Source organism: Streptomyces sp. NBC_00287 (assembly GCF_036173105.1).
GTDB lineage: Bacteria > Actinomycetota > Actinomycetes > Streptomycetales > Streptomycetaceae > Streptomyces.
Window position 1 is genome coordinate 3873974 of sequence record NZ_CP108053.1, and the last position, 230686, is coordinate 4104659.

The window sequence follows — 230686 nt, forward strand, 5'->3', positions numbered from 1 at the left end:
GGCCGGAGGGGTGGCGAGCACCTCGACGAGCTTGCCGGTGACATCGCGGCGGACGACGACCTGGGGGTGGATGACTACGTGGATGCCACGTCCCTGCCGGGTCAGCTCATTGGTGACCGAGTCGACCAGGAAGGGCATGTCGTCGGTGACGACCTCGACGACGGAGTGGCTGCAGGTCCAGCCGTTCTCCTCCACCGTCGGCGTGTGGACCCGCACATTGGCCGTACCCTGCGGGCGGGTCTCGGCCAGCCGGTAGTGCGAGTAGGCGGCTCCGAAGACATCGACCGGGTCGCGGTCGGTGAGGTCCTCCGGGGCGGTGTGCAGGTAGTAACGCTGGAGGAACGAGAGCACGGTGTCCCGGTCCGGGGTGGCCTCGCCCGTGGTCCCAGTCGGTAGGTGCCCCCCGACCGGGCTGTTCTCAGCTACCCGGGCGGCCCGTTCGAGCAGCTCGGCCTTTGCTTCGTCCAGCTTGGTCTGCATTGTCCTCTGGCTCCTGTCGCGCGCCGTTGCGTGACGTAGAAGGAAGTACGGTCTCGTCCCCTCCGACGTAACGTCGCGACGCGGGGTGTCCGGTCTGCTTCGACGCTATGCCGCGAGGTGAGATGAGCGGGGGGATATCAGCCAAAATCGGCGCGACCGACGGGTGTGACACTGCTCTCCGCAGCGCCGTCACCGAGGGGTTGCGCGCCGCCGTGGGAACTCTCTCGTCCCCAACCCGCCCGCGAAGACCAGCGACCACCACCCGGCCACGGATGTCATCCGTGCTCACCGGGCGCAGGGCAGGGGCTGGAACGCCCCCGCGAGCTATCGCGCTGATCACGCCACAAGGCTATCGCTGATTACCGGGGGGCCGTCATGAGCCGTATGTGTACAAAACCGGGGGTGGAAGTTTGACGTTCTGCACAGGAGCGGAGGTGTGGGAGGTGGCGTATCAGCCATACGCGGGCCCCCTTGGCAAGCTCCGCCGATGGAGGCACGTTGCCAGAGAGCCCGACGGAGTCGCAGTCCACGGCCGAAAAAGGGGAGCGCACCAGACATGACAGCGAAAATCCTCATCGTCACCGGCGACGCAGCGGAGTCACTGGAGGTCCTGTACCCCTATCAGCGCCTCCGCGAGGAGGGCTACGACGTCCATATCGCCGCCCCCGCCCGCAAGAAGCTCCAGTTCGTCGTCCACGACTTCGAGCCCGGCTTCGACACGTACACGGAGAAGCCCGGCTACACCTGGCCCGCCGACCTGGCCTTCTCCGAGGTGGACCCCGGCGACTACGCCGCCGTGGTCATCCCCGGCGGCCGAGCCCCCGAGTACCTCCGCAACGACCCGGAACTCCGCAAGATCCTCAAGTCCTTCATCGACGCGGACAAACCGATCGCCCAGATCTGCCACGGCCCCCTGCTTACGGCCGCCATCGACGGCCTACGAGGCCGCCGCGTCACGGCGTACCCCGCCCTGGAACTGGACATGCAGTCAGCCGGCGCGATCTTCCAGGACGCGGAAGCGGTGGTGGACGGCACCCTGGTCTCGTCCCGAGCCTGGCCGGACCACAGCGCCTGGATGCGGGAGTTCCTGACGGTACTGCGAGCGAAGGCGCCCGTGACGTAACGAGCCCACCGCACACCGCCGCTGCGGTCACTCGCGTCGCAGCGGCGGCCGACCGGCTACGCCGCCAACCGCTCCGCCTCCGCGACCGCCTCGTCCAGCGTGTCCACCACCGGAACCCCCGCACCCTCCAGACTGGCCCGGCTGTGCGACCCCCCGGTGTACAACACGGCCCGCGCCCCCACATGCAGCGCCGCCACCGCGTCATCGGCCGCGTCCCCGATCACCACGGTCCGCCCCGGATCCACCCCGCCCAGCGCCCCGAGATGCCGCACCATGTGCTCGGCCTTGCTCCCCCCAGAGGGCCCGGTCCGCCCGTCCACCCGTATGAAGTGCGCCTCGATCCCGAACCCCCGCACCAACGGCACAAGCTCCTCATGCCCGTACATGCTGAGAATCGACTGACTACGCCCGGCCGCGGCCCCCCAGTCGGCCAGCAGCTCGGTCACTCCCGCGGTCAGCCCGCACCGCACCCGATGCTCGGAGTAGTACCGATGAAAGGTCGCATCCATGACCTCCCACTCGGCATCGGTGGGCAACCGCCCCAGCAACCGCTCATAGAACTTCGGCACCGGCACGCAGTACAGCGCCCGGTACTGCTCCATCGTGATCGGCTCAAGCCCCAGCTCGGCGAACGCCGCGTTCGTGGCCCCGATGATCGCGTCGTTGTCATGGAACAGCGTCCCGTTCCAGTCCCAGACGATGTGCGCCCCTACTCGCTTCCCCATGCCCAAAAACGTACCCGCCCCCACTGACAATCAAGAGAACCGCAGGTCACGGACGGGAAGCCCCGCCGAGCCCCACCAGGTTCGGAATCTCCTGCGTCGCGTACCACAGCAGCTCATGGTCCTCGGCCCCGTCCACCACGAACTGGGCGTCGTCGTCCCCACCGTCCGCCGCCTCCAGCGCCTGAACCGCGGCGGCCACATCCGCCTCCGCGTCGCCCGCGTCGACATGCACGGCCGCCGCCTTCCCGAGCGGCACCGGCCCCGCGACCCGCACCTCACCGAGCGCCGCAGGATCCAGCCCCCGGTCGGGATCGGCCGTCGCCGCCCCGTCGGGCACGTCGACGGCGACCACCACCCGCCGTCGCACCGCCCCGGAATCCGCCGCCAGCAATCGCAGCGACGCCACCGCGGCCCGGTTCAGCGCCGCGTACTCCAGCTCCTCGATGTCGTCCGAGAGGTACCACTCGCGCAACGCGGGCGTGACGGCGTAGGCGAGCACAGGCCCGCCCCCCAGTTCGCCCGTCTTGTACGCCTCGGCGAGACCAGGAAGGGTCAGGGGGACGTAGACGCGCATGGCTGGCCGCTTTCGTGGTCGGAGGCTCCGCAACAGTCCCCGGAGAGGGCGTTCCCGCACCTCCCGAAGGGCCTTCAGGATACGTGCGGCCGTCCCCTTTCGAGCCCCCACCCGCGCCCCCGCGGCCGTCCACTCACGTCCGGAAACTCACCCGGCCCACCCCCACGATCCCGGCCCCGAGCACCCCCGAGGTCATCCGGATAGGTGAAGATTCCGGACCCCCGACCCGCCCCCGCACTTCGTTTGATGCCCGGCGCCCGCGCCCCGTACAAGATCCCCAACCACAAAGTTACTGCCCGGTAGACATCCCGGGCCGACCCACCGGGGGCACCCATGAACAAGGTCATGACGAGGGCGAAGAACCACCCCGGCGCCCGCCCGCCGGGCCGCCGCGACCCCCGCCGCCCCGGCGGCACCCCACCTCGCACCCCGATCGCAGGCAGGCCCCGCGACAACCACCCCCCGACGAGCACCACCCCCACCGCCACGAGAAGCACTCAGCAGGCGGCCCCCGCCGTCCCACCCCAGACCTCTCGCCGCCCCGTACCACCCGCCGTCCCTCAGCCCCGCCCCACCGACGTCTTCGCCGACCGCCTCCTCGCTGTCCTGAGCGGACAACGCCCGGTGCACTGCATGCTCCGCCACACCGCCGGCCGCGCCTACGACGACCTGGCCTGGCTCGCCGAACGCGGCCCCCTGCGCACCACCCGCGGCACCCGACCGGTGGTCCGCGACATCGGCTACTACGTCCCCTCCCCCGGCGCCATCGAGGCCTTCGCCCGCATCGGCGCCGGCAACCGCCTGCGCGCGATGGCCTTCCGCCTGGAACAGGGCCGGGACCTGCGCTGGCGCTGTACGGCCGTGGAACTCGGCGGCCCCACCCGGCCCAGCGCCAACGACGACTGAGGGCGCCCGAGACCGCCGTACGACCTCATGCCGAAGGGCCGGGGCACCCGACGGTGACCCGGCCCTTCACAGCCCCTGAGACGCCCTTCCGGGCGCTGCGGGACTACTTCTTACGGCGTCGCCCGCCCCGCGACTGCTTGCGCCGCTCCGCGCGCGTGAGGCCGTCCGCCTCCGAGCGCACCGGCTCCTCGTCGTCGGACCAGTCGCTCTCGACGGTGCCGCCCGCGCCGTCCACGGTCGGCGCGGAGAGGTGCAGGTTGCGCCGCTGCGGAGCGTCAAGACCCTTCGCGCGGATCTCCGGACGCGCGCCCGCCTGCGCGGGAACGCCATCCTGCGCAGCCTTCTCCAGCGTCGGCCTGGCCTCCTCGACCGGGACCTCCTCGACCTGCTGCTCGACCTGGACCTCCAGGTTGAACAGGTAGCCGACGGACTCCTCCTTGATGCCCTCCATCATGGCGGTGAACATGTCGAAGCCCTCGCGCTGGTACTCGACCAGCGGGTCCTTCTGGGCCATCGCGCGCAGGCCGATGCCCTCCTGGAGGTAGTCCATCTCGTAGAGGTGCTCGCGCCACTTGCGGTCCAGCACCGACAGCACGACCCGGCGCTCCAGCTCACGCATGATCTCGGAGCCGAGCTGCGTCTCACGCGCCGCGTACTGCTCGTGGATGTCGTCCTTGATGGACTCCGAGATGAAGTCGGCGGTGAGCCCGGCACGGTCGCCGGCCGCCTCCTCCAGCTCCTCGATGGTGACCTTCACCGGGTAGAGCTGCTTGAAGGCGCCCCACAGCCGGTCCAGGTCCCACTCCTCGGCGAAGCCCTCGGCGGTCTCCGCGGTGATGTAGGCGTCGATGGTGTCGTCCATGAAGTGCTGAACCTGCTCATGCAGGTCCTCGCCCTCCAGGACGCGGCGGCGCTCGCCGTAGATGACCTCACGCTGGCGGTTGAGGACCTCGTCGTACTTCAGAACGTTCTTACGGGTCTCGAAGTTCTGCTGCTCGACCTGCGACTGCGCGGATGCGATCGCGCGCGTGACCATCTTGTTCTCGATCGGCACATCGTCCGGGACGTTCGCCATCGACATCACGCGCTCGACCATCTGCGCCTTGAACAGACGCATCAGGTCGTCGCCCAGGGACAGGTAGAAGCGGGACTCGCCCGGGTCGCCCTGACGGCCGGAACGACCGCGGAGCTGGTTGTCGATACGACGCGACTCGTGCCGCTCGGTGCCGAGGACGTACAGACCGCCGAGGTCCTTGACCTCCTCGAACTCGGACCGCACGGCCTTCTCGGCCCGCTCCAGAGCGGCGGGCAGCGCAGCGGCCCACTCCTCGATGTGCTCCTCGGGGTCGAGGCCGCGCTGGCGCAGCTCCGCCTCGGCGAGGTCCTCGGGGTTGCCGCCGAGCTTGATGTCCGTACCACGGCCGGCCATGTTGGTGGCCACGGTCACGGCGCCCCTGCGGCCGGCCTGGGCGACGATGATCGCCTCACGGTCGTGCTGCTTGGCGTTCAGCACCTCGTGCTGCACGCCGCGCTTGCTGAGCTGCTGCGAGAGGTACTCGGACTTCTCGACCGAGGTCGTGCCGACGAGGATCGGCTGGCCCTTCTCGTGCTTCTCGACGATGTCGTCGACGACCGCCTCGAACTTCGCGACCTCGGTGCGGTAGATCAGGTCCGACTGGTCCTTGCGGACCATCGGCTTGTTGGTCGGGATCGGGACGACGCCGAGCTTGTAGATCTGGTGGAACTCGGCGGCCTCGGTCATCGCCGTACCCGTCATGCCGCACAGACCGGGCTGTTCCTTGCCGTCGTGGTCGTGGCGCTTGTAGAGGCGGAAGAAGTTCTGGAGGGTGATCGTGGCGAGCGTCTGGTTCTCGTCCTTGATGTCCACCCCTTCCTTCGCCTCGATCGCCTGGTGCATGCCCTCGTTGTAGCGGCGGCCGGCGAGGATACGGCCGGTGTGCTCGTCGACGATCATGACTTCGCCGTCCATGACGACGTAGTCCTTGTCCTTCTTGAAGAGCTCCTTGGCCTTGATGGCGTTGTTCAGGTAGCCCACCAGAGGCGTGTTCACCGACTCGTAGAGGTTGTCGATGCCCAGCCAGTCCTCGACCTTGGAGACGCCGGGCTCGTGGATGGCGACCGTGCGCTTCTTCTCGTCGACCTCGTAGTCGCCGGTCTCCTCGATGCCCTTGAGCTGGTTGCCGGGCTCGCCCCGCTTCAGACGGGTGACCAGCTTGGCGAAGTCGCCGTACCACTTGGTGGCCTGGTCGGCCGGGCCGGAGATGATCAGCGGCGTACGGGCCTCGTCGACGAGGATGGAGTCGACCTCGTCGACGATGGCGAAGTTGTGGCCGCGCTGGACGAGCTCGTCCTTGGACCACGCCATGTTGTCGCGCAGGTAGTCGAAGCCGAACTCGTTGTTCGTGCCGTACGTGATATCGCAGTTGTACTGCTCGCGGCGCTGGGCCGGCGTCATATTGGCGAGGATGCAACCGACGTTCAGGCCCAGGAACTTGTGGACGCGGCCCATCATTTCGGAGTCGCGCTCGGCCAGGTAGTCGTTGACCGTGATCAGGTGGACGCCCTTGCCGGACAGCGCGTTCAGATACGCGGGCAGCGTGCCGACGAGGGTCTTGCCCTCACCGGTCTTCATCTCGGCCACATAGCCGAGGTGGAGGGCGGCGCCACCCATGATCTGGACGTCGTAGTGACGCTGGCCGAGTGCGCGCTTGGCGGCCTCGCGGACGGTGGCGAAGGCCTCGGGGAGCAGGTCGTCGAGGGTCTCACCGTCGGCGTAGCGCTGCTTGTACTCCTCGGTGAGCGCCCGCAGCTCGGCGTCGGAGAGGTCGACGAAGTCCTCTTCGATGGAGTTGACCTGGTCCGCGATGCGGTGCAGCTTGCGCAGGATCTTGCCTTCGCCTGCACGCATGATCTTCGAGAGGACGGACACGGGGGTTGGTCTCCTTGCCGGTCGGGCCTGGGACGGTCGGTTTCATTTGACTTGGCTGAGCAACGGCCATCGTATGCGAGGACCCCGCCACGCCGGGAGGCCTGCCGAGACCGCGACCGTCCGCTGCTTCATATCTCTTCGAAAGGGACAACGGACGGGCGCCGCGGATGGTGCCGCACGGTGCCGACGAATTACGCGAATTGTGATCACCCGCTCACGCACGGCAATTACCTGGCGTCTACGACCGCCCCCGAGCAGAATCGGCCGATGGACCCCGTGACGCTGACCACCGACCGCCTCCTGCTGCGCACGGTCGGCCCGTACGACACCGACGCCGTGTACCGCGCCGTACAGGACCCCGACATCCAGCGCTGGACCACGATCCCCTCGCCCTACCTCCCCGAACACGCCAGAAGCTTCACCGAGCAACTGGTCCCCGACGGCTGGGCGGACGGCACCATGTTCACCTTCGGCGTCTTCCTCCCCGAAGGGGAGGACCTGGTCCCCGAAGGGGAGGACCTGGTCGGCATGCTCGGCCTGACGATGCGCGCCCTGGGCGTGGCCGAGATCGGCTTCTGGACGGCAAAGGAACACCGCGGCAAGGGCTACACCTCAGAGGCAGTCCTCACCGCCGCCCGCTGGTCCTTCACCGCGGCCTCCATCGACCGAGTGGAATGGCGAGCCGAGGTAGGCAACACGGCATCCCGCGCGGTAGCCGAACGAACCGGTTTCACCATCGAAGGCACGATGCGCTCCGCGATCAACAACAAGGGCGTACGCAGAGACTGCTGGGTCGGCTCCCTGCTCCCATCAGACTTGGCCCTGCCGTCGACGGCCCCGTATTTGCCGGCACGAAACCAGTCGGCGTAGCTGCGGGCAGTCGTGCCGCGGGGGCGGCGCCCGCTGCCAAACCCCCAGCTCAGCCCCCGCTGTCAGTCCCACCCCCTATCGTGCGAGCCATGACGACCCCGCGCCCCACCACCGATCTCTCGGCAGACGAGGCCCGCCGCATCGCCCTCCGCGCCCAGGGCCTCCTCGGCACCCCCGACCGCAGATCCGGCGTCCGCGGCATACTCCGTCACCTCGGCGCGGTCCAACTCGACACCATCTCGGTCCTCGCCCGCTCCCACGAACTCATCCCCTACGCCCGCCTGGGCGCGGTAGGCCGCAAAACAGTCGAGCAGGCCTACTGGAAGGACACGCACGCCTTCGAGTACTGGTCACACGCCGCCTGCATCCTCCCGGTCGAGGAATGGCCCCACTTCGCCTTCCGCCGCCGCGCGTACCGCAACCGCCCCCACTGGGGCCATGAACTCCCCGACGGCGCCTACGACCAGGTGATCAAGCAGCTCACCACCGAAGGCCCCCTCACCGCCACGGAGTTGGGCGGCGCGAAGAAAACCGCCGACTGGTGGGACTGGTCCGGCTCGAAGGTCGCCGTAGAGCGCGCCCTGATGCACGGCGAGGTCGTCTGCGTGGAACGCCGCGGCTGGAAGCGCGTGTACGACCTCGCGGAACGCGCCATCCCCGACGCCCTGCTGCACGACGAGCTGGACGACACCGAGTGCCTGCGCCGCCTGGTCCGCCTGGCCGGCCAGTCCCTCGGCGTCGGCACCCGCGCGGACATCGCCGACTACCACCGCCTCAAGGGCGAGCAGGTCGACGCGGTGATCGCCGACTCCGGCCTGGTCCCGGTCACCGTGGAGGGCTGGGCCAAACCCGCCTGGGCGGACCCCGCGGCCCTGGCCACCCCACCGCGCGGCCGCCACCGCACCACACTCCTGTCCCCGTTCGACTCCCTGATCTGGGATCGGGCGCGCACGGAGCGGATCTTCGGCTTCACCCACCGCCTGGAGGCCTACGTCCCCCGGCAGAAGCGCATCCACGGCTACTTCGCGATGCCGGTCCTGGCAGGCGGCCGTCTCGTCGGCCGAGTGGACCCGGCCCGCGAGGGACGCACGCTGGTGGCCAAGCAGATCACCCTGGACGGCCCGAAGGCGGTCCCGGCGGTGGCCCAGGCCCTGGTGGAGGCGGCGAGCTGGGTGGACTGCACGGACGTACGCGTGGAGCGGGTCGATACCCCGGAGCTGCGCGAGCCCCTCACCCACGCGCTCACCGGCCTGCTGGCCTGACCTCCAGCGGCCCGGCCTACCGGATTTCGAGGATCTTCTCCCGCATCGCGTACACCACGGCCTCCATCCTGGAGTGCAGCTGCAGCTTCTCCAGGATGTTGCGCACATGGTTCTTCACGGTGTTCTCGGAGATGAACAACTCCTTCGCGATATCGCGGTTGTTCATGCCCGTGGCGACCAGCTTGAGTACCTCGAGCTCACGGTCGGTCAGCCGCGGCGCCGGAACCAGCCGGCGCTCGTCCGTCCGCTGGATCATCGACTTGAACTCGGTGAGCAGCTTCGACGCCATGGACGGGCTGATCTGCGACTGTCCGTCCGCCACCGCGCGAATGGCGGTGGCCACCTCGTCCGTGGAGATCTCCTTGAGGAGATAGCCGGTCGCGCCCGCCTTGATCGCGTCGTAGAGATCGGCCTCCTCGTCGCTGATCGTCAGCATGATGATCTTCGCGCTGGGAGCCACCTCCTTGATGGAGGTGCAGGCCTCGATCCCGCCCCGCTTCGGCATCCGCACATCCATCAGCACGATGTCGGGCAGCAGATCGGCGGCCTTGTCCACCGCCTCGGCGCCGTCCCCCGCCTCGCCGACGACCTGGATGTCCTCCTCGGCCGCGAGCACGATCTCAAGGCCACGGCGGAAGAGGGCATGGTCGTCCACGACGAGAACTCTGATCGGCTCCTTGCGTGACGAGCCCGTGTCCGGGCCCAGGCCGACGACGTCGCCGTCGGCATCCTCGTCCCGCATCGGTCCGAAGGTGTCCGCCATCGTTCCTCCCCCTGAAGGCTGTGGCTGGTCAGGTGCCATCGCCAACCCAAGGCAGCGGCCCACCGGTTGAGCCGGTGCAGCCATGATTTCATGCCCGGACGACACCGCGGTGACAGAGCGGGCGCGAAGTGGTCGCACACCGGTGCCCCTGGGGGCGCACACGCGCTCCAGGGGCACCCGCTCGCTCGTCAGCCGGGTGGCTCAGCCGCCCAGCATGCCACCGGCCGCCTGGGTCTCCACCTCGGCGACCATCGGGTCGGTGTTGAGGTGGATGACGCCGTAGTCGTAGGCGTGCCGTCGGTAGACGACACTCGGTTCCTTGGTCTCGGAGTCGACGAACAGATAGAAGTCGTGCCCGACCAGCTCCATCTCGTAGAGGGCTTGGTCGAGGGTCATCGGGGAGGCGACATGCGTCTTCTCGCGAACGACGAGGGGTCCCTCGCCCTTCACTTCCAGCGAGCCGATCTTCTTGGTGGGAACGCCGTCCGACTCTTCCTCCTGGAAGGAGTGGCCGTTCCCGTTGAGCGTCGCCGCGCCCGGGACGTGGTCGGGGACCTCGGCTGCCGTGGCCCGGCGCGCGCCTCGGCGCGAGTAACGCTTGTCGTGCTGCTTGCGCAGCCGCGCGTCCAGCTTTTCCGCCGCCAGGTCCAGCGCCGCGTACGGATCGCTGGCCGCTGCCTCCGCCCGGATCACCGGACCGCGGGAGCGGAGCGTGATCTCCACTCGGTCACTGCGGTCGGCCTGTCGGGGGTTGGGCTCCTTGGACACCTCGACGTCGAGGCTGATCACCTTGCCATCGAGCTTCTGGATCTTCTCCAGCTTCAGCTTCTCGGCCACGTGCTTGCGGAACCGCTCGGGCACCTCGGTCTTGCGGCCCTTGACGACGATGTCCACGCAGAACTCCGTTCCCGGATCGCTCCGCTCCAGCGGCGGAGCATCTCCCTTTTGCACCAGGCTCCGGCGATCCCCGGAACCTCGGACTCGGTGACTTCCACCTCCTCCTCCCCCATGGGCAAGATCTCCACCCCGCCGGCTCGGGTGAATACGGATAACCCGCAGCACGGCATTCGGATATGAGAGGGGTGGCCTGCGCCTTTCTCTCACAACCGAACATATCTCGCCCGGACGGATGTCGTCACCCTCTACAGCGGCCTACCTCCGTTCAGGTGAATTAGCCCTCTCATTACCTGCAACGATGCAAGTTCGCAGTCAGTTCCGGTTTATTTCGAAAGCGTCCGGCGAAGCCGCCACGACGGCCGCGCACAGCACGTCACCTGCGCGGTTACCGCCCGCCATTCCCGGCACCCCGTGCATCCGTACCGCCTCCGCCATCACTCCCGTACTCCGTTCCCCTCTGTCTTCCCGACTTCCCGCCGTGCACACCGCGTTTGGCCCCTCACCGCGGCCAATCGGCCGTACCGCCCCGCCCGCCCCGGCCGGCCCACCACGCGCCGCCCCTTCCCGCACCGCACGCGCCGCCTCCGCCAGGGAGGCACCGGTCGTCATGAGATCGTCGACCAGCACCACCGAGCCGCCGCCCAGCAGCCGCTCACCACCCGGCGTCACCATCAGCGCGCCCGCCAGATTGTCCAGCCGCTGCCGGGAGTTGAGCCCCGACTGATCGGCCACGGCACGCCGCTGCCGCAGTACGGCGAGCACCCGCGCGGGAGTACCGGTCCGCCGTAGCTCGGCCGCCGCCGCGAGCGCGATCCGCCGCGCCGGATCATGCCCCCGCGCCCGCACGGCCCGCCGCGCCGACGGCACCGGCACCAGCAGCACCGGCGTGGCACTCCGGGCCAGGCCGGACGGCGCCCGCAGCCCCGCCCGCACGGCCCCCGCGAGCGCCGAGCCGAGCGGTGCCGCCAGAGCCAGCGCGCCGCGCTCCTTGTGGGCCAGCAGGGCGGCACGTACCTCGTCCGCGTACCGAGCGGCCGCGTGCACCACGGGCAGCCCGGGCGGCTCCGGCACCGGTCGCACCCGGCACGGTGCGGCGCCGGTCAGGGCCGTACGGCACTCCGGGCAGAGCACCGTACGAGGCCTCCCGCAGCCTCCGCACTCGGCCGGCAGCACCAGATCGGTGAGGTCCTGCCACCACCCCCGCATGCCCACCACTGTGCCAACACCGGCGCCCACCGGCCACCCCTGTGGACAACTGCCTGTGGATAACTCCGGACGGCGAAGTCGCACGGCGGCGCAAGCCCACTCGAAGGCCGTCGGAGCCCCTCTCGAAGGCCCCTCTCGAAGGCCGCCAAGAGCCCTTTCGGAAAGGGAAACGGCCGCCTCGGTCAGAAGCGGCCGTCGCACACCCTCAGCAGCCCGCGCTCACCCCGGATAAACCGGCGCCGTCCCGTCCGTCACGACCTTCTGCCACTGCGCCCCGGACTGCAGCCGCACGATGCCGTCCTCCGAGTACGCCACCAGCGGCAACCGGTCGTCCTCCGTCGCGGCGATCTCCTTCACCCCGGTCAGCGCGGCGGGCGCCGGCCCCTCCGGAGTGGATCCGTCGACCTGGACGTACCGCACGGTCTGCACCCCGTCCTGCTCACGCCCGACCACCACGAGCCGGCTGTCACCCGCCCACGACACGGTGGTGACCTCCTCCAACTCGGGTGTAGCGGACCGCAGTTCCATGATGGACACGGTCGGCCGGTCCTCGCCCGGCTTGGTCTCGCGCTCGATCCGCCCGATGAGCAGCGAGGACGTGTCGCCCTTCGCGACGACGAGCGCGATCCGCACACCGTCCGCGGCAACGCGTACCGACTCGATGCGCCCGTCGAGCCCCGGGGTCTTCACCTGAAGCGGCTCGCCCGCGCCGTTCTCCAGCAGAAGCAGCCGCGGGTCTTCGGGGTTCCGGTCGGCGACCCAGAGGTCGTGCCGGGCGTCCCAGCTGGGCGTCGTCAACCGGTCATCGGTCGTCCTGCCCGTACTGCGCAGCACCGGCTCCCCGAGGGACCCTCCCGACACCAGCGAGCCGACGTACAGCTGCTTGCCGTCCTCGCCGACCCCGGCCGCCATCTCCTCGCCGCGCGAGACGGCGGCGGACCGCAGCTGCGTCTGCCCCTCGCCCAGCGCACCCGGCACCGCCTCCGGTGTCGTGGCGCCCTCCTCGGCCGGCATCCGCACGAGCCGGTGCTTGTCGTCGACGTAGTACAGGTACTCGACGTCTTCCGTGGACCCGCGCGCGGCCGCGCCCTCGGCCCGCTCCTCGGTGAGCGAGCACAACTGCTTGCCACCCGACTCCAGCTCGACCTCGTCCACCGAGGGGGTGAGGCTGCGCAGGGTGAACAGGAGCTGCGCGGCCATCTCGGTGCACTTGCTCAGCCCGACCCGGGCAGCCCTGTCGTTGAGCGGCACGGTCAGCTTGTTCTGCTCGTCGGGCGTCAGCGTGGTGATGCCCTTCTGCAGCGCCGTGCCCGTGGGGAAGCTCGTCCTGACCACGGGGCTGAGCCAGGTGGTGGGCCCCTTCAGCAGGGAACGCACCATCTGCGTCATGGGGTCGACGCGCTCACGGACGTAGACGGGATCGGCGACCGCCGCCGTCTGACCGCTGCCGCCCGCCGAGGTGTTCGAGGCGAAGTAGTACTTGTTGACCGACGTGTAGTTGCGCTCGAAGTCACCCTGGCCCATGACGACGCCCTCAGGCAGCTCGTCGATGCGCCACTGCTTGGTCTTCGGATCCTGCGTGAGATGCAGCAGCGCCTCATAGAGCCCGTCCGCCGGGGCGTACGACTGCTGCTCGTCCACCGTGGCGACCTTGCTGCCGCTCAGCGTGAACGAGGTCTCCCCGGTGTCCTCCCGCCCCCGCGCCCTGGGCAGCTCGAAGGCGTCCGGACCGTCCGCGAGGACCGTCGTGCCCGTTTTGGGCCGCCATGCCTTCGCCGCGTCCTCGGTCAGATACTGGCTGGCGATCTCATAGTTCGGATCGTCGCTGGTCAGCGCCTCCAGAAAACCCTGGACGAGTTGCGTGGGCGTGGCGTCCTCCGAGGGCGGCATCGCGAAGACCCGTACCTGGGTGTCCTGGCGCGGCGTGGAGTCCACCCCGCTCAGATCCCCGCTGTCGGGCATCGAGGCGCACCCGGCCAGCAGTACGGCGCCACAGGCGGCGTACGCCACCGCGCGCCCCGGCCTGCGCCGGGCGCCCCCCTCGCGGTCAGCGCCCACGAAATGCCTCCCCTTGCCTGCTCGGGCCCTCCGCGGACCCTGCATCCTCACCGCGCGCGCTCTCACCGGAGGGCGTGTCGTCCTGTCGCCGTGGTCCCGACGCGGGCCGGGGCACCACGCGCGCCCCATTGCCCGGCAGAGCCGTTGGATCGGCTGTAGGAGCCGCTCCGGTCAGCCGTTGGGCTATCGGGTCCCGGGACGCCATCGCGGACGCCTGGTCGGCCGTCTGCTGCGCCGGCACGGTCGCGCTCTTCTCCCCGCGCGGGAGACCGGCGTCATCCAGGCCACGATTACGGCGCGAGTCCTTCGGCTCCAGCGGTATCGGCGAGCCCCGCAGCGGCTCGTCCGCGGTCCGCGGCAGCGTCAGCCGGAACTGGGAGCCGCCGCCCGGCTCGCCCCAGGCCTGCAGCCAGCCGCCGTGCAGCCGGGCGTCCTCCAGGGCGATGGACAGCCCCAGACCAGTTCCGCCGGTGGTACGCGCGCGTGCCGGGTCGGCCCGCCAGAAACGGCTGAACACGCGCGTGGCCTCGCCGGGCTTGAGCCCGACGCCATAGTCGCGCACGGCGACCGCGACCGCACCGCCCGCAGAGGCGAGCTTGACGACCACGTCCCTGCCCTCGCCGTGCTCCACGGCGTTGACGACGAGATTGCGCAGCACCCGCTCCACGCGCCGGGCATCGGCCTCGGCGACGACGGGCTGCTGGTCGCCCACTACGCGGATGTGCGTGCCCTTGCGCTCGGCGAGCGGCTCGGCCCCGCTGACGACCCGCCGGACGACCTCCCGCAGATCGATCGGCTCGGCCTCCAGCGCCGCCGCTCCCGCGTCGAACCGGCTGATCTCCAGCAGATCCGCGAGCAGCGACTCGAACCGGTCCAGCTGGTCGGCGAGGAGTTCCGCCGACCGCGCGGTCACCGGGTCGAAGTCCTCCCGCGCCTCATGGATGACATCAGCCGCCATCCGTACGGTCGTCAGCGGCGTCCGCAGCTCGTGCGACACGTCGGAGACGAACCGCCGCTGCATCCGCGACAGGTCCTCCAGCTGCTGGATCTTCAGCTGAAGGTTCTGCGCCATCTTGTTGAAGGCCTCACCGAGCCGCGCGATGTCGTCCTCGCCAGTGACCTTCATCCGCTCCTGAAGCCGCCCGGCGGACAGCCGCTCGGCGATCCCGGCTGCCATCCGCACCGGCGTCACCACCTGGCGCACCACAAGCCAGGCGATGGCCCCGAGGAGTACGACGACGAAGAGCCCGGCGGTCGCCAGCGTGCCCTTGACCAGGCTCAGCGACTTCTCCTCCTGCGTGAGCGGGAAGAGGTAGTAGAGCTGGTACGGGTCGCCGTTCGGATCGTTGACCTGCTTGCCGATGACAAGGGCCGGCTGGGACTCCTTGTCGGCGTTGTAGATGATCCGCGTGTAGCTCTGGGCCGCCGCGGTGCCGCTGTCGATCCGCTCCCGCAGGTTCTCGGGCACGCTCGCGGTCGGGTCGACGTAGTTGGAGGCGCGCGGACCACGCCCACCGCCGCTGTCCCCGCCTGCGGGAAGGGTCACCACTTCGAAGGCGCCCTGGCCGCCGCTGGAGAGCTGCTCCACCAGGTCGCTCATCCACTGGATGACGTTCTGGTCGGAGCGGCCGTCCGTCGCGGTGCCGTCGTCGCCCGTCCCGGCAGCGCCCGCCTCGTCGGATTTCTGCTTGGCCGCGGAGAAACCGCCGGTGGCCTGGCTCTGCGAGGCCTTCACCTTGGCGTCCAGCAGGCCGTTGCGCACCTGCCCGATGACGACGAAGCCCAGCAGCAGGACCACGCCGAGCGACATCAGCAGGGTCGTGACGACGACCTTGAGCTGGATGTTGCGCCGCCACAGCCGCATGACGGGCAGCAGCGGCCGACGCACCCAGCGCATGAACAGCCGAAGGACCGGGCTGCCCTGGACCCCGCCCTGGAGCAGCCCGCCCTCCAGAAACCGTCCCCAGCGGGAGCCTGCCGTCCCCCGGCCGACAGGCCGCCCCCCGCGGGACCCGGACCGGCCGGGCGCCGAAGCGGCACTGTCACCGGACATGTCAGCTCGGCCCCGCCTTGTACCCGACACCACGGACGGTCACCACGATCTCCGGCCGCTCCGGGTCCTTCTCGACCTTGGACCGCAGCCGCTGCACATGGACATTGACCAGACGGGTGTCGGCGGCGTGCCGATAACCCCACACCTGTTCCAGCAGGACCTCTCGGGTGAACACCTGCCACGGCTTGCGCGCCAGCGCGACCAGCAGGTCGAACTCAAGCGGCGTCAGCGCGATCGACTGCCCGTCCCGCTTCACGGAGTGACCGGCCACATCGATGACCAGATCGCCGATGGCGAGCTGCTCCGGCGCCGGCTCCTCCGACCTCCGCAGCCGCGCCCGGATCCGGGCGACCAGCTCCTTCGGCTTGAACGGCTTCACGATGTAGTCGTCCGCGCCCGACTCCAGGCCCACGACGACATCGACGGTATCGCTCTTGGCCGTGAGCATCACGATCGGCACACCCGACTCCGCCCGGATCAGACGGCACACCTCGATGCCGTCCCGTCCGGGCAGCATCAGGTCGAGCAGCACCAGATCGGGCTTGGTCTCACGGAAAGCGGCCAGCGCCTTGTCGCCGTCAGCTACGAAAGACGGCTCGAAACCTTCACCACGCAGCACGATGCCGAGCATCTCGGCCAGTGCGGTGTCGTCGTCGACGACAAGGACTCGTCCCTTCATAAACGACATCATCCCATTCTCGTAACAGTGACCGGGGCGCTGGTGAGCGAGGTCACTGGCCTGTGACGATAGTCGTATGGGGTCGCTACTGTCTGCCCTCGCCCATCGATCATGGTGTCAACGGGTGGATGTCGGCCGCCCGCCGCAGGCCGGCCGCCGACACTCGAAACCCGACCGGCCTCAGCCGATCGTCACCTCCGGCGACCTGGCACACACCTCCGCCAGCGCCTCAGCCGTCACCGGCGACACCACACCCTCTTCCGTCACGATCGCCGTCACCAGCTCCGGCGGCGTCACATCGAAGGCCGGGTTGTAGGCCTGCGTCCCCAGCGGCGCCACGGGTATCCCGCCGCCCGGTCCCGTCACCGGCACCTGCGGCGCGGTCACCTCGGTCACCTCGAACCCGGCACGCTGCTCGACCTCGATGGACGCCCCGTCGGGCGTGTCCGGATCCACCGTCGTCACCGGCGCCACCACGATGAACGGCACATGGTGGTACCGCGCGAGCACCGCGAGCGGATAACTCCCCACCTTGTTCGCCACCGACCCGTCAGCGGCGATCCGGTCCGCCCCGATCAGCACGGCGTCCACCTCACCGGCCGCGAACAGCGACCCCGCCGCGTTGTCCGTCAGCAAGGAGTAAGCCATCCCGCTGCGGGCCGCCTCGTACGCCGTCAGCCGGGCGCCCTGCAGCAGCGGACGCGTCTCGTCCACCCACAGTCGCCGCAACTGCCCCACCCGATGCGCCGCCAGCGCCACCGCGAACGCGGTGCCCTCCCCGCCGGACACCAGCGAGCCGGTGTTGCAGTGGGTCAGGATCCGGTGCCCGCCGCCGGGCAGCAGTTCGTCCAGCAGCGCCAGCCCCCGCTCGGCCATCCGCGCACTGGCCTCGGCATCGTCCCGGTGCAGCTTCCTCGCCGCGGCCAACGCCGCCTCGGCCGCCTTCCCCGCGTCGCCGCTCCTCGCCAACTCGGCCCGGTGCGCGGCCTGCGCCCTGCGCACACCGACGGAAAGATTCACCGCGGTGGGACGCGCCCCGGCCAGCGCGTCGGCGGCGTCGTCCACGTCGAAGCCCCGCACGGCGGCGAGCGCGACACCGTACGCCCCCGCGATCCCGAGCAGCGGCGCCCCGCGCACGGCGAGCGAACGGATCGCCTCCACCAGCACCGGCGCATCCGTACAGACCAGTTCGACCTCCTCTGCGGGCAGCCTCGTCTGGTCGAGAAGCACCAGTACGGGGCCTTCGGGTGGCTCTTCCCAGCGGATCACCGGTATCTCGGTGGGCCGCTTGTCCTCGCCGGATTGCGCGTGCTGATCAGCCATGCGGTCAGTCTGCCCGTTATCCGGCGGACAATTGAAGGTGTGCAGCCCATACCTTGGCCGGTCACTGGATGACCACCCCATGGCACGATGGCTGCCAACCTGCCGCCGCGACCCGCGGACGGGCACCGTGAAGGAGCGACGATGAACGACACTCCGGGCTGGGCCTCGCCCGGATCCGCCCCGTCCGACGGGCAGGAGCACGGCGCGTCCGGCCCTGCCCGGCCCGCCGACCGCCCGGAGCCCGACCAGCCCGCGGACCAGCCCGGCCCGCAGCCGCAGGATCCGGGCTCGAAGTGGTCCAAGGAGCAACCGCCACCGGCCCAGTGGTCCGCACCCACCGGCCCCGCGGCCCCGGAACAGACCCCACCGCCCCCACCGCCTGGACCGGGTTGGGGCAGCCGCCCTCCGGCCGGACCCGGTGGCGGCCCCGGAGGCTACGGCGGTCCCGGCGGATACGGGGCCTGGGGCGGCGGTTGGGGCGGCCCCCCGCCCGCGGCCAAGCCCGGCGTCATCCCGCTGCGCCCGCTCGGCGTCGGTGAAATCCTCGACGGCGCCGTCTCCACCATGCGCGCCTACTGGCGCACGGTGCTCGGCATCGCCCTCACCGTCGCGGTCCTCACCGAGATCGTCGTAGTCCTGCTCCAGGGCTTCTTCCTGAACGACCGCATCGACACCGACGCCCTCGAAGACCCCAGCGCCACGTTCAGCGAACTCAGCCGCGCCCTGGGCGACGCCATGCTCAGCTACGGCGTCATCTCCCTGATCTCCCTGATCGGCACGATCGTGGCGACCGCCCTGCTCACCACCGTCACCAGCCGCGCCGTCCTCGGCAAGTCGGTGACCATCGGCGAGGCCTGGAACGACGCCCGCCCGCAGGTCGCCAGGCTGTTCGGCCTGATCTTCCTGCTCCTGCTCATCGCCTTCGGCATCGTCGCCGTGGGCGTCCTGCCAGGCATCCTGGTGGCCGCCGCGGGCGCCGGCGAAGCGGGTGCCGCGCTCACCGCCGTGGGCAGCCTGTGCACCGTCGTCGTCGCGATCTGGCTGATGGTCCGCTTCTCCCTCGCCTCGCCGGCGCTGATGCTGGAGAAGCAGGGCATCGTGAAGTCGATGAGCCGTTCCACCAAGCTGGTCCGCGGCTCCTGGTGGCGGATCTTCGGCATCCAGCTGCTGGCCATGCTCATCGCGAGCATCCTCGCGTCGATCATCGCCATCCCGTTCGTCTTCCTGGCCGACGCCTTCGGCGGCGACAGCGTGGGCGGCCTCCTCGACAGCGGCGGCGACCTCGGCTGGACGTACCTCATCGTCAGCGGCGTCGGCTCGGTGATCGGCTCCATGATCACTTTCCCGATCTCGGCGGGCGTCACCGTGCTCCTCTACATCGACCAGCGCATCCGCCGCGAGGCTCTCGACCTCGAGCTGGCCCGCGCCGCCGGCGTCCAGGGCTACGGATCCGACACCCCGGGGAGCTGAATCGGTGAGCCTGGCGGGGGGAGTTCTCACCACGGCGCCGGCCCTGCCGCGCGCTGCCGTACGGATGTCGCTGAACGTCAAAGACGTGCTGTCGCTCGCGCGCTCCGGCGACGAACCACCGGTGACGATCCCACGCGACCCCGCGCGAGAGGCAGCCCGGCGGGAGCTGTCCAAGCGGATGTACCACGAGAACGACCCCGGCCTGTTCCAACGCGCCCTCGACGCCTTCTGGGGCTGGGTCAACGACCTGTTCAGCAGCGCGTCGGCCGTAACCCCCGGAGGGCCGCTCGGCCTGGTCGTGGTCATCCTGGCCGTACTCGCCGTCCTGGGCGCCCTGTGGTGGCGCCTCGGCACCCCGCGCCGTGAACCCACCTCCTCCGCCGCCCTGTTCGACGACCGCCCCCGCAGCGCCGCCGAACACCGCGCCACCGCCGAGGCCCACGCCGCCCAGGGCCACTGGAACCAGGCTGTCCAGGAACGCATGCGGGCCATCGTCCGCTCCCTGGAGGAACGCGCCCTCCTCGACATCCGCCCCGGCCGCACCGCCGACGAGGCCGCCGCCGAAGCGGGCCGCGCCCTGCCCGCCCACACAGACCGACTGCGCACCGCCGCACGGGACTTCGACGACGTGACATACGGCGGCCGAGCCGCAACCGAGCCGACATACCGGCGCATCGCCGAACTCGACCACGACCTAGAGCGCACGAAGCCCCAGCTCACCACCACCAGCGCCCACAGCGCGGCCCCCAACACCCGCCAGGGAGCCGCCGAATGACCACCGAGGCCACGCTCCCGTCCACCTCGGTCTCGCCCACGGCCCGCCAGGTGTGGACCCGCGCGCGGGGCATCGCCCTTGCCCTCGTCATCCTCCTCGCGGGTGCCGTCGCCATCGCCGTGATTCGCTCCGACGCCCGGCACGGCACCCTCGATCCACGCTCCGCCGATGCCCAGGGGAGCCGCGCGGTCGCCGAACTCCTCGCCGACCGAGGGGTGTCCACGCGCGTGGTCACCACCCTCGACGAGGCACGTGCCGCGGCCGGCCCGGACACCACTCTCCTGGTCGCCGTCCCCGACTTGCTGACGGAACGTCAACAAACGTCGCTGCACTCCACGATCGCCGAATCCGGCGGCCGAACCCTCCTCGTCGCACCCGGCAGCTGGTCCGTCGAACGACTCGCCCCCGGCGTCGTCGCCGATCCCGCCAAGAGCCTGGACTCCGCACTCCAGCCCAACTGCGACCTGCCCGCGGCCCAGCGCGCCGGCGCCGCCGACACGGGCGGCATCCGCTACACCACCACCCACCTCCAGGCCGACTCCTGCTACCCGAGCGAGCGCCTGGCCACCCTCCTGCGCATCCCCAGCACCTCCGGGGACGGCGACACAGTCGTCCTCGGCGCGCCCGACATCCTCTACAACGACCGCCTCGACGAGCAGGGCAACGCCTCGCTCGCCCTCCAACTCCTCGGCTCCCGCCCCCATCTGGTCTGGTACCTCCCCTCGCTCTCCGACTCCACCGCCGCCGACTCCGAGGGCGAGCGCGGCTTCTTCGACCTGCTCCCCTCGGGCTGGCTCTGGGGCACACTCCAGCTCTTCATCGCGGCAGCTCTCGCCGCCCTCTGGCGGGCACGCCGACTGGGCCCCCTCGTGCCCGAAAAACTCCCCGTGGCGATCCGCGCCTCCGAAACCGTCGAAGGCCGCGCCCGCCTCTACCGCAAGGCGGACGCCCGCGACCGCGCGTCCGCCGCTCTTCGCTCCACCACCCGCACCCGCCTCGCCCCCCTAGTAGGCGTCCCCGTCACCCAGGCGCACACGCCCGAAGCCCTGCTCCCCGCCCTGTCCTCCCACCTCCGCGGCGACGGACAGGTCCTGCACGCCCTCCTCTTCGGCCCGCCGCCCGGCGACGACGCAGCCCTCATCTCCCTCGCCGACCAACTCGACGCCCTCGAAAGTGAGGTACGCCGTCCATGATGGACCCGACCACTGACAACGCCGGGCAGAGCGGGGACCGGCCCGATTCCCGGGCATCCCTGGAAGCCCTGCGCGCCGAGATCGCCAAAGCCGTGGTCGGCCAGGACCCCGCCGTGACCGGCCTTGTCGTCGCCCTCCTCTGCCGCGGACACGTTCTACTAGAAGGAGTCCCCGGGGTCGCCAAAACGTTGCTCGTCCGCGCCCTCGCATCCGCACTCGAACTCGACACCAAGCGCATCCAGTTCACTCCCGACCTCATGCCGAGCGACGTGACCGGCTCCCTGGTCTACGACACCCGCACTGCGGAGTTCTCCTTCCAGCCCGGCCCGGTCTTCACCAACCTCCTCCTCGCGGACGAGATCAACCGCACGCCCCCGAAGACCCAGTCGTCCCTCCTCGAAGCCATGGAGGAACGCCAGGTCACCGTCGACGGCACCCCCCGCCCCCTCCCCGAGCCCTTCCTGGTTGCCGCCACCCAGAACCCGGTCGAGTACGAGGGCACCTACCCCCTCCCCGAAGCCCAACTGGACCGCTTCCTCCTCAAGCTCACGATCCCCCTGCCCTCCCGCCAGGACGAGATCGCCGTCCTCACCCGCCACGCCGAGGGCTTCAACCCACGCGACCTGCGCGCCGCCGGCGTACGCCCCGTAGCCGGCCCGGCCGACCTCGAAGCCGCCCGCACGGCCGTCGCCAAGACCACCATCTCGCCCGAGATCACGGCCTACGTCGTCGACATCTGCCGCGCCACCCGCGAATCGCCGTCCCTCACCCTCGGCGTCTCCCCGCGCGGTGCGACGGCCCTCCTCGCCACCGCCCGCGCGTGGGCATGGCTGACCGGCCGGGACTACGTCATCCCCGACGACGTGAAGGCCCTGGCCCTGCCCACCCTCCGCCACCGCGTGCAACTCCGCCCGGAAGCGGAAATGGAAGGCGTGACGGCCGACTCCGTCATCAACGCGATCCTCGCCCACGTCCCCGTCCCCCGCTGATGGCACTCACCGGACGCGCCGCGCTCCTCGCAGCCCTGGGCTCCCTCCCCGTAGGCATCTGGGAACCCAGCTGGGCCGGCATCCTCGCGGTCAACGCCCCCTTGGCAATGGCCTGCGCCTGCGACTTCACCCTGGCCGCCCCCGTACGCCGCCTCGGCCTGAGCCGCTCCGGAGACACCTCCGCGCGCCTCGGCGAGACCGCCGACGTCACGCTCACCGTGACCAACCCGTCCGGCCGCCCCCTGCGCGCGCACCTCCGCGACGCCTGGCCGCCGAGCAGCTGGCAGCCCGGCACGGAGATCGAGGCCTCCCGCCACCGCCTGACGGTCCCACCCGGCGAACGCCGCCGCCTCACCACGCGCCTACGCCCCACCCGCCGCGGCGACCGCCAGGCCGACCGCGTGACCATCCGCTCTTACGGCCCACTCGGCCTCTTCACCCGTCAGGGCACACACAAGGTCCCGTGGACGGTACGTGTGCTGCCACCATTCACCAGCCGCAAGCACCTCCCGTCCAAGCTCGCCCGCCTCCGCGAACTCGACGGCCGCACGAGCGTCCTCACCCGAGGCGAAGGCACGGAATTCGACAGCCTTCGCGAGTACGTCCCCGGCGATGACACCCGCTCCATCGACTGGCGCGCTACGGCCAGACAGTCCGCGGTCGCCGTACGCACCTGGCGCCCCGAGCGCGACCGCCACATCCTCCTGGCCCTCGACACCGGCCGCACCTCGGCGGGCCGCGTGGGCGACGCCCCACGCCTCGACGCCTCCATGGACGCGGCGCTCCTCCTGGCGGCCCTGGCCTCACGCGCCGGCGACCGCGTCGACCTCCTCGCCTACGACCGCCGGGTCCGCGCCCTGGTCCAGGGCCGAACCGCCGGCGACGTCCTGCCGTCCCTGGTCAACGCCATGGCCACACTGGAACCCGAGCTCGTCGAAACAAACGCCCGCGGCCTGACCGCGACAGCACTTCGTACGGCCCCCCGCCATGCCCTCATCGTCCTCTTCACGAGCCTCGACGCGGCCCCGATCGAAGAGGGCCTGCTCCCGGTTCTCCCGCAACTGACCCAGCGCCACACCGTCCTCGTGGCATCGGTGGCGGACCCGTATGTCGCCCGTATGGCCAAAGCCCGCGGCAACACCGACTCCGTCTACGAGGCCGCAGCCGCGGCCCAGGCGCAGAGCGAACGCCATCGCACGGCAGCCCAACTACGTCGGCACGGCGTCACAGTCGTCGACGCGACGCCGGACGAATTGGCACCTGCACTGGCGGACGCATATCTGGCACTGAAGACTGCGGGTCGACTCTGAGGAGCCCGGAAAGGACTCGATGAAAGGCCCTGGAAATGCAAAAAGGCCCACACCGTAAGGTGTGGGCCTTTCTCAAAATTTGTTCGGCGGCGTCCTACTCTCCCACAGGGTCCCCCCTGCAGTACCATCGGCGCTGTAAGGCTTAGCTTCCGGGTTCGGAATGTAACCGGGCGTTTCCCTCACGCTATGACCACCGAAACACTATGAAACTGTGAACTGCCGCACCACACCGTGACCATGGCATGGGGCTGTTCGTGGTTTCAGAACCAACACAGTGGACGCGAGCAACTGAGGACAAGCCCTCGGCCTATTAGTACCGGTCAACTCCACACGTTACCGTGCTTCCATATCCGGCCTATCAACCCAGTCGTCTACTGGGAGCCTTACCCTCTCAAGGAGGTGGGAATACTCATCTCGAAGCAGGCTTCCCGCTTAGATGCTTTCAGCGGTTATCCCTCCCGAACGTAGCCAACCAGCCATGCCCTTGGCAGGACAACTGGCACACCAGAGGTTCGTCCGTCCCGGTCCTCTCGTACTAGGGACAGCCCTTCTCAATATTCCTACGCGCACAGCGGATAGGGACCGAACTGTCTCACGACGTTCTAAACCCAGCTCGCGTACCGCTTTAATGGGCGAACAGCCCAACCCTTGGGACCGACTCCAGCCCCAGGATGCGACGAGCCGACATCGAGGTGCCAAACCATCCCGTCGATATGGACTCTTGGGGAAGATCAGCCTGTTATCCCCGGGGTACCTTTTATCCGTTGAGCGACGGCGCTTCCACAAGCCACCGCCGGATCACTAGTCCCGACTTTCGTCCCTGCTCGACCCGTCGGTCTCACAGTCAAGCTCCCTTGTGCACTTACACTCAACACCTGATTGCCAACCAGGCTGAGGGAACCTTTGGGCGCCTCCGTTACTCTTTAGGAGGCAACCGCCCCAGTTAAACTACCCATCAGACACTGTCCCTGATCCGGATCACGGACCCAGGTTAGACATCCAGCACGACCAGACTGGTATTTCAACGACGACTCCCCCTGAACTGGCGTCCAGAGTTCACAGTCTCCCAGCTATCCTACACAAGCCGAACCGAACACCAATATCAAACTGTAGTAAAGGTCCCGGGGTCTTTCCGTCCTGCTGCGCGAAACGAGCATCTTTACTCGTAGTGCAATTTCACCGGGCCTATGGTTGAGACAGTCGAGAAGTCGTTACGCCATTCGTGCAGGTCGGAACTTACCCGACAAGGAATTTCGCTACCTTAGGATGGTTATAGTTACCACCGCCGTTTACTGGCGCTTAAGTTCTCAGCTTCGCCACCCCGAAGAGTGACTAACCGGTCCCCTTAACGTTCCAGCACCGGGCAGGCGTCAGTCCGTATACATCGCCTTACGGCTTCGCACGGACCTGTGTTTTTAGTAAACAGTCGCTTCTCGCTGGTCTCTGCGGCCACCCCCAGCTCACCGTGTAAAACGGATCACCGAGTGTGGCCCCCCTTCTCCCGAAGTTACGGGGGCATTTTGCCGAGTTCCTTAACCATAGTTCACCCGAACGCCTCGGTATTCTCTACCTGACCACCTGAGTCGGTTTAGGGTACGGGCCGCCATGAAACTCGCTAGAGGCTTTTCTCGACAGCATAGGATCATCCACTTCACCACAATCGGCTCGGCATCAGGTCTCAGCCTTGATGTGCGACGGATTTGCCTATCGCACGGCCTACACCCTTACCCCGGGACAACCACCGCCCGGGCTGGACTACCTTCCTGCGTCACCCCATCACTCACCTACTGCAAGTCTGGTCCGTCGGCTCCACCACTCCCCTTTGCCCGAAGGCTCCGGGGCGGCTTCACGGACTTAGCATCGCCTGGTTCAGTGTTTGACGCTTCACAGCGGGTACCGGAATATCAACCGGTTATCCATCGACTACGCCTGTCGGCCTCGCCTTAGGTCCCGACTTACCCTGGGCAGATCAGCTTGACCCAGGAACCCTTAGTCAATCGGCGCACACGTTTCTCACGTGTGTATCGCTACTCATGCCTGCATTCTCACTCGTGAACCGTCCACCACTGCCTTCCGGCGCGGCTTCACCCGGCACACGACGCTCCCCTACCCATCACAGCGGGCGTTGGCCCTATTGCTGCAATGACACGACTTCGGCGGTACGCTTGAGCCCCGCTACATTGTCGGCGCGGAATCACTAGACCAGTGAGCTATTACGCACTCTTTCAAGGGTGGCTGCTTCTAAGCCAACCTCCTGGTTGTCTGTGCGACTCCACATCCTTTCCCACTTAGCGTACGCTTAGGGGCCTTAGTCGATGCTCTGGGCTGTTTCCCTCTCGACCATGGAGCTTATCCCCCACAGTCTCACTGCCGCGCTCTCACTTACCGGCATTCGGAGTTTGGCTAAGGTCAGTAACCCGGTAGGGCCCATCGCCTATCCAGTGCTCTACCTCCGGCAAGAAACACGCGACGCTGCACCTAAATGCATTTCGGGGAGAACCAGCTATCACGGAGTTTGATTGGCCTTTCACCCCTAACCACAGGTCATCCCCCAGGTTTTCAACCCTGGTGGGTTCGGTCCTCCACGAAGTCTTACCTCCGCTTCAACCTGCCCATGGCTAGATCACTCCGCTTCGGGTCTTGAGCGCGCTACTATACCGCCCTATTCGGACTCGCTTTCGCTACGGCTTCCCCACACGGGTTAACCTCGCAACACACCGCAAACTCGCAGGCTCATTCTTCAAAAGGCACGCAGTCACGACCCATTGGGTAAACCCAATGAGCGACGCTCCCACGGCTTGTAGGCACACGGTTTCAGGTACTATTTCACTCCGCTCCCGCGGTACTTTTCACCATTCCCTCACGGTACTATCCGCTATCGGTCACCAGGGAATATTTAGGCTTAGCGGGTGGTCCCGCCAGATTCACACGGGATTTCTCGGGCCCCGTGCTACTTGGGTGTCTCTCAAGCAAGCCGCTGATGTTTCGACTACGGGGGTCTTACCCTCTACGCCGGGCCTTTCGCATGCCCTTCGCCTACATCAACGGTTTCTGACTCGCCTCACAGCCGGCAGACTGTGAAAGAGAGATCCCACAACCCCCACGACGCAACCCCTGCCGGGTCTCACACGTCGTAGGTTTGGCCTCATCCGGTTTCGCTCGCCACTACTCCCGGAATCACGGTTGTTTTCTCTTCCTGCGGGTACTGAGATGTTTCACTTCCCCGCGTTCCCTCCACATACCCTATGTGTTCAGGTATGGGTGACAGCCCATGACGACTGCCGGGTTTCCCCATTCGGAAACCCCCGGATCAAAGCCTGGTTGACGACTCCCCGGGGACTATCGTGGCCTCCCACGTCCTTCATCGGTTCCTGGTGCCAAGGCATCCACCGTGCGCCCTTAAAAACTTGGCCACAGATGCTCGCGTCCACTGTGCAGTTCTCAAACAACGACCAGCCACCCATCACCCCGAACCCATACAGTCCGAGTGCACTGGGGCCGGCGACTGAGGAAAAACCATTCCCTCAGACACCCAACAACGTGCCCGGCACACTCCCCGCTCCCCTCAACGTTCCACGCTCCGAAGAGCAGTACTAGAAGGAGAAGACGATCAAGTGTGCCGAATAGTCAACGTTCCACCCATGAGCAACCAGCATCGGACATTCGCCGATGTACTGGCCTCTGACCAACCGAAGTTGGTGAGAAGTGCTCCTTAGAAAGGAGGTGATCCAGCCGCACCTTCCGGTACGGCTACCTTGTTACGACTTCGTCCCAATCGCCAGTCCCACCTTCGACAGCTCCCTCCCACAAGGGGTTGGGCCACCGGCTTCGGGTGTTACCGACTTTCGTGACGTGACGGGCGGTGTGTACAAGGCCCGGGAACGTATTCACCGCAGCAATGCTGATCTGCGATTACTAGCAACTCCGACTTCATGGGGTCGAGTTGCAGACCCCAATCCGAACTGAGACCGGCTTTTTGAGATTCGCTCCACCTCACGGTTTCGCAGCTCATTGTACCGGCCATTGTAGCACGTGTGCAGCCCAAGACATAAGGGGCATGATGACTTGACGTCGTCCCCACCTTCCTCCGAGTTGACCCCGGCGGTCTCCTGTGAGTCCCCATCACCCCGAAGGGCATGCTGGCAACACAGGACAAGGGTTGCGCTCGTTGCGGGACTTAACCCAACATCTCACGACACGAGCTGACGACAGCCATGCACCACCTGTACACCGACCACAAGGGGGGCACTATCTCTAATGCTTTCCGGTGTATGTCAAGCCTTGGTAAGGTTCTTCGCGTTGCGTCGAATTAAGCCACATGCTCCGCTGCTTGTGCGGGCCCCCGTCAATTCCTTTGAGTTTTAGCCTTGCGGCCGTACTCCCCAGGCGGGGAACTTAATGCGTTAGCTGCGGCACCGACGACGTGGAATGTCGCCAACACCTAGTTCCCACCGTTTACGGCGTGGACTACCAGGGTATCTAATCCTGTTCGCTCCCCACGCTTTCGCTCCTCAGCGTCAGTAATGGCCCAGAGATCCGCCTTCGCCACCGGTGTTCCTCCTGATATCTGCGCATTTCACCGCTACACCAGGAATTCCGATCTCCCCTACCACACTCTAGCTAGCCCGTATCGACTGCAGACCCGGGGTTAAGCCCCGGGCTTTCACAATCGACGTGACAAGCCGCCTACGAGCTCTTTACGCCCAATAATTCCGGACAACGCTTGCGCCCTACGTATTACCGCGGCTGCTGGCACGTAGTTAGCCGGCGCTTCTTCTGCAGGTACCGTCACTTTCGCTTCTTCCCTGCTGAAAGAGGTTTACAACCCGAAGGCCGTCATCCCTCACGCGGCGTCGCTGCATCAGGCTTTCGCCCATTGTGCAATATTCCCCACTGCTGCCTCCCGTAGGAGTCTGGGCCGTGTCTCAGTCCCAGTGTGGCCGGTCGCCCTCTCAGGCCGGCTACCCGTCGTCGCCTTGGTGAGCCATTACCTCACCAACAAGCTGATAGGCCGCGGGCTCATCCTTCACCGCCGGAGCTTTTAACCCCCGCCCATGCAGGCAGGAGTGTTATCCGGTATTAGACCCCGTTTCCAGGGCTTGTCCCAGAGTGAAGGGCAGATTGCCCACGTGTTACTCACCCGTTCGCCACTAATCCCCACCGAAGTGGTTCATCGTTCGACTTGCATGTGTTAAGCACGCCGCCAGCGTTCGTCCTGAGCCAGGATCAAACTCTCCGTGAATGTTTTCCCGTAATCGGGTTGACACCACGAGAGCGGTGCGAGAGGAGGAATAATCCCCTCGCACACAGCGTCCTCGCTGTGTTATTTCAAAGGAACCTCGACCATCGGAGTATTCCGACGGACGGGGTATCAACATATCTGGCGTTGACTTTTGGCACGCTGTTGAGTTCTCAAGGAACGGTCGCTTCCTTTGTACTCACCCTCGCGGGCTTTCCTCCGGGCTTCCCTTCGTTCTTGCGTTTCCGACTCTATCAGATCTTTCCGATCCGATTTCCTCGGTGCTTTCCAGGTTCTCGCTTTCGCGTTTCCCTTTCCGGCGGTTCCGACTTTATCAGAAGTTTCGGACCGGTTTGACCGGCCACCTTTTCCGATTCATCGGGAGGGGCTTCTCAGTAGTCGACATGATCGATACTTCAAGAAGCGGCTAGACACTCACTGTCACCGACCGGATCTGCTCCAGTCCAGGCAACTGTTCGAATCTACCTCCCCGATCGATCTGTGTCAACGGCTCTTTCGGGGCGAAGAGGAGACTAGCAGCTCATCAGGTGTGTCCGCACATCAGGCGGCCGTCGGAAGCGTGGCGCCGCGCTCGGCTTCCTCGACGTCGCCCGTCTCGCCGGCCCGCGCGGCACGGCCGCCGACGACATAGACGTATGCCAGGAAGGCCAGCTCGGCGATGACTCCGATGGTGATGCGGGCCCAGGTGGGCAGGCCGGACGGGGTGACGAAGCCTTCGATGGCGCCGGAGATGAAGAGGACCAGGGCGAGGCCTATCGCCATGCCCACGGCTGCTCGACCTTCCTCGGCGAGGGCGGTGCGTCGCGTGCGTGGGCCGGGGTCGATGACCGTCCAGCCGAGGCGTAGGCCCGTGCCGGCGGCGACGAAGACCGCCGTCAGTTCGAGCAGGCCATGGGGCAGGATCAGGCCCAGAAACGTGTCGAGGCGGCCCGCGGAGGACATCAGGCCGATTCCGACGCCGATATTGAGCATGTTCTGGAAGAGGATCCACAGGACCGGGAGTCCCAGAAAGACACCCAGGACCAGGCAGAGCGCGGCGGCCTGGGCGTTGTTCGTCCAGACCTGGGCCGCGAACGAGGCCGCGGGGTGGCTGGAGTAGTACGTCTCGTACTGGCCGCCGGGGCGGGTGAGCTCGCGCAGTTCGCTGGGGGCCGCGATGGAGGCCTGTACGTCGGGGGTGGTGCCGATCCACCAGCCCAGGAAGGCGGCGACGAGAGTCGACAGCAGCGCTGTGGGTACCCACCAGTGGCGCGACTTGTAGACCGCCGCCGGGAAACCATGGGTGAGGAATCGGGTCGCGTCGCGCCAGGAGGCGCGTCGGGTGCCTGTCACGGCGCTACGCGCGCGTGCCACCAGTTGGCTGAGCCGCCCGGTCAGTTGTGGGTCCGGGGCGCTGGACTGGATCAGGGAGAGGTGGGTGGCGGTGCGTTGGTAGAGGGCGACGAGTTCGTCCGCTTCCGCGCCGGTCAGGCGGCGCTGGCGCTGGAGCAGGGCGTCGAGGCGGTCCCATTCGGCCCGGTGCGCGGTGACGAAGACGTCGAGGTCCATCGGTGTGCCTGCTCCTCGGCTGTTCGTCGGCGGCTCGTCGTAGATGTCAGCTTGTCGTACTGGGGCGCGATGTGCGCTCAGCTTGGCAGACTGGCCGTTCCAGGGGCAGGTCAGGGGAAGGACGGCGGGCGTGAGTGAGCTGGTGACGGGCGAGGCGGTGGCGCTGGAGCTGCGCCCTGCGAGGCTGCCCAGCAGGGCGCTTGCCGTGCTGCTCGATCTGGTCGTGGCCGTCGCCGTCTACATCGCCGTGTCGATCGGTCTGTTCGCGGCCACCGCTTCCCTGGACGAGGCGGCACAGATCGCGGTGTCGATCGCCTCGTTCCTTCTGGTGCTGGTGGGCGCGCCGATCGCCGTCGAGACGCTCAGCCACGGCCGTTCGCTCGGGAAGCTGGCCTGCGGGCTGCGTGTGGTGCGGGACGACGGCGGGCCGATCCGGTTCCGGCATGCGCTGGTGCGGGGCGCGATCGGTGTCATCGAGATTCTGCTGACCTTCGGGGTCGTCGCCTGTATCGCCTCGCTGGTTTCGGCGCGAGGGCGGCGGCTCGGGGATGTGTTCGCGGGGACTCTCGTCGTACGGGAGCGGGTGCCGCAGGCCCGCAGTGGCTTTGTGCCGCCGCCTCCGCCGTGGCTGGCCGGGCGGTTCTCGGGGCTGGATCTCTCCGCGGTTCCCGATGGTCTGTGGCTTGCCATCCGGCAATATCTGACGCGGATGCAGCAGTTGGATCCGCAGGTCGGCTGGGCGATGGCGGAGCGGCTCGCGGCCGATCTGGCGGCTCGTACGGGTACGCCGGCGCCGCAGGGTGTGCCGCCGGCGGCGTATTTGGCTGCCGTGGTGCAGGAGCGGCAGGCCCGAGAGGCCCGGCGGGCCTTCGCGACCGGGCCGACGGCGGACAGGGCGCCGACCGGTGGTTGGCCCCAATCTGCGCCGGCCCCTGGTGTGTACGGGTCGCCGGCCTTCCAGCCCACCTTCGACACCCCGCCCGCTCCGAGCCCCGCGCCCCCGACTCCGCCGGTGTCGCACGAGGAGCCCTCCGGCGGACGGCCCGGCACCGGGTTCGTGCCGCCTGCGTAGATCCCGGCCTGCTCGCCTGCTCTCTCCGCGGGGCGCTCAGGCGAACGACGACGGCGGTGACTCGAGGTCTTCCAGCTCGATCCCGGGCGCCGCGAGGACCACGTCCCCGGCGATGTGCACGGCGTGCTGCTCGCCCGTATCCAGGGCTGTGACCTGGTATTCGTCCACGGTCAGAGGGCCGTTGTCAGTGGCGTGTGCTTCTCTTTTCAGCAGGGCCCAGGACTGGTCGACGGTGCGCGGGGCGAGCACTGGGTCCGTGAAGGCGACGAGGCGTACGCGGGTGGCGGATCCGGAAGGGGTGAGGTTCAGGAGACGGGTGGTGGCGATGAGGAACGCGGGGGACGTGCCGGTGAAGGCGTGGGCGCGCACATTGCCTTCCGTGGCGTGATCCCCGGCGGGGTCTGTACGGACCCAGGTGACGCCGTCGAGGGCGGCACCGCGCACCTGCCAGCCGCCGGCGTGGAGTTCGAGGCGGATGGGACGGCCGAGTTCGTCGAGGGTGAGGTCGACGGAGCCGCTGTGATCGCCCGAGGGGGTGGTCAGCTGGGAGACATAGCGCCAGCCGGAGGGGCCGGGCGCGCAGTGGAAGTGCTCTTCTGCGAGGGGGGTGTGATCGTGCGGATCGTGGAGCGAATAACGGCCGCGGGGCATGGGGGTCCTGGGTCTTGACGGGCTGGTCCGGCCACTGAGGGGCCAGACGGGCAGGCCCCCGACACGGGGGTGCGGGGGCCTGCCCTGAGGACCTGCTGCTGGGGAGCGCGTCAGTGCACGGGCGCGCTCACCACGGAATCCGGATCAGTACGGAATCCGGATCAGTAGCGGTAGTGGTCCGACTTGTAGGGACCCTCGACCTCGACGCCGATGTACGCGGCCTGCTCGGGGCGGAGCGTCGTCAGCTTCACGCCGAGCGCGTCCAGGTGGAGGCGCGCGACCTTCTCGTCCAGGTGCTTCGGCAGCGTGTAGACGCCGATCGGGTACTCGGACTGCTTGGTGAACAGCTCGATCTGGGCCAGGGTCTGGTCCGCGAAGGAGTTGGACATCACGAAGGACGGGTGGCCGGTGGCGTTGCCAAGGTTCAGCAGGCGGCCCTCGGAGAGGACGATGATCACCTTGCCGTCGGGGAACTTCCAGGTGTGAACCTGCGGCTTGACCTCGTCCTTGACGATGCCGGGGATCTTGGCGAGGCCGGCCATGTCGATCTCGTTGTCGAAGTGACCGATGTTGCCGACGATCGCCTGGTGCTTCATCTTGGCCATGTCCGAGGCCATGATGATGTCCTTGTTGCCGGTCGTGGTGATGAAGATGTCGGCCTTGTCGATGACCTCGTCGAGGGTCGTGACCTGGTAGCCGTCCATCGCCGCCTGGAGCGCGCAGATCGGGTCGATCTCGGTGACGATCACGCGGGCGCCCTGGCCGCGCAGGGACTCCGCGCAGCCCTTGCCCACGTCGCCGTAGCCGCACACGACCGCGGTCTTGCCGCCGATCAGGACGTCGGTGGCGCGGTTGATGCCGTCGATCAGGGAGTGGCGGCAGCCGTACTTGTTGTCGAACTTCGACTTGGTGACGGCGTCGTTGACGTTGATCGCCGGGAACAGGAGGTCGCCGTCGCGCTGCATCTCGTACAGACGGTGGACGCCGGTCGTGGTCTCCTCCGTGACGCCACGGATCTCGGAGGCCAGCTGGGTCCACTTCTGCGAGCCGTCCGTGATGGTGCGGTGCAGGAGCTCAAGGATGACGCGGTGCTCGTCGGACTCGGCGGTGTCGACCGAGGGGACCTTGCCGTCCTTCTCGTACTCGACGCCCTTGTGGACGAGGAGGGTGGCGTCGCCGCCGTCGTCGAGGATCATGTTCGGGCCGCCGGTGGGGCTGTTCGGCCAGGTCAGCGCCTGCTCCGTGCACCACCAGTACTCCTCCAGGGTCTCGCCCTTCCAGGCGAAGACCGGGACGCCCTGCGGGTTCTCGGGCGTGCCGTTCGGGCCGACGGCGATGGCGGCGGCCGCGTGGTCCTGGGTGGAGAAGATGTTGCAGGAGGCCCAGCGGACCTCGGCGCCGAGGGCGACCAGGGTCTCGATGAGGACGGCGGTCTGCACGGTCATGTGCAGGGAGCCGGTGACACGGGCGCCGGAGAGGGGCTGGGCCTCGGCGTACTCCTTGCGGATCGCCATCAGGCCGGGCATCTCGTGCTCGGCGAGGGTGATCTCCTTGCGGCCGAACTCGGCCAGGGAGAGGTCGGCGACCTTGAAGTCCTGTCGGTTCTCGACAGTCGTCATTGCGAGCTGCTCCTCGGGGTGTGGGTCGAGGTGGGTAGGGCTGGTCTGCGCGGCGGCGGACACAGGGGTGCCCGAAGAGGACACAGGCATGCCCGCGTGCGCGCAGCGCAGTCCGTCGGAGGCCCTCTCTCCCTCGGTCGGTCCGTGTCGGGACCGCCCGACCGCCATCAGCAGCGACGTCTGGCTCCGTCCCAAGCTACACCGGTCGACGCGGCCGCCCCAGTCCGCCTCCGTACGGATCGCGCCATCGCGGGGGGCTGCGGGGGTCCGGTGGATGGGGTGGGCGGGGCTCACAGGGGGCATGTGCGCGGCGGCCATCCCGGTTGTGCCGCTGGGCCAGGGCCTGGCCACGCTGATCCGTAGGCGGCTGTACAGCGAGAGCGAGAGACCGGGCTGGCCTCGCTGTTCATGGGCTGCTTCGGGATATCCGAGGGCGCAATCCCGTTCGCGGCGGGCAAAGCCATCCGCGAGCTGCTGGCGCGGACCAGGAAGGTCACGGACGTCGACGAGTTGGTGGCGACCAGGCTCGGTGAGGAGATCGCGATTCCGCAGGCCAAGACGGACGCGGTGACCGCACCGGTCGTCGGGTTCGCGCGGTCCGCCGAGGGCGTCGAGTGCTCGCGGGCCCGCACAGCGTGTTCACAAGTGATCGATACTCTCTGCCGCCGCGGGAGTTCCGCGTGGGGAGGGAGTGGCGATGGATGCGAGCACGGCGCGCAGACTCACGGTGATGGCGTGGGTGGTGGGGCTGTTGGGGCTGACGCTGGTGGTCGGGTCTCTGGTGTGGCTGCGGACGGGATATGTGCTGTCCAGGGTGAACAGCGAGAGCATGACGCCGACGTACGGCATGGGCGACCGGATCGTCGCCGAGCGCGTCGACGGGGGCGAGGTGCAGCCGGGCGATGTGGTGCTGTACTCGGCGCCGGAGCGCTATGGGGCCGGAGTGGACGTCATGCAGCGCGTCATCGGCGTGGACGGCGACCATGTGGTGTGCTGCCAGGGCCAGGACACGCCGCAGGAGGCGATCACCGTCAACGGTCGGCCGCTGCGGGAGTCATATGTGAAGGACGGCATCGCGGACGGGTTGCATCGGCCGTACGACGTGACCGTGCCCGAGGGGCGGCTGTTCCTGCTCGGTGACCATCGGCAGAACTCGCGTGACTCGCGGCTCTTCGCCGAGGACCACGCGGGGACGGTTCCGGTGGATGCCGTGCGCGCGCGGGTGATCGACAGCTTTGCGGGACCATTGCTGCTCGGCGCCGCCACGCTGCTCGGAGTGGTGCTCGCCCTGGTGGGGCTCGGCCTCGCGATCGGGGCGAGGGTCGTGCGGCGGCGGCCTGCTGTGCAGACGGTGTTGTGGCCGGACCATCTGTGACGCCCATGTCGTACGACGACGAAGGGGTCCGCCGAGTGATTCGGTGGACCCCTTCGTCGTGACGGGTCGTCAGTGGCCGGTGCTCTCCGGGGCCGGGCCGCCGGGCGTCGCCTCTCGGTCGGCGCCGCGGGCCGCCTCGGCCTCGCTGTAGATGTCCGGCTCCAGATAGATGACGCGGGCGATCGGGACGGCCGCGCGGATACGGGACTCGGCGGCGTCGATGGCGGCGGCGATCTCGGTGGCCGTGTCCTCGTGCTGGACGGCGATCTTGGCGGCGACGAGCAGTTCCTCGGGGCCGAGGTGCAGCGTGCGCATGTGGATGATGCCGGTGACGGTGTCGCCGTCGACGATCGCGGCCTCGATCTTGTGGACATCCTCGACGCCTGCGGCCTCGCCGAGCAGCAGCGACTTGGTCTCGGCGGCCAGGACGAGCGCGATCAGGATGAGCAGCACACCGATGCAGAGGGTGCCGATGCCGTCCCAGACGCCGTCGCCGGTGGCGAGGGCGAGGCTCACGCCGACGAGCGCCAGGACCAGACCGACGAGCGCGCCGAGGTCCTCCAGCAGGACGACGGGCAGCTCGGGCGCCTTGGCGTGGCGGACGAACTCGGTCCAGGACTTCTTGCCCCGCAGGAGGTTGGACTCCTTGATGGCCGTCCGGAAGGAGAAGGTCTCGGCGATGATCGCGAAGACCAGGACGCCCACCGGCCAGTACCAGTGGTCGATCTCGTGCGGGTGCTTGATCTTCTCGTAGCCCTCGTAGATGGCGAACATGCCGCCGACGGAGAAGAGGACGATCGAGACGAGGAAGGCGTAGATGTAGCGCTCGCGGCCGTAGCCGAAGGGGTGTTGCGGGGTCGCCTCGCGCTGGGCCTTCTTGCCGCCGACGAGCAGCAGGGCCTGGTTGCCGGAGTCGGCCAGCGAGTGCACCGACTCGGCGAGCATCGAGGACGAGCCGCTGAACAGGAACGCCACGAATTTCGCTACCGCGATCGCGAGGTTGGCGGCGAGTGCCGCCACGATCGCTTTGGTGCCGCCTGACGCGCTCATGTGTTCGCGTTGTCCCTTCGTACGCCGTCCCGGGCGCGGCCCCTTGTGGCTTTGCCCGTCCTTTGCCGGTGCGCCATTGTTGCAGCCTCGCCCGGGTGGGGCGCGTCAGGTGTCCACAGTGCCGGTCATACGATCACAGTGGCGCGGAAGAGCGTGCCGGTCCCGGTTGCCTCGACCTTCTCGCCTGCGGGAACGAAGACCGACTGGCCGGGTTCGAGCGTGTGTTCGCCCACGCGCACCGATCCCGCCGTGCACAGCAGGATCTGCGGGGTGGCCCGGGTGAGGTCATGGGCGGCGCCGCCCTCGGGAAGGACGTAACGGGACAGGCGGAACTCGTCGATCGGGGTCTCGTAGACCTCCTCGCCGTCCTCGGAGGCCTCCGGGCGCAGCACGCCGGGGTCGGCGGCCTCGAAGCGGACGATGCGCAGGAGTTCGGGGACGTCGACGTGCTTGGGGGTCAGTCCGCACCGCAGGACGTTGTCGGAGTTGGCCATGATCTCGACGCCGAGGCCGCTGAGGTAGGCGTGCGGGATACCGGCGCCGAGGAACAGGGCCTCGCCGGGCTGCAGCCGCACGTGGTTGAGGAGCATCGCGGCGATGACACCGGGGTCGCCCGGGTAGTGGTGGGCGAGATCGGCGTACGGCGTGTACGCGCCGCCCAGGCGGGCGCAGGCGGCCGCGGCGTCGGTGACCGTGCGGGTCATCTCGTCCGGGTCGGCGGTGAGGATCGCGGTGAGCACCTCGCGCAGGGCCGCGTCCTCGGGGTGGGCGTGCAGCAGATCGACGTACGGCTTGAGGGAGTCGACGCCGAGGCCGTCGAGCAGATCGGCGGCCTCGACGGGGTCGCGGAAGCCGCACAGGCCGTCGAACTCGGTGAGCGCGCAGATCAGTTCGGGCTTGTGGTTGGCGTCCTTGTAGTTGCGGTGACCGGCGTCGATGGGGACACCGCGGCGCTCCTCGTCGGCGTAACCCTCTCTCGCCTGCTCCAGGTCGGGGTGGACCTGGAGGGAGAGCGGGGCGCCGGCCGCGAGGATCTTCAGCAGGAAGGGCAGTCGCGGGCCGAACTTGGCCACGCACGCGTGCCCGAGTTCCCGCTCCGGATCCGCGTCGATGACGTCGACCAGCGTGCCCCGGCCGGTGCGCGAGGGAGCGCCCGGGTGGGCGCCCATCCACATCTCCGCCTGCGGTTCGCCGGTCGGTTCGATCCCGAGCAGCTGGGGGATCGCGGTGGTGGAACCCCAGGCGTAGGGGCGGATGGTGTTGTCGAGGCGGTCCATGCGGTTCTCTCTGCGTACGACGCGGGTTTCGCTCCGCGTACGACGGTCAGGGCGTCCTGGTTCAGATCAGGCGCCCGAAGCGAGCGCCAGGTAAACGGCGGCGAAATCCGTGATGGCGATCAACTCCGCGAGGGTCGCCAGTTCGCCCCCGGCCTCCGGTTCCAGTTCGCTGATCGGCGTGTCGTGACTGAGGGCCAGCTCACGGGCGCCGGGAGCGGCACTGAGGCCGCCGATGGGACGGTCCCGCAACAGCACCACGCGCGCGTGCAGTGCGGGCGTCTCCTCCACGCGGTCGCGGAAGAAGTCCTCCGGGTCGGCGCTGGCGGCCAGCGGTCCCGCGAGCAGGGCGCTGTGCGCGGCGAGCGCCTCGGGGAGCTCGGAGACGAGGGCCGGGCGTCCTGCGAGTTCGGCGAGAGCTGCGGCGAAGCGGCGACCCGCCGGACCGGCCGAGGTGCCCTCGGTCCAGATCACCGGGAGGGCGTCGGCGAGCTCCGCGGCCAATGTCTTGGCGGGGTTGCTGTACGTCGCGATGGCGGGCCCGCAGCGCTCGGCGATGTGGTCGAGCCGGTCGGCGACCTTCTCCAGGGCGTCGGCGGGGGCGGCCAGCAGACCGACGCGGTCCAGCAGCACGAGCAGCGGGGTGAGCAGCGCCCACAGCACGCCGGGGGCGGACGCGGCGAAGGGGGTGTCCTCCTCGTACGGCGCGGTCGCCATCGGCACGAACAGGCCGTGGGAGGCGTCGAGGGCCTCGGCGAGCGGGGTGTGGGGCGGGGCCACGGCGACGACGGTGCAGCCGCGGCGGTAGGCCTGCTCTGCCAGCAGGGACAGGCCCGGTTCGGTGCCGTCCGGGGTGGCGATCAGGAGCAGGTCGACGGAGCCGGCCCAGCCGGGTAGCTCCCAGCGCAGCGCGCCGGCGGCGGGGGCCACGCCCGCGGGGGCCAGTCGGGTGACGGGGCTGCCGGGGCCGGCGAGCGTGCCGAGGAGGTCGGCGACGCAGATGGCGGCGGCGCCGGGGCCCGCGATGAGGACGGCGCGGGGGCGGCCGTCGGGTTTGAGGTCCGTCACGCCGGCCTCTGTGGCGTGCCGGGCGGCCGTGCGGACGCGGGCGCCGGCCTCGGCGGCGCCGCGCAGCAGGCCGCGGTGGTCGGCCTCCGAGAGGGCCTCGGGGGTGTCGAGCAGCGATTCGTCGAGCACGGGCGGGGGCCTCCGATCGCCGGGGGGTTGGCGGGTTACGCGGGGCGGCGGGCCTCGTCTACGAGGAGGACCGGGATGCCGTCGCGGACGGGGTAGGCCAGGCCGCAGTCCTGGCCTGTGCAGACCAGCTCTGCGTCCTGCTCCTTGAGGGGGGCGTGGCAGGCCGGGCAGGCGAGGATCTCCAGGAGACCGGCTTCGAGCGGCATGGGGGTCCCTTCGGGGGCGGGGTTGTGTCGCGGATGTGCCTGGTCAGGTTACCGCCGGGGTGGGTTGCTTGGGGGGTGGAGGGGGGTTGCCGTTGTGTTGGATCGCCCCTGCCGCCCTTACCCGTCCCTCCCCAGAAGGGGGACCCCCACTGGCGGTGGGCACTACGGCAGCATCCAGTCGAGCACGGGCGAGCTCTGACCGACCACAATCAGACACATCACCATCAACAGGGCAAGGCTCCACGGCAGTACCTTGCGCAGCAGATCGCCCTCCCGGCCGGCGAGGCCCACGGCCGCGCACGCGATGGTGAGGTTCTGCGGCGAGATCATCTTGCCGAGGACACCGCCGGAACTGTTCGCGGCCGCCAGCAGCTCCGGCGACAGTCCCGACTCGCGGGCCGCGGTGACCTGGAGGGCGCCGAAGAGCGCGTTGGCCGAGGTGTCCGACCCGGAGACGGCGACGCCGAACCAGCCCAGGACGGGCGACAGAAAGGCGAGCCCCGCCCCGGCCGCCGCCACGAAGTGGCCGATGGTGGCCGCCTGTCCGGAGAGGTTCATGACATAGGCGAGGGCCAGCACACTGGTCACCGTCAGGATCGCGAACCGCAGTTCGTACACGGTCGCCGCCCACTCCTTGACCGCCACGCGCGCGTGCACACCGAGAACGACCGCCGTACACACACCGGCGAGCAGCACGAGCGTGCCGCCCGTGGACACGATCGGCCACGTGAACACATTCCCGCCGACCGCCTCCCCGTCCGCGCCGACGACGTCCAGGAAGGGCCAGTCGTACGTCTGCGTCGCCTCGGCCAGCCAGTCCTTGACCGCGGGAATCTGCGCCACGGAGAAGATCGCGACGATGAGCGCGTACGGCGAGTACGCCCGTACGACCTCCGCGCGCGGGTCGGCCTCGTCGAGCTCCTCGCTGCGCACCCCGGTCAGTACGGCGGCGCGCACGGGCTCTTCGGCGGGCCTGCGCGCCTGCGGTACGGCGACGAGCGCGCCCGCACCGGCCAAGGCGGCGCCGATGTCGGCGAGTTGGGCGGAGACGTAGTTCGAGGCGGCGAACTGGGCCACGGCGAAGGCGATTCCGCACACCAGGGCGGGCACCCAGGTCTCGCGCAGTCCGCGCCGCCCGTCGACCAGCCAGACCAGCACGAGCGGCACCACAAGGGCGAGCAGCGGAGTTTGACGGCCCACCACGGAGGCGACGTCGTCCAGGGGCAGACCGGTGACCTGAGCGAGCGTCACTACGGGCGTCCCCATCGCGCCGAAGGCGACCGGCGCGGTGTTGGCGACCAGCGCGACCACGGCGGCCCGCACCGGCTCGAAGCCCAGCGCCACGAGCATGACCGAGCAGATCGCGACGGGCGCCCCGAACCCGGCGAGCGCCTCCAGCAGGGCGCCGAAGCAGAAGGCGACGACCAGCGCCTGGATGCGGGGGTCGTCGGACAGCCGCCCGAACGAGCGGCGCAGGATGTCGAAGTGCCGGGTGCGGACCGTCATCCGGTACACCCACAGGGCGTTGACGACGATCCACAGGATGGGGAAGAGCCCGAACACTGCCCCCTGGGCGGCGCTGGAGAGCGTCTGGTCCAGCGGCATGCCGTAGGCGAGCCAGGCGACCAGCGTGGCCGCCAGCAGGCCTGTCAGGCCCGCCAGATGGGCCTTCATACGGACGCCGCCGAGCAGCACGAGGACGATCACGAGGGGCAGGGCCGCCACAAGCGCGGACAGACCGAGCGAGCCGGCGACGGGTTCCAGTTCCTGGACGTACACGGGCGCCTCCCCGGGAGCCACGGATTCCGTCATGCGGAAAGCGATTTCTCACTTCGGGCTGAAACGGAATGGTCGTGTCCGCGACAAGGTCACGTCAATGGTCGTGCGTCATTCAATGGAACGTGCAGTCAAAGAACCGCCGGAAAGGGTGACTTGACGTCAGTTGTCCGGGGAACGCAGCACCCTGAGGTGGCCGCGGCGCGCGACCTCCATCGGGTCCGCCCTGCGCGCCCCGCCGCCACCGGCCTCCGCGGCGCGCTCCTGCGGACGGGCCGCCTCACGCACGGCGTTGGCAAGCGCTTCCAGATCGTCGCCACTGGGGCGGGCCGGAGCGGAGCCGTCGAGGAGCCGGACGACCTCCCACCCGCGCGGGGCGGTAAGGCGCTCGGAGTGCTCGGCGCACAGGTCGTAGCAGTGGGGTTCGGCGTAGGTCGCGAGCGGGCCGAGGACCGCGGTCGAGTCGGCGTAGACGTACGTCAGCGTCGCGACGGCGGGACGGCCGCAAGCGGTGCGCGAACAGCGACGTACAGGGCTCACGACGTTGGACGGTACCGCACTCTTGAGCGGGCCGCGACGACTCTCCCCCAGGTCACTCCACCGTGTCGTGCTGTGAAACGCCCCACACGCCCCTTCTGACGCACCGCACTGACCTGCAGGAACGTTGATTTTCGGCCGGTCGGACAGGAGGCGATACGGTCAACAGTCCGTACAAACCACGCCAATTGCCTTGAGATCGTCGGTCCGGGAGAGATACGGAATCGAGCCCAACCTTGGCTGGAATGGTCATCCGGCGACATGGGTGCGGGGCGGGTGGACGGCGGCCACGACGCCGTGTGGGGCGGGGCGGCCGGTCGCGGCGAGGACTACGCTTCACCAGTGATGGACAACCCCGTACCGCCCCGCGCCGCCGGCCCCGGGCCCCGCCGTCGTGATCGCCACGGTCGAGGCATGCGCGGGCCGATCGCGCCGCCGCAGGTGCCCCTGGCGGCCAGCCGTGCCGAGGCGTTCGCCGACCTGGTGCAGGACTCTGTGGAGCGCCTCGAGCGGCGGTGGCCGCAGCTGGCCGACATCGACTTCCTGGTCCTCGAAGTACCGCCGTTGAACGGCACGGGGCAGGCCTGGAACGACGAGGCCGTGCCGCTGGGCGGGTCGATCGCGGCGCGTGAGGGGCGTCCCGCGCGGGTGGTCATCTATCGGCGGCCTGTGGAGATCCGTACCAAGGGACGGGACGAGCGGGCGGCGCTGGTGCACGAGGTCGTGGTCGAGCAGGTGGCGGAGCTGCTGGGACTCACCCCGGAGACCGTGGATCCTCGGTACGGCGAGGACTGATCCTTCTGTTCGCCGCGCTGGGCCACGCCCTCACAGCAGGCCCAGTGCGTCCAACCCCATGTAGGCAAGGTCGACGTCCGTGACGTCTCCGGCCCGCAGCAGGAGCCTTAGCTGCTGCGGCGAGACGTTCAACACCTCGATGAACTCCGTGCTCTCGGGATTCGGCGGCCGCACCGGAGTGCAGTCGCGGGCGACCGCGCAGAACTTCACGGACGAGCTGTACGAATCGGCGAAGCAATGGCCCACGACCTCGAGGTCGCCGCTGTACCCCGTCTCCTCCAGCAGTTCGCGCTCCGCGGCGATCAGCGGAGTCTCCCCCACGTCGACATAGCCACCGGGCAACTCGAACACGAATCGCCCGGGGCCGGGCCGGAACTGTCGCGTGACGAGAAGCTCACCGGCCGTGGTGACAGCCAGAACGGCGACGTTCGGCCGGTCGTCGCGAAGACTGAAGGTGCTCTCCTCACCCGACGGCAGTCGGTACCGCACCTCCACCACGGACCGGCCGAACGCGCTGTACACCGTCCGGCGCGACAGCTCCTCCCAGCGCCCTTGGTCCCCGGGCCGATCCTCGGGGGACCAAGGTCGGGTCACCTCAGGTCCAGCGGAGCCAGCAGCGAGGGTATGGAGCGGTCCAGGTTCTCCCCGAGCAGGGCGTCGATGTAGTCCGCTGTCTGTTCCCATCCGATGACGGCGACGCACGGTACGCCCATCTCCCGGACCGGATAGTCGTTCCCGCCCTCGTCGAGCCGGTCCCCGATGAAGAGGACCTCCTCCACACGCAGATCAAGATGCTCAAGCAGCCGCTGCATGCCGTATGCCTTGTCGATGCCCTTCTTCGTCACATCGATCGACGTGGAGCCTCCGCTGCGGACCTCCAGGTCGGGCAGTCGCTCCGCCGCGTACTCACGGAGCGCCCTGCGGCGCGAGCCGTCGGGGTCCCAGGCCGCCTTCGCCTGGTGGGGGGCCTGCTGCCCCAGGGCCGAGAACGTGACCTGACTGCCCCGGTCCTCGATCACCTCGCCCCAGGTGTCCGCCGCCCAGAGCCCCAGGGACTTCGCCCCTTCCGTGAGGACATCGATGATGAGGGACTTCTCGCCCTCGGAGAGGTTCTCGCAGTAGATGTCCTGCCAGGCGTCCGACTCCCATCGGAGGTAGCGCGTACCGCACGTCGGCATGAGGTGGAGTCGCTCGGCGAGTTCGGTCGTGAGGGGCAGCTCTTCCAGGACCTGGGTCTGGAACTGCTCGTACCGGCCGCCCGAGATGATGCAGACCTGCTTCTGGGCCAGGAGGCGCATCAGACACTGGGCCATCCTGGGAGTGATCTTCGCCTTGGAGAGGGCGAGAGTGTCGTCCAGGTCGAACACCACGATGCGAGTCGACGGTTCCAATGCGCATTCCTCTTCTTCATGATCGTCGTCGGCCGGGCGGAGTCATCTCCGGTAGCCGAGCCTGATTCTGCCGACCTTCGCCGCCGGCTTGACCAGGAACCCCTCCACGTGGATCACGCCCTCCTCCTTGAGGTCGGGACCACGGATACCGAGAGTCGGGTTGTCCGTGACAGCGAACAGTGCCGCCGCCCTGCTGCTTCCCGGCCGCACCAGATCGCTGCTCGTGTACTGGCGGTCCTTGTCCCAGCCGCCTGACCCAAGCGCAACCTCCTCATCCTCGGAAAATTTGAACAATGCGTCAAGGTTCGTCAAATGGGGCTCCGCGCGCGGTCCCGCGACCGATGCGACGCGGAACACAAAGCCGAGTTCAGGCGCGATCAGATCCACCAGTCCAGCGGCGAAGGCCAGCTCCGACAGGCCGATGGCACCGATCATGGTGTCGATCCGGGGCTCGCTCAGACCGATGAGCGACAGGAGATACGGCGGCTCGACGGTCACGCTCTCGGGGACGAGCACCTCACTGCCCTGCCCTCGCATGAGGGCGATGAGGTCGCTGTGCATCGGTTTGGAGGCGATTGAGTGGGTGGACACGGTCAGGGCGCCCGGGTTCTTCCGCATGGCCTTCGCGATGCGGTCCAGTACCGGAATGACCGAGTCCTCGGGCCTGGGCCTGATGTCGAGACCGTGCAGCAGGTCGACGGGAGCCAGGACGGCATACGCCTGAAGGTCGGGCACCGGCCGGACACCGGTGCCGAATCCGCCCAGGGTCAGGGCGCCGGGCTGGTCCGTCGCGGCCAGCTCGGTGCCGTCCACGTAGTCGAAGACCCCGTCGACCACAGGCAGCGCATCGTCCCGCGGACCGAGCCACTGACCAGTGCGGGCCCCGGGGCTGTCGTCGCGTTCCCCCTCGCCCGCGGCCACCCGAATTCTGAAGGGGGCCTTGTCGAGGATCTTCTCCGCGGCCCGGGTGGCCGCTCCGTCCACCGCGACCTTGCGGGCGTTCAACGACATGCCTTCGGCGAAGCGGCTTCGGGCCTCCGCGGCTCCCAGGGCAGCCGCGGCCATCGCGGCGACCAGATGGGCGTCCTCCTCGTCCTCGGAGGCATCCGGCGTCCGGGCGCCGGGGTGCCCGGCTCCATGGACATGCGCCGCAGGCGGGTCCGACCAGCTGACGGTCGCCTCGACCACACGGTCGTCGAGCGACGGGATCGTACTGCGCAGCGCCTCGCTCATTTCTTCCTTTCCGGTAACCCTGGGGATCGGCAGGTGCCGACATCACCGAGATCTACGCCGTCGCTCCCACAGGAGCACCGCGAGTGGTACGACGATCAGCAGCGCCGATACCCCCAGCAGGGGCCATCGGCGGCCGTCCAGCCAGTTGGCCGTCTGTTCGACGAAGTCGGGAATCTGTACGACGGCCAGCACAATCCCCATGACAGCGATCAAGGAGTCGCGCCGGTTCTTCTCCTGCTCCTCACGCACACGGAGCAGGCTCAGCGAGACGGTCTCGCACTTCTCCATGTTCCTGTTGAGGCCGACGAGTACCTGTTCCGTCGGCCGCTCCCGTACCGTCCACTCGTCCAGGCTCCGGTTCCTGCCTTCGATCAGCTTCTCCCGGAAACCGACGCATCGGTCGATGAGTGCGGCGTGCTGGACCCTCCGGCGTGTCAGCAGGGACTGTTCTGCGGGAGCTATGACGTTGCGCATCGCCAGATCCGCGAGGACCTGCCGGTAGCGGGCGCTCAGGTCGTCGCAGACGATCCTGCGCAGGATTCCGACGGTCCACACGAAGATGGACGACGAGTCGTATCCGTATTCCGAGAGGCGGAACTGCGACCTTCCCCGCAGCCAGGCCGGCAGATGTGCCATCTCCAGGCAGCAGTCGGCGTTCACGAACACCATGTGGTCGTCGAAGAAGGCCATGCCCGTCCGGACGTGCCCGAAGACGCTCTGCGGGCTCCGCCGCAGCCACAGACCGTCCTCCAGCAGATGGTCCGTCGCGTAGGAGAGCAGCGCCGATATTTCCCAGGCGTACTTGGCGGACTCGTCCACGCCGCCGTACAGGCTCGCGCTGGCGCGGTTCAGCGTCCCGTCGAGGTTCCACACCTGGATGGCGGCGGAGCCCTCCACGAGCCAGGTGCTCTCAATGTCGCTCCTGGGGAGTCCGACGGCTCCCGCCAGCGCCTCGGCGGACTGATCGGCGAGCATTCGGGAGATCGCCGGATCACTGAGCAAGGAGACGAAGCGGAGCAGCGTGTCGGTGGCCAGCGGGGAGGTCAGTTCGATCGCCGCCGCCTCCCGCGTGATCGGCCCGGGCAGGGACAGCAGCAGCGGCAGTGCCGTCACCACGTACTCCCCGCCCAGAGAGACCGCGGCCTGCCGCAAACCGGCGGCATGGCTGCTGCCCACTACCCGGGCGAGGGCGGCCGGCAGCGGCCCGGCATCGAACAGTGCGGAGTACAGCAGCCCGGAACCGGGGCGCACCTTGGTCTGGTAGGAGCGGTCGTCGTCGATCTCACGCAGTGCCCCGGCTTCGAAGGCGTGGGAGAAGTCGAGTCCCTCGGTCAGACGGTGAGCGAAATGGACAACTACCGAGCAGCCGCTGATGCGGAGTCTGTCGGGTGCCGGGGGCTCGGGGACGTCGCCGAGATCGGTGAGCACCGCGATCTGATGGTCCAATCCTGGCCTCCGGCGACTGGGGCGGTGGGGGCGGCGGTCCGGTCCGAAGGTACAGGTTCCCCGATCCGACCGGAGCCCGAACTGACAGGTGGTCAACCCTGTTCCGTCAACGCCCTGTTGACTGCCCTCCGGGTCGGCGCTCTATGATTCCAGCCCACTCGCCGGACAGCGGTTGGAGAGACATGATCTTGCCAAGCGCCTTCCGATGAGAGTCGTCGTCAGCGGAGCCTCCGGCTTCATCGGCTCCCAGCTCTGCGCTTTCCTCCGTTCCCGGAACGAGGAAGTGATGGAGATCGACCTTCCGCACTGCGACATCAGTGACACGGCGCAGCTGACGCGGAGTCTGGAAGAGGTCAAGCCCGACTACCTCTACCACCTGGCGGCTCAGGCCAGTGTGGGGCAGTCGTGGCAGAACCCCGCCCGCACCTGGCATTCGAACGCGTGGGGCACCCTCTCGCTCCTCAAGGCGGTGCGGGCCGCCTGCCCCACCGCGAAGACCGTCGTCATGAGCAGTGCCGCCGTGTTCGACGGAGCCCGCCTGGACTCGCCGATCGACGAGGCGCGGACACCCGCCCCGTTGTCGCCGTACGGGGCCAGCAAGGTGGCGGTCGAGTCGATGGCGCGGCACTACGTCGCCGTCCATGGACTGCAGGTGGTCATCGTGCGGCCGTTCAACGTCATCGGGCCGACGCAGGCTCCGGACTACCTGGTCCCCGCCCTCGCCCGCCGCATCGTGTCCGCCGTCCGGTCCGGCCGTACCCACATCACGGTCGGGAACCTGACGGCCCGGAGGGACTTCCTGGACGTGCGGGACGCGGTTCAGGGGCTGGAGATGATCATGCGGTACGGGTGGGCCGGCGAGGCCTACAACCTCTGTACCGGGGTCGGCGTCCCGGTCCGTCGGCTGGTCGAGACGATGATCCTCCTCGCGGATTCCCGCCTCGAGTACCGTCAGGATCCGGTCCTGACGCGCGGGAGCGACCCGCTGAGCCTGGTCGGAGATCCCGGAAAGACGCGATCGCTGACGGGCTGGCAGAGCTCGATACCCCTCGCCACCACTCTCCGCGATGTCCTGGACGCGACAGGCAAGGCCCTGTCCGTCGGGCGAGGGCTCACGACCTCTGCCCACGGCGAGGCGCCACTGTCGTGAGCACCGACACCCACGTGATCATCGACACCGGACAGCCGGATGCGAGGTGCGGATGAGGTTCCCGTTGTCCCAGCCGAGTCTGGGCGGGAAGGAGTCCGCCAACGTCCGGGACGCGATGGCATCGGGCTGGATCTCCGGAACCGGTCCCTACGTCGACGCTTTCGAACGGTCGTTGGAACAGCGGACCGGCAGAGCTTCGGCAACGGCCGTGTCCAGCGGCACCACGGCGCTGGAAATAGTGCTGTCGGCACTCGGCATCGGCCCGGGGGACGAGGTTGTCGTCCCCGCGCTCACCTTCGCGGCGCCCGCCGCCGCGGTGCTCACCGTGGGAGCCGTTCCCGTGCTGTGCGATGTCGACCCCGGGAACTGGACCATCGACCCCGGCGCGGCCCGGGCGCTGCTGACGCCCCGCACAAAAGCCGTCCTCGCCGTCGACCTCATGGGGCATCCCTGCGACTACGAGCGCCTCGCCGAACTGGACGTGCTCGTCATCGAGGATGCGGCGCAGGCTCATGGAGCGCGGACGGCACAGGGCGTGGCGGGCGGTTTCGGCGTCGCGTCGGTCTTCAGCTTCCACGCGAACAAGGTCATCACCTCCGGCGAGGGCGGAGCCGTCCTCACCGACGATCCGGAGCTGGCCGACCGGGTTCGTCTCATCGCCCATCACGGCATGACGGCGAGCGACGGCTACCGCCATCGTGTGGTCGGACGCAACGGCAGGATGACCAATCTGACCGCTGCCGTCGGTACGGCCCAGACGGAACGCTGGGACGAGCTGGTACGCGGTCGTCTGACCGTCGCACGTCACTACGACGCCCGTCTCACCGGCCATGGCTTCGTCCCGCGACCGCACGAACCGTGGGCATCGCCGTCCTGCTGGCTGTACTGCGTCACCTCCCCCGAGCGCGACGCAGCCGTGGAGCGGGCGCGGCGGAACGGGGCCGATGCCCGCGCCGTCTGGCCGGCCCTGTCCGATCTCCCGCTGTACCGCCGGTACGCGCCTCGGCCCTGTATCCACGCCTCCGCGATATCCCGGACGGCGATGTGGCTGCCCACCTGGTCGCACATGGGCCCCGAGGACGTGGCCGCCGTGACGGAGTCCCTGCTCCGAGCCCCCGGCCTCAGTTGAGGACCGACAGGTCCTGCTCCGCCTCCGGGACCTCCACCATCCCCCGGTCGTCCGGCAGTGTCTGCACCGTGAAGGCCGGGACGTCCCCCTGGGGCGAGGACAGCGTCCGCGAGCCGTAGACCGGGCCGCCCGAGATCGTTTCGACCGTCACCGCGTACGTGCCCTTCAGGCCGCTCGGGGTGGGCAGCTCGATGTTCTGGGTCGTGCCCTTCTTGATCGTGTACGTCTGTGCGGCTTCCGTGCCGCCCTCGCTGCCCGCCGATGCCGTGACCTTCACCTTCGCGGTGCCGGTCGGGGCGGTCAGGGAGAGGGTCGTGCCCTTCGCGGTGTTCTCCGCGGACGTCGCGCGCGTGCCCACCGGCCTGGTGGCCGGGATGAACGCCGTCTCCTGGTCGGCGCCCTTGCCGCGGACCACCCGGAGTGCCGCCACCACCGGGACCGAGCGATCCGTGGGGGTCAGCACCACCGAGCCCGTCTCTCCGCGGGTGATGTCACCGAGGTCGACCGCGGACGTCATCCGCGACTTCACGTGCAGCGTCTCGTTGCCGGCCGGAGTGATCAGGCCGGTCGGGGAGGCGAGCTGGACCTTCAGGTCGGCGTCGGAGCCGCCGGGGGTGAAGGCGATCAGGCGTACGGCCGTGGCGTCCTTGGGGATGCCGGGCAGGACCAGGCTGCCCGTGGGGTCCGTGGCGGCGGCCAGCCAGTCGCCGCCGAGCTTGTCGTCCAGGGCCTGCACCGCGGCGCCCACGCGCCCGCTGCGCACGCTGAGGTGCACGGTGAGGTTGGTCTGCTGCTCGTCGATGAGCGTGGACAGCAGGACCGGGTCGGTGGAGTGCGGCGGGACCGTGATGCCGTCCGGGATGGTGGTCTCCAGGGCGCCGTCCTTGCCGTACAGCTCGATGTCGACCACGGCCGCGGAGTCGTCCGGGTTGGTCAGGTGCACATAGTCCGTGCGGTCCGTCGCCGTGCTCGCGCCCGGGAACCAGAACTCCGTGTCCGGCGCGGTGCAGTTGACGCCCTGCAGACCGCGTCCGGTGCCGGCGGTGACCTCGGTGGTCTGCTGGACGGTCCAGCCGGGCGCGAACTTCCCTTCGGCGGTGCCGAGGAGCGCGGGCGAGTCGGCCCCCGAGGCGTCCCCGGTGACCGGCTTGCCCGGCTCCTTGAGCTCCAGGACGGGCTTCTTGCCGTCGGTTTCCTTCTTGTCCTTCGACTGCCCGGCGGCGCTGAGTTGGGCCTCGCCGTCGCTTCCGGTGCCCTTGGTGACGGGTGTGAACGATGTGTACGCCGTCTCGGCGAGGTCGGAGGTGCTGGGCGACGGGCAGAGCAGGCTCGTGCGCTCCACGGGCAGCACGGCGGCCGCCTCGGCGCTGTCCTTGCCGGACGCCTCCGGCGCGCTCAGGGTGGCGAACCCGGTGACAGCGGCGAGCGCGGTCACACCGGCGAGCAGGGAGAGGGTGGTGCGGTTCACTGCTGACTCCCGTCGGGACGCTCGACTCCGTGCTGCGGCGGCTGCTGCTGCGCCGGGTCGTAGCCGGTGTCGTAACCCTGCTGGTACGTCTGGTCGTACGCGGTCTGGTCGTACGTGCCCTGCTGGGGCTGTCCGCCGTACGCGTACGGGTCGTACTGGCCGGCCTGGTAGGGATCCGCCTGATAGGCCTGGTCGTAGCCGCCCGCCGGGTACGCCTGGCCGTTCTGGTACTGCTCGCCGTAGCCGCCGTACTCGGTGGCGCCCGCGTAGCTCTGGGCGTCGTACTGGCCGTAGGGCTGCTGCTGCGGGACCGGGACGGGGGGCTCCTCCTGCGGAGGAGCCGGGAACTCGTCGGGGCGGCCCTGTTCCTCGGCCTCCGCCTGGGCGCGCAGACGGCGGGCGCGGCGGCCCTCGCCGGACGTGGGCTGCGCCGGGATCGGCTGCTCCTCGGGGAGGTCGTCGTCGACGTCGCGGCGGCGGCCGGGCAGGGCGAGGACGACGAGGACGACGGCGAGGGAGCCCTGGGCCCACAGCCAGGCGGTGTGGCCGATCGGGTCCTCGAAGGTGACATCCAGCTTGCCGCCGGAGGCGGGGAGTTCGAAGCCCTGGGCCCAGCCGTCGACGGTGGTGCGGGTCAGCGGCTTGCCGTCCAGGGTCGCCGTCCAGCCCTCGTCGGCGGTGTCGGCCAGGCGCAGGGTGCGGCCGTCGGGGCCCTCCGGGATCGTGGTGTGGATCTCGACGGGGCCCGCGGCGACGGGCTTCGGTTCGCCGGACTCGGTGACGATGGTGGCGCGAGCGACGTCCTGGTCGACCCGCCAGAGCCCACTGCCGTTCTGCTCGCTGAGCCGGCTCAGACCGGGCGTGGCGTCCAGCACGCGCGTGACCTCGCGGGGCGCGCCCTTGTGGACGAGGACGTACGCCACGGCGAACTTGCCCAGCTGGTCGGCCTGGTCGGCGCCGGAGCCGGCGACGAGGTTGGCGACGACCTTGTCGAGCCCGCTGTTCTCGCCGTCGGCCGCGGCGAGTTCGCCGTCGCCGAGGCGGGCGCCGGAGCCGCGGACCAGCATGTAGCCCACGTGGGCCGCGGAGTCGCTGTCGAGGACGAGGGTGCGGGTCTGGTCGCGGTTGCCGCTCTCCTCGGCGACGAACGCGGGCACCTGCACCGGGTCGCGCCGCTCCACCGGTCCGTCGGCGCCGTCGATCATCCAGCCGGCGGCGACGAGCAGCGGGCCCACGGCGGCCGCGAGGGCGATCAGCGCGGCGACGGGCTGGCGCCAGCCGAAGCTCTGCTCGGCCACGCGTGCGCGTGCCCCGTCGGCGCCGATGACTGCGGCGGCCAGCAGGGCGATGCCGTAGACGAGGGTGGCGGGGCCTGCCCAGGTGGAGCCGTTGGACAGGACCGCGAAGACGAGGCCCACCAGGGCGACCGCCCAGGCCGTCCAGATTCCGAACTGACGCTGCGAGCGCAGCAGGGCGGCCAGCGCGGCCAGGACGACGCCGATCAGCATCAGCCCGCCGACCGTGCCGGGGCCGCCGGGGCTGGCGCCGAGCAGGTCGAGGGCGGCGGCGGCCGAGGAGCCGTACTCCAGGCCCGCCTCGTCGAAGAAACCGAACGGGAGGAGGGTCAGCGACCAGGGCGCGAGGACCAGCAGCGGGGTGCCGAGCTGGGCCAGGAAGCGCACGCCGTAGGCGGCGATGTCGGTGCGGCGCACGGCCAGCAGGGCCACGCCGAGCAGCAGCGCGATCGGCCACACGATCGGCGTGAAGGCCGTGGTGATCGTCAGCAGCAGGGCGTACGCCCAGGTGGCGCGCCAACTGCCGCGCGCGCCGGAGGTGTTCGCGAGGCCGCTGGCGGCGACGCCCGCACGGGCGATGAGCGGCAGCAGGACGGCCAGGACGGCGGTGCCGATCCGGCCTCCGGCGAGGGCGCCGGTGGCGGCGGGCAGGAAGGCGTAGGCGACCGCCGCCCATGCGCGCAGCAGGCGGGACTCGACGAGCGGGCGGGAGGCGAAGTAGGCGGCGAGTCCGGCCAGCGGCACCGAGCAGACGAGCAGGACGGTCACCGCGAGTCCGGTCGAGCCGAACAGCACGGAGGCCAGCATCGCCACGAGCGCCAGATACGGGGGCGCGGACGCGGTGCCGCCGGCCCCGACCGGGTGCCAGGAGTCCAGGTAGTGCGACCACAGCTCCGCGGAGTCGGCCGGGGCGGGCAGCAGGGCGCCGCCCGCGAGGGCGCCGCCGCCGAGCAGTTCGCGGCAGGCGGCGAGCGAGACGAGCAGCAGCACCAGGAAGAGCACCGGGCCCGGCTTGCGGGCGATGCGCTTGAGGCGGGCGAACTGCTCGATCTCCAGGAACTCCGCGTCGTCGCCGCCGGGTCCGGACTCGATGCCGCCGCCGTGCCGTCCGGCACCCGAGGTCGCCTCGGGGTCGGAGCTGCCGAAGAGACTGCCCGCGGCCTGCTCCACGGTGGCCCGCACGGTCGCGCCGGGCGGCGGGAACAGCGGCCGCAGCTCGCCCTTGTCGACGGCCGGGCGGCCCCGGCTGCGCCGTCCGGCGATGATCCGCTCGGGCCGCAGCAGCACGCCCAGCAGACCGCGGATCTCGTCGAGGGCCTGTCCGGGCACCTTGCCGACGAGATAGGCGACGGTCCTGAGCAGGGTGCCGAGGACCAGACGCAGCAGCACCCAGGGCAGCACGGCCGAGCGGGTGTTGACGAGCAGGGTGTATGCGGCGCCGGCCTTGTCGACCTTGTGCGGGGAGGCCGTGGTGCGGCCCGCGCAGTCGACGGCGCGGCGCTCGCGGGAGGCCGCCTCGGCATGTCGTACGACCGCCTCGGGGGCGATCAGGACGCGGTGGCCGGCCGCCTGGGCGCGCCAGCACAGGTCGACGTCGTCACGCATCAGAGGCAGTCGCCGGTCGAAGCCGCCGAGCTGTTCGAAGACATCGCGGCGGATCAGCATGCCCGCGGTGGACACGGAGAGCACGGACCGGACGTGGTCGTGCTGGCCCTGGTCCTGTTCGCGGCGGTCCAGGCCGGTCCAGCGGCGGCCGGAGTGGGCGATGGAGACGCCGACCTCCAGCAGCTGCCGCTTGTCGTACCAGCCGCGCAGCTTGGGGCCGACGACGGCGACGTCGTCGCGGCCGAGCTCCAGCTCGTTGTCCACGACCCTCAGCAGCTGGGCCAGGGCGTCGGGTTCGGGGGCGCAGTCGTCGTGCAGCAGCCACAGCCACTGGACGGGCTCTCCGTGCGGGAGCTCCGGCATGTCGTACGCGTCGTCGCGCCACGTGCGCGTGACCGGGTCCCAGCCGCTCGGCCGCTTCAAGTACGGCAGGTCGTCCGGGGTGAGGACGTGCGCGGTGCGGGCGGCCTCCTCGACGGCCTGGCCGAAGCCGGTGCGCCGGGCGAGGTGCAGCACGCGGTCGGGGCCGAGGGCGTCGGTGACCAGCTGGGCGGAGTCGTCGGCGCTGCCGGTGTCGGCGGCCATGACGGACTGCACGGGGCGCTCCTGGCCGAGCAGCCCGGCGAGCGCGTCGGGCAGCCAGCGGGCACCGTCGTGGGCGACGAGGACCGCGGTCACCACGTGACGCGGAAACTCTGGTGCGGCGGCGTCTTGCTGCGCTGCCGAGTGGCTGTGCACGGACATCGAGGTACGGGCCCCGGTTCGGTGGACTGCGGTGGACACCTGTGCCCGGTGGGGGCAGCGGGGTGTCTCGGACGAGCGACCACACTATCGGCTGGGCATGAGGAGGGCCCGCCGCCTGTGGATAACCCACCTGCGACGGGCCGTTCGGTACGTGTGTGCGTATGTACGTGGGGGTCTGCGCCGTTCTTCTCAACAGACGGGGCGTCTCAGACGGCGGCCTTCTTCAGCCGGCGGCGTTCCCGTTCGGACAGGCCGCCCCAGATGCCGAAGCGTTCGTCGTTGGCGAGGGCGTACTCGAGGCACTCGGAGCGGACCTCACAGGCGAGGCAGACCTTCTTGGCCTCGCGGGTGGAGCCGCCCTTCTCGGGGAAGAAGGACTCGGGGTCGGTCTGGGCGCACAGCGCGCGCTCCTGCCAGCCGAGTTCCTCGTCCGCGTCGTCGACCAGCAGTTGCTGCACCAGCTCGGTCATGTGCGCCCCTCGTCTGTCTTTCGCGTCCCCGTGATGTAGCCGTTACCGATTTCGGCTGAACGACACGAGTGAAATTACAAGTGTGCTGCTCCGGGCGAGTCAAGCCGAGATCTGCTATTGGGCCCCTTATTCACTCTGCGGAACCAAGGCCTAGCGGAAAGTGTTCAAATCGGCATAAACCTTGACACGCAGACGAGACCCGGGAGGGCCTCCGGCCCGTACAGGCCTAGTACGGAAAAGGACGCCCAGGAGTTCGATCTCGTTCCGACGCGCGCGTCGAAGCGAACCGGATCACAGCCGGATCACGGGACGGCAACGAGGCTTGTGCGCCCGGTTGAGCGCCATGTGTCCCGAGTGCCCGCTGAACAAACCTTTCGCCAGCCAGATGAACCGGATGAGGTGAACCATGTCCCACATACCGGGCGTCGAGTTGACAGTGGAGGTGTGAACCGCTGTCCTTGTGGGCATGCTCGCGAACTTGGCACTCACCTCGACCCGCACCGCCGGGTCCCTCGGTGCTGCCCACGCTCGCTGTAGCTGTTGTTGCTGTCCCAGCTGTTGAGCCACCCCCGCTCCAGCTGCAGACCGGGTCCTCACCCCCGTGACTCGGTTTCTTGTTCCCCTCTGACCTTCTTTCACTGAGGAACCACCGCACCCCATGAACAGCGACAGCGACCTCCAGATCGCCGGCGACATCCTCGAAGTCCCGCATCTCCTCCAGGCTCCGCGCGAGCACCCGGCCACCGTCGCCGAGTTCGCCGGCCTGGCCCGCGCCATCGCCGCCGACCGCTCCCAGTGGGAGCACCTCGTCCAGTACGACGCCACCTCCCGCTGGTACCACCGGCTGCGCACCGGTCCCGGCTACGAGGTCTGGCTGCTGTCCTGGGTGCCCGGACAGGGCAGCGGACCGCACGACCACGGCCCCTCCTCCGGCGTACTGACCGTCCTGGAGGGCGCGCTGACCGAGCGCACGGAGCGCGGCACGCGCGCGTTGGCGCCCGGGGCGCAGCGGGTGTTCGCGCCGGGGTATGTGCACGAGGTCGTCAACGACGCGCTGGAGCCCGCGGTCAGCCTGCACGTGTACTACCCGGGCCTGACGGAGATGCCCATGCACTCCGCTCCGGCCTGCGAGGTTGTGACCGCCTGACGCATTGTCGGACCCGCCTGCCATGCTTGCTTCCATGCGCATTGTGGTTCTGGCAGGCGGCATCGGCGGTGCCCGGTTCCTGCGTGGTCTGAAGCAGGCCGCGCCGGACGCGGACATCACCGTGATCGGCAACACCGGCGACGACATCCATCTCTTCGGACTGAAGGTCTGCCCGGACCTCGACACGGTGATGTACACCCTCGGCGGCGGTATCAACGAGGAGCAGGGCTGGGGGCGGGCGGACGAGACCTTCCATCTCAAGGAGGAGCTCGCGGCGTACGGCGTGGGGCCCGAGTGGTTCGGGCTCGGCGACCGGGACTTCGCCACGCACATCGTGCGGACCCAGATGATCAGCGCCGGATATCCGCTGAGCGCGGTCACCGAGGCGCTGTGCGACCGGTGGAAGCCCGGCGTCCGGCTCATCCCGATGACGGACGACCGCGTGGAGACCCATGTCGCCGTCGAGATCGACGGCGAGCGCAGGGCGATCCACTTCCAGGAGTACTGGGTACGGCTGCGGGCCTCCGTCCCCGCCGAGGCCGTCGTACCCGTGGGCGCCGAGCAGGCCAAGCCCGCGCCGGGCGTCCTGGAGGCCATCGCCGAGGCGGACGTCGTGCTGTTCCCGCCGTCGAACCCCGTGGTCTCCATCGGCACGATCCTCGCCGTACCCGGCATCCGTGAGGCGATCGCCGACGCCGGGGTGCCGGTAGTGGGCCTGTCCCCCATCGTCGGGGACGCGCCCGTGCGCGGGATGGCCGACAAGGTGCTCGCGGCGGTCGGCGTGGAGTCGACGGCCGCGGCGGTCGCCGAGCACTACGGCTCGGGGCTGCTCGACGGCTGGCTCGTCGACACCGTGGACGCCTCCTCCGTGGAGCGGATCGAGACGGCCGGCATCCGCTGCCGGGCCGTACCGCTGATGATGACCGACCTCGACGCGACCGAGCGGATGGCCCGTGAGGCGCTGGCGCTGGCCGAGGAGGTGCGGGGGGCTTGAGCGATGTCTCCTACCGGGTGTGGGCCGTGCCCGGGATCCCCGAGGTCGCCGCGGGTGACGACCTCGCCAAGCTGATCGCGGCCGCGGAGCCCGCGCTGGCCGACGGTGACGTCCTGCTCGTCACCTCCAAGATCGTGTCCAAGGCGGAGGGCCGGGTCGTCCGGGCGGCCGACCGGGAGGCCGCGATCGACGCCGAGACCGTACGGGTCGTCGCGCGCCGCGGCACGCTGCGGATCGTCGAGAACCGGCAGGGTCTGGTCATGGCCGCGGCCGGTGTCGATGCCTCCAACACCCCTTCCGGGACCGTGCTGTTGCTGCCCGAGGACCCGGACGCGTCGGCGCGCGCGATACGGGACGGGCTGCGCGACGCCCTCGGTGTCGACGTCGGGGTCATCGTCACCGACACCTTCGGGCGGCCCTGGCGCTCGGGGCTCACGGACGTGGCGATCGGCGCCGCCGGAGTGCGCGTGCTCGACGACTTGCGCGGGGGCACGGACTCGTACGGCAATCCGCTCAGCGCGACCGTGGTGGCGAGCGCGGACGAGCTGGCCGCCGCCGGTGACCTGGTGAAGGGCAAGGCCGCCGGGCTGCCCGTCGCCGTGGTGCGCGGGCTGGCGCATGTGGTGGCCGAGGACGACGGCGAGGGGGCGCGGGCCATGGTGCGGGGCGGGCGCGACGACATGTTCCGGCTGGGGACCTCGGAGGCGGTCCGTCTCGCGGTCACCCAGCGCCGTACGGTCCGGGCCTTCACCGACGATCCCGTCGACCCCGGGGCGGTACGGCGGGCGGTCGCCGCGGCCGTGACGGCGCCGGCGCCGCATCACACGACGCCGTGGCGGTTCGTGCTGCTGGAGTCCGAGGAGTCTCGGGGCCGGCTGCTCGATGCGATGCGGGACGCGTGGATCGCGGATCTGCGGCGGGACGGCAAGAGCGAGGAGTCCATCGCGAAGCGGGTGCGGCGGGGGGATGTGCTGCGGAACGCGCCGTATCTCGTCGTGCCGTGTCTCGTGATGGACGGATCGCACACCTACGGCGATGCGCGGCGGGACGCTGCCGAGCGGGAGATGTTCGTCGTGGCCGCCGGGGCCGGGGTGCAGAACTTCCTGGTGGCGCTGGCCGGGGAGCGGCTCGGGTCGGCGTGGGTGTCGTCGACGATGTTCTGCCGGGATGTCGTGCGGGACGTGCTGGGGCTGCCCCAGGGGTGGGATCCCATGGGGGCCGTGGCTGTGGGGCATCCCGCGGAGGAGCCTCGGCCCCGTGCCGAGCGGGACGCGGGGACTTTCATCGAGGTGCGCTGATGTACGGCGGCTTCGGCCTACCCTCGTAGGGCTTCCCTCCTCTCCCTAGGACCTCATTCGTGGCTGGACGTTTCGCTCCTCGGCCCACGCGTACGACCGTGCGCGGGGGGCATGTCGGGGTGCCTGCCGGGGTGCCGCGGCAGGCCGCGGTGGCGGGGCGGGTGCGGACGTATGTGCCTGATGGGCCGCTCGATCTGGGGCTGGTGCTCGGGCCGTTGCGGCGCGGGCCCGGGGATCCTACGTTTCGGGCGATGCCTGACGGGTCTGTGTGGCGGGCCAGTCGTACTCCCCTTGGGCCCGGGACCTTGCGGGTTGCTGTGCAGGGGGCGGCGGTTCGGGCGGAGGCGTGGGGGGCGGGGGCCGAGTGGCTGCTGGAGCGGGTGCCGGAGTTGTTGGGTTCCGCGGATGAGCCTGAGGCGTTTGTGCCTCGGCATCGGGTGGTGGCGGTTGCTCGGCATCGGCGGCCGGGGTTGCGGCTCACTCGGACCGGGCTGGTGATGGAGTCGTTGATTCCGTCGATTCTTGAGCAGAAGGTCACGACCGATGAGGCTTATCGGGCGTGGCGGTTGTTGGTACGGCAGTACGGGGAGCCGGCGCCTGGGCCCGCGCCCGGGCGGATGTGTGTGATGCCGGATGCGCGGACGTGGGCGTTGATTCCGTCCTGGGAGTGGCATCGGGCGGGGGTCGACAACAAGCGGGCGTCGACGATTTTGCGTGCTGTGCGGGTTGCTGCGCGGCTGGAGCAGGCGGTGGGTATGGCGCCGGAGGAGGCGCAGGCGCGGCTGGAGGTGGTGCCGGGGGTGGGGCCCTGGACCTCTGCGGAAGTTGTGCAGCGTAGTCATGGGGCGGCGGATGCGGTGACTGTGGGGGATCTGCATCTGCCGGGGATTGTGGGGTTTGCGCTGGCGGGGGATCGGGATGCGGATGATGCGGCGATGTTGTCGCTGCTGGCGCCGTATGCGGGGCAGCGGCATCGGGCGGCTCGGTTGATTCTGCTGAGCGGGAGGGTGTCGGCTCGGCGGGCTCCTCGGATGCCTCGGGGGGATATCGGGCGGTTGTGACGCGTGGTGCGGGGCCGGACTGTTTTTCGCCCCCGCCGCCCCTACCCGTCCCATCCCTGGGGGCTGCGCCCCCAGACCCTCGCTGTCGGCCCTGAACGGGCCTCGTCCTCAAACGCCGGACGGGCTGAAAGTGCGGGACCGGCGTCAGGAAGCACCGCGGCTTCAGCGCCACCAGCGGGTGGGCGGGGGGTTCGGGACGGACATCGGCTCGTCCTCGAACGCCCGACGGGCGCGGAGTAGCCGGGACCGGCGTCAGGAAGCACCGCGGCTTTCAGCGCCACCAGCGGGTGGGCGGGGGGTTCGGGACGGATATCGGCTCGTCCTCGAACGCCGGACGGGCGCGGAGTAGCCGGGACCGGCGTCAGGAAGCACCGCGGCTTTCAGCGCCACCAGCGGGTGGGTGGGGGGTCGGGACGGATATCGGCTCGTCCTCGAACGCCCGACGGGCGCGGAGTAGCCGGGACCGGCGTCACGAAGGACCGCGGCTTTCAGCGCCGCCAGCCGTGGGTGGGGTCGGGATGGCCATCCGGCCGTCCTCGAACGCCGGACGGGGGCGGAGTTGCTGGATCCGCGTTGTGGGTGGGTGCGCCGTCTCGTTTTCCTGCCGGACGGCGCACCGCTCGTTTATTGGTCCGGGGAGAAGCGGAGTGCCCTTGCTGGGATTTGGGCGTCGCACCAGACTCGGGCGCCGTCTGTCAGTTCGTTTTCGGGGCCGATTATGGCGCCGTCGCCGATTACCGTGCCGATGAGGATGGAACGTTCGCCTACTCGGGCTCGGGTGCCGATCAGGGAGTCGGTGATGACCGCGCCGGGTTCGATCACCGCGCCGGGGAGGATCGTGCTGCCGAAGACTCGGGCGCCCTCCGCGACGAAGGCTCCTTCGCCGACCACCGTGCCGCCCGCCAGTTTCGCGTCCGGGGCGACCCTGGCCGTGGGGAGGATGAGACGGTCGCCGCAGCGGCCGGGGACCGCGGGGGACGGGGCTCGGCCCAGGACCAGGTCCGCTGAGCCTCGTACGAAGGCCGCCGGGGTGCCCAGGTCCAGCCAGTACGTCGAGTCGACCATGCCCTGGAGGTGGGCTCCTGCGGAGAGGAGGTCGGGGAAGGTTTCGCGTTCCACGGAGACCGGACGGCCGGTGGGGATCGTGTCGATTACCGAGCGGCGGAAGACGTAGGCGCCCGCGTTGATCTGGTCCGTGACTATCTCTTCGGGGGTTTGTGGCTTCTCCAGGAACGCCGTCACCCGGCCCGTCTCGTCCGTCGGGACCAGGCCGTACGCCCTCGGGTCCGTCACCTTCGTCAGGTGCAGCGAGACATCCGCCTCCGTGCGCTGGTGGGTGTCCACCAACGCCCTGATGTCCAGGCCCGTCAGGATGTCGCCGTTGAAGATCAGGACCGGGTCGTCGGGGGCGGAGTGGAGACGGGAGGCGACGTTGCGGATGGCGCCGCCCGTGCCGAGGGGCTCCTCCTCGGTCACGTACTCGATGTGCAGGCCCAGCGAGGCGCCGTCGCCGAAGTAGGGCTCGAAGACCTCGGCCAGATACGACGTGGCCAAGATGATGTGGTCGACGCCCGCCGCTCTCGCTCTCGCGAGTTGGTGGGTGAGGAAGGGGACCCCGGCCGCCCGGACCATGGGCTTGGGCGTGTGCACGGTGAGCGGACGCAGCCGTGTGCCCTTGCCGCCGACCAGGAGGATCGCTTCTGTCACCTGTTGTCTCCGCTTCCTGCCGGGACCGGCCGAACTGTCTTTCGGCCGGTCAGTGTATGCAGACCGTTGTGTGCAGACCGTGTGCGGTGCCCTCGACGGCAGTGCGGCGTTCGTCATTGATCCGCCTTCCCCCCGATGGCGGTGAATGTGTTCTCCGGGTCAGCGGCCCTGGAGTTTGGCCGCCGTGGTGCGGGCCGTGCCGAGCTTGCGGTACATCTGCCAGCCCGGGCACTCCGTGGCGAAGGCGTCACGGTGGCCGGAGATCACATTCAGTCGTACGTTCCTACCTTTTGCGTAGAGATTGCCACCTCCGGACTTCAGGTATGTCTTTCCGCGCGGATTGGCGCCGAAGAGACCGAGCTTCCAGGCCGTGAGCCGTGCCACGGCCTTCACGGCGGCGCCGGGCGGCTTGGTCGAGCCGTGGCTGCCGAGGAGGGCGATCCCCATGCTGTGCGTGTTGAAACCGAGGGTGTGAGCGCCGAGGACCGGCTTGGCCACGCCACCGGCGCGGCCCTCGTAGATGTTTCCGCACTTGTCGACGACGAAGTTGTAGCCGATGTCCCGCCAGCCCATGCTCATCACGTGGTAGCGGTAGATACCGCGGATGACTGAGGGCGCCTGCGAGCACTTGTATCCGTTGCCGGACGCCGTGTGGTGCACGAAGGCCGCCTTCACCTTCTTCGTATAGACGAATTTCTTCTCCCGCCAGCTCTCGTTCGCTCCCCAGCCGCGGCGGGTGACGATGCGGGGGCGGGGGCCGATGTACGGATTCACCTTCTGTTCCGGCGTCAGTTCGGTGCCGCGGAGGGTGAGGAGTTCGGTGCGGGTCTGGTCGGGGGTGAGGGCCGGGATCTCCAGCGCGCCCACCGGGGCGAGTTCGGCGTTTGCGGCGGAGGCTGCTGCCGTTTCGGCGGTCATGGTGTTGGCGGGGGCGTCCTGAGGGGCGTCCTGGGGGGCGTCCTGGGGAGCCGCCGCTCGGGTGGGCGGCTGGAGGGGGTCCGCCTCCTGGCCCGGGTCGACCAGTTCCAGGCGTAGGCCTCTCGGGAGGGGGTTCGCGTACGGGTCCCGGTCCTGGTCCGCTCTGACTCGTACCTCCACTCCGTCCGAGTCGCCCACCCACAGGGGGGCGGTGGAGCCGCGTACCCGGCCCGAGGTGCGTTCCGCGGTGTCCGGGTCGGCCGCGTGTTCGGCGTTGTGGGTCTCGAGGTCCTGCCAGTCGGACCAGGTGCCGGTGGCCGTGGCGCGGGTGCGGACCTGGACTTGGCCGTGCAGTTCTGTGTCCGGGTCGTCCCAGATGACGCCTACGAGGGAGAAGCGGCGTACGTCTTTGGGGGGCAGACCCTGTTCGGCGGCGGTCGGGGCCGTGGGGGTCGCTCTCGTCGTGGGGAGCGTCGCCAGGGGGAGGGACTCGGTGTGGCCCGGGGTCGGTCTCTCGCCGGGTCTCGTGGCCGCTTCCGCCGTCGGCGCGGGTCTCGTGGTCGCCGCGGCGGCGGTTGGGGCCGGCGGAAGGAGGAGAGCGGCCGCGCAAGTGACACCGATCGAGGAAGCAAGGAATCCACGCATGCCCCTGATGTTGGACATAGTCATACATATCTGTCCATCGGGGACTTGACGGGGCGTTGGGTGGCGTTCGGCCGAATCGGTGGTGGGGGTGGGGGGTGCGCGGGGGGTGTGCGGGGTGGGGCGCGCGTACGCTGACTCGGGTGAATGCCACCGATCGCACCCCTGCCGACCTGCTGACTTCCGCGCTTGCTGCGGATCCTGGGCGTCCCCTGGTGACCTTCTACGACGATGCCACCGGGGAGCGTGTCGAATTGTCCGTGGCCACCTTCGCCAATTGGGTGGCCAAGACCGCGAACCTTCTCCAAGGGGATCTTGGTGCCGGGCCGGGGGATCGGGTGGCCTTGTTGCTGCCTGCGCACTGGCAGACGGCGGTGTGGTTGCTGGCCTGTTCGTCCGTGGGGGCCCTCGCGGATGCGGGTGGCGCGGATGTGGCTGCGGCCGATGTCGTGGTGAGTGGGCCGGACACACTGGATGTGGCGCGGGGGTGTGGTGGGGAGCGGGTTGCCTTGGCGCTACGGCCGTTGGGGGGGCGGTTTGCGCAGGTGCCTGCCGGGTTTGTGGATTACGCGGTGGAGGTGCCGGGGCAGGGGGATCGGTTTGTGCCGTTCTCGGCGGTGGATCCTGAGGAGGCGGCGTTGATTGTCGCTGGGCGGGAGTTCACGGGGGCGGAGGTTGTGGAGCGGGCGCGGGATGAGGCGACGGGGTTGGGGTTGACCGGGCCTGGGTCTCGGATTCTGTCGGGGTTGTCGTACGACACGTGGGAGGGGTTGAACGCCGGGTTGTTCGGGGCGTTGGCCACGGGGGGGTCGGTGGTGTTGTGCCGGAATCTTTCGGTGTTGGGGGAGGAAGCGTTGGCGAAGCGGATCGAGAGTGAGCGGGTCACGGCTGTGGCTCGGTGACTGTCGCGGCTGCGGCACGCCTTTCCTCGCCCCCGCCGCCCCTACCCGTCCCATCCCTGGGGGCTGCGCCCCCAGACCCCCCGTCGGCCTGAACGGCCTCGTCCTCAAACGCCGGACGGGCTGGAGGTGGCTGAGCTGCGGCAGCCCCAGCGGGTGGGTGGGGGTTAGGGACGGCGATGGACTCGCCCTCGAACACCGGACGGGCTGGAGATGGCTGGGCTGCGGCGGCCCCAGCGGGTGAGTGGGGTTAGGGACGGCGATGGACTCGCCCTCGAACACCGGACGGGCTGAGAGTGGCTGGGCTGCGGCGCCACCGGCGAGTGGATGGGCTCGGGGTGGATACGGGCTCGCCCTCACCCGCCAGATACGCCGACAGTCACTGGGCCGCGGCGCCCCCAGCGGGCGGGTCGGGGTTTGGGATGGCCGCGGCCTCGTCCTCGAACGCCGGACGGGCTGAGAGTGGCCAGGATGTGGCGGCCCGCCCCCATCCACCCCCTCCCCCATTCGGCCCATCACCACCCACCCCCCTCCCCCCATCCACGTCATCGTCGTAAGGGAGACCAAGGAGACATCGGCCCGCACGCCATGAGGGGTGGACGTAGACGTGACCGAGAGTGGAGGTGGGGCCTCGGGGTGGGGGGCCCGGGCCAGTGGGACGGGGCTTATACGTCGGCGTCGGCGGCGTTGGGTTCGGGGGGTTGGGCTTGGGGTGGGTCTGGTGGTTGTGGGTGTCCTTGGGGTCGGGTGGGCTGTTTATGTGAAGCTCGATGGGAACATCACGCCTGACAGTGCCGCCGCTGCCGAGCTCGCTCGGTATGAGAGTGAGCGGCCTACCTCGCTCGTCAAGAACGCTCAGAATATTTTGGTGATCGGGTCCGACTCCCGGTCCGGTGACGAGAACCGGCGCTATGGGCGGGACCCGGGAAGCGAGCGGTCCGACACCACGATCCTGTTGCATCTGTCTGCCGGGCGGCGCAGCGCCACCGCCGTTTCGGTGCCCCGGGATCTCATGGTCGACGTGCCGGCCTGTCTACGGCCCGACGGGACACGTACCGACCCCACGTTCGCCATGTTCAACTACGCCTTCCAGACGGGCGGTTCCGCGTGCAGCATCCGTACCGTCGAGAAGCTCACCGGCGTGCGGATCGACCATCACATGGTCGTCGACTTTCGGGGGTTCAAGGACATGGTCGATGCCGTCGGAGGCGTTGAGGTTTGTCTGAAGGCGCCTATCAATGACAAGGCCGCCAAACTTCGGCTTCCCGCCGGGCGCGTCACTCTCGACGGGGAGCAGGCCCTTGGGTACGTGCGTGCCCGTAAGTCCCTGGGCAACGGCAGTGACACCGACCGCATGGACCGCCAGCAACGCTTTCTCGGCGCCCTCGTCAACAAGGTGCAGAGCAATGACGTACTGCTGAATCCGGTGCGGTTGTATCCCGTTCTCGATGCCGCGACTTCCTCGCTCACGACCGACCCGGATCTTGCCAGCTTGCGCGGTTTGTACCAACTCGTCCGCGGTGTGCGCGACATCCCCACCGAACGTGTGCAATTTCTGACCGTTCCCCGGGAGTCGTATGTCTACAACTCCAATCGCGACCAGCTCGTGGAACCCGAAGCTGAAAGGCTGTTCGAGCGTTTGCGCACCGACACGCCCGTCGAAGTCAGTCAAAAGGGTCGCTCGGGAGCGAGTGAAGCGGGCGCCGACGACAAGCGCACTCCCTCTCGCGCCTCCTCCTCCCCCGCCCCCACCTTCCGCGGAAACACCGCCGCCCAGGAGGGCTGCGGGTAAAGCGCGTACCAAGGCGCCGAACCCCCGTTCAGGGAAATGCTCCGTATTGACCGTTTGTAGGGGCGTGGAATTTGTCACGGCCGTCGCTCCACGCTGAACTGGGCGGATAGTGTGAGCGACCCGGTGCACCCGGCCAGCCGGTCGCGCACTGTTTGACCGAGACCCGAGCGCCTGGAGGGGGAAGGCGCCGCGTGGCCCCGACGGAGGATTCGGACAACCGTGGACGCGCAAAGCCGTGGGCGGGCGGAGAACATCGATCCCGCAGACCAGTGGGTGCTCAATCCGAACACTGGCGAATACGAACTGCGACTGAGCCCATCCGCAGCGCAGTCGGCGATTCCGACCCCCCGTAGAGCCGCCTCCCGGACCGCGACGCCGGTGCGCGCACCGCGTCCGGGACGTGAGGTTCCGCCGCCCCGCCGGCGGCGCGGTGTGCCCGAGGAGCCCCTTCCCGGGCGGCGCTCGCGGCGGCCCCAGAAGAAGACCTCCAAGGTCAAGAAGTTCCTGTTGTGGACCGGCGGCAGCATGGCGTTTCTGCTCGTCGCCACCGCGGGGGCCGGGTATCTCTACCTGGAGCACCTCAACGACAACATCGACTCCGTCCCGGACGACGGCGCCAGCACCGGTGGCTTCAACAAGGACCAGGCCATCAACATCCTGCTGATCGGCACCGACAAGCGCACCGGCTCCGGCAACGAGGGCTACGGCGACTCCGGCAGCGTCGGGCACGCCGACACCACGATCCTGCTGCATGTCTCCAAGGACCGGTCGAACGCCACCGCGCTCAGCATTCCGCGCGACCTCATCGTCGACATCCCGGACTGTCCGACCACTCAGGAGGACGGGTCCAAGAAGGTCATCAACGGGTCGAGCGGTGTGCGCTTCAACACCAGCCTCGGGCAGGGCGGCCGTACGCCGAGCTGCACCATGCGGACCGTGACCGAGCTGACCGGGATCACCCCGGACAACTTCATGGTCGCCGACTTCAACGCGGTCAAGACGCTGACCAGCGCGGTCGGCGGGGTCGAGGTGTGTCTGGCCAAGGACATCGACGACCCGGACTCGCATCTGAAGCTGTCCAAGGGCACGCACACCATCGAGGGCGAGGAGGCGCTGGCGTTTCTGCGCACCCGGCACTCCGTGGGCTTCGGCGGCGACCTGAGCCGGATCGGGCTGCAACAGCAGTTCCTGAGCTCGCTGATGCGCAAGCTGAAGTCCAACGACACGCTCTCCAGCCCGACGAAGATGGTGAAGCTGGCGGAGGCGGGCACCAAGGCGCTCACCGTCGACTCCCAGCTCGACAGCATCGGCAAGCTGAAGGACCTGGGTCTGGAGCTGGGCAAGCTCAACACCAAGAACCTGACGTTCACCACGGTGCCCGTGATCGACAACCCGGCCGAGACGGTGAAGTCGACCGTTGTCGTCAACGAGTCGACGGCCCCCGAGGTCTTCGACATGATCAAGAACGATGTGTCGTTCACCGAGGTCAAGGCGCAGAAGAAGAAGGAAGCAGCCGCCGTCGCCGCCCGCCTGAAGGGCACCAAGGCCGACGCCTCCGAGGTGCGCGTCCGCATCCTCAACGGCGGCGCGGAGTCCGGCAGCGCCCAGCAGCAACTCGCCTGGCTCCAGACCGAGGCGGGCGTCACCAAGTCCGAGAACGCGGGCAACGCGGACGCGGAACAGGCCAAGACAACCCTTGAATACGCGCCCGAACAGGCCGCTGAGGCACGGCGGTTGGCGGACATCATGGGTCTTTCCGGGTCGGCCATGAAACCCGGCGAGAGTGTCACCAACTCCCAGGGCCTGCCCACGATGACGCTGATCCTGGGCAAGGACTTCAAGGGAGCGGGTGTGAAGCTCACCGGGTCGTCGTCGGGGAAGACCCCCGAGGGCGTCGACAAGTCCACCGCGGATCAGGTCGAGTGCGCCAAGTGACCGGATGCGTCTAGCAATTGCGGGGAATTGACCGGTTGTAGGGACACCTCATTCGGTTGTACGCACGTGGAATTTCTCACCGACGTCGCTCGACGCCGAAGTGTGCGGATAGTGTGAGCGATCCGGTGCATCGGGCCGCGTGGCGAAGTCCCGCGCGGCGCCTTCCCGACGGAGGATTCGGACAACCGTGGACGCAGGCCGTGGGCGGTCGGAGAACATCGACCCCGCAGACCAATGGGTACTCAATCCGAACACCGGCGAATACGAACTGCGACTGAGCCCTTCCGCACCGCAGTCGCCGAGGTCACCGCAGTCGCCCGTCCCCGGTCCGCGCAGACGTCCCGCGCCCGGTCCGGACGCAGGCACCGCCAGACCCACGGCCGTACCCGGCCGCCAGGTGCCGCCGCAGCGCAGACGTCGGGCCGAGCCCGAGGAGCCGCCGGGGCGGCGCGGGCGCAGGCCCGGCAAGTCGAAGGCGAAGAAGGCGCTGCTGTGGACCGGCGGCACGATGGCGTTCGTGCTCCTCGCCGCCGCCACCGGCGGCTACCTCTACCTCAAGCACCTCGAGGGCAACGTCGACACGATCGACGTCGGTGACGCGGGCGCGAGCAGCTTCAAGAAGGACGAGGCCTTCAACATCCTGATCATCGGCACCGACAAGCGCACCGGTGCGGGCAATGAGGGCTACGGCGACAAGGGCAGCACCGGCCACGCCGACACCACGATCCTGCTGCATGTCGCCAAGGACCGGTCGAACGCGACCGCGCTCAGCATTCCGCGCGATCTCATCGTCGACATCCCAGAGTGCGATGCGACGTTGGAGGACGGCACCAAGGAGCCCGTCTCCGGGAATCAGGGCGTCCGCTTCAATCGCAGTCTCGGGGAGAGCGGCCGGGACCCCGGCTGCACCATGCGCACGGTCAAGGAGTTCAGCGGCATCCAGGTCGACCACTTCATGATGGCCGACTTCAACGCCGTGAAGACGCTGACGACGGCCGTGGACGGGGTCGACATCTGTCTGGAGCACGCCGTCAACGACGACGACTCCAAACTGAATCTGCCCGAGGGCGAGTCGACGGTGGAGGGCGAGGAAGCGCTCGCCTTCCTTCGTACCCGCAAGAGCTTCGGCAACAGCGGTGACCTGGACCGGATCAAGGCGCAGCAGCAGTTCCTGGGCTCGCTGATGCGCAAGATGTCCTCCAGCGACACCCTCACCAGCCCGACGAAGCTGCTGAAGCTGGCCGAGGCGGCCACCGAGGCGCTGACCGTGGACAAGGCCATAGGGAAGGTGGGCACGCTCAAGGACCTGGCCCTGGAGCTGAAGAAGGTGCCGACGAAGAACATCACCTTCACCACGGTCCCGGTGAAGGACAATCCGGCCGAGGTCGTGAAGGCGACGGTCGTCGTCAACGAGACGGCGCCCCAGGTCTTCGACATGATCAAGAACGATGTGTCGTTCACCGAGGTCAAGGCGCAGGAGAAGAAGGAGAAGGCCGCCGTCGCCGCCCGCCTGAAGGGCACCAAGGCCGACGCCTCCGAGGTGCGCGTCCGCATCCTCAACGGCGGCGCGGAATCCGGCAGCGCCCAGGACCAGCTCACATATCTCCAGACGCAGGCGGGCGTGAGCAAGTCCGAGAACGCGGGCAACGCGGACGCGGAACAGGCGAAGACGACCCTTGAGTACGCTCCTGACCAGGCAGATCAGGCGCGCCGGCTGGCGGACATCATGGGTCTGTCCGGCTCCGCGCTCAAGCCCGGCGAGAGCGAGCTCAACGCTCAGGGTCTGCCGACGATGACATTGATCCTGGGCAAGGACTTCAAGGGGGCGGGCGTGAAGCTCAACGCCTCCTCGGTGAAGACGCCGGACGTGGAGAAATCGACGGCTGACAAGGTTGAGTGCTCCGGTTGAGCCACTGAGGCGACCTGACGGGCCTGTCGAACGTCTGACATGACGTACGACAGGCCCGTTCCATGGCGCGCGGGTGGGGCGGTTCGACCGGCAAGGGTGGGGAGGACGGGGAAGTGACGCAGAGCAGTGTGCGGGAGGCCGAGCCAGCCGCCGAAGCAGGGGGCGGGGAGGGGCGGGGCGGGCACCGCAGAGGGGGCCCGAGGCGTGGGCGGCGGATCATGAAATGGTCCGCGACCGTCCTCACCGTCCTGATAGTCGGCACGGCCGGCGCCGGGTATCTCTACTACCGGCATCTGAACGGCAACATCAAGCACGACGACCTGAACCTGGGGGACAGCAAGGTCGCCAAGCCGACGCCGAACGCCGCCGGGCAGACCCCGCTGAACATCCTGCTCATCGGCTCGGACGCGCGGGACACCAAGGAGAACCAGAAGCTCGGCGGCGCCAAGGAGACCTTCGGTACGCCGCCGCGGGCGGATGTGCAGATGCTGCTGCACCTGTCGGCCGACCGCTCCAACATGTCGGTCATCAGCATGCCCCGCGACACCCTCGTACAGATCCCCAAGTGCACCGATCCGGACGACGACGAGGTGTACCCGGCGAGCAACGGGCGGGTGGCGACCAACCAGAGCCTGAGGCACGGCGGTCCGGGCTGCACGGTGGCCACCTGGCAGGAGCTCACCGGCATCCACATCGACCACTTCATCATGGTCGACTTCGCGGGCGTGGTGTCGATGGCGGACGCCATAGGCGGCGTCCCGGTGTGCGTGGACGCCAACATCGAGTCCCGCGACAGCCAGGGCCACGGCTCCGGTCTGAAGCTGGAGGAGGGCACGCACCCGGTCAAGGGCGAGCAGGCCCTCCAGTGGCTGCGCACCCGCTACGGCTTCGAGGACGGCAGCGACCTCGCCCGCGCCAAGGCTCAGCACATGTACATGAGTTCGATGGTCCGGCAGCTGCGCGAGAACGCCACCCTCAGCAACCCGCTGAAGCTGCGCCGGCTCGCCGAGGAGGCCACCGACGCGCTCACGGTCGACCCCGGTCTGGACGACGTCAAGAAGCTCTTCGACCTCAGCAACGAGCTGCGGAAGGTGAAGCCGGAGCGCATCACCATGGCCACGATGCCGAACCGGTACGTGGGCGCGCAGGTGGAGCCCACCGAGGACGCCGAGCAGTTGTTCCGGCTGGTGCGTGAGGACATCGCGCTGGACGGCAAGGGCAAGAAGAAGGCGAAGACCGAGGAGAAGGTCTCCGACGATCCGGCGGCGGCCGATGGCGAGATCGCTGTCCAGGTCCAGAACGGCACCAGCAGCGACACCCTGGGCGCGGTCAGTGGGCGGGCGAACACGGTGACCGGGCTGCTCCAGGAGGAGGGCTTCACACAGGCGGTCGCCGACCAGTCGACACTCCTCAGCGAGGACCGTACCCTCGTCCGCTACCCGAGCGCGGACCTGGAGGGCGACGCCCAGCGGGTCGCCAAGTCCCTGGGGATCCCGCTGAGTTCGGTGAAGCGCTCCACGGAGGTCACCGGCGTGACGCTCGTCGTCGGCGCGGACTGGCGCGAGGGTACGGCGTACCGGGCACCGAAGCAGGACGACAAGATGCCCGACGCCGACAAGGCCCTCAACGGCGCCGACGAGGAGGCCTGTATGCACGTGAACCCGGCCTTCACGTTCTAGGCCGGGTTCGGGGCGGCCGTGCTCAGTGACCGACGTTGTCGCCACTGAGCACGGCGGGGCGCCGGGAGGCGATCACCTTGCGGGCCAGCGCGCGCGGGCTGGTCAAAAAGCCCCAGCCCCAGGACATGTGCATGGTGGCGAGGGCGACCGGGATCTGGAGGCGCGCCTTCAGCGGCAGCCGCTTGCCCGCCGGGACCGACCCGAGGACGATCGCCGCGAGATAGCCGCCGGGGATCAGGAGGCCGAGCGGCGTCAGGGCCGCGCCCACCACCAGGCCCGCGGCGATGGCGAGGACCGCCGTCGGCGGGGCGAGGTAGCGCAGGTTGATGGAGCCCTCGTGGTAGCGGGCGACGACATGCCGCCAGCGGCCGTAGTCCTTGTACTGCTTGGCCAGGGCCTTCACGCTCGGCCTCGGGCGGTACGACACCTTCAGCTCGGGCGAGAACCAGATCAGCCCGCCGGCCTCGCGGATCCGGAAGTTCAGCTCCCAGTCCTGGGCGCGGATGAACTCCTCGTTGTAGCCGCCCTGCTGCTCCAGGGCCTCGCGGCGGAAGACACCGAGGTAGACGGTCTCGGCGGGGCCCGCCTGTCCTCCCGTATGGAAGACGGCGTTGCCCACCCCGATCTTCGAGGTCATCGCGGCGGCGACGGCGTGCTCCCAGTCGTTCTCGCCCTCGGCGTGCATGATGCCGCCGACGTTCTGCGCGCCGGTCTCCTCCAGGAGGCGGACGGCGGTGGCGATGTAGTTCGGCGAGAGCATGCCGTGGCCGTCGACGCGGACGACGATCGGATGGCGGGAGGCCTTGATCGCGGCGTTGAGGGCAGCGGGAGTGCGGCCGGTCGGGTTCGGGACGGTGTGGATGCGCGCGTCTTCGGCGACGAGCCGGGCCGCGATCTCGTCCGTACGGTCCGTGGACGGACCGAGGGCGATCACGACCTCCATCTCGCCGGCGTACTCCTGCGCGAGGATCGCTTGGACTGCTCCGCGCAGATGCCGCTCCTCATTGAGGACGGGCATGATGACGGACACGGCGGGGAGCTGCACGTCGGACTTGGCGTTCATAGGGGCCTCACGTTACCGCGAACGGGGGACACCGGTGCGCCCCGCCCGGGGCGGTGCACCGGGTCACAGATCGTATGGGCCTACGGTGCTCAAGATCCCACGTACGGCCCTCGCGGAGGTGTCCCCCATGCCCACGCCGCCCCGCTCTCCTTCCAGACCGCCGCAGCGGCGCCCACGTCCCCCCGTACGGCGGAAAAAGCCGCGCTGGGCCATGCGGGCGGTGACGACGCTGTCCGTGGTGGTGCTGGCGTCCGCCGGGATCGGGCACGCGGTGATCACCAGCCTGGACGCGGACATCGCGCGCGTCGACCCCTTCAAGGACATGAAGAACCGGCCGCAGGCCGGGCACGGGATGAATGTGCTGCTGGTCGGCACGGACGGCCGGGACCGGATCTCCGAGGCCGAGCGGCGCAAGTACCGGCTCGGCGGGGCGCCCTGTCACTGCACCGACACGATCATGATCGTGCATATCTCGGAGGACCGGGAGCGGGCGAGTGTGGTGAGCCTGCCGCGGGACTCGTACGCGATGACGCCGGCGCATGTCGACGGGACGAGTGGTGAGCGGCATCACGGTCATCCGGTCAAGCTGAACGCCGCGTACGCGGAGGGCGGGCCGCAGCTGACGGTGCGGACGGTGGAGGCCATGACCCGGGTGAAGATCGACCACTATCTGGAGGTCGACTTCACCAGCTTCATGAAGACGGTGGATGTGCTGGGCGGGGTGAAGGTCTGTGCGGCCGAGCCGCTGAAGGACTCGTACACCGGGCTGGATCTCCCGGCGGGCACGCACGCGCTGAACGGCGGGCAGGCGCTCCAGTACGTCCGCGCACGCCATGTCGACGGCGCGTCCGACCTGGGCCGGATGCAGCGGCAGCAGCGCTTTCTGGCGGCGCTGGTGGAGCGGGCGACCTCGTCCGGGATCCTGCTGAACCCGATGAAGTTCCGGGATGTGACCCGGGCGGTACTGGGATCGGTGCGGGCGGACAAGGGCTTCGGCACGGATGAGCTGCTGGCCCTCGGCCGGGCGATGCGGAACTTCTCCCCCTCCTCGTCGGAGTTCACAACGGTGCCGATCGGGCGGATGGGATACGTCGTGAAGGGCGTCGGGTCGACGCTGAAGTGGGACCCCGCGAAGTCGTCCCGGCTCTTCGCCGCCCTGCGCGAGGACAAGCCGCTGGCCGCGCACCGGCCGCGGAGCGAGGCGCTGAAGGTGGAGGTGGCACCGCAGCAGATCCGGGTGCAGGTGGAGAACGGGACGGGGACGGAGGGTCTGGGCAAGCGGGTGGACGCGGCGTTGGCGGCGACCGGGTTCCGGACCAGTCGGATGCCGGTGAACGCGGCGGAGCGGACCGTGCGGCGGACGGTGGTGGCGTACGACCCCCGCTGGGACCGCTCGGCGAAATCGCTGGCCGCCGCCCTGCCCGGGAGTGAGCTGCGGGCGGTGAAGGGGCTGGGGGCGACGCTGAAGGTGATCGCGGGGGCGGACTTCGAGCGGGTACGAAAGGTGCGGGCGACCGATCCTTCGCAGGGGGAGTCCGGGGTGGTGCGGGGCGACGAGGTGGTCTGCAAGTAGGCGGTGCCCACGGACCGCCCAATTCCTGGACCTTGGTCAAGTTCCCGCCAAACCGGCCGAGTTGTGCCTAGGTTTGGTGCGCATCCCGACCGCTTGTGTCCGAAGGAGACCGCCCTCATGTCCGACCTCACCACGCCATCGCCCGACGACGAGGGCGTGGCCCGCACCGCACGGCTGCGCACCGACGTCTCCCACTCGGCGCGGATCTGGAACTACTGGCTGGGCGGCAAGGACCACTACCCGGTGGACGAGGAGGTCGGCGACCAGATCCTGTCGTTCGTGCCGGCCCTGCCCCGCTCGGCCGTCGCCGACCGCCGCTTCCTGGCCCGCGCGGTGCGCCACCTCGCCGGGGAGGCGGGCATACGCCAGTTCCTGGACATAGGCACCGGCCTGCCCACCGCCGACAACACCCACGAGGTGGCCCAGCGGGTGGACCCGACCTGCCGGATCGTCTACGTCGACAACGACCCGCTCGTCCTCACCCACGCGCACGCCCTGCTCACCAGCGCACCCGAGGGCGCCACCGACTACATCGAGGCCGACGTCCACGACCCGGACGCGATCCTCGCGGGCGCCGCCCGCACCCTGGACCTCACCCAGCCCGTCGCCATCACCATGCTGGGCATCCTGAACTTCGTCCTGGACACCGACGAGGCCGCCGCCGTGGTCCGCCGTCTCCTCGAGGGCGTCCCCGCCGGCAGCTACCTGGTCGTCTCCCACCCCACCACCGAGGTGGACGGCGAGGCGATGAAGACGGCGGTGGAGTACTGGAACGGCCAGGGCTCGGCCCCCATGACCCTGCGCAGCCACGACGATCTGGTCCGCATCTTCGAGGGCGTCGAGGTCCTCGAGCCCGGCATCGTCTCCTGCTCCCGCTGGCGCCCCGACAGCGCGGAGCCGGAGGCCGTCGAGGTCACCCACTTCGGGGGCGTGGGCCGCAAGCGCTGACGCTACGCCGCGGCCGCTCTGTTCCATCGGGCGCAAGGCGTATCTCGTGCGCCTTCCCGGACGCGGCCCTAGGCGGCCCGTGCGGGCAGGAGGAGGGTGGTCCCGCACGGTCGCCGTCGGCGGACCGCCCCGGCGACACCTCACGAGCGCCAACGGGGGCACCACATGAGCTCAACTCCGCCGGAACCCGAATTCAGTTACGTCGACAAGGCCAGCGGCAGCCACAGGACCTTCCGCCCGTCCGGGACCGAGGCCATGGTCCGGCTGCCGTCCGACGCCACCGGCGCGACGGTGAACAGCCTGGTCGCGTCCCGGCCACTGCTCTCGGTCAGCCAGGGCTACAACCTCGACCGCGGATTCGCCGCGGTCTACCTCGACCCGGCCGCCGAGACGGACGCGGCCGCCCTCACCGCCGAGCCGGAGGTCGTCGGCGCACTGCCGGTGATGATCGACGAGCACGGAGCGTCCCGGTACTTCGTGCCCGGCGAGTTCACCGTACGGTTCCGCCCGGACGTCGACCGGGCGAGCGCCGAGCGGATCATCGCCGAGCACGGCAGCAGCGTCGCGGTCGCCCAGCGGACGCCCGAGTACTACACCCTGAGGGTCCCCGAGGGCCGGGAACTCTTCGCGGCCATCAGGGAGTTCGCCGAGCTCGACGAGGTCCGCTTCGCCGAGCCGTCCGAGGCCGGCTTCAACGACGCACAGGCCTATCTGCCCGACGACCCCGACTTCCAGCGCCTGTGGGGCCTGCGCAACACCGGGCAGACCGTCGACGGAGTGACCGGCACCGCGGGCGTCGACATCGGCGTCACCGAGGCCTGGGACCTCACCCGGGGCCACCGGGACGTCATCGTCGCCGTCATCGACACCGGCGCCGACCTCGACCACCCCGACCTCGTGGCGAACATCCTGCCGAGGGGCGAGGAGGACTGGGACTTCTCCGACGCCGCCGACGCGGTGCCGGAGGACGCGGACGGCCACGGCACCCATGTCGCCGGGACCGTCGCGGCCGTCGACAACGACCTGGGCGTGATCGGCGTGGCCCCCGGCTGCCGGGTCATGCCGCTGCGGGTGAACCTCACCGCCGGCATGAACCAGAACCGCGCCGACGCCATCGACTACGTCCGCCGCCAGTCCCTCGCCCACCGCGAGCGCCGCTACGTCATCAACTGCAGCTGGCGCGCCAACGGCGACCACGCCGGCATCCGCACCGCCGTCCAGGACGCGGTCGCCGACGGCGTACTGATCTGCTTCGCCGCGGGCAACGCCAACAGCAACACCGACATCACCCCGCAGTTCCCCGGCGTGTATCCCGAGGTAATCGCGGTCGCCGCGCTGGACTCCGCCAATGCCAGGGCGGGCTTCTCCAACTTCGGCACCAACGTCGACGTGGCCGCGCCGGGCGTCACCATCTGGTCGACGTTCCTGGGCGGCAACTTCCGCTTCCTGGACGGCACCTCCATGGCGAGCCCGCATGTCGCGGGTGTCGCGGCCCTGGTCTGGTCCCGCAATCTGGAGCTCACGAACGCCCAGGTCCGCCGCATCATCGAGAGCACCTGCGACGATGTCGACGCGGCCAACCCGGGCTTCGCCGGCATGCTCGGCCGGGGCCGGATCAACGCCCACCGAGCCGTCACCAGCCCCCTGATCCTCCCCACGCCCGCCCCGACGGGCACCGACCTCACCGGTGACGGCCGCGCGGACATAGTCGGCTTCGGCGACGCCGGGGTCTGGGTCTCCCTCAACAAGGGCGACGGCTCGTTCACGGCCCCGAAGCTGACGGTGGCGAACTTCGCCTACAACGCGGGCGGTTGGCGTACGCAGAAGCACCCGCGCCTGCTGGCCGACGTGACCGGGGACGGCCGCGCGGACATCGTGGGCTTCGGTGACGCGGGCGTGTGGGTGTCCCTGAACAACGGCCGCGGCACCTTCCAGGACCCGCAGATGGTCGTCAGCAACTTCGCCTACGACGCGGGCGGTTGGCGAGTCGAGAAGCATCCGCGCTTCCTGGCCGACCTGACCGGAGACCGCCGCGCGGACATCATCGGTTTCGGAGACGCGGGCGTGTGGAGGTCGCTGAACCGGGGCCGCGGTTCGTTCGCCGCACCGGAGCTGGTGGTGCCGAACTTCGCCTACGACGTGGGTGGTTGGCGAGTCGAGAAGCATCCGCGCTTCCTGGCCGACCTGACGGGCGACCGCCGCGCGGACATCGTCGGCTTCGGCGACAGGGGAGTGTGGGTGTCCCTCAACAACGGGGACGGCACCTTCCAGGACCCGCAGATGGTCGTCGGCAACTTCGCCTACGACGCGGGCGGTTGGCGGGTGGAGAAGCATCCGCGCTTCCTGGCGGACCTGACCGGTGACCACCGTGCGGACATCGTGGGCTTCGGGGATGCCGGGGTCTGGGTGTCCCTGAACAACGGCGACGGCACCTTCCAGGACCCGCAACTCGTCGTGAGCAACTTCGCCTACGACGCGGGCGGCTGGCGGGTGGAGAAGCATCCGCGCTTCCTGGCCGACGTGACCGGTGACGGCCGCGCGGACATCGTCGGCTTCGGCAACGCCGGGGTCTGGGTCTCCCTGAACAACGGCGACGGCACCTTCCAGGACCCGCAGCTGGCCGTGGACAACTTCGCCTACGACGCCGGCGGCTGGCGAATCGAGAAGCACCCGCGCTTCCTCGCCGACCTCACCGGCGACCGCAGCGCCGACATCGTCGGCTTCGGGGATGCCGGGGTCTGGGAGGCCCTCAACGGCGGCAAGGGCGCGTTCGGGAATCCGCAGCTCGTGGTGGAGAACTTCGCCTACGACGCCGGCGGCTGGCGGGTGGAGAGGCACCCCAGGTTCGTGGCGGGACGGGCGTAAGCACGCAAAGGGGCGGTCAGTCGAGCTGACCGCCCCAGACGTCTCAGTTCCCGGAGACGGTGACCTTCTCGTCGTTGTTCAACTGCTCCACCAGCGTCTTCACCTTCGCCTTGTCCCAGACGAGGTTGCCGCCCGAGGAGCCGGAGATCGGCATGTTCATCGACTTGCCCTCGCCGCCCGTGACGCCCTTCATCGCCCAGAACATCGACGCCAGGTCGAACAGGCCCATCTCCTTGTCGACGATGAGGGTGTCCAGACCGGCGCTCATCGTCGGGTACAGCTTGAAGGGGTTCAGCACCGTGCTCGGCGTCGCGGCCTGGTTGGCCAGGGCCGCGAGGAACTTCTGCTGGTTCTTCGTACGGTCCAGGTCGGAGCCGGCCAGCGCGTACCGGGTACGGACGAAGGCGAGCGCCTCCTCGCCGTTCAGGGTCTGCTTGCCCTCCTTGAGGTCGGCGCCGGACTTGGAGTCCTTGATGCCGCCCTTCGGGATCTCCATCTCCACGCCGCCGACCGCGTCGACGATGTTCGCGAAGCCCGCGAAGCCGATCTCGACGTAGTGGTCGATGTGCAGGCCGGTGTTGAACTCGACCGTCCGCACCAGCAGTTCGGGACCGTCCTCCGCGTAGGCGGCGTTGAGCTTCACATGCCGGCCCGTGCCCGGGTAGGTCTTGCCGGACTCCGAGCCCACGAAGGTCGGGATCTCCACGTCCGAGTCGCGCGGCAGTGAGATCAGCGTCGGGCCGTTGTCGCCGGTGTGCAGGATCATCATCGAGTCCGTGCGCTTGCCGTCGGCGGACCCGGTGTGCAGCTTCTTCTTCTCCTCGGCGGACATGCCCTCACGGCTGTCGGAACCGACGATCAGATAGTTCGTGCCCTCGCCCGCCTCCGGCCGCTCGATGACCTTGCCCAGGTCGACCTCGCGGTTGAGCTTGGAGTCGGCCCAGAAGTAGGTGCCGATGGTGGTGACGACGAGCACGGTGACGACGGTGATCGCGGTCCACTTGATACGGCGCCGCCAGTTCGGCGCGGGACGCGGCTCGCGCATCCCCCCGCCCCCGCCACCGCCGCCGGGGGGCGAGCCGTAGACCTGCCCGGTGTTGTAGCCGCTGTCGTAGCCGTCCTGGCCCTGGCCGTCGACGTACGACGGCTGGGGCGGCACTCCGTACGGCGGTGCCGCCTGGCCCCCGCCGGACGGTGCCGCCGGGCCGCGGCGGACCTGCCGCATGACGCGCGCGCCATCCGGCCGTGCGCTTGCACTGCCGTGTCCGTAGCCGCTGCCGCGGTTGTTGTCGGACCATCCCTCGGGCCAGTTGTTCATGCGCCCCAGTGTGCAGGGAACGGCTGTGTGTCTTACAAGGGTCGAGGAAAAATAGGGGCACGGCTGTTGCGAACCCAACACAAAGTCCCCGTCTTGTCCCCCGGCATAAGGTGGAGGCCATGACAGACCAGGCCTCCACTGCGGAATCGGGCACTCCGGATATCCCGGGCAAGCCGACGTCCGCGTCCCGCACCACGCTGAGCCACATCATGACCCACAGTGACACCAACCTGCTGGGTACGGTGCACGGCGGGGTGATCATGAAGCTGGTCGACGACGCGGCGGGCGCGGTCGCGGGCCGCCACAGCGGTGGCCCCGCGGTGACGGCGTCCATGGACGAGATGGCGTTCCTGGAGCCGGTGCGGGTCGGCGACCTGGTCCATGTGAAGGCTCAGGTCAACTGGACCGGCCGTACCTCGATGGAGGTGGGCGTCCGGGTCCTGGCGGAACGCTGGAACGAATCCACCCCGGCCACCCAGGTCGGCTCGGCCTACCTGGTCTTCGCGGCGGTGGACGCGGACGGCAAGCCCCGAAGGGTCCCTCCGGTGGTCCCGGAGTCGGAACGGGACAAGCGCCGTTACCAGGAGGCCCAGATCCGCCGCACCCACCGCCTGGCCCGCCGCCGGGCCATCATGGACCTCCGCGAGAAGAGGGCGGCGGAGGGCATCGAGGACTGAGGGTCCGCAATTCCGCAAAAAAGAAGCCCCGGCCCTCACGGGCCGGGGCTTCTTCAACCGCTCGTTACGGCAGGTTGCGCGCCATCACGATGCGCTGGACCTGGTTGGTGCCCTCGTAGATCTGGGTGATCTTGGCGTCGCGCATCATGCGCTCCAGCGGGTAGTCACGGGTGTAGCCGTACCCGCCGAGGAGCTGGACGGCGTCGACGGTGACGTCCATCGCCACGTCCGAGGCGAAGCACTTGGCGGCCGCGCCCAGGTAGGTGAGGTCGGCGTCGCCGCGCTCGGAGGCGGCGGCGGCCTGGTAGGTCAGGGCGCGGGCGGCCGAGATCTTCATGGCCATGTCGGCGAGCATGAACTGGATGCCCTGGAAGTCGGCGATCGGCTTGCCGAACTGCTTGCGCTCCTGGACATAGCCCTTGGCGTAGTCCAGCGCCCCCTGCGCGATGCCCAGCGCCTGGGCCGCGATGGTGATGCGGGTGTGGTCCAGGGTCTGCATCGCGGTCGCGAAGCCCGTGCCCTCCTCGCCGATCATGCGGTCGGCGGGGATGCGGACGTTGTCGAGGTAGACCTCGCGGGTCGGGGAGCCCTTGATGCCGAGCTTCTTCTCCGGGGCGCCGAAGGAGACACCCTCGTCCGACTTCTCGACGACGAAGGCGCTGATGCCCTTCGAGCGCTTCGACGGGTCGGTCACCGCCATCACCGTGTAGAACTCGGAGACGCCCGCGTTGGTGATCCAGCGCTTCACGCCGTTGAGGACGTAGTGGTCGCCGTCGCGGACCGCCTTCGTCTTCATGCCGGCCGCGTCCGAACCGGCGTCCGGCTCGGAGAGGCAGTACGAGAACATGCCCTCGCCCTTGGCGAGCGGGGTCATGTACTTCTTCTTCAGCTCCTCGGAGCCGGAGAGGATGACCGGGAGCGAGCCCAGCTTGTTCACGGCCGGGATCAGGGAGGAGGAGGCGCAGACCCGGGACACCTCTTCGATCACGATGACCGTGGCGAGCGCGTCGGCACCGGCGCCGCCGAACTCCTCCGGTACGTGCACGGCGTGCAGGTCGTTCGCGACGAGGGCGTCGTGGGCCTCCTGCGGGAAGCGGGCTTCCTCGTCCACCGCGGTGGCGTACGGCGAGATCTTCGCCTCGGCCAGGGAGCGGATGGCGTCGCGGAGCATGTCGTGCTCCTCGGACGGGCGGTACAGGTCGAAGTCAGCCGATCCGGCCAAGGTCTCTCACGCTCCAAAGACGCTGTGATGCTGGCGCTAATTACCGTTAAGTAACTCAAATTTTAGAGGGCCGCCCACGCCGGTGATACGTGAGCTTGGCGACAGCGGGAAAAGTGCCCGGTGGGGCGTACTCCCACGCCCCGACTATGCTCGGGCGCGCACCGCCGCCGTACCAGTCAATGGAGTCCCCATGGCCCTCAAGATCACCGTGATCGGCACCGGCTACCTCGGCGCCACGCACGCCGCGGCCATGGCCGAGCTCGGTTTCGAGGTCCTGGCGCTCGATGTCGTGCCCGAGAAGATCGAGATGCTCAAGCGCGGCCAGGTCCCGATGTTCGAGCCGGGCCTCGAAGACCTGCTGCGCAAGCACGTGGCCGGGATCGAGGGCTCCAGCGGACGGCTGCGGTTCACCATGGACTGGGCCGAGATCGGCGCGTTCGGCGATGTGCACTTCGTGTGTGTGAACACTCCGCAGCGGCACGGCGAGTACGCCTGTGACATGAGTTACGTCGACTCCGCCTTCGCCTCGCTCGCCCCGCATCTCACCGAACCGGCTCTCGTAGTCGGCAAGTCCACGGTGCCCGTCGGCTCGGCCGACCGGCTCGCCACCTACCTCGCCGAGCACGCGCCCGTCGGTGCGGACGCCGAGCTGGCCTGGAACCCGGAGTTCCTGCGCGAGGGCTTCGCCGTGAACGACACCCTGCACCCGGACCGGATCGTGGTCGGCGTGCGCAGCGAGCGGGCCGAGAAGCTGCTGCGCGAGGTGTACGCGACGCCGGTCACCGAGGGCTCCCCCTTCGTCGTCACCGACTTCCCGACCGCCGAGCTGGTGAAGACCTCGGCGAACTCCTTCCTCGCCACGAAGATCTCCTTCATCAACGCGATGGCGGAGATGTGCGAGGCCTCGGGCGGCGATGTCGCGAAGCTGGCGGAGGCCATCGGGCACGACGACCGGATCGGAAGCAAGTTCCTGCGGGCCGGGATCGGCTTCGGCGGCGGCTGTCTGCCGAAGGACATCCGGGCGTTCATGGCGCGCGCCGGTGAGCTGGGCGCCGACCAGGCGCTGACCTTCCTGCGCGAGATCGACTCCATCAACATGCGCCAGCGCGGCCAGATGGTGGAGCTGACCCGCGAGGCGCTGGGCGGCGGGTCCTTCCTCGGCAAGCGGGTCGCGGTGCTCGGCGCGAGCTTCAAGCCGGACTCGGACGACGTACGGGACTCGCCCGCGCTCAATGTCGCCGGGCAGATCCACCTCCAAGGCGGCCAGGTCACGGTCTACGACCCGAAGGGCATGGCCAACGCCCGCCGCATCTTCCCCACCCTCGGCTATGCCGACTCCGCGGTGGAGGCGGTCCGGGGCGCCGATGTCGTCCTCCACCTCACCGAGTGGCGCGAGTTCCGCGAGCTGGACCCGGCGGCGCTGGGCGAGGTCGCGGCGGCACGGCTCGTGCTGGACGGCCGTAACGCCCTCGACCCGGCGCTGTGGCGGGCGGCGGGGTGGACGTACCGGGCGATGGGGCGGCCGACCGCTTAGGCGCGTTCCTGGGCCGCCATCACCTCGTCGCCGTGCTCGAAGGCCCACGCGCCGAACGCCTCGATCGCGGGGAGCAGGGTGCGGCCGAGGTCGGTGAGGCGGTAGTCGACGTGGGGTGGGGAGCCTGGGTGGGCTCGGCGGTCGACCAGGCCGTTGAACTCCAGTCGGCGCAGGGTCTCGGTGAGCACCTTGGGGCTGATGCCGCCGATCCGCTCGCGCAGCCTGCCGGGCCGTTCCGGGCCCTCGCGGAGCGCCCAGATCACCACGGCGTTCCAGGTGTTGGCGAGCAGGTCGAAGGCGAGGCGGGCCCGGCAGTCGGCGAGAAAGCTCTGGTCGGTGGTCACTTACCGAATGGTGCCAAAGCGGCTGCCTAATGTCCTTGCCCTAGCCACGACTTGGGAGGACACATGAGGATCGGAATCATCGGCGCGGGTGCCATGGCCGAGGGACTTGGCGGGCAGTGGGCGCGAGTCGGTCACGACGTGTTCGTGGGCGGACGGGACGAGGGCCGTGCGACGGCGCTCGCGGCGCGGATCGGCGCCCGCGCGGGGAGCCTCGGGGAGGCCGCGCGGCACGGCACGGACGCGGTGCTGCTGGCGGTGCCGTACGCGGCGGCCGTCGAGGTGGTGTCGTCCCTGGACCTCGGAGGGCGGGCCCTGGTCGACTGCACCAACCCGGTGGGCCCCGGCTTCCGGTTGGAGACCGCGGGCGGCCCCTCGGCGGCCGAGCGGATCGCCGCCGCCGCGCCCGGCGCGCGTGTGGTCAAGGCGTTCAACCTCTGCCACGAGAGCGTCTGGCGCCTGACCCCGCCCGTCTTCGACGGCCGCCCCCTCGCCGTCCCGCTGTGCGGCGACGACACGGGAGCCCTGGAGGCCGTACGACGGCTGGTGCGCGACCTCGGCTGCGCGCCCGTGAACGGCGGCGGACTGGACCGGGCCGCCCTGCTGGAGGCGACGGCCGCGTTCCTGATCGGGCTGTGGGTGGGCGAGGGAGCGGACGCCCAGGCGATCGCGCCGCCGCGGGAGTACGCCGGAATCTGAGGCGACGCCGCTTCGGCCGAGGCTCAGTCGGCCGAAACGGCGTCTGCCCGCATTCTGCCGCACACCGGGGCGCAATGCCCCGGGAGTCCTCAACCGGCCCTCCCGTAGCGCTACTTGGCGCGGTACCGCCGCATCTTCGCCCGCGCCCCGCACACCTGCATCGAGCACCAACGGCCGCGGCCCGCGGGACTGCGGTCGTAGTACGCCCAGTGGCAGTCCGCGGCCTCGCATGCCTTCAGGCGCTGCCAGGTGCCCGCCACCAGGGACTCCGCTACGGCCGTGGCGATACGGGAGGCCAGGGGGCGGGCGTCCGCGGGCGTGAGGGTCGCCGAGCCGTCGTCGGGGTCGATCGTGAGGTGGAGCGGGGCGCGGGACAGCAGCTCCGTCAGCGGGGTCACCTCGCGGTGCGGAGGGTGGCCCGCGTGGGCGAGGAGGGCCGCCCGCAGGGACTCGCGCAGCTCCCGGGCGGCCGGGACCTCGTCCTCCCGCAGCCCCAGGCCCGCCCGGCCCTCCGGCGTGTCCAGCGCGTCGGCGCCCGACTCCAGGTCCAGCGTGTTGACCAGGGACTCGACCAGTTCCAGGCCTCCGGGGGCGGGCGATCGCGCATTCATGGTTGCGACGTTACCCCCAATGCGGGAGCATGCAGTAACGGCGTTACCGGATAGCCCCCGTTGCGGGTAACTACTTGGAGGAAGTCATGGCTCTCGCCACACTGGACGTCGTCGTCCTGGACTGTCCCGACCCCCGCGCCCTCGCCGAGTTCTACGCCGGTGCCCTCGGCGGCACCATCGAGGACCAGGGCGAGTGGGTGGATCTCAAGCTGCCCGGCGGAGCCCAGCTCGCCTTCCAGGAGGCTCCCGGCTTCGTGGCACCGGAGTGGCCGCGCGCCGACCGGAACAACCAGCAGTTCCACCTCGACCTCAAGGTCGAGGACCTGGACACCGCCGAGAAGGGCGTCCTGGCACTCGGCGCCAAGCCGCTGGACGCGGAGGACCGCACCCGCACCTTCCGGGTTTACGCGGACCCGGCGGGACACCCGTTCTGCCTCTGCGTCTGCTGATCAAAGGGGGACCGTCGTGACCGTCGCCCGCTTCCGTTCCGTCGTGATCGACTGCCCCGAGCCGCTCGCGCTCGCCGAGTTCTACGCGGCGATCGTGGGCGGCACACCCCAGGTGCAGGAGGAGGACTGGGTGATCCTGGAGGCGCCGGGACTACCGCGGCTCGCCTTCAACCGGGAGCCCGGATTCCAGCCCCCGGCGTGGCCTCGCGAAGGCGGCAACGCGCAGCAGTTCCACCTCGACCTCGACGCCGGGTCCACCTGGGAGGAAGTGAACGAGGCGGAGCGGCGGGTGCTGGAGCTTGGGGCGCGGCTGCTGAGGCGGGAGCGGGATCCCGTGGAGGAGGACTTCCGGGTGTTCGCCGATCCGGCGGGGCATCCCTTCTGCCTGTGCCGGATCGACCACCCGTAGAGCTCAGGCGTCCAGCTCCGCGATCTGCGCTGTCGACGGTTCCCTGCGCTGCTGGGCCGCGCGTGCGGTGAAGTCGGCGGTGCGCAGGACGCGTTGGACGTTGCCCCAGGTCAGCAGGGACAGGTCGGTCTCCGTCCAGCCTCTGCGGAACAGCTCGGCGACGAGGTGCGGGTAGCAGGAGGCGTCGGGGAGGTCCTGTGGGTGTGCGGTGCCGACGTCGTAGGTGCCGGACAGGCCCACGCACTCCGTGCCCGCGACCGCGCGGACATGGTCGAGGTGGTCGGCGACGTCCCGGACCGAAGGCCCGGTCTGCTCGGCGGTCAGCGGCACCATGCACAGGCCCTTCGCGGCGCCCAGCTCGGCGAGCAGGTCGTCGGGGAGGTTGGCCGGGTGCGGACGCAGCGCGCGGGCCGCGGAGCGGGTGCACAGCACCGGTGCCTTGGAGGAGGCCAGCGCCCGGCGGATGGTCTGCTCGGAGGCGCCGGAGAGGTCGGCGAGGATGCCGAGCCGGTTCATCTCCCGGACCACTTCCTCACCGAAGCGCGTCAGCCCGGCCTCGCTGGCCCACGAGGTGCCGACGAGGGTGAGGACGCGCAGCCCCAGGCTGTGCAGCACCCGCAGGATGCCGAGCGAGTCGTCCAGCGCCGCGGCGGTCGCCGGGCCCAGCAGCACGGCCGCGCGGCCGCAGTTGCGGGCGTCGATGACCTGGCCGGCGGTGCGGGCGAGCCGTAGCCCCTCGGGGTGGGCGGCGATCACCGTGCGCACCAGGTCCAGCTGTTCCAGGGTGGCGGCGACGGCCCGGTCGGCGGCAAGGCCCTCGGGCAGATGCAGCGAGCAGAACAGCGCGCCGACATGGCCCTGCCGCAGCCGCGGTACATCGGTGTCGACGGCGCTCTCGCCGAGCTCCAGGTCGTACCAGGGCAGATGGCGCAACGCCCAGGGCAGTCCGCTGTAGCCGTCGGCGACGGGGTGCGCTGCGAGCAGGGCGTGGGCGCGCTCCAGGGGCTCGGCGTCCGGGTCGTCGGCGGGCGCAGCAGGCGGCTCGGCCGGGAAGGGGTCGGCCAGGGGCAGGTCGTCGAGCGCGTCGACCTCGGCGGCGGTGTGCAGGTCGTCCTGGAGTTCTGCCATGGCGGGCTCCATACGTGCGAGGTGATCGCTGTACGGTCACCGTCGCACGCGGCTCCGGGGCCTTCCTGGTGGACGGGGCGTTCGGGGGTCCGCCGGTTCAGCGACCCCGCGCGGCCTCGATGACCTCGTCCAGCGTCTCCCGGGAGCGCTTGAGGTCGGCGATCATCCGGTCGATCCGGTCCCGCTCCTCGGTCAGGTCGTGCACCAGCCTGGGCGTGGCGACGGCCGAGGGCCCGCCGTCGGTGTCCCGCATACAGGGCAGCAGCTGGGCGATCCGGCCGCTGTGGAGTCCGGCCGCGAACAGCTCCTGGATCCGGATGACCCGGTCGACGGCCGCCTCCGGGTAGTCGCGGTGCCCGCCGGGGGTGCGCTCGGCCCGCAACAGCCCCTGGGCCTCGTAGTAGCGCAACGACCGCTCGCTCACTCCGGTGCGCCGGGCCAGTTCACCGATCCGCATGCTCAGTCCCCGTCGAGCGACTCGATCGTGGCGTTGGACGGCGCGCGCGTGGCCCGGAGGTCGCGTGCCACGTCCTCCGCCGCGCCCAGCACCCGTACGGAGTTCTGCCAGGTCAGCTTGGCCAGGTCGGAGGTCGACCAGCCGCGGTCCATGAGCTCCGCGATCAGGTTCGGGTAACCGGAGACGTCGCTGAGGCCGTCGGGGGTGAAGGCCGTGCCGTCGTAGTCGCCGCCGATACCGAGGTGGTCGATGCCCGCGACCTCGCGCATGTGGTCGAGATGGTCCGCCACCGTGGCGACCGTGGCGACCGGGCGCGGGTTGCGCTCCTCGAAGGCGCGGTGCACCTTCATCGCCTCGGCGGTGGTGTCGAGGTGGTGGAAGCCGTGGGCGCGCATGTTCTCGTCCGCCGCGGCCGTCCAGTCGACCGCCGCCTGGAGCACGAACTTCGGCACGAACGTCACCATCGCCACCCCGCCGTTGCCGGAGAGCCGCTCCAGGACGTCGTCCGGGATGTTGCGGGGGTGGTCGCACACGGCCCGCGACGAGGAGTGCGAGAAGATCACCGGTGCGAGCGTCGCGTCCATCGCGTCCCGCATGGTCGTGGCCGCCACATGCGAGAGGTCGACGAGCATGCCCTCGCGGTTCATCTCCCGCACCACCGCACGGCCGAAGGCCGACAGCCCGCCGACCCCGGGCTCGTCCGTCGCCGAGTCCGCCCAGTCGACGTTGTCGTTGTGGGTGAGCGTCATGTACCGCACGCCGAGCGCGTACAACCCGCGCAGGGTGGCAAGGGAGTTGGCGATGGAATGCCCGCCCTCGGCGCCCATGAGCGAGGCGATACGGCCCTCCCGGCGCGCCGCCTCCATGTCCGCGGCGGTCAGCGCGGCCCGCAGGTCGGCCGGGTGCCGGTCGATCAACTGCCGTACGCAGTCGATCTGTTCCAGCGTCGCCGGGACCGGGTCCGGCAGGTCCGCGCGGACGTACACCGACCAGTACTGCGCGCCGACCCCGCCCGCGCGCAGGCGGCCGAGGTCGGTGTGGAGATGCGCGCTCTGGTCGGCGGCGATGTCACGGGCGTCGAGGTCGTAGCGGACCTGCTCGCGCAGTGCCCAGGGCAGGTCGTTGTGCCCGTCCACCACGGGGAACTCCCGCAGCAGCTCCCGGGCCGCCTCCACGGAGCCCATGGCCGTCACTTCCCGAAGCCGAAGCCGTTGGACCCCTCGACCTTGGCGCGCAGCCGCCTGCCCTTCTCGGTGGCCTGGTCGTTCAGGTCCTGCTGGAACTCCCGCATCCGGCCGAGGAGTTCCTCGTCGCTGGTGGCGAGGATGCGGGTGGCGAGCAGACCGGCGTTGCGGGCACCGGCGACCGAGACGGTGGCGACCGGGACTCCGGCCGGCATCTGCACGATGGAGAGCAGGCTGTCCATGCCGTCGAGGTACTTCAGCGGCACCGGCACCCCGATGACGGGGAGGGGGGTGACGGAGGCGAGCATGCCGGGCAGGTGCGCGGCTCCCCCGGCCCCCGCGATGATCACCTTCAGTCCGCGCTCGGCCGCCTGCTCGCCGTACGCGACCATCTCGCGCGGCATGCGGTGGGCGGAGACGACGTCGACCTCGTACTCGATCTCGAAGTCGTCGAGCGCCTGCGCGGCGGCCTCCATGACCGGCCAGTCGCTGTCCGACCCCATGACGATGCCTACAACCGGGCTCATTCGGTGATCGTGCCTCTCAGATAGCCGGCAGCGTGACGGGCGCGCTCCAGCACGTCGTCCAGGTCGTCGCCGTAAGTGTTGACGTGGCCGACCTTGCGGCCGGGCTTCACGTCCTTGCCGTACATATGGATCTTGAGCTGGGGGTCGCGGGCCATGCAGTGCAGGTACGCGGAGTACATGTCCGGGTAGTCGCCGCCGAGGACGTTGGCCATCACCGTCCACCTGGCGCGGGGGCGCGGGTCGCCGAGGGGGAGGTCGAGGACCGCCCGCACATGGTTGGCGAACTGGCTGGTGATCGCGCCGTCCTGGGTCCAGTGGCCCGAGTTGTGCGGGCGCATCGCGAGCTCGTTGACGAGGATGCGGCCGTCGCGGGTCTGGAACAGCTCGACGGCGAGGTGGCCGACCACGCCGAGTTCCTTGGCGATGGTGAGGGCCATCTCCTCGGCCTTCATGGCGAGGGTCCCGTCGAGGTCGGGGGCCGGGGCGATCACGGTGTCGCAGACGCCGTCGACCTGGCGGGACTCGACCACCGGGTAGGCGACTGCCTGGCCGTGCGGCGACCGTACGACGTTGGCGGCGAGCTCCCGGACGAAGTCGACCTTCTCCTCGGCGAGCACGGGGACGCCCGCCCTGAAGGGGGCCTCGGCCTCCTCCGCGGAGTCCACGACCCACACACCCTTGCCGTCGTAGCCGCCGCGGACGGTCTTGAGGACGACCGGGAAGCCGTCGCCCTCCGCCGCGAAGACGGCCACGTCCTCGGGGTCGGCGACGATGCGGTGCCGTGGGCACGGCACGCCGATCGCGTCCAGCTTCGCCCGCATCACCCCCTTGTCCTGGGCGTGCACCAGCGCGTCGGGCCCCGGGCGCACGGGGATGCCGTCCGCCTCCAGGGCCCTGAGGTGCTCGGTGGGTACGTGTTCATGATCGAAGGTGATCACATCGCACCCGCGCGCGAAGTCACGCAGCGTGTCCAGGTCGCGATAGTCGCCGAGGACGACTTCGCTCACCACCTGGGCCGCGGAATCCTGAGGGGTGTCACTGAGGAGCTTGAACCTGATGCCCAGCGGGATGCCTGCCTCGTGTGTCATACGAGCGAGCTGGCCCCCGCCGACCATGCCGACTACCGGGAACGTCACGCCCCTAGGGTATCGGCCACGCCGGCCCGGCCGGTTTCCGCGTCTGCATGCCGGTCCACGGGCAATCGCGCACAGGGGTGGTTAGCATGGCTTGGTTGACGAAACCGACAGACGGGGGCTTTCACTCCATGGGACGTGGTTCCTCCGGGCTACTGCGACGCTACGCGCACGAGGCCATGAAGTTCGGCGCCGTGGGCGGGGCGGGGCTGCTCGTCAACCTCGGCGTCTTCAACCTGGTGCGGCATGTCACCGACCTCCAGGTCGTGCGGGCCAGCGTCATCGCGACGGTCGTCGCCATCGCCTTCAATTACGTCGGTTTCCGCTACTTCACCTACCGGGACCGCGACAAGAGCGGCCGTACCAAGGAAATGACGCTGTTCCTGCTGTTCAGCGCCGTCGGCCTGGTGATCGAGAACGGCATCCTGTACGCGGCGACCTACGGCTTCCACTGGGACAGCCCGCTGCAGAGCAACATCTTCAAGTTCCTCGGCATCGGCGTCGCGACCCTGTTCCGCTTCTGGTCGTACCGGACGTGGGTGTTCCGCGCCCTGCCCGCGCGGGAGACGGTGGCCAGCGCGGAATCGTTCCTCGAGGAGGCGGCTCCTCGGCCGCGCCGGGGCCGTACACCTCAGGCGGCGGGCAGGCGGCCGTAGGGCCCTAGCGAACCGTCGGCTCCGCGTCCCCCGCCGGCTTTACCGGCGTACGGGACAGGAACAGGCCGAATACCGGCGGTGCTGCCTGAAGCATCTCCAGGCGTCCGCCGTCCGCCTCCGCGAGGTCCCGGGCCACCGCCAGGCCGATGCCCGTGGAGTTCCGCCCGCTGATCGCCCGCTCGAAGATCCGCGCGCCGAGGTCGGCGGGGACGCCCGGCCCCTCGTCCGTGACCTCGATCACCGCCTGGTTCCCGGTGACCCGGGTGCGCAGCGCCACCGTCCCCCCGCCGTGCATCAGCGAGTTCTCGATCAGCGCCGCCAGCACCTGGGCGACCGCCCCCGGCGTGCCGACCGCCTGGAGGTGCCGCTTCCCCGAGCTGACGATCGCCCGCCCCACGCTGCGGTAAGCCGGGCGCCACTCCGCGAGCTGCTGCTGGATGACCTCGTCCAGGTCGAAGGTGACGGCTGAGCCGGTGCGCGGGTCGCGGGAGTTGGTCAGCAGGCGCTCGACCACGTCCGTCAGGCGTTCCACCTGGGTCAGCGCGATCGTCGCCTCCTCCTTCACCGTGTCCGGATCGTCGGTGAGGGTGATCTCCTCCAGACGCATCGACAGGGCGGTGAGCGGGGTGCGCAACTGGTGCGAGGCGTCCGCCGCGAGTCGGCGTTCCGCCGTGAGCATGCGGGCGATCCGCTCCGCGCTCGCGTCCAGTACGTCCGCCACCCGGTCCAGCTCCTGGACGCCGTACCGCTTGTGACGGGGCCGCGGGTCGCCGGAGCCCAGGCGTTCCGCCGTCTCGGCCAGGTCGGTCAGGGGCGAGGCGAGCCGATTCGCCTGCCGTACGGCGAGCAGGATCGCCGCGATCACCGCGAGCAGGGCCACCGCGCCGATGATCAGCAGCGTCCGGCCGACCTCACGGGTCACCGTCGAGCGGGGCTCCTCAACGGTGACCGTCTCGCCCTCCTCGCCCTTGCGGGTGGCGCTGATGGTGTCGCCGGTGGGCTTCTCACCGATCGCGATGGGGCGCTCGCCGGGCACCCGGATGACGGCGTAACGATCCTCGGGGACCTGGTCGCGGAGCATGTCCGCGGTGACCGCCCCGGTCGCGATCAGCCGGCTGTCCACGATGGACGCGAGCCGCACCGCCTCGGAGTCCACGCGTTCCTGGGCGCTGCTGCTGATCGTGCGGGTCTCGACGATGACGAGGGAGACCCCGAACACGGCGATCACGACGAGCACCACGGCGAGGGTGGACTGGATCAGTCGGCGGCGCATGAACCCGTTCTACTCATCAAGGCTGGTTACTCAGCTCTTCTCGAAACGGAAGCCCACGCCACGCACGGTCGCGATGTACCGGGGGTTCGCCGCGTCGTCACCGAGCTTCTTGCGCAGCCAGGAGATGTGCATGTCGAGGGTCTTGGTGGACGACCACCAAGTGGTGTCCCAGACCTCGCGCATCAGCTGGTCGCGGGTGACCACCCGGCCCGCGTCCCGCACCAGCACCCGCAGCAGGTCGAACTCCTTCGCCGTGAGCTGCAGTTCCTCGTCGCCCATCCAGGCGCGGTGCGACTCGACGTCGATCCGCACACCGTGGGTGGCCGGCGGCTGCTGCGGCTCCGCGGCGCCGCGCCGCAGCAGGGCCCGGACGCGGGCGAGCAGTTCGGCGAGGCGGAAGGGCTTGGTGACGTAGTCGTCGGCGCCCGCGTCGAGCCCGACGACCGTGTCCACCTCGTCGGCTCGCGCGGTCAGGATGAGGATCGGGACGCTGTGGCCCTCGGCCCGCAGCCGCCGCGCCACCTCCAGGCCGTCCATACCGGGCAGACCGAGGTCCAGCACGACGAGGTCGACGCCGCCCTGGATCCCCGCCTCGAGCGCCGTCGGTCCGTCCTCACGCACCTCGACCTCGTACCCTTCCCGGCGCAGTGCACGGGCCAGCGGCTCCGAGATGGACGCATCGTCCTCGGCGAGCAGTACACGGGTCATGAGCTGATGGTAGTCCGCCCATGACAAGAGCCGGGGTGTGATGGTCAGGAGTGATTCTCACCGCAGACCTACCCGACTCTTACCTTGGTACGGACCTATGGCTACCAGGTGCGATCCTGGTTGTGACCTTCGAAAGGGTGTGCGCGGTTCCCTCGACACCTGTGATCCATATCTCAAGTCCTTTCATTTCAGGCGTTGTCCTGCCGTATGGTGATTGAACGCCTGTAGCACCGCGGGGACCTTCGGCGACGTAATCCGACGCTGAAGGTCTCTTTTGTGTGCGGGCTGGTTCCACCAGCCTCCAAAAGGGCGCGTCCCGACCAGCAAGGAACGACCATGGCGTCCAGCCTGACGAAGGACTCGGTCACCCCGGGCACCCCCGGTTCCGAGAAGACCTTCTTCGGCCACCCCCGCGGACTGGCCACTCTCTTCATGACCGAGATGTGGGAGCGGTTCTCCTACTACGGCATGAGGGCTCTGCTCCCGCTGTACCTCGTGGCGCCGGGCGGCCTGGCCCTCGACGCGGCCACGGCGACCGCGATCTACTCCGTGTACGTGTCGCTGGTGTACCTGCTCGCCATGCCCGGCGGCTGGTTCGGCGACCGTGTCTGGGGCCCGCGCAAGACGGTGGCCGTGGCCGGTGGCGTGATCATGCTGGGCCACCTCACGCTGGCCCTGCCCTCCTCGGGCACCTTCTACGCCGGTCTCGGCCTGGTCGCCATCGGCTCCGGTCTGCTGAAGGCCAACATCTCCACGATGGTCGGCCACCTCTACGACGGCCCGGACGACCCGCGCCGCGACGGTGGCTTCACCGTGTTCTACATGGGCATCAACCTCGGTGCCTTCGCCGCGCCGCTGATCATCGGCACCATCGGTGAGAACGTGAACTGGCACCTGGGCTTCGCGCTCGCCGCGCTCGGCATGGCGCTCGGCCTCGCCCAGTTCCTGATCGGCAGCCGCAACCTGGCGCCGCGCTCCAGCGTCGTCCCGACGCCGCTGTCGGCCGAGGAGAAGACCTCCACCCTCCGCAAGGCCGCGATCTGGGCGGGCATCGCCCTCGTCTTCTACGCGATCGTCGGCTTCTCCGGCAGCTACACGCTGAACTGGATCCTGGTCCCGCTGACCCTGCTCGGCGTGATCATCCCGACGATGGTCCTGGTCCGCATCAAGCGCGACAAGGACCTGGACCGCACCGAGCAGAAGTCGATGTCCGCGTACATCTGGTTCTTCGTCGCCGCGGCCGTCTTCTGGATGATCTACGACCAGGGCGGCTCGACCCTGTCGATCTTCGCCGACTCCTCGGCCGAGAACAGCGTCCTCGGCTGGGACTTCCCGGTCTCCTGGTACCAGTCGGTCAACCCGGTCCTGATCATGGCCATGGCCCCGGTCTTCGCCTGGTTCTGGCTCGCGCTGAACCGGCGCGGCAAGGAGCCGAGCACGGTTGTGAAGTTCGCCTCGGGCCTGGTCCTGGTCGGCGCGTCCTTCTTCCTGTTCCTCGCCCCGCTGTCGATCGCCGAGGGCGGTCACAAGGCGGCCGCGATGTGGCTGGTGGCGATCTACTTCGTGCAGACCGTCGGTGAGCTGCTGGTGTCCCCGGTGGGTCTGTCGGTGACGACGAAGATGGCGCCGGCGAAGTACGCCTCGCAGATGATGGGCGTCTGGTTCCTGGCGGTCACCGCGGGTGACGCCACGACGGGTCTGCTCTCCATCGGTGGGGTCGATCTGAACAAGACGGGCGTTGTCGCCTTGGAGGCCACGCTCGCGGTGGTTGCCGGTGTGGCGGTGTGGATGTACCGCAAGAAGGTCAAGGAGCTCATGGGCAGCGTCAACTGACGGTGCCTGCGGCGCTTGGGGCCGCTGTGACCCGGCTGGGTTGCAGCGGCCCTGTTGCTTTTAGCTCTGTGCGCGGTTCCCCGCGCCCCTGAGGTAGGTCAGCGTGCCCTTCGGCTTGGCAGGAATGTGAAGATCGCGGCCCCCAGGAGCACTGCCGTTCCCGCGACCAGGCCCAGCGCCTTCAGAGACCCGTCGTTCTCCGCGCCCGTGTCCGCCAGGCCGCCGTCCGGGGTCGTACTGGTGGAGCCGCCTGTGGTGGAGCCGCCTGTGGTGGAGCCGCCTCCCGACGCGCCGCCCTGCTGTTCCGTGGTGTCCAGGGTCAGTGAGACCTCGGTCTTCTCCGGGGTGCAGGTCGTCGTCGTGCCCAGGGCCTCGATGGTCAGGACGCCCGGGGAGAGCGTCGACTCGCCGCTCGCGCCCGGCTTGTAGGTGCCCTTGAGGTCGGGGATCTCGATCGGGTCGCCCGACTTGATGGGCTCGGCGTTGGTGGGGCCCTCCACATGGACCGTGCCCTTGTCGGCGCCGCCCAGGGCCACCTCCATCGACGGTTTGACCGAGTCCGCGGGGATGTCGGCGGGGCTGTCCATCACCGACTTCTTGAACTGGACCGTGAGGTCGAAACTCCCGCCGTTCTTCTTGGCGTTGATCTGGACCGGCGAGGTCGCGTTCTTGTCACCGATGGGGGTCTTGCAGGCGTAGGGGACCTGGACCTCCTTGCCCGTGAAGTCGGTCTGGCCGCCACTCTCGCTCTCGGAGGGCGAGACCGTCGGTGAGGGGCTCGGCTGCTGCGACGGCGGCGGTGAACTCCCGTCCCCCTCCGCCACCTTGATCGTCGCCGCCGACTTCACCGCCTCCTTCGGCGTGCACTTCGTGTCCGTCGACATCGCGTTGATGGCATACGCGTCCGGCGTCAGCGTCACCTCACCGGGCGTCGTCAGCTTCAGCTTGCCCTTCATGTCGGACAGCACCATGTCGCCGCCCTTGGGGATCGCCGGGTTCTCCCGCGGCCCCTGCATCGCGATGTCCGCGGTCTGCGCGCTCGCCGCCTTGAGCGTGCCGCTGGGCTGCACCGAGTCGGCGGGCAGGTCGATGAGGTCAGGGTTCTTGGAGGCGGCCTGGACGAACTTCCAGACCACCTCGACCTCTTCGCCCACCTTCGCCGTCTCCGGCGCGGTGATCTCCACCTTCGTGGTGCCCTGCACCGGCGGCAGCCCGGAGATGTCGGGCGGGACGCACTCCGTCGCGTACGCCACCTCCGCCGCCTGGGCCGGGCCGACGGCCACGCCCAGCATCAGTACGGCCGCGACGACCGGGATGACTCTCCTTCGCTTGCTCACGTAGGTCCCTTCCTGGTGGGAGTCGTAGGACTCGTCGGGCTGTCGTCGTGCGGTGCGGAGAGTCGACCGGCCGTTCCCGGATCGGAGTCCGGGGTGAACCACGGCAGGGTCGAGGACATCGAGTGCCTGGCCTCCTCGCGGGGCTTCAACCCCGGTAGGCGCAAGGCGAGTTCGGGCAGGCGCAGCCCGCCGTGGCGGACCCGCGGGCGGGGCCGTACCCGGTCCACCACGGCCATCCCGGCGCGGAACAGCGCGGCCGGTACGACCAGGCAGACCAGGATCCAGAACAGGGTCACACCCCAGGGGCGGCCCACGCCCCAGGGCTGTTCGGCCATCACCTTGCCGCCGTACTTCAGCGAGACGGTGTAGCCGCTGTGCGCCCCGGCGGCCAGTTCGACGGGCAGCTCGATGCGCGCCTTCCCGCCGGGCCGGATCGTGCCGCGCCACTGCTGTTCCTGCCACTCCGGGGCGAACACGCCGTGCGAGGTGCCGACTTGGAAGACGGGGTTCTTCACGGCCGAGGTGCCGACATTGCCGACGGTGAAGACCAGGGTGCGGGCGGGTGGGGCGCCGAACCAGGTCAGTAGGCCGCTGGAGCCGTCGAGGCGGGTGTCGGTGAGGATCGACAGCCGTCCGCCGGAGCCGTCGGCGGGCAGCGGCTCGACCGCGTGCCCGGCCACCTGGAACACGGCGTCGGCCTCGGCCTTCGCCCCCTGAACCGTGGCGACATGCACCACGCACGGACACGGCACCGGCGGTTCGGCCACTGGCAGCTTCCGGCTGAACCGGCCCTCGGCGTCTGTCGTCACCGCCCGCCCGTCGGCGTTGGCACAGGAGTTGGTGCCACCGGTCACACCCGTCGACGGCACCGACTGCCCGCAGATCAGGATCATCAGCAGCGCCCGGGGCCGCCAGCCCTCCCCGGTGACGGTGACCGAACCCCCAGTCCCCGCCTGCGACTTGGAGACCTTCACGGTGGGGGGATCGGCGGCCGACGCAGGCGCCACCGACAGTGCGAGAAGCAGCAGAACGAGCAGCGCCGAGATCCGCACCTTGCCGTTCACTTCGCCGCTCCCATCAACTCGACGTCTGCATAAAGCGGTTCGGCTACTTCCTCGATACGGCGCCTACGACGTCGTACGAGGAAGAAGGCGGCGGTCGCCACCGCCCCCGCGCTGCCCGCCACCGATCCCCACGGCACGAACCGCGCCGACGCCTCGGCCGTGTCGTAGGCCCCTCCCCCGGCGGTCACCGTCAGCCGGACGTCGGCCGTGTCCAGGGACGGGCGGTCGGGCCAGGGTTCGGTGAGCTTGGCCCGGCGGCCCGGGGGGAGTTCGACGGGGAGGGTGCGCGCGGGGCGGTTGAGGAGGGGGCCGAGGAGGCCGTCGGCGCGTACGGCGAGGCGGGGTTCGAGGGTGGTCGTGCCGCGGTTGACGATCTCGTACGAGATGCCGGAGTCGGTGACCTTCACCTGCTCGACCGTCAGCGCGGACAACTGGGGGACCTTGACGCGTAGATGGAGGGCGACCGAGTCGGAGCGGCCGTCGGGGCCGCGGGCGACGATGCCCGCGGAGCGGTCGGCGTCCGGGACGGTCACCGTGAAGGGGACGTCGGCGCGGGTGCGGGCCGGGACGCGGACCTCGGAGCGGGCGAAGGCGACCCGGGCGCCCGTGGCGGACAGCCGGACGGTGACCGGCTCACCGCCACGGTTGGTCACCGACACCGTGTCCTCGAGGACCGCCCCGGGCTCGCCCTCGGCGTAGAAGGAGGGGCGCCCGCCGCCGGACGGCGCGACGGACCAGCCCCCGGCGGCCGCCGCGGGCGGGGCGGCCACCAGCAGGAGCAGCAGGGCGGGGGGCAGCACAGGCAGGACGGACAGGACACGGCCGGTCAGCGACATGGGCGGCTCCAACGGTGGTACGAGGGGTCAGCGGCGTACCGTCTGGTTCCGCCGCGTCAGCCACAGCGCGCCCGCCGCGCCCGCGAGCAGCACCGTGCCGCCGAGGGTGCCGAGGGCGACGGCCGAGTCCTCGGGGCCGGTCTGCGGGAGTTCGGAACCGGAGCCGGAGCCGGAGCCGCTGCCGCTCTGCGTGCCGCCGGTTCCGCCCGCGGCCTTGACGTCGAGGGTCAGCGCCGGGCCCGGGCTGTTCGACGGGGTGCAGGTGGTCGTCGTACCGAGCGCCTTGATGGTGAGGATGGCCGGGGTGAAGGTGACCTTGCCGGACTTCTTCGGGGTGTAGGTCCCCGTCAGGTCATTGATCTTGATGGGGGTGTCGGCCGGGATGGCCTCCTGGTTCGCCGGGCCCGTCACCGTCATGGTGCCGCTGTCGGCGCCGCCCAGTTTGATGGTGGCGCTGGGGTTCATCGCCCCCTTGCCCAGCTCGACCGGGCTGGAGGAGACGCCCTTCTGCCAGGACATGGTGATCTTGTAGCCGCCGCCGCTCTCGACACCCTTGATGTCGATGGGCGAGACGGCGCTCTTGTCGCCGATCGGGGTCTTGCACTGGTAGTTGACGTCGACGACCTCGGCCCGGGCTGCGGGGGCGGCCATCAGCACCGCCGAGCCGGCCAAGGCCGCGACGGACGCGAGCGCGGCGGTTCGTTTCCGGTACGACACGGTTCCGCTCCCTCTCGTTCCTGACGGCACATCAGATCGGCCGTCAAGGTACGCCCGGGGCCGAGAGGAGGGAAGACACAGTGCGTGTCGGAAGTGTGGGGATGCTCAGGCGGGCGCGCCGAGCTCCGCCCAGACCGTCTTGCCGGTCACCCCTGGGGTCCGTACGACCCCCCAGTCCAGACAGAGCCGCTGCACGATGAACATTCCGTGGCCGCCGGGGCGGCCGGCACGGTGCGGTGTCCGGGGCGCCGGCTGACCCGCGCCCCGGTCGGAGACCTCCAGCCGGATGACCTTGTTGTCGCAGGTGATCCGGAGCCGGTCAGGGCCCTCGGCGTGCAGACAGGCGTTGGTGACCAGCTCGGACACGACCAGCAGCACATCCTCCGCCGCCGCCCGCTGATCGGCGGTCGCCGCCGGCAGCCAGCCCCACGCATACAGCGCCTGGCGGGTGAAGTCGCGGGCGAGCGGCACGACGCCGCTCCGCCCGTCGAGGCCCAGACTGCGGACCTGTGGGCCCGGCGGGGTCTCGGAGGACGGCTCGGACACCCCGGAAGCGCCGCTGGGCTCAGGGCCGCGGTCGCCCGGCGAGTAGGGCCGGGTGGTGCTCATCAGCGCTTCACCTCACCGATTCACCAGTTCACGATTGAAGAAGTCAGTCACTACGGAGGTTCGGTCGGCTCCGCACGCCGCCATGACAGCGACATGTTCAGGATGTCTCCTGCCCGAGCGGACCGGCGGAACACCCCCGTATTCGGCACGAATCACGTGACGTCCGGAGAGTGGCGTTCCGCATGGGACGGCCGGTGCGGCACAAGGGGCCGCCATCAGGGTCAGTCGACCTCGTCGGCGAGCGCGGAATCGAGGCTGTCATGGACGGTGAAGACCGCCTCCGCCCCGGTGATCTCGAACACCCGGGCGACCACGGGCTGCATCGCCGCGAGGTGGACGCCACCGCCGGCGGCCTCCGCCTTCAGGCGGGCACCGAGCAGCACATTGAGTCCGGTCGAGTCACAGAAGTCCAGCCGTCCGCAGTCGACGACCAGTCGGCTGAACCCTTTCTCGAGGCAGTCCTCGAGTGGCTCACGCAACAAATCGGCGGTGTGGTGATCCAACTCACCTACGGGAGTCACGACGGCACTGGAGCCCGCTTCCCGCACCTCCACCAGAAGTCGGCCGGACTGTGCGCTGCCGACTGTCCCGCGGTCCATGCCGTGTCTCACTCCCGACGTCGTGGCTGCTGACTGACGCCCTCGAACACTACGCCTTCCCTACGACCTTCGACACCCGAACAACCACCCTAAAACGGACATTTCACAACAGAACGCACTTGCGGTGGCCTGTGGAAAGCGGGTAGGGCTAGTAGGGACACGTAATCAAACACGGCCGGCTTTGGAGGCGCCGCACACCGCAGTGCACGCACAGGCTTCGGCAGCCGTATTTGCCGAGAACGATGGAGGACATCATGTCACCCCGGCTCGACGCATCGCATACCCATGAGGCGACGTCGACTTCCCTCCCGGAACATCTGGATCCCATCGAGCAGGACGACGCACTCGCCGGACTACCGGAGATACCCCCCTTCGACGAGGTGGGGCCGGTGGACGCACGGGCCCTGTCCAAAACCCTCTTCGAGCGGCTGGAGTCGCTGGAGGAAGGGACCCACGAGTACGCGTACGTCCGCAACACGCTCGTCGAACTCAACCTCGCGCTGGTCAAGTTCGCCGCCTCCCGCTTCCGCTCGCGCAGCGAGCCCATGGAGGACATCATCCAGGTCGGCACGATCGGCCTGATCAAGGCGATCGACCGCTTCGAACTCAGCCGCGGAGTCGAGTTCCCCACCTTCGCGATGCCCACCATCGTGGGCGAGATCAAGCGTTTCTTCCGGGACACCTCCTGGTCCGTGCGGGTACCGCGCCGACTCCAGGAACTCCGGCTCGACCTGGCCAAGGCGGGCGACGAACTCGCCCAGCAGCTCGACCGCGCCCCGACGGTGGCCGAGCTCGCCGAGCGCCTCGGTCTGACCAACGACGAGGTCGTCGAGGGCATGGCGGCGTCGAACGCGTACACCGCCTCCTCGCTGGACGCCCAGCCGGAGGAGGACGACGCCGAGGGAGCGCTCGCCGACCGCATCGGCTACGAGGACCACGGACTCGAAGGCATCGAGTACGTCGAGTCGTTGAAGCCGCTGATCGCCGAACTCCCGCCCCGGGACCGCCAGATCCTCTCCTTGCGGTTCGTCGCGGGCATGACCCAGTCGGAGATCGGCGAGGAGCTCGGCATCTCCCAGATGCATGTCTCCCGGCTGCTGTCACGGACGCTGGTGCGACTGCGCAAGGGGCTGACGGTCGAGGAGTAAAGACGGTCGAGGAGTAAAAGCCTCCGTCGACTCATGGGTTACCCACAGAAACCCTTTCGTCCTGGGTTCCCTTCCTCCACTATGAGCCGTCGTACCCGCCGGTAGGCCAGAACTCCGGCGGGTTTGGCGGCTGCGAGGAGGCAGGTCGATGGCGCGGGCCGAGGACAGTGACGCACGGCTCACAGAACTGCTGCGGGCCGACTCCGCCACCGCGTACGAGGCGCTGCAGGAACTCCGGGCCCGCCATCGGCCGTCCGTACTGAAGTACGCCCGGCTGTGCGCCACGAGCGACTCCGTGGCCCGCCAGCTGGCGGCGCAGGTCTTCACGTTCGCGGCCCGCGAGACGGCTCGCGGTATCGACCCCGGCGGGCCCTGGCGGCACCGGCTCCTGCTGCTCACCGGGCGGCTGGCCGCGTCCTGGGCGAGCGACGAACGCGCGGCGGGCCTCGACGCGGGCCTGCTGCTCGTCCTCAACGCGGCGGGCCCGAACGGCCCCGTGCCGACCGTGCTCGGCGCCTTCCAATCGCTGCCCCCGCGCGCGCAGGGCGTGATCTGGTACGCGATCGTGGAGCGGGAAGCCGACGAGCGGACCGCCGCCTTCCTCGGCCTCACCGGCGAGGACGTGGCCTACGGCGCGGGCGCGGCGCTCCAGCAGCTCGGCCGCGCGTGTCTGCGCGCCCGCCTGGCCGCCTCCGCCGACCCCGACTGCCGCGACTTCCACCGCCTCATCGAGGAGTCGGTACGGCCGGACAGCCCGCGCGGGAGTGCCGATCTGCACGCCCACATGGCGCGCTGCGCGACCTGTACGGCCGCCTACGAGGAGCTGTCGGCCCTGCGGGACGACCCGCGCCGGACGCTGGGCGAGGGCCTGCTGCCATGGGCGGGGACGGCGTACGTCATGGACGACCCGGCTCCTGTCGCCCACAACCCCGTTGCCACGACCGCCCATTGGCCGCTGTCCCGGCGCTTCGCGCTGGTGTCGGCGGCGCTGGGCGTGGCACTGGCGCCCCTGCTGGTCTTCCTGCTGACGCAGGGCGGCACCGCCGAGGACGGCCAGGATCCGGTGAGCGCGGTGAGCAGCCCGACGAGTGCGCCGCCGGTGACGGTGACGGCGACGGTGTCCGCTCCTACGCCCTCACCGTCGGCGACCTCCAAGCCGCCTTCTCCTACGCCCACGAGGAGTTCGGCGCCGCCGCCGTCCCGGACGCCCAGTCCGACGCCCACCCCGTCGCACCGGCCGCCCGGCGCCTCGTACGCGCGCGTGGTGAACGTTTCCAGCGGGCTGTGCCTGGACGTCCGCGACGCTGTCTTCGAGAAGGGCACCGACGTCATCACGGCACCCTGCACGTCCTCCCCCACCCAGGTGTGGCGGGTCGACACCGCGCGGGGCGTCGTGCAGTCGTCCGCCGACCCGGAGTTCTGCCTGGACAGCCGGGGTTCCGTGGATCGGGGTGTCGGCATCTGGGAGTGCGACTCGGTCCACGGGAGCAACGGCCAGAACCTGCGGTTCGCGGTCGACTCACGCGGGGTCGTCCGCCCGGGCATCGCCCCGGACCATGCGGTGACGCCGGTCGGGGGCGGGGCGGTGGCGTTGGTCGTGGAGAGCGGGGGTGCGGGGCAGCGGTGGCGGGCCGGGTGATCAGAGTTCGCGTACACCCTTGCGCCATACGCCGGTGACCAGGGGTACGCCCGGCCGGTAGGCCAGGTGCACATGGCTCGGGGCGTCGAGGAGTGTGAGGTCGGCGCGGGCGCCCGGGGCGAGGCGGCCGATGTCGTCGCGGCGCAGGGCTGCCGCGCCGCCCGCTGTGGCCGACCAGAGCGCCTCGTCCGGGGTCATCCCCATGTCCCGTACCGCGAGCGCGATGCAGAAGGGTACGGACGAGGTGAAGGACGAGCCCGGGTTGCAGTCGGTGGACAGGGCGACGGTGACGCCCGCGTCGAGGAGGCGGCGGGCGTTCGGCCACTCGGCCCGGGTGGAGAACTCGGCGCCGGGGAGGAGGGTGGCGACGGTGTCGCTGTGCGCGAGGGCGTCCACGTCCGCGTCCGTCAGGTGGGTGCAGTGGTCGGCGCTGGCGGCGTCGAGTTCCACGGCGAGTTGGACGCCTGGGCCGTAGGAGAGCTGGTTGGCGTGGATGCGGGGGTGCAGGCCCTTGGCCTTGCCCGCGGTGAGGATGGCCCGGGCCTGGTCGCCGTCGAAGGCGCCCTTCTCGCAGAAGACGTCGATCCAACGGGCGTACGGCGCACAGGCGTCGAGCATCTCGCCGGTGACGAGGGCGACATAACCGGCCGGGTCGTCGGCGTAGTCCGGGGAGACGATGTGGGCGCCGAGGTAGGTGACCTCGTCGGTGTGCGCGGCGGCGATGCGCAGGGCGCGGGACTCGTCCTCGGTGGTCAGGCCGTAGCCGGACTTCGTCTCGAAGGTCGTCGTGCCCTGGCGGAGGGCCTCGGTGAGGTAGCGGGTGAGGTTGGCTTCGAGTGCGGTGTCCGTGGCGGCGCGGGTCGCGGCGACGGTGGTGCGGATGCCACCGGCCGTGTAACCGCGCCCTGACATGCGCGCGTTGAACTCCTGCGTCCGGTCGCCCGCGAAGACGAGGTGGGAGTGGGAGTCCACGAAGCCCGGGAGGACGGCCCTGCCCCCGGCGTCGACCCGATTGTCAGTGGCGGGTGCTTTGCTTGATTCACCGGTCCACGCGATGCGGTCGCCGTCGATGACGACGGCCGCGTCCTGGATCAGACCGAGGGGAGAACCGTCGCCGAGGGAGGGGTCGTTCGTGACGAGTGTGGCGATGTTGGTGATGACAGTGCTGCTCATGGCGTCCTCGTGGGTGGTCGTCAGGCGCGGAGGGCTTCGACAGCCTTCGCCAGGGCTTGCGGCACATCGGGGACGAGCGTGTGCGCCCCGTCGCGTACGACGTGCCGGCCCGCCACGATCGTGTGCCGTACGTCCGCTGCTGTCGCGGCGAATACGGCCGTCTCGGCGCCGAGGCGTGGCAGCGGCCCTGCCGTTCTGACCGAGTCGAGCGCGATCGTCGTGAAGTCGGCGCGTGCGCCCGTCTCCAGGCTGCCCACGCCGTCCCAGCCGAGGGCCGCGTGGCCGTCGGCCGAGGCCGCCCGCAGAAGAGCCGCCACCGTCCAGTGGCCTCGCGTACGGGTGCGCAGGCGCTCGTTGAGCTCCATCGCGCGTGCCTCTTCGAGCAGGTCGATGACGGCGTGGCTGTCGGAGCCGAGGGAGAGGGGGGACCCTTCGTTCTGAAGGGCGACGGCCGGCCCGATGCCGTCCGCGAGGTCCCGTTCGGTCGTCGGGCACATACAGGTGCCGGTGCCGCTGCCGCCGATCAGAGAGATGTCCTCGGCGGTGAGATGGGTGTTGTGGACGCCGGTGGTGCGCGGCCCGAGGACGCCGTGGAGGGCGAGGAGCTGGGTCGGGGTGCATCCGTGGACTTCCAGGCACGCCTCGTTCTCGGCGGTCTGCTCCGACAGGTGCACATGCAGCGGGGCCCGCCGCTCCTCGGCCCACCGGGCCACGGTCGCCAACTGGTCGGCGGGCACGGCCCGTACGGAGTGGATGGCGGCACCGATCCGCGCGTGATCCCGTTCCTTGAGAACTGAACAGCGTTCGGCCCATTCCTGAGCCGTCCGGTCGGAGAAGCGGAGCTGGTGGGAGTTGGGCGGCTGTCCGAAGCCGGAGGAGAGGTAGGCGGTGTCGAGGAGGGTGATCCGGATACCGGCGTCGGCGGCGGCCGCGATGAGGGCCTCGCCCATGGCGTTGGGGTCGGCGTACGGGGTGCCGCCCGGGGCGTGGTGGACGTAGTGGAACTCGCCGACGGCCGTGATCCCGGCGAGCGCCATCTCGGCGTACACGGCCCGGGCGAGGGCGTGATAGCTGTCCGGGGTGAGCCGGTCGGCGGTGGCGTACATGACCTCGCGCCAGGTCCAGAAGGTGCCGCTGCCGACCTGGACGGTGCCGCGCAGGGCGCGGTGGAAGGCGTGCGAGTGGGCGTTCGCCAGCCCAGGGAGGGTGAGACCGCGGAGGATCTCGGCGCCGGGGGGCGGGGTGTCGATGCCCTGGCGGACGGCGGTGATCCGCCCGTCGCTGATGTCGATCGCGACGCCCGGCTCGACATGGGTGCCGAGCCAGGCGTGCTCCAGCCAGTACGTCCGTGTCACGTGCAGGCCAGCCCTTCCAGTACGTCGGCGAGTGCGAGCACCCCGGCCACGCAGTCGTCCTCGGCCGCGAACTCGGCCGGGGAGTGCGAGACGCCGGTGGGGTTGCGCACGAACAGCATGGCGGTCGGGATCGTCCCGGACAGGATTCCGGCGTCGTGTCCGGCGCCGGTGCCGAGGACGGGCACCTTGAGGTCGGTGTCCTTGTCCTCGTCCTTGCCGAGGATGCGGGCGAGTTCGTCGCGCAGGGCGTGGTCGAACTCGACGACGGGGGTGAAGGACTCGCGGACGATGTCGAGGTCGATGCCGTGGGCTGCCGCGTACTCCCGGGCGGCCTTCTCGATGCCGCCGACCACGCGGTCGAGGCCGGCCTGGTCCTCGGCGCGGGAGTCGAGCCAGCCGCGCACCAGGGAGGGGATGGCGTTGACGCCGTTCGGCTCGACGGAGATCTTGCCGAAGGTGGCGACGGCACCGGCGAGTTCGGCCTCGCGGCGGGCGGCGAGCACGGTCTCGGCGTACGACAGCATGGGGTCGTGCCGGTCCACGAGCCGGGTGGTCCCGGCGTGGTTGGCCTCACCCCGGAAGTCGAACCGCCACCGCCCGTGCGGCCAGATGGCACTGGCGATGCCGACCCGGTCGCCGGACAGGTCGAGGGCGCGCCCCTGCTCGACATGCAGCTCGACGAAGGCACCGATGCGCGCGAGCCGCTCGGGGTCGGGACCGATGGCGTCGGGGTCGTACCCGGCGGCCTCCATGGCCCGGGGGAGGGTGATTCCGTCCCCGTCGGTGAGCAGCTGCGCCTGCGCGAGGCTGAGCTGCCCGGAGGCGAGCCTCGACCCGACACAGGCGAGCCCGAACCGGGCGCCCTCCTCGTCCCCGAAATTCACGATGGCGAGGGGCTTGCTGAAGTGCGCGTCTCGGCCCCGGAGTTCATCGAGAGCGGCGAAGGAGGACACGACACCGAGGGGGCCGTCGAAGGCCCCACCGTCGGGCACGGAGTCAAGATGCGACCCGGTGACGACGGCGTCCCCGGCGGAGGGATCGCCGAGCCAGGCCCACTGATTCCCGTTCCGGTCGACCTCGTAGGCCAGTCCCCGGGACTCGGCCTGCGCCTTGAACCAGGCCCGGCATTCGGCGTCGGCACCGGTCCAGGCGTAGCGACGGTAGCCGTGGGAGTCGGAGTGCCGACCGATGGGGAGCAGCTCACGCCACATGGAGTGAAAGGAGCTGCCGCCCGGTACTGGCTGTTCGGTCACGCCGAGTCACCTTCGCGCATCGGGACCCGTACGCCCCGCTCATCGGCAACCGACTCCGCGATGTCGTAGCCCGCGTCCACGTGCCGGATGACGCCCATGCCCGGGTCGTTCGTGAGGACCCGGCGGATCTTCTCGCCTGCCAGCTTCGTGCCGTCGGCCACCGTCACCTGGCCGGCGTGGATGGAGCGGCCCATGCCGACGCCGCCGCCATGGTGGATGGAGACCCAGGAGGCACCGGAAGCGACGTTCACCATCGCGTTCAGCAGCGGCCAGTCGGCGATCGCGTCGGAGCCGTCGAGCATGGCCTCCGTCTCCCGGTAGGGAGAGGCGACGGACCCGCAGTCCAGGTGGTCGCGGCCGATGGCCAGCGGCGCCGCCAGCTCACCGCTCGCCACCATGTCGTTGAACCGCTCGCCCGCCTTGTCCCGCTCGCCGTACCCCAGCCAGCAGATACGCGCGGGCAGCCCCTGGAAGTGGACCCGCTCGCGGGCCATCTTGATCCAGCGGGCGAGGGACTCGTTCTCCGGGAAGAGGTCGAGCATCGCCTTGTCGGTCTTGGCGATGTCGGCCGGGTCACCGGAGAGCGCGGCCCAGCGGAAGGGACCCTTGCCCTCGCAGAACAGGGGGCGGATGTACGCGGGGACGAAGCCCGGGAAGGCGAACGCCCGGTCGTATCCGGCGAGTTGGGCCTCGCCACGGATGGAGTTGCCGTAGTCGAAGACCTCCGCACCGGCGTCCATGAAGCCGACCATCGCCTCGACGTGCCGGGCCATGGACTCCCGCGCGCGGGTCGTGAAGCCGGCCGGGTCCTTCGCGGCGTAGGAGGCCATGTCGTCGAAGTCGACGCCGACGGGCAGGTACGCCAGCGGGTCGTGCGCCGAGGTCTGGTCGGTGACGATGTCGATGGGGGCGCCCTCGGCGAGCATGCGCGGCAGCAGCTCCGCCGCGTTGCCGAGCAGGCCGATGGAGAGCGGGCGGCGGGCGTCCCGGGCCTCGACGGCGAGCTGGAGGGCGTGCTCCAGACTGTCGGCCTTCACATCGAGGTACCGGTGCTCGATGCGCCGCTCGATCGCGCGCGGGTCGCAGTCGATGCAGATCGCGACTCCGTCGTTCATCGTCACGGCGAGCGGCTGGGCGCCGCCCATGCCACCGAGCCCGGCGGTGAGGGTGATCGTCCCGGCGAGGGTGCCGTTGAACTTCTTCGCGGCGACGGCGGCGAAGGTCTCGTAGGTGCCCTGGAGGATGCCCTGGGTGCCGATGTAGATCCAGGAGCCGGCGGTCATCTGGCCGTACATGGTCAGACCGAGCTGTTCCAGGCGGCGGAACTCCTCCCAGTTGGCCCAGTCGCCGACCAGGTTGGAGTTGGCGATGAGGACGCGGGGGGCCCACTCGTGGGTCTGCATCACGCCGACCGGGCGGCCGGACTGGACGAGCATGGTCTCGTCCTGCTTCAGGCCCCGCAGGGTGCGGACCATCGCGTCGAAGGAGCGCCAGTCGCGGGCGGCCTTGCCGGTGCCGCCGTAGACGACGAGCTTGTCGGGGTGCTCGGCGACCTCGGGGTCGAGGTTGTTCTGCAGCATCCGCAGGGCGGCCTCCTGCTGCCATCCCAGGGCGCTCAGTTCCGTACCGCGCGGCGCTCGTACGGGGCGGGGTCCTGACATGGTCTGCCTCCTAGCGGATGGTGCTGCCGGATATTACTGCCGTTATTCACATCCTGGCGCTCTGAATAGAGCTAGTCAATACGTTCGTGCGCCAGCGCGGGCGCCCTGCGGATGTTTGTCTGGATACGTGGTCATGGGGAACGACTCGACGGGGGATGCGGTGGACAGGGATGCGGTGGACAGCGTCAAGGGCGGGCGGACAAGCGACGGCGAGCGGGCGGCGCGCCGGGACGAGGCGGTACGGGCCGCCGTGGAGCGGGGGCTGCTGGGGCCGGACTCCCCCATCGTGGGGCTGCTCGACGTCACCGGCATCCGGGAGTCGGCGGCGGAGCTGAGGTCGGCGTTCGACGCGGTCACCGCGCCCGGCACCCCGGTGCTGCACGCCTTCGCGGTCAAGGCGACCCCGCTGGTGCCGGTACTGCGACTGCTGCACGAGGCGGGGATCGGCGCCGAGGTGGCGAGCCCCGGCGAGCTTGCGCTGGCGCGGGCGGCGGGGCTGCCGCCGGAGCTGACGGTGCTGGACTCCCCCGCGAAGACGCCGGCCGAGCTGAGGGAGGCGCTGGCGCTCGGGATCGCGATCAACGCCGACAATCCGCAGGAGCTGGACCGTATCGACGCCCTGATGAAGTCGGCGCCGAGCCGTTCCCCGCTCGGAATCCGGGTCAATCCGCAGGTCGGCGCCGGTGCCATCGAGGCGCTGTCGACGGCGACGGCGACCTCGAAGTTCGGGGTGGCGCTGCGCGACGAGGGGGCGCGGGAGTGGGTCGTACGGGCGTATCTGGACCGGCCGTGGCTGACCCGGCTGCATGCGCACACCGGGTCCCAGGGCGTGCCGCTGTCGCTGATGGCGCGGGGCGTGGCGGAGACGTACGAGCTGGCCGAGGAGATCAACGGGCGGATCGGGCGACGGCAGATCGACACGGTCGACATCGGCGGCGGGCTGCCGGTGAACTTCTCCTCGGACGCCACGACACCGACGTACGCGCAGTACGCGCGGCTGCTGAGCGAGGCGGTGCCGGGGCTGTTCGACGGGCGGTACGGGCTGGTGACCGAGTTCGGGCGGTCGCTGCTGGCCAAGCACGGGACGGTGCTGGCGCGGGTGGAGTACACCAAGAGCGCGGGCGGGCGGCCGGTCGCGGTGACGCACGCGGGCGTGCAGGTGGCGACGCGGACGGTGTACGCGCCGGGGTCCTGGCCGCTCAGGATCGCCGCGTACGACGCGAAGGGGCGGCCGAAGACGGGGGCCGAGGTGGTCCAGGACGTGGCCGGGCCCGCCTGTTTCGCGGGTGATCTGCTGGCCGAGGCGCGGGCGCTGCCGCCGCTGGAGCAAGGGGACTTGGTGGCGGCACTGGACACGGGCGCGTACTACTTCGCGCACCACTACGCGTACAACTCCCTGGCCCGGCCCGGTGTTTACGGCTTTGCGCCGGGCGGCTCAGAGGGTGTCGCCTTCGCGACGGTGCGGGAGCCGCAGAGCCTCGACTCGATCGTGGCCGAATCCGGAGGGGCGCACGCGTCCGCCCTCACCACCCTCCGCACACCCGGCCGCGCTTGACGCACTCCGGCGGATCTGCGGTTCAACAGGCTGGTAAACAGGGTCAGTTGACCTACCTTAGCCATCCGCCGCATGTTCCACTGGAAAATGCCAGAACCCTCACCCGCCGCTCACACGTTGCGTAGTTTCGGCGTTACTCAGCCGAACCCGAGGCGGGAGGGGAGCCACGGTGCCCGGAATCGACGAGTGCCTGCTCGAGGCCATGCGGCTGCCCGGAGCACGGGGCGTGGCGCTGGTCGACTGGACCAGCGGGCTTGCCCTGGGCACGGTCGGCGAATCCCCGGGCGGCGATCCGGAGGCAAGCGCGGCGGAGGCGGCGGAGCTGGCCCGGCTGGCGGCGGAGCACCGGGCGTTCGCGCCGGGCGACGACGCCGACGAGGCGGAGCTCCCGCTCGAGGACCTGATCCTCAGCAACCGGGACAGCTACCACGTGCTGCGGTTCGTCTGGACGTCCTTCGACAGCAGCGTCTTCCTGCACCTGTGGCTGAACCGCGAGGAGGGCAACCTCGCTCTGGCCCGGATCCGACTCGGGGAGCTGGCCGGACGGCTGGTGCTGGGATGAGGGCGCTACGAGCCATGGCGACCGGACGGTGGTCCTGGCATGACGGCGCGACGAGCCACGCCGGCCGGGCGGTGGTGCCGGCATGACCGCACTGCGAGCCACTCCGGCCGGACCGCCCCGGCTGCCGGTGCGGGACCGAAGTACGGCCGGGGAGCGGGCGCCGCGCGGACTTTCGCCGATGCTGAGCCGGCTCGCCGCCGAGCAGGCCACCGGCGTCCTGCTGCGCGAGCGCGGCACGCTGTATCTCGCCGAGGGCCGGGTGGTGCATGCCGAGAGCCCGGCCGCCCCGGGTCTGGACGTCCTGCTGACCGCGCACGGCACCCTCTCCACCGCCGCCTGGCGGGACGCCGTCGCCCGGGCCGACGACCGGCACGGCGCCGCCCGGCTCCTGGTCGACGGCGGCCGGATCACCCCGGGCACGCTGGAACTGTGCCACCTGGGCGCGCTCTACGACGCCGCGTACTTCGCCCTCGCCCCCAGCAGCACCCCGGGCCGCTTCCGCTACGGCACCGGGCACTGGCTCGGCCCCGTGCACCCGGTGCCGGTGGCCGCCGTCGAGCGCGAGACGCTGCGCCGCCGCGACCTGCTGCACCGCATCTGGCCCGACCCGGGCACGGACCAGGCCCCCCTCGCCCGCGCCGACCCGCTCCGCACCCCGATGCTCACCGCACGCCAGCGAGCGGTCGTGGCCCTGCTGGACGGCGTACGCACGGCGACGGACATCGCCCGCGCCCTGGGCCGCCCGGCGTTCCACACCCTGGTGGACATACGACGCCTGGCAGCGGCGGGAGTCCTGACCCCACGGCCCGTGGAGCCGGAGCGCACGGCCGCGGTAGCCACCCCGCTCAGCCCCCCGAGCACCCCGCGGTCCGAGCCTCCGAACCCGACCCCCGCACCCCCACCCCTCCCCACCCGACCGAACCCCCCGTCCCCCGCGGAGCGCCTCGCGGTTGACGACCCCGATGTCGCCCTGCTGAAGAGAGTCCGGGATGCGCTGGAGGCGCTTTGATCGACAAAGGAGAGAGTTGATGGGCGCCGAGGCGTCGATAGTCGATGAGTTGCAGCGGCTCCGAGCCCATATCCCCCAGCTGACCGGCTCCCTCGTGGCCGGCGTCGACGGGCTGGTCGTTGTCGAGGACACCCCCGGTGTGGAGCCGGAGGGCGTGGCCGCGCTCACCGCCGCCGCGCTGGGCGTGGCCGTGCGGCTCACGGACGTCACCGGCCGGGGCGAGCTGCGCGAACTGCTCGTCCGCGGCCGGGACGGCTATGTGGCGACATACGCGGCGGGCCGGAGCGCCGTACTGACCCTGCTCGCCCGGGACGACGTCAGCGTGGGCCGTCTCCATCTGGAGGGCCGCCGCGCCGCAATCCGGATCGGGGAGCTGGTCGACAGCGCCGTAGTAGCCACCAAGCCCCGCGCGAAAGCCCAGCGCACCGCACCTACCCCCCAACCACGCACCACCACGGAGAGTTGAGAGGAAGCACCGTCATGGCCAACACCGAGACCTCGCTCAAAGAGGCACTGACCTCGATCGAGGGCGCGACCGGAGTCGCGCTCGTCGACTACACCAGCGGCATGGCCCTGGGCACCCTGGGCGGCAGCAAGAGCTTCGACCTGGGCGTGGCCGCCGCCGGCAACACGGATGTCGTACGCGCCAAGATGCGCACCATGGAACACCTCGGTCTCAAGGGCGAGATCGAGGACATCCTGATCACCCTGTCCGACCAGTACCACCTGATCCGTCTGCTCAGCGGCCGCAGCGGCAACGGCCTCTTCCTGTACCTGGTGCTGGACGCCAAGCGCGCCAACCTGGCGATGGCCCGGCACCAGTTGAGGAAGATCGAGCAGGACCTGGAGATCTGACGCCCTAGACCAGCGCGTCGGCGCGGCGGCGCGCCCCGCCCGGGGCCGCGTCGCCCGCCGCGATACCGGTGGAGCGGTAGGCCTTGACGGCCTTTCCGGCGGGACGCCCGCCGCCGCCCGCGAGCCAGTCCACACGGACCCACAGCAGCTCTTCCTCGGCCCGCTCGCGCCGCCCGATCCAGCCGGACTTCAGCCACAGCCCGGCGCCCGCCCCGGCCAGCAGCATGCCGCCCGCCGCGGGCACCGCGAACGCGCTGCCGAGGGCGGCCGCGAAGGCCCCCACCAGCCACCAGCGATGGCCCCGGCGCCAGTTCCGTACGGTCACCGCCCGGTCCTGGAGCACATCGTGCTTGCCCGCGCGGGCGGTCCCGCGCATGAGGGCGCCGTACCGCCTGCGCCGCCGGTACGCCACGACCGCCGTCGTGACGATGAACAGCGCCGCACCCGCCAGCACCCCGATCCGGCGCCCGGTCAGGCCCGGCACCAGTACGCCGATCCCGGCCGCGAACACCCCGAGCCACCACAGCGGTGCCGCTCCGGCCCGTACGACGACGGCCACCCGAGCGAGACCCTGACCTCCGCGTGCCACGTTCCGCCTCCCAATCGCCTCGCAGTCGAACTCGCAGTGGCGGGAGGGTAGCGGGCCTACGTGAGACCTGTCTGAGAAGCCACGAGAAGTGTCACTCCACGAACAGGCCCCGCGCCGCCGCCCGCACGTCGAACTGCTCCAGGCGGGCCTGCGCGTCCGGCAGGTCGTCGCACATGGCCTCCAGCAGGACCCGGCCGAGCAGCATCGGGGCGCACGCGGTGTCGAAGGCGAGCCCGGTGCCGACCGCCGCGGGCAGCAGCAGGTCGGAGGCCTTGGCGACGGGCGCGAAAGCGGAGTCGGCGACCGTGACCACGGTCAGCCCGGCCTCCTTGGCGTAGCCGAGGGTGTCCAGGACCTCGCGCGGATGCCGGGGCAGCGCGAAGCAGAGCAGGGCCGTGGCCCCGGCCCGGACGCAGGCGTCGATCCGGTCGTGGATCATCGTGCCGCCCTCGTTCAGCAGCCGGACGTCCGGATGGACCTTGGCGGCGAAGTAGGCGAAGCCGTACGCCTGGGAGGCCGCCGCGCGCAGTCCGAGCACCGGCAGTGGCCGGGAGGCGGCGAGCAGTCGGCCCGCCCGCTGCACCGGGCGCGGGTCGGCCAGCAGCTCCGCCAGATGCCGCAGGTTTTCGATCTCGGCCTCGACGGCCTGCTGGTACTCGTTGTACGCGCCCGGGGCGGCCGCCGGTTCGGCGGGCGCGACCTCGCGCAGATGCTTGCGCAGGGCCGGGTAGCCGTCGAAGCCGAGGGCGACGGCGAAGCGGGTCACGGACGGCTGGCTGACACCGGCCAGTTCGGCCAGTTCGACGCTGGAGAGGAAGGGCACGTCGGCGGCCCGGCGCACCATGCTGTGCGCGATGCGCCGCTGGGTCGGGGTCAGCCGGTGCCCCTCGAAGAGCGCCTGCAGCCGTGCCGCCGGGGTGTCCCCCGTGTTCCTGTCCGCGCTCATGCCGCGCTCCCCCTCCAGATCTCCGTGAACCGGTCGAGCAGCCGGGCCGCCGCCGTCACGTCGTCCGTGAGCGGCCGGTCGGCCTGGTCCTCGTCGAGCACCGCCTCGGCGAGCTCCAGCGCACGCCCTGCCGGAACTCCCGGCTCGGGCCTGAGGCCGCGCTGGCGCAGCGCCCTTACGGCGGCGACGAGTTCGCAGCCGACGACGAGACGGTACGCGCCGCACGCGCGCAGCGTCTGCCGGGCGGCGAGCGAGGCGAAACTGGCCTGTTCCTCGACGCCCCGGGAGAGTACAGCGTGACCGAGGGAGGCGGGCGCCGAGAAGGCGCGCAGGTCACCGAGGGCGGCCGCGGCGGAGTACTCCAGGATCATCACGCCGGACGAGGCGGGCTCGTTGTCGGCGAGGAAGGGCCTGAGGCGGGTGTAGGCGGGCTCGTTGAGGGTGGACAGGCGGGAGGTGGAGAGCCGGGCCACCTGGGTGACCGCGAGCCGGAAGTGGTCCAGGGCGAGGGCGAGTTGGGCCTGGTAGAAGCCGCCGTGGTGGTAGGCGGCCAGGTCCTCGACGGCGATCAGCGGGTTCTCGGCGGCGGCGTTGATCTCCACCGCGAGCACCGTCTCCAGGGCGTCCGCCGCGTCCTGCGCGGGGCCGTGGATCTGCGGCACACAGCGGAAGCCGTACGGGTCCTGGATCCGGCCGAGCGGGGGCGTGGGCCGGTCCGCGGCACCGATCAACTCCCGCATGCTCCGGGCGACTTCGGTGGAACCGCGGTGCGGTCGGGCCTCGTGGACGGGGGCGGCGTAGGGCTCGTGCGAGCCGTCGACGGCGAGGAGGGACAGCGCGGCGACGACCTGCGTGGCGGCGATGAGCCCGCGCAGCTCGTGCAGGGCGAGCGCGGCCTGGCCGAGGGTGAGGGCGTTGCTGCTGATCAGGGCGAGGGCGTCGTTGTTGTCGAGGGGCTGCGGCTCAGGGGCACCGGCGCCGCGCCAGGGGTGTTCTCCGGCGAGCGCGAGACCCACCTGCGCAAGCGCCGCCAGATCCCCTGTACCCACCGAGCCGAACTCGTTGACGACCGGATACGCCCCGCTCTCCAGCGCCTCGCACAGCGAAGTGACCACGGTCGGCCGCAGCCCCGCGCCCCCCGCCAGCAGCTGATTCGCCCGTACGGCGAGCATGGCCCGCACCTGTCGTGCCGGAAGCTCCTCCCCGATGCCCCCCGCATGGCTGCGCAGCAATCGGAGCCCGTGCCCGGCGGCGGCCTCGGTCGGCACATCCTCGTTCCGGTTGGCGCCCACGCCGGTCGAGCGGCCGTAGACGCGCCCCGTCGCGGCGATCTGCCGGGCGGCGTCCCAGGAGCGGGTGGCCCGCTTCATCGCCTCGTCCTCCGGCGCCGGCCGCGCGGCTCCGTCGGCGAGGCGGACGACGTCCGCGACGGAGAGTCCGCGGCCGTCGAGGAGTACCGACCCGGTGTCCCCGGCCACCGACCTGTCCACGATCCGAGACGACATCAAGCCCAAACTCCCCTCAATCCGGACACCTGATCTTGCGCATCGGTCATCCGTTACTTCGGATTTACACCAACCCGTTGACAACCTATTCAGCTACAGAGAACTCTGCATGACGTTATACAGCCGGGCAAGGGACAACTCATGATCCAGTTCGACGCGGTCCACAAGCGCTTCCCCAACGGCACGACAGCAGTTCACGATCTCACCCTCGACCTGCCGGAAGGCGGCGTCACCGTCCTCGTCGGATCCTCCGGTTGCGGCAAGACGACCACCCTGCGGATGGTCAACCGGATGATCGAGCCGACCTCCGGCACCATCCGGGTCGGCGGCAAGGACGTCACCGAGCAGGACGCCGCCGAGCTGCGCCGTTCCATCGGCTACGTCATCCAGCAGGCCGGCCTCTTCCCGCACCGCACGGTGCTGGACAACATCGCCACCGTGCCGCTGCTGCTCGGCTGGGGCCGCCGCAAGGCGCGTACGAAAGCGGCCGAGCTGCTGGAGACCGTCGGCCTGTCCGCCGAGGCCGGCAAGCGCTACCCGCACCAGCTCTCCGGAGGCCAGCAGCAGCGCGTCGGCGTTGCGCGCGCCCTCGCCGCCGACCCGCCGGTGCTGCTCATGGACGAGCCGTTCGGCGCGGTCGACCCCGTGGTGCGCACCCAGCTCCAGGACGAACTGCTCCGGCTCCAGAAGGAGTTGAGCAAGACCATCGTCTTCGTCACGCACGACATCGACGAGGCCGTACGGCTCGGCGACCGGATCGCCATCTTCCGCACCGGCGGCCAACTGGTGCAGTGCGCGACCCCGGCCGAACTCCTCGCCCGCCCCGCCGACGACTTCGTGGCCGACTTCCTCGGCGCCGAGCGCGGCCTGAAGCTGCTCTCGCTGAAGACCCTGGCCGAGGTCCCCCAGGGCCCCGCGCCCCAAGGCGACTGGACCCTCGTACTCGACGAGGCCCGCAAGCCCCTCCACTGGGCGAGACAGGACGCCGAGCTCCCCGTACGACCGCTCAAGGACAGCGACTCCCTGCTCTCCGCGCTCAACGAGTCGCTCTCCTCCCCCACCGGCCTGATCGCCCGCGTCGACGCCGACGGTGTCCTCACCGGCGTCTCCTCGCGCGATGACATCCATGAGCACGCGGGCCGGGCGCACACCGAAGCGCGGGTGGCCGCATGACCATCGACTGGTCGTGGATATCCGGCCATACCGACGACCTCACCACGCTCACGGTCTCCCACCTCCAGGCGGCGCTCAGCGCGGTAGCACTCGGCCTGCTGATCTCGCTGCCGCTGGCGGTCGTCGCCCACCGCGTCCGCCCCCTGCGCGGCTTTCTGCTCGGCCTGTCGAACGTGCTCTTCACGATCCCCTCGATCGCGATCTTCGTGCTCCTGCTCCCGATCAGCGGTCTGACCCGGACCACCACCGTCATCGGCCTGACGGTCTACACCCTGGTCGTCCTGCTCCGGAACACGGTCGAGGGCCTGGACTCGGTGCCCGCGAAGACGAAGGAGGCGGCGAAGGCGATGGGCACGCGCCCGCTGCGCACGCTGCTCACGGTCGAGTTCCCGCTCGCCCTCCCCGTGATCATGGCGGGCGTCCGGATCGCGACGGTCATGTCGATCTCGCTCGTCTCGGTCGCGACCTACATCGGCGACGGCGGCCTCGGCCAGCTCTTCACCGACGGCTTCCAGCGCAACTTCCCGACCCCGGTGATCGCCGGAGTGGTCCTCACCCTGCTGCTGGCCGTGGTCGCGGACGCGGCTCTGGTCGCCCTCCAGTACGTGCTGACCCCCTGGCGCAGGAGGCGAGCCTGATATGTACGAACTCATCAAGAACCTCGGCGACTGGCTGACCAGCGGCGAGCAGTGGACCGGCCCCGACGGCATCGCCCACCGCCTCACCGAGCACCTCCAGTACTCGCTCCTCGCCACCCTCATCGCGGCCGCGATCGGCCTCCCGCTCGGCCTGCTGATCGGGCACACCGGCAAGGGCGCGTTCCTCGCGATCAACCTGGCGTCCTTCGGCCGCGCCCTGCCCACCGTCGGTCTGGTCGTGCTGGTCTTCCTGGCCAGCGGTCTGTCCATGACGCCGGTGTACGTCGCCCTGGTCGCCCTCGCGGTCCCGGCGATCGTCACCAACACCTACGCGGGCATGACGGCCGTGGATCCGGATGTGAAGGACGCGGCGAAGGGCCAGGGCATGCGCGGCCACCAGGTCCTCTTCCAGGTGGAACTCCCGCTGGCCCTCCCCCTGATCATGACCGGCCTGCGCCTGGCGCTGATCCAGGTCGTCGCGACGGCGACCATCGCCGCGTACGTCTCCTTCGGCGGCCTGGGCCGCTACGTCTTCGACGGTCTGGCCCAGCGCGACCTGGTGCAGGTGCTGGGCGGCGCGGTGCTGGTGGCCGTGATCGCCGTAGCCCTGGATCTGTCGCTCTCCGCCCTTCAGCGCTTCCTCTTCCGCCACCGCACTGCCTAGGGACCTCTCGATGAACCGACGCACTCTCCTCGGCGGCCTCTTCGCAGCCGCCTCCGTCCCCGCCCTGTCCGCCTGCGCGAGCGGCATCACCTCCCTCGACAACGAGGGCACCTCCTCCGGTGGCGGCGGCTCCAGCAAGGGCGGCATCACCATCGGCACCGCCAACTTCACCGAGAACCAGGTGCTCGGGTACCTGTACGCGGCCGTGCTGCAGGCGGCCGGGGTCGAGGTGAACGTCCGCCCCAACCTCGGCACCCGGGAGATCCTCATCCCCGCCATCAGGGGCGGCGACATCGATCTGCTCCCCGAGTACCAGGGCGCCCTTCTGCACTACGTCGCCCCGAAGGCGACGGCGACGGAGGAGGGCGAGATGCAGAACGCCCTCGCGATGGCCCTCCCGGCCGGCCTCCAGGTGCTGCCGTACGGCATGGCCGAGGACTCGGACGCCTTCGTGGTCACACAGGAGACCGCGCGGAAGTACGGCCTGACTTCCCTCGCCGACCTGAAGAAGCAGAACGGCAAGCTGGTCATCGGCGCCGCGCCCGAGGTCAAGAAGCGCGAGGTCGGCGCGGTGGGCCTGAAGGAGGTCTACGGCGTGGAGTTCAAGGAGTTCAAGTCGCTCGACTCCTCGGGCCCGCTGGTCAAGGGCGCCCTGAAGAAGGGCGACGTGGACGTGGCGAACCTCTTCACCACGGACACGGACATCGTGGCCAACGACTGGGTGGTCCTGTCGGACCCGAAGAACCTGATCCCCGGCCAGCACATCGTCCCCCTCATCGCCGACCGCAAGGCGGACTCCACGGTCCGCAAGGCCCTCGCCGAGCTCGGCAACGTCCTCACCACGGCCCAGCTCACCGAGCTGAACCGCCAGGTGGACAAGGACAAGAAGGACCCGGAGGACGTGGCGAACGCCTACGCCGAGCAGCACGGGCTGACCGCCTGAGGACCCGAGGTCGAACAGGGGGGATATCCCCAGTGCCCCGACCGGCCGGGCTCCCTAACGTTGTCCGTATGACGGGAATGGACGCGCGGGACACCGAGCTGAAGAAAGAACTCAACGCCACCCTGCAGGCCCGCAGGGAGCTGGGTGAGGAGTACGAGTCCGCGCTGGTCGACTCGTTCCTGGAGAAGGTCGACCAGCGCATCGACGGGGCGGTCGAGCGCCGGGTGCGCCGGCAGCTCGCCGAGCAGCAGATGGTGGTGGCCCGGGGTTCCCGGTCACCGCAGACGACGGACTCGTGGGGCGAGCGCTTCGGCTTCGGCATCGTCTCGCTGGTGCTCGCGATCCCGCTGTCCGGCATCGGCGGCGGGGTGGCCCACCTGCCCGGCCTGCTGGTCGCCTGGGCGGGCATCGTCGGGGTGAACGTGGTCCAGGCCGCCCGCACCCACCCGGACCTGTTCCGGCGCCGCCGCAAGTCCCAGAAGGACAGCGACTGGGAGGGCTGAGTTGACCACCAGGTCGGCAGTTGCCGGGGAGTTGGGCCAGTACGGCCCGCTGACCAAAAGATAATGCGCGGGGACCGCCGCACCCCCGTTGCCGGGGGGCGGGACGACGGCGGTCCCCGCGAAGGACGTCGACCGGGTCAGGACCGGGTCTCACGTCCGGCGTCCATGGAGGTCCGGGAGCCGCTCCGGAGGTCCTTGGACGTTCGGCGCCGGCTGGGGCGGGGAGCCGCTCCCGCCCTGCCGACACCCACTAATGTGCCGGACCCGTGTTAAGCGGGTGCTGCGCGGACGTGACACCCTCGTACCACTTCCGCGAAGCCCCGAAGGCTGCTGATCACCGCAAGTTCGCCACCGACACGGGCCGTTCACCGTACGTTCGCCGCTACTTCCCGCCCTTGGCGAGGAAGGCGAGCAGGTCCTGACGGCTGATCACGCCGGTGGGCTTGCCCTCGACGAGGACGATCGCCGCGTCCGCCGTACCGAGCACGGACATCAGGTCGCCGACCGGCTCGCCGGAGCCGACCTGCGGCAGCGGGGCCGACATGTGCTTCTCCAGCGGGTCCTCCAGGGAGGCCGTCTTGGTGAACAGGGCGTCCAGCAGCTCCCGTTCCACAACGGAACCGACGACCTCGGCGGCCATCACATCCGGGTGACCCGCGCCCGGCTTGACGATCGGCATCTGCGAGACGCCGTACTCGCGCAGCACCTCGATGGCCTGGCCGACGGTCTCGTCGGGGTGCATATGGACGAGGGACGGCATGGCGCCGTGCTCCTTGTCATTCAGCACATCGGCGACGCGGGCGCTCGGGCCCTCGTCCTCCAGGAAGCCGTAGTCGGCCATCCACTCGTCGTTGAAGATCTTGCTGAGGTAGCCACGACCGCTGTCCGGCAGGAGTACGACGACCACGTCGCCCTCCTCGAGACGCTCGGCGACGCGCAGCGCGGCCACCACGGCCATCCCGCAGGAGCCGCCGACCAGCAGGCCCTCCTCCTTCGCCAGGCGGCGGGTCATCTGGAAGGAGTCCTTGTCGGAGACCGCCACGATCTCGTCGGCGACCGTGCGGTCGTAGGCGCTCGGCCAGAAGTCCTCACCGACGCCCTCGACGAGGTACGGCCGCCCGGAGCCGCCCGAGTAGACCGAGCCCTCGGGGTCGGCGCCGACGACCTGGACCTTGCCGTCGCTGACGTCCTTCAGATAGCGGCCGGTACCGGAGATGGTGCCGCCGGTGCCGACGCCCGCGACGAAGTGGGTGATCTTCCCCTCCGTCTGCTCCCACAGCTCGGGCCCTGTCGAGGCGTAGTGCGAGGCCGGGTTGTTGGGGTTGGAGTACTGGTCGGGCTTCCACGCGCCCGGCGTCTCACGGACCAGCCGGTCGGAGACGTTGTAGTAGGAGTCCGGGTGCTCGGGGTCGACGGCGGTCGGGCAGACGACGACCTCCGCCCCGTAGGCCCGCAGCACATTGATCTTGTCGGTGCTCACCTTGTCGGGGCACACGAAGATGCACTTGTAGCCCTTCTGCTGGGCCACGATGGCGAGCCCGACCCCGGTGTTGCCGCTGGTCGGCTCGACGATGGTGCCGCCGGGCTTGAGCGCGCCGCTCTCCTCCGCGGCCTCGATCATGCGCAGAGCGATCCGGTCCTTCACCGAACCGCCCGGGTTGAAGTACTCCACCTTGGCCAGGACGGTCGCCTTGATGCCCTTGGTCACGCTGTTGAGCCTCACCAGCGGGGTGTTGCCGACGAGACTGATCATCGAGTCGTGGAATTGCACCGTTGTCTCCGGATGCTGCAAAAGATGTCGTTAGTGGTTCCGCCAGCCTATTGGCTCCAGGGCCCCCATGACGGTCGTTCACTCCCCGTTGGGATTGGGCCACGGTCCGTGCGGGGCAATGAGTGGATGTACGGGTTCGAGGAGGTGGCGGCGAGGCATGACGAGCATGTCGAGGGCGAGGGTGGCCCGTCGGATCGCGGCCGGTGCCGCGTACGGCGGCGGTGGGATCGGGCTGGCCGGCGCGGCCGCCGTGGGTCTGGTGCTGGCGGAGGTCCAGCTGGCCAAGCGCGCCGTGAGCAATGGCACGGCGCCGCACGCGCCGAGCGCGGAGGGCCTGTACGGCAATGGCTACACCACCGCCGGTGAGCCTCCGCTCAGGCTGTTGATGCTGGGCGACTCCACGGCCGCGGGCCAGGGCGTACGGCGGGCCGGGCAGACGCCGGGCGCGCTGCTGGCGTCGGGACTGGCGGCGGTGGCGGAGCGCCCGGTGCGGCTGCGCAATGTCGCCTCCCCCGGCGCCACCTCCGACGACCTGGAACGCCAGGTGGCGCTGGCCCTGGCGGACTCCGACCGGCTGCCCGACGTCTGCGTGATCATGATCGGCGCCAATGACGTCACCCACCGCATGCCGGCGACCCGTTCGGTGCGGTATCTGGCGACGGCGGTACGACGGCTGCGCACGGCCGGCGCCGAGGTGGTCGTCGGCACCTGCCCCGACCTCGGCACCATCGAGCCGGTCCAGCAGCCCCTGCGCTGGTTGGCCCGACGCGCCTCCCGTCAGCTCGCGGCGGCCCAGACGATCGGCGTCGTCGAGCAGGGCGGCCGTACGGTGTCGCTGGGCGATCTGCTGGGCCCGGAGTTCGCGGCGAACCCCCGCGAGCTGTTCGGCCCCGACAGCTACCACCCCTCGGCGGAGGGCTACGCCACGGCGGCGATGGCCGTACTCCCGACGGTCTGCGCCGCCCTGGGCCTGTGGCCGGCCGAGGAAGAGCGCCCCGACGTCTCCCGCCGCGAGGGCTTCCTGCCGGTCGCCCGGGCCGCAGCGGAGGCGGCGTCCGAGGCGGGTACGGAGGTCACGGCGGCGATGCCGACCGGCCCCCGGGGCCCGTGGGCGCTGCTCAAGCGCAGGCGCCGGCGCCGGGTCGGGGAGGCGGAACCGTCCCCCACCAGCGCGTCCGGCGTGTGAAGCGGAACCGGACCCTCCTAGCGAGCCGCCTTCCGTACACGCACAGTTCACCGTCCGAGCGATACCGCGTAACCGGATCACCCCCGGCTTTCGCGAGGGTGTGCTTCCGCTGTCAGCTGCTGTCAGGAGCACGCCCCCGCGATGGAAAAGCCCCTTCCGAGACCCACCGGCCAGAGCCGTACCCGTGACCCCTGGTGGGACAACGCCCGGTTCGTCTCCGCCGCACTGATCGTGGTCCTGCACTCCATCGGCAGCCTCATGAGCCGCCACGACACCCTGGCGGTCTACCACGTCGGAACCTGGGCCTTCCGGGTGCCGCTCTTCGTCATCCTGGCCGGGGTCTTCAGCAGCGGAGGGCCACTCGGCCCGCGCCAGCTGCGCACCCTGCTGCGCAACATCGCCCTGCCCGCCCTGATCTTCAGCCTGCTGTTCTCGCTGGAGTCGTACGCACTCGGCCGCCCCTTCAAGCTGCACATCACCGAGCTGCCGTGGACGCTGTGGTTCCTGATGGCGCTCTTCTTCTGGCGGCTGCTGCTGCCCCTGGTGGTCCAGCTGCGCCATCCGCTGCTGGTCACCACGGTCGTGGCGCTCGCGGTCGGGTACATCGACGAGTTCGGCATGCGGTTCGCGGCCAGCCGGACCCTGGTGTACCTGCCGCTGTTCTACTTCGGCTGGAGGCTGGGCCAGGGCATGTTCCGGGAGTGGTTCGCGAGCCGGTGGAGCCTGCCGGTCGCGGTGGCGGGGATCCTCGCCTCCTTCGCCGTGGCCTGGCACGGGGGCGTCAGGGGCACCTGGCTCTCGATGAGCCATGCGTATGCGGCCGACACCCCGCTGGGCATGGAGGGCGCCTGGCTGGTCCGGCTGCTGGTGCTGGCCTCGGCGGCGGCGCTGGTGCTGTGCCTGCTGCGGCTGGTGCCGAAGCGGCGGCTGCCGTTGATCTCCGTGCTCGGGACGGGCGGTTTCACCATCTACCTGCTGCACCCGCTGGTCATTCTGCCGTTCCGTGAGCGCGGTCTGATAGCCCGGGCCGACACCCATCTGGAGCTGATCGCCCTGATGGTGGGCGGGGTCCTGCTCGCGGCGGTGCTCGGGTCGCCGTTCGTACGCCGACTGGTCCAGCCGCTGACCCAGCCGCCTGTGGACTGGCTGTTCGCCCCCATGCCGGCGCAGGCAACGCCGACACCCATCACACCACCTAAGCAAGCGCTTGGAAAAGAGTTCCGCATCACACCCTGATGGCGGTGACCGAGGCCTTACGTACGGGTAACTTCCCCCATACACCCTCTTCCGTCGTCGTCTGGAGCCGTGATGCCCGAAGCCGTGATCGTCTCGACCGCCCGCTCCCCCATCGGCCGCGCTTTCAAGGGCTCTCTGAAGGACCTGCGCCCGGACGACCTCACCGCCACGATCATCCAGGCCGCCCTCGCCAAGGTCCCGGAGCTGGACCCCCGGGACATCGACGACCTGATGCTCGGCTGCGGTCTGCCCGGCGGCGAGCAGGGCAACAACCTCGGCCGGATCGTGGCCGTACAGATGGGGATGGACCACCTCCCCGGCTGCACCGTCACCCGGTACTGCTCCTCCTCGCTGCAGACCTCCCGCATGGCCCTGCACGCCATCAAGGCCGGCGAGGGCGATGTCTTCATCTCGGCCGGTGTCGAGATGGTCTCCCGCTTCACCAAGGGCAACTCCGACTCGCTGCCCGACACGCACAACCCCTTCTTCGCCGAGGCCGAGGCCCGCACCGAGGCCGTCGCCCAGCAGGAGGGCACGACCTGGCACGACCCGCGCGAGGACGGGCTGGTCCCGGACGCCTACATCGCGATGGGCCAGACCGCCGAGAACCTCGCCCGCTGGAAGGGCGTGACCCGCGCGGACATGGACGAGTTCGGCGTCCGCTCGCAGAACCTCGCCGAGGAAGCCATCAAGAACGGCTTCTGGGAGCGCGAGATCACCCCGGTGACCCTCCCCGACGGCACGGTCGTCTCGAAGGACGACGGTCCGCGCGCCGGCGTCACCCTGGAGGGCGTCCAGGGCCTGAAGCCCGTCTTCCGCCCCGACGGCATGGTCACCGCCGCCAACTGCTGCCCGCTGAACGACGGCGCCGCCGCGGTCGTCATCATGAGTGACACCAAGGCCCGCGAGCTGGGCCTGACCCCGCTCGCCCGCATCGTGTCGACCGGTGTCTCGGGCCTGTCCCCCGAGATCATGGGCCTCGGCCCGGTCGACGCCAGCCACCAGGCCCTGCGCCGCGCCGGCCTGACCATCGACGACATCGACCTGGTCGAGATCAACGAGGCGTTCGCCGCGCAGGTGATCCCCTCCTACCGCGACCTGGGCATCCCGCTGGAGAAGCTGAACGTCAACGGCGGTGCCATCGCGGTCGGCCACCCCTTCGGCATGACCGGCGCCCGCATCACCGGCACGCTCATCAACTCCCTCCAGTTCCACGACAAGCAGTTCGGTCTGGAGACGATGTGCGTCGGCGGCGGCCAGGGCATGGCGATGGTCATCGAGCGACTGAGCTGACCGTAGCCGTCGCGAGACCCTGAGTGACCCATAGGCCCAGAACCCGGTAACCGCCCAGGTTCTGGGCCTTTTTGTGATCCAATCTCCCCCAGGATGTGACCTATCTCCCTCGGTTGAGGGATTTGCGCAGGTCAGAGGCGTTACGCCGGTACCCGCCAGGCCCAAAGTCCTGTCCGGTTCGTGACGTTACGCACTGACAGCTGGTTAGTCCACCCTTCAAGCTGATGTAGGAAGTCGGGGGTCGACTTTGAACCGGGAGTACGTCAGTGAGCGCCATGCCGATCGCCCTGCTGCTCACCACGGCAGCCACCGGCGCCGTGGGCGTCGCCGTCCTGCGCACCCTCATGGTGTTGCGCCGACAGGTCGCGGCCCTGCACACCGAGCTCGCCGCGAACAACGCGGCCGCGGCCCGGGGTCTGGTGCCCGCCGCCCGTCCGGCCGCGGACACCGAGGAGATACGCGCCGCCGTGGCCGAGGCCCTGGCGGAGGAGCGCGAGCGGGAGCTCGCCGAGGCGCGCGCCTTCTGGGCAGCGCAGGAGGCCCGTGACGCCTCCGACGCCCCGACGCTGCTGGGCCTGACCGACAGCGAGCTGTTCCTGCCCCGGCAGAGCGATTTCGTGGGCCTTGAGCCGCTGGAGCCGGTCACCGAGCCGACCACGGACGCCGACGAGTTCGCCGGCGAGTCCCCGGAACTGGCCGCGGCCCGCCGCCGCCACCCCTCGCACCCGGATTTCGTACCGGTGCAGTCACCGGTCGTGAACGACCACGAGCGCACGGTAGCCACCCTCGAGGAACTGGCCGCCTCCGCCACCGAACTGACCGACGTCCGCCCGGGCCCCCTCGGCACCCTCGACGTCTACGTCTTCGCCGACGGCACGACACTGTGCATGACCCCGGGCCACCGAGAAACAGCAGAACGCCTGGCCGAAGCCCTCCGCGCGGGCGAGACCCCGGTACTGCTGGGCGGCTCCGGAATCTCAGGGGCGTACACCCTGACATTCGCTTGCGGCGAGGAGAACGTGTACATCTTGGCCGACCGAGTCATAGCGTCCCTTTAGGGGCGCGGGGAACTGCGCGACCAGCCCCCACCGGGCCGCACCCGCCGACGAGACCTCAGACCCCCGCCCTCTTCTGCGCTTCTGCCACCAGTTCCAGCGCTTCGTCCACTTGGGCTTCGTCCGTCAATACGAGGCCCAAGTCATGCACCGCGACGGTGATTTGATCAGCCGCGGCAAACATCCCCGCATCAGGCATGACCCGAGGCTCAACCCCCGGCGCCTCCAAAACCTGCGCCCGGGACGCCAACTCCCTGGCCAGCGCCAGCGCCTCCGCGGCAGCCCCCCGTTGCAAACGGGATTGCGGCGCCGCCCTCAACCGGTCGGCGAAGTGATCCACAGCCTGGGTCAGACGCGTCGTATCCACCACGCCGCAACCGTACGCGCCGAACCGGGACTGTTGCCAACACGCGAACGCTCAGGCACGGTGACCTGAAGGACCGGCTTACATCCCCTGCGTCCGGAGGCGCCGATGTCCCACGTCCTCTCCGAGGAGACCCACCGCAACATGCTCGCCCGCATCCCCCATTGCACCGGTCGTGAAGTCTCCGACTGGCTGCGCACCGTAGAAGAAGGCCCGGCCCTCGTCCGCTTCGAGGAGAAGGTCAGCTGGCTTCGCCACGAATACGACCTCGCGTACGGCCACGCGAAGGCGATCGTCCACGAGTACGACCTGAGGAGGGCGGCGCGCAAGTTCTTCTAGGCGCGCATTGTGTACCGCAGACGCCGAAGGGCCCCGGGTCGATGACCCGGGGCCCTTCCGAAGCGGCAATCAGTCGCTGCTGTTGAGGATCGCGATGATCCTCAGGAACTCCATGTAGATCCACACCAGCGTCAGCGTGAGACCGAAGGCGGCGAGCCAGGCCTCCTCGCGCGGGGCACCGTAGGCGATGCCGTCCTCGACCTGCTTGAAGTCCAGGGCGAGGAAGCAGGCACCGAGCAGGATGCCGACGACACCCATGATGATGCCGAGCGGACCGCTGCGGAAGCCGAGGCCGTCACCGCCGCCGAAGACGGCGAACAGCAGGTTGACCGCCATCAGCAGGATGAAGCCGAGCGCGGCCGCCATCACAAAGCCGACGAAACGGCGGTTGACGCGGATCCAGCCCGCCTTGTACGCCACCAGCACGCTGAGGAAGACCGCCATCGTGCCGAGCACGGCCTGCATGGCCGCACCGTCGGCGAGACGGTTGTCGACAACGCTGGAGACGACGCCGAGGAACACACCCTCGAACGCGGCGTACGACAGGATCAGCGCCGGCGAGGCCTTGCGCTTGAAGGACTGCACGAGCGCCAGGACCATGCCGAGCAGGCCCGCGCCGATGGCGATGCCGTAGGACCGGCTGATGTTGGCGTCGTCGACCGGCAGCAGCGCCCAGGCGAGCGCGGCGGTGACGATCAGGACGCCGAGGGTCGTGCCGGTGCGCATGATGACGTCGTCCAGCGTCATCCGGCCAGTGGTGACCGGGGCCTGCGGCGGCGCGCCGTGCTGCAGGTCCTGCTGGGCGTAAGGGTTCTGCGCGTACGGGTTCTGGGCGTAGGGGTTGGCCCCCTGCGGCTGGGCATACGGGTTGCCCTGCGTACCCACAGCGGCGCCCCCGGCCTGCGGCTGGGCGTTGAAGCCCGCGTAGCCGTTGTCGCGGCTGAACCCCCGTCGCGAGAAGACCGGGTTGCTGCTCCTCATTTCACTCCTCCATGGCCGCCTTGCGGGCCTTGGGCTCAAGAGTAATGGAAAGGCAAAAGAAAGACTCTAGTGCTTGGGGAGGATCTTTCCCTTGCTGTGCTGCGCAACACGCTACGCGGGTCCGTGATTCCCGGCACCGGAGGCCCTCATTCATGACCAACCCGCTACATGGCCGGAACCCATCGGTGATCAGCCGACCGGGAACCCCGTATACGCCTCGGCCAGCTCGGTCTCGGCGGCCCGCGAGGACGCGATCCGCGCCAGCCGGGCGAGCTGGAGCCGGTCCTCGAACGGGGTGGCGTCCGGGGCCCGGTGGAGCAGCGTCGTCATGTCGTAGGAGAACCGCTCGGCCTGCCACACCCGCCGCAGACACTGCGCCGAGTAGGCGTCGAGCAGCTCGGCGGAGCCGATCTCCTTCTCGTACGTCAGCGCCCGCGCGAAGGTGACGACGTCCCCCACGGCCAGGTTCAGCCCCTTGGCCCCGGTCGGCGGCACGATGTGCGCCGCGTCACCGGCGAGGAAGAGCCGGCCGTACCGCATGGGCTCGTGGACGTAGGAGCGCATGGGGGTGACCGACTTCTGGGTGATCGGGCCGCGTTCGAGCCGCCAGTCGTCGTCCGTCTCGAAGCGGCGCTCCAGCTCGGCCCAGATCGCGTCGTCGGACCACTCCTTGGGGTCAGTGCCTTCCGGCACCTGGAGGTAGAGGCGGGAGACGGACGGGGAGCGCATGGACAGGAGGGCGAAGCCGCGGTCGTGGCGGGCGTACACCAGCTCGTCGTGGGAGGGCGGGACGTCGGCCAGGATGCCGAGCCAGGCGAAGGGGTACGTCCGCTCGAAGGTCCGGGTGACGGAGGCGGGGATCGCCTGCCTCGCCACCCCCCAGAAGCCGTCGCAGCCCACGACGTAGTCGCACTCCAGGACGTCCTCGCGGCCCTCGTGCCGGAAGCGGATGCGCGGGCGGTCGCTGTCGGCGTCCTCCACGGCCAGTCCCTCCGCCTCGAAGAGGAGCGGGCCGCCGTCCTTCAATTGGAGGGCGATGAGGTCCTTGCAGACCTCGGTCTGGGCGTAGACCATCACCGACCGGCCGCCGGTGAGGGCGGGGAAGTCGACGCGGTGGCGGGTGCGGTCGTAGCGGAGCTCTATGCCGTCGTGACGCAGGCCCTCGTGGTCCATGCGCGCGCCGGCCCCGGCCGCGCGCAGGACGTCGACGGTGCCCTGTTCCAGGATTCCGGCCCGCTGGCGCTGCTCGACATAGACGCGGTCGCGGCTCTCCAGGACGACCGAGTCGATTCCCGCGTCGGTCAGGAGCCGGGCGAGGAGGAGGCCTGCGGGGCCGGCTCCGATGATGCCGACGGTGGTGCGCATCGGTCGTTCCCTTCGACGGTGGCGGTCGAGGTTTCCCTCGGCGTTCGTCTGGTGAAGTTTGTTTCACTGACTTCTTGCCGTGAGTCTCCGACCGCAACCGGCCGCTGTCAACGGTCCCTGCGGTGAAGTTCTCGATGAAGGGTGCACGGAAAGGGCCGCGAATCGGCGGCCGTGCGTGGGTCGGAGGTGCCCGGAACCGGACTTGAACCGGTACGCCCGCGAGGGGCAGCGAGGTTTAAGCTCGCCGTGTCTGCATTCCACCATCCGGGCAGGCCATGGGCTCCGCGTCGAGGTTCCGAGCCTATCGGGATACATCCCCCGAACAGCGGAAGGACGGCCCGATGTTGTCTTATTTTATTGACGTCTGAGGGTGCATCAGCCCACGGTACGGGCCATCCGCACTTGCCAATAGCCTTGCAACCGCCGCCCGGCCACGCATGGGGAATGACGGAATTTCACCGCCCGAACAAGGACGCTCCACCTGTTCTCGACAGGCGGGCTCTCAGGGGTCGCCGTCATCCCCAGGTATGACACCGCCGCGTTCGGTGCGACCCGAGTCTGCCTTCGGAACCGGAACAGCGGCTGACTACACGGACACCGGCGGCCATGACGATGGAGACGTTCCCGAAACACTTCCAACCTCTGTCGAGGAGCGCCTTCTCGTGACCACCGCATCCATCGCCGGCCGGGCCACCGCCGTGGCCGCGCGCGCCACGGATCTGTCGAAGATCTACGGACAGGGCGAGACCCAGGTGGTCGCCCTGGACCGGGTCTCCGTCGACTTCCGGCAGGCCGAGTTCACCGCGATCATGGGCCCGTCCGGCTCCGGCAAGTCCACGCTGATGCACTGCGTGGCGGGCCTGGACACCTTCTCCTCCGGCTCCGTGCGCATCGGCGACACCGAGCTGGGCTCGCTGAAGGACAAGCAGCTCACCAAGTTGCGCCGGGACAAGATCGGCTTCATCTTCCAGGCGTTCAACCTGCTGCCGACGCTGACCGCGCTGGAGAACATCACCCTCCCGATGGACATCGCGGGGCGCAAGGCGGACAAGCAGTGGCTGGATTCCGTGATCCAGATGGTGGGTCTCAAGGACCGCCTCTCGCACCGGCCCTCCCAGCTCTCCGGCGGCCAGCAGCAGCGCGTCGCCGTGGCCCGTGCGCTCGCCTCCCGGCCGGACATCATCTTCGGCGACGAGCCGACCGGAAACCTCGACTCGCGCTCCGGCGCCGAGGTGCTGGGCTTTCTGCGCAACTCCGTACGGGAGTTGGGGCAGACCGTGGTGATGGTGACTCATGACCCGGTGGCCGCGGCCTACGCGGACCGGGTGGTCTTCCTCGCCGACGGCCGGATCGTGGACGAGATGTACCAGCCCACGGCCGACAACGTCCTCGACTTCATGAAGCAGTTCGACGCGAAGGGCCGCACCAGCTGATGTTCCGCACCGCCCTGCGCAACGTCCTCGCGCACAAGGCCCGCCTGTTGATGACCGTGCTCGCCGTCATGCTCGGCGTCGCGTTCGTCTCCGGCACCCTGGTCTTCACCAACTCCCTCTCCAACGCCCTGCAGAACAGCTCCGCCAAGGGCTTCGACCATGTCGACGTCGCCGTGACGCCCGAGTCCCAGGAGGACAAGGGCAATACGATCGGCAAGACACCCGAGCTGACGAAGGCTCAGCTCGACACGGCCGCCGAGGTGCCCGGCGCCGCCTCCGCGATCGGCGTCGTCAGCGGCTTCACCGCCATCGCCGACAAGGACGGCAAGCTCATCGGCGGCGGCTTCCAGTCGCAGGGCGGGAACTACTGGGGCGACAAGGACGCCCGGTACCCGCTCGTCGACGGGCACAAGCCCAGCGGCGAGGGCGAGGTCCTCATCGACTCCGAGACCGCCGAGCGCGCCGGGTACAAGGTCGGCGACACCGTCCGGCTGTCCGTCGACGGACCGGTGCTGGGGCCCACGATCGTCGGCATCTTCACCACCGACGACGGCAATGTCGCCGCCGGCGGCAGCCTCGCCCTGTTCGACACGGCGACCGCGCAGCAGCTGTTCGGCAAGACGGGCACGTACGACGAGATCGATGTGAAGGCGGCGGCCGGCACCAGCCAGACCGCGCTGAAGGCCGCGCTCGACGAGGCGCTGCCGAAGAACCTGGTGGAGACCACCACCGGTACCCAGCTCGCCGACGACCAGGCCGAGACGATCTCCTCGTCGATGAGCGGGCTGAAGCAGGGGATGCTGGTCTTCGCCGGTATCTCGCTCTTCGTCGGCACATTCATCATCGCCAACACCTTCACCATGCTGGTCGCCCAGCGCACCAAGGAGCTGGCGCTGCTGCGTGCGGTCGGTGCCTCGCGCAAGCAGGTCACGCGGTCGGTGCTGATCGAGGCGTTCGTGGTCGGCGCGGTGGCCGCGGTGGCCGGTCTGGTCGCGGGCATCGGCATCGGGGCCGGACTGCGCTCCCTGATGGGCGTGCTCGGCGCGACCATCCCCGACGGACCGCTGGTGATCTCGCCCGGCACCATCGTGACCGCGCTCGTCGTCGGCGTGGTGATCACCATGGTGGCGGCATGGCTGCCCGGCCGCCGCGCGGCGAAGATCCCGCCGGTGGCGGCGATGAGCAGCCTGCACGCGCAGGCGACCACCAAGTCGCTGGTGCTGCGCAACACGCTCGGCGCGCTGTTCTCCGGCGCGGGTGTCGCGGTCGTGCTCGCGGCGACCTCGATGGACGGCTCGGACGGCCAGGCCCCGATGGGTCTCGGCGCGGTCCTGCTGATCATCGGTGTCTTCATCCTGACGCCGCTACTGTCCCGCCCGCTGATCGCGGCGGCCTCGCCGGTGCTGCGGATCTTCGGGGTCTCGGGCAAGCTCGCCCGGCAGAACTCGGTCCGCAATCCGCGCCGTACGGCCGCCACCGCCTCCGCGCTGATGATCGGGCTCACCCTGATCACCGGTATGACGGTGATGGCGGGCAGCCTCCAGCAGGGCATCGACAAGATGGCGAGCTCGGCGCTGCGCGCGGACTACGTGGTCTCCATGGCGAACGGCAACGAGCTCTCGCCGGACGTCGACAAGAAGCTGCGCGAGCTGGACGACGTCACCGCCACCAGCCCGCTGCGCAACGCGCCCTCCCGGATCGACGGCGACACCGAGTATCTGACCGGCGTCAACGGCTCCTCGATCACCGATCTGACCGAGCTGCCCATGGCAAGCGGCGCCTTCGAGGTCGGCGGCACCCAGGTGGTCGTCGACGACGACACCGCCAAGTCCCATGGCTGGAAGTCCGGTTCGAGCTTCACCGCGCACTACGAGGACGGCAAGGCGCAGCGGCTGACCGTCGCCGGGGTCTACGAGGGCAACGAGATGATCAGCGGGATCATGCTCGACAACCGCACCCTCACCCCGCACCTCACCGACCCGGCCGACATGCAGGTCATGGTGAAGACGGCCGACGGGGCGTCGGACGCCACGAAGGACGCACTGGAGAAGGCCCTCGGCGCCAACCCGGCGATCAAGGTCCAGGACAAGAAGGACCTCTCCAACGAGATCGCGCAGATGTTCACGCTGATCCTCAACATGGTCTACGGCCTGCTCGCCATGGCGGTGATCGTGGCGGTGCTCGGCGTCATCAACACCCTCGCGATGTCGGTGTTCGAGCGCTCCCAGGAGATCGGCATGCTCCGCGCGATCGGCCTGGACCGCAAGGGCATCAAGCGGATGGTCCGGCTGGAGTCCCTGGTGATCTCGCTGTTCGGCGGGGTGCTGGGCATCGGCCTCGGCGTGTTCTTCGGCTGGGCGGCCGGGGAGCTGCTGGCGTCGAGGATGGCGACGTACGAACTGGTCCTGCCGTGGGCCCGGATGGGCGTCTTCCTGCTGCTGGCGGCGACCGTGGGCGTGCTGGCGGCGCTGTGGCCGGCCCGCCGGGCGGCGCGGCTGAACATGCTGACGGCGATCAAGTCGGAGTAGGAACAAGGCGATCGGGCCCCGCTTCCGTGACGGAAGCGGGGCCCTTTGTCAGTTCCAGGTCCGGGATCTCAGCGGCATCCCGGAGGCGCCCGAGTCGGGGGTGCGGACCGCCAGGACCTGGTTGACGCCGATGCGGTTGCGCTCGAAGGCGAGCGCCGAGGCCGCCATGTACAGGCGCCACACCCGGGCCCGGCCCGGGCTGGTGAGCCGTACCGCCCGGTCCCAGTCGGCCTCCAGACGGGTGACCCACTGGCGCAGGGTGAGGCCGTAGTGCTCCCGGATCGACTCGACGTCCCGCACCTCGAACCCGGCGCGTTCCAGCTGGCCGACGGTGCTGCCGAGGGGCTGGAGCTCGCCGTCGGGGAAGACGTAGGCGTCGATGAACTCGTCGACGCGGTACGTGGATTCATCGCGCTGCGGGCGCCGGCCGATCTGGTGGTTGAGCAGCCGTCCACCGGGCTTCAGCAGCCGGTGCAGCACATCGGCGTACTCCAAGTACCGCTCGGCGCCGACGTGTTCGGCCATGCCGATGGAGGAGATCGCGTCGTACGGCCCGTCCGCCACATCGCGGTAGTCCTGCACCCGGATCTCGATCCGGTCGGTGAGCCCCTCGTCGGCGGCGCGCTTACGGGCGTACGCCGCCTGCTCCTGCGACAGCGTGATGCCGACGACACGTTCGCCGTACTCCCGGGCGGCGTGGATCGCCATGGAGCCCCAGCCGCAGCCGACGTCCAGGAGCCGCTGCCCCGGGGTCAGGGCGAGCTTGCGGCAGATGAGGTCCAGCTTGTCGCGCTGGGCGTCCTCCAGCGTCCCGGCGTCCTCCCAGTAGGCGCAGGAGTACACCATCGAGGGGCCGAGGACGATCTCGTAGAAGTCGTTGCCGACGTCGTAGTGATGGCTGATGGCGCGTCGGTCGGAGCGCTTGGTGTGGAGGTGGCGGCGCCGGCGGACCTCCTCCTCCGGGGGCGCGGGCGGGGGCAGCGGCCGGGCCAGTCCGATGAGCCCTCTCACCGCCGCGCGCACCTCGGGGTCGCGCAGCGCCTCGGTGAGCGAGCGGGCGTCCTCGCCGCGCTCCCACACCAGGCCGGAGAGCAGTTCGAGGGCGGTGTACAGGTCCCCCTCGATGTCCAGATCGCCCGCCACCCAGGCGCGGGCGAGACCGAGTTCGCCCGGCCGCCACAGCAGACGGCGGACGGCACGGCGGTTACGGACGATCAGCAGCGGTGCGCCCGGCGGGCCCGTCTGTGATCCGTCCCAGGCGCGGATACGCATGGGGAGCGGTGCTCCCAGCAACTGTTCGACGAGGCCCTTCAGCCGCAGCGCGGCGTCTGCCATGGCGCACACCTCCATGACGGTGATCCCGGAATGTCCACCACCCACGTAAACACCAACGGGGCGACTGCGCAGTCCCCCATCTGCGTTAAGACTTCCCCATCCGCAAACACCGAAGGACCTCCCGCACCACGGATGGCGGGAGGTCCTTCGGGTGGATCAGCGGGCGGCGACCGTCAGGAGGCCTTCGCCTTCTCCTCGGTCTTGCTCGCGTCGGTCTTGCTCGCGTCGGTCTTGCTCGCGGCAGCTACCGGCGCGGGGGCCGGCTTGGCAGCCTCGTAGAACTCCTCGCGCGGGGACTCGAGAGCACCCAGGGCGACGACCTCGCGCTTGAGGAACATGCCGAGCGTCCAGTCGGCGAAGACGCGGATCTTGCGGTTCCACGTCGGCATCGCCATGCCGTGGTAGCCGCGGTGCATGTACCACGCCAGCCGGCCCTTGAGCTTGATCTTCATCTTGCCCATGACGATCATCGCGACGCCCTTGTGGAGGCCGAGGCCCGCCACAGCACCCTTGTTGGCGTGGCTGTAGTCCTTCTGCGGGAAGCCCCGCATACCGGAGATCACGTTGTCGCCGAGGACGCGGGCCTGCCGCAGCGCGTGCTGCGCGTTCGGCGGGCACCAGGCGTTCTCGTTGCCCGCCTTGCGGCCGATGAGGTCCGGGACCTGGGCGTTGTCGCCGGCGGCCCAGATGTAGTCGGTGCCCTTGACCTGGAGCGTCGGCTCGCAGTCGACGTGACCACGGGGGCCGAGCGGCAGACCGAAGCGGGTCAGGGCCGGGTTCGGCTTGACGCCCGCGGTCCACACGATGGTGTTGGAGTCGACCTCGAGGCCGTTCTTCAGCACGACATGGCCGTCGACGCAGGAGTCCATCGAGGTGGAGAGGTAGACCTCGACCCCGCGGGCCTCCAGGTGCTCCTTGCCGTACTGGCCGAGCTTGGGGCCGACCTCGGGGAGGATCTTGTCGGCCGCGTCGACGAGGACGAACCGCATGTCCTCACGGGACACGCTGGTGTAGTACTTGGCCGCGTCGCGGGCCATGTCCTCGACCTCGCCGATGGTCTCCGCACCCGCGAAGCCACCGCCGATGAAGACGAAGGTGAGCGCCTTGCGGCGGATCTCCTCGTCGGTGGTGGAGTCGGCCTTGTCCAGCTGCTCCAGCACGTGGTTGCGCAGGCCGATGGCCTCCTCGATGCCCTTCATACCGATGCCCTGCTCGGCGAGGCCGGGGATCGGGAAGGTGCGGGAGACCGCGCCCATCGCGATGACCAGGTAGTCGAACGGCAGCTCGTACGCCTCGCCCACGAGGGGGGCGATCGTGGCGACCTTGCGGTCCTGGTCGATGGTGGTGACCCGGCCGGTGAGGACCTCCGCCTTGGGCAGCACGCGTCGCAGCGGGACGACGACGTGGCGCGGGGAGATGCTGCCGGCGGCGGTTTCGGGGAGGAAGGGCTGGTAGGTCATGTACGACCGGGGGTCGACGACCGTGACGGTCGCCTCGCCGTAGCGCATCTTCTTGAGAATGCGCCGAGCTGCGTACAGGCCTACGTACCCACCGCCTACTACGAGGATCCTGGGACGCTCCGTGGTGCTCATGCCATCGAGTATCCACCTGCCTCAGGGGGGTCGCTCGTGCGCCCCTTCACAAGCTTCTGCAGGGGGTGTGCTATCCTCCGCGGCTCGCGTGATCCAGGTCATGGCGGCGAGGGGGTTCCACCGTGTAGGGCGGACCGTTGTCAATGCCGCGTGAGCTGCCTCTCTGGCCGCCGGAGGCCACCGTGAGCCCTCCGAAACACTCCCCCGCGACCCCCTCCTCCGGAACCCTCGCACACCCCTCCTGAACATGTTCAAGCGGGTGTTGGGCCCCCGGAAGGGCCAACCGGCCCCCTTCCGTGCCCCGACCGGGCCGAATTCCTTGTGAAGAACTTCACGAACTTTTCCCGACGGAGTGTCGCAGAGGGGCCCTCAAGGGCCCCTCGAACGCGCTCAGACGCTACATGACCTGCTCAGCCGAGGGCTACCGATCGGTAACAAAGGAGAGCTACGCCACCGACCAGGCGATGCCGTCGAGGATGTCGTGCTCACTGACGACGACCTCCTCGGCCCCGATCCGCTCCATGATCGCCAGCAGTACGAGGGCCCCCGCGGCGATGACGTCGACCCGCCCCGGATGCATGGAGGGAACGGCCGCGCGCTCGGCATGCGTGGAGTGCAGCAGCCACTCGGTGATCTCGCGGACGCGGTCGTGGGAGACCCGGGAGTGGTGGATGCGGGCGGAGTCGTACTCCGGCAGCTCCTGCGCGATGGCCGACACGGTGGTGACGGACCCGGCGAGCCCCACGAGCGTGTGCGCCTCCCGCAACGGCACGGTCTGCTCGGCGAGATCGAGAGCGGCCTCGATATCGGCACGCATGGCGGCGATCCGCTCCGCGCCGGGCGGATCGGCCACGACCCCGTCCCGCACGAGATGCCGCTCGGTCATCCGCACACACCCGACGTCGACGGACCGGGCGGCACGGACGTGCTCCTCACCGACGACGAACTCGGTGGATCCACCGCCGATGTCCACGACGAGATACGGCTTGGGGAGGTGGTCGTGCTCGGCCAGCTCCTTGGTCGCACCGGTGAAGGAGAACTCGGCCTCCTGATCCCCGCTGATCACCTCGGGCTCGACCCCGAGGATGTCGATGACCCCCCGCACGAAGTCATCGCGGTTCTCGGCGTCCCGAGAGGCGGAGGTGGCGACGAACCGCACCCGCTCCGCGCCATGCTCCTTGATGACCGCCGCATACTCCCGGCAAGCGGCAAAGGTCCGCTCCAACGCCTCGGGAGCAAGCCGCCCGGTACGGTCGACCCCCTGCCCGAGCCGCACGATGGTCATACGACGGTCCAGATCGACGAGTTCACCGGTCGCCGGGTCACAGTCGGCGACGAGCAGACGAATGGAGTTGGTACCGCAGTCGATGGCGGCAACGCGGGTCACTGGACGTCCTCCTGAACCCGCGTCACACAAGCGCCCTTGCGCCACCACTCCGGCAGCATCGCCAGCGCCTCGTCCCCCAGAGGGTTCACCCCCGGCCCCGCCGCCAGCGAGTGCGCCACCAGCACATGCAGACACTTCACCCGGTCCGGCATCCCCCCGGCGCTCGGGAAGCCCTTCAGCTCCTCGATCTCATCGCGGCGCCGGATGTAGTCCTCGTGCGCCGAGCGATACGCCGCGGCCAGCTCAGGATCCGTCTGCAACCGCTCGGTCATCTCCTTCATGACCCCCTCCGCCTCCAGCGTCCCGATGGCGGAGTTCGCCTTGGGGCACGTCAGGTAGTAGAGCGTCGGGAAGGGCGTACCGTCCGGCAGCCGGGGTGCCGTCTCGACCACATCCGGCTGGCCGCAGGGACAGCGGTGGGCGATCGCACGCAACCCACGCGGCGGCCGGCCGAGCTGCTGCTTGAAGGCCTCGACATCCGCGTCGGTCGGCTCGGTACGCGGAGTGGTGGGCGGGGGCGTTTCCATAACAGTCTTTCGTCTCTGTCTATCCAGCGCGATCTGTCTATCGCGGTCTGTCTATCGATCGGCGGCGTCGGACTTGTCGACCCCGTCCCAGACGTTCGCGTACCAGGGCCGGTCGGCCGCGCCCAGGTCGGTGCGCGCCTGCTTCGCCGCGTCGGGATCGACCACGATGAACCCGGTCTCCCCCGGCATCACATAGTGCAGCCGCTCCCGGATCCGCTGCTCCGCGTACGCGTCGTCCTGCCAGCGTGCCTTGAGATCGCGCAGTTCCTCCACCCGCTCCTGGGCCTGCTGCTTCTGCTGCTCCAGATCGGCGATCTCGGCGCGCTGGGCGACGTACTGCCTTATCGGATAGGCGAGGGCGACGACCAGGGAGCAGACGACGAGGGCGAGCAGGGCCGCGCGGCCGGTGAGCCGGGAGCGGCGGGCCTGTCGTTTGGTCTGGGAGCGGTAGACACGGGCCGCCGTCTGCTCACCGAGCAACCGGATCCTGGTCGCGGTGGAGAAACGGTCCCGGTCCTTGACGGCCATCGCTCACTCCCGTTCACACGCGCGTACGTCCCCGCACACGGTACGGGACCGGGTACGGGGACGTACGTACGACTGGCTAGGCCTTAGCCCTTACTGTGCCCGTGGTCCGCAGAGCGGACGTGCGGGAAGGCTCAGCCCTTGAAGCGCGGGAAGGCGCTGCGACCGGCGTACACCGCGGCGTCGTCGAGGATCTCCTCGATGCGCAGCAGCTGGTTGTACTTGGCGACGCGCTCGGAGCGGGCCGGGGCGCCGGTCTTGATCTGGCCGCAGTTGGTGGCGACGGCGAGGTCGGCGATGGTGACGTCCTCGGTCTCGCCGGAGCGGTGGGACATCATGCACTTGAAGCCGCTGCGCTGGGCGAGCTCCACGGCGTCCAGGGTCTCGGTGAGCGAACCGATCTGGTTCACCTTCACGAGCAGCGCGTTGGCGGCGCCGTCCTCGATGCCGCGGGCCAGGCGCTCCGGGTTGGTGACGAACAGGTCGTCGCCGACGAGCTGGACCTTGTCACCGAGCTTGTCGGTGATGGTCTTCCAGCCGGCCCAGTCGTCCTCGAACAGCGGGTCCTCGATGGACACGAGCGGGTACGCCTCGACGAGCTCGGCGTAGTACTCCGTCATCTCGGCGGCGGAGCGGTCCTTGCCCTCGAAGGAGTAGACGCCGTCCTTGTAGAACTCGGAGGCGGCGACGTCGAGCGCGAGGGCGATCTGCTCGCCGGGGGTGTAACCGGCTTCCTTGATGGCCTCGAGGATGAGGTCGAGGGCGGCGCGGTTGGAGTCCAGGTTCGGGGCGAAGCCGCCCTCGTCGCCCAGGCCGGTGGACAGGCCCTTCGTCTTCAGGACCTTCTTGAGGGTGTGGTAGACCTCGGTGCCCCAGCGCAGCGCCTCGGAGAAGGACTCCGCGCCGATCGGGGCGATCATGAACTCCTGGATGTCCACGTTGGAGTCGGCGTGCGAGCCGCCGTTCAGGATGTTCATCATCGGCACCGGCAGCAGGTGCGCGTTCGGGCCGCCCAGGTAGCGGAAGAGCGGGAGGTCGCTGGCCTCGGAGGCGGCGTGGGCGACGGCGAGCGAGACGCCGAGGATGGCGTTGGCGCCGAGGGAGCCCTTGTTGTCGGTGGCGTCCAGGTCGAACATCGCCTGGTCGATCAGGCGCTGCTCGGTGGCGTCGTAGCCGACCAGCTCCGGGCCGATCTGCTCGATGACGGCGAGGACGGCCTTCTCGACACCCTTGCCCTGGTAGCGGTTCGGGTCACCGTCGCGGAGCTCGATGGCCTCGAAGGCGCCGGTGGACGCGCCGGACGGAACGGCGGCACGACCCGTGCTGCCGTCGTCGAGGCCGACCTCGACCTCGACCGTGGGGTTGCCTCGGGAGTCCAGGATTTCCCGGGCTACGACGACGTCGATGGACGGCACGAGCATCTCCTTCATGGGATGTGACGCTGGAAGTGCGGGGCAGTGAGCCTTGCGACTAGAGCCTAACCGCCTGAGGGACATAGGCCAGCCGACCGACCGTCCCGTGGACAAGGACAGACGGTACCCATTGTTTCTCCACGGAACAAAGGGGCGGTGAACTACCGGAAAAGAAAACCCCGCTCCGGTGCGTACGGGGGAACACGCACCGGAGCGGGGAGCCCGTGGGGACGGGGGGTGACCCTCACGAGGCCTCCAGTATGGAGGACACCGATATGAGGGGCCTGTGGTTCGGCTACGGGATTACTTGAGGTGCAGCTGCTGACCGGGGTAGATCAGGTCGGCGTCCGCGACGATGTCCTTGTTCAGCTGGAAGAGCTTCTCCCAGCCGCCCTTGACGTCGTGCTCCTCGGCGATGGTGCTGAGGGTGTCACCCTTGACGACCTTGTACTCGCCGTCGCCCTTCTTGACCTTCTTGCCGGTCGGGGTGGTGACGGTCTTCTGCGTCTTCTGCGCCGGACGCTCGGTCGAACGCGAGGCGGACTGCTCCTCGGTCGAACGGGTCTCGGTGCTGCTCTCGGTGGAGCCGGTGGAGCTGGAGCCGCCGGTGTACGCGGCGCTCGACAGGCCGGTGCCGCAGTGCGGCCAGGCGCCCTTGCCCTGGCCGGCGAGGACCTTCTCGGCTATCTCGATCTGCTGGGCCTTGCTGGCCTGGTCGGCGGTGGAGGCGTACTGCGTGCCGCCGTACGCGGCCCAGGTGGAGGCGGAGAACTGCAGACCGCCGTAGTAGCCGTTGCCGGTGTTGATGGACCAGTTGCCGCCGGACTCGCACTGGGCGACGGTGTCCCACTCGGAGGCGGTGGCGGCGGAGGCGTTGCCGGCCGCCATCAGCGGGGCGGCGACAGCGGCGCCGGTGACGCCGGCGATGGCGATGGCGCGAGTGGCCTTGGACGGACGACGGTGCTTGCCCTTGCCGGAAAACAGCATGGATCGATCCCCTCACCGACGCCTGCGAGGTGAGCTGTCGGGTTCGGGCCGGTTGAGTTGCCCGGCCGCGGACCGTCGCCTTTCGGCTCCTGGTCGCGCGGCTTCACCCCAAGCCGGTGCCGTCTGTTGAGCTGCCTCAACTGCCGGTCCCGGCGCTTACCTTGGGTCCCCCGCTCCTGCCTACGGCGCATGACGCGACGACTGTTCCCGTACGGCCGCTGGCAGGATTCGGCGTTGCGGCAGCCGGGGCTCGTGTTGGCGAGCGGTCCTGACCGTAGACAGGCGATCCGCGGAATTTCAAAGACGATCAGGGCTTCTGAGACTCATCCCACACTTTCGCCAAACCGGACATTCAGCGCGAAGCGTGACGTGAACTACCGCTGCTTTTCGACCGGTTCGACCCCTACTTCAAGGGTCTGACCGGGAAGGATGAGGTCCGGGTCGGTACCGACGGTCGACTTGTTGGCGGCGTAGAGGCCGCGCCATCCGCCGTTCAGGTCAAGGGAGTCCGCGATGCCCACGAGACTGTCGCCGACGCGGACGACGTACGAGCCGTCGGCTTCTTCGGCACCCTCTTCGGCGGGTTCGCCGCGATGGCGGCCGGTGCCGGTGCCGTTTTCGGTGGTGGAGCCGGTGTCGGTGAGGGCGGAATCACCTTCGGTCTGACCGGAGTTGTCCGAGTTGTCCCGCCCTGGGGTGGCTGTGGGTTCGCTGTCGACTTCCTGAGAGGGGTCGCTCTCGGGGGATGTCGAGGGTTCCGCGGACTCCCCAGCCTCCGGGGAGTTGGAGGACTTGTCCGACTTAGCCGAGTTGGCCGTAGCCTCGGGCGAGGGGGAGGAATCGGACTTCGAGTCGGAGGAGTCGCCGTCGATGGAGTCCAGCAAACCGGATGAATCGGGTGAAGCGGAGGAGTCGGGTGAAGCGGAGGAGTCGGGTGAAGCGGGCTCATCGCTCGCCACGCCCGTGTCGATGTCGACCGAACCCGACTCGGCGTCAAGGCCGGAGAGCGGGCCGCAGGTCGGCCAGACGGCGAGACCCTGGTCGGCGAGGATGCGCTCGGCGACGGCTATCTGCTGGGAGCGGCTGGCCTGGTCCGCGCTGGCGGCGTACGTCGTGCCGCCGTACCGCTCCCAGTTCTCCTGGGTGACCTGGAGACCGCCGTAATAGCCGTTGCCGCTGTTCTCGCTCCAGGAGGCACCGCTCTCGCACTCCGCGACCCGGTCCCAGGTCGTGCCCTCGGCAGCGCTCGCGCCCGAGGCGCCGAGGAGCGGGATGGCGATGGCAGAGCCGGTCACTCCGGCCGCGACGATGAGAGCCGGGGCCTGGCGGGGGCGACGGTGACGACCGTTCCCGGAGAGCATGCGGGGGCCTTTCGAAGACGTCAGGGACCGGCGCGGTGCCGGTGACGCAAGGCGCCGCGCTGACGAGTGAACGTATCGCCAGACGATCACTTGTCACAAGTTAATGCCGCGCAGATCACGTGAAGATCACAGGCTTGAGGGCGTGTCACGTTTGACCTGACGATCCGTCGAACGCGGGCTCTGCGCGGGACGTTCAGGCACTCGGGGTGAACTCGACCGGAAGCGTGCGCAGTCCGCGCATGATGAGCCCGCCACGCCAGCGCAAATCATCCGGTTCCACCGCGAGTCGGAGATCCGGGAGGCGGGTGAGGAGGGTGGCCAGCGCGGTCTGACCCTCCAGACGGGCGAGCGGGGCGCCCAGGCAGTAGTGGATGCCATGGCCGTAGCCGAGGTGCTGGTTGTCGCGGCGGGAGAGGTCGAGCGTGTCGGGGTCGGCGAACCGCTCCGGGTCCCGGTCGGCGGCGGCGAGGACGACGAGGACCGGGTCGCCGGGGGCGATGTCCTGGCCGCCGATGGTGAGGGGCTGCGTGGCGAAGCGCCAGGTGGCCAGCTCCACGGGGCCGTCGTAGCGGAGGAGTTCCTCTACGCCGGTTTCGAGGAGGTCCGTCTCCTGTGCGGCGAGGGATTGCTGGAGGCGGGCCCTCTGATCGGGGTGGGTCAGCAGGGCAAATGTTCCATTACCGATCAAATTCACCGTGGTTTCAAAGCCGGCGAACAGAAGGATGAAGGCCATCGCCGCGGCCTCGTTCTCGGTGAGGTGCTCGCCGTGGTCGGAGGCGCGGATGAGCCCGGAGATGAGGTCCTCGCCGGGGGCGGGCTCGGCGGGCAGCGCCTCGCGCTTGCGGTGGATGAGCTCGGCGAGATAGCCGCGCATCTTCTTCACGGACCGGGCGACTCCGCCCCTGGGGCCGCCCTGGTGGCGGATCATCATGCCCGCCCAGTCCCGGAAGTCGTCCTGGTCCTCGCGGGGGACGCCGAGCAGATCGCAGATCGCGTAGATGGGGAGCGGGAAGGCGAACTCATGGATGAGGTCGGCGCTGCCGGTGTGCGCGAACTTGTCGATGAGCTGGTCGGTGAGCTCCTGCACGCGCGGCGCGAACTCGGCGACCCGGCGCGGCGTGAACGCCTTGCTGACGAGCCGTCGCAGCCGGGTGTGGTCCGGCGGGTCGATATTGAGCAGATGCGTCATCAGCTCGGCCTTGCGCTCACCGGGGATACCGGTCTTGCCCTTGGCGTGGGCGGGCTCGTCGTGATGTGCGGGGTTCTTGCTGAGCCGCTGGTCGGCCAGGGCCTGCTTGGCGTCGGCGTAACGGGTGACCAGCCAGGCCTCCACTCCGCTGGGGAGCGTGGTCCGGTGCACGGGGGCGTGCTCACGGAGCCAGGCGTAGGCGGGGTAGGGGTCGGCGGCGAACTCCCAGGTGAAGAGGTCGGGGGCCGGGGCGGGGGTGTTGGGGGCGGGGGTGGAGTGGTCGGTCACTCCTTGACGGTATCCGGCGGTGTCTCAAGGGTCTCTTCGAGTGCCGGGTCGTGGTGTCGGCCGAGGACCAGGTCGACGCCGATGCGGACGGCGCGTTCCGACGACAGTGCGGGGCCGGGGGCGGGGGGCCGCTTCGGGGCGGCCTCGGCGCGATGCCGCATCAGGGCGGCCACGATCTGTTCCTCCCCGAGGGCCGCCCGAAGCGCGGGGAGAACCTCGCCGGCGGAGGGCTTGCCGTTCTCGGCCGCCACGCCCAGCCAGTGCAGGGCCCGCGCGAGCAGAAGGAAACCCAGTAGCTCCGCGGGTTCGGGATTTCCGGCCTCCGCCGCCACCTGGATATAGGGGATGGCCTCGGTCAGCTCTCCCTGTTCAAGGAGGAGATACCGCCCGAGGGAGTCGGCCATGCTCGGCTCTCTCTCCGCGATCCTGCCCCACCAGCGCCGCGCCTCCGGGGCGTCGCCGGCCCAGGTCGACAGAACGGCCAGGATCGCATCGGCGCCGAGTTCGCCCGCCTCGGCCGCGATCCGCACGACGTCGCGAGCCGCCCGGGACACCTCGTCGCGCTCGGGCAGGTCATACTCCGCCGCCACGTGGGCCATGGTCCCCCAGAGGTGAGAGGTGAAGGGCGGCAGGCCGGGGCAACGGCTCGCGTCCGCGACGAGCGTCCCGCACGCCCGCCACGTGCCCTCTTCCGCACCGGGTACGAGCAGCCCGCTGACTCCGAGCCGGGGCCTGGTCGCCCACTCCAGGTCGTCCTGCGAGACGGGACCGTCCAGGCGTCTGTCCCCGTGCACCCGGCTATATCCGTACATGCCGCGTACGTTGATCATGTACTCCCATGTCTCGGGCGCCAGACCACTGGTGAGACCACAGCGGGCCGCGTCGATGGCCGCGCTCACCAGCAGATACCCGTTCGCCCGCCCGCCCGGACGGCTCGCCCGGCACCACTCCTCCCACAACTCCGGGCCGACCGACAGGAACTGGGTGACCCCCAGCTCGCCCCGCCATCGCAACGCGTCCCCGAGCCGTGGGTCGTCCGACCGAGCGAGCCGCGCGAGTTCGTCCTCGCTCCAGTCGCAGGTCAGATCCACGGTGCGGGCACCACGCAGGGCACGGGCCGTCGGATGGTCCCCGAAGCGGTGTGCCTCGTACGCCGTGTCCCGCATCGTCGCGAGCACCAGCACGCCCTCGTGGATGACCTGCGCCAACGGCCCCGCCACCACGCCCCGTTCGTCGAGATGGCCCTCCAGATCGTCCAGCCACACCACATACGTACCGGCGGGATCGCGCCCGCGCAGGGCGGCGGGGAGCTCGCGCAGATCCGTCCCGGAGTGGGCGTTGAAGATACGGGTGTTGTCGTCGGCGTTGCGGTGCAGCGCGGCCCAGGCCGTCGCCGTCTTGCCGGCCAGCGGCTCGCCGGTGACCACGACCAGACCACCCTCACGCAAGGCCTGCGCGACCAGCCGGTCGAGGTCCGCGTCCCGGTCGCGCGGGATGTACGGCGGCAGGGCGGGCTCGTCCCCGAAGGCACTGACGGGCCGTACGCCCAGGGCGCGGCGCCGTAACTCGGCGAGGCGGGGCCAGCGGTCGGCGGATGCGGAGCCTATGTGGCCGTAGTTGTTCTGTACGCCGATGACGGGGGCGTTGAAGCGGGACCGGCTGAAGTCGACGTGCTCTTGGGGGCCGGGGACGTGGGGCGTGTCCTGGGAGACGGAGATGACGGAGACGGGGGGCGGTACCGGAACCGGGGCGCCGAGGACGTCACCGCACTCCACGCAGTAGATGTCGCCGCTTTCCGTCTGGGCCTCACAGGACGGACAGGCGGCCGAGGGGACCGGCTTGAACTCCTCGATGAACTGCTGGACTTCATGGGCGATGACCGCCCTGTTGAAGGCCATACGGATCTTGGACTTCCAGATCAGCGCCGCGTTCCGCGCGGAGATCGCCCCGCTGCTCACATCGCGCCGGAAGCTGTCCAGGGTCGGGCCGGCGTCCTCCTTCATGGCGATGCCGTAGATATGGACGAACGTCGGCTTGGCCCGCAGTTCCCACTCCGCCGATCCCATCGACGACACCAGAACCCCAGCCGCCGCAGCCGCCAGATCGTCCAACATGCCTGACATACAAGCCCCCGTGCCCCAGAGCCGGCCCTTGGGTAACCGTACTAACCTTCCAGGCCCTCGGCAGCCCGCACCGCATCCCGGTATGCCCGTCCCGCCGCCCGCAGCGCGGCCTCCGGGTCCACGCCCTCCGCCTCGGCGCGCACCGCGAGGGCGAGGAGGTCGTAGCCGATGCCCTCGGTCTGCGGCAGGGGGACGTCAAGACCGGCCGTTCTGACGCGGGACGCCAGCTTCGCCGCGAGGGCGAGGCCCGGCTGGCCGAGGGGGATGCCGTCGGTGACGGACTCCCTGCGCTTCTCTGTCGCCTTGGTCCGCAGCCAGTGCTCCTTGACCTCCTCCGGGGTGGTGGCCGTCTCGTCTCCGAAGACATGCGGGTGGCGGTGGATCAGCTTGGCGACGATGGTGCCGGCGACATCGTCGATGGAGAAGGGCGCGTCGGGATCCTCCTCGGCGATGCGGGCGTGGAAGACGACCTGGAGGAGGACGTCCCCCAGTTCCTCGCGCAGTTCGTCCCGGTCCCCTTCCTCGATGGCCTCGACGAGTTCATAGGCCTCCTCGATGCCGTACTTGGCCAGCCCCTTGTGGGTCTGCTGGGACGACCAGGGGCACTCGGCGCGGATGCGGTCCATGACCTGGACGAGGTCGAGCAGGCGGGCGCCCGGCAGGTCGTAGGAGGCGGGGAGCAGTTCCAGCTCCGGCATGCTGACGCGGCCGGAGCCGGCGAGGCGGGCGAGGCCGTCGGTCAGCGCCGGTTCGCCCTCGCCGGTCGCCACGACCACGACGGTGCGGCCGCCGGCGCAGATGTCGACCAGCTCCTCGGCGGTCGGCGCCGCCTCGGCCACCCGTATCCCCGCCTCGCGCAGATACGGCAGCTGCGGGTGGGCGCCGTCCGCGCACAGCACGCTGTCGGCGGAGTGCAGCGCCTGCCAGGCGGGCCAGGACAGCAGGCCGGGGGCGACGCGGTGGCTGGTGGTGAGCAGGACGATGCGGCCGGGGGCGGCGGCGGGCGTGGCTTCGGGGCTGGTGGTGTTCACGGTTCGAAGCTAACGCACGGCGGTGACGGACCCGATCAAGTTATCCACAGGCGGAGCGTGGGGTGTGATCGTATGACCGCAGCACCTCGGTGCTTCTATGCCGGCTGCTCGGCCCCTGCCGCCGTCACCTCACGCACCCACGGCGTCTTGGCGTCCACCCGGCTGCTCTTCTGGACGTCCCAGCTGCCGTAGCGCGGGTTGAGGTCGACGTCGAGCTTCTCGGAGGCCTCGGACAGGGCCTTCCAGAACTCCGGCTGGGTGGTGTCGGTGCCGAGCTTGGCGGCCAGCTTCTGGGCCTCCAGCTGCAGGCGGAGGTTCTCCTCCAGGCGCTGCGGGGCCACGCCGTACTCCTGGAGCCAGGCCGTCTCCAGCTCCTTGACACCGCCGGCCTGCTGTTCCAGGCCGCTGCGCATCTCCTGGATCTCCTTGCGGCTGACGGTGATGCCCGCGTCCTGGGCGGCCTGGTGCAGCACCCGGTCCAGGACCATGCCGTGCAGGGTGTCGCGGGTGAGGCTGCCGGTCCGGGCGACGGCCTGGGCGTACTGCGTCTCGTCCCGCACGACCGCGCGCTGTGCCGCGCGCACCTCCTTCACCCTGTTCTCCAGCTGGGAGACGGTGATCCGCTGATCGCCGACGACGGCCGCCGCGCCGGGATGCGCATCGTTTCCGCAGGCGGTGAGGAGGGGCGCAGCGGCGATGGCGGCGGAGAGGAGGAGCGCGGTGCGACGGCGGCGGTAGCGGCGGTGCAAGGAAGCCTCCCGAGGAGATTGTGCGGCGGTGCACAAAGTCTTGCGTTGATCGATGGTAGGCAGTGGCCAAGCTCTGGCCAACCCATTCGACCAACGATTCACCGGGACTTCGGGCACCGGCACGCTGTCCGTGGCCGGCGCCCTGCTAGGGCCTGTCCGGCGGATCATGCCGGCGTCGCGGGCCCTGGCACGCACATCTGCGGCGTTGTCGTCACTCGCCGACGCTCCGCGTCGACTCCCTCCTCCGCCTTGCAGCTGCACGCACCAGACCCCGCTCGGCTCAGTTGCAATGCGCCGTTCCCTGCAGCCGACCTGATCCGCCGGACAGGCCCTAGCCGCGCACCTGACCCAGCCACTGCAGCGTCCGCCGGATGTCCGTCGCCAGGGGGTGGCCGGGCCCGTGCAGGCGTTCCACGTCGTGCAGGAGGCGGACGAGGGTGTCGTGGGCGGCGGGGCGGTCGCCGAGGGCGAGCAGGAGGTGGCCGATGCGGCGGCGGACGTCGTGGGCGAGCTCCGGGTCGCCGGCCACGTACTGGTTCTCGTAGTACGGGAGGAGGGCCCGGTATTCCGTCAGCGCCGCCGCCGGGTCGCCGAGCTGCTCCAGGCACTGGGCCGCGTCGTAGCGGAAGCGCAGGGACTGGGGGTCGGCGTGGCCGGCCTCGGCGGCGCGTTCGGCGGCGAGGGCGCGCAGGACGGGCAGCGCGCGCCGGTACTGGCCGTCGTCCAGGAGCGTGGCCGCGTACTGCTTGCGCAGGGTGCGTACGACCGGGGACTTCTCGCCGTGCTGCTCGGCGGCGACCGGGAGTATCGCGCCGAGGATGTCGACGGCCTGGGTGATACGGCCCTCGCCGAGGAGGCGCTTGACCTCGTCGACGGCCCGCGCGACGTCCGGCTTCTCGGCGGCCGGGGTGACCGGTGTGGCGAGGGCGGGCTGGGGCGCGGGCGTGCGCGCGCGGTCCGGCCAGGGGGCGTGCGGGCGCAGGAAGGGACGCGTGGGGTCGAGGGGCGCCCCGGTGGGCGTCCCGCGCGCGGGCAGGAGCAGCGCCAGGTCCTCGTACACCTCCTGCGCGGACGCCGGGCGGTGCTGCGGGTCCTTGGCGAGCAGGCGCAGGACCAGCGCTTCCAGCGCCTCGGGCACCTCGGGGCGCATCCGGCGCACGGGCAGCGGCGGCTCGTACAGATGCCGGTGCAGCACACCGAGCGCCGTGGAGCCGGAGAACGGCACGTCGCCGCTGAGGAGTTCATGCAGGAGCACACCGAGCGCGTACAGGTCGGTGTACGGGCCGACCGCGCCGCCCATCGCCTGCTCGGGCGCCATGTATGCGGGCGAGCCGATGGGGGTGCCGGTGTGGGTGAGGCGGGTGGTGTCGGCGTCCATGACGGAGGCGACGCCGAGGTCGAGGACGGTGACCGTGCCGTCCTGTTTCACCATCACATTGCGCGGCTTGAGGTCGCGGTGGACGATCGGCACGGCGTGCACGGCGCTCAGCACGGCGCACAGTTGCGCGGCGACCGCGACCGCCCACTGCCAGGGGTACGGGTCGTGCTCGGCAAGGTGGTCGGAGAGGTCCGCGCCGTCGACGTACTGCATGACGAGGAACAGCTCCTCGCCCTCGCTGCCCGCGTCGTGCACGGTGACCAGACCGGGATGGTCGACCTGCGCGGTCACCCGGCACTCCCGCACGAACCGGCGGCGCAGCTCGTCCGCCTCCTGACCCGCCACCTTGTCCGGGCGCAGCAGCTTCACCGCCACGCGCCGGTCGAGCCGCTGGTCGTACGCCGTCCAGACCTGGCCCATGCCGCCCTGCCCGATGAGCGTGGACAGTTCGTAACGGCCGGCGACGACACGCCCTGTCGTCACGGTCACCTTCCGCCCTCGTGGTCGCCGTTGTTCCGGCCGTCGTGGTGGCGCAGATAGTCACTGAGCTCGTCGAGCTCGGCGCGCACCTGGTCGATACGCGCGGGCGCGGGCCGCTGCGGGGGCGCCGGTACGGGGCTGGGGGGCACGGCGTCGTGGGGCATCGGCGGACGGGGGGTCGACGGGTGCGGTATCGGCGCGGGCGGCTGCTGCGCCAGGGGCTGCTGGACCGGCGTGGTCGTGTACGGCGACGGCGGCTGCGGGTAGCCGTAACCGGCGGGCCCGTTCGGCGCGTGCATCGTCGTGGCCTGCGCCTGCGCGTAACCGCCGTACTGCCGGCGGAGCCTGCTGTGGAAGCGGATGTCCATCACCAGGAAGTACACGGAACTGAACGCGCCGAGCAGCAGGACCGCGGCCAGCGCGATGTCCGACTTCACGTCCTCCTCCGGCACCGAGCCGACCACCGCGAAACACGCGATGCCCACCGGCAGGCTCACCCAGGCCAGCAGCCAGTCCGGCCACCGCCCGCGCAGGATGGCCACGCGGAACAGCGGCACGCACGCGAGGATCCCGCAGGAGAGGAGACCGGCGGCGGCGAACAGCACCCGCAGGGAGATGACAGTTGCCTCACTGCGGGTGGGCGGCGCCGCGCCGTGGCCGTACATGACTGCTCCTGGACCGGTTGGCCGATGGGGACGAACGAACGAGAGAGTTCGAGCGTATAGGCCGACACGGACAACCGGTCCCGGGTTGTACCGAACCGTTGTTGTACTGATCACTTCCCTCGGCAGGACCCAGGGCCGGACCCTCGCCCGGTCGCATGGCCGGGGTCTCATGGCCGGTGGCTCAGTCGGGGGCGACCGTCCCGTCGGTCAGACCGTCGTACATCCCGCGCACGAGCTGGTCCCCGAGCCGGTTCGCGTGCCTGAGCGCCCGCTCGAACTCGTCGAGGGCGCGGAAGCGCGCGCCGTAGCGCCGTTGTTCGTCGAGGGGGAGCCGGGGCAGTTGGAGGCGGCGCACGTCGAGGCGGGTCGCGGTGGACGCGTAACTGCTGGCCTGGCGGTTGTTGGCGGTGCCGCGCAGGAAGCCGGCGAGGAACCACGCGTCGAGCGCCGTGCGATCGGGGCGCAGAAGCACGAGGTTGCGCCCCAGGGCGGCGCCCCCCGTCGCATCGTCGATCACACGCGCCATCGAGCCGCCACCGAGCACCGGGACGACGACATCGCCGGGCTCCGTCAGCACCGGCTCCTCGTCGCTCTCGGGCAGCGTCCCCGAGGGTGCCGTCCCGGCGAGGACGTCATGGTCGGTGAGCACCGGTACGCGCGCGTGGCCGCCGTTTCCGCCGGTACGCATCACCAGGGCGCCCCCGCGCGCGAGTTCACCGACCGTGGTGAGCGGCCAGCGCACGGGCCGGGCGCCCGCGGCGGGAGGGGGCGTGAGTTCGGCCGCGAGCCCCAGGGTCTCCCCCAGGCGCTCGCGCACGGCCGTGAGCGCCTCGGCGCCGTCGGTCGCCGTCGGGGGCGGCAGATGGCGGGCCGGGGCGAGATCGACGTCGTCGTCGAGGAGGTCGATCACGGGCAACGCGCGGGCCAGGCCCGGCCGCTCATCGAGGGTGCCGGCCCGGTCGAAGGCGCGCCAGGCGTCGAGCACGGCATCCCGCACGGCCCGCCAGTCGGGCCCCCCGCGCCCCTCCGTCGCGAACTGCCCGGCGTCCGCGAGCAGCACCTCGGGCTGAGCGGGCGCCTTGTCGGGCCTGCGCAGCACCCACAGGTGGAGCGGAATGTTGTACGGCGGTGCCGCACCGACCGGCAGGGCGACGACGGCGCGCAACGCACCGCGCCGCAGCAGGTCGGCGCGGATCCGGCGGCCGGAGCGGCGGGAGGCGGCGGCGGGCGGCATGAGCAGCACGGCGGTACCGCCGTCCTTCAGCCGCGCGAGCGCGTGCTGCACCCAGGCCAGCTCGGACTCGGTACGCGCCGGGAAGCCGTACTCCCAGCGGGGGTCGTAGGCGAGTTCGTCGTGGCCCCAGTTGCGCTCGTTGAACGGCGGGTGGCACAGGACGGTGTCGGCGCGCAGCTCGGGATGGGCGTCGGCGCGCAGGGTGTCACCGACGGCGGCGCGCACGGTGGCCCGGGTGCGCAGGGCGAGCCGGAGCGCGGTCACGGCGGCGAGGTCGGGGGCGCTGTCCTGGGCGTACAGCTCCTGCTCGGGGCGGGGGGCAACGGCGCGCAGGAGGGCGCCGGTGCCGCAGGCGGGGTCGAAGGCGGTACGGGCCGGGCCGGCCAGGTCGGCCATGAGACCGGCGAGTTCGGCGGGGGTGAGCGTGTACTGCCGCGGGTTGGCGTCGAGGTGCCGCCCGAGCAGGAACTCGAAGGCCTGGCGGGCGCCACCCATCTCGGCGGCGAGCTCGGCGGCACCGCGCAGGAGGGGGGCGGAGGGGAGGACTTCGGGGCCGGTGGGGGTGTGCACGGCGGGGGCGTGAACCGTGGGCGTGTGAACGGTGGGCGTGGTGTTCACAGGGGATGGGGTGTTCACGGCATCGGGGCGGATTCCGGCAGCGGGCGCGGTCGGGGCGGCGGGGGTGTTCACAGCGGCCGACGTGTTCACGGCGCCTGGCTCGTTCACAGCGGCGCCCGACTTCACATCGCCGCGCGAGTTCGCGCTGCTACGGGTGTTCACAGCACCCGGCGAGTTCACAGCCGAACGCGAGTTCACAGCCCCCGCGCCCCTTCGCGCCGACGTCACCCCGAACCGCGGCGCGAGCACCTGCTCCAGCGCCCCTGGCAGCATCGCGGCGAGCCGTTCGTCGGAGCCGGCGCTCACCTCCAGCCAGAGCGTGGGCCGGTCATGGATGAGCAGCAGGACGCAGCCGGCGTGTGTGAGGGCGGCGACCGGGCCTTCGGGGTGGCCGACAAGCTGCTGCCAGACCCGTTCACGCAGTGGGACTTCGGCGAGTTTGCCCTGGTAGCGAAGCCACGCCTCGACTTCGGCGAGCGCGAAGGACGGGCTGGTCTCAGTGCCGCCCACGGGCTTGGGGAAGTCGGCGTGCCGGCGCCGCCAGTTACTGACGGCGGCACGGCCGACGCCTGCGAGCCGGGCGATTCCGGCCGCGGTCACCTCTGTCGCATTGTCCTGCACCGCCCGGCTCCCCTCGCCCGCCCGATTCACCTGCACCTGGTCTGTGACGACGAGCATACCGACGTACGCAAGATCTGAGCATTCACGGCCGTGTACACAAGACATTCTGTGAACCGTGTTGACTCGGTTCACACGCTCTGCTCTTATTGACCCATCGAACGAGCGACCGCCGGTGGAGGCGGTCGCCGCTCAGGGGAGGGGAACAGCCATGGGCATGAAGGGCAAGGTCGCGCTGGGCGCCGTCGTGGGGATCGTCGTGATCGGCGCCGTGTCGGCGAACGCCGGGAACGACAGCGGCGACTCCAGCGACAAGGGCTCTTCGGCGTCCGCGGACCGCAGCACCGGTGGCGAGAAGCAGAAGTCGGACGCGGCGGAAGTCGCCGAGAAGAAGGTCGCGTTCGAGGGGGACGGCGACTTCCAGGTCGGTTCGGACATCAAGCCCGGCACCTACCGCACCACCGGCAACACCGACGGCATGTGCTACTGGGAGCGGGCCAAGGACTCGTCCGGCGAGATGGACTCGCTGCTGGCCAACGACAATGTGACCGGCACGAGTTACGTCACCATCAAGGCCACGGACAAGCTCTTCTCGTCCAGCGGCTGTGGCGACTGGGAGGCCGTCGACGAGAAGGCGAAGGGCTCCCCGGCCTCCAAGATGGCCGGCGACGCGGGCATGCTCAGAGTCGGCGTGGACATCGCACCCGGCACCTACAAGTCCACCGGCAACACCGACGACTCCTGCTACTGGGAGCGCGCCAAGAACGCCGACCACTCGATCGACTCGATCATCGCGAACAATAATGTGACCGGCACGGCCGTCGTCACCATCAGTTCCTCGGACGCCTACTTCAAGACGTACGGCTGCCAGGACTGGAAGAAGTCCGCCTGACCCCGGCCCCTGGGCCGACGTGTCGCCACACGGGGCGCGGCACCACCGCAACACGCACCGCCGCGCCCCGCCCTTGCCGCCCACCCCCATAGGCGGCCTCACCTCAACTGCCAACCAGCGCCCCGCGCGCTACGTCTTCACCGAGGAACCCTCATGCGTCGCACCGCACTTGCCGCTCTCTGTCTCACCGCCGTCGCCACCGTGGCCGTCACCGGCTGCCAGGGCGACGACAAGTCGGAGGGCAAGGCGAAGGACAAGCCGAGCGCCGGCCAGTCCGACAAGGCCAGTCCGTCCAGTGAGCCGAAGGAAGCATTCGCCGGGCTGACCGGCGGGGAGATCGTCGACCGGGCGGTGCAGGCCACCAGCGACGCGGACTCGTTCCGGATCAAGGGCGACATCCCCGACGAGGAGAGCGGCGGCCGGATAGGCATGGACATGGCCGTCAATCAGCAGGGCGAGTGCGCCGGCCATATGAACATGGACGGCGAGGGCAGGGCCGACCTGATCAAGACCGGCGACACCGTCTATATGAAGTACGACGAGGCCTTCCTGCGCAGCCAGAGCGAGGGTGAGCCCAAGGCGGACACCGACGCGGTGGTTGCCATGCTGGCCGGGAAGTGGACCAAGATGTCCGCCACGGGCGGGGGCGCCGAGGAATTGGCCGACTTCTGCGACGTGAACACGATCCTCGGTGACGCCACCGACGGTGAGTCGGACGCCACCCGCGGCAAGACCACGACGGTCGACGGCACGCCCGCGATCACCCTGCACGAGAAGGACGGCAAGGAGAGCTTCACGCTCTACGTCGCCACCGAGGGTGAGCCGTATGTGCTGAAGCTCGTCAGCACCACCCCCGGCGACAGCGGTTCGCTCTCCTTCAGCGACTACGACAAGCCGGTCCCCGCGGACAAGCCCACCGGCGAGATCCTCGACCTGGACGCGCTCGGCGCCTGAGCCGTGGGCACCTCGATGTGGCCCGGGGTGTCGAAGGGCAGCCCGGTCCACTCGCGCAACTGCTCAAGCGAGCCGGACACGGTCATCGAGGCCGGGGCCACCGAGTCGATGACGGCGCCCGCCCGGGCGTGGGCGCTCAGCGGGCACGCTCTAGGCGTGGGCGACGACCTCGCCCTGCTCGTCCTCGGCGAACTGCACATACTCGGGGAGTTCGGTGGCGATCCGGCCGTAGTGGGCGTTGCCCACCGGGTCGTTCAGCACCGGCTCCGGCCAGCTGGCCGCCACCCCCACGACCTGCTCGAACTTCTCGGGGCGCTCGGCCAGGCTAGATACCGTCAACTGCATGCGGTCAGCCTCCGCACTGCCGCAGCATCATCTCCTTGTCGGGCGCCGTCACGGGCAGCTCGTACTTCAGCGAGACCTGAGCGAAGCGCACCGCGTAGGAGCAGCGGATCTGCTTGTTCGGGGGGAGCCAGGAGGCGGGGCCCGAGTCGCCCTTGGAACTGTTGGTCCGGCCATCGACCGGCATCAGGTTCAGCGGGTCGTTGGCGATGGCCTGGCGTTTTCCTTCGGTCCAGCGTGCGGCGCCCATCTGCCAGTCGTAGGAGAGCGGCATGACGTGGTCGATCTGGACCTCCGTGGCACGGGACTTGGTCCAGTCGATCGCCTTGCCCGTGTACGGGTCGTTCAGCCGCATCGACATCACGACGCAGTCCGAGCCGGACCGGAAGCGCAGGTCCTCGCCGTCCCGCTGGAGGAGGTCGTTGCGGGTGTCGCAGCCGTTGCGGGCGAACGGTATGCCGCCCGGCGCCGAGTCCATCCAGGCGTAGCCGAACTCGTCACGGTCGTACCCGGTCTTGGGGCCGCGGCCCTTGGTCGCCACCTTCTCGATCAGCGCCCGTGCCTCGGCCCGGTCGGCGTCGGAGGTGATGACCGCCAATCCCGGCTCGGTGCCGTCGGGGTTGTCCAGAGGACTGACCGCGCGGCCTGGGCCGGCGTCCTGGGCTGAGCCGGAAGCGGCATCGTCCAGGGGCAGATCCTCCAGGTCGTCGCAGCCCGCGAGTACGAGCACCATGCCGAGCACCGCGGCGGATGCCGCCGCCCCGCCCCTCAGACGCATCACGATGCGCCCCTCCCCTGCGTGCCGGATTTCTCCGTCCCACGGTAGCGGCCGAGAGGTCCAGACCATACCGACTGATAATGCGCATTAGTCATATCAGCGGCGTATCGTCGGTTCTGAGTCACCTCCGGAAGGAGCTCTGGATGGGCATCTTCGACAGGTTCAAGAGCAACCGCGGGATGCAGGACAAAGCCAAGGACATGTCCGACACCGCAGAGAAGAAGGCCAACGAGAAGACGGGCAACAAGTACGAGAGCCAGGTCGACGACGCGCAGCGAAGGGGCGAAGGCGCGCTCGGCATGGACCGCGACAGGCCCGAACAGCCGTAGACCGGAGACCCACGGAGGCCCTGAAACCCGCCGGACGCCACACCCCAACGGGGACGCGCCCCGCCGGTTCCCTGAACCACCCCGAAAATAGAGGCCGTCCGCGGAGCCCCACCACCCGCGGGCGGCTTCGTCTCTTCCCACAACGACGGCGCCCACGACGAAGGTTCAAAAAGGCACAGCCAGCCCGGCCGCTCGCAGCCGGAGCAGCGCCCTGCCCATGCACTGCGCGGCCGAGTCCCCGTCGACCCGCATCGGTTCGGGAAGCGGCCCGCCACCGGCGGCGAACGTCCACGCCGGTCGGCCTTCCGGCATGCGCACTAGACTCCGGCGCCCCTCAGACCTTGCCTATCCCCAGCGTCGTCTCCGAGGGCAGCAGGCCTGAGGAGAGGACCGCGACCCAGAACTCGCCCAGCAGGTTGGTGAGTCGGTCGATGTCCTGAGGGGTGAGCGGGCGCCAGGGGGCGGCGGCGAGGTGGTCGGTTTGGTTCTCTATGCCGCGGCGCAGGGCGTGGCCCGCGTCCGTTGCCGTGCCGTCGGGGTTCAACAGGCCGCGGGTTACAAGGCGTTCGCGGGCCGTTGCCCACTCCTGCGCGCTCCAGCCCCGGCTCTCGAAGCGTTCGACGGGCGCGGCGCCTATCGCGGCGAAGGACACGAGTGACTCGATCGGGTCGAGGTCGGCGATGAGCAGGGCGGCGAGGTGGCCGTCGCCGCGGTGTTCGCGCAGGATCGTCGCGGCGTGCCACAGCTGGAGGTGGGGTGGCTCGGGCCAGTCCAGTTCGGCGTTGGCCGCGGCGAGCGGGCGGCCCGCCGTGTTCGCCGCCTCGGCAGCGCGCCGGGCGAGGGCGGCGGCCTCCGCCAGCTCCGGGCTGTCGATGCGGTCACCGAATATCGCGCGGTACGCCCGGTCCATGCCGCGCAGTCTCGCCTCCAGTACGTCATCCGGGCTCGCGATCTTCCACGCCGGGTCGATGTGCTCGGCGACCATGCAGGGGCTGAAGCTGTAGAAGGCGGAGGTCACGCGCTCACTGCCCACCGCACCCAACGGCGCCGCCCGGAACGGGAAGTAGCTCGGCCAGCGCTCCTTCGTGTCGTACCCGAGCGCGGCGGCCTCCTCAAAGACCTCCGGCGCGTAGTACAGCACCGCATGCAGCGGCTCCAGCAGGTGCCAGAGCTGGCGGACACGGGCCGGTTCGATCCCACCGACTCCGCCGACCTCTTCGTCGTACGTCGACATGATGCTTCCCCCTCGCACTCCAGGCAGCCTCGGAGTCAGCGACCCGCTCCGCAACTTGACACTGACAAGATTGCCCGAGCCCGTCGAACTTGTCAATGCCTAGATTGCGCGTACGCTGCTGAGCATGACCCCCGCACCCGCCAAGAAGCCCGCCGAACGCCCGTACCACCACGGTGACCTGCGCCGCGCCATCCTCACCGCCGCGCTCGACGTCATCGCCGCCGACGGCCCGTCCGCGCTGAGCCTGCGTGATCTCGCCCGCCGCGCCGAGGTCTCGCACGCGGCGCCGGCCTACCACTTCAAGGACCGCACCGGGCTGCTCACCGCCATCGCGGCCGAAGGATTCGGGCTGCTCGCGGCCACGCTCACCGAGGCCACGGACCTGAAGGACTCGGGCGTGCGCTACGTACGCTTCGCTCGCGAGCACCCGGCGCACTTCCAGGTCATGTTCTCCCCCGAACTGCTGCGCGCCGACGACCTCGAACTCACCACCGCCCGCACCCTCGCCGGCGACGCCCTGCGCCGGGCCGTCGCCACCGTGCAGTCCGAGGAACTCGGCATCGACAGCCGCCTCGCGGGCGTCGCCGCATGGTCACTGGCCCACGGGTTCGCCACGCTGCTCCTGGGGCACAACCTGGACGGTCCGGTCGGCGACCGGGATCCGGAAGAGGTCTTCCGCGAGTTGGCGGGCATGCTGTTCCGACGCGAGTCATAAGGCGCGCTCAGGGCAGGTCACGACCCCAGAATCGACGCAAGGAACTCCCCGACCCAGCCCAGCAGTTCCCGCCCGACCAGTGGCTTCCCGCCCACCTTCGCCGTCTTCGGCCGCGGCACCAGCACCTGATGCGCCGCCGGCTTGATCACGCTGCCCGGGTACAGGCGCTTCAGCCGCAGCTCCTGCGACTCGCGCAACTCCACCGGGGCGAAGCGGATGTTGTTGCCCTGCAGGACGACCTCGCCGACCCCGCACGCGCGGGCGAGCATGCGCAGTCCTGCCACCAGCAGCAGGTTCTCCACCGGCTCGGGCAACTTGCCGTAGCGGTCGACGAGTTCCTCGCGTACGGCCTTGACGTCCTCCTCCGTGTTGGCGGAGGCGATGGAACGGTAGGCCTGCAGGCGCAGCCGCTCGCCCGGTGCGTAATCGTGCGGGACGTGCGCGTCGACCGGGAGCTCGATCTTGACCTCCAGCGGCGGTTCCTCCTCCACGCCGCCTTCCAGGGACGCGCGGTAGTCCGCCACCGCCTCGCCGACCATACGGACGTACAGATCGAAGCCGACGCCCGCGATATGGCCGGACTGCTCGCCGCCGAGGAGGTTGCCCGCGCCGCGGATCTCCAGGTCCTTCATCGCCACGTACATGCCCGCGCCCATCTCCGTGTGCTGGGCGATCGTCGCCAGGCGCTCGTGGGCCGTCTCCGTCAGCGGCTTCTCCGGCGGGTACAGGAAGTACGCGTAGCCGCGCTCCCGGCCACGGCCGACCCGGCCGCGCAGCTGGTGCAGCTGGGAGAGGCCGAAGTTGTCGCCGCGCTCCACGATCAGCGTGTTGGCGTTGGAGATGTCGATGCCCGACTCGACGATCGTCGTCGAGACGAGCACGTCGAACTTCTTCTCCCAGAAGTCCACCACCACCTGCTCCAGCGCCGTCTCCGACATCTGGCCGTGCGCGGTCGCGATCCGCGCCTCGGGGACGATCTCACGGAGCCTGGCGGCCGCGCGGTCGATGGACTCCACCCGGTTGTGGATGTAGAAGACCTGGCCCTCGCGCAGGAGTTCACGGCGGATCGCCGCGCCGATCTGCTTCTCCTCGTACGGGCCGACGAAGGTCAGGACCGGGTGCCGCTCCTCCGGGGGCGTGGTGATCGTGGACATCTCGCGGATGCCGGTGACCGCCATCTCCAGGGTCCTGGGGATGGGCGTCGCGGACATAGTCAGGACGTCCACATTGGCGCGCAGCTTCTTCAGCTGCTCCTTGTGCTCGACGCCGAAGCGCTGCTCCTCGTCGACGATGACCAGACCGAGGTCCTTGAACTTCGTCTCCGCCGAGAACAGACGGTGCGTGCCGATGACGATGTCCACCGCCCCGTCCTTCAGGCCCCCCAGGACCGCCTTCGCCTCGGTGTCCGTCTGGAAGCGGGACAACGCCCGTACATTGACCGGGAATTGGGAGTACCGGTCGGAGAACGTCCCGAAGTGCTGCTGCACCAGCAGCGTCGTCGGCACCAGCACCGCCACCTGCTTGCCGTCCTGTACGGCCTTGAAGGCGGCCCGGACCGCGATCTCCGTCTTGCCGTAGCCGACGTCGCCGCAGATCAGGCGGTCCATCGGGACCGTCTTCTCCATGTCCTCCTTGACCTCGGCGATGGTGGTGAGCTGATCCGGCGTCTCCGCGTAGGGGAAGGCGTCCTCCAACTCACGCTGCCACAGGGTGTCCGAGCCGAAGGCGTGCCCCGGGGCCGCCATCCGCGCGCTGTACAGCTTGATCAGGTCGGCCGCGATCTCCTTGACGGCCTTCTTCGCACGTGCCTTGGTCTTCGTCCAGTCCGCGCCGCCCAGGCGGTGCAGCGTGGGCGCCTCGCCGCCGACGTACTTGGTGATCTGCTCCAGCTGGTCGGTGGGGATGTAGAGCCGGTCGCCGGGCTGGCCGCGCTTGGCGGGGGCGTACTCCACGACGAGGTACTCGCGCGTGGCGCCCTGCACGGTCCGCTGGACCATCTCGATGTAGCGGCCCACGCCGTGCTGCTCGTGGACGATGTAGTCGCCCGCCTCCAGGGTGAGCGGGTCGATGGTCTTGCGGCGGCGCGCGGGCATGCGCGCGCCGTCCTTGCCAGCCGCCTTCTGGCCGGACAGGTCGGTCTCGGTGAGGACGGCGAGCCGGAGCGCCGGATCGACGAAGCCGTAGTCGATCGAGCCGCACGCCACGTGCACGACGGACGGGCTCAGCGTCGCCAGGTCCGCGTCCAGGCGGGCGGCGATACCCTCGCCGCCGAGCACCTCGACCGTACGGGCGGCGGGGCCGTGGGCCTCGGTGACGTAGACCGTGCGCCAGCCGTCGGCGAGCCAGCCCTTGGTGTCGGCGAGCGCCTTCGCGGTGTCGCCGCGGTACGTCTCGGGCGCGTGCATGCCGAGCTTGAGCGTGTCGGCCTCTTCCAGCGCCTCGTCCGCCGCGAAAGGCGACACCGACCACCACATCATGTCCAGCTCGCCCGCGCGGTCGCGGACGTCCGCGATGGACCACAGGGAGGCCGCATCGACATCGATGGGCGCCTCGCCACCGCCCGCGGTGGCCGCCCAGGACGCCTGCAGGAACTCCTGCGAGGTCGCTACGAGATCGGCCGCACGCGTGCGTACCCGCTCCGGATCGCACACCAGGGCCATCGCACCCTTGGGCAGGACGTCGAGCAGCAGCTCCATGTCGTCGACCAGGACCGGAGCCAGCGACTCCATTCCTTCTACGGCGATCCCCTCGGCGATCTTGCCGAGCAGCTCGCCGAGCTCCGGGTGCTGCTCGGCGAGTGCACGCGCGCGTGCGCGTACGTCCTCGGTGAGCAGCAGCTCGCGGCAGGGCGGCGCCCACAGTCCGTGCTCGGCGACCTCGAGGGATCGCTGGTCGGCGACCTTGAAGTAGCGGATCTCCTCGACGTCGTCGCCCCAGAACTCGATGCGCAGAGGGTGTTCCTCGGTGGGCGGGAACACATCGAGGATGCCGCCTCGTACGGCGAACTCGCCGCGCTTCTCGACCAGCTCGACGCGGGAGTACGCGGCGGCGGCGAGGTCCTCGACGATCTCGTTCAGATCGGCGGTCTGGCCGGTGCGCAGGGCCACCGGTTCCAGGTCGCCGAGGCCCTTGACCTGCGGCTGGAGGACCGAGCGGACGGGGGCGACGACGACGGAGACCGGGCCGGTCTCGGGGTCGTCGGGGCGGGGGTGGGCCAAGCGCCTGAGGACGGCGAGGCGGCGGCCGACGGTGTCGCTGCGGGGGCTGAGGCGTTCGTGCGGAAGGGTCTCCCAGGAGGGGTACTCCACGACGCCCTCCGGGGGGAGGAGGGAGCGCAGGGCGGCCGCGAGATCCTCGGCCTCCCGGCCCGTCGCCGTCACCGCGAGCACGGGCCGGCCGGCCTCGCGGGCCAGGGCGGCGACCGCGAAGGGGCGGGCCGCCGGGGGGCCGACGAGGTCGACGTGCATGCGGTTGCCGTCGGTGGCCGCGGTGATCGCTTCCGCGAGGGCGGTGTCCTTGACGACGGCGTCGAGCAGACCGTGCAGGCTCATGTGGAGGGAGCTTCCGTCCGAGGGTGGGCAACGCGAAGGGCCCGACTCGTCGTACGGGCCGGGGGGTCTCCAGCGTACGTCGCTGCGCGGGCGGGCGCCGGGGCTGTGGATAACGTGGGTTTTCCACAGGTTCGGTGCGGGGGTGGGCCTTGCGGTTTCTCGCCCCCGCCGCCCCTACCCGTCCCATCCCGGGGCGCTGCCCCGGACCCCCGCTGGGGGCTGCGCCCCCAGATCCCCCTTCGGCCCTGAAAGGGCCTTGTCCTCAAACGCCGGACGGGCTGGAAGACAGACGGCCTCGTCCTCGAACGCCGGACGGGCTGAAAGACAAACACCCGGTGCCGGGAAGCCCCCCAAGGCTTCCCGGCACCGGTTCCCCCGCAACCCCCGTGTGCGGTGGCTACTCCGTCGCGATCGCGTTCAGGACGTTCATGCGGCCCGCCCGGAACGCGGGGATCAGTGCGGCGAACAGGCCCACGAAGGCCGAGCCGATGAAGACGCCGCCGATGGTGACCCAGGGGATCTCCAGGACCTTCAGGCCCTCCAGGGCGAGGAGTTTCTGGGCTGTCGCGCCCCAGCCCATGCCGAGGCCGAGGCCGAGCAGGGCGCCGAAGAGGGCGATGACCACCGACTCCATGCGGATCATGCGGCGCAGCTGGCGGCGGGAGAGGCCGATCGCCCTCATGAGGCCGATCTCCCTGGTGCGCTCCACCACCGACAGGGCCAGGGTGTTCACCACACCCAGGATCGCGACGATGATCGCGAGGGCCAGCAGGCCGTAGATCATGTTCAGCAGCTGGCCGATCTGGTCCTTCAGAGCCTCCTTGTAGTCGGTCTGGTCGCGCACGGTGTACTGCGGGTAGTCGTGCAGCGCCGACTTCAGGGACTTGTACGCGGCGTCCTGCTGGCCCTCCTTGGCGCTGGCGAAGATCAGCTGGTCCAGCGGCATCTTGTCGGCCGGCACGTACTTCGCGAGCGTGGCGATCGACATGTACTTGGAGCCCGCATCGATGACGACATCACTGCTGGTGATCGCCCGCACCGTCAACTCGGCCGTCGCGCCGTCCTTGAAGTCGACCTTGATCTTCGAGCCGAGCTGGATGTCGTGCTCCTCGGCGAACTTCTCGTGGACGGACATCGAGTCGGGCTTGTAGGCGTCCGCGAGGTTTCCGGCGACCGTCTTGGTGCGCAGGTCCTGCGCGTACGTCGGGTCGGCCGCGGTGATGTCGGTGTCCTTGAGCGTCTTGCCGTCGGGGGTGGTGTAGTCCGCCTCGGTGATCTTGTACTGGGTGACATGGTCGAGCCCCGGCGTCGACTTCGCCGCCTTCACGGCCTCCGGAGTGACCAGCTGGCCCCTGTCGGACTGGATGATGAAGTCCGTGCCGACGGTCTTGTCGAGCTGGTCGGTCGCCGAGGCGACCATCGAGGAGCCGACGACCGAGAGACAGGCGACCAGCGCGAGCCCGATCATCAGGGCGGCTCCCGTGGCGCCCGTACGGCGCGGATTGCGCAGCGCGTTGCGCTCGGCCATGCGGCCGACCGGGCCGAACATCCGCAGGATCAGGGCGCCCAGGACCCGCACCACGCCGCCCGCGAGCAGCGGGCCGATGACGACGAAGCCGATGAGGGACAGGACGACGCCGAGGCCGAGCCACAGCGAGCCGTCCTTGGCCTTGTCGGCGGACGCGGCCAGGTAGAGGGCGTAGCCGCCGCCCGCGGTGAGCAGCGTGCCCAGCACGGCCCGTACGACGCCCGCCTTGGCGTCCGCCGGGGCGCCCGCGTCCCGCAGGGCGGCCATCGGGGAGACCTTGCCCGCGCGGCGGGCCGGCAGATAGGCGGCGAGGACGGTGACGACCACACCGAGGACCAGGCCGATCGCCGGAGTCGTCCAGCCGATCGTCAGGTCGGAGGTGGACAGCTCCATGCCCATGGTGCCCATGAGCTTCATCAGCCCGACCGCGAGACCGACGCCCGCGCCGACGCCCAAGAGCGAGCCGACCACGCCCAGCAGCAGCGCCTCCACCAGCACCGACCGGTTGACCTGCTTGCGGCTGGAGCCGATGGCCCGCATCAGGCCGATCTCGCGGGTGCGCTGGGCGACCAGCATCGAGAAGGTGTTGATGATCAGGAAGATGCCGACGAGGAAGGCGATTCCGGCGAAGCCGAGCATCGCGTACTTCATGACGTTCATGAATTCCGCGACGTCGTCCTGGTTGGCGTCGGCGGTCTCCTTGGCCGTCATCACCTTGTAGTCGCCGCCGGTCTCGGCGAGCACGTTCTTCTTCAGCTGCGCGTCGGTGACGCCGCTCGCCGCCGTGACGTTGACGTTCGTGTACACGTCCGGCTCACCGACCAGCGCCTGCTGGGCGGTCTTGGTGTCCAGGTAGAAGATCGCCGCGCCGGGGTTGGTGACCTCGAAGTCGGCGATGCCCGAGATCTTCGCGGTGTGCGTGCCGACCGCGCTGATCAGGGAGATCTCGTCACCGAGCTGCAGATCGTGCTTGTCGACGGTGTCCGCGTCCACCATGACCTGGTCGGAGCCCTTGGGCGCCGTACCGGAGGAGATCGCCATGGTGCGGGCGTCGTTGCTGTTCCAGCTGCCGACGATGGTCGGGGCGCCGCTGGAGGGCGAGAGGTTGTCCTTGTCGGCGTCGACGACGGTCACCGAGGTGGAGAAAACGGTCCCCTCCGCCGACTTCACGCCCTGCGCGCCGCGCACCTTGTCCACCACTGAGGCCGGCATGACCGGCGGCTTGCCGTTGTCGGCGGTGGTCTCGCCGGTGTCCGAGGCTTCCTTCGAACTCACCGTCACATCGGAGGAGGTGGCGGCGAACAACTTGTCGAAGGTCGTGTTCATGGTGTCGGTGAACACCAGGGTCCCGCAGACGAAGGCCACCGACAGCAGGACAGCCACGGCCGACAGGGCCATGCGTCCCTTGTGCGCGAAGAAGTTGCGCATCGACGTCTTGAGCACGGTCATGACGTACGCCCCCGGGCGTCGAAGTCCTTCATGCGGTCCAGGACGGCCTCGGCGGTCGGCTTGAACATCTCGTCGACGATGCGTCCGTCGGCGAGGTACAGCACGCGGTCCGCGTACGAGGCGGCGACCGGGTCGTGGGTGACCATCACGATGGTCTGCCCGAGCTCGTCGACCGAACGGCGCAGGAAGCCCAGTACCTCGGCACCCGCGCGTGAGTCGAGATTTCCGGTCGGCTCGTCACCGAAGATGATCTCCGGGCGAGCGGCCAGCGCCCGGGCCACCGCGACGCGCTGCTGCTGACCGCCGGAGAGCTGGGTGGGCCGGTGCTTGAGTCGGTCGGAAAGTCCAACTGTGTCCACCACGCGCGTGAGCCACTCCTTGTCGGGCTTCCGCCCGGCGATGTCCATGGGCAGCGTGATGTTCTCGATCGCGTTCAGCGTCGGCAGCAGGTTGAAGGCCTGGAAGATGAAGCCGATCCGGTCCCGGCGCAGCTGTGTGAGCTTCTTGTCCTTCAGGCCGGTGATCTCGGTCTCGTCCAGGTGGATCTGACCGCTGGTCACGGTGTCGAGACCGGCGAGGCAGTGCATGAGGGTGGACTTGCCGGAACCCGAGGGGCCCATGATCGCGGTGAACTGTCCCCGCGCGATGTCCACGTCCACATGGTCCAGGGCGACGACCCGGGTCTCCCCGGACCCGTACGCCTTCACGACCTGCCGCGCCCGGGCGGCAACGGCCGTACGCCCTCCAGTGCCCCCGTGCCTGGGAATGGTTACGGCCGATGTCATGGCAAATCTCCTATGTCGGTCAGCAGATGAGTCGTGCGAAGCGGTACGTCGATGAGTCTGGTCTTGGGAGGGGTCCGAGCGCGCTGGTGCCCAGCGCAGTCTTTTGCGGGGGAAAACCCCACCCCCGCAAGGCCGGTCAGCCGCCCCCCAGCGGCGTAAAGCCAGGTTAAGGACGCACCCGGGGCCCTCTCGTCCTCCGCCGGTACGAACCCTCCCCGAGCCGTAGTACGGAGGTACCCCTAGGGGCAGTCCGCCCTTCGGTGGAGTACTTCTCGGGGTCGCCTCCACCCTCGGGACCGCCTCAGGCTCCACCCTCCCGCCACGTGAGGGTCAAGTGGGAAGCTGGTCGGCGGCAGATAGGTGCAGGGGGAAGGAATCCGGTGGGCGGCGATACGAGACCTGCGATACGCGACTCCGCACAGCACACCGGACCCGACCGCCGCGGCGCCGTCGTGGCCGCCCTGATGCTGTCGATGGCTCTCGCGGCCCTCGACGCCACCATCGTCTCCACCGCCGTCCCCCAGATCGTCGGCGACCTCGGCGGCTTCTCCTACTTCTCGTGGCTCTTCTCCGGCTATCTGCTGGCCGTGACCGTCTCGCTCCCCGTCTACGGCAAGCTCTCCGACACCTACGGCCGCAAGCCGGTGCTGGTGGCGGGCGCGGCCGTGTTCCTGCTCGGCTCGCTGCTGTGCGCCCTCGCCTGGAACATGGGGGCGCTGATCGCCTTCCGGATCGTGCAGGGCCTCGGCGGCGGCGCGCTCCAGGGCACGGTCCAGACGCTCGCCGCCGATCTGTACCCGCTCAAGGAGCGCCCCAAGATCCAGTCCAAGCTGTCCACGGTATGGGCGGTCTCCGCGGTCGCGGGCCCCGGCGTGGGCGGCCTGTTGGCGGCGTACGCCGACTGGCGGTGGATCTTCCTCGTCAACCTCCCGGTCGGAGCGGTGGCGTTGTGGCTGATCGTGCGTCATCTGCACGAGCCGGAACGCTCCGAAACGACGGCCACGCGCGCGCGTGTCGACTGGGCGGGTGCGCTCGCGGTGTTCGCCTGCGGTGGTGTCCTGCTGACCGCGCTGGTGCAGGGCGGGGTGGCCTGGCCCTGGCTGTCCGCGCCCTCGCTGGCCCTGCTGGCCACGGGACTCGCCCTCGCGGCCGTCGTCGTGCTGGTGGAGCGCCGGGCGGCGGATCCGATCATCCCGGGCTGGGTGTGGCGCCGCCGTACGATCGCCGCGGTCAATCTCGCCCTCGGCGCACTGGGCCTGCTGATGGTCGCCCCGACGGTCTTCCTGCCCACGTACGCCCAGTCGGTGCTCGGTCTCGGTCCCGTGGCCGCCGGATTCGTGCTGTCCGTATGGACGTTGAGCTGGCCGGTGTCGGCCGCGTTCAGTCAGCACGTGTACCGCAGGATCGGTTTCCGCGACACCGCGATGCTCGGCATGGCCGCGGCGGCACTGATCCTCTTCGCCTTCCCGTTCCTCCCGTATCCGGGCCGGGCCTGGCAGCCGACGCTGCTGATGCTGCTGCTCGGCGGCGCGCTCGGGCTCTTCCAGCTCCCGCTGATCGTGGGCGTCCAGTCGACCGTGGGCTGGTCGGAGCGCGGCACCACCACGGCGTCAGTGCTGTTCTGCCGGCAGACGGGCCAGACGCTGGGCGCGGCGGCCTTCGGCGCCATCGCCAACGGTGTCCTCGCCGCGCGCCTCGGCGGCGCGAGCGACCTGGACTCGGTCACCCGCACACTCGGCTCCGGTACGCCGACGGAGGCGACCCGGCAGGCCGTCGCGGACGCGGTGCACGCCGTGTATCTCGGCGCGTCCTGCGCGGCGGCGCTGGCATTCCTGGTGCTGTTGTTCTTGGCTCCGCGGCAATTTCCGGTGATCGGAGACTGAGCCATCCCTATCCTGGGTCGCATGGTGAGGTTGGAGCGGCTGCGGGCCGACCACGCGGACGCGCTGCTGGCCTTCGAGCGGGAGAACCGCGCGTACTTCGCGCGCACGATCCCCGACCGCGGTGACGCATACTTCGAACCCGACGGCTTCGCGGACCGCCACCAGGCGCTCCTGACCGAACAGGGCCTCGGCACCTGCCACTTCCACGTCCTCATCGACGACGAGGGCCGGCTGATCGGCCGTGTCAACCTGGTGGACGTCGAGGACGGCAGTGCCGAACTCGGCTACCGCATCGGGGAGAACGCGGCGGGCAAGGGCGTGGCGACGGCGGCCGTCGGGGCGGTGTGCGGGCTGGCTGCCACGGCGTACGCGCTCACGGAGCTCACCGCGGTCACGACGCTGGACAATCTGGCGTCACGGGCGGTCCTGGAGCGCAACTCCTTCTCGCCCACCGGCGAGCTCATGATCGACGGGCGGCCCGGCATCGCCTATCGCCGCGCCCTGTAGCGGACGGCGCTCTCAAAAAGTCGGAGTTAACGGGGGTAACACCCGAGGTCAGGCCCCTCAAAGCGAAAGCAAGCGCATACATACCACTCAGTTTGCCGAAAGCCTCGCGGATCTTGCTACCAGCGAGTAGCGTGCGTCACCGCTCGACCGCCCCCCACCTCCCTGCGGTCCGCACCCGGACCCGAGCCGCCACGCAAGGAGCACGGGATGAACTCCGACCCGTATCCGCCATACCCGCAGCAACCGCACCAGCAGTACGCCACCTATCCGTGGCTGCCGCCCGTCCCCGCCGACCCCCCACAGCACCGCACCCCGCGCCACCCCGCGCTCGGGCACCACAGCGATCTGCGCATCCTGCGCAGCGCCTACCGCTGGCAGCGGCGCACCGCCACTCTCACCGCACTCGGCTACTTCGTCCTGTTCCTGATCCTGTCGGCGACCGCGCCGTCCTTCATGACGAGCACCGTCACCGACGGCCTGCCCACCGGACTACTGCTCGCCCTGGTCCAACTCCCCGTCACCTGGCTGGCGATCGCGCTGTACGAGCACACCGCGCGCCGTTACGTCGACCCGCTCGCGGACCGCATCCGCAAGCAGGCCGCGGTCGACGCCCGGCGCGAAGGGGCGGCGAACCGATGACGACGCAGTTCACCGACGACGCACAGGCGATGTCCCTGGTCGCTTTCTGCGCCGTCGTCACGATCACACTGCTGCTGTGCGTGATGACCGGCCCCGACCGGGACGACCTCGACGAGTTCTACACCGGCTATGGGTCTCTGTCAGCCATGCGCAACGGCCTGGCCATAGGTGGCGACTACATATCCGCCGCGACCGTGCTCGGCACCACCGGGGTCATCGCCCTGTACGGCTACGACGGCATCGTCCTCGCCCTCAGTACGGCGCTGTCGCTGATGCTGCTGATGTTCCTGCTGGCCGAACCGCTGCGCAACGCGGGCCGGTTCACCATGGGCGACGCGCTGGCCCGCCGGATGCCCGGGCGGAGCGTACGGATCACGGCGTGCGCGGTGACGATCGCCGCGCTGCTGCCACTGATGCTGGTCCAACTGGCCGGCACCGGGCAGCTGATGGCGTTCCTCCTCGGCTTCTCCGGCGACGAACTGAAGACCGGCTGCATCATCGGCGTCGGCGCCCTGATGATCAGCTACGCGGCCATCGGCGGCATGAAGGGCACCGCGCTCATCCAGATCCTGAAGATGGTGATGCTGCTCGGCTCGGGCGCCGTGGTCGCCGTACTGGTGCTGAGCAAGTTCGACTGGAACCCGGGGGCGCTGTTCGACACGGCCGCCGAACAGAGCGGGGTGGGCTCCGCCTTCCTCAACTCCGGGCTGCAGTTCGCGGGCGGGCCGCATCCGGGCCTGGACATGATCAGCTCACAGCTGGCCGTCGTCCTCGGGGGTGCCTGTCTGCCGCATGTCACCATGCGCATGTACACCGCCAACAGCGCTCGTCAGGTGCGCCGTTCGATGTCCTGGGCGGTCTCCACGGTGGTGCTCTTCGTCCTGGTCATCACGGTCGTCGGATTCGGTGCGACCGCGCTGATCGGACGGGCGGTGATCGCCGGGGCCGATCCGCAGGGCAACACCGCCTATCTGCTCGGCTCGCAGGCCGCGTTCGGGGCCGAGGTCTCCACGGCGGAGACCCTCCTGTTCACGACCGTCACCACGGCGATCTTCCTCACCCTGCTCGCCTCGGTCGCGGGGATGATCCTCGCCTGCGCCAACTCCCTCGCCCACGACGTGTTCGCCACCCGGGTACGGGAGTTGTCGGGGCGCCGCGAGATGATGGTGGCGCGGTTGTCCGCGCTGGCGGTGGGGGCACCCGCGATTCTGCTCGCCACGATGGTCCAGCACCGCAGCCTTCAGCCGCTGGTGACGCTGTCGTTCTGCATCGGCGCCTCGGCCATCGCGCCCGCTCTGGTGTACAGCCTCTTCTGGCGCCGCTACACCCGAACCGGCCTGCTCAGCACGCTGATCGGCGGATCGCTGGTGGTGCTGCTGATGATGCCGGGCACGAATCTGGTCTCCGGGTCGCCGTTCTCCGCCTTTCCCGACTCCGACTTCAACTGGTTCCCGTTCACCACGACCGGGCTCGTCTCGATTCCGGCCGGGTTCCTGTTCGGGTGGCTGGGGACGGTGGTGTCGGGGCGCCGTAAGGCCGAGGAGCAGCGGCGGCAGTACGAGGCCGTGGAGGGGTGGATTCTGGCGGGGGCGGTGCGTCGGCAGGGTTGATGGCCGCGGGGGGATGTTGATGTCCGCGGCAACCTTTCACGCCGTCGGTGGCGACAGGGGGACGGAAGCGCACTTGATCTTCCGTCACCCCCGAACCTCCGAACGAGAGCGACGACGTGAGCGAGACAGCAGCAACCCGCGGTCACCGGCCGCGGCGCAGGAAATCGACCCGCCGCAGGGTTTTTCTGATCGGCGGCCTGGTCACCGCCCTGGGTGCGGGCGCGGTCACCGGCGGCATGCTGATGACGGCCTCGGCGTCCGGCCCCGGCGCGGGCACCTACCGCCTGGTGAACGCGGCGGACAGCGCGTGCCTGACCGTGCCGCCCACCGGAACCCGGTTGGCCACGGCGGCGTGCGACGACGGTGCCGGCGCGCAGGTCTGGCAACTGGCCGAGGCGAACGGCGGGTTCACCGTCAAGGCGGCCGACAGCGGGCTGTGCGCCACGGTGAAGGGGGCGTCGAAGTCGGCCGGCAAGGCGGTGGAGCAGCAGGCCTGTGACGGCGGCGCGGCTCAGGTGTGGGCACTGAGCGCGGTGGGCGAGGCGTATCACCTGGTCAACGCGAACAGCGCGAAGTGCCTGAACGTCAAGTCGGCGCTGGCGCAGCAGAACTCGTGCGACAAGGCGAGCAGCAAGAGCTGGACGCTGGTGGCGGAGGGGGAGGTGACGCCTTCGACGTCGGCCTCGGCATCTACGTCCACGTCCCCGTCCGCATCCGCATCCGCATCCGCATCCGCCACCAAGTCGGCTACGGCTTCCCCGTCCGCGTCTGCCACCAAGTCGGCCACGGCATCCCCGTCGGCCTCCGCCACCAGCGGTACGGCCCTTGCCGCTTGGCCGACCCCCACCGGCAACCAGGCCGTGAGCTCCTCCATCGAGGTCTCCGGCACCTACGACGGCTCCCTCAAGCGTTTCTACGGCTCCGGTGACCTCGGCAGCGACGGCCAGTCCGAGAGCCAGGGCCCCCTGTTCGAGCTGGCTGACGGTGCCGTCCTGAAGAACGTCGTCCTCGGCTCCCCGGCCGCCGACGGCGTCCACTGCCTGGGCAGCTGCACGCTCCAGAACGTGTGGTGGGAGGACGTCGGCGAGGACGCCGCCAGCTTCAAGGGCAAGTCGACGTCCGCGAAGTACCTGGTGGACGGCGGCGGCGCCCGCAAGGCGGACGACAAGGTCCTCCAGTTCAACGGCGCCGGCACCCTCACCGTCCGCAACTTCCAGGTCGAGGACTTCGGCAAGCTGGTCCGCTCGTGCGGCAACTGCTCGACGCAGTACCAGCGGCACATCGTCATCAGCAATGTGAAGGCGACCGCGCCCGGCAAGGCGCTGGTGGGCATCAACGCCAACTACGGCGACACCGCGACGCTCTCGGGCGTGACGGTCGTGGGCGACAAGGACCTCACCATCTGCGAGCGCTTCAAGGGCAACAGCAGCGGCGCCGAGCCGACCTCGCTCGGCGAGGGCGCGGACGGCACGCATTGCCGCTACAGCGCCTCGGACGTCACCTACCAGTGACCTGACCGCCGTGCACCGGTGAACCACGCCGGCTTGTGAGCCTCTCGGGAGGGCTCGCGCCGGCTCTCGAGGGGGCGCCCGGGAAACGGGGCTCGGGCGCCCCTGCACCACTACTCCGCCGTGGCCCGTCCCGTCAGCGTGATGAGGCTGTTGCGTACGTGGTCCATATGGGCGCGTACGTCGTCCCAGCGCTCCCCGTGCTCGCGCAGTACGCGCTCGGTCTCGTGCGCGATCCGGTCCTCGTGCACGCGCGCCTCCGCGATCACCTCGGCCGCCCGCGCCCGCGCCTCCTCCTGGCGCCGCCGCCCCGTAGCCTCGGCTTCGGCGAGCGCCTGCTTGGCGTCGGACAGCGCGGCCTCTGCTCGGGCGACCTGTTCGGCGTGCCGGGCCTCGGCCGCCTTCGCCCGCTCCTCGGCCTCGCGCTCGACCGCGGCCCACCGTTCGTTGTGCTCCTTGGCCTGCTCGGCGAGCAGGCCGGTGGTGCGCTGCCGCATCTCGCGCAGGGCGGCGAGCGCCTCGCCGCGGCTCTCCTTGACCTCGCGCCGGGCCGCGATCCGGGACTCGTCCGCCTCGGCGCGCGCCGCGAGCAGGCGCTGACGTGCGCGCTCCTCCGCCTCGGCGCGTACGGACTCGGCGTGCGCCTGTGCCGCGCCGTGCACGCTGTCCGCATGCGCCTGCGCCGCTTCCGTAAGGCGCTGCGCCTCCTGACGCGCGCCTTCACGCACGGCGGCGGCCTCCTCGACCCCGAGCTGGAAGATGCGCCGCGCGCGCTCCCCGAGCGTGTCGTACGTCTGCGGAGCGAGCTGTGCCACGGTCTCGCGCAGCCGTACCGCCTCGGCCTCCATCTCCTTGGCGAGCACGGTCAGCCGGGCTGCGCGCTCCCAGGCGGCGTCCCGGTCCTGGGAGAGCGCGGCGGCGTACGCGTCGACCTGCTCGGGACGGTAGCCACGCCCCCGTACGGCCACGAAGCCGTGAGCCGAGACCGGTGTGCCGCTCATGCTGGAACCTCTCTCCATCAGACGGACGCAAAAATCATGATTTCGCGGACATCTTGATGTATCGGTAAGAAAGGTGCATAACGCGACACTCCGGACACGGGTCACGCAATGTCCGGGGTACGAACAAGCCGGGTCCGGTCGTCATGACCGAACCCGGCGTCCACGCGTGCGTGCCGCTCAGCGGCGGTGTGTCACAGCAGGCCGTCCCACATCTGCTCCAGCAGGACCGACCACCAGCTCTCCGGCGAACCGAGCGCCGCCGGGTCGAGGGCGGCCAGCTGGGCCTGGAAGTCGAGGGTCCAACGGCCCGCCTGCTCCTGGTTGAGACCGAACCGCAGCCGCCACATCCGGCCGAGCAGCGCCAGACAGCGCTGGAACTCGGGCAGTCCGGTGTTCACGAACTGCGGCGGCACCGGCGCCCCGCCCGGACCCGCCTCCACCGGCACGGCGACGATGTTGGCCGTGCCGTACTGCACACAGATCGCCCGGCCGAAGTCGCTGCCCATCACCAGGTACGAGCCCGCGTCCGCGGCCGGCTGCACCCCGCGCTCGGCCGCCAGCTCCGCCAGCGTCGGCACCGGCCGCCCCGGCTGGGCCTGCGCCCAGAAGAAGGGGCCCATGTCCATCGGCAGCCCCGCCGCGACCAAGGTGTGCGCCACGACCGGCGGCACGCCCTGCCGGGACACGGCGGCCTGCTCGAACCGGAACACCCCCGGCCCGAAAGCGGCCGCCAGTTCCTGCCCGATCCCCTCCGGCGGCAGCGGCGGCGCGGGCTGCACCTGCGGCAACGGCGCCCGCACCGGCGCGAGTCGCGCGGGACCGTCCGCCACCTGGTGCAACTCACCCTGGTGGGCAAGCAGCTGCTGCATACCCTGCTGCCGACTCGCGTGATCCGTGCCGTACGGCGCGATGCTCGCGATCCGCGCCTGCGGCCACTGCTCCCGGATCATCCGCGCGCAGTACGCACCCGGCAGCTCGCACGACTCCAGCTCGGTGTGCAGCTCCAGCACCTGGTCCGGCGGCACGTTCATGGCGCGCAGCTCGTGGAAGATCTGCCACTCCGGGTGCGGCGTACCCGGCGCCGAACGCCGGATCAGCTGCTGCTCGGAACCGTCCTGCGCGCGGTAGCGCAGCACGGCCTGGTACCCCGGGCCCACGGTCGGCTGACCGGTGGGCGGCTGCGGGTAGCCGTACGCCGGGGGCTGCTGACCGGGCATGGGCGCGGGCATCGGCTGACCCGGCGGCGGCATGGCGCCGGGCGGCATCGGCGGCTGGGGAGCTCCCGGTGCCATACCGGGGGCGCCCATCGGAGGCGCGGACAGCATGGTCTCCGCGTGGTGCACGGCACCGCGCCCACCACCGGGAGCACCACCCGCGCCGGGGGCACCCGGCACGCCCGGGGCGCCCGGGGGCTGGGGTGCGCCGGGGGCGCCAGGAGGCTGCGGGGCGCCGGGCGCGCCAGGCATGCCCGGGGCGCCCGGGACTCCAGGTGCGCCGGGCGGGTTCGGCATGCCCGGGGCGCTCGGCACACCGGGCGGGCCCGGAGGCTGCGGCACGCCCCCGCCCCCGCCCATCTGACTCGGATCGGCCAGCATCGTGGCCGCATGGTGCACACCGCCCGGAGGCGTCCCGCCAGGCGTACCCGGCGCACCGGGCGGCTTGGGGGCGCCCGGCGGAGTCGGTGCGCCCGGACCGGCCGGACCGTCGGGGCCCTCGGGGCCGAGCGCGGACACGAGTTGCGTGGGCACATACCCGCCCGCCGGCGTCCCCGGCGCGCCCGGACCGGACGGCGCGGGCGGCGGCGTGGCGCCCGGACGCGCACCCGGCGCTCCAGGGGCGCTGGGCGGAGGCGGCGGAGTCGCCCCGCCCCGCGCACGACGCGGCGGAGGCGCCGCCTTGCTCGTCGCGGCGTCGGCGATGTCCCCGGCGTTCGGCGCGAGCGGCCGACCCGGCGCACCCGCACCGGCCCCGTCGGGAGCGGCACCCGGGCCGCCCTGCGGGTAGCCGTAGGAGGACGCGCCCACGGGCGGCGGAGGCGTGGCGCCCGGAGGGGGCGTGCCCGGACCACCCGGGCCCTGCGGATAGCCGTACGACGGCGCACCCGGCGCGGGCGTACCGCCAGGCACACCAGGCGCGCCCGGCGCATACGGAGCTCCAGGCACCGGCGCACCCGGCGCACTCGGATCGTCGAGCGCCGGTGCCACCGCCGTCCGCGGAAGCTGGCTGCCCCCCGACATCAACGCCGTCTTCGCATCCGGAGCCGCGGGCGGCGGCGTGCTGTCGTCCAGCTCGCTCAGCGGCGGCGCGAACACGGTCGCGGGCAGCGGTACGGAACGGTCCTCACCGGCGTCCGCGTTGGTGTCCGTACCGGCCCAGGGAGTCGCCCCGGCCGGCGCACCCGGCGAACCGTGCGCCCCCGCAGGCACTCCCGCGCCCGCCTGAGCCCCGGCACCACCACCGTCACCACTCGCGCCGGCGTCCGGCCAAGCCGCACCACCAGCACCGGAACCGGCACCCGCACCCGGCACCCCGGCCTGCGTCTCAGGAAGCCCCCCGGCGCCCACACCAGCCCCCGAGCCAGATCCCCCGGACGCAGCTGCACCCCCCGACGTGTCCCCACCCCGGCGCCCAGGAATCCCCAGCTGATCCGCCGCCTCCTGCAACCACTCCGGAGGAGTCAGCAGGAACGACGTCTGGTTCAGATCCACCCGCGCCGGAGCCGCCGGCGCCGGTTCGGGCGCCGCGTCCGGGCGGCCGTACTCCTCCTCGTACCGGCGGATCACCTCGCCCACCGGCAGCGCGGGCCACAGGGTCGCCTCGCCGCTGTCCCGGGCGAGGACCAGCCGCTGGGCGCCGCCGTCCGAGCGCGGTCCGTCCGCGCGGTCCTCGGCCCAGACCACGAAGCCGAGCTCGAACTCCCGTACCCGCACCTCGCGGTGCTGGTACGAGGGCACATCGCCGTTGACCCATTCCTCCGCGCGCTCCTGCGCCTGAGCGAACGTCACCATCGCGAAACTCACTCCCCCGACCCGGAAGTAGACACGGACACGGCACGGGCGAAACCGCCGTCGACCATCAGGTTCGCCACCGTCTCCAACTCGGGCGGAGAGCCCGCCAGCCGGGACAGAAACGCATCGAAGTCCTCACCGCACGGCAGCAGCAGCCGCTCCACCCGATCCGCCGGCGCCCAGGAGGGATCGACATCCCGCGCGTCGTCGTACGCGCAGAACCACACCGAACCGATCCGCTCGCCCTTCACCTTCACGGCCAGCAGGCCGCCCTGGACGAAGCCGACGCACAGATAGTCCTTGGTCAGATGGTCCCGCAGGCACTTGTTGACGTAGACCAGGTCATTGACCGCCGCCTCCTCGCGCACCGTGAAGAACGGCTGGTCGATCAGCAGCCCCAACTCCGCGTCCAGCGCCGTCCCGACCGGCGCGCAGCCGCCCGCCGCCTTCAGGAACGAGCGGTACGCGCCCGGCAGCCGGTATCCGAGGTCCTCCTCGACACCCAGCACCTGCGACTCGCTCACCGCCACACCGGACTTGGGCAGACCGACATGCGCCGGACGCGTCTCCTGGAGCGGACGCGTGCCCCGCTTGTTCTGGTCCACCGGCGCCGTCGCGATCCCGCCGTGATGCCGCAGCAGCGCCTTGACCTCGACCGGAACCAGCTCGAGACGCCGTGAACCCAGCGCGTGATGCCAGGTCCAGCCGTGCGGCGTCGCCACCGACGGCACCGTGTCCCACAGCTCATGACCGGAGGCCGCCAGCGCCGCGTTCGCCGACACATAGTCCGTCAGGCGCAGTTCGTCGACGCCGAAACCCTCCGGCGGATCCGCGATCTCCGCGGCCGCCCGCGCGTAGGGCGAGAAGTCGGGATAGCCGTGCTCGTCGATCCGCACCCCTCTCGGGTGACGGGCGGCCCGTACCGGGTCCGGGAAGTGCACGACCTGCCCGGCGTAGGCCGCGTTCGGCGGCGCGGCTCGCTGCCCGAGCCGACCTGTCGTCATGGCGGTTGCCCCCTGCGGCGTTCTGGTACGGCACGCAATGACCCTCCTCGGCCACTACGCCCCGTATCTACTGGCTCCACGCGTCAACCGCATGGATCGCGGTGCCGACAGCCTATGCGGTACGACGACACGGGTCACCGGGCACCGGTCAGGGCCCTTCCGCTTCCGTGACCAGCCGTCACCCTGCCGTGACAGCCCGCCCAAACGCGGGCGTGTCGCACCGCCCCAGCTTCCGCACCAGCCACGCCATTTGGCACTCTGTGTCGTCCGGGGGGATGCACGGAGGGGATGACGATCATGAACGCGACGCAGACAGGACCACATGGGGGCCCGAAAACCAGGCCGTCCGGCGACCCCCGTATCGGCTGGAGCGCCACCGAGATCCCGCACGCTCCCACCCTGCGCCACCGTCGTGACGGCATACTCCCCACGGTCGCGGCCGCCCTCTCGGTCCGCGGCGCCACCCTCACCGGCACCGCCGCCCGCGGCGACCAGCCGCCCGCGCTGCACCCGCTTGTCCAGGACTTCCTGGACACGCTGACCAGTGCCCAACGCGACCGTTTCACCGGCCGCTGCGCCGAGACGATCCTGATCTCCCGGCACATCGCCGCCACCGACGCCGCCCGCAGCAAACGTGCCGCCCGCAAACCGATGACCAACGGCGAGGCACGCAAGGCCCTCAAGCAGGCCAAGCTCACCGCCCGCCGCATCCGCGAGGACGGCGACCCGCTGCACGGCAGCTTCGCCGCCCCCTGCCGCGCCTGCACCGCCCTCAGCGCGCACTTCGGCGTCCGTGTCGTCGATCCCACGACGACCGACGACTGACACCAGACCTAAATAGCCGGACATGCCGGACTCCCGCACGATCGAGGGCAGATGCAATCGGACCGCACCTCCACCACCCGCTTCCCCGTCCCCGTCGACGCCGCCCTGCGCGCCGCCGGCTGGCAGCCCGGACGCTGGGACATCAAACAGGCCGAGATCTGGGCCGACGCCCTGCGCGACCACGCCTCGCCGGCGGGGCACCGGCACACCGTCTTCCCCGCCGCGGTGGAGGCATGGGCGGAGTTCGGCGGACTGCACATCGCCCCGCCGGGACCCGGCCGCCAGGTCGCCCCGGCCGGCATGCACCTCGACCCGCTGCACGGCCTGCACATGGCCCGCACCCTCGGCGACCTCGGCCGCGCCCTCGACACCGAGGTCTGCCCCCTCGGCGCCGAGACCGACACCCAGGGCCTGCTCGCCATCGACGCCGAGGGCCGCGTCTACACCCTCGACCACACCGGCGACTGGTATCTCGGCCCCGACATCGACATGGCCCTGACCACGCTGGTCGCGGGCGCGGCACCGGTACGGCTCACCGCGGGCTGAGCCGCCACAACAAGCCGTAAAGAGCCACAAAAAGCCATCAGGCCGCCGGAATCACTGCCGACACCCGAAACCCCCCGGCATCCGTCGGACCCGACACAAACACCCCGCCCAGCGCCGAGACCCGCTCCTTCATCCCCACCAGACCGTTCCCGCCCGACGGCAGCCGCGCCGAGGACGCGGACGCCACTTCCGGCGGCGGCTCGTTCTCCACCTGCATCGCGATCTCGGAGACCCGGTGGGCAAGCCGTACGTGCGTCTTGGCGCCCGCCGCATGCTTGTGGACGTTGGTGAGCGCCTCCTGCACCACGCGGTACGCCGTCTGCTCCACCTCGGGCGCATAGCTGCGTACGTCGCCCTCGACCGAAAGGTCCACGACCATCCCCGCCGCCGCGGACTGCCCGATCAGCTCATCCAGTTCCGACAGACACGGGCCATCGGCCGACGCCCCCTCGTCCTCCGCGGCCCGCGAAGCCGCCGCCGCGGCCGCCGCACCGACCGCCGCGAGCGGCACCGCCCGCCGCCGCTCGACGACACCGTCACCGGCACGCAGCACCCCGAGCATCTCCCGCAGCTCGGTCAGCGCCTGACGGCCCATGTCCCCGACCAGGGCAGCGTTCTTGACGGCCTTCTCCGGATCCTTACGAGCCACCGCCTGCAACGCCGCCGCATGCACCACCATCAGGCTCACCCGGTGCGCGACCACGTCGTGCATCTCCCGCGCGATCCGCGTGCGCTCCTCGCCGCGCGCCCACTCGGCCCGCTCCTCGGCACGCTCCGCAAGCAGTTGCAGCTCCCGCTCCAGACTGTCCGCCCGCTCCCGCAGCGACTCCATCAGCCGCCGCCGCGCGCCCACGTACAGCCCGAGCAGCAGCGGAGGCGCGGTCATCCCCAGCGAGGTCGTGATCGCGCCGAACGGCACGAACCAGTCCCCGAACTGCAGATCACCCTGGTCCACACCCTGACGCAGCCACACGAACGTCACGATCAACATGCCGACCTGGGACATCCCGGCCAGCGCCGCGATGATCCGCCGGGGCAGCTCCGAGGCGGCCAGGGTGTACAGGCCGACGATGATCATCAGGAAGCCCATCTGGGCCGGCATCACCGCGATCGAGACGAGCACGACCGCGATCGGCCACTTCCGCCGCACCACCAGCACCGAACCGGCCAGCACCCCGAACAGCACACCCACGAACGACGGAATCCCCGCATCCGCCGCAAAGCCGAACCCTTTCGCCCCGCACTCCAGCGCGGACACGGCCGCCAGACCGATATCCAGCACCGCACTACGCCACCTCGCCCACCACCACGGCCCGGCATGGGCCCCGGCGCGGTCTTCCCCCGTCGCGGTCATGCCTCCAGCCTACGGGCGGGGGGCGTGGCTTTTCCGGTGAGTTTCCGGGACTGGCCTACACCACACCGCGTGACCGACCGGACGCGAAACACCCCGAAATCCTTCGAACTGCCGAATCGCTCACCGTTCGAACCCGGAACAGATCATTCCACCCGGACGGTATGCCTATGGCACATCCACAGAGCAAATACGCCGACAACGAGGCAGGCGACCGAAGCGGCTACGTGAAGCAGAGTGCCGACTTGTACCGTCGCATGGAAGGCGCCTGGTACGGCATAGTAGGAGGCGCCGCTCGGCGACCTGACTAAGTGTCCGGTTTAGTCGAGTTTCTTCCCCCGTGGTGTAATTGGCAGCACTGTGGCTTTTGGTGCCATCTGTCCGGGTTCGAGTCCTGGCGGGGGAGCAATTGCTCGGTTCGGTCCTGGCTGTCAAAACCTCAGTCAAGGCCCGCTCCCATAACCCCCACGAAACGCCCCGGTATCCTGCGGATGTCCACCCCACCGCATCCCAAAAGCCGAAGGGCAACCCCGTGAGCGCCAATCGCCCGGCAGCCGTCGTCGTTCTCGCAGCGGGTGAGGGCACCCGTATGAAGTCGGCCACACCCAAGGTCCTGCACGAGATCTGCGGACGCAGCCTCGTGGGTCATGTGCTCGCCGCCGCGCGTGAGTTGCAGCCCGAGAATCTTGTCGTGGTCGTCGGCCACGCGCGCGAGAAGGTCAGCGCGCATCTCGCCGAGGTCGACGCCGAGGTGCGTACGGCCGTGCAGGCGCAGCAGAACGGCACCGGGCACGCCGTACGGATGGCTCTCGAGGAGCTCGGCGGTGCCGTCGACGGCACCGTTGTCGTCGTCTGTGGCGACACCCCGCTGCTCACCGGCGCCACCCTCCGGGCGCTCGCCGCCACCCACTCCGCCGACGGCAACGCCGTGACGGTGCTGACCGCCGAGGTGCCGGACGCGACCGGGTACGGCCGGATCGTGCGGGACGGGGCCTCCGGCGCTGTCACCGGGATCGTCGAGCACAAGGACGCCGGCGAGTCGCAGCGCGCGATCCGGGAGATCAACTCCGGGGTGTTCGCCTTCGACGGGCAGTTGCTCGCGGACGCGCTGGGGAAGGTGCGTACCGACAACAGCCAGGGCGAGGAGTACCTCACCGACGTCCTCGGGATTCTGCGTGAGGCCGGTCATCGCGTCGGCGCCTCGGTCGCCGGTGATCATCGTGAGATCGCCGGGATCAACAACCGTGTGCAGCTCTCGGAGGCGCGGCGGATTCTGAACGACCGGCTGCTCACCGAGGCCATGCTGGCCGGCGTGACGGTCGTGGATCCGGCGACCACCTGGGTCGATGTCACGGTGACCTTCGAGCAGGACGCCGTCGTGCTCCCGGGCACCCAACTGCTGGGCGCCACGCACCTCGGCGAGGGCGCGGAGGTGGGGCCGAACGCGCGGCTGACGGACACCTGGGTCGGTGCCGGGGCGCGCGTGGACAACACGGTGGCGGACCGGGCCGTGGTGGGTGCGGAGGCGACGGTGGGGCCGTACGCCTATCTGCGGCCGGGGACCCGGCTGGGCGCGAAGGGGAAGATCGGCACGTATGTCGAGACGAAGAACGCGTCCATCGGTGAGGGAACGAAGATCCCGCATCTGTCCTACGTCGGTGACGCGACGATCGGTGAGTACACGAACATCGGTGCCGCCAGCGTCTTCGTGAACTACGACGGGCAGGACAAGCACCACACCACGGTGGGGTCGCACTGCCGGACGGGTTCGGACAACATGTTTGTGGCTCCTGTCACGATCGGGGACGGTGCGTACACCGCCGCCGGGTCCGTGATCACGAAGGATGTGCCGCCCGGTTCGCTGGCCGTGGCCCGTGGTCAGCAGCGGAATATCGAGGGCTGGGTGGCCCGTAAGCGTCCGGGGAGCGCGGCGGCGAAGGCGGCCGAGGCGGCGTCCGGGGAGCCGGAAGGCGAAAGCTGACTGGAAACAGGTGCGTCTGGGACGGCGTACCGTGATAAGTGCACATCCGCACCTAACCAGCTGAGACGGCCGCTCGTTGCCAGTCGGGACGGGCTGGTGCGGCCTCTCGATATCCAGCTGAGACACCTCTGAGGAGACAGTGCTGTGACCGGGATCAAGACGACCGGCAAGAAGAAGATGATGTTCTTCTCCGGGCGCGCCCACCCCGAGCTTGCCGAGGAGGTCGCCCACCAGCTGGGTGTCGGGGTCGTCCCGACGAAGGCCTTCGACTTCGCCAATGGCGAGATCTATGTGCGCTATCAGGAGTCGGCGCGTGGTGCGGACTGCTTTGTGATCCAGAGCCACACGGCTCCGATCAATCAGTGGATCATGGAGCAGCTGATCATGATCGACGCGCTGAAGCGCGCGTCGGCCCGCTCCATCACGGTCATCGTGCCGTTCTACGGTTACGCGCGGCAGGACAAGAAGCACCGTGGCCGTGAACCGATCTCGGCGCGTCTGATCGCGGACCTGATGAAGACGGCGGGTGCGGACCGGATCCTGACGGTGGATCTGCACACCGACCAGATCCAGGGCTTCTTCGACGGGCCCGTGGACCATCTGTTCGCGCTGCCGCTGCTGGCGGACTACGTGGGCAGGAAGGTCGACCGGGAGAAGCTGACCGTGGTCTCCCCGGACGCCGGCCGGGTGCGGGTCGCCGACCGCTGGTGCGACCGGCTGGGCGCGCCGCTGGCGATCGTGCACAAGCGGCGTGACAAGGACGTGGCGAACCAGGTGACCGTCCACGAGGTCGTGGGTGAGGTCAAGGGCCGGGTGTGTGTGCTGGTCGACGACATGATCGACACCGGTGGCACGATCTGCGCCGCGGCCGACGCGCTGTTCGCGCACGGCGCGGAGGACGTCATCGTCACCGCCACCCACGGTGTGCTCTCGGGCCCGGCGGCGGACCGTCTGAAGAACTCGCGCGTCAGCGAGTTCGTGTTCACCAACACCCTGCCGACGCCGGGTGAGCTGGCCGGCGACCTCGACAAGATCACGGTGCTGTCGATCGCGCCGACGATCGCGAGCGCGGTGCGCGAGGTGTTCGAGGACGGTTCGGTCACGAGCCTGTTCGACGAGCAGTAAGCCGCTTGATCAATTTTCGTACGGCCTCCCCTGCCGAGTAGACTGCTGAAGTTGCTCGGCGAGGGAGGCCGTACTCATCGCGGTACGGCTGTCCGTTATCGACGCGCTCTTCGTAGCAGGCCGTTCGTGGCCGGGTGACCTTGTCCGTTTCTCACCCATACGAGGAGTGATCACTATGTCCGAGGTGAAGATCGCCGCCGAGACGCGCACCGAGTTCGGCAAGGGTGCGGCCCGCCGTATCCGCCGTGACAGCAAGGTTCCCGGTGTGCTGTACGGCCACGGTTCGGACCCGCTGCACCTGACCCTGCCGGGCCACGAGCTGCTGCTGGCGCTGCGTACGCCGAACGTCCTGATCGCCCTGGACATCGACGGCAAGACCAACGAGCTGGCGATCCCGAAGTCCGTGCAGCGCGACGCGATCAAGGGCTTCCTCGAGCACGTCGACCTGCTCCTGGTGAAGCGCGGCGAGAAGGTCAACGTCGAGATCCCGGTGCACACCGAGGGCGAGCTGGCCGCCGGTGGCAACCTGCTGGAGCACGTGCTGAACGCGCTTCCGGTCGAGGCCGAGGCCACGCACATCCCCGAGTCCGTCACCGTGTCCGTGGAGGGCCTGGTGGCCGGCGCCTCGGTGCTCGCCAAGGACATCACGCTGCCCAGCGGTGTGAAGCTGGCCGTCGACGAGGACGCGGTTGTTCTCCAGGTCCTGGCCGCGCAGGCCGAGGAGGCCCCGGAGGGCGAGGCCGCCGAGGGCGAAGAGGCCGCCGAGGCCTGATCCTCGCCCTCTGTTTTCGGTTCGTCAGCCGCTGCTTCCTCCGGGGAGCGGCGGCTGGCGCGTATCAAGGAGACATGTACGTGACGACCGACGCGAACGCCCCCTGGCTGATCGCGGGGCTCGGCAATCCGGGTCCGGAGTACGCCGCGAACCGGCACAACGTCGGGTTCATGGTGGTGGATCTGCTGGCCGAGCGGATCGGGGGGAGGTTCAAGCGGGCCGGGAAGGCGCAGGCGCAGGTCGTGGAGGGGCGGATCGGACCGCCGGGGCCGATGAACCGGCGGGTGATCCTAGTGAAGCCGATGTCGTTCATGAACCTCTCCGGGGGTCCGGTGAACGCGCTGAAGGACTTCTACAAGGTGCCCCTCGCCAATATCGTCGCGATCCACGACGAGCTCGACATCGACTACGGCACGCTGCGGCTGAAGTTCGGCGGCGGGGACAACGGGCACAACGGTCTGAAGTCGATGACGAAGGCGATGGGTCCGGACTATCACCGGGTGCGGTTCGGGATCGGCCGGCCGCCCGGGCGGATGCCGGTCGCCGACTTTGTGCTGAGGGACTTCTCGTCGACCGAGCGCAAGGAGCTGGACTACTTCGTGGACCGGGCGGCGGACGCGGTGGAGTGCCTGGTCATCGAGGGGTTGGAGCGGGCTCAGGGGACGTACAACTCGTAGCCGAACCAGACGTACAACTCGTAGCCGAACAAACAGGGTTCCCGCCCGGGCCGACATTGACTTTCCGCAAGGCGATGGCCAAGGATCGCGGCCATGCCTACCGCCGTCATGTCCAGCCAGGGCGCCGTCATCGCACTGCGGTTCGGACGCGTCGCGGCCATGGGTACGGTCGCGGCGCTGATCCTGATCGCGGGTGTGTGGGCGTCCTGGGGAACCGCCCAGCACGTAATGCTCACCAAGGGGCGCGAGAGCGGCACCGTCGAGGTGACCCGCTGCGCCGAGGACACCTGCACCGGCCCGTACTCGCCTCTCTCCCAGGGCTCGCAGCCCCGGGACCGTGTCGTCCTCGACCACACGGCCGCGGTCAGCAAGGGCCAGACCTACACGGTCGTCATCAAACCCGGCTCCGACGACGTCGTCCGCTCCGGCCCGTCCGGCATCCTCTACGCCTGGGTCCCGCTGGGCGGAGCGCTGCTGCTGGCCTCGGTCGTGGTGGCGGGCGGCCTACGGCGCACCCGGGCCGCGTGGGCACTGGCCGGCACGGGAATCACCCTGCTCACGGCGGCATTTCTGACGGTCTGAGCAGAGTTTCGGCGGTGCCGCGGCCGTAACCCTGTGAAGAAACCAAGTGTTGTCTGTTCGTGATTGACCCGGGGTCAGGTGCGGCTGGAAGCTGAGCCGCCCCCTCCACATCTTCTTCCCGTTCATTTCACGAAGATGGACTGCCCATGCGCACCCTCACCCGCGCCGGCGCCCTGTGCGCCGTCGCCACGGCGGCGATGCTCGTCGCCCCCGCCGCCCACGCCACCCCGCACGGGGACAACGGCACCGTGAAGATCCACGACGCCACCACCGACGAGGAGCTCCGCCACAACGAGCCGCATGTCTGCGAGTTCTACCTCGACGCGTTCGGCTTCGACGGCGGCCAGCAGGTCGACTGGCACATCGAGGCCTGGGCCCCGAGCGCCGACGTCAAGGGCGAGACCGTGAAGTCCGGCGAGCTCGCCCTGGACGCCGAGGGCCACGGCCGCAGCGAGGACATGACGCTGCCCGACGGCCACTACAAGCTGTTCTGGAACTTCGACGGCGAGAACGGTTCGGCCAAGCACAAGGTGTTCTGGACGGACTGCGAGGAGTCCGAGGAGCCCGAGGGCGGTACGACGCCTTCGGCCACGCCGTCCGACTCCACCGCGTCCCCGAGCGCCGAGCCCAGCGCGGAGCCCAGCGCCCCCGCCACCGAGGCCTCGGCGGCCCCCTCCCCGCAGGGCGGCGACAGCGGCGAGGGCGACCTCGCCGAGACGGGCAACGGCGCCCCGGTGGGCCTGCTGAGCGGGATCGCTGCCGCGCTGGTCGCCGGGGGCGGGTTCCTGATGTACCGCCGCCGCAAGGCCTGACGTACGGCATAAGAGGTACGACATAGGCCGTACGGCATAAAAGGCGCCCCCCGAGACTCTCGGGGGGCGCCTTTCCGTGTCGGGCCGGGTCAGCCGGTGTTGCGCAGCCCCGCCGCCACACCGTTCACCGTCAGCAGCAGTGCCCGGGACAGCAGCGGGTCCGCCTGCTCACCCGCGGCCGCCGCGTCGCGCTGGCGCTTGAGCAGGGCGACCTGGAGGTAGGAGATCGGGTCCAGGTAGGCGTCCCGGATGGAGAAGGTCTGCTTCAGCACCGGGGTCGCGTCCAGCAGTTCCGTCTCGCCCGTCACCTTCAGCACCTCGCGCACGGTCAGCTCGTGCTCGGCCCTGATGGTCTCGAACACGTGCTTGAGCTCGTCGGGGACGAGGGTGTCGACGTAGTGCTGGGCGATGCGCAGGTCGGTCTTGGCGAGCGTCATCTCGACGTTGGAGATGAAGTTGCGGAAGAAGTGCCACTGCCCGTGCATCTCGTCGAGCACGGTGTCGAGACCGGCTTCCCGCAGCGCCTTCAGGCCCGAGCCGACGCCGAACCAGCCCGGCACGATCTGCCGCGACTGGGTCCAGCCGAACACCCACGGGATGGCGCGCAGTCCGTCGAGGGAGACACCCGAGCCGGGGCGGCGGGAGGGCCGCGAGCCGAGGTGCAGGTCGGCGAGCTGGTCCACCGGCGTCGACGCGAGGAAGTACGTCGGCAGGTCCGGGTCCTCCACCAGGCGGCGGTAGGCGGCGTGAGCGGCGTCGGAGACCACGTCCATCGCCGCGTCCCAGCGGGCCAGCGCCTCGTCGGACTGTCGCGGGGCGGTGTGCAGGGCGGACGCCTGGAGCGTGGCCGCGACGGTCAGCTCCAGGTTCTCCCGGGCCAGCGACGGCACCAGGTACTTGTCGGAGATGACCTCGCCCTGCTCGGTCACCTTGATCTCGCCCTCCAGGGTGCCCCAGGGCTGGGCGAGGATCGCGTCGTGCGAGGGACCGCCACCGCGGCCGACGGTGCCGCCACGGCCGTGGAAGAGCCGCAGCCGTACGCCGTACCGGTGGGCGACGTCACGCAGCCGCCGCTGCGCCCGGTGGATCTCCCACTGGGACGTCGTGATGCCACCGAACTTGGAGGAGTCGGAGTAGCCGAGCATGACCTCCTGGACATCGCCGCGCAGGGCGACGAGCCGCCGGTAGGACGGGTCGGAGAGCATGTCCTCCAGGATCGTGTCGGCGGCCTTGAGCTCGTCCGTCGTCTCCAGCAGCGGCACGATGCCGATCTTCGCCCAGCCGGCGTGCAGATCGATCAGACCGGCCTCACGGGCCAGCACGGCGGCCGCGAACACATCGTCGGCGCCCTGGCACATCGAGATGATGTACGACTCGATGACCTCGGGCCCGAAGACCTCCAGGGCCTTCTTGACGGTCTGGAAGACGCCCAGGGTCTTCTCGCCGGCCGCGTCCACGGGCGCCGGCGTCCCGGCCAGCGGCCTCCTGGACCTCAGCTCCTTGGCGAGCAGCTTGCCCCGGTAGTCGCGCGGCATGTCGGCGTACCGCCAGGACTCCTCGCCGAGCCGGTCGAAGAGCTGGCCGAGGGCGTGGTGGTGGGCGTCGGCGTGCTCGCGGACGTCCATGGTGGCGAGCTGGAGGCCGAACGCGGACAGCGTGCGGATCGTCCGGTTCATCCGGCCGTCGGCGAACAGTCCGCCGCGGTGCTCTCGCAGCGAGGTCTGGATCAGCGTCAGGTCGCCGATCAGCTCGCTGGTGCCCAGGTAGTCGCGGCCCGTCTCGTGCGGGATGCCCTTGGCCAGGCGCGTCTTGGTGTTCTCCAGCTTCTGCCGGATGCAGGTGGCCTTGAGCCGGTAGGGCTCCTCGGCGTTCAGCCGCTTGTAGCGGGGGCTGATCTCGGGCAGCGCCTCCAGGTCGGCCTGGAGGGAGGCGAGCAGTTCCTCGGTGGCGCCGGAGTAGCGGATGGAGTTCGACAGGAAGCCGCGCAGCTCGTCGATCATCTCCAGGGCGTCGTTGATGCCGTGCTCGTGTTGGAGGATCAGCACGTCCCAGGTGACCTGGGGGGTGACGTTCGGGTTGCCGTCGCGGTCGCCGCCGATCCAGGTGCCGAAGGTGAGCGGCCGGGTGTCGTCGGGCAGCTTGACGCCGACCCGCTCCAGCTCGGCGGTGAGGTCTTCGAGTACGTCGCCGACGGCGCCCGCGTGCAGCTCGTCGAGGTAGTAGATCGCGTTACGGGCCTCGTCCGCCGGTTCCGGACGTACGACGCGCAGCTCGTCGGTCTGCCAGACGAGGTCGATGTTCTCCGCCAGACGGGTGTCGTAGCGCCGGCGGTCGGCCTCGATGACCGGGGTCTCCAGCAGCGCGGCGATACGCCGGAGCTTGTTCAGTACCGACCGGCGCGCCGCCTCGGTGGGGTGGGCGGTGAAGACCGGGCGGACGTTGAGGTGCTGCACCGTCGCGCGCAGGTGCTCGGGGTCGGCGTCCTTCAGCCGGTCGGCCGTACGGGCCAGCAGTCCGCCCTCGGCGGCGCGCTTGGCGCGCAGCTCGCGGCCGCGGTGCACCTGCTCGGTGACGTTGGCGAGGTGGAAGTAGGTGGAGAAGGCGCGGACCAGCTTGGCCGCGGTGTCGAGTTCGGTGCCGCGCAGCAGCTCCGCTGCGGCCTCGCCGTCCTCGCGGGTGAGTCGGCGGACCCTCTCGACCAGCTCGAGAAGCTCTGGACCCTCCTGCCTGACGAGAGTCTCGCCGAGGAGATCACCCAGGCGCCTGATGTCGGCGCGCAGCTCGCTGCTGGTCGACGTGGTGCTCGTAGTCAGGTCGTCGGCACTGCTCACAGGTGCGGCTCCTTGCAGTGTTGAAGCTCGTCCGGGAGGGAACCCGGAGCCACGTCTCGCGCGGCGGCTGCCGCATACGAGCCGGGGCATCCGGGAAGAATTCAGAGCGGACCGCGCTGTCCGACCGACTCCAAGGATAGGTGTCCGTCCGGACGCGCAGGCTCACGGGCTCTTGCCGCCGGGCGACGCGCTGCCATACTTACGACGCCGTAGGTTACGGAACCGTAGGGACCGATGTAACGGAACCAGGGCACGGTTCCCTCAACCACCCGGCATCTGACTCACCACCCTCGACCCCACAGGGGACGCCCATGACCACGAGCTCCGATGTGATCGAAGACGCCCCGCAGGCGAACGACGACACCACAGTCACCTCAGCAACGCTCGGCGGCGAGAAGAAGGGGTCGCTCGAACAGTTCGCGCTCCTGCTCTTCATCGTCGTCCCGTTCCTGGCGCTCGCCGCCGCGGTGCCGCTGGCCTGGGGCTGGGGTGTGAGCTGGCTCGACCTCGGTCTGCTGGTCTTCTTCTACTACTTCGCCTGCCACGGCGTGACGATCGGCTATCACCGGTACTTCACCCATGGCTCCTTCAAGGCCAAGCGCCCGCTGCGCATCGCGCTCGCCGTCGCGGGCTCGATGGCGGTCGAGGGCCCCCTCGTCCGCTGGGTCGCCGACCACCGCAAGCACCACAAGTTCTCCGACGCCGAGGGCGACCCGCACTCCCCGTGGCGTTACGGGGAGACCCTCCCGGCGCTGCTGAAGGGCCTGTGGTGGGCGCACATCGGCTGGATGTTCGACGAGGAGCGGACCCCGCAGGACAAGTACGCACCGGACCTGATCAAGGACCGGGCGATCCGCACGATCTCCCGTCAGTTCCTCTGGTGGACGGTTCTCTCGCTGGCCCTGCCCGCCCTGATCGGCGGTCTGGTGACGATGTCCTGGTGGGGCGCCTTCACGGGCTTCTTCTGGGGCTCGCTCGTCCGGGTGGCCCTGCTGCACCACGTCACCTGGTCGATCAACTCCATCTGCCACGCCGTCGGCAAGCGTCCCTTCAAGTCGCGGGACAAGTCGGGCAACGTGTGGTGGCTGGCGGTCCTGTCCTGTGGTGAGTCCTGGCACAACCTGCACCACGCCGACCCGACATCGGCGCGGCACGGGGTGATGCGCGGGCAGGTGGACTCCTCCGCGCGGCTCATCCGCTGGTTCGAGGTGGCGGGCTGGGCGTACGACGTGCGCTGGCCGTCACGCTCGCGTATCGATTCACGCCGGAAGACCGCGGAAGACGGCTCCCGAAGCGGGGCGGAGGCCGCGAAGGCGGCATGATTGACGCCGTGGCGACCGACTCCAGCAGTACCTCGAACGAGAAGCCGCGGCGTGCGCGTCGCACCCGGATGACCGGTGCGGAGCGCCGTCAGCAACTGCTGGAGATCGGTCGCACCCTCTTCGCCGCGAAGGGCTTCGAGGGCACGTCGGTGGAGGAGATCGCGGCGAAGGCCGGGGTCTCCAAACCGGTGGTGTACGAGCACTTCGGCGGCAAGGAGGGCCTGTACGCGGTGGTCGTGGACCGCGAGATGCGCCGACTGCTGGACATGGTCACGAGCTCCCTGACCGCCGGCCACCCCCGCGAACTGTGCGAGCAGGCGGCCTTCGCGCTCCTGGACTACATCGAGGAGTACACGGACGGCTTCCGCATCCTGGTCCGTGACTCCCCCATCCCCCAGTCGACGGGCTCCTTCGCCTCCCTGATCTCGGACATCGCCACCCAGGTGGAGGACATCCTGGGCCGCGAGTTCAAGAGCCGCGGCTTCGACCCCAAGCTGGCCCCCCTCTACGCCCAGGCCCTGGTCGGCATGGTCGCCCTGACCGGCCAGTGGTGGCTGGACGTCCGCCGCCCGAAGAAGGCGGAGGTGGCGGCCCATCTGGTGAACCTGGCCTGGCACGGCCTGGACGGCCTGGAGGCCAAGCCGCACTTGATAGGGCGCCGCAAGGCCTAAGGCAGCGGCTCCAGGAATTCGAGCCGGTTGCCGACGGGGTCGTGCGAGTAGAACCGCCGGTGCCCCGGCAGCTTGTCGTCCCAGGTGACCGTCGCTCCCCGGGCCCGGAGCCGGGTCTCGATACCGGTGACCCGCAGCCCGGGATGCGCCTTCCGGGCCGGCCGGAAGTCGCTCTCGATCCCCAGATGCAGCTGCACGGCCCCCGCCCGGAACCAGCACCCTCCGCGCGCCGCGAGCACGGGCGGTTTGGGGACCTCGGTCATGCCGAGGACGTCGACGTAGTAGGCGCGCAGCCGGTCCTCGGAGCCGGGTGGCGCCGCAAGCTGGACGTGGTCGACGGCGGTGAGCATCAGGCCTCCTTGCGGGCGACGGCGAAGATACGGCGGAAGGGGAACGCCGTGCCGTGCGGACCGGCCGGATAGGCCTCCCGCAGGGCGGCCCGGTACTCCTCGAGGAAGGCGTCCCGCGCCTGAGGTTCACCGGCGAGCGCGGTGAGGATGGGCCGCAGACCAGTCCCCTTGACCCAGTCCAGCACCGGATCCTCGCCCTGGAGCAGATGGACGTACGTCGTCTCCCAGGCGTCGACGGCGCAGCCGAGGTCGGTGAGCCTCTCCAGGTAGGCCTCCGGGGTGAGGACGGCGTCGTCGTGGCGCAGGGTGTCGGTGAGGCCGTACCGGCCTGCCAGCTCACGCATCAGCCGGTGGCTCGGGGAGTCGAAGTTCCCCGGCACCTGGAAGGCGAGGGTGCCGCCGGGGGCGAGCCCGGCGATCCAGTCGGCGAAACGGTCCGCGTGCCCCGGGACCCACTGCAGCGTGGCATTGCTGACGATCAGGTCGTACGGCTCCTCCGGTGCCCAGGTCCGCACGTCCGCGTGGGCGAAGTCGAGGCGCTCCCCGCCATGGTCCACGCGCGCCTTGTCGAGCATCTCTGCGGAGTTGTCGTAGCCGGTGATGTGCGCGGTGGGCCAGCGTTCGGCGAGGAGCGCGGTGACATTGCCCGGGCCGCAGCCCAGGTCGGCGATGCGGGGCCGAGCGCCGGGGAGCTCGGGGATCCGGGCCAGGAGGTCAAGGAAGGGACGGGCCCGGTGGCCGGCGTGACGCAGGTACTGGGCGGGGTCCCAGGTGGGAGTCGTCATGGCTCTCATCCTCCCCCATATTTACCTTCACATCAAGATGCTTGATATCAAGAGACTTCATGTCGACACAACCACTACACTGATCGTCATGGAGGACGAGGTCGATCGGCTGGTCGCGGCGTGGCGTCGGGAGCGCCCGGACCTCGACGTGGAACCGCTGGAAGTGCTCAGCCGCGTCAGCAGGCTGGCCCGGCATCTGGACCGCGCGCGCCGGCTGGCCTTCGCCGAGCACAGCCTGGAGCCCTGGGAGTTCGACGTACTCACCGCGCTGAGGCGCGCGGGAACGCCGTATCAACTCTCCCCGGGACAGCTGTTGACGCAGACCCTGGTCACCTCCGGGACCATGACCAACCGTATCGACCGGCTGGCGAAGAAGGGCCTGGTGGAGCGGCTCCCCGACCCCAGTGACCGCCGGGGCGTGCTGGTCCGGCTCACCGACGAGGGCCAGGACCGCGCGGACCAGGCCCTGGCCGGACTACTGGACCAGGAGCGCGCGATTCTCGCGGAGCTCTCCCGAGCGCAGCGGGGTGAACTGGCGGGGCTGTTGCGGCAGTTGACCGCGCCGTTCGACAACATCCCTGGCTAGTAGTGCCACGAGGGGTCCGTCTGCTGTCTGCGGCGCCGTTGTGGCTGGTCGCGCAGTTCCCCGCGCCCCTTGGGGAGCTGCCGAACCGTCCCTGGCCTGCTACGCCAGTTGACCGCCCCGCTCCACAACATCCCCCGCCAGATCCACCGGGCCGACTCCCGCCCTGCGCGCCAGCGCGACCGCGGCCAGCGTGCTGTGCACGCCCAGCTTCCCCAGCACGTTCTGCATGTGCGTACGGACGGTGTGCGGGGACAAGTACAGGCGCTCGGCGACCGCCTTGCGCCCCAGGCCCGCCACCATGCAGCGGAGCACCTCTCGCTCGCGCGGGGTCAGCGACTCCACCAGGCGTTCGCTCTCGGTGCGGTGCTTGCGCGCGGCGGTCAACTCGCGCAGGACGCCGGTTAGCAGGGCGGGCGGCAGATGTGTCTCCTCGCGCAGCACCCCGCGGATGACGGTCAGCAGCCGGGACAGCGAGCAGTCCTTGGCCACCCAGCCGGACGCCCCGGCCTGCAGCGCCAGCGCCGCCCGCCGCGGGTCGTCCTTCTCCGCGAGCACCACGATCCGCACCCCGGGCTGCGAGGAACGCACCCCGGCGACGAGGGAGATACCGTCGACCAGACCGTCCTCCCCCACCTCCTGGACCGGCACGGCGGGCCGTACGCCCGGTATCCCGCCCCCCAGATCGGCGTCGACGAGCAGGACGTCATAGCGGCGCCCCTCGGCGGCGGCGCGCTCCAGGCTGCGCAGCGCGGCCGGGCCGCTGCCCGCGGCGGAGACGTCGACGTCGGGCTCGGCGGCCAGTGCGGCGGCGAGCGACTCGGCGAAGATTCGGTGGTCGTCGACGACCAGGACTCGAATGCGAACCACTGATACCCCCACTGGTCCGGTGAACGAAGACCGGCGCGGGTACGACGCCCAGGGGTAGTCGCAGAGCCGCACGGCCGCCGCCGTGCAGAAACTGGTACCCCCACCACGGGCGTCGTACCCGACTGTCTCGCCCCCTGATCAGCACCGGCCCCCACCGGCACTGTTCATCAGAGTACGGGCGGGGGCCCACAGCGGAAGCCAATTTGCAGAACTGGCCCGTCGACGCGTTTATGGTGAGCCGCATGTTCCGAATGGAGACAGAAGTCGACAAGGTACGGCGCGATCTTCTTCGCGCCCGGCTGCGGGACACCAACACCGCGGCCTCCCCGGTCATCGGCGCGATGCGCGGAACCCCGGGAGAGCGTGAACTTCCGCTCCACGTCTGGATGATGGACGAGGCGGGCGGCCTGGCCGGAGGGCTCGTCGGGCACACCTGGGCGACCTGGCTCCATGTGACCTACCTCTGGGTCGACGAACGGCACCGCGGCGCGGGGCTCGGTTCGCGACTGCTCGCGCAGGCGGAGCGGGTGGCGCGCGAGGAGCGGGGCTGTGCTTCCGTACGCCTGGAGACCTGGGACTTCCAGGCGCCGGAGTTCTACAAACGGCAGGGGTACGACGTGGTGTGCGTGATCCCCGACTATCCGCCGGGGATCACGGAGTTCACGCTGACCAAACGGATCAGGTGAGGCGGCGGGCGCCCGCGGCGGGGACCGCCTCGAAGACGCGCGGGGCCGTGAAGCCGGCCGCGGCGAACGCCTCCTGGACCGCCTTGGTGATGGTGTCCACATCGGCCGCCTCGGCCAGCACGATCGCCGAGCCGCCGAAACCGCCGCCGGTCATACGGGCGCCGAGAGCGCCGGCGGACAGGGCCGTGTCCACCACCAGGTCCAGTTCCGGGCAGGAGATGCGGAAGTCGTCCCTGAGGGAGGCGTGTCCCGCGACCAGCACCGGGCCGATCGCCCGTGTCTCGCCCGCGCGGAGAAGGGCGACGACGCGCTCCACGCGCTCGTCCTCCGTCACCACGTGGCGGACCAGCCGGACGACCTCCTCCTCGTCGCCCAAGCGCGCCAGCGCCGCGTCCAGTTCGCCGTAGGGGATGTCCCGGAGCGCGTCGACGCCCAGCAGCGCGGCGCCCTTCTCGCAGCCCGCGCGGCGCTTGCCGTACTCGCCCTCGCTGTGGGAGTGCTTGACCTGGGTGTCGACGACCAGCAGGCGCATGCCCTCGGCGGCCAGGTCGAAGGGGATCTGCTGCTGGGACAGGTCCCGGGTGTCGAGGAAGAGCGCGTGGCCCTCCTCGCAGCACGCGGACGCGGTCTGGTCCATGATGCCGACCGGGGCGCCGACGTAGACGTTCTCCGCGCGCTGGCACAGCCGGGCCAGCTGCCAGCGCTTGAGGCCCAGTTCGTACAGGTCGTTGAGGGCGAGCGCGACCACGACCTCCAGGGCGGCCGAGGACGACAGGCCCGCGCCCGCCGGGACCGTCGAGGCCAGATGGATGTCGGCGCCGGTCACCGGGTGCCCTGCCTCACGCAGCGCCCACAGCACGCCAGACGGGTAGGCCGTCCAGTTCTTGTCGGACTCGGGGGTCAGGTCCTCCAGGCGCAGTTCGACCACCCCGCCCTCGACATCCGACGAGTGCAGCCTGAGCACGCCGTCCGTGCGCCGTGAGACCGCGGCGACCGCGGTGTGCGGCAGCGCGAAGGGCATGACGAAGCCGTCGTTGTAGTCGGTGTGCTCACCGATGAGGTTGACCCGGCCCGGTGCCGCCCACACCCCTTCCGGATCGGCCCCGTACAGCTCCTTGAACCGCTCGGCGACAGCCTCGCTCATCCCCTGACCCCTGACCTTTCGTTCTGTACTAGTTGGCGCGCCGCTGCGCGAACTCCCAGGCGTCCGCGACGATCCCCGCGAGGTCGGCGCGTGACGGGTTCCAGCCCAGCTTCTCGCGGGCGGTGGCGGCGGATGCCACCAGGACCGCCGGATCGCCGCCCCGGCGCGGGGCCACGACCTCGGGGACCGGGTGCCCCGTCACCTTGCGGACCGTCTCGACGACCTCGCGCACGGAGAAGCCGTTGCCGTTGCCGAGGTTGCAGATCAGGTGCTCACCCGGGGTGGCCGCCCGGACCGCCAGCAGGTGGGCCTCGGCCAGGTCCGCGACGTGGATGTAGTCGCGCACACAGGTGCCGTCCGGCGTCGGGTAGTCGTCGCCGAAGACCGAGATGGCGTCCCGGCGGCCCTGCGCGACCTGGAGGACCAGCGGGATGAGGTGCGACTCGGGGTCGTGGCGCTCACCGAACTCGCCGTAGGCGCCCGCGACGTTGAAGTACCGCAGGGACACGGCGCCGAGACCGTGGGCCACCGCCTCACCCGTGATCATGTGGTCGACGGCCAGCTTCGAGGCGCCGTAGGGGTTGGTGGGCCTGGTCGGCGCGGTCTCGACGATCGGGACCTGCTCGGGCTCGCCGTACGTGGCCGCCGTGGAGGAGAAGACGAGCTTGCGGACGCCCGCCTCGCGCATGGCGCCGAGCAGGGCCATGGTGCCGCCGACGTTGTTGTCCCAGTACTTCTCGGGCTTCACGACCGACTCGCCGACCTGCGAGGAGGCGGCGAAGTGCAGCACCGCGTCGTAGGAGGAGTCCAGCCACTTGGCGGCGTCGCGGATGTCGCCCTCGACGAAGACGGCGCCCGCGGGGACGCCCTCGCGGAAGCCGGTGCTGAGGTTGTCGAGCACCGTGACCTCGTGCCCCGCCTCCAGCAGATGCTGGGCGACCACGCTGCCGACGTACCCCGCCCCGCCTGTCACCAGGTACTTCATGAACTCGCTACCTCTCGCAGTCGCTCGGCCGCGCGCTCCGGCGGCACGTCGTTGATGAACACGCTCATGCCGGACTCGGAACCCGCGAGAAACTTCAGCTTGCCGGAGGTGCGGCGGATGGTGAAAAGCTCGAGGTGAAGCGCGAAGTCGTCGCGGACCACGCCGTCGAACTCCTCCAGCGCGCCGAACGGCGCCTGATGCCAGGCGGCGATGTACGGCGTCGGAGAGTCTCCCTCACCGAAGATCCGGTCGAAGCGCTTCAAGAGTTCCAGATAAACCTGGGGAAATTCTGAGCGCGCGTCCTCGTCCAGGCCCAGCAGATCCGGCACCCGGCGGCGCGGGTACAGGTGGACCTCGTACGGCCAGTGCGCGGCGTAGGGCACGAACGCGACCCAGTGTTCACTCGCGAGGACGACCCGCTCGTCGGCGAGTTCACGCTCCAGGACGGCGTCGAAGAGGTTGCCGCCGCCGGTGGCCTCCTTGTGCTGGGCGGCCTGGCGCAGCATCAGCGCGGTGCGCGGGGTGGTGAAGGGGTACGCGTAGATCTGCCCGTGCGGATGCCCGAGGGTCACGCCGATCTCGGCGCCGCGGTTCTCGAAGCAGAACACCTGCTCCACGGAGGGCAGATGGGACAGCTCGGAGGTCCGGTCGGTCCAGGCGTCCAGCACCAGCCGTGCCTGCTCCTCGGTGAGGTCCGCGAAGGAGGCGTTGTGATCGGAGGTGAAGCAGACCACCTCACAGCGGCCGGAGTCACCGGCGAGCGAGGGGAAACGGTTCTCGAAGACCACGACGTCGTACGACGAGTCCGGGATCTCGCTCAGCCGCTCGCCCTGCGAGGGGCACAGCGGGCACTCGTCGGCCGGCGGGTGATAGGTCCGCCCCTGCCGGTGCGAGGCGATGGCGACCGAGTCGCCGAGCAGCGGATCCCGCCTGACCTCGGACGTCGTGACGGTGCGCTCCAACGGCCGCCGGTCCACGGCGTCCCGCACGCGGTCGTCGCGCAGGTCGTAGTAGATCAGCTCGCGACCGTCGGCCAGTCGGGTCGAGGTCTTCTTCACCACCGGGCTCCTTCACTCAAACATAAGTAAACACAAGTAACCACAACTCGACAGCGGGGTCAACGCCGGAATCAAACAAAGTGCACCAACAGAAGGGTTGAATGACTGCTCATGCAAACCCCAGCAAAAGCCGCATATCTAGCCCAAGAACTACGGCTCCCCACCAACTGGCTCGACTACACGATCCTCGGCATCTACTTCGTCGTCGTCCTGGGCATCGGCTTCGCGGCCCGCCGCTCGGTGAAGACGAGCCTCGACTTCTTCCTCTCGGGGCGCTCCCTGCCCGCCTGGATCACCGGTCTCGCGTTCATCTCCGCCAACCTCGCCGCCACCGAGATCCTCGGCATGGCCGCCAACAGCGCGCAGTACGGCGTCTACACCGTGCACTGGTACTGGATCGGCGCCATCCCGGCGATGGTGTTCCTGGGCCTGGTGATGATGCCCTTCTACTACGGCAGCAAGGTCCGCTCGGTCCCCGAGATGCTGCTGCTGCGCTTCGACAAGTGGGCGCATCTGCTGAGTTCTGCGCTGTTCGCCTTCGCCGCCATCCTGATCTCCGGGGTGAACCTGTACGCCCTGGCGATCGTGGTCGAGGCGCTGCTGGGCTGGCCGCAGTGGGTGGCGATCGTGGTCGCGGGCGCCTTCGTGCTGGCGTACATCACGCTGGGCGGTCTCTCCTCGGCGATCTACAACGAGGTGCTCCAGTTCTTCGTGATCCTCGCGGCCCTCATCCCGATCGTCGTGCTCGGTCTGAAGAAGGTCGGCGGCTGGGACGGTCTGACGGACTCGCTCACAAAGACACACGGCGCCGACTTCACGACGGCGTGGGGCGGCACGGGCATCGGCAGCGACAACCCGCTGGGCGCCAACTGGCTGACGATCGTGCTGGGTCTGGGCTTCGTGCTGAGCTTCGGCTACTGGACGACGAACTTCGCGGAGGTCCAAAGGGCCCTGTCGGCGAAGAACCTCTCAGCGGCCCAGCGCACCCCTCTGATCGCCGCGTTCCCGAAGATCTTCATCGTCTTCCTGGTGATGATCCCGGGACTGACGGCCGCGGCCCTGATCCCCGGCTTCGGCACCGAGGAGTCGGGCTACCAGTACAACGACGCGATCCCGTACCTGATGGAACAGCTGCTGCCCAACGGCGTGTTGGGCATCGCGGTGACCGGCCTGCTGGCGGCCTTCATGGCGGGCATGGCGGCGAACGTCTCGTCCTTCAACACGGTGTTCACCAACGACATCTGGGCGCGGTACGTGGTGAAGGGCCGGGAGGACGGCTACTACGTCGGATTCGGCCGCCTGATCACGGTGATCGGAGTCTGCGCGTCGGTGGGCACGGCCTTCCTGGCCTCCTCCTTCTCGAACATCATGAGCTACCTGCAGACGCTGTTCTCCTTCTTCAACGTGCCGATGTTCGTCGTCTTCATCGTCGGCATGTTCTGGAAGCGGGCGTCGGTGGTGTCCGGCTTCTGGGGCCTGCTGGCGGGCACGGTCGCCGCGATGCTCAATTACTTCTGGATCTACAAGCAGGGCATCGTCGACATCCCCTCCGACCAGGGCGCGAACTTCGTCTCGGCGATCGTGGGCTTTGTGGCGGGCGCGGTGGTCATGGTGGCGGTATCGATCTTCACCAAGCCGAAGCCGATGGCGGAACTCCAGGGCCTGGTCTACGGCACCCGCTCCCCCGGCATGTCCGAGCCGCCCGCGGAGGGCGACGACGCCTGGTACCGCAGCCCCGCCCTGCTGGGCTGGGGAGCGATCATCCTGGCCGCCGCCTGCTACATCCCGTTCTCGTTCTGACTCTCCGATTTCGCGGGAGAATGTGAGAGACCATGTCTGACCACTCCGAACACCACGGATACTCCGAAGAGGACGTCCAGCGGGAAGTCACCGAGCTGGAGGCCAAGTCGGCCACGGCCGCCCGCATCTTCGACCTGCGCCGCATCATCGGCGGCCTCTTCGTCCTCTACGGCGCGATCGTCACGATCGCCGGCATCAACCCCTCGGACGCCACGCTGGACAAGGCGGAGGGCGTCAACATCAACCTCTGGACGGGCCTGGGCATGCTGCTGCTGGGCATCTTCTTCCTGGTGTGGCTGAAGCTGCGGCCTGTGGTTCCGCCGCCGCCGGAGGTCCTCGTACCGGACCAGGCGCCGAAGGACGAGTAGAGGGCACGGGAGTGCCTACGACGGGAACACGGGAGTGCCTACGGCGGCAAAGGCGGCCGTAGGCACCCCGGTTCACGCCTCCGGTGGTGGCGACACCGGTCCCGCCCGGTCCAGCAGCCCCGTACGCGCCGCCAGGGCCGCCGCCTCCAGCCGTGAGCCCACCCCCAGCTTCATCAGGACCCGCTGGACGTGGGTCCGGGCCGTCGACGGGGCGATGCCCATGCCCGCCGCGATCAGGCGGGTGTCCTCGCCGTCGGCGACGCGGACCAGGACCTCCACCTCTCTCGGGGTGAGCATCTGGAGCAGGCGCTGGCCCTCGTCGTCCGGCTGGGCCGCCGGGTTCAGCAACTCGCTGAAGGCTCCCTGGAGCAGCTGCGGGGCCACCGCCGCCTCACCCGCCCTCGCCTTCATGATCGCCCGCTCCACTCCCTCGATGCGCTCGTCGTGCCGGACATAGCCCGAGGCCCCCGCCGCGAACGCCGCCGCGATCCCTCGTGGGCTGGGCACCGGACCCAGCACCAGCACGGCCACCTGCGGCCGCTCCCGCTTGATCTTCACCACCGGGTCGAACATCCCCGGTTCGGCCGGGGTCGCCGTCCCCAGCAGGCACACCTCCGGTGCCCTCGTGATCACCAGCTCCGCCGCCCCCGCGGCCGGTGCCGCCGCGGCGAGCACCCGGTGCCCCCGCAGCTTCAAGGCCGAGGCCAACGCCTCGGCGAGCAATCGGTGGTCGTCGACCACCATGAGCCGAACTCCCATCGAGCAACCCCCCAGTCCCCCCAATGGATCCCCACACACATCCCCAGGCGCACCCCCCTGGATGCCCCCGGAAGCTACACGCTTGTTCGACGTTGCGCTTCCCCTACTGGAGAGAAGTGCCCCGGATCGCCGAAAATCCTCTCATTCGAGGGTGATGAGCGGTAAGTGCACGGCCCCGCCCCTGAACAGGGACGGGGCCGTGGCCACAAGCGTTCGATCAGCTACCCGGCACTCACTTCGCGCCGAACGCGATCACCAGATACTCCTCCTCGCCGCTGCTGGCGAGCTCGCTGGCGAAGACGTCCGACATGAACAGGCGGCCCTGGCTGTACAGGATCTCCGCGTAGTCGGGCAGCATGCTCCGCTCCACGTCCATCACCGACTCCGTGGCCGGGTTCTCCATCAGCTTGGTCTCCTTGAAGGAGCCGCCGTCGATGGACACGATCTGGCCGCCCTTGTCGTACGGCCCGCGCTTGTACGCGATCAGGTTCGGGCCGTCCATGCGCAGCGGGACGAGCTCGTAGTCGTCACCGGCGTCGGCGCGCTGGCCGGTCTGCTTGCCGGTGGCCAGGTCGAAGGCGACGATCTCGTTGGTGTCGCTGTACTCGCCGGTGCCCTCGTGCTTCTCGGTCGGCAGATAGAGCTTGTCGTTGCCCACCGCGAGCAGCCGGCACTCCTCGACCTTGGAGATGCCGTCGCAGGTGGCGTTGTACTGCTCGCCCGGCGCGGAAATCCGGGTGCGCAGCTTGCCGGTCTTGTTGTCGATGGCGAAGAAGTCCGAGATACCGCTTCCGTCACCGGCGGAGTCACCGACATCGGCGGCCACGACCAGCGGCTCGGTGGACACCACGCTCGCGTACTCGATGCCCTCGCCCATCTTGTACTCGGAGATCACCTTCCCGGACTTCGGGTCGATGGTCTGGATGTGCAGCTGACGCTCGCCGTACTGACCGCACTTGCGCACCGCCACCAGCTTGGGGCCGCCCGCGTATCCGGCGTCGTAGCAGGTGTCGGTCGCCTTCGGGGCCCACAGCTGGTCGCCGGTGGCGATGTCGAACGCGGCGCCGCCGCTGGTGCCGCCGACGGCGACGGTGCTCGCGCTGACGGTGACGTTGTCGAAGGGGATCGGCTCACCGCCGACGTCGACGGTCTTGGTCCACAGCTTCTCGCCCGCCGCGAGGTCGATCCCCGCGACCTGGCTGCAGCCGTAGGAGGGCGTCGCCTTGGTGGGCATCTTCGGCTGGAAGGTGATCGCCGTCTTGTTGTCCTCGGTGGCGTGGTTGCTGCTCTGGCAGACCGGGCCGGGGAGCTTGATGGTCCACAGCTCGGTGCCCTTGTCGAGGTCGTAGCCGACGATCTCGGCGACGCCGGCCTTGGCGTACACCTTGTCGGTGATCCAGGAGCCGACCGTGGGGATCGTCCTGTCGTCCTTGACCTCGGGGGCCGGGACCTGGAAGAGGACCTCGGAGTTGGGGTCGGCGGGCACCTTCTCCGTCGCCTTGGTGGACGAGGTGCCGCCCGTGCCGCCGGTGTCGCCGCCCTTGTCGCCGCCACCGCCGGTGCCGCCGCTGGAGCTCGCGGTGTCGTCCTTGCCGCCCTCTTCACCGGAGGACGAGGCATACCAGACGCCGCCGCCGACGATCAGGGCGATGGCCACGACCGCGGCCACGATGATGGCCAGTTGCGCGTTGATCTTCCGTCCGCCGGACGGGCTGCCCGCCTGGGGCTGCATCGGCATGGTCGGGCCGCCGGGGTAGCCGTAGCCGGGCTGCTGGCCGTACGGCGGGGTGGGGGGCTGGCCCGGATAGCCGTAGCCCTGCGGCTGCTGGGGCGCCTGCGGGGCCTGGGGGTAGCCGTAGGCGGCCGGCTGCTGCGGATAGCCGTAACCCTGCGGGGGCGCCGGGGGCTGGGACGGGGCCTGTGGGGGCTGCGGGGGCTGCTGCGGTGCTTGGGGTGCTTGGGGTGCGCCGAAGCCGGGCTGCTGGGCGGGCTGTTGGGGCGCGCCGAAGCCGGGCTGCTGCGGGGGCTGGTCCTGGGGCGGGCCGAAACCTCCCCCGGGCGGGGGCTGGTTGGGCGGCGGGGGCTGGGTCATGGTGTGGCTACCTCGGAAGGGGGGACGGCTCGGAACGGGACGTGGGAGCGGCTCACTTGCCGAAAGCGAGCATCAGCTTCTCCTTCGTCTCGTCGCTGCCGGACAGGCGCGTGGTCGACAGATAGAAGCGGCCGTCGATCCAGTCGTACGTCCCGGAGTAGAAGCTGTCCTCGATATCGGCGGTGCCCGCGGGGTTCTGGAGCAGCTTCGTCGGCTTGTGGCTGCTGCCCGCGGTCGGGATCGACACGACCTGCCCGCCCGACTCCCAGGACGGCTTGACGTAGGCGATGAGGTTTCCGCCCTCGATCTTCAGCGGCATCATCGACTCCTCCGCCGGGGACTTCACGCGCCACTTCTCCTTGCCGTTGGCAAGGCTGATCGCGACGATCTCATTGGCGCCGGTGGTGGCCTCGGTGGGCAGGTAGAGCGTCTTGCCGTCGGAGGCCACGCCGTTGCAGCCCCTCAGGTCACGCTGGAGGACGGCCCAGCCGCACTCGGGGGAGAAGCTCTCGTCGACGTCGACCTGCGAGGCGACGGAGCCGCCGGAGCCCAGCGTGGAGATGTTCCACGCGTTCTTCTCCTCGTTGGTGCTGTAGACGACCACCGGGTTCAGGGAGTAGACCCGCGCGACCGTCCAGCCCTTGTCGGGCTTCCAGGTCCACTTGACCTTGCCGGTCTTCGGGTCGAGCTCCTGCACCTCGTCGTGCTCGTTGTTGCCGCCCGCGCCGCAGGACGAGACGGCGATCAGCTTCTCGCCGCCCGCGAAGGCGGCCGGGAAGCAGGCGTCGCCGTACTTCTTCTTGTCCCACATCTTCTTGCCGGTGGTGACGTCGTACGCGGTGCCGGACTGCGAGCGGCCCACCATCAGCGTGTTGCCGGTGATGGACATCTCGATCTGGAGCGTGCTGTCGAAGAGTTCACCGTCGGCGACCTCGCCCGTCCAGCCCTTCTCGCCCGTGTTCAGGTCGAGTTCCTGGAGCTGGTTGCACTCGGCGCGGTCGCTGCTGCCGCTCATGTACGCGATGACGACCTTGTCGTCGGCCGACTTCTCCGGGGTGACCGCGCAGATCTTCTCCGGGAAGGTGATCGCGTCCCAGGCGGGGGCGCCGTCACCGGTGTTGTAGGCGAAGACCTGCTTGTACGCCGCCTTCACCGCCGTCTTGTCGGTGATCCACATACCGGGGGCGTCGGCGCCGGAACCGGGCGCGTCGGGCGCCGACTTGTACCAGAGCACCTTCGCCTCACCGGCCTTGCGGCCCTCGTTGAGGTTCTCCGGGTCGTCGCCGCCGTCGCCGCTGCCGTCGCCCGGGTTGACGGGGTCGTCGGAGGCCTTGGGGTCGTCGCTCTTCTGCGCGACCGGCTTCTTCTTCTTGCCGCCGCCGTCGTCACCACTGGTCACCGCGAACACGGTGCCGCCGATGACGAGCAGCGCGGCCACCGCGGCGCCGATGACCAGCGCGGGCTTGCCCTTGAAGGGGTTGCGGGAGCCGGGCGGGGTGGGCGCGCCGGGGTACTGGGGCTGCTGCGGGTAGCCGTAGCCGGGCTGCTGGCCGTAGGGGCCGGGCTGCTGGGGCTGGCCGTAGGGGCCCGAACCGTACGGGCCGGGGGCGCCGTAGGGGCCGGGCTGTTGCGGCTGGCCGTAGGGGCCCGGGGCCGCGGCGGGCGGCTGCTGCGGGTAGCCGTAGCCGGGCTGGGGGGCGCCGGACGGCGGGCCCTGCGGAGGCGGCGGCGTCTGAGGCGGGCCCTGGGGTGGCGGCGGCGTCTGCGGTGCGCCGAAGCCGCCCTGCGGCGGCGGGTCCTGCGGCGCGCCGAAACCGCCGTTCGGCGGCTGGTTGGGCGGCTGGCTCATCAGCGGTTCCCCCTTGTGACCGATGTGGCGCCGCGCTCTGTGGCGCTGCGTTTCCGCCACACCCGTTGTGTTCTCAGACGGTTCTCAGACGGCTCTTTCTATCACTCGGCACTGACAACCCACCGGGCCGGTCAACCCCTGTTCCCAAGGGACGACCGGCCCGTGATACCGCCGTTACGTGCCTTCACGCGCCCTTCACGCCGTATACGCGTCCTGCGCGAACGAACCGCTATGCGTCCTCGGCGAGTTCCAGCCAGCGCAGCTCCAGTTCCTCGCGCTGTCCGGCCAAGTCCCGCAGCTCGGCGTCGAGTTCCGCCACCTTCGCGAAGTCCGTTGCGTTCTCGGCGATTTGGGCGTGCAGCTTGGTCTCCTTGTCGGAGACCTTGTCGAGCTGTCGCTCGATCTTCTGCAGCTCCTTCTTGGCGGCGCGCTGGTCGGCGGCGCTCTTGTCGGGCGCGGCCTTCTCGACGACCGGGGCCGCGGCGGCGGCCGCCTCCTCCATACGGTGGCGCCGCTCGATGTACTCGTCGATACCGCGCGGGAGCATCCGCAGCGTGGCGTCGCCGAGGAGGGCGAAGACGCGGTCCGTGGTGCGCTCGACGAAGAACCGGTCGTGGGAGATGACGATCATCGAGCCGGGCCAGCCGTCGAGGACGTCCTCCAGCTGGGTCAGCGTCTCGATGTCGAGGTCGTTGGTGGGCTCGTCGAGGAAGAGGACGTTCGGCTCGTCCATGAGCAGCCGCAGCAGCTGGAGCCGGCGCCGCTCACCGCCGGACAGGTCGCCGACCGGCGTCCACTGCTTCTCCTTGTTGAAGCCGAACGTCTCGCACAGCTGCCCGGCGGTCATCTCGCGCCCCTTGCCGAGATCGACGCGCTCCCGCACCTGCTGGACGGCCTCCACCACCCGCAGGTTCGGATTGAGTTCGGTGACCTCCTGGGAGAGGTAGGCGAGCTTGACCGTCTTTCCGACGGTGACCCGGCCGCCCGCGGGCTGTGTCTCGCCCTCGCTGCGGGCCGCCTCGGCCATCGCGCGCAGCAGGGAAGTCTTGCCCGCGCCGTTGACGCCCACCAGGCCGATCCGGTCGCCGGGGCCGAGATGCCAGGTGATGTGCTTGAGCAGCACCTTGGGGCCGGCCTGGACGGTCACGTCCTCCAGGTCGAAGACGGTCCTGCCGAGCCGCGAGGAGGCGAACTTCATCAGCTCGCTGCTGTCCCGGGGCGGCGGCACATCCTTGATGAGCTCGTTGGCGGCCTCCACCCGGAAGCGCGGCTTGGACGTACGCGCGGGTGCGCCGCGCCGCAGCCAGGCCAGCTCCTTGCGGACGAGGTTCTGCCGCTTGGTCTCCTCGGTGGCGGCGATCCGCTCCCGCTCGGCACGCGCGAAGACGTAGTCGGAGTAGCCGCCCTCGTACTCGTAGACGTCGCCCTTCTGCACGTCCCACATGCGCGTGCAGACCTGGTCCAGGAACCAGCGGTCGTGGGTCACGCACACGAGCGCGGAGCGGCGCTCGCGCAGATGCTGGGCGAGCCAGGAGATGCCCTCGACGTCGAGGTGGTTCGTCGGCTCGTCCAGGACGATCAGGTCCTGCTCCTCGATGAGCAGCTTGGCGAGCGCGATACGGCGGCGCTCGCCACCGGAGAGCGGTCCGATGACGGTGTCCAGACCCTGCGGGAACCCGGGCAGGTCCAGGCCGCCGAAGAGTCCGGTCAGCACGTCCCTGATCTTGGCGTTGCCCGCCCACTCGTGGTCCGCGAGGTCCCGGATGACCTCGTGCCGCACGGTGGCGGCCGGGTCGAGGGAGTCGTGCTGGGTGAGCACGCCGAGGCGCAGCCCGCCGGAGTGCGTGACCCGTCCGGTGTCGGCCTCCTCCAGCTTGGCCAGCATCCGGATCAGGGTGGTCTTGCCGTCGCCGTTGCGCCCGACGACGCCGATCCGATCCCCCTCGGAGACGCCGAGCGAGACACCGTCGAGCAGGGCACGGGTGCCGTACACCTTGCTGACGTTCTCGACATTGACCAGATTGACGGCCATTTCTCTCCTGCCCAGGGGGATCGATCGACCCTCCAGGGTAGTCCGCGGGCGAGTCCGGCGGACGCGGTGTCCGGAGACGCCCCTATGCGGAGACCACGGTGGCGCCCGGCGCCGGTCCCGTCGCCACCCGCACCGACCGGCAGGTGCCGGACGAGCGCAGGGATTCGGCCACCTTCAGCGCCGACTCCGGGTCCCGCGCCAGGAACGCGGTCGTCGGGCCCGAACCGGAGACCAGTCCGGCGAGCGCCCCGGCGGAGCGGCCCGCGGCGAGGGTGGCGGCGAGTTCGGGGAACAGGGAGAGCGCGGCGGGCTGGAGGTCGTTGTAGACGGCCGCGGCGAGCGCGTCGGGGTCGCCCTCGGCGAGCGCGCCGAGGAGCGCCTCGGAGGCGACGGGCTCGGGGATGTCCAGGCCCTGTGCCAGCCGGTCGAACTCACGGAACACGGCCGGTGTCGACAGCCCGCGCGCGGCCATCGCGAACACCCAGTGGAAGGTCCCGCCGGTCTCCAGCGCGCGCAGTTTCTCGCCCCGCCCGGTGCCGAGCGCGGCGCCGCCCACCAGGCTGAACGGCACATCGCTGCCCAACTCGGCGCAGATGTCGAGGAGTTCGTCCCGGGAGGCGTTCGTACCCCACAGCGCGTCGCAGGCGAGCAGGGCGCCCGCGCCGTCCGCGCTGCCGCCCGCCATACCGCCGGCGACGGGGATGTCCTTGGTGATGTGCAGATGCACGTCGGGGCGGATGCCGTGGCGCGCTGCGAGCGCTTCGGCGGCGCGGACGGCGAGGTTCGTACGGTCCAGGGGGACCTGGCCGGCGTCGGGCCCGTCGCAGGTGACGCGCGGGCCGCCCGGCGACGGAGCGACGGTGACCTCGTCGTACAGGCCGACCGCGAGGAAGACGTTGGCCAGGTCGTGGAAGCCGTCGGGGCGGGCGGCGCCCACCGCGAGCTGGACGTTGACCTTGGCGGGGACGCGGACGGTGACGCTCACTGGTGACCGGGCTCCTTGTTCTCGGCGATCCGCGCGAACTCCTCGACCGTGAGCGCCTCCCCGCGCGCCTGCGGCGAGACGCCCGCCGCGACGAGCGCCGCCTCGGCGGCCGGCGCGGACCCCGCCCACCCGGCGAGCGCGGCCCGAAGCGTCTTGCGCCGCTGCGCGAAGGCGGCGTCGACGACGGCGAACACCTCCTTCTTGGAGGCGGTGGTCTTGATCGGCTCGGCCCGGCGGACCAGCGAGACAAGACCGCTGTCGACGTTCGGCGCCGGCCAGAAGACATTGCGGCCGATGGCTCCGGCCCGCTTGACCTCGGCGTACCAGTTCGCCTTCACGGACGGCACGCCGTACACCTTCGAACCGGGCGGCGCGGCGAGCCGGTCGGCGACCTCCGCCTGCACCATGACGAGCGTGCGCTCGATGCTCGGGAAGGTGGCGAGCATGTGCAGCAGCACGGGTACGGCGACGTTGTACGGCAGGTTCGCCACCAGCGCGGTCGGGGCGGGGCCCGGCAGCTCGGTGACGTGCATCGCGTCGGAATGGACCAGCGCGAACCGGTCGGCGCGGTCGGGCATCCGGGCGGCGACGGTGGCGGGCAGCGCGCCCGCGAGAACGTCGTCGATCTCCACGGCGATGACCCGGTCGGCCGCCTCCAGCAGCCCGAGCGTGAGCGAACCGAGCCCCGGTCCGACCTCCACGACCACATCGTCGGGCCGGACATCCGCGGTACGGACGATACGGCGCACGGTGTTCGCGTCGATCACGAAGTTCTGACCACGCTGCTTGGTGGGCCGCACACCGAGCACATTCGCGAGTTCACGGATGTCGGCGGGGCCCAGAAGGGCGTCGGGGGTGGGGCTGCTGCTCACGGGACAAGGGTACGGGCCCGGGCGGCGGCATCCTTCCGGCGCAGCCCGCGGCCCGCGCTCACCCCCGCAACCGCGCCCCGCAGTGCGGCCACGGCCCGGCCCCCCGCTGCACATACAGCTTCTTCGCGCGGAGCGTCTGCTCCGAGGCCGGTGCGTCCTGGGGGCGCCCGCTCCCCCCGAGGCTCCGCCAGGTCTGCGTGTCGAACTGGTACAGCCCTCCGTACGTCCCCGAAGGGTCCACCGCATTGGGCCGCCCGCCCGACTCGCACGCCGCGAGCCCCTGCCAGTTCAGATGGTCCGCGCCCTGCACGGACGTCGGCATGGGTTTCGTCCCCACCTTCACCACCTGAGTCCTGGGTTCGCGCACCACCTCGCTCTTGATGCGCCGCGGCTTCTGCTTGACGCCGTTGACCGTGCGCAGGGAGTACGTGACCCGCCGCAGCCCCGGCTGGCCCGCCCGCTCGACGACCTCGGTCCCCCGGAACAGCGACGCGTCCTCGGTCCGCTGTACGTCGAAGGGGATCTCCTCCTCGCGGACCTCCTTCGTCCCGGTGATCCGCAACACGGTCACTGTCTGCCCGTCGCGCGGGAAGCTGTCGAGCGGGACGGAGGTGGTGTCCTGTCCGCGCAGGGTGATCCCGGCCTCCTCGACGACTTTCCGCACGGTCGCCGCGTTCGTGCGCACGGGGCGGGCCCGGCCGTCCGCCATGATCGTCACGGAGCGCTCGGTGCGTACATCGAGCGCGAGCCCGGCGCGTCCGATGCGGGTGGAGCGCGCGGCGGACAGATACGCCCCCTCCGCGCGCACCCCCCACTGCGCGAGCGCCTCCTCGACCGTGCGCGCCGTCGTCCACACCTCGCGCCGCTGACCGTCGATCGTGAGCCGCACGGGGCGCCCGTAGCGCACCGCGACCTCGTCACCGCTGCTGAGCTCCGTACCGGGAGCGGGCGCGACCACGTCGTGCGCCCCCACCTGCACGCCCTCCTGGGCAAGCAGCTCGGTCACATCGTCGGCGAAGGTGTGCAGCGTGCGCGGCCGACCGTCGACGCTGAGCTCGATCGCCTTGTCCTTGGCGACGAAGGCGGTGGTACCGCCCGCGAGAAACGCGACCACCAGCGCCTGCGGCAGCAGACGGCGCACGGAACCGTCCGCACTCCCCGCGTACCGGCCTTTGCGCCGACGCGCACCGCGCCGCGCCGCCCCGGCGCGCACCACGGGCGCTAGCCCCTCCTCCTCCGGCGCCGGCCACGGCTCGTACGTGCCGGCCACCCCGTACCCCAACGTCTCCGCGCCGTGCAGATCACCGGGAGGCGCATCGAATCCGCCGTATGTCTGCGGCGTGTACGTCTCGTACTGCGACTTGCTGCTCACGTCGCCACGCTCCAGAGGGCCAGAGGGTCCCGATCGGGCCCCCAGAACCTAGCGGAGCGAGTGTCACTCTCCAAAGCGACGCGGCTACGCACCGTCGCGACAGGATCGGGCCTCAGTAGCCGAAGGCGCGCGCCGTGTTCGCGCCGAGGGCCGTCGCCAGTGCGTCCTCGTCGATCCCGCGCACCGCGGCCATCGCGCGCACCGTGATCGGAATGAGATACGGGGCGTTGGGCCGTCCGCGGTAGGGCGCCGGTGTCAGGAACGGCGCGTCGGTCTCCACCAGCAGCAGTTCCAGCGGGGCCACGGCCACCGCGTCCCGCAGATTCCGGGCGTTCTTGAAGGTGACGTTGCCGGCGAAGGACATGAAGTATCCGGCCGCGGCGCAGATCTCCGCCATCTCGGCGTCGCCGGAGTAGCAGTGGAAGACGGTCCGTTCCGGCGCGCCCTCCTCCTTCAGCACCCGCAGCACGTCCGCGTGCGCGTCGCGGTCGTGGATGACCAGCGCCTTGCCGTGCCGCTTGGCCATCTCGACATGGGCCCGGAAGGAGCGCTCCTGCGCCTCCTTGCCCTCGTCGCCGGTGCGGAAGTAGTCGAGGCCCGTCTCGCCGACCGCCTTCACCTGCGGCAGCGCGGCAAGGCGGTCGATCTCGGCGAGCGCCGCGTCGAGCCCGGCGTCCCCGCCCGGCCGGCGCGCCTCCTGCCGGGACCAGCCGTCGGGGTCGCCGTGGACGATGCGCGGGGCCTCGTTGGGGTGCAGGGCGACGGCGGCGTGCACGTTCGAGAACGTCGCCGCAGTGTCCGCCGCCCACTGCGAGCCGCGTACGTCACAGCCGACCTGCACGACCGTCGTCACGCCGACCGACGCGGCCTTCGCGAGCCCTTCCTCCACCGTGCCGGGCTGCATGTCGAGGTGGGTGTGGGAATCGGCGACCGGCACCCGGAGCGGTTCCGGGAGCGGCGGCACGGCGTTCTCGTCGGTCTTCTCGCTGGAGGAAGGCATGCCCCGATCCTACGAAAGGGTCACACCGAGCCCTTCAGCTCGCCCGGCGATGGAAGGGGTGCAGGAGATCGGACAGATGCCAGTGGTGCCGTTCCCCGACCGGCGCGGACGCTTCCGCAGGGGGCGTGTGATGCTGCCCGTGCGCCGCATCGCGCACCGACGAGACCTGCCCCGCGCGCATGATCCGTACGACATGGCCGTCACAGTTCTGGCACGTGGGCCGGCTCAGCGGGGACGGGACGACCTGGCCGTCCGCCACGTACAGGACGAACTCCTGCCCCTCGGCGTCCGTGTGGTGCTCTATCTCGTACGACTGTTCCCAGCCGTGCCCGCAGCGCATGCAGGCGAAGGAATACGACTCGTGGACGACGGGGGTCGCCGCTGTGCGGAGACGGGTCTGCCCTGCGATCTCACTCATGCCGGCTCCAGTTGGTCCGCTGGTGGGGCTGGTTGCGCCCTCGTGCCCAGTGGACTCCGCGACCGGGCCGCATGCACGTGAACTGTGCACTGTTGGCCCCGCCTTGGACGTTCCTTGCCGAAACGCCCGTGCCGCTTTACCCCGGCATGGCGGGCCGTCACCGGCTCTTTGCCGCCACCACCGCGTCGAAGACCACCCGCTTCGGCAGCCCTGCCTCCGTCGCCACCGCCGCGATGGCCTCCTTGCGCCGTTCGCCCGCCTCCTCGCGGACCTGCACCCGGCGCACCAGTTCCTCGGGCCCGATCTCCTCGGGCCCCTTCTCCGGCGCGCCCTCCACGACGACGGTGATCTCCCCGCGCACCCCCTCGGCCGCCCACACGGCCAGCTCGCCCAGCGGGCCGCGCTTGATCTCCTCGTACGTCTTGGTCAGCTCCCGGCACACGGCGGCCCGCCGCTCCTCGCCGAAGACGGAGGCCATCGCGGCGAGGGTGTCGTCGAGCCGGTGCGGGGCCTCGAAGTAGACGAGGGTGCGCCGCTCCTCGGCGACCTCCTTGAGGCGCGAGAGCCGCTCGCCCGCCTTGCGCGGCAGAAACCCCTCGAAGCAGAACCGGTCGACGGGCAGCCCGGACAGCGCGAGCGCGGTCAGCACGGCCGACGGCCCGGGCACGGCGGTGACCTTGACGTCCCGCTCGACGGCCGCGGCGACCAACCGGTACCCCGGGTCGGACACCGACGGCATCCCCGCGTCCGTGACGAGAAGCACACGCGCGCCGCCCAGCAACTCGTCGACGAGCTCGGGCGTACGGGCGGACTCGTTGCCCTCGAAGTAGGAGAGGACCCGCCCCTTGGGCGTGACGCCCAGCGCCTGGGTCAGCCGACGCAGCCGCCGGGTGTCCTCGGCCGCGACGACGTCGGCGCCGGCGAGCTCCTCGGCGAGCCGGGGCGGAGCGTCCGCGATGTCGCCGATCGGGGTGCCTGCCAAAACAAGGGTTCCTGTCACGTTTCCATCCTCGCAGGCGCCATGCGCGGGACTCCCACAGAAGGGTTCCCTACGATGGCGCGGTGACCAGTACAGCGTCGTCCATGGACTCCACGGACACCCGGCAGGCCCAGGCGCCGCAGGACCAGCGGCCCTCGTGGCAGCAGCGGCTGCGCCGTTTCGGATACACGGCGGGGCCCAGAACCGATGTCCGCGACCGCCTGGTGCCGCCGTATGCGCAGCCCAGCCCGCGTCTGTGGGCCGTGCTCGGAGTGCCGCCGACCCTCGTCGACCGGCTGGTGCGCTGGTCCGGCTGGGGCGGTCCGCTGCTGATCACCCTGCTCGCGGGCGTGCTGCGGTTCTGGAACCTGGGCAGCCCGAAGGCGGTGATATTCGACGAGACGTACTACGCGAAGGACGCCTGGGCGCTCGTCCACCGCGGGTTCGAGGTGAACTGGGACAAGAACGCCAACGACCTGGTCCTGTCCATGGGCGACAAGGTCCAGATCCCGTCGGACGCGGCGTATGTCGTGCACCCGCCGGTCGGCAAGTACGTCATCGGGCTCGGCGAGCTGATGTTCGGGTTCGACCCGTTCGGCTGGCGGTTCATGACCGCGCTGCTCGGCACGCTCTCCGTGCTGATGCTGTGCCGCATCGGCCGCCGGATCTTCCGCTCCACCTTCCTGGGGTGCCTGGCGGGCGCGCTGATGGCGGTGGACGGGCTGCACTTCGTGATGAGCCGTACCGCGCTGCTCGACGGCGTGCTGATGTTCTTCGTGCTGGCCGCGTTCGGCGCTCTGGTCATCGACCGCGACAAGGCGCGCGAGAAGCTCGCGGCGGCGCTGCCCGCGGACGCCGACGGCCGGGTCCGTCCGGACGTGCACACCGCCGAGACCCTGAGCCTGGGCTGGCGTCCCTGGCGCTGGACGGCGGGCCTGATGCTGGGCCTGGCCATCGGCACCAAGTGGAACGGCCTGTACTTCCTGGTCGCGTTCGGCCTGCTCACGGTCGTATGGGACGTCGGCTCCCGCAAGGTGGCGGGCGCCCGCCACCCGTACACCGCGGTCCTCAAGCACGACCTGGGCTTCGCCTTCCTCGCCACGGTGCCGGTCGCGATCGTGACCTACATCGTGTCCTGGACCGGCTGGATCCTCTCCCCCACGGACGGCTCCGGCGGCTACTACCGCAACTGGGCCGCCACCGACGGCAAGAACAGCGACTGGTCGTGGCTCTTCCCCGACTGGTGGCGCAGCCTCTGGCACTACGAGTCCCAGGTCTACGAGTTCCATGTCGGCCTGTCCTCGCCGCACACGTACCAGTCCAACCCCTGGAGCTGGATCGTCACCGGCCGCCCGGTGTCCTACTTCTACGAGTCCCCCGCGGCCGGCAAGGACGGCTGCCCGGTCGACGCGAGCGAGAAGTGCGCCCGCGAGGTGCTGGCGATCGGCACGCCCCTGCTGTGGTGGGTGGCCGCCTTCGCGGTGCTGTACGTCCTGTGGCGCTGGTTCTTCCGCCGCGACTGGCGCGCGGGCGCCATCGCCTGCGGGATCGCGGCCGGCTATCTGCCCTGGTTCATGTACCAGGAGCGCACGATCTTCTTCTTCTACGCCGTCGTCTTCCTGCCCTTCCTGTGCCTGGCCGTCGCGATGCTGCTCGGCGCGATCGTCGGACCACCGAAGTCGAGCGAGACCCGCCGGGTGGCGGGCGCGACCGGCGCGGGCGTGCTGGTGCTGCTGATCGCGTGGAACTTCATCTACTTCTGGCCCCTGTTCACCGGCACGGCGATTCCGATCGACAGCTGGCGTTCACGTATGTGGCTTGATACCTGGGTCTAGCAACAATCGGGGAACTCCCGCCCCCGCTGTCACACCCTCCCCTTACAGTGCGAAGACCACTGGGAAACGGGGAGGGACAGCCCAATGGGCAAGGGGGTGAAGACTGCCGTCATCGGCGGAGTATTCGCGGTGATGGTGGGTGGTGCCGGGTACGGCGCCTACAACGTGGTGTCGGCGCTGAACGGTGACGGGGGCGGGTCCCCGGCCGTGCAGACCGGGCCACCGAGCGGGGACGAGGTCGAGGAGACCTCGGAGAAGTTCTTCACGGCCTGGGAGAAGGGGCAGGCGGCCGAGGCGGCGTCGTACACCGACTTCGCCCAGGCGGCCGAGCCGCTGCTGACCGCGTACGGGGAGCAGGCGCACATCACCGATGTGCGGATCACGCCGGAGGCGGTGAACGGCGGGGTCGTGCCCTTCTCCGTGAAGGCGACCGTGTCGTACGACGGCCAGTCGAAGCCGCTCGCCTACAAGAGCGAGCTCAAGGTCGTGCGTGGGAAGACCTCCGGGAAGGCGCTGGTCGACTGGGATCCGGCCGTGGTCCATCCGGAGCTGAAGAAGGACGACACCCTCGTCACCGGTGAGGCGAAGAGCCCGCCCATCGAGGCCGTGGACCGCGACGGACAGGTGCTGACGAAGGCGAAGTACCCCTCCCTCGGCCCGATCCTGGACACCCTGCGCGAGCGCTACGGCGACAAGGCCGGCGGTACGCCCGGTGTCGAGCTGGTGATCAGGCACGCGGCCGAGGGCGTCGCCGACACCCCGCTGCTCACCCTCGCCGAGGGCAAGCCGGGCAAGCTGCGCACCACGCTGAGCGCCGGGGTGCAGGCGGCGGCCGAGACGGCGGTGAAGAGTTACGCCGAGTCGTCGGTGGTGGCCGTCAAGCCGAGCACGGGCGAGGTGCTGGCGGTGGCGAACCACCGGAGCGACGCGTTCAACGCGGCCTTCGAGGGTCGCGTCGCACCCGGCTCCACGATGAAGATCGTCACTGCCGCGATGCTGATCGACAACGGTGTGACCTCGATGAACGGCCCGGCGCCCTGCGAGGACACCGCCACCTGGCAGAGCCAGACCTTCAAGAACCTCCCGGGCCTGAAGGCCAACTTGAGCGCCACGCTCGCCGATACGTTCATGCGCTCCTGCAACACCGGCTTCATCAAGCTCATCGACGAGGAGCCGCTCACCGACGCCTCGCTGACGGCCGAGGCGCAGGAACGGTTCGGGCTCGGCCGGGACGACTGGAAGACCGGCATCACCTCCTTCGACGGCAGCGTCCCCGCCTCCGCGGGCCCGGACCGCGCGGCCAACGCCATCGGCCAGGGCCAGGTCCAGATGAGCCCGCTGAACATGGCGTCCGTCACAGCCACCGCGATCACCGGAACCTTCCGGCAGCCGTACCTCGTCTCCCCCGACCTGGACGACCGTCAACTGGCCACCGCCAAGGGCCTGTCGGCGAACACCTCCGCCCAGCTCAAGCAGATGATGCGGCTCACCGCGACGCAGGGCTCGGCCGCGCCGGTGATGTCCGGGCTCGGCGGTGACATCGGCGCGAAGACCGGCTCCGCCGAGGTCGACGGGAACGCCAAGTCGAACAGCTGGTTCACCGGCTTCCGGGGCGATGTCGCCGCGGCGGCCATGACCGAGGAGGGCGGCCGCGGCGGCGAGGCGGCGGGCCCGATCGTGAAGGCCGTACTGGTGGCGGGTGGCTGAAGTCACCCGGTGGGGACGGGACTCTAGGGTGGTGCCGTCGTTGGGCTGACGGGGACCCTGGGGAATCGCGAAGGATCGGGAGACAGTGGGCAAGAGAAGGCGCGTCGCCGAGCGACGGAAGACGAACCCCGCCGTGCTGGTCGGCGGGGCCATCGCCGTGGTCGTCGTCGGCGCCGGGGCCGGCGCCTACGCGCTGTACGGCTCGTCGGCGGCCGAGGACCGTACGCAGACGGCGGCCGCCGACGCGAAGGCGAAGGTCAAGACGGGCCCGCTGTCCGCGAAGGAGGTCGCCACCGCCTCCCGCGCCTTCCTCACTGCCTGGCAGCAGGGCAAGGTCACCGACGCCGCCGCGGCCACGGACGACGCCACGGCGGCCCGAAAGCTGCTCACCGGCTACACCAAGGACGCCCGCGTGAAGGGCGTCACGCTCACCGCCGGCACCCCGACCGGCGCCGAGGTCCCCTTCTCCGTCAAGGGCACGGTGACGTACGACAAGCTCAGCAAGCCGCTGGCGTACGACAGCGCGCTGACCGTCGTACGGCGCGAGGCGGACGGCGAACCGGTCGTCGCGTGGCAGCCGTCAGTCGTGCATCCCGACCTCAAGGACGGCGACACCCTGGTCACCGGTGAGTCGGGGACCCCGCCGATCAAGGCGCTCGACCGGGACGGGGGCGAGCTGACGACCGCCAAGTACCCCTCGGTGGGCGCGATCCTGGACTCGCTGCGCGAGAAGTACGGCAAGACCGCCGGCGGCAAGGCGGGCATCGAGCTGCGGGTGGTCCGCGGCAAGGGGTCCAAGTCGGCGGACAAGACCGTGCTGGAGCTCAGCAAGGGCACGCCGGGCACGGTGAAGACGACGCTGAACCCGACCCTCCAGGCCGCCGCCGAGAAGCAGGTCGCGGAGAAAGCGCGTTCGTCGGTGGTCGTGCTGCGCCCCTCCACCGGCGAGATCCTGGCCGCCGCGAATGCCTCCAAGGGCTTCAACACCGCCTTCCAGGGCTCCCTCGCGCCCGGCTCCACCATGAAGGTCATCACCTCCTCGCTGCTCATCGAGAAGGATCTTGCCTCGGCGAACAAGGCGCATCCGTGTCCGAAGTACTTCACGTACGGCGGCTGGAAGTTCCAGAACGACGACAAGTTCGAGATCAAGGGCGGCACCTTCAAGGCGAGCTTCGCGCGCTCCTGCAACACCGCCTTCATCAGCCAGGCGCCCGAGCTGGACGACGACAGCCTGACCAAGCAGGCGCAGCAGGTGTTCGGCCTCGGCCTGAACAACTGGTCCGTGGGTGTCTCGACCTTCGACGGCGCCGTCCCGGTGCAGTCGCAGGCGCAGATGGCGGCCGAGCTGATCGGCCAGGGCGGGGTGCGGATGAACCCGCTGAACATGGCGTCGGTGTCCGCCACGGTGAAGTCGGGCGTCTTCCACCAGCCCTACCTGGTCTCCCCCGACGTGGACGGCCGCAAGCTCGCGACAGCCTCGCGCACGATGTCCTCCGGCACGCTGTCCCAGCTGCGGGAGCTGATGGCCTATACGGCGGCCTACGGTACGGCGGCCGAGGCGATGTCCGGGGTCAGTGGTGACGTCGGCGCGAAGACCGGTTCGGCGGAGGTCGACGGGCAGAAGAAGCCGAACGGCTGGTTCACCGCGTACCGGGGCGACCTCGCGGCCGCGGGCGTGGTCCAGGCGGGCGGCCACGGTGGTGAGACGGCGGGGCCGATCGTGGCGGCGCTGCTGAAGCTGGGGGGCTGAGGCAGGGTCGCCGGGCGGGGCTCAGCCGCGTACGGGCTCGGCGGCCGCCATGTAGGTGCGGCGCAGGAACCGCAGCAGCGACTTCGTCTCGAACTGCACGACCGAGACGCCGTGGTCGGAGTGGAACTCCACCACCGCCTGCACCCGGCCGCACGGCCACACCCGTATCTCACCGCTGCCGGCGGGGGCGCGCAGGCCCTGCTCCAGCAGGGCTCGGTCGCACGTCCATTCGTGCGCCCCGGGCAGTCCGAACCGCACCGCGCGGGGGTCGCGATCGGGGTCGTAGCGCAGGATCACGGGTATCGCGCCGCGGTCTTCCTGCACCTGGACGTCCTCGTCCGTGACGATGTGGGCTCGTGCGTATTGCTCGACTACGGACATCGGACGGCCCCTTACGCTGAGCGACCTGTGCGAAGGCTGTGAATCCGCTTTCTCTCCAATGTCGCACATTTTCGGCGGGGCGCCCGTGGGCCTGTGGACAAGTGCGCCGGTTCTTCTCCGTCACACGCTCTTGCAAGTTGTTCGCAACAAGCCTCTATCATCGACCCGTGCATGTGCCTGACGGATTCATAGACGCCCCCACCTCGGTCGCGACCGGAGCGGTCGCCGCGGCCGCGGTCGCCGTGAGCCTGCGCGGTGCGCGCCGCGAGCTCGACGAACGCACCGCGCCCCTGGCCGGACTGGTGGCCGCGTTCATCTTCGCGGTGCAGATGCTGAACTTCCCCGTCGCGGCGGGAACCAGCGGCCATCTGCTCGGCGGCGCGCTCGCCGCGATCCTCGTCGGCCCTTATACGGGTGTGCTGTGCGTGTCCGTGGTGCTGCTCATGCAGGGCATCCTCTTCGCGGACGGCGGGCTGACCGCGCTGGGTGTGAACATCACCAACATGGCGGTCGTCACGACGGTCATCGCGTACGGCCTCTTCCGCGGCCTGGTGAAGCTGCTGCCGCGCACCCGGCGCTCGGTGACCGTCGCCTCCTTCGTCGCCGCGCTGATCTCGGTTCCGGCGGCGGCGCTGTCCTTCACCCTGATGTACGCGATCGGCGGCACGACCGATGTGTCGATCGGCAAGGTCGCGGGCGCGATGGTCGGCGTGCACATCCTCATCGGCATCGGCGAGGCGGCGATCACGGCGCTGACGGTGGGCGCGGTCGTGGCCGTGCGCCCGGATCTGGTGTACGGCGCGCGCGACCTGCGTCAGCGCCTGCAGCTGCGCGTGAACGGCGCGTTGGTCGACGTACCGGCGTCCGACGGGGCACTTGATGGGGCGCGCACGGCGCCTGTCGCGGCGCGCACCTCCCGCCGGGCGCTGTGGATCAGCGGTCTGGTCACCTCGCTCGTCCTCGCCGGCTTCGTCAGCTTCTACGCCTCCGCCGACCCGGACGGTCTGGAGAAGGTCGCCGCCGACAACGGCATCGACAAGAAGGCCGAGGAACACGACTCCGCCGATTCGCCGCTGGCGGACTACGGCGTGAAGGACGTGGATGACGCCCGCCTGTCCGGGGGGCTGGCGGGCGTCATCGGCGTCGGTGTCACGGTGGTCGCGGGCAGCGCGGTGTTCTGGGCGGTGCGCAGGCGGCGTGCGAACGAGGACGTCTCCCTCGTGAGCACGAGCGTCTGACATGGGCGCCGGGCACGCGCACAAGCTCTACCGGCACGGGCACTCCCCCGTGCACGGTCTGCCGCCGCACACCAAGCTCGCCGCGACGTTCGCATTCGTCGTGGTCGTGGTGTCGACCCCGCGGGAGGCGATGTGGGCGTTCGGCCTCTACGCCGCTCTGCTCGCCGTCGTCGCCCACCTCGCGCGCGTGCCTTTCGGTTTCCTGCTCAAACGGCTGCTGATCGAGGTGCCGTTCGTCGCGTTCGCAGTGCTGATGCCGTTCGTGGCGGAGGGCGAACGGGTCGAGGTGCTCGGCATGTCGCTGAGCGTCAGCGGCCTGTGGGGCGCCTGGAACGTCCTGGCGAAGGGCACGCTCGGCGTCGCCGCGTCCGTACTCCTGGCGTCCACGACCGAGCTGCGCGAGCTACTGCTCGGCCTCCAGCGCCTGAAACTCCCGCCGCTGCTGGTCCAGATCGCGTCCTTCATGATCCGGTACGGCGATGTCATCACCGACGAGATGCGGCGCATGCGGATCGCGCGCGAGTCGCGCGGGTTCGAGGCGCGGGGCGTACGGCACTGGGGGGTGCTCGCGAAGTCGGCGGGCGCCCTGTTCATCCGCTCCTACGAACGCGGCGAGCGGGTGCACCTGGCCATGGTCAGCCGCGGATACGCCGGTTCCATGCCGGTCATCGACGAGGTGACCGCGTCCCGGGCGCAGTGGACGTACGCGCTCACCCTCCCCCTCGCCGCCCTCGTCGTATGTCTGCTGGGATGGATGCTGTGACAGCTTCTCTGGAGGTCTCCGGCCTCGCCTTCGCCTACCCCGACGGCCACCAGGCCCTGTTCGGCGTCGACTTCTCCGTCGGCCGCGGCGAGCGGGTCGCGCTGCTCGGTCCGAACGGCGCCGGCAAGACCACGCTCGTGCTGCACCTCAACGGCATCCTGACCGGCGGCACCGGCACGGTGCGGGTCGCGGGGCTGCCGGTGGGGCGCGCACACATGGCCGAGATCCGGCGCAAGGTCGGCATCGTCTTCCAGGACCCCGACGACCAGCTCTTCATGCCGACGGTGCGGGAGGACGTGGCCTTCGGTCCCGCGGCCTCCGGGCTGAAGGGGGCCGAGCTGGAGGAGCGCGTGGACCGGGCGCTCGGGCTGGTCGGCATGGCGGAGTTCAAGGAACGGCCGCCGCATCACCTGTCCTTCGGGCAGCGCCGCCGGGTGGCCGTGGCGACGGTGCTGGCGATGGAGCCGGAGATCCTGGTGCTGGACGAGCCGTCCTCCAACCTCGACCCCGCGTCCCGGCGCGAACTGGCTGACATCCTGCGCTCGTTGGACGTGACCGTGCTCATGGTGACCCACGACCTGCCCTACGCCTTGGAGCTGTGCCCCCGCTCGCTCATCCTCAGCGAGGGCGTGATCGCCGCCGACGGCAAGACGGGCGAGCTGCTCGCGGACGAGGACCTGATGCGCGCGCACCGGCTGGAGCTGCCCTTCGGCTTCGACCCGCGTTCCGTCCCGGCCACTCCCGGCCGTCCGTGACAATGGGCGCGTGAGAGACGACGAGGCCCCCGGGTCCCTGCTCCTCGACGAGCAGCTGTGCTTCGCGCTGTACGCGGCCCAGCGCGCCGTGACGGCCGCCTACCGGCCGCTGCTCGACGACCTCGGCCTCACGTATCCGCAGTATCTCGTCCTGCTGGTGCTGTGGGAGCGGGGCGAGACGACGGTGAAGGAGCTGGCGGGGGCGCTGCGGCTGGACTACGGCACGGTGTCGCCGCTGCTCAAGCGGCTGGAGAGCGCGGGGCTCGTACGCCGGGAGCGCGCGACGGGCGACGAGCGCTCGGTGCTCGTTGCGTGCACGGGGCGGGCGGAGGAACTGAGGGAGCGCGCGGCGCGCGTACCGGGCGCTCTGCTCGCGGCGACGGAGCTCGGCGGGCCGGAGATCGCGCGGTTGCGCGAGGAGTTGTGGAGGCTCGCGGAGAAGGCGCAGGCGGCGGCGGACCGCGCGCGCTGAGTGTTGCGCACCATCTGATCCGGCGTTACCCCCGGTTGCCACCCCCTGCCCTCACCTGCCTCCCTACCGGCCAGTACCTTGTGCACGATGTATTTGTGCGCACGCTTTCCCGGGGGAGGACGACCATGACCGAGGACACCGCCGTAGACACCCGTCCCACGAAGATCATGTACGTCGCGGAGGCCACCGCACACGGCGGCCGGGACGGCTATGTGACCAGTCAGGACGGTCAGTTGGAGCTGCGGGTCGCGATGCCGCCGCAGCTCGGCGGTGACGGCAACGGCACCAATCCCGAGCAGTTGTTCGCGGCCGGTTACAGCTCCTGCTTCCACAACGCGCTGGTGCTGGTCGGCCGCCGGTCCGGTTTCGATCTGTCCGGTTCCACGGTCGCCGCGAAGGTCGGCATCGGCCCCAACAAGCAGCACGGCTACGGGCTCGCGGTCGCCCTCAGCGTCTCCCTGCCGGTGCTGGACGCGGATGTGGCGGCGAAGCTGGTGGACGCCGCCCATGAGGTCTGCCCGTACTCGAACGCGACCCGCGGGAACATCGACGTGACGATTTTGCTCGGCTGAGGTCGCCCCGTCAGCCTCCCGTCACCCTCCACGACCTCGCCACACCCCTCGTACGACCGTCTACAGGGGATTCACAGCAGGCGCATGGCATGACCACGACACAGTGATTGCATACAACCTCAAGATCATTCCGATCGTGTTCGAAACGAGGTTCCTGTGCGTCTTCACCGTGCCGTACCCGTGGCCGCCGCAGCGGCGGCGCTCTCCCTTCTCCCCGTGACGGCCCAGGCCGCGCCCGCCGTCGAGCAGGACGTGCCGGCCGGCGTCTCGGTGGCCGTCGAGAAGAAGAGCGACCGGGAGATCCGCTCCTACTGGACCAAGGACCGTCTGCGGAAGGCCGCGGCCAACCCGGCGCCGATGCCGCGCCTGAAGAAGGCACCCACCACCACGTCGCAGCAGGACAGAGTGCCGCTCGCCAACCCCGCCGATGTCTCCGCCGGTTCCGTGCAGCCGGTCGACAGCGCCCTCGTCCAGCCCGCCGCCGCGGCCGCCACGGAGATCTCCGTCTCCCAGGAGGTCCCGTACACCACGCTCCCGCAGTACTCCATGGTGGGCCGCCTCTTCTACAAGGAGCCCGACGGCTCCGACCACTCCTGTTCGGCCGCGGTCATCGTCTCGAACAACCGGAACACGCTGTGGACCGCCGGCCACTGTGTCCACCTGGGCGACGGCTCCGGCGACGCCGGCTGGAACGACATGCTGGAGTTCATCCCCGGCTACCGCGACGGCAGTGGCCCCTACGGGTCGTGGACCATCAAGTCGAAGGTCGCCAACAACGAGTGGATGAGCTCCTCCGACTTCGAGGACTCCGACTATGCCGCCGTGGTCCTCAACGACCACCCCACCTGGGGCAAGCTCCAGGACAACGTGGGCGCCTTCGGCTACACCTTCACCGAGAACCTCACCGACCACGCCGAGATCTTCGCCGCGGGCTACCCCGGTGAGGGCTACAACCGCACCGACCTGCACGCCCAGCGGATGATGTACTGCTACGGCAACACCGTGGACGCCTTCTCCTGGAACCCGTTGGACGACCGTATGTCGATGGACTGCGACATGGGCCGGGGTGCCTCCGGCGGCCCGATGGTCGAGGGCAAGAACTCCAGTGACCCGCGCATCGTCGGGGCCATCAGCCACCACATGACCGACGACGCGGGCAACCGCACCGACGACGACCTGTTCTCCTCCGAGCACGACTCGAAGGCCGCGAACACGATGAGCGCCGCGAACGCCATCAGCTAGCCGGTACGGCCGCAGGGGTCCGCGGGGCGACGCGGACCCCTCCGGCGCGCGGTCATCCGGGCTGGGCGTGCTTGCCCAGCTCCTCGCCCCACGCGTCGAGGATCTCCTGCGTGGTCATCGCGTCCACATCCGCGGGCAGTTCCTTGCCCGACTTGGCCAGGTCCGCCTGCCACAGCTCGATGTAGTCCGCACGGCTTCTCGGCGGCTCGTTCTGTACGGACACGGAGGTGTCCTCGACGAAGGCGGCGTACGCGGCGGCGCCCGCTCCCGCGCACACAACTGCCAACGCCACAGCGGCTATCAGGGGTTTCTTGGTCACACGGGCAGGTTATCGACCCGACCGGATGCGGAGGTGTCCCTTCCGGATCACGGTTGTCCGGGAGTCGTGGAGGAATCGCGGACGACCACCCGTTGTTGCAGCCACTGTCGCAGGCAAACGGAAGGACGGACGGGCGTGGACGTGAACGGCACAGTGGCCGAGGGCTTCGAGCCGGTCGGGGAGGCGTTCGCGCGGAACTTCGAGACGCTCGGGGACCGGGGCGCGGCGGTCGCCGTGTACCGGGACGGCCGCAAGGTGGTCGACCTGTGGGCCGGCACCAAGGATGTCGACGGCACGGACCTGTGGCAGCGCGGCACCGCGCAGGTCGTGCGCTCGGCGACCAAGGGCGTCGCCGCCGCCGTACCCCTGCTGCTGCGGCAACGTGGGCTGCTGGACCTGGACGCGCCGGTGGGTGAGTACTGGCCGGAGTTCAAGGAGCGCGGCAAGGAGCGGGTGCTGGTCCGGCAGGTGCTGAACCACCGGGCCGGGCTGCCGGTGCTCGACCGGCCGCTCACCCCCGAAGAAGCGCTCGACCCGGCCAAGGGTCCCGAGGCGGTCGCCGCGCAGGCCCCGGCGTGGCAGCCGGGGAGCGCACACGGCTATCACGCGCTGACCTACGGCTGGATGCTGGACGAGCTGGTACGCCGGGTGACGGGGCAGGGCGCCGGCGCGTGGATCGCCGACGAGATCGCCGGGCCGTTGGGCGCCGACTTCTGGCTGGGGCTGCCCGCCGAGGAGGAGGCCGGGGGGCGCGCGGGGCGCGTCGGCCGTATCGAGGGCCCCGAGCCCGCCCCCGGGGCGGTCTTGCGCGCCCGTCCCAAGCGTTCGGTCACCGAGGCCTACGCGGACCCGGACTCCCTCACGCGCCGGGCCTTCGCCGCGATCACTCCCTTCCCGGACCAGAACGACCCGGCGTACCGGGCGACGGCGCTGCCCGCCACCAACGGCATCGCCACGGCCGACGGGCTCGCCCGCGTCTACGCGGCGCTGATCGGGGAGGTCGACGGCGTCCGCCTTTTCGACGGGACCACGGGGGCGCTCGCCCGCGCGGAGGAATCAGCCGGTCCGGACCGCGTCCTGGTCGTGAACACCCGCTTCGGCCTCGGCTTCATGCTGCACGGCAGCGCGTCCCCGTTCCTCTCCCCCGACTCCTTCGGCCACCCCGGCCGCGGCGGCTCCCTGGGCTTCGCCGACCCTGCCTCGGGCATCGCCTTCGGCTACGTCACCAACGGCTTCCGCAAGACGGTCACAGCGGACCCCCGCGCCCAGGCACTGGTCCGCGCGGTACGGGAGTCACTCACTCGGGGCGCGTAACCGCGCGGACGGCACACGCCGGGCGCGCGAGCCTGCCCGCGCGCCCCGCGTCCTCTCACACATGAATCGGATGCGAAGTTCGCCCCGAAACCGCGTCGATCTCCTCATGCGCCTTCGTCAGAAGCTGCATGGCGAGTTCGTTCAGGGCGCGTGCCCCCGCTATCTCCTCACCGACCCGTGGCTGATTCGCGTCGGTGTGGTGGCGGCTTGCGTGGCCCTGGGCGCGTACCTCGGAGCCGTCGGGCAGGCGTACCAGCGCGGCCGCGCGCGTGTGCGTGTCGTCCTCGCTGAACTCCATGTCGACGTGCCATCCCACTGCGGTGTGCATCATGACGTTCACCTCCGGAATACTTGCTTCCAGGGTGCTCCTTCAGCCACGTTCCACACCACCGCAGCGACACGGAATGCGCGGTGGGTTCCGGCGCGTTGAGTGGATCATGACGTCTGACGAGCGCACGATCACCAACCCGGCCACGCTCCACGACCCCACGCCCCTCGGTTACAGCCACGCCGTCTCCGCCCCCGGCGAGATCGTTCACATCGCCGGCCAGTACGCCTCCGACTCCTCCGGCGCCCCCGTGCCCGGCGACTTCGCCACCCAGGTCGAGCTGGCCTTCGACCGGCTGCAGTCGGCGCTGGCGGGGGTGGGCCTCGGATATGAACACGTAGTGCGGCTCGGCACGTTCATCGTCGACCACGACCCGAGCAAGCTGAAGGTGCTCGGCAAGGCCATGCAGGCCCGTTTCGGCAACCGGCTCCCCGCCCAGACCCTGGCCGGAGTCGCCGCCCTGGGCCTGCCGGGGATGCTCTTCGAGGTCGACGCGGTGGCCGTGCGGCCCGCAGGCACCGATTCCTGACCCGCCTGCCGGCACCGGCTTCTAACCAGCCCGCAGCATCAACCCGATCCCCACCACCAGCAACACCGCCGCCACCATCCGCGGCGCCCCGAACCTCTCCTTGAAGAACACGGCGCCGATCGCCGCCCCGACGATGATGGAGGACTCCCTCAGGGCGGCGATCGGCGCCAGTTCCGCGCGTGTCTGCGCCCACAGGACGAGGGCGTAGGCCGACACGGACAGCGCGGCGCCGAGCAGACCGACCGCGGCGAACGGCCGTAGGACCGCGGCCGTCCCGCCCCGCCAGCGGTACAGCGCGTACGCCGGGAGCACCGTCCCCTGCACCGCCATCAACCAGGCGATATAGCCGAGGGAGGAGCCGGAGGCGCGTACGCCCAGGCCGTCGACGACCGTGTACGCCGCGATGGTCAGGCCGGTCGCGAGGGCCGCGCCGATCGCCGCCCAGTTCGGCCGGTGTCCGCGCAGACCCCACAGGGCCACGCCGGTCAGCCCGGCGCACGAGACGGCGATACCGGTGGCCGCCCAGCCGTCCGGCACCTCATGGGCGAAGAGCGCGGCGAGGAGCGTGACGACCAGGGGCGCGGTGCCACGGGCGATCGGATAGGCCTGCCCGAAGTCACCGAGCCGGAAGGACTTCATCAGCAGGGCGTAGTAGGCGATGTGGATCACCGCGGAGGCGATCAGATACGGCCAGGCCCCGGCCGCCGGGGCAGCCGTGAACGGCACCGCCGCAAGGCCGATCACCATCCCGCCGCCCGAGATCAGGGCGAACCCGACGAGCTTGTCGGGGATGTGGTGGGCGAGGGCGTTCCAACTGGCGTGGGTGACCGCGGCGAGCAGGACGGCCGTGGCGACCAGCGGCGTCACGCGGTGCGCTCGCGCACGTCCACCAGGGTGCCGCCGGCGTGGGCGATCAGGGTCTTGGGCTCCATGGGGAAGACGGTGTACGGCGTACCGGCGGCGGCCCAGACGATCTCGTGATCGAGCAGCGAACGGTCGGCGAGGACACGTGTGCGCGTGCGGTGCCCGAAGGGGGGCACACCGCCGATGGCGTACCCGGTGGTCTCCCGTACGACATCCGCCTTCGGCCGGGTGACCTTCTCGGCGCCGAGTTCCCGGCGCACCAGCTCCATGTCGACGCGGGAGGCCCCGTCCATCAGGACGAGCACCGGCACACCGTCGGCGGCGAAGATCAGGGACTTGCAGATCTGGCTCAGCTCGCACCCGATCGCGGCGGCCGCCTCGGCGGCGGTCCTGGTGGCCTCCGGAAAGCGCCGGACCTGTGCCTCGATCGCGCCGAGCCCCAACTCGTCGAGGGCGGCGGCGAAACGGGGGTGGGCTCCTGAACCGGCGGCAGAAGCTGATGCATCGGCAGACGTCATGCACGGCACGCTAGCGGTGCGTGTACGGCACATGCGACCGGATTGAACGGCACATGAGGAAGCCGGTGAGGGCACCACCGTCCCCACAGGGACCCTCACCGGCTGGTCTCACTCAGAAGCGGTACGTCAGGCGCGTACCAGCTCCTTGTCCTCGTCGTCCTCGGACGCCCGCGCCTCGGACGCCCGCTGCAGGCCCTCGCCCTCGACATCGACGTTCGGCAGCACGCGGTCCAGCCACTTCGGCAGCCACCAGGCCCGCTTGCCGAGCAGGGCCAGCACCGCCGGGACGATCGCCATACGGACCACGAAGGCGTCGAAGAAGACCGCGATGGCGAGGCCGAAGCCGATCATCTTGACCATCGACTCGGAGGAGCCGATGAAGCCGGCGAAGACGGCCATCATGATCACAGCGGCCGCTGTAACCACCCTCGCGCCGTGCTTGAACCCGGTCACGACTGCCTGGCTGGGCTTCTCGCCGTGGACGTACGCCTCGCGCATCCGGGTCACGAGGAACACCTCGTAGTCCATCGCGAGACCGAAGACCACGCCGACCATGAAGATCGGCATCATCGACATGATCGGGCCGGTCTCCTCGACGCCCATGAGGCCGGACAGCCAGCCCCACTGGAAGACCGCGACGACGGCGCCCAGCGCGGCGAGCACGCTCAGCAGGAAGCCGAGAGCCGCCTTCAGCGGGACCAGGATCGAGCGGAACACCGCGATCAGCAGGAGGAAGGCGAGGCCCACCACGAGCGCGAGATACGGGATCAGCGCGTCGTTCATCTTCTGCGAGAAGTCGATGTTCATCGCCGTGGTGCCGCTGACCAGCACCTCGGTGTCCGTGTCGGCCTTGATGCCGGCGCCGGTGTCCCGGATCGCGTGGACCAGGTCCTCGGTCTGGGTCGAGGAGGGCTTGGAGTCGGGGACCACGGTGATGGTGAAGGTGTCCCCGGCCTTGTTGAACGTCGCCGGCATGACCGATACGACGCCGTCCAGGCCCTTGATCTCGTCGGCCACCTCGGTGGCGGCGGCCTTCGGGTCGGCGCTGCCCTTGGCGTCGCCGACGATCATCAGCGGTCCGTTGAAGCCGGGGCCGAAGCCGTCGGAGAGCAGGTCGTAGGCGCGGCGCTGGGTGGTGGAGGTCGGCTGCGAACCGTCGTCGGGCAGGCCCAGCTCCAGGGAGGCGACCGGGACCGCGGCGGCGCCGAGGCCGATCACGCCGAACAGCAGGACGGCGACCGGGCGGCGGACCACGAAGCTGGCCCAGCGGGTGCCCATGTTGGGCTTGGCCTTCTCGGCGCCCTCGGCCTTCTTACGACCGAACAGCTTGCTCTTGGAGCCCGCCGGCTGCACCTTGCGGCCCGCGTAACCGAGCAGCGCCGGGATCATCGTCAGGGCGATCAGAACCGCGATCACGACCGTGCCGGCCGCGGCGATACCCATCTTCGTCAGCATCGGGATGTTGACGACCGACAGGCCCACCAGCGCGATGACGACGGTGAGACCGGCGAAGACCACCGCGGAGCCGGCCGTTCCGGTGGCGCGGCCGATGGCTTCCTCGCGGTCCCGGCCCTCGGCCAGTTCGGCGCGGTAGCGGGAGACGATGAACAGCGCGTAGTCGATGCCGACGGCGAGGCCGATCATCATGGCCAGCGTGGAGGTGGTGGAGCCGAGGTCCAGCGCGTTGGCGAGGGCGGTGATCGTGGAGACGCCGATGCCCACACCGATGAGCGCCGTCAGCAGCGGCAGTCCGGCCGCGACCAGCGAGCCCAGGGTGATGACCAGGACGACGGCGGCGACCGCGATACCGATGATCTCGGTGGATCCGGTCTCGGGCGTGGCCTGGAGCGCGTCACCGCCGATCTCGACGGTCAGCCCGCTCTCGCGTGCCTCGTCGGCGGCGTGCTCCAGGGCCTCCTTGGAGGCGTCCTCGAGCTCCATGCCGGAGACCTCGTAGCGGACCTGGGCGTAGCCGACGGAGCCGTCCTCGGAGACCGACTTGGTCTGGAACGGGTCGGTGACCGAGACGACCTCGGAGCCGGTGCCCAGTTCCTTGACGGCCTGCTCGACGGCGGCCTTGTTGTCGGCGTCCGCGAGCTTCTGCCCGTCCGGCGCCTCGAAGACGACACGGGCGGTCGCTCCGTCGGCACTCGAACCGGGGAATCGTTCCTCCAGCAGATCGAAGGCCTTCTGGGCCTCGGTGCCGGGGATGGAGAAGGAAGAGTTGCCCGCGGCGGGCGCGGAGGCGGCGCCGACGCCCGCGAGCGTCAGCAGGGCCACCCAGATGAGGGCGACGAAGTGCCGTCGGCGGAAGGCGAGTCGGCCGAGCCGATAGAGGAACGTGGCCACGGAGGCGTACTCCCGGTCATGTCGTGGGGGTGGTTCAGGGCAGGGTGGATCAGCCCGGCGACGTGAGCGGTGACGTCAGGTGGAGTGGGCTTGCTGGGGACTTGTTCAGCTGAGAGGAGCGCCGAAGGCGGGGAGGACCACGGCGTCGATGTACGAAAGGAGGAAGGCCTGGGTCGGCGGCTGATCCTCGATCAGCCCCCGGGTGACGAACGCGCCGATCATCATGTGCACCACGTAGTCGAGCGCGGGGCAGTCCTCGCGGATCTCACCCCGGTCGACCGCGCGCTGCAGCACACGACGGAACTCCGCCATCTCCGGCTCGATGAGCTGTTCCCGGAACTCCCGCAGGAGATCGGGGTTGTGATGGACCGCCATGGCCAGACCCCGCATCAGCGCGGCGTTCTGTTCCAACTGGCAGTCGTCCGTGTGCTCCATGTGGGCGTGCAGGTCGCCCCGGAGCGTCCCGGTGTCGGCGTCGGAGAAGTCACCCCCGGGCTTGGTGGCCCGGATCGCCTTGACGACGAGCTGCGGCTTGCCGCCCCACTGGCGGTAGAGCGTGGCCTTGCTGGACTTGGTGCGCGCGGCGACCGCGTCCATGGTCAGGGCGTCGTAGCCGACCTCGCGGAGCAGATCGAGCACGGCCTCGTACAGCTCGGCCTCACGCTCGGGCGTGATCCGGCTGCGGCGCACCGTTGCTGCCTCGGCCATGAGTCACACCACCTTCCCTGCGAACGACACGGTTTCGTACAGAACGAATGTAGCGCAGGGGTCAGCGAAACGAAACCGTTTCGTACGTGGCCTCGGTCACGTCGTCCTCTTTCTCACGAGTTGCCCGGGCCCATCGACAGGAAAAGCATGAGGAGGTGAGCTATCTGCGCCTGCCCCACATCAACGGTGAACTGCTGTGCTTCGTGGCCGAGGACGACCTCTGGCTCGCCCCCCTGGACGGACCCGGCCGCGCCTGGCGGCTCACCGTGGACCGCACCAAGGTGGGCCACCCCCGCTTCTCGCCCGACGGCGAGCACATCGCGTACACCAGCTGGCGAAGTCTCGTCCCCGAGATCCATCTGGTCCCGACGGAGGGCGGACCGGGCCGCCGGCTCAGCTACTGGGGCACCGCGGACACCCAGGTCACGGGCTGGACCCCGGACGGCGACATCCTCGCGGTCGCCTCCCACGGCGAGCCCTTCTCGTACTTCACGTGGGCCTACAAGGTCTCCCCCGACGGCTCCCCCGGCCGCAAACTGCCCTGGGGCCCGGTCTCCGACCTCCAGGTCGCCGATCTCCCCGACGGCCACAAGACCCTGCTGCTCACCGGCACCCCGCCGCACGAACCGGCCGCCTGGAAGCGCTACCGCGGCGGCGCCACGGGCCGCCTGTGGCTGCACGGCGAACGGCTGCTGGCCGACCTCGAAGGACACCTCGCCTGCCCCATGTTCGTCGACGGCCGGATCGCCTTCCTCTCCGACCACGAGGGCGTCGGCAACCTCTACTCCTGCGCCTACGACGGCTCCGACCTGCGCCGGCACACCGACCACGACGCCTTCTACGCCCGGCATGCCTCCAGTGACGGCACCCGGGTGGTCTACCAGTGCGCGGGCGAGCTGTGGATCGTCGACGACCTCTCCGGTGAGCCGCGCAAGCTCGACGTCCGGCTGAGCGGCCCGCGCGCGGGGCGGCGCCGCTACCAGGTGCCCGCCGCCCAGCACGTCGACGGCATCTCGGTCGACGAGACGGGCCGCGCGAGCGCCGTCGTCGTACGCGGCAGTCTGTACTGGCTGACCCACCGCGACGGTCCGGCCCGTACGATCACCGACTCTCCGGGGGTACGGGTCCGGCTTCCGGAGATGCTCGGCTCGGTCGGCCAGGTCGCGTATGTCACCGACGCCGAGGGCGAGGACGCCATCGAGGTGGCCTATCTCCCCCGGGCGACCGGCGACCGCGAGCCGCGCCGGCTGGCCTCGGGCGAGCTGGGCCGGGTGCTGGAGCTGGTGTCGGATCCGCAGGGCGAGCGGCTGGCCATCGCCTCCCACGACGGACGGCTGCTGCTCATCGACGCCACCGAGGACTCCAACGGCGAGGTGACCGAGCTGATCCGGTCGATCAACGGGCCGGTGCGGGACCTCGCCTTCTCGCCGGACGGCACCTGGCTGACGTGGTCGCACCCGGGCATCGGCCGCTCCCTGCGGCAGATCAAGCTGGCGAGGATCAAGGACCGGCTCATCATCGACGTCACCAACGGCCGCTTCGAGGACGAGAACCCGGTCTTCACCAGCGACGGCCGCTATCTGGCCTTCCTCTCCTGGCGCGGCTTCGACCCGGTGTACGACGTCCACACCGGCGACCTGTCCTTCCCGCTCGGCTGCCGCCCCTACCTGGTGCCGCTGTCGTCGGCGACCCCCTCCCCCTTCGCCCTCACCCCGGAGGGCCGCCCGGCCGCCGGAGGCCTGGACCCGGTGGAGGAGGAGGGCGGCGAGACGGGCGCGGTGACGGTGGAGATCGAGGGCTTGGAGAGCCGCGTCACCCCCTTCCCGGTCGCCGCCTCCAAGTACTCGGCGCTGTACCCGGTCGCGGGCGGCGGCCTGGTCTGGCTGCGCTGGCCTATCTCGGGGGCGCTCGGCGAGACCTTCGCCAACCCCGACGACACGACCGGCCGTCCGACCCTCGAGCACTTCAACATCAGCAAGGCGAAGAAGTCCGAACTCGTCGAGCATCTGGACTGGTTCGCGGTCAGCGGCGACGGCAGCCGGCTGGTCGTGGTCGACGAGGGCGATCTGCGCGCGGTCCCCGCGACCGAAGCCGGCGACAGCGACTCCACGGTGTGGATCGACTCCCGCCGCATCCTGCACGAGGCCGACCCCGCCGCCGAGTGGCGTCAGGCGTACGAGGAGGCGGGCCGGCTGATCCGCGCCTACTTCTGGGACCCCGGCATGTGCGGCATCGACTGGAACGCGGTGCTGGCGCAGTACCGGCCCCTGGTCGAACAGGTGGCGTCCCCGGACGAGTTCGCCGATCTGCTCCGCGAGGTGCTGGGCGAGCTCGGCACCTCCCACGCCTATGTCTCCCCGGCCCGCCGCAACGAAGGCCCGCCCCACTACCAGCGCCGCCAGGGCCTGCTCGGCGCCAACTTCGTGCGGCGCGAGAACGGTTGGACGGTACGGCGCATCCTGCCCGGCGACTCCTCCGACTCCAAGGCCCGCTCCCCGCTCGCGGGCACCGGCATCCGCGAGGGCGCGGTACTGACCCACGTCGACGGCCGCGAGGTGGACCCGGTGACAGGCCCCTATCCGTTGCTCGCGGGAGCGGGCGGTACGACCGTGGAGCTGACGTTCACGCCGGCGGAAGGGGAGGGGCGTGCACGGCGCGTGGCCGTGGTCCCGCTGGTCGACGAGCGCCCCCTGCGCTACCAGGACTGGGTGGCCAAACGCCGTGAAGTCGTACGGGAGTTGAGCGGTGGCCGCTGCGGCTATCTGCACATCCCCGACATGGGCGGCTCCGGCTGGGCCCAGTTCAACCGCGATCTGCGCATGGAGGTCTCCCGCCCCGCGCTCATCGTCGACGTCCGCGGCAACGCGGGCGGACACATCAGCGAGCTGGTCGTGGAGAAACTGACCCGCACGATCCTGGGCTGGGACCTCACGCGGGACGCCCAGCCGGTGTCGTACGCCTCGAACGCCCCGCGTGGCCCGGTCGTGGCGCTGGCGGACGAGGCGACCTCCTCCGACGGCGACATGATCACGGCCGCGTTCAAACTCCTGAAACTGGGCCCCGTGGTCGGCCAGCGCACCTGGGGCGGAGTGGTCGGCATGACCGGCCGCCACCGTCTGGGTGACGGCACGGTGATCACGGTGCCGATGAACGCGGCGTGGTTCGACGCGTACGGCTGGTCGATCGAGAACAAGGGCGTCACCCCCGACCTGGAGATCCTGCGCACCCCCCTGGACTGGGCGGAGGGCCGCCACGCCCAGCTGGACGACGCGGTACAGCTGGCCCTGGACCTGCTGGAGACGAACCCCCCGGCGACCCCGCCGGACCACTCCCACGTCCCGGACCGGTCGCGGCCGAAACTGCCGCCGCGCTCCTGAGGTCAGGACACTTACCGACCCTGCTTGCGCAGCCGCCGGTCCAGCGCCAGGGACATCTCCGCCTCCACCACGCTTCTCGCGAGCGGGCGCAGGCGGGGCAGGTCCTCCTCGGTGCCGTGGCGCAGGATCAGGTCGGCGAAGAGGTCGGCGAGGACGTCGGCGTGGGCGCGCAGTTCCTTGCCCGCGGCCAGGACCTCGGCGAGTGGGATGCCCTCACGGACCAGGGCGGCGGAGACGTCCAGCAGGCGGCGGCTGATGTGGACGATCTCTTCGCCGTCGGTGGCGAGGTAGCCGAGGTCGAGGGCGGCGGCCAGGTTCTCCGGGGTCACCTGGCCCTCGAAGCGGGCAGCGAGTTCCTCGGGGGTGAGGCGGACCGGCTCCTCCTCGGTGGGGGAGGCGACGCCGAGCAGGTCGGCGACGTCCCGGCCGTGATCGAGGGCCTCGGCGAGGTCGGCGATGCCGCTGAGGGTGTGACCGCGTTCCAGCAGCGCCGAGATCGTGCGCAGCCGGGCCAGATGGCCGTCGTCGTACCAGGCGATACGGCCCTCGCGGCGGGGCGGTGGGATGAGCCCGCGCTCGCGGTAGAAGCGCAGGGTGCGCACGGTGATGCCGGCCAGTCGGGCCAGCTCCTCCATGCGGTACTCGTGTCGGCCCTCGGGTCGTCCAGCGTCTTCTGCCACGCCGGAAGCCTATGGCGTACCGGGGGTAACTTTCCTTCGCCCACCCCCTACCCATGAGTACGGAGCTGCTCTACTCTCCGATTGCGCCAGTATTCACTGGCGGAGTCGCACGGTGTGGAGGGCTTCGGGATGACCGAACACGAGCATGTACGGGTGGCGGTGATCGGATCCGGGTTCGGCGGGCTCGGGGCCGCGGTGCGGCTGCGGCGCGAGGGCGTCACCGACTTCGTCGTCCTGGAGCGGGCGTCGAGCGTCGGCGGCACCTGGCGGGACAACAGCTATCCCGGCTGCGCCTGCGACGTCCCGTCCCACCTGTACTCCTTCTCCTTCGCGCCCAACCCCGACTGGCCGCGCACCTTCTCCGGGCAGGAGCACATCCGCGCCTACCTGGAGCACGTCACGGACGTCTTCCGGCTGCGCCCGCACATCCGCTTCGACTCCGAGGTGAAGCGGATGGTGTGGAACGCCGAGCGGCTGTGCTGGGACATCGAGACCACCGGCGGGAACCTCTCGGCCGAATTCGTCGTCTCCGCCACCGGCCCGCTGTCCGACCCCAGGATGCCGGACATCCCGGGGCTCGACTCCTTCCCCGGCAAGGTCTTCCACTCCGCCCGCTGGGACCACGACTACGAGCTGCGCGGCAAGCGCGTCGCCATGGTCGGCACCGGCGCCTCCGCGATCCAGATCGTGCCGGCGATCCAGCCGGAGGTCTCCCGACTCACGCTCTTCCAGCGCACCCCACCGTGGGTGATGCCGCGCATGGACCGCGCGATCAGTGGCGCGGAGCGCTGGCTGCACAAGCAGCTCCCCTTCACCACCCAGGCCCGGCGCGGTCTGCTGTGGGGCATCCGGGAGCTTCAGGTCCAGGCCTTCACCAAGCACCCCAACGAACTGGGCCTGGTGGAGAAGCTGGCCAA

Annotated in this window: 196 protein-coding genes, 2 tRNA genes, 3 rRNA genes, 2 pseudogenes and 1 riboswitch (2 of these 204 cut by a window edge); of the genes and pseudogenes, 90 read left to right on the forward strand and 113 right to left on the reverse strand. The window is 70.1% G+C overall.

Annotated elements, in window-relative coordinates:
* A protein-coding gene (locus tag OHT76_RS17575) for an NAD-glutamate dehydrogenase (RefSeq protein WP_328871782.1) crosses the window boundary here: on the reverse strand, positions 1–480 show its beginning. It extends 4455 nt beyond the left edge of the window; 480 of the gene's 4935 nt are visible here — the first part of the coding sequence; the start codon lies at positions 478–480; the stop codon falls past the left edge of the window.
* 556 nt (positions 481–1036) lie between these two features.
* Here OHT76_RS17575 and OHT76_RS17580 point away from each other — a divergent pair.
* Positions 1037–1603 (forward strand): DJ-1/PfpI family protein, encoded by a 567-nt coding sequence (locus OHT76_RS17580; RefSeq protein ID WP_328871783.1) that lies wholly within the window; start codon positions 1037–1039, stop codon positions 1601–1603.
* Positions 1604–1659: 56 nt separating this feature from the next.
* Here the strand turns inward: OHT76_RS17580 and OHT76_RS17585 are convergent, their stop codons facing one another.
* Together OHT76_RS17585 and OHT76_RS17590 are read right to left on the reverse strand one after the other, a co-directional pair.
* Complete coding sequence (locus OHT76_RS17585; RefSeq protein WP_328871784.1) at positions 1660–2328, reverse strand: HAD family hydrolase; 669 nt, start codon at positions 2326–2328, stop codon at positions 1660–1662.
* Positions 2329–2374: 46 nt separating this feature from the next.
* Positions 2375–2902, reverse strand: coding sequence for a DUF6912 family protein (locus OHT76_RS17590; protein ID WP_328871785.1), 528 nt, complete (start codon positions 2900–2902; stop codon positions 2375–2377).
* 333 nt (positions 2903–3235) lie between these two features.
* Between OHT76_RS17590 and OHT76_RS17595 the strand changes: the two genes are divergently transcribed.
* Positions 3236–3808 carry an Rv3235 family protein gene (locus OHT76_RS17595; RefSeq protein ID WP_328871786.1) on the forward strand — a complete coding sequence of 191 codons (573 nt, stop codon included), beginning with the start codon at positions 3236–3238 and terminating at the stop codon, positions 3806–3808.
* 103 nt (positions 3809–3911) lie between these two features.
* On the opposite strand, the gene secA is transcribed toward OHT76_RS17595, so the two are convergent.
* Complete coding sequence (secA, locus tag OHT76_RS17600) at positions 3912–6758, reverse strand: preprotein translocase subunit SecA (RefSeq protein ID WP_328871787.1); 2847 nt, start codon at positions 6756–6758, stop codon at positions 3912–3914.
* A gap of 267 nt (positions 6759–7025) precedes the next feature.
* Here secA and OHT76_RS17605 point away from each other — a divergent pair, with 267 nt between their 5' ends.
* Entirely contained in the window at positions 7026–7628 is a 603-nt protein-coding gene (locus OHT76_RS17605) for a GNAT family N-acetyltransferase (RefSeq protein ID WP_328871788.1), read from the forward strand.
* A gap of 89 nt (positions 7629–7717) precedes the next feature.
* A complete protein-coding gene (locus OHT76_RS17610) occupies positions 7718–8890 on the forward strand; it encodes a winged helix-turn-helix domain-containing protein (protein WP_328871789.1) in 1173 nt (390 codons plus the stop codon).
* Positions 8891–8906: 16 nt separating this feature from the next.
* Here OHT76_RS17610 and OHT76_RS17615 read toward each other — a convergent pair whose 3' ends face one another.
* The 7 genes from OHT76_RS17615 to mtnA all read right to left on the reverse strand — a co-directional run bounded on the left by OHT76_RS17615 (position 8907) and on the right by mtnA (position 17869).
* Entirely contained in the window at positions 8907–9653 is a 747-nt protein-coding gene (locus tag OHT76_RS17615; RefSeq protein ID WP_328871790.1) for a response regulator transcription factor, read from the reverse strand.
* Between the two features lie 201 nt (positions 9654–9854).
* Positions 9855–10547, reverse strand: a complete 693-nt coding sequence (gene hpf, locus OHT76_RS17620) for a ribosome hibernation-promoting factor, HPF/YfiA family (RefSeq protein WP_443049802.1) — start codon at positions 10545–10547, stop codon at positions 9855–9857.
* Between the two features lie 315 nt (positions 10548–10862).
* On the reverse strand, positions 10863–11756 hold the full coding sequence (locus OHT76_RS17625; protein WP_328871791.1) for a ComF family protein: 894 nt from the start codon (positions 11754–11756) through the stop codon (positions 10863–10865).
* Between the two features lie 219 nt (positions 11757–11975).
* Entirely contained in the window at positions 11976–13814 is a 1839-nt protein-coding gene (locus OHT76_RS17630; RefSeq protein WP_328871792.1) for an LpqB family beta-propeller domain-containing protein, read from the reverse strand.
* Positions 13804–15867 carry an MtrAB system histidine kinase MtrB gene (gene mtrB, locus OHT76_RS17635; protein WP_328871793.1) on the reverse strand — a complete coding sequence of 688 codons (2064 nt, stop codon included), beginning with the start codon at positions 15865–15867 and terminating at the stop codon, positions 13804–13806. Before mtrB ends, OHT76_RS17630 begins: the two co-directional genes overlap by 11 nt.
* A gap of 1 nt (position 15868) precedes the next feature.
* The gene (gene mtrA, locus OHT76_RS17640; protein WP_015659998.1) at positions 15869–16558 is read right to left on the reverse strand and encodes a two-component system response regulator MtrA; all 690 of its coding nucleotides are present in this window, start codon (positions 16556–16558) and stop codon (positions 15869–15871) included.
* 168 nt (positions 16559–16726) lie between these two features.
* Positions 16727–17869 carry an S-methyl-5-thioribose-1-phosphate isomerase gene (gene mtnA, locus OHT76_RS17645; protein ID WP_328871794.1) on the reverse strand — a complete coding sequence of 381 codons (1143 nt, stop codon included), beginning with the start codon at positions 17867–17869 and terminating at the stop codon, positions 16727–16729.
* A gap of 141 nt (positions 17870–18010) precedes the next feature.
* Here mtnA and OHT76_RS17650 point away from each other — a divergent pair, with 141 nt between their 5' ends.
* Genes OHT76_RS17650 through OHT76_RS17670 form a run of 5 tightly spaced genes read left to right on the forward strand, consistent with a single transcriptional unit; the run spans position 18011 to position 23606 of the window.
* The gene (locus tag OHT76_RS17650; protein ID WP_328871795.1) at positions 18011–19339 is read left to right on the forward strand and encodes a hypothetical protein; all 1329 of its coding nucleotides are present in this window, start codon (positions 18011–18013) and stop codon (positions 19337–19339) included.
* 4 nt (positions 19340–19343) lie between these two features.
* Positions 19344–20114, forward strand: a complete 771-nt coding sequence (locus OHT76_RS17655) for a DUF4129 domain-containing protein (protein WP_328871796.1) — start codon at positions 19344–19346, stop codon at positions 20112–20114.
* The gene (locus OHT76_RS17660) at positions 20111–21307 is read left to right on the forward strand and encodes a DUF4350 domain-containing protein (protein WP_328871797.1); all 1197 of its coding nucleotides are present in this window, start codon (positions 20111–20113) and stop codon (positions 21305–21307) included. Before OHT76_RS17655 ends, OHT76_RS17660 begins: the two co-directional genes overlap by 4 nt.
* Positions 21307–22296, forward strand: a complete 990-nt coding sequence (locus tag OHT76_RS17665) for an AAA family ATPase (RefSeq protein ID WP_328871798.1) — start codon at positions 21307–21309, stop codon at positions 22294–22296. Before OHT76_RS17660 ends, OHT76_RS17665 begins: the two co-directional genes overlap by 1 nt.
* Entirely contained in the window at positions 22296–23606 is a 1311-nt protein-coding gene (locus OHT76_RS17670) for a DUF58 domain-containing protein (protein ID WP_328871799.1), read from the forward strand. The genes OHT76_RS17665 and OHT76_RS17670 overlap by 1 nt, the downstream gene beginning before the upstream one ends.
* 81 nt (positions 23607–23687) lie before the next feature.
* Here OHT76_RS17670 and rrf read toward each other — a convergent pair.
* The 4 genes from rrf to OHT76_RS17690 all read right to left on the reverse strand — a co-directional run bounded on the left by rrf (position 23688) and on the right by OHT76_RS17690 (position 30414).
* Positions 23688–23804, reverse strand: a 5S ribosomal RNA gene (gene rrf, locus OHT76_RS17675).
* 92 nt (positions 23805–23896) lie between these two features.
* A 23S ribosomal RNA gene (locus tag OHT76_RS17680) occupies positions 23897–27019 on the reverse strand.
* A 303-nt stretch (positions 27020–27322) separates the two neighbouring features.
* Positions 27323–28848 (reverse strand): 16S ribosomal RNA (locus OHT76_RS17685).
* The 16S, 23S and 5S rRNA genes sit together here, the layout of an rRNA operon.
* A gap of 558 nt (positions 28849–29406) precedes the next feature.
* Positions 29407–30414 (reverse strand): stage II sporulation protein M, encoded by a 1008-nt coding sequence (locus tag OHT76_RS17690; protein WP_328871800.1) that lies wholly within the window; start codon positions 30412–30414, stop codon positions 29407–29409.
* A 130-nt stretch (positions 30415–30544) separates the two neighbouring features.
* Between OHT76_RS17690 and OHT76_RS17695 the strand changes: the two genes are divergently transcribed.
* A complete protein-coding gene (locus OHT76_RS17695; protein ID WP_328871801.1) occupies positions 30545–31486 on the forward strand; it encodes an RDD family protein in 942 nt (313 codons plus the stop codon).
* Positions 31487–31522: 36 nt separating this feature from the next.
* Here OHT76_RS17695 and OHT76_RS17700 read toward each other — a convergent pair whose 3' ends face one another.
* Complete coding sequence (locus tag OHT76_RS17700) at positions 31523–32137, reverse strand: hypothetical protein (RefSeq protein WP_328871802.1); 615 nt, start codon at positions 32135–32137, stop codon at positions 31523–31525.
* A gap of 161 nt (positions 32138–32298) precedes the next feature.
* Positions 32299–33756, reverse strand: a complete 1458-nt coding sequence (gene ahcY / locus OHT76_RS17705) for an adenosylhomocysteinase (protein WP_328871803.1) — start codon at positions 33754–33756, stop codon at positions 32299–32301.
* A 697-nt stretch (positions 33757–34453) separates the two neighbouring features.
* On the opposite strand from ahcY, the gene lepB reads away from it, so the two are divergent.
* Complete coding sequence (gene lepB / locus OHT76_RS17715) at positions 34454–35131, forward strand: signal peptidase I (protein ID WP_328871804.1); 678 nt, start codon at positions 34454–34456, stop codon at positions 35129–35131.
* A 69-nt stretch (positions 35132–35200) separates the two neighbouring features.
* On the opposite strand, the gene OHT76_RS17720 is transcribed toward lepB, so the two are convergent.
* The 6 genes from OHT76_RS17720 to OHT76_RS17745 all read right to left on the reverse strand — a co-directional run bounded on the left by OHT76_RS17720 (position 35201) and on the right by OHT76_RS17745 (position 41174).
* Positions 35201–36181 (reverse strand): cation diffusion facilitator family transporter, encoded by a 981-nt coding sequence (locus tag OHT76_RS17720; RefSeq protein WP_328871805.1) that lies wholly within the window; start codon positions 36179–36181, stop codon positions 35201–35203.
* A 125-nt stretch (positions 36182–36306) separates the two neighbouring features.
* Complete coding sequence (gene manA, locus OHT76_RS17725; protein WP_328871806.1) at positions 36307–37458, reverse strand: mannose-6-phosphate isomerase, class I; 1152 nt, start codon at positions 37456–37458, stop codon at positions 36307–36309.
* A 66-nt stretch (positions 37459–37524) separates the two neighbouring features.
* Entirely contained in the window at positions 37525–38652 is a 1128-nt protein-coding gene (locus tag OHT76_RS17730) for an SIS domain-containing protein (protein WP_328871807.1), read from the reverse strand.
* A gap of 35 nt (positions 38653–38687) precedes the next feature.
* Positions 38688–38858, reverse strand: a complete 171-nt coding sequence (locus tag OHT76_RS17735) for a Trm112 family protein (RefSeq protein ID WP_225074871.1) — start codon at positions 38856–38858, stop codon at positions 38688–38690.
* Positions 38859–39020: 162 nt separating this feature from the next.
* The gene (locus OHT76_RS17740; RefSeq protein WP_328876556.1) at positions 39021–40637 is read right to left on the reverse strand and encodes an L-lactate permease; all 1617 of its coding nucleotides are present in this window, start codon (positions 40635–40637) and stop codon (positions 39021–39023) included.
* Positions 40638–40796: 159 nt separating this feature from the next.
* Positions 40797–41174, reverse strand: a complete 378-nt coding sequence (locus OHT76_RS17745; protein ID WP_328871808.1) for a DUF3499 domain-containing protein — start codon at positions 41172–41174, stop codon at positions 40797–40799.
* 342 nt (positions 41175–41516) lie between these two features.
* Between OHT76_RS17745 and OHT76_RS17750 the strand changes: the two genes are divergently transcribed.
* Entirely contained in the window at positions 41517–41966 is a 450-nt protein-coding gene (locus OHT76_RS17750; RefSeq protein ID WP_328876557.1) for a metallopeptidase family protein, read from the forward strand.
* A gap of 30 nt (positions 41967–41996) precedes the next feature.
* On the opposite strand, the gene OHT76_RS17755 is transcribed toward OHT76_RS17750, so the two are convergent.
* From OHT76_RS17755 to OHT76_RS17770, 4 genes are read right to left on the reverse strand one after another with little or no spacing between them, the layout of a single operon-like run.
* On the reverse strand, positions 41997–42560 hold the full coding sequence (locus tag OHT76_RS17755) for an NUDIX hydrolase (RefSeq protein WP_328871809.1): 564 nt from the start codon (positions 42558–42560) through the stop codon (positions 41997–41999).
* Positions 42557–43357 (reverse strand): HAD-IIB family hydrolase, encoded by an 801-nt coding sequence (locus tag OHT76_RS17760; protein WP_328871810.1) that lies wholly within the window; start codon positions 43355–43357, stop codon positions 42557–42559. The genes OHT76_RS17755 and OHT76_RS17760 overlap by 4 nt, the downstream gene beginning before the upstream one ends.
* Before the next feature lie 42 nt (positions 43358–43399).
* Positions 43400–44590, reverse strand: coding sequence for a fructose-bisphosphatase class II (locus tag OHT76_RS17765; RefSeq protein WP_328871811.1), 1191 nt, complete (start codon positions 44588–44590; stop codon positions 43400–43402).
* A 42-nt stretch (positions 44591–44632) separates the two neighbouring features.
* Positions 44633–46036, reverse strand: a complete 1404-nt coding sequence (locus OHT76_RS17770; RefSeq protein WP_328871812.1) for a hypothetical protein — start codon at positions 46034–46036, stop codon at positions 44633–44635.
* A 205-nt stretch (positions 46037–46241) separates the two neighbouring features.
* Between OHT76_RS17770 and OHT76_RS17775 the strand changes: the two genes are divergently transcribed.
* Entirely contained in the window at positions 46242–47186 is a 945-nt protein-coding gene (locus tag OHT76_RS17775; protein WP_328871813.1) for a GDP-mannose 4,6-dehydratase, read from the forward strand.
* Between the two features lie 64 nt (positions 47187–47250).
* Positions 47251–48315, forward strand: coding sequence for a DegT/DnrJ/EryC1/StrS family aminotransferase (locus OHT76_RS17780; protein ID WP_328871814.1), 1065 nt, complete (start codon positions 47251–47253; stop codon positions 48313–48315).
* Here OHT76_RS17780 and OHT76_RS17785 read toward each other — a convergent pair.
* The 3 genes from OHT76_RS17785 to OHT76_RS17795 all read right to left on the reverse strand — a co-directional run bounded on the left by OHT76_RS17785 (position 48308) and on the right by OHT76_RS17795 (position 53897).
* Positions 48308–49783 (reverse strand): DUF5719 family protein, encoded by a 1476-nt coding sequence (locus OHT76_RS17785; protein WP_328871815.1) that lies wholly within the window; start codon positions 49781–49783, stop codon positions 48308–48310. The two genes, OHT76_RS17780 and OHT76_RS17785, sit on opposite strands and share 8 nt — an antisense overlap.
* The gene (locus OHT76_RS17790; RefSeq protein ID WP_328871816.1) at positions 49780–53427 is read right to left on the reverse strand and encodes a glycosyltransferase family 2 protein; all 3648 of its coding nucleotides are present in this window, start codon (positions 53425–53427) and stop codon (positions 49780–49782) included. Before OHT76_RS17790 ends, OHT76_RS17785 begins: the two co-directional genes overlap by 4 nt.
* A gap of 206 nt (positions 53428–53633) precedes the next feature.
* Positions 53634–53897: a WhiB family transcriptional regulator gene (locus OHT76_RS17795; protein ID WP_003975777.1), complete on the reverse strand. Its 264-nt coding sequence runs from the start codon at positions 53895–53897 to the stop codon at positions 53634–53636.
* Positions 53898–54555: 658 nt separating this feature from the next.
* Between OHT76_RS17795 and OHT76_RS17800 the strand changes: the two genes are divergently transcribed.
* From OHT76_RS17800 to OHT76_RS17815, 4 genes are read left to right on the forward strand one after another with little or no spacing between them, the layout of a single operon-like run.
* Entirely contained in the window at positions 54556–55044 is a 489-nt protein-coding gene (locus OHT76_RS17800) for a cysteine dioxygenase (RefSeq protein WP_328871817.1), read from the forward strand.
* A 34-nt stretch (positions 55045–55078) separates the two neighbouring features.
* Positions 55079–56038 (forward strand): 2-phospho-L-lactate transferase, encoded by a 960-nt coding sequence (gene cofD / locus OHT76_RS17805; protein WP_328871818.1) that lies wholly within the window; start codon positions 55079–55081, stop codon positions 56036–56038.
* The gene (locus tag OHT76_RS17810) at positions 56035–57336 is read left to right on the forward strand and encodes a coenzyme F420-0:L-glutamate ligase (RefSeq protein ID WP_328871819.1); all 1302 of its coding nucleotides are present in this window, start codon (positions 56035–56037) and stop codon (positions 57334–57336) included. Before cofD ends, OHT76_RS17810 begins: the two co-directional genes overlap by 4 nt.
* Before the next feature lie 59 nt (positions 57337–57395).
* Positions 57396–58397: a DNA-3-methyladenine glycosylase family protein gene (locus OHT76_RS17815; protein ID WP_328871820.1), complete on the forward strand. Its 1002-nt coding sequence runs from the start codon at positions 57396–57398 to the stop codon at positions 58395–58397.
* A gap of 624 nt (positions 58398–59021) precedes the next feature.
* On the opposite strand, the gene OHT76_RS17820 is transcribed toward OHT76_RS17815, so the two are convergent.
* Both OHT76_RS17820 and OHT76_RS17825 read right to left on the reverse strand, forming a co-directional pair.
* A complete protein-coding gene (locus OHT76_RS17820; RefSeq protein ID WP_328871821.1) occupies positions 59022–60104 on the reverse strand; it encodes an NDP-sugar synthase in 1083 nt (360 codons plus the stop codon).
* Positions 60105–60263: 159 nt separating this feature from the next.
* Entirely contained in the window at positions 60264–61667 is a 1404-nt protein-coding gene (locus tag OHT76_RS17825) for a peptidoglycan recognition protein family protein (RefSeq protein ID WP_328871822.1), read from the reverse strand.
* A 140-nt stretch (positions 61668–61807) separates the two neighbouring features.
* Here OHT76_RS17825 and OHT76_RS17830 point away from each other — a divergent pair, with 140 nt between their 5' ends.
* The 5 genes from OHT76_RS17830 (at position 61808) to OHT76_RS17850 (ending at position 69878) form a co-directional block, all read left to right on the forward strand.
* The gene (locus OHT76_RS17830) at positions 61808–62566 is read left to right on the forward strand and encodes a TIGR03089 family protein (RefSeq protein WP_328871823.1); all 759 of its coding nucleotides are present in this window, start codon (positions 61808–61810) and stop codon (positions 62564–62566) included.
* A gap of 604 nt (positions 62567–63170) precedes the next feature.
* Complete coding sequence (locus OHT76_RS17835) at positions 63171–64355, forward strand: LCP family protein (protein WP_443049803.1); 1185 nt, start codon at positions 63171–63173, stop codon at positions 64353–64355.
* A 219-nt stretch (positions 64356–64574) separates the two neighbouring features.
* The gene (locus OHT76_RS17840; protein ID WP_328871824.1) at positions 64575–66290 is read left to right on the forward strand and encodes an LCP family protein; all 1716 of its coding nucleotides are present in this window, start codon (positions 64575–64577) and stop codon (positions 66288–66290) included.
* A gap of 187 nt (positions 66291–66477) precedes the next feature.
* Positions 66478–68199, forward strand: coding sequence for an LCP family protein (locus OHT76_RS17845; protein ID WP_328871825.1), 1722 nt, complete (start codon positions 66478–66480; stop codon positions 68197–68199).
* A 62-nt stretch (positions 68200–68261) separates the two neighbouring features.
* Complete coding sequence (locus OHT76_RS17850) at positions 68262–69878, forward strand: LCP family protein (RefSeq protein ID WP_328871826.1); 1617 nt, start codon at positions 68262–68264, stop codon at positions 69876–69878.
* A gap of 22 nt (positions 69879–69900) precedes the next feature.
* On the opposite strand, the gene OHT76_RS17855 is transcribed toward OHT76_RS17850, so the two are convergent.
* The gene (locus OHT76_RS17855; protein ID WP_328871827.1) at positions 69901–70941 is read right to left on the reverse strand and encodes a glycosyltransferase family 2 protein; all 1041 of its coding nucleotides are present in this window, start codon (positions 70939–70941) and stop codon (positions 69901–69903) included.
* 127 nt (positions 70942–71068) lie between these two features.
* Here OHT76_RS17855 and OHT76_RS17860 point away from each other — a divergent pair, with 127 nt between their 5' ends.
* From OHT76_RS17860 to OHT76_RS17870, 3 genes are all read left to right on the forward strand, one after another.
* Positions 71069–72514, forward strand: a complete 1446-nt coding sequence (locus OHT76_RS17860; RefSeq protein WP_328871828.1) for an LCP family protein — start codon at positions 71069–71071, stop codon at positions 72512–72514.
* Between the two features lie 117 nt (positions 72515–72631).
* Complete coding sequence (locus OHT76_RS17865) at positions 72632–73462, forward strand: SAM-dependent methyltransferase (protein ID WP_328871829.1); 831 nt, start codon at positions 72632–72634, stop codon at positions 73460–73462.
* Positions 73463–73627: 165 nt separating this feature from the next.
* Entirely contained in the window at positions 73628–76327 is a 2700-nt protein-coding gene (locus OHT76_RS17870) for a S8 family serine peptidase (RefSeq protein WP_328871830.1), read from the forward strand.
* A 43-nt stretch (positions 76328–76370) separates the two neighbouring features.
* Here the strand turns inward: OHT76_RS17870 and OHT76_RS17875 are convergent, their stop codons facing one another.
* A complete protein-coding gene (locus OHT76_RS17875; RefSeq protein ID WP_328871831.1) occupies positions 76371–77645 on the reverse strand; it encodes an LCP family protein in 1275 nt (424 codons plus the stop codon).
* A 119-nt stretch (positions 77646–77764) separates the two neighbouring features.
* Between OHT76_RS17875 and OHT76_RS17880 the strand changes: the two genes are divergently transcribed.
* Positions 77765–78322 carry an acyl-CoA thioesterase gene (locus tag OHT76_RS17880; RefSeq protein ID WP_328871832.1) on the forward strand — a complete coding sequence of 186 codons (558 nt, stop codon included), beginning with the start codon at positions 77765–77767 and terminating at the stop codon, positions 78320–78322.
* A gap of 64 nt (positions 78323–78386) precedes the next feature.
* Here the strand turns inward: OHT76_RS17880 and OHT76_RS17885 are convergent, their stop codons facing one another.
* The gene (locus tag OHT76_RS17885; protein WP_328871833.1) at positions 78387–79544 is read right to left on the reverse strand and encodes an acyl-CoA dehydrogenase family protein; all 1158 of its coding nucleotides are present in this window, start codon (positions 79542–79544) and stop codon (positions 78387–78389) included.
* Between the two features lie 190 nt (positions 79545–79734).
* Here OHT76_RS17885 and OHT76_RS17890 point away from each other — a divergent pair, with 190 nt between their 5' ends.
* Positions 79735–81078 carry a UDP-glucose dehydrogenase family protein gene (locus tag OHT76_RS17890; protein WP_328871834.1) on the forward strand — a complete coding sequence of 448 codons (1344 nt, stop codon included), beginning with the start codon at positions 79735–79737 and terminating at the stop codon, positions 81076–81078.
* Here the strand turns inward: OHT76_RS17890 and OHT76_RS17895 are convergent.
* Positions 81075–81422 carry a winged helix-turn-helix transcriptional regulator gene (locus OHT76_RS17895; RefSeq protein ID WP_328871835.1) on the reverse strand — a complete coding sequence of 116 codons (348 nt, stop codon included), beginning with the start codon at positions 81420–81422 and terminating at the stop codon, positions 81075–81077. The two genes, OHT76_RS17890 and OHT76_RS17895, sit on opposite strands and share 4 nt — an antisense overlap.
* 63 nt (positions 81423–81485) lie before the next feature.
* Here OHT76_RS17895 and OHT76_RS17900 point away from each other — a divergent pair, with 63 nt between their 5' ends.
* The gene (locus OHT76_RS17900; protein ID WP_328871836.1) at positions 81486–82118 is read left to right on the forward strand and encodes an NADPH-dependent F420 reductase; all 633 of its coding nucleotides are present in this window, start codon (positions 81486–81488) and stop codon (positions 82116–82118) included.
* A 110-nt stretch (positions 82119–82228) separates the two neighbouring features.
* On the opposite strand, the gene OHT76_RS17905 is transcribed toward OHT76_RS17900, so the two are convergent.
* Positions 82229–82729, reverse strand: coding sequence for a CGNR zinc finger domain-containing protein (locus OHT76_RS17905; protein WP_328871837.1), 501 nt, complete (start codon positions 82727–82729; stop codon positions 82229–82231).
* 86 nt (positions 82730–82815) lie between these two features.
* Here OHT76_RS17905 and OHT76_RS17910 point away from each other — a divergent pair, with 86 nt between their 5' ends.
* Together OHT76_RS17910 and OHT76_RS17915 are read left to right on the forward strand one after the other, a co-directional pair.
* Positions 82816–83178 (forward strand): VOC family protein, encoded by a 363-nt coding sequence (locus OHT76_RS17910; RefSeq protein ID WP_328871838.1) that lies wholly within the window; start codon positions 82816–82818, stop codon positions 83176–83178.
* Positions 83179–83194: 16 nt separating this feature from the next.
* Positions 83195–83587, forward strand: coding sequence for a VOC family protein (locus tag OHT76_RS17915; protein WP_328871839.1), 393 nt, complete (start codon positions 83195–83197; stop codon positions 83585–83587).
* A gap of 3 nt (positions 83588–83590) precedes the next feature.
* On the opposite strand, the gene OHT76_RS17920 is transcribed toward OHT76_RS17915, so the two are convergent.
* The 5 genes from OHT76_RS17920 to OHT76_RS17940 form a co-directional block, all read right to left on the reverse strand.
* On the reverse strand, positions 83591–84715 hold the full coding sequence (locus OHT76_RS17920; RefSeq protein WP_328871840.1) for a dipeptidase: 1125 nt from the start codon (positions 84713–84715) through the stop codon (positions 83591–83593).
* A 97-nt stretch (positions 84716–84812) separates the two neighbouring features.
* A complete protein-coding gene (locus tag OHT76_RS17925) occupies positions 84813–85172 on the reverse strand; it encodes a MerR family transcriptional regulator (RefSeq protein ID WP_328871841.1) in 360 nt (119 codons plus the stop codon).
* Between the two features lie 2 nt (positions 85173–85174).
* Entirely contained in the window at positions 85175–86356 is a 1182-nt protein-coding gene (locus OHT76_RS17930; RefSeq protein WP_328871842.1) for a dipeptidase, read from the reverse strand.
* Between the two features lie 5 nt (positions 86357–86361).
* Complete coding sequence (purE, locus tag OHT76_RS17935; protein ID WP_328871843.1) at positions 86362–86883, reverse strand: 5-(carboxyamino)imidazole ribonucleotide mutase; 522 nt, start codon at positions 86881–86883, stop codon at positions 86362–86364.
* The gene (locus OHT76_RS17940; protein ID WP_328871844.1) at positions 86880–88019 is read right to left on the reverse strand and encodes a 5-(carboxyamino)imidazole ribonucleotide synthase; all 1140 of its coding nucleotides are present in this window, start codon (positions 88017–88019) and stop codon (positions 86880–86882) included. The genes purE and OHT76_RS17940 overlap by 4 nt, the downstream gene beginning before the upstream one ends.
* 128 nt (positions 88020–88147) lie before the next feature.
* Between OHT76_RS17940 and OHT76_RS17945 the strand changes: the two genes are divergently transcribed.
* Positions 88148–88672, forward strand: coding sequence for a GtrA family protein (locus tag OHT76_RS17945; protein WP_328871845.1), 525 nt, complete (start codon positions 88148–88150; stop codon positions 88670–88672).
* 4 nt (positions 88673–88676) lie between these two features.
* On the opposite strand, the gene OHT76_RS17950 is transcribed toward OHT76_RS17945, so the two are convergent.
* Positions 88677–89945 (reverse strand): ATP-binding protein, encoded by a 1269-nt coding sequence (locus tag OHT76_RS17950; protein ID WP_328871846.1) that lies wholly within the window; start codon positions 89943–89945, stop codon positions 88677–88679.
* Positions 89946–89975: 30 nt separating this feature from the next.
* Positions 89976–90653 (reverse strand): response regulator transcription factor, encoded by a 678-nt coding sequence (locus OHT76_RS17955; protein ID WP_328871847.1) that lies wholly within the window; start codon positions 90651–90653, stop codon positions 89976–89978.
* 336 nt (positions 90654–90989) lie between these two features.
* Between OHT76_RS17955 and OHT76_RS17960 the strand changes: the two genes are divergently transcribed.
* Positions 90990–92486, forward strand: a complete 1497-nt coding sequence (locus OHT76_RS17960) for an oligopeptide:H+ symporter (RefSeq protein ID WP_328871848.1) — start codon at positions 90990–90992, stop codon at positions 92484–92486.
* A gap of 98 nt (positions 92487–92584) precedes the next feature.
* Here the strand turns inward: OHT76_RS17960 and OHT76_RS17965 are convergent, their stop codons facing one another.
* From OHT76_RS17965 to OHT76_RS17990, 6 genes are all read right to left on the reverse strand, one after another.
* On the reverse strand, positions 92585–93778 hold the full coding sequence (locus OHT76_RS17965) for a hypothetical protein (protein WP_328876559.1): 1194 nt from the start codon (positions 93776–93778) through the stop codon (positions 92585–92587).
* A gap of 41 nt (positions 93779–93819) precedes the next feature.
* On the reverse strand, positions 93820–94887 hold the full coding sequence (locus OHT76_RS17970) for a hypothetical protein (protein WP_328871849.1): 1068 nt from the start codon (positions 94885–94887) through the stop codon (positions 93820–93822).
* Positions 94884–95723 carry a hypothetical protein gene (locus OHT76_RS17975; RefSeq protein ID WP_328871850.1) on the reverse strand — a complete coding sequence of 280 codons (840 nt, stop codon included), beginning with the start codon at positions 95721–95723 and terminating at the stop codon, positions 94884–94886. Before OHT76_RS17975 ends, OHT76_RS17970 begins: the two co-directional genes overlap by 4 nt.
* 27 nt (positions 95724–95750) lie before the next feature.
* Complete coding sequence (locus OHT76_RS17980; RefSeq protein ID WP_328871851.1) at positions 95751–96440, reverse strand: LPXTG cell wall anchor domain-containing protein; 690 nt, start codon at positions 96438–96440, stop codon at positions 95751–95753.
* A gap of 105 nt (positions 96441–96545) precedes the next feature.
* Positions 96546–97049, reverse strand: a complete 504-nt coding sequence (locus tag OHT76_RS17985) for an ATP-binding protein (RefSeq protein WP_328871852.1) — start codon at positions 97047–97049, stop codon at positions 96546–96548.
* Positions 97050–97270: 221 nt separating this feature from the next.
* Complete coding sequence (locus OHT76_RS17990; RefSeq protein ID WP_328871853.1) at positions 97271–97648, reverse strand: STAS domain-containing protein; 378 nt, start codon at positions 97646–97648, stop codon at positions 97271–97273.
* Between the two features lie 242 nt (positions 97649–97890).
* Here OHT76_RS17990 and OHT76_RS17995 point away from each other — a divergent pair, with 242 nt between their 5' ends.
* Together OHT76_RS17995 and OHT76_RS18000 are read left to right on the forward strand one after the other, a co-directional pair.
* On the forward strand, positions 97891–98796 hold the full coding sequence (locus tag OHT76_RS17995) for an RNA polymerase sigma factor SigF (protein ID WP_328871854.1): 906 nt from the start codon (positions 97891–97893) through the stop codon (positions 98794–98796).
* Positions 98797–98944: 148 nt separating this feature from the next.
* A complete protein-coding gene (locus OHT76_RS18000; protein ID WP_328871855.1) occupies positions 98945–100435 on the forward strand; it encodes a ricin-type beta-trefoil lectin domain protein in 1491 nt (496 codons plus the stop codon).
* Here the strand turns inward: OHT76_RS18000 and hutI are convergent, their stop codons facing one another.
* From hutI to hutU, 4 genes are read right to left on the reverse strand one after another with little or no spacing between them, the layout of a single operon-like run.
* Entirely contained in the window at positions 100436–101608 is a 1173-nt protein-coding gene (hutI, locus tag OHT76_RS18005) for an imidazolonepropionase (RefSeq protein ID WP_328871856.1), read from the reverse strand. It abuts the gene before it with no gap.
* A gap of 20 nt (positions 101609–101628) precedes the next feature.
* Positions 101629–102969 carry a formimidoylglutamate deiminase gene (locus tag OHT76_RS18010; protein WP_328876560.1) on the reverse strand — a complete coding sequence of 447 codons (1341 nt, stop codon included), beginning with the start codon at positions 102967–102969 and terminating at the stop codon, positions 101629–101631.
* Positions 102960–104174: an allantoate amidohydrolase gene (locus OHT76_RS18015; protein WP_328876561.1), complete on the reverse strand. Its 1215-nt coding sequence runs from the start codon at positions 104172–104174 to the stop codon at positions 102960–102962. Before OHT76_RS18015 ends, OHT76_RS18010 begins: the two co-directional genes overlap by 10 nt.
* A gap of 38 nt (positions 104175–104212) precedes the next feature.
* A complete protein-coding gene (hutU, locus tag OHT76_RS18020) occupies positions 104213–105877 on the reverse strand; it encodes a urocanate hydratase (RefSeq protein ID WP_328871857.1) in 1665 nt (554 codons plus the stop codon).
* A gap of 133 nt (positions 105878–106010) precedes the next feature.
* Between hutU and OHT76_RS18025 the strand changes: the two genes are divergently transcribed.
* The 5 genes from OHT76_RS18025 (at position 106011) to OHT76_RS18045 (ending at position 109858) form a co-directional block, all read left to right on the forward strand.
* On the forward strand, positions 106011–107432 hold the full coding sequence (locus OHT76_RS18025) for a diaminopimelate decarboxylase (RefSeq protein WP_443049804.1): 1422 nt from the start codon (positions 106011–106013) through the stop codon (positions 107430–107432).
* A 169-nt stretch (positions 107433–107601) separates the two neighbouring features.
* A complete protein-coding gene (locus OHT76_RS18030; RefSeq protein ID WP_328871859.1) occupies positions 107602–107994 on the forward strand; it encodes a hypothetical protein in 393 nt (130 codons plus the stop codon).
* Between the two features lie 82 nt (positions 107995–108076).
* Positions 108077–109003, forward strand: coding sequence for a transcriptional regulator (locus tag OHT76_RS18035; protein ID WP_328871860.1), 927 nt, complete (start codon positions 108077–108079; stop codon positions 109001–109003).
* A gap of 19 nt (positions 109004–109022) precedes the next feature.
* Positions 109023–109469 (forward strand): roadblock/LC7 domain-containing protein, encoded by a 447-nt coding sequence (locus OHT76_RS18040; RefSeq protein WP_328871861.1) that lies wholly within the window; start codon positions 109023–109025, stop codon positions 109467–109469.
* A gap of 14 nt (positions 109470–109483) precedes the next feature.
* The gene (locus OHT76_RS18045) at positions 109484–109858 is read left to right on the forward strand and encodes a hypothetical protein (RefSeq protein ID WP_328871862.1); all 375 of its coding nucleotides are present in this window, start codon (positions 109484–109486) and stop codon (positions 109856–109858) included.
* A gap of 4 nt (positions 109859–109862) precedes the next feature.
* Here OHT76_RS18045 and OHT76_RS18050 read toward each other — a convergent pair whose 3' ends face one another.
* The 3 genes from OHT76_RS18050 to OHT76_RS18060 all read right to left on the reverse strand — a co-directional run bounded on the left by OHT76_RS18050 (position 109863) and on the right by OHT76_RS18060 (position 112898).
* Positions 109863–110447: a hypothetical protein gene (locus OHT76_RS18050; RefSeq protein WP_328871863.1), complete on the reverse strand. Its 585-nt coding sequence runs from the start codon at positions 110445–110447 to the stop codon at positions 109863–109865.
* A 91-nt stretch (positions 110448–110538) separates the two neighbouring features.
* Entirely contained in the window at positions 110539–111393 is an 855-nt protein-coding gene (locus OHT76_RS18055) for a MurR/RpiR family transcriptional regulator (protein WP_328871864.1), read from the reverse strand.
* Entirely contained in the window at positions 111390–112898 is a 1509-nt protein-coding gene (locus OHT76_RS18060; RefSeq protein WP_328871865.1) for an aromatic amino acid ammonia-lyase, read from the reverse strand. Before OHT76_RS18060 ends, OHT76_RS18055 begins: the two co-directional genes overlap by 4 nt.
* Before the next feature lie 141 nt (positions 112899–113039).
* Between OHT76_RS18060 and OHT76_RS18065 the strand changes: the two genes are divergently transcribed.
* The 5 genes from OHT76_RS18065 to OHT76_RS18085 all read left to right on the forward strand — a co-directional run bounded on the left by OHT76_RS18065 (position 113040) and on the right by OHT76_RS18085 (position 116819).
* The gene (locus OHT76_RS18065) at positions 113040–114071 is read left to right on the forward strand and encodes an ABC transporter ATP-binding protein (protein ID WP_328871866.1); all 1032 of its coding nucleotides are present in this window, start codon (positions 113040–113042) and stop codon (positions 114069–114071) included.
* Positions 114068–114709 carry an ABC transporter permease gene (locus OHT76_RS18070; RefSeq protein ID WP_328871867.1) on the forward strand — a complete coding sequence of 214 codons (642 nt, stop codon included), beginning with the start codon at positions 114068–114070 and terminating at the stop codon, positions 114707–114709. The genes OHT76_RS18065 and OHT76_RS18070 overlap by 4 nt, the downstream gene beginning before the upstream one ends.
* Position 114710: 1 nt before the next feature.
* Positions 114711–115373, forward strand: a complete 663-nt coding sequence (locus OHT76_RS18075; RefSeq protein WP_328871868.1) for an ABC transporter permease — start codon at positions 114711–114713, stop codon at positions 115371–115373.
* A gap of 10 nt (positions 115374–115383) precedes the next feature.
* Positions 115384–116316, forward strand: a complete 933-nt coding sequence (locus OHT76_RS18080; protein ID WP_328871869.1) for an ABC transporter substrate-binding protein — start codon at positions 115384–115386, stop codon at positions 116314–116316.
* A 77-nt stretch (positions 116317–116393) separates the two neighbouring features.
* Positions 116394–116819: a hypothetical protein gene (locus tag OHT76_RS18085; protein ID WP_328876562.1), complete on the forward strand. Its 426-nt coding sequence runs from the start codon at positions 116394–116396 to the stop codon at positions 116817–116819.
* 382 nt (positions 116820–117201) lie between these two features.
* On the opposite strand, the gene OHT76_RS18090 is transcribed toward OHT76_RS18085, so the two are convergent.
* Positions 117202–118590, reverse strand: a complete 1389-nt coding sequence (locus OHT76_RS18090) for a cystathionine beta-synthase (protein ID WP_328871870.1) — start codon at positions 118588–118590, stop codon at positions 117202–117204.
* 157 nt (positions 118591–118747) lie between these two features.
* On the opposite strand from OHT76_RS18090, the gene OHT76_RS18095 reads away from it, so the two are divergent.
* The 4 genes from OHT76_RS18095 to OHT76_RS18110 all read left to right on the forward strand — a co-directional run bounded on the left by OHT76_RS18095 (position 118748) and on the right by OHT76_RS18110 (position 123363).
* Positions 118748–119776: an SGNH/GDSL hydrolase family protein gene (locus tag OHT76_RS18095; protein WP_328871871.1), complete on the forward strand. Its 1029-nt coding sequence runs from the start codon at positions 118748–118750 to the stop codon at positions 119774–119776.
* Between the two features lie 141 nt (positions 119777–119917).
* Positions 119918–121012 carry an acyltransferase family protein gene (locus tag OHT76_RS18100; RefSeq protein ID WP_328871872.1) on the forward strand — a complete coding sequence of 365 codons (1095 nt, stop codon included), beginning with the start codon at positions 119918–119920 and terminating at the stop codon, positions 121010–121012.
* A gap of 72 nt (positions 121013–121084) precedes the next feature.
* Entirely contained in the window at positions 121085–122305 is a 1221-nt protein-coding gene (locus tag OHT76_RS18105; RefSeq protein WP_328871873.1) for an acetyl-CoA C-acetyltransferase, read from the forward strand.
* A gap of 275 nt (positions 122306–122580) precedes the next feature.
* Positions 122581–123363, forward strand: a complete 783-nt coding sequence (locus OHT76_RS18110; protein ID WP_328876563.1) for a hypothetical protein — start codon at positions 122581–122583, stop codon at positions 123361–123363.
* Between the two features lie 55 nt (positions 123364–123418).
* Here the strand turns inward: OHT76_RS18110 and OHT76_RS18115 are convergent, their stop codons facing one another.
* Complete coding sequence (locus tag OHT76_RS18115; protein WP_328871874.1) at positions 123419–123730, reverse strand: hypothetical protein; 312 nt, start codon at positions 123728–123730, stop codon at positions 123419–123421.
* Positions 123731–123832: 102 nt separating this feature from the next.
* On the opposite strand from OHT76_RS18115, the gene OHT76_RS18120 reads away from it, so the two are divergent.
* On the forward strand, positions 123833–124063 hold the full coding sequence (locus tag OHT76_RS18120; RefSeq protein ID WP_315883725.1) for a DUF4287 domain-containing protein: 231 nt from the start codon (positions 123833–123835) through the stop codon (positions 124061–124063).
* Positions 124064–124132: 69 nt separating this feature from the next.
* Here the strand turns inward: OHT76_RS18120 and OHT76_RS18125 are convergent, their stop codons facing one another.
* The 3 genes from OHT76_RS18125 to OHT76_RS18135 form a co-directional block, all read right to left on the reverse strand.
* Positions 124133–125044 carry a Bax inhibitor-1/YccA family protein gene (locus tag OHT76_RS18125; RefSeq protein ID WP_328871875.1) on the reverse strand — a complete coding sequence of 304 codons (912 nt, stop codon included), beginning with the start codon at positions 125042–125044 and terminating at the stop codon, positions 124133–124135.
* Between the two features lie 189 nt (positions 125045–125233).
* Entirely contained in the window at positions 125234–126409 is a 1176-nt protein-coding gene (locus tag OHT76_RS18130) for a 4-hydroxybenzoate 3-monooxygenase (RefSeq protein WP_328871876.1), read from the reverse strand.
* Between the two features lie 187 nt (positions 126410–126596).
* Positions 126597–126679: transfer RNA gene (locus tag OHT76_RS18135), tRNA-Leu, on the reverse strand.
* 392 nt (positions 126680–127071) lie between these two features.
* Between OHT76_RS18135 and OHT76_RS18140 the strand changes: the two genes are divergently transcribed.
* Both OHT76_RS18140 and OHT76_RS18145 read left to right on the forward strand, forming a co-directional pair.
* Positions 127072–127842: an ABC transporter ATP-binding protein gene (locus tag OHT76_RS18140; RefSeq protein WP_328871877.1), complete on the forward strand. Its 771-nt coding sequence runs from the start codon at positions 127072–127074 to the stop codon at positions 127840–127842.
* Positions 127842–130370, forward strand: a complete 2529-nt coding sequence (locus OHT76_RS18145) for an ABC transporter permease (RefSeq protein ID WP_328871878.1) — start codon at positions 127842–127844, stop codon at positions 130368–130370. Before OHT76_RS18140 ends, OHT76_RS18145 begins: the two co-directional genes overlap by 1 nt.
* A gap of 48 nt (positions 130371–130418) precedes the next feature.
* On the opposite strand, the gene OHT76_RS18150 is transcribed toward OHT76_RS18145, so the two are convergent.
* From OHT76_RS18150 to OHT76_RS18220, 15 genes are all read right to left on the reverse strand, one after another.
* A complete protein-coding gene (locus tag OHT76_RS18150) occupies positions 130419–131705 on the reverse strand; it encodes a cyclopropane-fatty-acyl-phospholipid synthase family protein (protein ID WP_328871879.1) in 1287 nt (428 codons plus the stop codon).
* A 173-nt stretch (positions 131706–131878) separates the two neighbouring features.
* The gene (locus OHT76_RS18155; protein ID WP_328871880.1) at positions 131879–133297 is read right to left on the reverse strand and encodes an NAD(P)/FAD-dependent oxidoreductase; all 1419 of its coding nucleotides are present in this window, start codon (positions 133295–133297) and stop codon (positions 131879–131881) included.
* A gap of 445 nt (positions 133298–133742) precedes the next feature.
* Complete coding sequence (locus OHT76_RS18160) at positions 133743–134684, reverse strand: Ppx/GppA phosphatase family protein (RefSeq protein ID WP_328871881.1); 942 nt, start codon at positions 134682–134684, stop codon at positions 133743–133745.
* A complete protein-coding gene (locus OHT76_RS18165; RefSeq protein WP_328871882.1) occupies positions 134681–135211 on the reverse strand; it encodes a DUF501 domain-containing protein in 531 nt (176 codons plus the stop codon). The genes OHT76_RS18160 and OHT76_RS18165 overlap by 4 nt, the downstream gene beginning before the upstream one ends.
* Before the next feature lie 51 nt (positions 135212–135262).
* Positions 135263–135739, reverse strand: a complete 477-nt coding sequence (locus tag OHT76_RS18170) for an FtsB family cell division protein (RefSeq protein WP_328871883.1) — start codon at positions 135737–135739, stop codon at positions 135263–135265.
* A gap of 131 nt (positions 135740–135870) precedes the next feature.
* Entirely contained in the window at positions 135871–137151 is a 1281-nt protein-coding gene (gene eno / locus OHT76_RS18175; protein ID WP_328876564.1) for a phosphopyruvate hydratase, read from the reverse strand.
* A 300-nt stretch (positions 137152–137451) separates the two neighbouring features.
* The gene (locus OHT76_RS18180; protein ID WP_328871884.1) at positions 137452–138135 is read right to left on the reverse strand and encodes a transglycosylase family protein; all 684 of its coding nucleotides are present in this window, start codon (positions 138133–138135) and stop codon (positions 137452–137454) included.
* A gap of 4 nt (positions 138136–138139) precedes the next feature.
* A riboswitch (cyclic di-AMP (ydaO/yuaA leader) is annotated at positions 138140–138333 on the reverse strand.
* A 176-nt stretch (positions 138334–138509) separates the two neighbouring features.
* Positions 138510–139496 carry a transglycosylase family protein gene (locus OHT76_RS18185; protein WP_328871885.1) on the reverse strand — a complete coding sequence of 329 codons (987 nt, stop codon included), beginning with the start codon at positions 139494–139496 and terminating at the stop codon, positions 138510–138512.
* Between the two features lie 193 nt (positions 139497–139689).
* A complete protein-coding gene (locus OHT76_RS18190; protein ID WP_328871886.1) occupies positions 139690–140973 on the reverse strand; it encodes a cytochrome P450 family protein in 1284 nt (427 codons plus the stop codon).
* Positions 140970–143087 (reverse strand): hypothetical protein, encoded by a 2118-nt coding sequence (locus OHT76_RS18195; RefSeq protein ID WP_328871887.1) that lies wholly within the window; start codon positions 143085–143087, stop codon positions 140970–140972. The genes OHT76_RS18190 and OHT76_RS18195 overlap by 4 nt, the downstream gene beginning before the upstream one ends.
* A 50-nt stretch (positions 143088–143137) precedes the next feature.
* On the reverse strand, positions 143138–144127 hold the full coding sequence (locus OHT76_RS18200; protein WP_328871888.1) for a nucleoside triphosphate pyrophosphohydrolase: 990 nt from the start codon (positions 144125–144127) through the stop codon (positions 143138–143140).
* Between the two features lie 95 nt (positions 144128–144222).
* On the reverse strand, positions 144223–144876 hold the full coding sequence (locus tag OHT76_RS18205) for a SurA N-terminal domain-containing protein (protein ID WP_328871889.1): 654 nt from the start codon (positions 144874–144876) through the stop codon (positions 144223–144225).
* A 331-nt stretch (positions 144877–145207) separates the two neighbouring features.
* A complete protein-coding gene (locus OHT76_RS18210; protein WP_328876565.1) occupies positions 145208–146701 on the reverse strand; it encodes a serine/threonine-protein kinase in 1494 nt (497 codons plus the stop codon).
* 38 nt (positions 146702–146739) lie between these two features.
* Positions 146740–147399, reverse strand: coding sequence for a hypothetical protein (locus OHT76_RS18215; RefSeq protein ID WP_328871890.1), 660 nt, complete (start codon positions 147397–147399; stop codon positions 146740–146742).
* Between the two features lie 181 nt (positions 147400–147580).
* On the reverse strand, positions 147581–149872 hold the full coding sequence (locus tag OHT76_RS18220) for an N-6 DNA methylase (RefSeq protein WP_328871891.1): 2292 nt from the start codon (positions 149870–149872) through the stop codon (positions 147581–147583).
* Between the two features lie 208 nt (positions 149873–150080).
* Here OHT76_RS18220 and OHT76_RS18225 point away from each other — a divergent pair, with 208 nt between their 5' ends.
* Both OHT76_RS18225 and OHT76_RS18230 read left to right on the forward strand, forming a co-directional pair.
* The gene (locus OHT76_RS18225; protein ID WP_328871892.1) at positions 150081–150761 is read left to right on the forward strand and encodes a hypothetical protein; all 681 of its coding nucleotides are present in this window, start codon (positions 150081–150083) and stop codon (positions 150759–150761) included.
* Positions 150762–150914: 153 nt separating this feature from the next.
* Complete coding sequence (locus OHT76_RS18230; protein ID WP_328871893.1) at positions 150915–151715, forward strand: hypothetical protein; 801 nt, start codon at positions 150915–150917, stop codon at positions 151713–151715.
* Here OHT76_RS18230 and OHT76_RS44140 read toward each other — a convergent pair.
* The 3 genes and pseudogenes from OHT76_RS44140 to OHT76_RS18240 all read right to left on the reverse strand — a co-directional run.
* A pseudogene (locus tag OHT76_RS44140) lies at positions 151706–151855 on the reverse strand (N-acetyltransferase); the annotation flags it as partial. The gene OHT76_RS18230 and the pseudogene OHT76_RS44140 sit on opposite strands and share 10 nt — an antisense overlap.
* 10 nt (positions 151856–151865) lie before the next feature.
* Positions 151866–152060 carry a hypothetical protein gene (locus OHT76_RS44145; protein ID WP_443049805.1) on the reverse strand — a complete coding sequence of 65 codons (195 nt, stop codon included), beginning with the start codon at positions 152058–152060 and terminating at the stop codon, positions 151866–151868.
* A 4-nt stretch (positions 152061–152064) separates the two neighbouring features.
* The gene (locus OHT76_RS18240; protein WP_328876566.1) at positions 152065–152835 is read right to left on the reverse strand and encodes an HNH endonuclease family protein; all 771 of its coding nucleotides are present in this window, start codon (positions 152833–152835) and stop codon (positions 152065–152067) included.
* A gap of 143 nt (positions 152836–152978) precedes the next feature.
* On the opposite strand from OHT76_RS18240, the gene OHT76_RS18245 reads away from it, so the two are divergent.
* Positions 152979–153164, forward strand: a complete 186-nt coding sequence (locus OHT76_RS18245) for an Rv0909 family putative TA system antitoxin (RefSeq protein ID WP_328871894.1) — start codon at positions 152979–152981, stop codon at positions 153162–153164.
* Between the two features lie 334 nt (positions 153165–153498).
* Here OHT76_RS18245 and OHT76_RS18250 read toward each other — a convergent pair whose 3' ends face one another.
* Positions 153499–154398, reverse strand: coding sequence for an SCO6745 family protein (locus OHT76_RS18250; RefSeq protein WP_328871895.1), 900 nt, complete (start codon positions 154396–154398; stop codon positions 153499–153501).
* A gap of 124 nt (positions 154399–154522) precedes the next feature.
* Between OHT76_RS18250 and OHT76_RS18255 the strand changes: the two genes are divergently transcribed.
* Complete coding sequence (locus OHT76_RS18255) at positions 154523–155113, forward strand: TetR/AcrR family transcriptional regulator (protein ID WP_328871896.1); 591 nt, start codon at positions 154523–154525, stop codon at positions 155111–155113.
* 17 nt (positions 155114–155130) lie between these two features.
* On the opposite strand, the gene mfd is transcribed toward OHT76_RS18255, so the two are convergent.
* The 3 genes from mfd to OHT76_RS18270 form a co-directional block, all read right to left on the reverse strand.
* Positions 155131–158664, reverse strand: a complete 3534-nt coding sequence (mfd, locus tag OHT76_RS18260; RefSeq protein WP_328871897.1) for a transcription-repair coupling factor — start codon at positions 158662–158664, stop codon at positions 155131–155133.
* A 397-nt stretch (positions 158665–159061) separates the two neighbouring features.
* A complete protein-coding gene (locus OHT76_RS18265) occupies positions 159062–161641 on the reverse strand; it encodes an ABC transporter permease (RefSeq protein ID WP_328871898.1) in 2580 nt (859 codons plus the stop codon).
* Positions 161638–162426: an ABC transporter ATP-binding protein gene (locus OHT76_RS18270; protein ID WP_328871899.1), complete on the reverse strand. Its 789-nt coding sequence runs from the start codon at positions 162424–162426 to the stop codon at positions 161638–161640. The genes OHT76_RS18265 and OHT76_RS18270 overlap by 4 nt, the downstream gene beginning before the upstream one ends.
* A gap of 380 nt (positions 162427–162806) precedes the next feature.
* On the opposite strand from OHT76_RS18270, the gene OHT76_RS18275 reads away from it, so the two are divergent.
* The 6 genes and pseudogenes from OHT76_RS18275 to OHT76_RS18300 all read left to right on the forward strand — a co-directional run bounded on the left by OHT76_RS18275 (position 162807) and on the right by OHT76_RS18300 (position 168576).
* On the forward strand, positions 162807–164309 hold the full coding sequence (locus OHT76_RS18275; protein WP_328871900.1) for an MFS transporter: 1503 nt from the start codon (positions 162807–162809) through the stop codon (positions 164307–164309).
* Positions 164310–164330: 21 nt separating this feature from the next.
* Complete coding sequence (locus tag OHT76_RS18280; protein WP_328871901.1) at positions 164331–164816, forward strand: GNAT family N-acetyltransferase; 486 nt, start codon at positions 164331–164333, stop codon at positions 164814–164816.
* A 207-nt stretch (positions 164817–165023) separates the two neighbouring features.
* Positions 165024–165455: a DUF485 domain-containing protein gene (locus tag OHT76_RS18285; protein WP_328871902.1), complete on the forward strand. Its 432-nt coding sequence runs from the start codon at positions 165024–165026 to the stop codon at positions 165453–165455.
* Positions 165452–167065 (forward strand): sodium/solute symporter, encoded by a 1614-nt coding sequence (locus OHT76_RS18290; protein ID WP_328871903.1) that lies wholly within the window; start codon positions 165452–165454, stop codon positions 167063–167065. The genes OHT76_RS18285 and OHT76_RS18290 overlap by 4 nt, the downstream gene beginning before the upstream one ends.
* Positions 167066–167307: 242 nt before the next feature.
* Positions 167308–167733 (forward strand): annotated as a pseudogene (locus tag OHT76_RS18295) (RICIN domain-containing protein); the annotation flags it as partial.
* Positions 167728–168576, forward strand: coding sequence for a pectate lyase (locus OHT76_RS18300; protein ID WP_443049925.1), 849 nt, complete (start codon positions 167728–167730; stop codon positions 168574–168576). The pseudogene OHT76_RS18295 and the gene OHT76_RS18300, both read left to right, overlap by 6 nt.
* A gap of 110 nt (positions 168577–168686) precedes the next feature.
* On the opposite strand, the gene OHT76_RS18305 is transcribed toward OHT76_RS18300, so the two are convergent.
* From OHT76_RS18305 to OHT76_RS18315, 3 genes are all read right to left on the reverse strand, one after another.
* The gene (locus OHT76_RS18305) at positions 168687–169574 is read right to left on the reverse strand and encodes a cellulose-binding protein (protein ID WP_328871904.1); all 888 of its coding nucleotides are present in this window, start codon (positions 169572–169574) and stop codon (positions 168687–168689) included.
* Between the two features lie 191 nt (positions 169575–169765).
* The gene (locus OHT76_RS18310; RefSeq protein ID WP_328871905.1) at positions 169766–172582 is read right to left on the reverse strand and encodes an SUKH-4 family immunity protein; all 2817 of its coding nucleotides are present in this window, start codon (positions 172580–172582) and stop codon (positions 169766–169768) included.
* An 8-nt stretch (positions 172583–172590) separates the two neighbouring features.
* Positions 172591–173586 carry an SMI1/KNR4 family protein gene (locus OHT76_RS18315; protein ID WP_328871906.1) on the reverse strand — a complete coding sequence of 332 codons (996 nt, stop codon included), beginning with the start codon at positions 173584–173586 and terminating at the stop codon, positions 172591–172593.
* A gap of 288 nt (positions 173587–173874) precedes the next feature.
* Here OHT76_RS18315 and OHT76_RS18320 point away from each other — a divergent pair, with 288 nt between their 5' ends.
* Positions 173875–174411 carry a YwqJ-related putative deaminase gene (locus OHT76_RS18320; RefSeq protein ID WP_328871907.1) on the forward strand — a complete coding sequence of 179 codons (537 nt, stop codon included), beginning with the start codon at positions 173875–173877 and terminating at the stop codon, positions 174409–174411.
* Positions 174412–174462: 51 nt separating this feature from the next.
* The gene (locus OHT76_RS18325; RefSeq protein ID WP_328871908.1) at positions 174463–174957 is read left to right on the forward strand and encodes an SUKH-3 domain-containing protein; all 495 of its coding nucleotides are present in this window, start codon (positions 174463–174465) and stop codon (positions 174955–174957) included.
* A gap of 37 nt (positions 174958–174994) precedes the next feature.
* Here the strand turns inward: OHT76_RS18325 and OHT76_RS18330 are convergent, their stop codons facing one another.
* The gene (locus tag OHT76_RS18330; protein ID WP_328871909.1) at positions 174995–176311 is read right to left on the reverse strand and encodes a sensor histidine kinase; all 1317 of its coding nucleotides are present in this window, start codon (positions 176309–176311) and stop codon (positions 174995–174997) included.
* A 331-nt stretch (positions 176312–176642) separates the two neighbouring features.
* Between OHT76_RS18330 and OHT76_RS18335 the strand changes: the two genes are divergently transcribed.
* The 7 genes from OHT76_RS18335 (at position 176643) to OHT76_RS18365 (ending at position 182257) form a co-directional block, all read left to right on the forward strand.
* Positions 176643–176714, forward strand: a tRNA-Gln gene (locus OHT76_RS18335).
* Positions 176715–176840: 126 nt separating this feature from the next.
* On the forward strand, positions 176841–178289 hold the full coding sequence (glmU, locus tag OHT76_RS18340) for a bifunctional UDP-N-acetylglucosamine diphosphorylase/glucosamine-1-phosphate N-acetyltransferase GlmU (RefSeq protein ID WP_328871910.1): 1449 nt from the start codon (positions 176841–176843) through the stop codon (positions 178287–178289).
* 144 nt (positions 178290–178433) lie between these two features.
* Positions 178434–179414: a ribose-phosphate diphosphokinase gene (locus tag OHT76_RS18345; RefSeq protein WP_328871911.1), complete on the forward strand. Its 981-nt coding sequence runs from the start codon at positions 178434–178436 to the stop codon at positions 179412–179414.
* A 175-nt stretch (positions 179415–179589) separates the two neighbouring features.
* A complete protein-coding gene (locus OHT76_RS18350; RefSeq protein WP_328871912.1) occupies positions 179590–180186 on the forward strand; it encodes a 50S ribosomal protein L25/general stress protein Ctc in 597 nt (198 codons plus the stop codon).
* A gap of 74 nt (positions 180187–180260) precedes the next feature.
* Positions 180261–180863 (forward strand): aminoacyl-tRNA hydrolase, encoded by a 603-nt coding sequence (gene pth / locus OHT76_RS18355; RefSeq protein WP_328871913.1) that lies wholly within the window; start codon positions 180261–180263, stop codon positions 180861–180863.
* Positions 180864–180956: 93 nt separating this feature from the next.
* Positions 180957–181445, forward strand: a complete 489-nt coding sequence (locus OHT76_RS18360) for a hypothetical protein (RefSeq protein ID WP_328871914.1) — start codon at positions 180957–180959, stop codon at positions 181443–181445.
* Positions 181446–181591: 146 nt separating this feature from the next.
* Positions 181592–182257, forward strand: a complete 666-nt coding sequence (locus OHT76_RS18365) for an LPXTG cell wall anchor domain-containing protein (RefSeq protein ID WP_328871915.1) — start codon at positions 181592–181594, stop codon at positions 182255–182257.
* An 89-nt stretch (positions 182258–182346) separates the two neighbouring features.
* On the opposite strand, the gene ppc is transcribed toward OHT76_RS18365, so the two are convergent.
* A complete protein-coding gene (gene ppc / locus OHT76_RS18370) occupies positions 182347–185088 on the reverse strand; it encodes a phosphoenolpyruvate carboxylase (RefSeq protein ID WP_328871916.1) in 2742 nt (913 codons plus the stop codon).
* A 311-nt stretch (positions 185089–185399) separates the two neighbouring features.
* Here ppc and OHT76_RS18375 point away from each other — a divergent pair, with 311 nt between their 5' ends.
* Positions 185400–186410: an acyl-CoA desaturase gene (locus OHT76_RS18375; RefSeq protein WP_328871917.1), complete on the forward strand. Its 1011-nt coding sequence runs from the start codon at positions 185400–185402 to the stop codon at positions 186408–186410.
* Complete coding sequence (locus tag OHT76_RS18380; protein ID WP_328871918.1) at positions 186407–187081, forward strand: TetR/AcrR family transcriptional regulator; 675 nt, start codon at positions 186407–186409, stop codon at positions 187079–187081. Before OHT76_RS18375 ends, OHT76_RS18380 begins: the two co-directional genes overlap by 4 nt.
* On the opposite strand, the gene OHT76_RS18385 is transcribed toward OHT76_RS18380, so the two are convergent.
* Both OHT76_RS18385 and OHT76_RS18390 read right to left on the reverse strand, forming a co-directional pair.
* The gene (locus tag OHT76_RS18385) at positions 187078–187431 is read right to left on the reverse strand and encodes a glyoxalase (RefSeq protein WP_328871919.1); all 354 of its coding nucleotides are present in this window, start codon (positions 187429–187431) and stop codon (positions 187078–187080) included. The genes OHT76_RS18380 and OHT76_RS18385 overlap by 4 nt on opposite strands.
* Positions 187431–188225 (reverse strand): trans-aconitate 2-methyltransferase, encoded by a 795-nt coding sequence (locus tag OHT76_RS18390; protein ID WP_443049806.1) that lies wholly within the window; start codon positions 188223–188225, stop codon positions 187431–187433. Before OHT76_RS18390 ends, OHT76_RS18385 begins: the two co-directional genes overlap by 1 nt.
* A gap of 79 nt (positions 188226–188304) precedes the next feature.
* On the opposite strand from OHT76_RS18390, the gene tamR reads away from it, so the two are divergent.
* Positions 188305–188802 (forward strand): MarR family transcriptional regulator TamR, encoded by a 498-nt coding sequence (gene tamR / locus OHT76_RS18395; RefSeq protein WP_328871921.1) that lies wholly within the window; start codon positions 188305–188307, stop codon positions 188800–188802.
* Positions 188803–188901: 99 nt separating this feature from the next.
* Here tamR and OHT76_RS18400 read toward each other — a convergent pair whose 3' ends face one another.
* Positions 188902–189669 (reverse strand): response regulator transcription factor, encoded by a 768-nt coding sequence (locus OHT76_RS18400; protein ID WP_328871922.1) that lies wholly within the window; start codon positions 189667–189669, stop codon positions 188902–188904.
* A gap of 230 nt (positions 189670–189899) precedes the next feature.
* Between OHT76_RS18400 and OHT76_RS18405 the strand changes: the two genes are divergently transcribed.
* Positions 189900–190355, forward strand: coding sequence for a GNAT family N-acetyltransferase (locus OHT76_RS18405; RefSeq protein ID WP_328876567.1), 456 nt, complete (start codon positions 189900–189902; stop codon positions 190353–190355).
* Here OHT76_RS18405 and galK read toward each other — a convergent pair.
* Genes galK through galT form a run of 3 tightly spaced genes read right to left on the reverse strand, consistent with a single transcriptional unit; the run spans position 190348 to position 193542 of the window.
* Positions 190348–191499: a galactokinase gene (gene galK / locus OHT76_RS18410; protein WP_328871923.1), complete on the reverse strand. Its 1152-nt coding sequence runs from the start codon at positions 191497–191499 to the stop codon at positions 190348–190350. The two genes, OHT76_RS18405 and galK, sit on opposite strands and share 8 nt — an antisense overlap.
* Positions 191500–191527: 28 nt before the next feature.
* Positions 191528–192484 carry a UDP-glucose 4-epimerase GalE gene (galE, locus tag OHT76_RS18415; RefSeq protein WP_328871924.1) on the reverse strand — a complete coding sequence of 319 codons (957 nt, stop codon included), beginning with the start codon at positions 192482–192484 and terminating at the stop codon, positions 191528–191530.
* Positions 192481–193542, reverse strand: a complete 1062-nt coding sequence (galT, locus tag OHT76_RS18420; RefSeq protein ID WP_328871925.1) for a galactose-1-phosphate uridylyltransferase — start codon at positions 193540–193542, stop codon at positions 192481–192483. Before galT ends, galE begins: the two co-directional genes overlap by 4 nt.
* A 111-nt stretch (positions 193543–193653) precedes the next feature.
* Between galT and OHT76_RS18425 the strand changes: the two genes are divergently transcribed.
* Together OHT76_RS18425 and OHT76_RS18430 are read left to right on the forward strand one after the other, a co-directional pair.
* Positions 193654–195342, forward strand: a complete 1689-nt coding sequence (locus OHT76_RS18425) for a sodium:solute symporter family protein (protein ID WP_328871926.1) — start codon at positions 193654–193656, stop codon at positions 195340–195342.
* A 32-nt stretch (positions 195343–195374) separates the two neighbouring features.
* The gene (locus OHT76_RS18430) at positions 195375–195710 is read left to right on the forward strand and encodes a hypothetical protein (RefSeq protein ID WP_328871927.1); all 336 of its coding nucleotides are present in this window, start codon (positions 195375–195377) and stop codon (positions 195708–195710) included.
* 72 nt (positions 195711–195782) lie between these two features.
* Here the strand turns inward: OHT76_RS18430 and OHT76_RS18435 are convergent, their stop codons facing one another.
* From OHT76_RS18435 to rsmI, 10 genes are all read right to left on the reverse strand, one after another.
* On the reverse strand, positions 195783–196469 hold the full coding sequence (locus OHT76_RS18435; protein ID WP_315883787.1) for a helix-turn-helix transcriptional regulator: 687 nt from the start codon (positions 196467–196469) through the stop codon (positions 195783–195785).
* A gap of 232 nt (positions 196470–196701) precedes the next feature.
* The gene (locus tag OHT76_RS18440; protein ID WP_328871928.1) at positions 196702–198561 is read right to left on the reverse strand and encodes an outer membrane protein assembly factor BamB family protein; all 1860 of its coding nucleotides are present in this window, start codon (positions 198559–198561) and stop codon (positions 196702–196704) included.
* Positions 198562–198613: 52 nt separating this feature from the next.
* Positions 198614–200410: an outer membrane protein assembly factor BamB family protein gene (locus OHT76_RS18445; RefSeq protein ID WP_328871929.1), complete on the reverse strand. Its 1797-nt coding sequence runs from the start codon at positions 200408–200410 to the stop codon at positions 198614–198616.
* A 229-nt stretch (positions 200411–200639) separates the two neighbouring features.
* A complete protein-coding gene (locus OHT76_RS18450) occupies positions 200640–202442 on the reverse strand; it encodes an ABC-F family ATP-binding cassette domain-containing protein (protein WP_328871930.1) in 1803 nt (600 codons plus the stop codon).
* Positions 202443–202524: 82 nt separating this feature from the next.
* Positions 202525–203427: a 4-(cytidine 5'-diphospho)-2-C-methyl-D-erythritol kinase gene (locus OHT76_RS18455; RefSeq protein ID WP_328871931.1), complete on the reverse strand. Its 903-nt coding sequence runs from the start codon at positions 203425–203427 to the stop codon at positions 202525–202527.
* Complete coding sequence (gene rsmA, locus OHT76_RS18460) at positions 203424–204299, reverse strand: 16S rRNA (adenine(1518)-N(6)/adenine(1519)-N(6))-dimethyltransferase RsmA (protein WP_328871932.1); 876 nt, start codon at positions 204297–204299, stop codon at positions 203424–203426. The genes OHT76_RS18455 and rsmA overlap by 4 nt, the downstream gene beginning before the upstream one ends.
* A gap of 58 nt (positions 204300–204357) precedes the next feature.
* A complete protein-coding gene (locus tag OHT76_RS18465; protein ID WP_328871933.1) occupies positions 204358–205671 on the reverse strand; it encodes a ubiquitin-like domain-containing protein in 1314 nt (437 codons plus the stop codon).
* Between the two features lie 112 nt (positions 205672–205783).
* On the reverse strand, positions 205784–206671 hold the full coding sequence (locus tag OHT76_RS18470) for a TatD family hydrolase (protein ID WP_328871934.1): 888 nt from the start codon (positions 206669–206671) through the stop codon (positions 205784–205786).
* Between the two features lie 34 nt (positions 206672–206705).
* Entirely contained in the window at positions 206706–207089 is a 384-nt protein-coding gene (locus tag OHT76_RS18475; protein ID WP_328871935.1) for a hypothetical protein, read from the reverse strand.
* A 157-nt stretch (positions 207090–207246) separates the two neighbouring features.
* Positions 207247–208089 (reverse strand): 16S rRNA (cytidine(1402)-2'-O)-methyltransferase, encoded by an 843-nt coding sequence (rsmI, locus tag OHT76_RS18480; RefSeq protein WP_328871936.1) that lies wholly within the window; start codon positions 208087–208089, stop codon positions 207247–207249.
* Positions 208090–208151: 62 nt separating this feature from the next.
* Here rsmI and OHT76_RS18485 point away from each other — a divergent pair, with 62 nt between their 5' ends.
* The 3 genes from OHT76_RS18485 (at position 208152) to OHT76_RS18495 (ending at position 213360) form a co-directional block, all read left to right on the forward strand.
* The gene (locus OHT76_RS18485; protein ID WP_328871937.1) at positions 208152–209903 is read left to right on the forward strand and encodes a dolichyl-phosphate-mannose--protein mannosyltransferase; all 1752 of its coding nucleotides are present in this window, start codon (positions 208152–208154) and stop codon (positions 209901–209903) included.
* An 84-nt stretch (positions 209904–209987) separates the two neighbouring features.
* Positions 209988–211610, forward strand: coding sequence for a penicillin-binding transpeptidase domain-containing protein (locus OHT76_RS18490; RefSeq protein ID WP_328871938.1), 1623 nt, complete (start codon positions 209988–209990; stop codon positions 211608–211610).
* Positions 211611–211695: 85 nt separating this feature from the next.
* Positions 211696–213360, forward strand: a complete 1665-nt coding sequence (locus OHT76_RS18495) for a penicillin-binding transpeptidase domain-containing protein (protein WP_328871939.1) — start codon at positions 211696–211698, stop codon at positions 213358–213360.
* Positions 213361–213381: 21 nt separating this feature from the next.
* Here OHT76_RS18495 and OHT76_RS18500 read toward each other — a convergent pair whose 3' ends face one another.
* Positions 213382–213741, reverse strand: coding sequence for an SsgA family sporulation/cell division regulator (locus OHT76_RS18500; protein ID WP_328871940.1), 360 nt, complete (start codon positions 213739–213741; stop codon positions 213382–213384).
* Positions 213742–213908: 167 nt separating this feature from the next.
* Here OHT76_RS18500 and OHT76_RS18505 point away from each other — a divergent pair, with 167 nt between their 5' ends.
* The 6 genes from OHT76_RS18505 to OHT76_RS18530 all read left to right on the forward strand — a co-directional run bounded on the left by OHT76_RS18505 (position 213909) and on the right by OHT76_RS18530 (position 218783).
* On the forward strand, positions 213909–214979 hold the full coding sequence (locus tag OHT76_RS18505) for an energy-coupling factor ABC transporter permease (RefSeq protein ID WP_328871941.1): 1071 nt from the start codon (positions 213909–213911) through the stop codon (positions 214977–214979).
* A 1-nt stretch (position 214980) separates the two neighbouring features.
* Positions 214981–215742, forward strand: coding sequence for a cobalt ECF transporter T component CbiQ (cbiQ, locus tag OHT76_RS18510; protein ID WP_328871942.1), 762 nt, complete (start codon positions 214981–214983; stop codon positions 215740–215742).
* Positions 215730–216497 carry an energy-coupling factor ABC transporter ATP-binding protein gene (locus OHT76_RS18515; protein ID WP_328871943.1) on the forward strand — a complete coding sequence of 256 codons (768 nt, stop codon included), beginning with the start codon at positions 215730–215732 and terminating at the stop codon, positions 216495–216497. Before cbiQ ends, OHT76_RS18515 begins: the two co-directional genes overlap by 13 nt.
* A 10-nt stretch (positions 216498–216507) precedes the next feature.
* Positions 216508–216969 (forward strand): MarR family winged helix-turn-helix transcriptional regulator, encoded by a 462-nt coding sequence (locus OHT76_RS18520; protein WP_328871944.1) that lies wholly within the window; start codon positions 216508–216510, stop codon positions 216967–216969.
* Positions 216970–217094: 125 nt separating this feature from the next.
* Positions 217095–217541 carry an organic hydroperoxide resistance protein gene (locus OHT76_RS18525; RefSeq protein ID WP_328871945.1) on the forward strand — a complete coding sequence of 149 codons (447 nt, stop codon included), beginning with the start codon at positions 217095–217097 and terminating at the stop codon, positions 217539–217541.
* Positions 217542–217697: 156 nt separating this feature from the next.
* The gene (locus tag OHT76_RS18530; RefSeq protein WP_328871946.1) at positions 217698–218783 is read left to right on the forward strand and encodes a trypsin-like serine peptidase; all 1086 of its coding nucleotides are present in this window, start codon (positions 217698–217700) and stop codon (positions 218781–218783) included.
* A gap of 52 nt (positions 218784–218835) precedes the next feature.
* On the opposite strand, the gene OHT76_RS18535 is transcribed toward OHT76_RS18530, so the two are convergent.
* Positions 218836–219102, reverse strand: coding sequence for a hypothetical protein (locus OHT76_RS18535; RefSeq protein ID WP_328871947.1), 267 nt, complete (start codon positions 219100–219102; stop codon positions 218836–218838).
* Between the two features lie 135 nt (positions 219103–219237).
* Here OHT76_RS18535 and OHT76_RS18540 point away from each other — a divergent pair, with 135 nt between their 5' ends.
* On the forward strand, positions 219238–220416 hold the full coding sequence (locus OHT76_RS18540; protein WP_328871948.1) for a serine hydrolase domain-containing protein: 1179 nt from the start codon (positions 219238–219240) through the stop codon (positions 220414–220416).
* Between the two features lie 55 nt (positions 220417–220471).
* Here OHT76_RS18540 and OHT76_RS18545 read toward each other — a convergent pair whose 3' ends face one another.
* The gene (locus OHT76_RS18545; protein WP_328871949.1) at positions 220472–220747 is read right to left on the reverse strand and encodes a DUF1876 domain-containing protein; all 276 of its coding nucleotides are present in this window, start codon (positions 220745–220747) and stop codon (positions 220472–220474) included.
* A gap of 106 nt (positions 220748–220853) precedes the next feature.
* On the opposite strand from OHT76_RS18545, the gene OHT76_RS18550 reads away from it, so the two are divergent.
* Positions 220854–221273 (forward strand): RidA family protein, encoded by a 420-nt coding sequence (locus OHT76_RS18550; protein WP_328871950.1) that lies wholly within the window; start codon positions 220854–220856, stop codon positions 221271–221273.
* A gap of 21 nt (positions 221274–221294) precedes the next feature.
* Here OHT76_RS18550 and OHT76_RS18555 read toward each other — a convergent pair whose 3' ends face one another.
* The 4 genes from OHT76_RS18555 to OHT76_RS18570 all read right to left on the reverse strand — a co-directional run bounded on the left by OHT76_RS18555 (position 221295) and on the right by OHT76_RS18570 (position 225712).
* On the reverse strand, positions 221295–222140 hold the full coding sequence (locus OHT76_RS18555; RefSeq protein ID WP_328871951.1) for a DMT family transporter: 846 nt from the start codon (positions 222138–222140) through the stop codon (positions 221295–221297).
* Complete coding sequence (locus tag OHT76_RS18560) at positions 222137–222655, reverse strand: YbaK/EbsC family protein (RefSeq protein ID WP_328871952.1); 519 nt, start codon at positions 222653–222655, stop codon at positions 222137–222139. Before OHT76_RS18560 ends, OHT76_RS18555 begins: the two co-directional genes overlap by 4 nt.
* A gap of 126 nt (positions 222656–222781) precedes the next feature.
* Positions 222782–225004 (reverse strand): MMPL family transporter, encoded by a 2223-nt coding sequence (locus OHT76_RS18565; protein ID WP_328871953.1) that lies wholly within the window; start codon positions 225002–225004, stop codon positions 222782–222784.
* Between the two features lie 105 nt (positions 225005–225109).
* Positions 225110–225712 (reverse strand): TetR/AcrR family transcriptional regulator, encoded by a 603-nt coding sequence (locus OHT76_RS18570; RefSeq protein ID WP_328871954.1) that lies wholly within the window; start codon positions 225710–225712, stop codon positions 225110–225112.
* Positions 225713–225867: 155 nt separating this feature from the next.
* On the opposite strand from OHT76_RS18570, the gene OHT76_RS18575 reads away from it, so the two are divergent.
* Complete coding sequence (locus OHT76_RS18575) at positions 225868–229089, forward strand: S41 family peptidase (protein ID WP_328871955.1); 3222 nt, start codon at positions 225868–225870, stop codon at positions 229087–229089.
* Positions 229090–229100: 11 nt separating this feature from the next.
* Here the strand turns inward: OHT76_RS18575 and OHT76_RS18580 are convergent, their stop codons facing one another.
* Positions 229101–229724: a MerR family transcriptional regulator gene (locus OHT76_RS18580; protein WP_328876568.1), complete on the reverse strand. Its 624-nt coding sequence runs from the start codon at positions 229722–229724 to the stop codon at positions 229101–229103.
* A gap of 174 nt (positions 229725–229898) precedes the next feature.
* Here OHT76_RS18580 and OHT76_RS18585 point away from each other — a divergent pair, with 174 nt between their 5' ends.
* Positions 229899–230686 carry the 5' portion of a flavin-containing monooxygenase gene (locus OHT76_RS18585; RefSeq protein WP_328871956.1) on the forward strand. It continues 736 nt past the right edge of the window, so 788 of the gene's 1524 nt are visible here — the first part of the coding sequence; its start codon is at positions 229899–229901; its stop codon lies beyond the right edge, outside the window.

Excerpts from the sequence above, each read along its gene's own strand:
- OHT76_RS18490 (WP_328871938.1), top strand. The coding sequence starts at position 209,988 with ATGGGCAAGGGGGTGAAGACTGCCGTCATCGGCGGAGTATTCGCGGTG.
- OHT76_RS17925 (WP_328871841.1), bottom strand. The coding sequence starts at position 85,172 with ATGCGGATCGGTGAACTGGCCCGGCGCACCGGAGTGAGCGAGCGGTCG.
- lepB (WP_328871804.1), top strand. The coding sequence starts at position 34,454 with ATGGATGCGAGCACGGCGCGCAGACTCACGGTGATGGCGTGGGTGGTG.
- OHT76_RS18285 (WP_328871902.1), top strand. The coding sequence starts at position 165,024 with ATGAACTCCGACCCGTATCCGCCATACCCGCAGCAACCGCACCAGCAG.
- hutI (WP_328871856.1), bottom strand. The coding sequence starts at position 101,608 with ATGAGCAGCACTGTCATCACCAACATCGCCACACTCGTCACGAACGAC.
- OHT76_RS17890 (WP_328871834.1), top strand. The coding sequence starts at position 79,735 with ATGGCCCTCAAGATCACCGTGATCGGCACCGGCTACCTCGGCGCCACG.
- OHT76_RS18125 (WP_328871875.1), bottom strand. The coding sequence starts at position 125,044 with ATGAGGAGCAGCAACCCGGTCTTCTCGCGACGGGGGTTCAGCCGCGAC.
- mtrB (WP_328871793.1), bottom strand. The coding sequence starts at position 15,867 with ATGTCCGGTGACAGTGCCGCTTCGGCGCCCGGCCGGTCCGGGTCCCGC.
- mtnA (WP_328871794.1), bottom strand. The coding sequence starts at position 17,869 with ATGGCTGATCAGCACGCGCAATCCGGCGAGGACAAGCGGCCCACCGAG.
- OHT76_RS17900 (WP_328871836.1), top strand. The coding sequence starts at position 81,486 with ATGAGGATCGGAATCATCGGCGCGGGTGCCATGGCCGAGGGACTTGGC.
- OHT76_RS18350 (WP_328871912.1), top strand. The coding sequence starts at position 179,590 with ATGTCCGAGGTGAAGATCGCCGCCGAGACGCGCACCGAGTTCGGCAAG.
- OHT76_RS18310 (WP_328871905.1), bottom strand. The coding sequence starts at position 172,582 with ATGGTGACGTTCGCTCAGGCGCAGGAGCGCGCGGAGGAATGGGTCAAC.
- OHT76_RS18195 (WP_328871887.1), bottom strand. The coding sequence starts at position 143,087 with ATGTTGGACGATCTGGCGGCTGCGGCGGCTGGGGTTCTGGTGTCGTCG.
- OHT76_RS17720 (WP_328871805.1), bottom strand. The coding sequence starts at position 36,181 with ATGAGCGCGTCAGGCGGCACCAAAGCGATCGTGGCGGCACTCGCCGCC.
- OHT76_RS18045 (WP_328871862.1), top strand. The coding sequence starts at position 109,484 with ATGGCCAACACCGAGACCTCGCTCAAAGAGGCACTGACCTCGATCGAG.
- OHT76_RS18515 (WP_328871943.1), top strand. The coding sequence starts at position 215,730 with ATGGATGCTGTGACAGCTTCTCTGGAGGTCTCCGGCCTCGCCTTCGCC.
- OHT76_RS17590 (WP_328871785.1), bottom strand. The coding sequence starts at position 2,902 with ATGCGCGTCTACGTCCCCCTGACCCTTCCTGGTCTCGCCGAGGCGTAC.
- OHT76_RS17610 (WP_328871789.1), top strand. The coding sequence starts at position 7,718 with ATGACGACCCCGCGCCCCACCACCGATCTCTCGGCAGACGAGGCCCGC.
- OHT76_RS18385 (WP_328871919.1), bottom strand. The coding sequence starts at position 187,431 with ATGCTCACCGCCGTCGACCACGTCCAGCTTGCGGCGCCACCCGGCTCC.
- OHT76_RS17985 (WP_328871852.1), bottom strand. The coding sequence starts at position 97,049 with ATGAGCACCACCCGGCCCTACTCGCCGGGCGACCGCGGCCCTGAGCCC.
- ahcY (WP_328871803.1), bottom strand. The coding sequence starts at position 33,756 with ATGACGACTGTCGAGAACCGACAGGACTTCAAGGTCGCCGACCTCTCC.
- galK (WP_328871923.1), bottom strand. The coding sequence starts at position 191,499 with ATGAGCGAGGCTGTCGCCGAGCGGTTCAAGGAGCTGTACGGGGCCGAT.
- OHT76_RS18240 (WP_328876566.1), bottom strand. The coding sequence starts at position 152,835 with ATGCGTCTGAGGGGCGGGGCGGCGGCATCCGCCGCGGTGCTCGGCATG.
- OHT76_RS18545 (WP_328871949.1), bottom strand. The coding sequence starts at position 220,747 with ATGATGCACACCGCAGTGGGATGGCACGTCGACATGGAGTTCAGCGAG.
- manA (WP_328871806.1), bottom strand. The coding sequence starts at position 37,458 with ATGGACCGCCTCGACAACACCATCCGCCCCTACGCCTGGGGTTCCACC.
- OHT76_RS17650 (WP_328871795.1), top strand. The coding sequence starts at position 18,011 with ATGAACGACACTCCGGGCTGGGCCTCGCCCGGATCCGCCCCGTCCGAC.
- tamR (WP_328871921.1), top strand. The coding sequence starts at position 188,305 with ATGGAGGACGAGGTCGATCGGCTGGTCGCGGCGTGGCGTCGGGAGCGC.
- cofD (WP_328871818.1), top strand. The coding sequence starts at position 55,079 with ATGCGCATTGTGGTTCTGGCAGGCGGCATCGGCGGTGCCCGGTTCCTG.
- OHT76_RS17615 (WP_328871790.1), bottom strand. The coding sequence starts at position 9,653 with ATGGCGGACACCTTCGGACCGATGCGGGACGAGGATGCCGACGGCGAC.
- OHT76_RS17865 (WP_328871829.1), top strand. The coding sequence starts at position 72,632 with ATGTCCGACCTCACCACGCCATCGCCCGACGACGAGGGCGTGGCCCGC.
- OHT76_RS18365 (WP_328871915.1), top strand. The coding sequence starts at position 181,592 with ATGCGCACCCTCACCCGCGCCGGCGCCCTGTGCGCCGTCGCCACGGCG.
- OHT76_RS18000 (WP_328871855.1), top strand. The coding sequence starts at position 98,945 with ATGGCGCGGGCCGAGGACAGTGACGCACGGCTCACAGAACTGCTGCGG.
- OHT76_RS18450 (WP_328871930.1), bottom strand. The coding sequence starts at position 202,442 with ATGGCCGTCAATCTGGTCAATGTCGAGAACGTCAGCAAGGTGTACGGC.
- OHT76_RS18080 (WP_328871869.1), top strand. The coding sequence starts at position 115,384 with ATGAACCGACGCACTCTCCTCGGCGGCCTCTTCGCAGCCGCCTCCGTC.
- OHT76_RS18470 (WP_328871934.1), bottom strand. The coding sequence starts at position 206,671 with ATGCCTTCCTCCAGCGAGAAGACCGACGAGAACGCCGTGCCGCCGCTC.
- cbiQ (WP_328871942.1), top strand. The coding sequence starts at position 214,981 with ATGGGCGCCGGGCACGCGCACAAGCTCTACCGGCACGGGCACTCCCCC.
- OHT76_RS18170 (WP_328871883.1), bottom strand. The coding sequence starts at position 135,739 with ATGGCCGTCAAGGACCGGGACCGTTTCTCCACCGCGACCAGGATCCGG.
- OHT76_RS17665 (WP_328871798.1), top strand. The coding sequence starts at position 21,307 with ATGGACCCGACCACTGACAACGCCGGGCAGAGCGGGGACCGGCCCGAT.
- OHT76_RS18375 (WP_328871917.1), top strand. The coding sequence starts at position 185,400 with ATGACCACGAGCTCCGATGTGATCGAAGACGCCCCGCAGGCGAACGAC.
- OHT76_RS18015 (WP_328876561.1), bottom strand. The coding sequence starts at position 104,174 with ATGTGGCGTGAGCTGCTCCCCATCGGTCGGCACTCCGACTCCCACGGC.
- OHT76_RS18110 (WP_328876563.1), top strand. The coding sequence starts at position 122,581 with ATGCCGATCGCCCTGCTGCTCACCACGGCAGCCACCGGCGCCGTGGGC.
- OHT76_RS18185 (WP_328871885.1), bottom strand. The coding sequence starts at position 139,496 with ATGCTCTCCGGGAACGGTCGTCACCGTCGCCCCCGCCAGGCCCCGGCT.
- OHT76_RS18325 (WP_328871908.1), top strand. The coding sequence starts at position 174,463 with ATGCAATCGGACCGCACCTCCACCACCCGCTTCCCCGTCCCCGTCGAC.
- OHT76_RS18430 (WP_328871927.1), top strand. The coding sequence starts at position 195,375 with ATGTCTGACCACTCCGAACACCACGGATACTCCGAAGAGGACGTCCAG.
- hutU (WP_328871857.1), bottom strand. The coding sequence starts at position 105,877 with ATGTCAGGACCCCGCCCCGTACGAGCGCCGCGCGGTACGGAACTGAGC.
- OHT76_RS18445 (WP_328871929.1), bottom strand. The coding sequence starts at position 200,410 with ATGAGCCAGCCGCCCAACCAGCCGCCGAACGGCGGTTTCGGCGCGCCG.
- OHT76_RS18255 (WP_328871896.1), top strand. The coding sequence starts at position 154,523 with ATGACCCCCGCACCCGCCAAGAAGCCCGCCGAACGCCCGTACCACCAC.
- OHT76_RS18250 (WP_328871895.1), bottom strand. The coding sequence starts at position 154,398 with ATGTCGACGTACGACGAAGAGGTCGGCGGAGTCGGTGGGATCGAACCG.
- OHT76_RS18265 (WP_328871898.1), bottom strand. The coding sequence starts at position 161,641 with ATGACCGTGCTCAAGACGTCGATGCGCAACTTCTTCGCGCACAAGGGA.
- OHT76_RS17860 (WP_328871828.1), top strand. The coding sequence starts at position 71,069 with ATGCCCACGCCGCCCCGCTCTCCTTCCAGACCGCCGCAGCGGCGCCCA.
- OHT76_RS18425 (WP_328871926.1), top strand. The coding sequence starts at position 193,654 with ATGCAAACCCCAGCAAAAGCCGCATATCTAGCCCAAGAACTACGGCTC.
- OHT76_RS17800 (WP_328871817.1), top strand. The coding sequence starts at position 54,556 with ATGAACAGCGACAGCGACCTCCAGATCGCCGGCGACATCCTCGAAGTC.
- OHT76_RS18215 (WP_328871890.1), bottom strand. The coding sequence starts at position 147,399 with ATGTACGGCCACGGCGCGGCGCCGCCCACCCGCAGTGAGGCAACTGTC.
- OHT76_RS18315 (WP_328871906.1), bottom strand. The coding sequence starts at position 173,586 with ATGACGACAGGTCGGCTCGGGCAGCGAGCCGCGCCGCCGAACGCGGCC.
- OHT76_RS17690 (WP_328871800.1), bottom strand. The coding sequence starts at position 30,414 with ATGGACCTCGACGTCTTCGTCACCGCGCACCGGGCCGAATGGGACCGC.
- OHT76_RS18435 (WP_315883787.1), bottom strand. The coding sequence starts at position 196,469 with ATGGGAGTTCGGCTCATGGTGGTCGACGACCACCGATTGCTCGCCGAG.
- OHT76_RS17735 (WP_225074871.1), bottom strand. The coding sequence starts at position 38,858 with ATGCCGCTCGAAGCCGGTCTCCTGGAGATCCTCGCCTGCCCGGCCTGC.
- OHT76_RS17995 (WP_328871854.1), top strand. The coding sequence starts at position 97,891 with ATGGAGGACATCATGTCACCCCGGCTCGACGCATCGCATACCCATGAG.
- OHT76_RS17950 (WP_328871846.1), bottom strand. The coding sequence starts at position 89,945 with ATGCGCCGCCGACTGATCCAGTCCACCCTCGCCGTGGTGCTCGTCGTG.
- OHT76_RS18120 (WP_315883725.1), top strand. The coding sequence starts at position 123,833 with ATGTCCCACGTCCTCTCCGAGGAGACCCACCGCAACATGCTCGCCCGC.
- OHT76_RS17700 (WP_328871802.1), bottom strand. The coding sequence starts at position 32,137 with ATGCCCCGCGGCCGTTATTCGCTCCACGATCCGCACGATCACACCCCC.
- OHT76_RS17750 (WP_328876557.1), top strand. The coding sequence starts at position 41,517 with ATGGACAACCCCGTACCGCCCCGCGCCGCCGGCCCCGGGCCCCGCCGT.
- OHT76_RS18155 (WP_328871880.1), bottom strand. The coding sequence starts at position 133,297 with ATGAGCACCACGGAGCGTCCCAGGATCCTCGTAGTAGGCGGTGGGTAC.
- OHT76_RS18130 (WP_328871876.1), bottom strand. The coding sequence starts at position 126,409 with ATGCGCACCACCGTCGGCATCATCGGAGCCGGCCCCGCAGGCCTCCTC.
- pth (WP_328871913.1), top strand. The coding sequence starts at position 180,261 with ATGTACGTGACGACCGACGCGAACGCCCCCTGGCTGATCGCGGGGCTC.
- OHT76_RS18405 (WP_328876567.1), top strand. The coding sequence starts at position 189,900 with ATGGTGAGCCGCATGTTCCGAATGGAGACAGAAGTCGACAAGGTACGG.
- OHT76_RS17585 (WP_328871784.1), bottom strand. The coding sequence starts at position 2,328 with ATGGGGAAGCGAGTAGGGGCGCACATCGTCTGGGACTGGAACGGGACG.
- OHT76_RS18305 (WP_328871904.1), bottom strand. The coding sequence starts at position 169,574 with ATGAGCGGCACACCGGTCTCGGCTCACGGCTTCGTGGCCGTACGGGGG.
- galE (WP_328871924.1), bottom strand. The coding sequence starts at position 192,484 with ATGAAGTACCTGGTGACAGGCGGGGCGGGGTACGTCGGCAGCGTGGTC.
- OHT76_RS17990 (WP_328871853.1), bottom strand. The coding sequence starts at position 97,648 with ATGGACCGCGGGACAGTCGGCAGCGCACAGTCCGGCCGACTTCTGGTG.
- OHT76_RS18440 (WP_328871928.1), bottom strand. The coding sequence starts at position 198,561 with ATGACCCAGCCCCCGCCGCCCAACCAGCCCCCGCCCGGGGGAGGTTTC.
- OHT76_RS17910 (WP_328871838.1), top strand. The coding sequence starts at position 82,816 with ATGGCTCTCGCCACACTGGACGTCGTCGTCCTGGACTGTCCCGACCCC.
- mfd (WP_328871897.1), bottom strand. The coding sequence starts at position 158,664 with ATGAGCCTGCACGGTCTGCTCGACGCCGTCGTCAAGGACACCGCCCTC.
- OHT76_RS18500 (WP_328871940.1), bottom strand. The coding sequence starts at position 213,741 with ATGTCCGTAGTCGAGCAATACGCACGAGCCCACATCGTCACGGACGAG.
- OHT76_RS18525 (WP_328871945.1), top strand. The coding sequence starts at position 217,095 with ATGACCGAGGACACCGCCGTAGACACCCGTCCCACGAAGATCATGTAC.
- OHT76_RS18225 (WP_328871892.1), top strand. The coding sequence starts at position 150,081 with ATGGGCATGAAGGGCAAGGTCGCGCTGGGCGCCGTCGTGGGGATCGTC.
- OHT76_RS18390 (WP_443049806.1), bottom strand. The coding sequence starts at position 188,225 with ATGAGAGCCATGACGACTCCCACCTGGGACCCCGCCCAGTACCTGCGT.
- OHT76_RS17605 (WP_328871788.1), top strand. The coding sequence starts at position 7,026 with ATGGACCCCGTGACGCTGACCACCGACCGCCTCCTGCTGCGCACGGTC.
- OHT76_RS17595 (WP_328871786.1), top strand. The coding sequence starts at position 3,236 with ATGAACAAGGTCATGACGAGGGCGAAGAACCACCCCGGCGCCCGCCCG.
- OHT76_RS18360 (WP_328871914.1), top strand. The coding sequence starts at position 180,957 with ATGCCTACCGCCGTCATGTCCAGCCAGGGCGCCGTCATCGCACTGCGG.
- OHT76_RS18150 (WP_328871879.1), bottom strand. The coding sequence starts at position 131,705 with ATGGCAGACGCCGCGCTGCGGCTGAAGGGCCTCGTCGAACAGTTGCTG.
- OHT76_RS17960 (WP_328871848.1), top strand. The coding sequence starts at position 90,990 with ATGGCGTCCAGCCTGACGAAGGACTCGGTCACCCCGGGCACCCCCGGT.
- OHT76_RS18230 (WP_328871893.1), top strand. The coding sequence starts at position 150,915 with ATGCGTCGCACCGCACTTGCCGCTCTCTGTCTCACCGCCGTCGCCACC.
- OHT76_RS17905 (WP_328871837.1), bottom strand. The coding sequence starts at position 82,729 with ATGAATGCGCGATCGCCCGCCCCCGGAGGCCTGGAACTGGTCGAGTCC.
- OHT76_RS17580 (WP_328871783.1), top strand. The coding sequence starts at position 1,037 with ATGACAGCGAAAATCCTCATCGTCACCGGCGACGCAGCGGAGTCACTG.
- OHT76_RS18270 (WP_328871899.1), bottom strand. The coding sequence starts at position 162,426 with ATGACATCGGCCGTAACCATTCCCAGGCACGGGGGCACTGGAGGGCGT.
- OHT76_RS17870 (WP_328871830.1), top strand. The coding sequence starts at position 73,628 with ATGAGCTCAACTCCGCCGGAACCCGAATTCAGTTACGTCGACAAGGCC.
- OHT76_RS17930 (WP_328871842.1), bottom strand. The coding sequence starts at position 86,356 with ATGGGCTCCGTGGAGGCGGCCCGGGAGCTGCTGCGGGAGTTCCCCGTG.
- OHT76_RS18165 (WP_328871882.1), bottom strand. The coding sequence starts at position 135,211 with ATGGAAACGCCCCCGCCCACCACTCCGCGTACCGAGCCGACCGACGCG.
- OHT76_RS17775 (WP_328871813.1), top strand. The coding sequence starts at position 46,242 with ATGAGAGTCGTCGTCAGCGGAGCCTCCGGCTTCATCGGCTCCCAGCTC.
- OHT76_RS17855 (WP_328871827.1), bottom strand. The coding sequence starts at position 70,941 with ATGAACGCCAAGTCCGACGTGCAGCTCCCCGCCGTGTCCGTCATCATG.
- OHT76_RS18085 (WP_328876562.1), top strand. The coding sequence starts at position 116,394 with ATGGACGCGCGGGACACCGAGCTGAAGAAAGAACTCAACGCCACCCTG.
- mtrA (WP_015659998.1), bottom strand. The coding sequence starts at position 16,558 with ATGATGTCGTTTATGAAGGGACGAGTCCTTGTCGTCGACGACGACACC.
- OHT76_RS18065 (WP_328871866.1), top strand. The coding sequence starts at position 113,040 with ATGATCCAGTTCGACGCGGTCCACAAGCGCTTCCCCAACGGCACGACA.
- OHT76_RS17945 (WP_328871845.1), top strand. The coding sequence starts at position 88,148 with ATGGGACGTGGTTCCTCCGGGCTACTGCGACGCTACGCGCACGAGGCC.
- OHT76_RS17765 (WP_328871811.1), bottom strand. The coding sequence starts at position 44,590 with ATGAGCGAGGCGCTGCGCAGTACGATCCCGTCGCTCGACGACCGTGTG.
- OHT76_RS18380 (WP_328871918.1), top strand. The coding sequence starts at position 186,407 with ATGATTGACGCCGTGGCGACCGACTCCAGCAGTACCTCGAACGAGAAG.
- OHT76_RS44145 (WP_443049805.1), bottom strand. The coding sequence starts at position 152,060 with ATGCAGTTGACGGTATCTAGCCTGGCCGAGCGCCCCGAGAAGTTCGAG.
- OHT76_RS17965 (WP_328876559.1), bottom strand. The coding sequence starts at position 93,778 with ATGCTGGGCGTGGCCGTCGGCCCGGCCCAGGCGGCGGAGGTGGCGTAC.
- OHT76_RS18040 (WP_328871861.1), top strand. The coding sequence starts at position 109,023 with ATGGGCGCCGAGGCGTCGATAGTCGATGAGTTGCAGCGGCTCCGAGCC.
- OHT76_RS18180 (WP_328871884.1), bottom strand. The coding sequence starts at position 138,135 with ATGCTGTTTTCCGGCAAGGGCAAGCACCGTCGTCCGTCCAAGGCCACT.
- OHT76_RS18560 (WP_328871952.1), bottom strand. The coding sequence starts at position 222,655 with ATGACGTCTGCCGATGCATCAGCTTCTGCCGCCGGTTCAGGAGCCCAC.
- OHT76_RS18100 (WP_328871872.1), top strand. The coding sequence starts at position 119,918 with ATGGAAAAGCCCCTTCCGAGACCCACCGGCCAGAGCCGTACCCGTGAC.
- OHT76_RS18025 (WP_443049804.1), top strand. The coding sequence starts at position 106,011 with ATGGGGAACGACTCGACGGGGGATGCGGTGGACAGGGATGCGGTGGAC.
- OHT76_RS18290 (WP_328871903.1), top strand. The coding sequence starts at position 165,452 with ATGACGACGCAGTTCACCGACGACGCACAGGCGATGTCCCTGGTCGCT.
- OHT76_RS18580 (WP_328876568.1), bottom strand. The coding sequence starts at position 229,724 with ATGGAGGAGCTGGCCCGACTGGCCGGCATCACCGTGCGCACCCTGCGC.
- OHT76_RS17825 (WP_328871822.1), bottom strand. The coding sequence starts at position 61,667 with ATGCGTGGATTCCTTGCTTCCTCGATCGGTGTCACTTGCGCGGCCGCT.
- OHT76_RS17875 (WP_328871831.1), bottom strand. The coding sequence starts at position 77,645 with ATGAACAACTGGCCCGAGGGATGGTCCGACAACAACCGCGGCAGCGGC.
- OHT76_RS18550 (WP_328871950.1), top strand. The coding sequence starts at position 220,854 with ATGACGTCTGACGAGCGCACGATCACCAACCCGGCCACGCTCCACGAC.
- OHT76_RS18330 (WP_328871909.1), bottom strand. The coding sequence starts at position 176,311 with ATGACCGCGACGGGGGAAGACCGCGCCGGGGCCCATGCCGGGCCGTGG.
- OHT76_RS18055 (WP_328871864.1), bottom strand. The coding sequence starts at position 111,393 with ATGAGCGCGGACAGGAACACGGGGGACACCCCGGCGGCACGGCTGCAG.
- OHT76_RS17670 (WP_328871799.1), top strand. The coding sequence starts at position 22,296 with ATGGCACTCACCGGACGCGCCGCGCTCCTCGCAGCCCTGGGCTCCCTC.
- OHT76_RS18035 (WP_328871860.1), top strand. The coding sequence starts at position 108,077 with ATGACCGCACTGCGAGCCACTCCGGCCGGACCGCCCCGGCTGCCGGTG.
- OHT76_RS17975 (WP_328871850.1), bottom strand. The coding sequence starts at position 95,723 with ATGTCGCTGACCGGCCGTGTCCTGTCCGTCCTGCCTGTGCTGCCCCCC.
- OHT76_RS17625 (WP_328871791.1), bottom strand. The coding sequence starts at position 11,756 with ATGCGGGGGTGGTGGCAGGACCTCACCGATCTGGTGCTGCCGGCCGAG.
- OHT76_RS18075 (WP_328871868.1), top strand. The coding sequence starts at position 114,711 with ATGTACGAACTCATCAAGAACCTCGGCGACTGGCTGACCAGCGGCGAG.
- OHT76_RS18320 (WP_328871907.1), top strand. The coding sequence starts at position 173,875 with ATGACGATCATGAACGCGACGCAGACAGGACCACATGGGGGCCCGAAA.
- OHT76_RS18095 (WP_328871871.1), top strand. The coding sequence starts at position 118,748 with ATGACGAGCATGTCGAGGGCGAGGGTGGCCCGTCGGATCGCGGCCGGT.
- OHT76_RS18145 (WP_328871878.1), top strand. The coding sequence starts at position 127,842 with ATGTTCCGCACCGCCCTGCGCAACGTCCTCGCGCACAAGGCCCGCCTG.
- OHT76_RS17790 (WP_328871816.1), bottom strand. The coding sequence starts at position 53,427 with ATGTCCGTGCACAGCCACTCGGCAGCGCAGCAAGACGCCGCCGCACCA.
- OHT76_RS17955 (WP_328871847.1), bottom strand. The coding sequence starts at position 90,653 with ATGACCCGTGTACTGCTCGCCGAGGACGATGCGTCCATCTCGGAGCCG.
- OHT76_RS17660 (WP_328871797.1), top strand. The coding sequence starts at position 20,111 with ATGACCACCGAGGCCACGCTCCCGTCCACCTCGGTCTCGCCCACGGCC.
- OHT76_RS18280 (WP_328871901.1), top strand. The coding sequence starts at position 164,331 with ATGGTGAGGTTGGAGCGGCTGCGGGCCGACCACGCGGACGCGCTGCTG.
- OHT76_RS18105 (WP_328871873.1), top strand. The coding sequence starts at position 121,085 with ATGCCCGAAGCCGTGATCGTCTCGACCGCCCGCTCCCCCATCGGCCGC.
- OHT76_RS18475 (WP_328871935.1), bottom strand. The coding sequence starts at position 207,089 with ATGAGTGAGATCGCAGGGCAGACCCGTCTCCGCACAGCGGCGACCCCC.
- OHT76_RS18245 (WP_328871894.1), top strand. The coding sequence starts at position 152,979 with ATGGGCATCTTCGACAGGTTCAAGAGCAACCGCGGGATGCAGGACAAA.
- OHT76_RS18570 (WP_328871954.1), bottom strand. The coding sequence starts at position 225,712 with ATGGCCGAGGCAGCAACGGTGCGCCGCAGCCGGATCACGCCCGAGCGT.
- purE (WP_328871843.1), bottom strand. The coding sequence starts at position 86,883 with ATGAGCCCGGTTGTAGGCATCGTCATGGGGTCGGACAGCGACTGGCCG.
- OHT76_RS17880 (WP_328871832.1), top strand. The coding sequence starts at position 77,765 with ATGACAGACCAGGCCTCCACTGCGGAATCGGGCACTCCGGATATCCCG.
- OHT76_RS17920 (WP_328871840.1), bottom strand. The coding sequence starts at position 84,715 with ATGGCAGAACTCCAGGACGACCTGCACACCGCCGCCGAGGTCGACGCG.
- OHT76_RS18070 (WP_328871867.1), top strand. The coding sequence starts at position 114,068 with ATGACCATCGACTGGTCGTGGATATCCGGCCATACCGACGACCTCACC.
- OHT76_RS17850 (WP_328871826.1), top strand. The coding sequence starts at position 68,262 with ATGGCGCGCGGGTGGGGCGGTTCGACCGGCAAGGGTGGGGAGGACGGG.
- OHT76_RS18060 (WP_328871865.1), bottom strand. The coding sequence starts at position 112,898 with ATGTCGTCTCGGATCGTGGACAGGTCGGTGGCCGGGGACACCGGGTCG.
- OHT76_RS17795 (WP_003975777.1), bottom strand. The coding sequence starts at position 53,897 with ATGACCGAGCTGGTGCAGCAACTGCTGGTCGACGACGCGGACGAGGAA.